The organism is Nannocystis bainbridge (assembly GCF_028368995.1).
GTDB classification, from domain to species: domain Bacteria; phylum Myxococcota_A; class Polyangia; order Nannocystales; family Nannocystaceae; genus Nannocystis; species Nannocystis bainbridge.
Map to the genome: position 1 here is coordinate 1037063 of NZ_JAQNDL010000002.1, position 230686 is coordinate 1267748.

At 71.4% G+C, this 230686-nt stretch carries 178 protein-coding genes, 3 tRNA genes and 1 other RNA gene (1 of these 182 only partly in view); 109 read left to right on the forward strand and 73 right to left on the reverse strand.

What is annotated here, in order from left to right; translation table 11 throughout:
• Positions 1 to 14: 14 nt before the first annotated feature.
• Positions 15 to 629 carry an RNA polymerase sigma factor gene (locus POL25_RS21750; RefSeq protein WP_096334117.1) on the reverse strand — a complete coding sequence of 205 codons (615 nt, stop codon included), beginning with the start codon at positions 627 to 629 and terminating at the stop codon, positions 15 to 17.
• 63 nt (positions 630 to 692) lie between these two features.
• Between POL25_RS21750 and POL25_RS21755 the strand changes: the two genes are divergently transcribed.
• The 3 genes from POL25_RS21755 (at position 693) to POL25_RS21765 (ending at position 4369) form a co-directional block, all read left to right on the forward strand.
• Positions 693 to 3146: a protein kinase domain-containing protein gene (locus POL25_RS21755; RefSeq protein ID WP_272088052.1), complete on the forward strand. Its 2454-nt coding sequence runs from the start codon at positions 693 to 695 to the stop codon at positions 3144 to 3146.
• A 384-nt stretch (positions 3147 to 3530) separates the two neighbouring features.
• Complete coding sequence (gene arfB, locus POL25_RS21760; protein ID WP_272088053.1) at positions 3531 to 3962, forward strand: alternative ribosome rescue aminoacyl-tRNA hydrolase ArfB; 432 nt, start codon at positions 3531 to 3533, stop codon at positions 3960 to 3962.
• Positions 3944 to 4369, forward strand: a complete 426-nt coding sequence (locus POL25_RS21765; RefSeq protein ID WP_272088054.1) for a c-type cytochrome — start codon at positions 3944 to 3946, stop codon at positions 4367 to 4369. Before arfB ends, POL25_RS21765 begins: the two co-directional genes overlap by 19 nt.
• A gap of 108 nt (positions 4370 to 4477) precedes the next feature.
• Here the strand turns inward: POL25_RS21765 and POL25_RS21770 are convergent, their stop codons facing one another.
• The 7 genes from POL25_RS21770 to POL25_RS21800 form a co-directional block, all read right to left on the reverse strand.
• Positions 4478 to 6289 carry an ATP-binding protein gene (locus POL25_RS21770; protein ID WP_272088055.1) on the reverse strand — a complete coding sequence of 604 codons (1812 nt, stop codon included), beginning with the start codon at positions 6287 to 6289 and terminating at the stop codon, positions 4478 to 4480.
• A gap of 68 nt (positions 6290 to 6357) precedes the next feature.
• The gene (locus POL25_RS21775; protein WP_272088056.1) at positions 6358 to 8214 is read right to left on the reverse strand and encodes a PAS domain-containing sensor histidine kinase; all 1857 of its coding nucleotides are present in this window, start codon (positions 8212 to 8214) and stop codon (positions 6358 to 6360) included.
• A gap of 178 nt (positions 8215 to 8392) precedes the next feature.
• The gene (locus POL25_RS21780) at positions 8393 to 9838 is read right to left on the reverse strand and encodes an OmpP1/FadL family transporter (protein ID WP_272088057.1); all 1446 of its coding nucleotides are present in this window, start codon (positions 9836 to 9838) and stop codon (positions 8393 to 8395) included.
• A gap of 137 nt (positions 9839 to 9975) precedes the next feature.
• Positions 9976 to 11727, reverse strand: coding sequence for an acetyltransferase (locus tag POL25_RS21785; protein WP_272088058.1), 1752 nt, complete (start codon positions 11725 to 11727; stop codon positions 9976 to 9978).
• Positions 11728 to 11753: 26 nt separating this feature from the next.
• Positions 11754 to 13577 carry an acetyltransferase gene (locus tag POL25_RS21790; RefSeq protein ID WP_272088059.1) on the reverse strand — a complete coding sequence of 608 codons (1824 nt, stop codon included), beginning with the start codon at positions 13575 to 13577 and terminating at the stop codon, positions 11754 to 11756.
• A 53-nt stretch (positions 13578 to 13630) separates the two neighbouring features.
• On the reverse strand, positions 13631 to 15670 hold the full coding sequence (locus tag POL25_RS21795; RefSeq protein ID WP_272088060.1) for a hypothetical protein: 2040 nt from the start codon (positions 15668 to 15670) through the stop codon (positions 13631 to 13633).
• 126 nt (positions 15671 to 15796) lie between these two features.
• Positions 15797 to 16351, reverse strand: a complete 555-nt coding sequence (locus POL25_RS21800; RefSeq protein WP_272088061.1) for a hypothetical protein — start codon at positions 16349 to 16351, stop codon at positions 15797 to 15799.
• Positions 16352 to 16533: 182 nt separating this feature from the next.
• Between POL25_RS21800 and POL25_RS21805 the strand changes: the two genes are divergently transcribed.
• Entirely contained in the window at positions 16534 to 17241 is a 708-nt protein-coding gene (locus POL25_RS21805; RefSeq protein ID WP_272088062.1) for a hypothetical protein, read from the forward strand.
• 114 nt (positions 17242 to 17355) lie between these two features.
• Here POL25_RS21805 and POL25_RS21810 read toward each other — a convergent pair whose 3' ends face one another.
• On the reverse strand, positions 17356 to 18699 hold the full coding sequence (locus POL25_RS21810; protein WP_272088063.1) for a YhjD/YihY/BrkB family envelope integrity protein: 1344 nt from the start codon (positions 18697 to 18699) through the stop codon (positions 17356 to 17358).
• 56 nt (positions 18700 to 18755) lie between these two features.
• Positions 18756 to 19514, reverse strand: a complete 759-nt coding sequence (locus POL25_RS21815) for a hypothetical protein (RefSeq protein WP_272088064.1) — start codon at positions 19512 to 19514, stop codon at positions 18756 to 18758.
• Between the two features lie 47 nt (positions 19515 to 19561).
• On the opposite strand from POL25_RS21815, the gene POL25_RS21820 reads away from it, so the two are divergent.
• Together POL25_RS21820 and POL25_RS21825 are read left to right on the forward strand one after the other, a co-directional pair.
• Positions 19562 to 21397, forward strand: a complete 1836-nt coding sequence (locus POL25_RS21820) for a serine/threonine-protein kinase (RefSeq protein WP_272088065.1) — start codon at positions 19562 to 19564, stop codon at positions 21395 to 21397.
• Entirely contained in the window at positions 21381 to 22055 is a 675-nt protein-coding gene (locus POL25_RS21825) for a hypothetical protein (protein ID WP_272088066.1), read from the forward strand. Before POL25_RS21820 ends, POL25_RS21825 begins: the two co-directional genes overlap by 17 nt.
• Before the next feature lie 375 nt (positions 22056 to 22430).
• Here POL25_RS21825 and POL25_RS21830 read toward each other — a convergent pair whose 3' ends face one another.
• Positions 22431 to 23519: a DUF4215 domain-containing protein gene (locus POL25_RS21830; protein ID WP_272088067.1), complete on the reverse strand. Its 1089-nt coding sequence runs from the start codon at positions 23517 to 23519 to the stop codon at positions 22431 to 22433.
• A gap of 228 nt (positions 23520 to 23747) precedes the next feature.
• On the opposite strand from POL25_RS21830, the gene POL25_RS21835 reads away from it, so the two are divergent.
• Positions 23748 to 25604, forward strand: a complete 1857-nt coding sequence (locus POL25_RS21835; protein ID WP_272088068.1) for a protein kinase domain-containing protein — start codon at positions 23748 to 23750, stop codon at positions 25602 to 25604.
• Positions 25605 to 25655: 51 nt separating this feature from the next.
• Here the strand turns inward: POL25_RS21835 and POL25_RS21840 are convergent, their stop codons facing one another.
• From POL25_RS21840 to POL25_RS44450, 3 genes are read right to left on the reverse strand one after another with little or no spacing between them, the layout of a single operon-like run.
• Positions 25656 to 27185, reverse strand: a complete 1530-nt coding sequence (locus POL25_RS21840) for an outer membrane protein assembly factor BamB family protein (RefSeq protein WP_272088069.1) — start codon at positions 27183 to 27185, stop codon at positions 25656 to 25658.
• Positions 27186 to 27214: 29 nt separating this feature from the next.
• Entirely contained in the window at positions 27215 to 27544 is a 330-nt protein-coding gene (locus tag POL25_RS44445) for a YkgJ family cysteine cluster protein (RefSeq protein WP_272088070.1), read from the reverse strand.
• A gap of 5 nt (positions 27545 to 27549) precedes the next feature.
• Entirely contained in the window at positions 27550 to 27744 is a 195-nt protein-coding gene (locus POL25_RS44450; protein ID WP_272088071.1) for a hypothetical protein, read from the reverse strand.
• 91 nt (positions 27745 to 27835) lie between these two features.
• Between POL25_RS44450 and POL25_RS21855 the strand changes: the two genes are divergently transcribed.
• Positions 27836 to 28267, forward strand: a complete 432-nt coding sequence (locus tag POL25_RS21855) for a J domain-containing protein (protein ID WP_272088072.1) — start codon at positions 27836 to 27838, stop codon at positions 28265 to 28267.
• Between the two features lie 345 nt (positions 28268 to 28612).
• Positions 28613 to 30805 (forward strand): alpha/beta hydrolase family protein, encoded by a 2193-nt coding sequence (locus tag POL25_RS21860; RefSeq protein ID WP_272088073.1) that lies wholly within the window; start codon positions 28613 to 28615, stop codon positions 30803 to 30805.
• A 168-nt stretch (positions 30806 to 30973) separates the two neighbouring features.
• On the opposite strand, the gene POL25_RS21865 is transcribed toward POL25_RS21860, so the two are convergent.
• Entirely contained in the window at positions 30974 to 31801 is an 828-nt protein-coding gene (locus tag POL25_RS21865; protein ID WP_272088074.1) for a hypothetical protein, read from the reverse strand.
• On the reverse strand, positions 31798 to 32052 hold the full coding sequence (locus POL25_RS21870; protein WP_272088075.1) for a hypothetical protein: 255 nt from the start codon (positions 32050 to 32052) through the stop codon (positions 31798 to 31800). The genes POL25_RS21865 and POL25_RS21870 overlap by 4 nt, the downstream gene beginning before the upstream one ends.
• Positions 32053 to 32300: 248 nt before the next feature.
• On the opposite strand from POL25_RS21870, the gene guaB reads away from it, so the two are divergent.
• The 4 genes from guaB to POL25_RS21890 all read left to right on the forward strand — a co-directional run bounded on the left by guaB (position 32301) and on the right by POL25_RS21890 (position 38195).
• Positions 32301 to 33767, forward strand: a complete 1467-nt coding sequence (gene guaB, locus POL25_RS21875) for an IMP dehydrogenase (RefSeq protein WP_272088076.1) — start codon at positions 32301 to 32303, stop codon at positions 33765 to 33767.
• Between the two features lie 6 nt (positions 33768 to 33773).
• The gene (guaA, locus tag POL25_RS21880) at positions 33774 to 35318 is read left to right on the forward strand and encodes a glutamine-hydrolyzing GMP synthase (protein ID WP_272088077.1); all 1545 of its coding nucleotides are present in this window, start codon (positions 33774 to 33776) and stop codon (positions 35316 to 35318) included.
• Between the two features lie 144 nt (positions 35319 to 35462).
• Complete coding sequence (gene ruvB / locus POL25_RS21885) at positions 35463 to 36491, forward strand: Holliday junction branch migration DNA helicase RuvB (RefSeq protein ID WP_272088078.1); 1029 nt, start codon at positions 35463 to 35465, stop codon at positions 36489 to 36491.
• 171 nt (positions 36492 to 36662) lie between these two features.
• Positions 36663 to 38195, forward strand: coding sequence for a hypothetical protein (locus POL25_RS21890; RefSeq protein ID WP_272088079.1), 1533 nt, complete (start codon positions 36663 to 36665; stop codon positions 38193 to 38195).
• Positions 38196 to 38198: 3 nt separating this feature from the next.
• On the opposite strand, the gene dapF is transcribed toward POL25_RS21890, so the two are convergent.
• From dapF to POL25_RS21930, 8 genes are all read right to left on the reverse strand, one after another.
• Positions 38199 to 39041, reverse strand: coding sequence for a diaminopimelate epimerase (dapF, locus tag POL25_RS21895; RefSeq protein WP_272088080.1), 843 nt, complete (start codon positions 39039 to 39041; stop codon positions 38199 to 38201).
• A gap of 3 nt (positions 39042 to 39044) precedes the next feature.
• The gene (secG, locus tag POL25_RS21900) at positions 39045 to 39800 is read right to left on the reverse strand and encodes a preprotein translocase subunit SecG (RefSeq protein ID WP_272088081.1); all 756 of its coding nucleotides are present in this window, start codon (positions 39798 to 39800) and stop codon (positions 39045 to 39047) included.
• A gap of 12 nt (positions 39801 to 39812) precedes the next feature.
• Positions 39813 to 40598, reverse strand: a complete 786-nt coding sequence (gene tpiA, locus POL25_RS21905; protein WP_272088082.1) for a triose-phosphate isomerase — start codon at positions 40596 to 40598, stop codon at positions 39813 to 39815.
• A 2-nt stretch (positions 40599 to 40600) separates the two neighbouring features.
• Positions 40601 to 41830: a phosphoglycerate kinase gene (locus POL25_RS21910; protein ID WP_272088083.1), complete on the reverse strand. Its 1230-nt coding sequence runs from the start codon at positions 41828 to 41830 to the stop codon at positions 40601 to 40603.
• A gap of 121 nt (positions 41831 to 41951) precedes the next feature.
• The gene (locus POL25_RS21915) at positions 41952 to 42170 is read right to left on the reverse strand and encodes a hypothetical protein (RefSeq protein ID WP_267707840.1); all 219 of its coding nucleotides are present in this window, start codon (positions 42168 to 42170) and stop codon (positions 41952 to 41954) included.
• A 245-nt stretch (positions 42171 to 42415) separates the two neighbouring features.
• Positions 42416 to 42778, reverse strand: coding sequence for a PilZ domain-containing protein (locus tag POL25_RS21920; protein ID WP_272088084.1), 363 nt, complete (start codon positions 42776 to 42778; stop codon positions 42416 to 42418).
• A gap of 14 nt (positions 42779 to 42792) precedes the next feature.
• On the reverse strand, positions 42793 to 43380 hold the full coding sequence (locus POL25_RS21925; RefSeq protein ID WP_272088085.1) for a hypothetical protein: 588 nt from the start codon (positions 43378 to 43380) through the stop codon (positions 42793 to 42795).
• Positions 43377 to 44120, reverse strand: coding sequence for a hypothetical protein (locus tag POL25_RS21930; RefSeq protein WP_272088086.1), 744 nt, complete (start codon positions 44118 to 44120; stop codon positions 43377 to 43379). Before POL25_RS21930 ends, POL25_RS21925 begins: the two co-directional genes overlap by 4 nt.
• 114 nt (positions 44121 to 44234) lie before the next feature.
• On the opposite strand from POL25_RS21930, the gene POL25_RS21935 reads away from it, so the two are divergent.
• The 5 genes from POL25_RS21935 to POL25_RS21955 all read left to right on the forward strand — a co-directional run bounded on the left by POL25_RS21935 (position 44235) and on the right by POL25_RS21955 (position 48664).
• Entirely contained in the window at positions 44235 to 45143 is a 909-nt protein-coding gene (locus POL25_RS21935) for a ComEC/Rec2 family competence protein (RefSeq protein ID WP_272088087.1), read from the forward strand.
• A gap of 76 nt (positions 45144 to 45219) precedes the next feature.
• Entirely contained in the window at positions 45220 to 45765 is a 546-nt protein-coding gene (locus POL25_RS21940) for a hypothetical protein (protein WP_272088088.1), read from the forward strand.
• Between the two features lie 2 nt (positions 45766 to 45767).
• Positions 45768 to 46547 (forward strand): MlaE family ABC transporter permease, encoded by a 780-nt coding sequence (locus POL25_RS21945; protein WP_272088089.1) that lies wholly within the window; start codon positions 45768 to 45770, stop codon positions 46545 to 46547.
• 6 nt (positions 46548 to 46553) lie between these two features.
• Positions 46554 to 47312 (forward strand): ABC transporter ATP-binding protein, encoded by a 759-nt coding sequence (locus tag POL25_RS21950; RefSeq protein ID WP_272088090.1) that lies wholly within the window; start codon positions 46554 to 46556, stop codon positions 47310 to 47312.
• Positions 47312 to 48664, forward strand: coding sequence for an MlaD family protein (locus POL25_RS21955; RefSeq protein ID WP_272088091.1), 1353 nt, complete (start codon positions 47312 to 47314; stop codon positions 48662 to 48664). The genes POL25_RS21950 and POL25_RS21955 overlap by 1 nt, the downstream gene beginning before the upstream one ends.
• A 213-nt stretch (positions 48665 to 48877) precedes the next feature.
• On the opposite strand, the gene POL25_RS21960 is transcribed toward POL25_RS21955, so the two are convergent.
• On the reverse strand, positions 48878 to 49720 hold the full coding sequence (locus tag POL25_RS21960) for an alpha/beta fold hydrolase (RefSeq protein WP_272088092.1): 843 nt from the start codon (positions 49718 to 49720) through the stop codon (positions 48878 to 48880).
• A 79-nt stretch (positions 49721 to 49799) separates the two neighbouring features.
• Positions 49800 to 50009, reverse strand: a complete 210-nt coding sequence (locus POL25_RS21965; RefSeq protein ID WP_096334150.1) for a TIGR04563 family protein — start codon at positions 50007 to 50009, stop codon at positions 49800 to 49802.
• 56 nt (positions 50010 to 50065) lie between these two features.
• On the opposite strand from POL25_RS21965, the gene POL25_RS21970 reads away from it, so the two are divergent.
• The 4 genes from POL25_RS21970 to POL25_RS21985 all read left to right on the forward strand — a co-directional run bounded on the left by POL25_RS21970 (position 50066) and on the right by POL25_RS21985 (position 53000).
• Positions 50066 to 50974: a TetR/AcrR family transcriptional regulator gene (locus tag POL25_RS21970; protein WP_272088093.1), complete on the forward strand. Its 909-nt coding sequence runs from the start codon at positions 50066 to 50068 to the stop codon at positions 50972 to 50974.
• 116 nt (positions 50975 to 51090) lie between these two features.
• The gene (locus POL25_RS21975) at positions 51091 to 51465 is read left to right on the forward strand and encodes a TraR/DksA family transcriptional regulator (protein WP_267689369.1); all 375 of its coding nucleotides are present in this window, start codon (positions 51091 to 51093) and stop codon (positions 51463 to 51465) included.
• Between the two features lie 9 nt (positions 51466 to 51474).
• Entirely contained in the window at positions 51475 to 52350 is an 876-nt protein-coding gene (locus POL25_RS21980) for a prolipoprotein diacylglyceryl transferase (RefSeq protein WP_272088094.1), read from the forward strand.
• Complete coding sequence (locus POL25_RS21985) at positions 52332 to 53000, forward strand: alpha/beta hydrolase family protein (protein ID WP_272088095.1); 669 nt, start codon at positions 52332 to 52334, stop codon at positions 52998 to 53000. Before POL25_RS21980 ends, POL25_RS21985 begins: the two co-directional genes overlap by 19 nt.
• A gap of 73 nt (positions 53001 to 53073) precedes the next feature.
• On the opposite strand, the gene POL25_RS21990 is transcribed toward POL25_RS21985, so the two are convergent.
• Positions 53074 to 54105 carry a hypothetical protein gene (locus tag POL25_RS21990; protein WP_272088096.1) on the reverse strand — a complete coding sequence of 344 codons (1032 nt, stop codon included), beginning with the start codon at positions 54103 to 54105 and terminating at the stop codon, positions 53074 to 53076.
• Between POL25_RS21990 and POL25_RS21995 the strand changes: the two genes are divergently transcribed.
• The 3 genes from POL25_RS21995 to POL25_RS22005 all read left to right on the forward strand — a co-directional run bounded on the left by POL25_RS21995 (position 54104) and on the right by POL25_RS22005 (position 55195).
• The gene (locus POL25_RS21995; protein ID WP_272088097.1) at positions 54104 to 54385 is read left to right on the forward strand and encodes a hypothetical protein; all 282 of its coding nucleotides are present in this window, start codon (positions 54104 to 54106) and stop codon (positions 54383 to 54385) included. The two genes, POL25_RS21990 and POL25_RS21995, sit on opposite strands and share 2 nt — an antisense overlap.
• A 275-nt stretch (positions 54386 to 54660) precedes the next feature.
• Entirely contained in the window at positions 54661 to 54993 is a 333-nt protein-coding gene (locus POL25_RS22000; protein WP_272088098.1) for a helix-turn-helix domain-containing protein, read from the forward strand.
• 130 nt (positions 54994 to 55123) lie between these two features.
• Positions 55124 to 55195: transfer RNA gene (locus POL25_RS22005), tRNA-Val, on the forward strand.
• A 231-nt stretch (positions 55196 to 55426) separates the two neighbouring features.
• Here POL25_RS22005 and POL25_RS44455 read toward each other — a convergent pair.
• The gene (locus POL25_RS44455) at positions 55427 to 55732 is read right to left on the reverse strand and encodes a ribosomal protein L7/L12 (RefSeq protein ID WP_272088099.1); all 306 of its coding nucleotides are present in this window, start codon (positions 55730 to 55732) and stop codon (positions 55427 to 55429) included.
• A 216-nt stretch (positions 55733 to 55948) separates the two neighbouring features.
• Between POL25_RS44455 and POL25_RS22015 the strand changes: the two genes are divergently transcribed.
• From POL25_RS22015 to POL25_RS22025, 3 genes are all read left to right on the forward strand, one after another.
• Positions 55949 to 56608 carry a hypothetical protein gene (locus POL25_RS22015; protein ID WP_272088100.1) on the forward strand — a complete coding sequence of 220 codons (660 nt, stop codon included), beginning with the start codon at positions 55949 to 55951 and terminating at the stop codon, positions 56606 to 56608.
• A 158-nt stretch (positions 56609 to 56766) separates the two neighbouring features.
• Entirely contained in the window at positions 56767 to 57468 is a 702-nt protein-coding gene (locus tag POL25_RS22020; RefSeq protein ID WP_272088101.1) for a hypothetical protein, read from the forward strand.
• Between the two features lie 715 nt (positions 57469 to 58183).
• Positions 58184 to 61948 (forward strand): hypothetical protein, encoded by a 3765-nt coding sequence (locus tag POL25_RS22025; RefSeq protein ID WP_272088102.1) that lies wholly within the window; start codon positions 58184 to 58186, stop codon positions 61946 to 61948.
• 853 nt (positions 61949 to 62801) lie between these two features.
• On the opposite strand, the gene POL25_RS22030 is transcribed toward POL25_RS22025, so the two are convergent.
• From POL25_RS22030 to POL25_RS22040, 3 genes are all read right to left on the reverse strand, one after another.
• Entirely contained in the window at positions 62802 to 64067 is a 1266-nt protein-coding gene (locus POL25_RS22030) for a 30S ribosomal protein S1 (RefSeq protein WP_272088103.1), read from the reverse strand.
• 90 nt (positions 64068 to 64157) lie between these two features.
• Entirely contained in the window at positions 64158 to 65570 is a 1413-nt protein-coding gene (locus POL25_RS22035) for a serine/threonine-protein kinase (protein WP_272088104.1), read from the reverse strand.
• Between the two features lie 176 nt (positions 65571 to 65746).
• The gene (locus POL25_RS22040; protein WP_272088105.1) at positions 65747 to 66706 is read right to left on the reverse strand and encodes a hypothetical protein; all 960 of its coding nucleotides are present in this window, start codon (positions 66704 to 66706) and stop codon (positions 65747 to 65749) included.
• Between the two features lie 138 nt (positions 66707 to 66844).
• Between POL25_RS22040 and icmF the strand changes: the two genes are divergently transcribed.
• The 3 genes from icmF to POL25_RS22055 all read left to right on the forward strand — a co-directional run bounded on the left by icmF (position 66845) and on the right by POL25_RS22055 (position 71870).
• Positions 66845 to 70171, forward strand: coding sequence for a fused isobutyryl-CoA mutase/GTPase IcmF (gene icmF, locus POL25_RS22045; RefSeq protein WP_276594176.1), 3327 nt, complete (start codon positions 66845 to 66847; stop codon positions 70169 to 70171).
• Between the two features lie 92 nt (positions 70172 to 70263).
• Entirely contained in the window at positions 70264 to 70815 is a 552-nt protein-coding gene (locus POL25_RS22050) for a PIN domain-containing protein (RefSeq protein ID WP_272088107.1), read from the forward strand.
• A 137-nt stretch (positions 70816 to 70952) separates the two neighbouring features.
• Complete coding sequence (locus tag POL25_RS22055) at positions 70953 to 71870, forward strand: hypothetical protein (RefSeq protein WP_272088108.1); 918 nt, start codon at positions 70953 to 70955, stop codon at positions 71868 to 71870.
• Between the two features lie 4 nt (positions 71871 to 71874).
• Here the strand turns inward: POL25_RS22055 and POL25_RS22060 are convergent, their stop codons facing one another.
• Positions 71875 to 72987, reverse strand: a complete 1113-nt coding sequence (locus tag POL25_RS22060) for a Ca2+-dependent phosphoinositide-specific phospholipase C (protein ID WP_272088109.1) — start codon at positions 72985 to 72987, stop codon at positions 71875 to 71877.
• 18 nt (positions 72988 to 73005) lie between these two features.
• Positions 73006 to 73746 carry a hypothetical protein gene (locus POL25_RS22065; RefSeq protein WP_272088110.1) on the reverse strand — a complete coding sequence of 247 codons (741 nt, stop codon included), beginning with the start codon at positions 73744 to 73746 and terminating at the stop codon, positions 73006 to 73008.
• Between the two features lie 258 nt (positions 73747 to 74004).
• On the opposite strand from POL25_RS22065, the gene POL25_RS22070 reads away from it, so the two are divergent.
• Positions 74005 to 80217 (forward strand): Ig-like domain-containing alpha-2-macroglobulin family protein, encoded by a 6213-nt coding sequence (locus POL25_RS22070; protein WP_272088111.1) that lies wholly within the window; start codon positions 74005 to 74007, stop codon positions 80215 to 80217.
• Between the two features lie 86 nt (positions 80218 to 80303).
• Positions 80304 to 81155: a hypothetical protein gene (locus POL25_RS22075; protein WP_272088112.1), complete on the forward strand. Its 852-nt coding sequence runs from the start codon at positions 80304 to 80306 to the stop codon at positions 81153 to 81155.
• Between the two features lie 18 nt (positions 81156 to 81173).
• Here POL25_RS22075 and POL25_RS22080 read toward each other — a convergent pair whose 3' ends face one another.
• A complete protein-coding gene (locus POL25_RS22080; RefSeq protein ID WP_272088113.1) occupies positions 81174 to 82448 on the reverse strand; it encodes an aminotransferase class V-fold PLP-dependent enzyme in 1275 nt (424 codons plus the stop codon).
• Positions 82449 to 82498: 50 nt separating this feature from the next.
• On the opposite strand from POL25_RS22080, the gene POL25_RS22085 reads away from it, so the two are divergent.
• The 5 genes from POL25_RS22085 to POL25_RS22105 all read left to right on the forward strand — a co-directional run bounded on the left by POL25_RS22085 (position 82499) and on the right by POL25_RS22105 (position 90982).
• Positions 82499 to 83818, forward strand: coding sequence for a lysophospholipid acyltransferase family protein (locus POL25_RS22085; RefSeq protein ID WP_272088114.1), 1320 nt, complete (start codon positions 82499 to 82501; stop codon positions 83816 to 83818).
• A 159-nt stretch (positions 83819 to 83977) separates the two neighbouring features.
• Positions 83978 to 86716 (forward strand): DNA mismatch repair protein MutS, encoded by a 2739-nt coding sequence (mutS, locus tag POL25_RS22090; RefSeq protein ID WP_272088115.1) that lies wholly within the window; start codon positions 83978 to 83980, stop codon positions 86714 to 86716.
• A gap of 183 nt (positions 86717 to 86899) precedes the next feature.
• On the forward strand, positions 86900 to 87877 hold the full coding sequence (locus POL25_RS22095) for an endonuclease/exonuclease/phosphatase family protein (RefSeq protein WP_272088116.1): 978 nt from the start codon (positions 86900 to 86902) through the stop codon (positions 87875 to 87877).
• Positions 87878 to 88002: 125 nt separating this feature from the next.
• Positions 88003 to 89673 carry a leucine-rich repeat domain-containing protein gene (locus POL25_RS22100; protein WP_272088117.1) on the forward strand — a complete coding sequence of 557 codons (1671 nt, stop codon included), beginning with the start codon at positions 88003 to 88005 and terminating at the stop codon, positions 89671 to 89673.
• 313 nt (positions 89674 to 89986) lie between these two features.
• A complete protein-coding gene (locus POL25_RS22105; RefSeq protein ID WP_272088118.1) occupies positions 89987 to 90982 on the forward strand; it encodes a tyrosine recombinase XerC in 996 nt (331 codons plus the stop codon).
• Between the two features lie 234 nt (positions 90983 to 91216).
• On the opposite strand, the gene POL25_RS22110 is transcribed toward POL25_RS22105, so the two are convergent.
• On the reverse strand, positions 91217 to 92329 hold the full coding sequence (locus tag POL25_RS22110) for a M23 family metallopeptidase (protein WP_272088119.1): 1113 nt from the start codon (positions 92327 to 92329) through the stop codon (positions 91217 to 91219).
• A gap of 177 nt (positions 92330 to 92506) precedes the next feature.
• On the opposite strand from POL25_RS22110, the gene POL25_RS22115 reads away from it, so the two are divergent.
• The 8 genes from POL25_RS22115 to POL25_RS22150 all read left to right on the forward strand — a co-directional run bounded on the left by POL25_RS22115 (position 92507) and on the right by POL25_RS22150 (position 102679).
• Positions 92507 to 93022 (forward strand): J domain-containing protein, encoded by a 516-nt coding sequence (locus tag POL25_RS22115; protein ID WP_272088120.1) that lies wholly within the window; start codon positions 92507 to 92509, stop codon positions 93020 to 93022.
• A gap of 71 nt (positions 93023 to 93093) precedes the next feature.
• The gene (dnaK, locus tag POL25_RS22120) at positions 93094 to 94935 is read left to right on the forward strand and encodes a molecular chaperone DnaK (RefSeq protein ID WP_272088121.1); all 1842 of its coding nucleotides are present in this window, start codon (positions 93094 to 93096) and stop codon (positions 94933 to 94935) included.
• A 666-nt stretch (positions 94936 to 95601) separates the two neighbouring features.
• Positions 95602 to 96408, forward strand: coding sequence for a dihydroorotate dehydrogenase electron transfer subunit (locus tag POL25_RS22125; protein ID WP_272088122.1), 807 nt, complete (start codon positions 95602 to 95604; stop codon positions 96406 to 96408).
• Positions 96405 to 97376: a dihydroorotate dehydrogenase gene (locus POL25_RS22130; RefSeq protein ID WP_272088123.1), complete on the forward strand. Its 972-nt coding sequence runs from the start codon at positions 96405 to 96407 to the stop codon at positions 97374 to 97376. Before POL25_RS22125 ends, POL25_RS22130 begins: the two co-directional genes overlap by 4 nt.
• Before the next feature lie 390 nt (positions 97377 to 97766).
• Positions 97767 to 98648 (forward strand): archaetidylserine decarboxylase, encoded by an 882-nt coding sequence (gene asd / locus POL25_RS22135; protein WP_272088124.1) that lies wholly within the window; start codon positions 97767 to 97769, stop codon positions 98646 to 98648.
• Complete coding sequence (locus tag POL25_RS22140; protein ID WP_272088125.1) at positions 98645 to 100357, forward strand: class I SAM-dependent methyltransferase; 1713 nt, start codon at positions 98645 to 98647, stop codon at positions 100355 to 100357. The genes asd and POL25_RS22140 overlap by 4 nt, the downstream gene beginning before the upstream one ends.
• A gap of 527 nt (positions 100358 to 100884) precedes the next feature.
• On the forward strand, positions 100885 to 102240 hold the full coding sequence (locus tag POL25_RS22145; RefSeq protein ID WP_272088126.1) for a sigma-70 family RNA polymerase sigma factor: 1356 nt from the start codon (positions 100885 to 100887) through the stop codon (positions 102238 to 102240).
• Positions 102241 to 102292: 52 nt separating this feature from the next.
• Complete coding sequence (locus tag POL25_RS22150) at positions 102293 to 102679, forward strand: IPT/TIG domain-containing protein (RefSeq protein WP_272088127.1); 387 nt, start codon at positions 102293 to 102295, stop codon at positions 102677 to 102679.
• Between the two features lie 168 nt (positions 102680 to 102847).
• On the opposite strand, the gene POL25_RS44460 is transcribed toward POL25_RS22150, so the two are convergent.
• The 3 genes from POL25_RS44460 to POL25_RS22165 are packed head-to-tail and all read right to left on the reverse strand — an operon-like array spanning position 102848 to position 108660.
• On the reverse strand, positions 102848 to 103939 hold the full coding sequence (locus tag POL25_RS44460) for an FHA domain-containing protein (protein ID WP_272088128.1): 1092 nt from the start codon (positions 103937 to 103939) through the stop codon (positions 102848 to 102850).
• Positions 103940 to 103990: 51 nt separating this feature from the next.
• Entirely contained in the window at positions 103991 to 105019 is a 1029-nt protein-coding gene (locus tag POL25_RS22160) for an FHA domain-containing protein (RefSeq protein WP_272088129.1), read from the reverse strand.
• Positions 105020 to 105054: 35 nt separating this feature from the next.
• A complete protein-coding gene (locus POL25_RS22165) occupies positions 105055 to 108660 on the reverse strand; it encodes a tetratricopeptide repeat protein (protein ID WP_272088130.1) in 3606 nt (1201 codons plus the stop codon).
• 127 nt (positions 108661 to 108787) lie between these two features.
• Here POL25_RS22165 and POL25_RS22170 point away from each other — a divergent pair, with 127 nt between their 5' ends.
• Together POL25_RS22170 and folD are read left to right on the forward strand one after the other, a co-directional pair.
• Positions 108788 to 109099: an FmdB family zinc ribbon protein gene (locus POL25_RS22170; protein ID WP_272088131.1), complete on the forward strand. Its 312-nt coding sequence runs from the start codon at positions 108788 to 108790 to the stop codon at positions 109097 to 109099.
• Positions 109096 to 109953: a bifunctional methylenetetrahydrofolate dehydrogenase/methenyltetrahydrofolate cyclohydrolase FolD gene (folD, locus tag POL25_RS22175; RefSeq protein WP_272088132.1), complete on the forward strand. Its 858-nt coding sequence runs from the start codon at positions 109096 to 109098 to the stop codon at positions 109951 to 109953. Before POL25_RS22170 ends, folD begins: the two co-directional genes overlap by 4 nt.
• Before the next feature lie 96 nt (positions 109954 to 110049).
• Here folD and POL25_RS22180 read toward each other — a convergent pair whose 3' ends face one another.
• Both POL25_RS22180 and POL25_RS22185 read right to left on the reverse strand, forming a co-directional pair.
• Positions 110050 to 110991, reverse strand: coding sequence for a ParB/RepB/Spo0J family partition protein (locus POL25_RS22180; RefSeq protein ID WP_272088133.1), 942 nt, complete (start codon positions 110989 to 110991; stop codon positions 110050 to 110052).
• A complete protein-coding gene (locus POL25_RS22185; protein ID WP_272088134.1) occupies positions 110988 to 111812 on the reverse strand; it encodes a ParA family protein in 825 nt (274 codons plus the stop codon). Before POL25_RS22185 ends, POL25_RS22180 begins: the two co-directional genes overlap by 4 nt.
• A 58-nt stretch (positions 111813 to 111870) precedes the next feature.
• On the opposite strand from POL25_RS22185, the gene POL25_RS22190 reads away from it, so the two are divergent.
• The gene (locus POL25_RS22190) at positions 111871 to 112098 is read left to right on the forward strand and encodes a hypothetical protein (protein WP_272088135.1); all 228 of its coding nucleotides are present in this window, start codon (positions 111871 to 111873) and stop codon (positions 112096 to 112098) included.
• A gap of 128 nt (positions 112099 to 112226) precedes the next feature.
• Here the strand turns inward: POL25_RS22190 and POL25_RS22195 are convergent, their stop codons facing one another.
• Positions 112227 to 113594: a lamin tail domain-containing protein gene (locus tag POL25_RS22195; protein ID WP_272088136.1), complete on the reverse strand. Its 1368-nt coding sequence runs from the start codon at positions 113592 to 113594 to the stop codon at positions 112227 to 112229.
• Between the two features lie 95 nt (positions 113595 to 113689).
• The gene (locus POL25_RS22200) at positions 113690 to 115522 is read right to left on the reverse strand and encodes a sigma 54-interacting transcriptional regulator (RefSeq protein ID WP_272088137.1); all 1833 of its coding nucleotides are present in this window, start codon (positions 115520 to 115522) and stop codon (positions 113690 to 113692) included.
• A gap of 198 nt (positions 115523 to 115720) precedes the next feature.
• Here POL25_RS22200 and lon point away from each other — a divergent pair, with 198 nt between their 5' ends.
• From lon to POL25_RS22265, 13 genes are all read left to right on the forward strand, one after another.
• Positions 115721 to 118171 carry an endopeptidase La gene (gene lon / locus POL25_RS22205; protein ID WP_272088138.1) on the forward strand — a complete coding sequence of 817 codons (2451 nt, stop codon included), beginning with the start codon at positions 115721 to 115723 and terminating at the stop codon, positions 118169 to 118171.
• Positions 118172 to 118446: 275 nt separating this feature from the next.
• The gene (dnaK, locus tag POL25_RS22210; RefSeq protein ID WP_272088139.1) at positions 118447 to 120387 is read left to right on the forward strand and encodes a molecular chaperone DnaK; all 1941 of its coding nucleotides are present in this window, start codon (positions 118447 to 118449) and stop codon (positions 120385 to 120387) included.
• 273 nt (positions 120388 to 120660) lie between these two features.
• Positions 120661 to 121530: a penicillin-insensitive murein endopeptidase gene (locus tag POL25_RS22215; RefSeq protein WP_272088140.1), complete on the forward strand. Its 870-nt coding sequence runs from the start codon at positions 120661 to 120663 to the stop codon at positions 121528 to 121530.
• A 1414-nt stretch (positions 121531 to 122944) separates the two neighbouring features.
• Positions 122945 to 123490, forward strand: a complete 546-nt coding sequence (locus POL25_RS22220; protein WP_272088141.1) for a MerR family transcriptional regulator — start codon at positions 122945 to 122947, stop codon at positions 123488 to 123490.
• 103 nt (positions 123491 to 123593) lie between these two features.
• Entirely contained in the window at positions 123594 to 124169 is a 576-nt protein-coding gene (locus tag POL25_RS22225; RefSeq protein WP_272088142.1) for a sigma factor-like helix-turn-helix DNA-binding protein, read from the forward strand.
• Positions 124170 to 124203: 34 nt separating this feature from the next.
• On the forward strand, positions 124204 to 125811 hold the full coding sequence (purH, locus tag POL25_RS22230) for a bifunctional phosphoribosylaminoimidazolecarboxamide formyltransferase/IMP cyclohydrolase (RefSeq protein ID WP_272088143.1): 1608 nt from the start codon (positions 124204 to 124206) through the stop codon (positions 125809 to 125811).
• Positions 125812 to 125878: 67 nt separating this feature from the next.
• Positions 125879 to 127150 (forward strand): phosphoribosylamine--glycine ligase, encoded by a 1272-nt coding sequence (gene purD, locus POL25_RS22235; RefSeq protein ID WP_276594313.1) that lies wholly within the window; start codon positions 125879 to 125881, stop codon positions 127148 to 127150.
• Between the two features lie 67 nt (positions 127151 to 127217).
• A complete protein-coding gene (locus POL25_RS22240; protein ID WP_272088145.1) occupies positions 127218 to 128513 on the forward strand; it encodes a DUF1015 domain-containing protein in 1296 nt (431 codons plus the stop codon).
• Entirely contained in the window at positions 128510 to 129760 is a 1251-nt protein-coding gene (locus tag POL25_RS22245; protein ID WP_272088146.1) for an ATP phosphoribosyltransferase regulatory subunit, read from the forward strand. Before POL25_RS22240 ends, POL25_RS22245 begins: the two co-directional genes overlap by 4 nt.
• Entirely contained in the window at positions 129757 to 131040 is a 1284-nt protein-coding gene (locus POL25_RS22250; protein WP_272088147.1) for an adenylosuccinate synthase, read from the forward strand. The genes POL25_RS22245 and POL25_RS22250 overlap by 4 nt, the downstream gene beginning before the upstream one ends.
• Before the next feature lie 406 nt (positions 131041 to 131446).
• Positions 131447 to 133138: a GYF domain-containing protein gene (locus POL25_RS22255; RefSeq protein ID WP_272088148.1), complete on the forward strand. Its 1692-nt coding sequence runs from the start codon at positions 131447 to 131449 to the stop codon at positions 133136 to 133138.
• Between the two features lie 280 nt (positions 133139 to 133418).
• Positions 133419 to 134216 carry a hypothetical protein gene (locus POL25_RS22260; RefSeq protein WP_272088149.1) on the forward strand — a complete coding sequence of 266 codons (798 nt, stop codon included), beginning with the start codon at positions 133419 to 133421 and terminating at the stop codon, positions 134214 to 134216.
• Between the two features lie 118 nt (positions 134217 to 134334).
• Positions 134335 to 134406 (forward strand) — tRNA-Cys (locus tag POL25_RS22265).
• Between the two features lie 293 nt (positions 134407 to 134699).
• Here the strand turns inward: POL25_RS22265 and POL25_RS44465 are convergent.
• Entirely contained in the window at positions 134700 to 135494 is a 795-nt protein-coding gene (locus tag POL25_RS44465; RefSeq protein WP_272088150.1) for an N-acetylmuramoyl-L-alanine amidase, read from the reverse strand.
• Between the two features lie 160 nt (positions 135495 to 135654).
• Positions 135655 to 136668: a metallophosphoesterase gene (locus tag POL25_RS22275; RefSeq protein ID WP_272088151.1), complete on the reverse strand. Its 1014-nt coding sequence runs from the start codon at positions 136666 to 136668 to the stop codon at positions 135655 to 135657.
• A gap of 207 nt (positions 136669 to 136875) precedes the next feature.
• On the opposite strand from POL25_RS22275, the gene POL25_RS22280 reads away from it, so the two are divergent.
• The 5 genes from POL25_RS22280 to POL25_RS22300 are packed head-to-tail and all read left to right on the forward strand — an operon-like array spanning position 136876 to position 143204.
• A complete protein-coding gene (locus POL25_RS22280; protein ID WP_272088152.1) occupies positions 136876 to 138843 on the forward strand; it encodes a TrkH family potassium uptake protein in 1968 nt (655 codons plus the stop codon).
• Between the two features lie 42 nt (positions 138844 to 138885).
• Positions 138886 to 139542 (forward strand): potassium channel family protein, encoded by a 657-nt coding sequence (locus POL25_RS22285; RefSeq protein ID WP_272088153.1) that lies wholly within the window; start codon positions 138886 to 138888, stop codon positions 139540 to 139542.
• A gap of 18 nt (positions 139543 to 139560) precedes the next feature.
• Positions 139561 to 140808, forward strand: coding sequence for an MCP four helix bundle domain-containing protein (locus tag POL25_RS22290; protein ID WP_272088154.1), 1248 nt, complete (start codon positions 139561 to 139563; stop codon positions 140806 to 140808).
• A gap of 45 nt (positions 140809 to 140853) precedes the next feature.
• Positions 140854 to 141996 carry an SPFH domain-containing protein gene (locus POL25_RS22295; RefSeq protein ID WP_272088155.1) on the forward strand — a complete coding sequence of 381 codons (1143 nt, stop codon included), beginning with the start codon at positions 140854 to 140856 and terminating at the stop codon, positions 141994 to 141996.
• Entirely contained in the window at positions 141993 to 143204 is a 1212-nt protein-coding gene (locus tag POL25_RS22300; RefSeq protein ID WP_272088156.1) for an SPFH domain-containing protein, read from the forward strand. The genes POL25_RS22295 and POL25_RS22300 overlap by 4 nt, the downstream gene beginning before the upstream one ends.
• Positions 143205 to 143310: 106 nt before the next feature.
• On the opposite strand, the gene POL25_RS22305 is transcribed toward POL25_RS22300, so the two are convergent.
• The 4 genes from POL25_RS22305 to POL25_RS22320 form a co-directional block, all read right to left on the reverse strand.
• The gene (locus POL25_RS22305) at positions 143311 to 144057 is read right to left on the reverse strand and encodes a hypothetical protein (protein WP_272088157.1); all 747 of its coding nucleotides are present in this window, start codon (positions 144055 to 144057) and stop codon (positions 143311 to 143313) included.
• 20 nt (positions 144058 to 144077) lie between these two features.
• Positions 144078 to 145010, reverse strand: coding sequence for a multinuclear nonheme iron-dependent oxidase (locus tag POL25_RS22310; protein ID WP_272088158.1), 933 nt, complete (start codon positions 145008 to 145010; stop codon positions 144078 to 144080).
• 24 nt (positions 145011 to 145034) lie between these two features.
• The gene (locus POL25_RS22315) at positions 145035 to 145658 is read right to left on the reverse strand and encodes a glutathione S-transferase family protein (protein ID WP_272088159.1); all 624 of its coding nucleotides are present in this window, start codon (positions 145656 to 145658) and stop codon (positions 145035 to 145037) included.
• 75 nt (positions 145659 to 145733) lie between these two features.
• Positions 145734 to 147611, reverse strand: a complete 1878-nt coding sequence (locus tag POL25_RS22320; RefSeq protein WP_272088160.1) for a radical SAM protein — start codon at positions 147609 to 147611, stop codon at positions 145734 to 145736.
• A gap of 231 nt (positions 147612 to 147842) precedes the next feature.
• On the opposite strand from POL25_RS22320, the gene POL25_RS22325 reads away from it, so the two are divergent.
• From POL25_RS22325 to POL25_RS22340, 4 genes are all read left to right on the forward strand, one after another.
• Positions 147843 to 148331: a hypothetical protein gene (locus POL25_RS22325; RefSeq protein WP_272088161.1), complete on the forward strand. Its 489-nt coding sequence runs from the start codon at positions 147843 to 147845 to the stop codon at positions 148329 to 148331.
• Between the two features lie 193 nt (positions 148332 to 148524).
• The gene (locus POL25_RS22330) at positions 148525 to 149364 is read left to right on the forward strand and encodes a hypothetical protein (RefSeq protein WP_272088162.1); all 840 of its coding nucleotides are present in this window, start codon (positions 148525 to 148527) and stop codon (positions 149362 to 149364) included.
• A complete protein-coding gene (locus tag POL25_RS22335) occupies positions 149349 to 150515 on the forward strand; it encodes an aKG-HExxH-type peptide beta-hydroxylase (RefSeq protein WP_272088163.1) in 1167 nt (388 codons plus the stop codon). Before POL25_RS22330 ends, POL25_RS22335 begins: the two co-directional genes overlap by 16 nt.
• Position 150516: 1 nt before the next feature.
• On the forward strand, positions 150517 to 151446 hold the full coding sequence (locus POL25_RS22340) for a radical SAM protein (protein ID WP_272088164.1): 930 nt from the start codon (positions 150517 to 150519) through the stop codon (positions 151444 to 151446).
• 344 nt (positions 151447 to 151790) lie between these two features.
• On the opposite strand, the gene uvrA is transcribed toward POL25_RS22340, so the two are convergent.
• Positions 151791 to 154640, reverse strand: a complete 2850-nt coding sequence (uvrA, locus tag POL25_RS22345) for an excinuclease ABC subunit UvrA (protein ID WP_272088782.1) — start codon at positions 154638 to 154640, stop codon at positions 151791 to 151793.
• 227 nt (positions 154641 to 154867) lie between these two features.
• Here uvrA and POL25_RS22350 point away from each other — a divergent pair.
• Positions 154868 to 154947, forward strand: a tRNA-Leu gene (locus tag POL25_RS22350).
• Positions 154948 to 155206: 259 nt separating this feature from the next.
• Here POL25_RS22350 and POL25_RS22355 read toward each other — a convergent pair.
• From POL25_RS22355 to POL25_RS22365, 3 genes are all read right to left on the reverse strand, one after another.
• Positions 155207 to 156304 carry a hypothetical protein gene (locus POL25_RS22355; protein ID WP_272088165.1) on the reverse strand — a complete coding sequence of 366 codons (1098 nt, stop codon included), beginning with the start codon at positions 156302 to 156304 and terminating at the stop codon, positions 155207 to 155209.
• 445 nt (positions 156305 to 156749) lie between these two features.
• The gene (locus POL25_RS22360; protein WP_272088166.1) at positions 156750 to 158156 is read right to left on the reverse strand and encodes a sensor histidine kinase; all 1407 of its coding nucleotides are present in this window, start codon (positions 158154 to 158156) and stop codon (positions 156750 to 156752) included.
• Complete coding sequence (locus tag POL25_RS22365; protein ID WP_272088167.1) at positions 158153 to 158815, reverse strand: response regulator transcription factor; 663 nt, start codon at positions 158813 to 158815, stop codon at positions 158153 to 158155. The genes POL25_RS22360 and POL25_RS22365 overlap by 4 nt, the downstream gene beginning before the upstream one ends.
• Positions 158816 to 159031: 216 nt before the next feature.
• On the opposite strand from POL25_RS22365, the gene POL25_RS22370 reads away from it, so the two are divergent.
• The gene (locus POL25_RS22370) at positions 159032 to 159610 is read left to right on the forward strand and encodes a hypothetical protein (RefSeq protein WP_272088168.1); all 579 of its coding nucleotides are present in this window, start codon (positions 159032 to 159034) and stop codon (positions 159608 to 159610) included.
• Between the two features lie 4 nt (positions 159611 to 159614).
• Positions 159615 to 161018: an OmpP1/FadL family transporter gene (locus POL25_RS22375; protein WP_272088169.1), complete on the forward strand. Its 1404-nt coding sequence runs from the start codon at positions 159615 to 159617 to the stop codon at positions 161016 to 161018.
• Positions 161019 to 161147: 129 nt separating this feature from the next.
• On the opposite strand, the gene POL25_RS22380 is transcribed toward POL25_RS22375, so the two are convergent.
• Positions 161148 to 161741 carry a fasciclin domain-containing protein gene (locus POL25_RS22380; RefSeq protein WP_272088170.1) on the reverse strand — a complete coding sequence of 198 codons (594 nt, stop codon included), beginning with the start codon at positions 161739 to 161741 and terminating at the stop codon, positions 161148 to 161150.
• A 108-nt stretch (positions 161742 to 161849) separates the two neighbouring features.
• On the opposite strand from POL25_RS22380, the gene POL25_RS22385 reads away from it, so the two are divergent.
• From POL25_RS22385 to POL25_RS22405, 5 genes are all read left to right on the forward strand, one after another.
• A complete protein-coding gene (locus POL25_RS22385) occupies positions 161850 to 162941 on the forward strand; it encodes a vWA domain-containing protein (RefSeq protein WP_272088171.1) in 1092 nt (363 codons plus the stop codon).
• A 22-nt stretch (positions 162942 to 162963) separates the two neighbouring features.
• On the forward strand, positions 162964 to 163365 hold the full coding sequence (locus POL25_RS22390; protein WP_272088172.1) for a PaaI family thioesterase: 402 nt from the start codon (positions 162964 to 162966) through the stop codon (positions 163363 to 163365).
• 46 nt (positions 163366 to 163411) lie between these two features.
• Entirely contained in the window at positions 163412 to 165169 is a 1758-nt protein-coding gene (locus POL25_RS22395; RefSeq protein WP_272088173.1) for a thiamine pyrophosphate-binding protein, read from the forward strand.
• Positions 165170 to 165298: 129 nt separating this feature from the next.
• Positions 165299 to 167905, forward strand: a complete 2607-nt coding sequence (locus POL25_RS22400; RefSeq protein ID WP_272088174.1) for a penicillin acylase family protein — start codon at positions 165299 to 165301, stop codon at positions 167903 to 167905.
• Between the two features lie 199 nt (positions 167906 to 168104).
• A complete protein-coding gene (locus POL25_RS22405) occupies positions 168105 to 169163 on the forward strand; it encodes a tetratricopeptide repeat protein (RefSeq protein ID WP_272088175.1) in 1059 nt (352 codons plus the stop codon).
• A gap of 201 nt (positions 169164 to 169364) precedes the next feature.
• On the opposite strand, the gene POL25_RS22410 is transcribed toward POL25_RS22405, so the two are convergent.
• On the reverse strand, positions 169365 to 170339 hold the full coding sequence (locus POL25_RS22410) for a hypothetical protein (RefSeq protein ID WP_272088176.1): 975 nt from the start codon (positions 170337 to 170339) through the stop codon (positions 169365 to 169367).
• Between the two features lie 413 nt (positions 170340 to 170752).
• A complete protein-coding gene (locus POL25_RS22415; protein WP_272088177.1) occupies positions 170753 to 175468 on the reverse strand; it encodes an NAD-glutamate dehydrogenase domain-containing protein in 4716 nt (1571 codons plus the stop codon).
• Between the two features lie 221 nt (positions 175469 to 175689).
• Between POL25_RS22415 and POL25_RS22420 the strand changes: the two genes are divergently transcribed.
• The 3 genes from POL25_RS22420 (at position 175690) to POL25_RS22430 (ending at position 178643) form a co-directional block, all read left to right on the forward strand.
• On the forward strand, positions 175690 to 177015 hold the full coding sequence (locus POL25_RS22420) for an aminopeptidase P N-terminal domain-containing protein (protein ID WP_272088178.1): 1326 nt from the start codon (positions 175690 to 175692) through the stop codon (positions 177013 to 177015).
• A gap of 316 nt (positions 177016 to 177331) precedes the next feature.
• On the forward strand, positions 177332 to 177820 hold the full coding sequence (locus POL25_RS22425; protein ID WP_272088179.1) for a TlpA family protein disulfide reductase: 489 nt from the start codon (positions 177332 to 177334) through the stop codon (positions 177818 to 177820).
• Positions 177821 to 177851: 31 nt separating this feature from the next.
• Positions 177852 to 178643, forward strand: coding sequence for a lysophospholipid acyltransferase family protein (locus POL25_RS22430; protein WP_272088180.1), 792 nt, complete (start codon positions 177852 to 177854; stop codon positions 178641 to 178643).
• Positions 178644 to 178755: 112 nt separating this feature from the next.
• On the opposite strand, the gene POL25_RS22435 is transcribed toward POL25_RS22430, so the two are convergent.
• The 8 genes from POL25_RS22435 to POL25_RS22470 form a co-directional block, all read right to left on the reverse strand.
• Positions 178756 to 179274, reverse strand: coding sequence for a peptidylprolyl isomerase (locus POL25_RS22435; RefSeq protein ID WP_272088181.1), 519 nt, complete (start codon positions 179272 to 179274; stop codon positions 178756 to 178758).
• 120 nt (positions 179275 to 179394) lie between these two features.
• Positions 179395 to 179578: non-coding RNA, 6S RNA (gene ssrS, locus POL25_RS22440), on the reverse strand.
• Positions 179579 to 179643: 65 nt separating this feature from the next.
• Positions 179644 to 180249 carry a hypothetical protein gene (locus POL25_RS22445; protein WP_272088182.1) on the reverse strand — a complete coding sequence of 202 codons (606 nt, stop codon included), beginning with the start codon at positions 180247 to 180249 and terminating at the stop codon, positions 179644 to 179646.
• 166 nt (positions 180250 to 180415) lie between these two features.
• Entirely contained in the window at positions 180416 to 181483 is a 1068-nt protein-coding gene (locus POL25_RS22450) for a phosphotransferase family protein (RefSeq protein ID WP_272088183.1), read from the reverse strand.
• A gap of 97 nt (positions 181484 to 181580) precedes the next feature.
• On the reverse strand, positions 181581 to 182786 hold the full coding sequence (locus tag POL25_RS22455) for an acyl-CoA dehydrogenase family protein (protein ID WP_272088184.1): 1206 nt from the start codon (positions 182784 to 182786) through the stop codon (positions 181581 to 181583).
• A gap of 206 nt (positions 182787 to 182992) precedes the next feature.
• Positions 182993 to 183715: a histidine phosphatase family protein gene (locus POL25_RS22460; RefSeq protein ID WP_272088185.1), complete on the reverse strand. Its 723-nt coding sequence runs from the start codon at positions 183713 to 183715 to the stop codon at positions 182993 to 182995.
• Between the two features lie 284 nt (positions 183716 to 183999).
• On the reverse strand, positions 184000 to 184356 hold the full coding sequence (locus tag POL25_RS22465; protein WP_272088186.1) for a hypothetical protein: 357 nt from the start codon (positions 184354 to 184356) through the stop codon (positions 184000 to 184002).
• 125 nt (positions 184357 to 184481) lie between these two features.
• The gene (locus POL25_RS22470) at positions 184482 to 186326 is read right to left on the reverse strand and encodes a serine/threonine-protein kinase (protein WP_272088187.1); all 1845 of its coding nucleotides are present in this window, start codon (positions 186324 to 186326) and stop codon (positions 184482 to 184484) included.
• A 309-nt stretch (positions 186327 to 186635) separates the two neighbouring features.
• Between POL25_RS22470 and POL25_RS44470 the strand changes: the two genes are divergently transcribed.
• Together POL25_RS44470 and POL25_RS22480 are read left to right on the forward strand one after the other, a co-directional pair.
• Positions 186636 to 192689, forward strand: coding sequence for a tetratricopeptide repeat protein (locus POL25_RS44470; protein ID WP_272088188.1), 6054 nt, complete (start codon positions 186636 to 186638; stop codon positions 192687 to 192689).
• A gap of 22 nt (positions 192690 to 192711) precedes the next feature.
• The gene (locus tag POL25_RS22480; RefSeq protein WP_272088189.1) at positions 192712 to 194031 is read left to right on the forward strand and encodes a hypothetical protein; all 1320 of its coding nucleotides are present in this window, start codon (positions 192712 to 192714) and stop codon (positions 194029 to 194031) included.
• 21 nt (positions 194032 to 194052) lie between these two features.
• On the opposite strand, the gene POL25_RS22485 is transcribed toward POL25_RS22480, so the two are convergent.
• Positions 194053 to 196050, reverse strand: a complete 1998-nt coding sequence (locus POL25_RS22485) for a hypothetical protein (RefSeq protein WP_272088190.1) — start codon at positions 196048 to 196050, stop codon at positions 194053 to 194055.
• 261 nt (positions 196051 to 196311) lie between these two features.
• Here POL25_RS22485 and POL25_RS22490 point away from each other — a divergent pair, with 261 nt between their 5' ends.
• The 7 genes from POL25_RS22490 (at position 196312) to thrC (ending at position 202726) form a co-directional block, all read left to right on the forward strand.
• Positions 196312 to 196788 (forward strand): YbhB/YbcL family Raf kinase inhibitor-like protein, encoded by a 477-nt coding sequence (locus POL25_RS22490; RefSeq protein WP_272088783.1) that lies wholly within the window; start codon positions 196312 to 196314, stop codon positions 196786 to 196788.
• Between the two features lie 139 nt (positions 196789 to 196927).
• Positions 196928 to 197926 carry a penicillin-insensitive murein endopeptidase gene (locus POL25_RS22495; protein WP_272088191.1) on the forward strand — a complete coding sequence of 333 codons (999 nt, stop codon included), beginning with the start codon at positions 196928 to 196930 and terminating at the stop codon, positions 197924 to 197926.
• A gap of 231 nt (positions 197927 to 198157) precedes the next feature.
• Positions 198158 to 198412 carry a hypothetical protein gene (locus tag POL25_RS22500; protein WP_272088192.1) on the forward strand — a complete coding sequence of 85 codons (255 nt, stop codon included), beginning with the start codon at positions 198158 to 198160 and terminating at the stop codon, positions 198410 to 198412.
• A gap of 63 nt (positions 198413 to 198475) precedes the next feature.
• Complete coding sequence (gene hflX, locus POL25_RS22505) at positions 198476 to 199888, forward strand: GTPase HflX (protein WP_272088193.1); 1413 nt, start codon at positions 198476 to 198478, stop codon at positions 199886 to 199888.
• A gap of 161 nt (positions 199889 to 200049) precedes the next feature.
• Positions 200050 to 200445 (forward strand): hypothetical protein, encoded by a 396-nt coding sequence (locus POL25_RS22510; RefSeq protein ID WP_272088194.1) that lies wholly within the window; start codon positions 200050 to 200052, stop codon positions 200443 to 200445.
• A complete protein-coding gene (locus tag POL25_RS22515) occupies positions 200442 to 200825 on the forward strand; it encodes a YbjQ family protein (RefSeq protein WP_272088195.1) in 384 nt (127 codons plus the stop codon). Before POL25_RS22510 ends, POL25_RS22515 begins: the two co-directional genes overlap by 4 nt.
• Positions 200826 to 201367: 542 nt before the next feature.
• Positions 201368 to 202726 (forward strand): threonine synthase, encoded by a 1359-nt coding sequence (thrC, locus tag POL25_RS22520; RefSeq protein WP_272088196.1) that lies wholly within the window; start codon positions 201368 to 201370, stop codon positions 202724 to 202726.
• Positions 202727 to 203060: 334 nt separating this feature from the next.
• Here the strand turns inward: thrC and POL25_RS22525 are convergent, their stop codons facing one another.
• Genes POL25_RS22525 through hxsA4 form a run of 3 tightly spaced genes read right to left on the reverse strand, consistent with a single transcriptional unit; the run spans position 203061 to position 205253 of the window.
• On the reverse strand, positions 203061 to 203942 hold the full coding sequence (locus POL25_RS22525; RefSeq protein ID WP_272088197.1) for a hypothetical protein: 882 nt from the start codon (positions 203940 to 203942) through the stop codon (positions 203061 to 203063).
• A 26-nt stretch (positions 203943 to 203968) separates the two neighbouring features.
• Positions 203969 to 205021, reverse strand: a complete 1053-nt coding sequence (gene hxsC4, locus POL25_RS22530) for a radical SAM protein HxsC4 (RefSeq protein ID WP_272088198.1) — start codon at positions 205019 to 205021, stop codon at positions 203969 to 203971.
• Positions 204990 to 205253, reverse strand: coding sequence for a His-Xaa-Ser repeat protein HxsA4 (gene hxsA4, locus POL25_RS22535; protein ID WP_272088199.1), 264 nt, complete (start codon positions 205251 to 205253; stop codon positions 204990 to 204992). The genes hxsC4 and hxsA4 overlap by 32 nt, the downstream gene beginning before the upstream one ends.
• Positions 205254 to 205421: 168 nt before the next feature.
• Between hxsA4 and POL25_RS22540 the strand changes: the two genes are divergently transcribed.
• The 3 genes from POL25_RS22540 (at position 205422) to POL25_RS22550 (ending at position 207686) form a co-directional block, all read left to right on the forward strand.
• Positions 205422 to 206342, forward strand: coding sequence for a hypothetical protein (locus tag POL25_RS22540; RefSeq protein ID WP_272088200.1), 921 nt, complete (start codon positions 205422 to 205424; stop codon positions 206340 to 206342).
• A 227-nt stretch (positions 206343 to 206569) separates the two neighbouring features.
• Positions 206570 to 207283: an OmpA family protein gene (locus tag POL25_RS22545; RefSeq protein WP_272088201.1), complete on the forward strand. Its 714-nt coding sequence runs from the start codon at positions 206570 to 206572 to the stop codon at positions 207281 to 207283.
• A 16-nt stretch (positions 207284 to 207299) separates the two neighbouring features.
• A complete protein-coding gene (locus tag POL25_RS22550) occupies positions 207300 to 207686 on the forward strand; it encodes an AgmX/PglI C-terminal domain-containing protein (protein WP_272088202.1) in 387 nt (128 codons plus the stop codon).
• 317 nt (positions 207687 to 208003) lie between these two features.
• On the opposite strand, the gene POL25_RS22555 is transcribed toward POL25_RS22550, so the two are convergent.
• From POL25_RS22555 to POL25_RS22565, 3 genes are all read right to left on the reverse strand, one after another.
• Positions 208004 to 211252 carry an error-prone DNA polymerase gene (locus POL25_RS22555; protein WP_272088203.1) on the reverse strand — a complete coding sequence of 1083 codons (3249 nt, stop codon included), beginning with the start codon at positions 211250 to 211252 and terminating at the stop codon, positions 208004 to 208006.
• A gap of 12 nt (positions 211253 to 211264) precedes the next feature.
• Positions 211265 to 212896 carry a Y-family DNA polymerase gene (locus POL25_RS22560; protein WP_272088204.1) on the reverse strand — a complete coding sequence of 544 codons (1632 nt, stop codon included), beginning with the start codon at positions 212894 to 212896 and terminating at the stop codon, positions 211265 to 211267.
• A 141-nt stretch (positions 212897 to 213037) separates the two neighbouring features.
• The gene (locus POL25_RS22565; protein ID WP_272088205.1) at positions 213038 to 213787 is read right to left on the reverse strand and encodes a hypothetical protein; all 750 of its coding nucleotides are present in this window, start codon (positions 213785 to 213787) and stop codon (positions 213038 to 213040) included.
• A gap of 189 nt (positions 213788 to 213976) precedes the next feature.
• Between POL25_RS22565 and POL25_RS22570 the strand changes: the two genes are divergently transcribed.
• Positions 213977 to 214888, forward strand: a complete 912-nt coding sequence (locus tag POL25_RS22570; protein ID WP_272088206.1) for a cation diffusion facilitator family transporter — start codon at positions 213977 to 213979, stop codon at positions 214886 to 214888.
• Positions 214889 to 214980: 92 nt separating this feature from the next.
• On the opposite strand, the gene POL25_RS22575 is transcribed toward POL25_RS22570, so the two are convergent.
• The 3 genes from POL25_RS22575 to POL25_RS22585 all read right to left on the reverse strand — a co-directional run bounded on the left by POL25_RS22575 (position 214981) and on the right by POL25_RS22585 (position 216911).
• A complete protein-coding gene (locus POL25_RS22575) occupies positions 214981 to 215190 on the reverse strand; it encodes a hypothetical protein (protein WP_272088207.1) in 210 nt (69 codons plus the stop codon).
• A gap of 363 nt (positions 215191 to 215553) precedes the next feature.
• Complete coding sequence (locus tag POL25_RS22580) at positions 215554 to 216702, reverse strand: DUF3570 domain-containing protein (RefSeq protein ID WP_272088208.1); 1149 nt, start codon at positions 216700 to 216702, stop codon at positions 215554 to 215556.
• On the reverse strand, positions 216687 to 216911 hold the full coding sequence (locus POL25_RS22585) for a DUF4266 domain-containing protein (RefSeq protein WP_272088209.1): 225 nt from the start codon (positions 216909 to 216911) through the stop codon (positions 216687 to 216689). Before POL25_RS22585 ends, POL25_RS22580 begins: the two co-directional genes overlap by 16 nt.
• A 109-nt stretch (positions 216912 to 217020) precedes the next feature.
• Between POL25_RS22585 and cmk the strand changes: the two genes are divergently transcribed.
• The 14 genes from cmk to POL25_RS22655 all read left to right on the forward strand — a co-directional run.
• The gene (cmk, locus tag POL25_RS22590; protein WP_272088210.1) at positions 217021 to 217731 is read left to right on the forward strand and encodes a (d)CMP kinase; all 711 of its coding nucleotides are present in this window, start codon (positions 217021 to 217023) and stop codon (positions 217729 to 217731) included.
• A 117-nt stretch (positions 217732 to 217848) separates the two neighbouring features.
• Positions 217849 to 219561, forward strand: coding sequence for a 30S ribosomal protein S1 (locus POL25_RS22595; RefSeq protein WP_272088211.1), 1713 nt, complete (start codon positions 217849 to 217851; stop codon positions 219559 to 219561).
• Between the two features lie 183 nt (positions 219562 to 219744).
• Positions 219745 to 220272: a 6,7-dimethyl-8-ribityllumazine synthase gene (ribH, locus tag POL25_RS22600; RefSeq protein ID WP_276594179.1), complete on the forward strand. Its 528-nt coding sequence runs from the start codon at positions 219745 to 219747 to the stop codon at positions 220270 to 220272.
• Positions 220265 to 220768 (forward strand): transcription antitermination protein NusB, encoded by a 504-nt coding sequence (locus POL25_RS22605; RefSeq protein ID WP_272088212.1) that lies wholly within the window; start codon positions 220265 to 220267, stop codon positions 220766 to 220768. The genes ribH and POL25_RS22605 overlap by 8 nt, the downstream gene beginning before the upstream one ends.
• A gap of 151 nt (positions 220769 to 220919) precedes the next feature.
• Positions 220920 to 221303, forward strand: coding sequence for a response regulator (locus tag POL25_RS22610; RefSeq protein ID WP_272088213.1), 384 nt, complete (start codon positions 220920 to 220922; stop codon positions 221301 to 221303).
• A complete protein-coding gene (locus tag POL25_RS22615) occupies positions 221300 to 223492 on the forward strand; it encodes a chemotaxis protein CheA (protein WP_272088214.1) in 2193 nt (730 codons plus the stop codon). Before POL25_RS22610 ends, POL25_RS22615 begins: the two co-directional genes overlap by 4 nt.
• The gene (locus POL25_RS22620; RefSeq protein WP_272088215.1) at positions 223482 to 224048 is read left to right on the forward strand and encodes a chemotaxis protein CheW; all 567 of its coding nucleotides are present in this window, start codon (positions 223482 to 223484) and stop codon (positions 224046 to 224048) included. Before POL25_RS22615 ends, POL25_RS22620 begins: the two co-directional genes overlap by 11 nt.
• The gene (locus POL25_RS22625; RefSeq protein WP_272088216.1) at positions 224045 to 224650 is read left to right on the forward strand and encodes a chemotaxis protein CheW; all 606 of its coding nucleotides are present in this window, start codon (positions 224045 to 224047) and stop codon (positions 224648 to 224650) included. The genes POL25_RS22620 and POL25_RS22625 overlap by 4 nt, the downstream gene beginning before the upstream one ends.
• A 21-nt stretch (positions 224651 to 224671) precedes the next feature.
• Positions 224672 to 225379 carry a response regulator transcription factor gene (locus tag POL25_RS22630; protein ID WP_272088217.1) on the forward strand — a complete coding sequence of 236 codons (708 nt, stop codon included), beginning with the start codon at positions 224672 to 224674 and terminating at the stop codon, positions 225377 to 225379.
• On the forward strand, positions 225376 to 227412 hold the full coding sequence (locus POL25_RS22635; RefSeq protein ID WP_272088218.1) for a HEAT repeat domain-containing protein: 2037 nt from the start codon (positions 225376 to 225378) through the stop codon (positions 227410 to 227412). The genes POL25_RS22630 and POL25_RS22635 overlap by 4 nt, the downstream gene beginning before the upstream one ends.
• Positions 227409 to 228266 carry a CheR family methyltransferase gene (locus tag POL25_RS22640; RefSeq protein ID WP_272088219.1) on the forward strand — a complete coding sequence of 286 codons (858 nt, stop codon included), beginning with the start codon at positions 227409 to 227411 and terminating at the stop codon, positions 228264 to 228266. Before POL25_RS22635 ends, POL25_RS22640 begins: the two co-directional genes overlap by 4 nt.
• A gap of 10 nt (positions 228267 to 228276) precedes the next feature.
• Entirely contained in the window at positions 228277 to 229398 is a 1122-nt protein-coding gene (gene cheB / locus POL25_RS22645) for a chemotaxis-specific protein-glutamate methyltransferase CheB (protein WP_272088220.1), read from the forward strand.
• Between the two features lie 43 nt (positions 229399 to 229441).
• Positions 229442 to 230362 (forward strand): GAF domain-containing protein, encoded by a 921-nt coding sequence (locus POL25_RS22650; protein WP_272088221.1) that lies wholly within the window; start codon positions 229442 to 229444, stop codon positions 230360 to 230362.
• Positions 230359 to 230686, forward strand: partial view of a response regulator gene (locus tag POL25_RS22655; RefSeq protein ID WP_272088222.1) — the 5' portion only. The gene runs 74 nt beyond the window's last position; only the first 328 of its 402 coding nucleotides appear in the window; it begins with the start codon at positions 230359 to 230361; its stop codon lies beyond the right edge, outside the window. Before POL25_RS22650 ends, POL25_RS22655 begins: the two co-directional genes overlap by 4 nt.

Genomic DNA, 230686 nt, shown 5'->3' on the forward strand with positions numbered 1-230686 from the left:
AGACAGGCTCACGGTCACTCGCCCGACAACTGTGCCCGCAACGATCGGACCCAGCCGTCCAGGTCGCTGAAGGTGGCACGCAGCAGCTCGGGGGTCCGCGCCAGGCTGCTCATCTTGTCGGCCAGCGCTTCCTTGGCGCGGCGCAAGCGGCTGCGCACCGTGCCCTCGGGGATGGCCAACACCTGCGCGAGCTCGGGCGCGGCCATGTCCTCCCAGTAATAGAGCTCGAGCACCAATTGATAGTCGAGCGGGATCCGCCGCAGCGCCTCGAGCAACAGCCGCTGCTCCTCGTGCGCCGCGAACACGGCGCTCGGCGACGGCGTGAGCTCGTCGGTCGATGTCTCGCTGAGGTCGGAGGCCAGGCCCTCGCGCCGCCGCTCGCGGAAGTGGGCCCGCAAGATGTTGTGGGCCACCGCGAACAAGTAGGTGCGAAAGCTCGACTGCTTCTGGAACCGGTCGCGCGCCTCGACACAGCCCAGGAAGGTCTTCTGGATCAGGTCGTCGACGCCGTGCGTGACCTTGTTGGCGAAGAAGCGACAGACCGCGTCGAAGTGGCGCTCGAAGAGCGCATTGCCGGCCTCGCGGTCGCCGGTCCGCCAGGCATCCAGGAGCTCGAAATCCGTCGCCACGTGGCCTACGTGATCACTTCTATCACCGCCACCGCCGGAGTTGAAGCCATGGTAAGGTGAACCGTGCAGCGGGGTGGGTCGGGCGCAGACACGCTGGACGAGCAGATCCAAGCCGCTCGCGTGTTCGCGCCCGGGCTGGAGATCCAGCAGATCAAGTCGTCGGTGCGCGCGCGCCTGTTCGGGACCTTCGACGGCGCGCCGACCCTGGGCGGCTACACGCTGCGGCGAATGATCGGCCGCGGCGGCACGGGAGCGGTGTTCGAGGCCGTCGGACGCGACGGCGAGACGGTCGCGCTCAAGGTCCTCCGCGGCTTCGAGCCGGCCGCCCTCTACCGCTTCAAGCTCGAATTCCGGGCGCTGGCCGACATTTCGCACCCGAACCTGTCGCTGCTCCACCACCTCGTGGTCCGCGGCGATCAGGCATTCTTGACGATGGAGCTGGTCGACGGGGTCGATTTCCTGTCGTACGTGCGCCAGCACCCCGTGCGCCTGCGAGCGTGCCTCGCGCAACTGACCGCGGGCCTCGATGCCCTGCACGCGGCCGGCAAGCTCCACCGTGACATCAAGCCGTCGAACGTGCTGGTGACGCGCGAAGGCCGGGTGGTGATCCTCGACTTCGGGCTGGTCCACGAGCTGACCGCAGGTCGCGGGCTCGAGGTGGTCGGGACGCCCGCCTACATGGCGCCCGAGCACGTGCGCGCCGCGACGCCGACGCCGGCGTGCGACTGGTACTCGGTCGGGGTGATGCTGTTCGAGGCGATGACAGGCGAGCTGCCGTTCGCGGGTCCGATGGACGAGGTCCTGCGCGACAAGTGCGAGCGCGTGGCGCCCCCGGCGCTCGGAGCCGCGGCAGAACCGCCGCTTGCGGCGCTGTGCGCGGCGCTCCTGGAGCGTGAGCCGTTGCGTCGCGCGGGTGGGGCGGAGATCGCTGCGGTGCTCCGCGAGCCGGAAAATCCGCGGCCGTGGCGAGCGCACGCCCCGCCGCAACAGCGCGGTCCGGCGTCGATCAGCCCCGGCGGTCTGATCGGTCGCGACGTGCCGTACGCGGCCATCACCGCGGCGTTGATGGAGAGCCGCAAGCGCTCGGTGGTGACGCTGCTGCGCGGGCGATCGGGGCTCGGCAAGTCGGCGCTGCTGCGCTCGTTCGCCGAGGCAGCGCAGGCGGGCCTGGCCGGCATCGACGCGCCGGCGATGGTGCTCGCGGGCCGCTGTTACGAGCGCGAGCAGGTGCCGTTCAACGCGTTCGACAGCGTGATCGATGCGCTCACCGGGCTGCTGCTCGGCGTGGGGTCGGCGGAGCTGGCGACGCTGGTGCCGCCCGACATCGCCGCGGTGGCCCGGCTGTTCCCGGTGCTGCGCCGCGTGACGACGATCGCCGAGGCGTGCCCGCCGGGGCCGGCGGGCGATGTCGACGCGGCGTCGCTGCGCCACGCATCGGCTGTCCTTCGGGACATGTTCCGAAGGATCGCCGATCGGATCCCGCTGGTGGTGATGGTCGACGACGTGCAGTGGGGCGACAGCGACAGCGCGTCGCTGCTGGTCGAGCTGCTGCGCGGCCCCGACGCGCCGCGCTGCCTGGTGGTGCTGGCGGCCAGCGAGGGCGAGGCGCTGCAGAGCGCGGACATGACGGCGCTGGTCGAGCGGCTGCGCGCGAACGGGCCGGTGCTCGAGCTGGGGCTCGAGCCGCTGCGCACGCACGAGGCGACGGCGCTGGCCGAGCTGCTGCTGCGCCGCGGTCCGGTCGAGCTCGAGGGCGAGGCGCTGCAGGCCCGCGCGGTCGCCATCGCGGGCGAGGCCGGCGGGGTGCCGCTGTTCGTCCGCGAGCTGGCGCACCATGTCCGAACGAACATGGTCGAAGGGACAGAGCTCGGCGACGTCCGGCTCGAGGCGGTGGTGGCCGAGCGCGTGGACCGACTGCCGGCGGCGGCCCGCGAGATGCTGGCGGCTGTGATCGTGGCCGGGCGGCCGCTCGAGTTCGAGATCGCTACGGCGCTGTCCGGCGGCGGCCGGCGCGATCTGCAACTGCTGCGGGTGGCGCACCTGGTCCGCGTCAGCAAGGCGCCGCGCGGCGAACTGGTCGAGGCCTATCACGACCGCATCCGCCGGGCGGTGCTGGCCGGGGTGCGCGACGACAAGGCGCGGACGATCCACGGCCGGATCGCGGAGCAGCTGTTCGCCCGCGCCGGGGTGCCGCCGGAGCTGCTGGCCGACCACCTGCGCGCCGCCGGCGACCGCGGGCGCGCGGCCGAGGTCACGCGCCTGGCCGCCCAGCACGCCGCCGAGGCGCTGGCGTTCCGCCGCGCGGCGGAGCTGTACCGCGACGCGGCGGCGCTGCTGCCGATCGAGGACGTCGGCGGTCGCAGTGAGGCGTTGGCGCGCGCCGGCGAAGCGCTGGCGGCCGCTGGGCGCGGTTCGGAGGCCGCCGAGTGTCTGCTCGCCGCCGCCGCGCTGGCGCCCGAGGTGGTGGCGCTGGCGCTGCGAGAGCGGGCCGAAGAGGCGCTCCGCTCGGGCGAGTGAGCGGCAGGTCGGTCGAAGCGGCGCGAGCAGCCTGCATCGGCGGTGTGTCGGGTCGCCGTCGCGGCGGTCCTCGTGGTGCCGACCGGTCGGCCTCGGCGGACGGGCAGCGGGTGCGAGACAGGCGAGGCTTTGGGGCGACGTGGGCGCGACGGCTGCTCGGCGAGCGACTCGCGGCGCCGGGCTGTGATGGAAGGAGAGTGCGGGGCTCGAGTGCCGCGCACGCGGTCGCGGTGAGATGGCGGTTCGGACATGTCCTGAAGGTCATGTCATCGCTGCCGCGTCGGGCTCGTCGGCGCGCGCCTGGCCGGGGCCGGCCGGGATCGGCGCGCGGCCGGGGCGGCGCGGGGTCTTGCGCGAGGGCCGGCGATCGTTCACCCTCCGCGCGTGATCGAAGGGCCGCTCATCGCCGAGCCTGGACTGCGGGTGCCCGTGTGGGCGCTGCGGTGGAAGGCCGTGCGCTCGGGCGGGCCCGGCGGGCAAAACGTCAACAAGGTGGCGTCCAAGGTCGAGCTGCGGGTGACGATCGCGTGCATCGAGGGGCTGACCGAACAGGCGGGGGCCCGCCTGCGCGCGCTGGCGAAGACGCGGCTGGTCGGCGACGACGAGCTCGTGATCACGTCGGAGCGCACGCGCGATCAGGGCCGCAACCTCGAGGACGCGCTGGCCAAGCTGCGGGTGCTGCTCGAGGCGGCCCAGCGCCAGCCGAGGCCGCGAAGGCCGACCCGACCGACCCGCGGGTCCGTCGAGCGCCGGCTGTCCGCGAAGCAGCGCCGCGGCGACACCAAGGCGGGCCGGCGATGGAGCGACGAGGGCTGACGGGGGCGCTGGGTTTGCTGCTGGTCGCGGCCGGCTGCGAGCCGCGCATCGAGCTCAAGCCCGGCGATCCGGAGTTGGTCCGCGCGGCCCGCCAGCTGTTCGACGGCCGCTGCGCCAACTGTCACGGCCCCCGCGGACGCGGCGACGGCCCGGCCGGACGGGCGCTGTCGCCCCGCCCGCGCGACTTCGGGGACGCGGCCTGGCAGGCCAGCGTCGACGACGCGCGCCTGCGCCAGGTGATCGTCGGCGGCGGCGCGGCGGTCGGCCTCTCGTCCCATATGCAGTCGAACCCCGATCTGGCCGACAGCCCGGTGCTGGTGGGGGAGCTGATCCGCATCGTCCGAGCCTGCGCCGAAGGACAGGGCGCGAAGGACATGTCCCCGGAGACAGCGAAGCAGGCGCCGTAGCGAGGCAAGCTCTGCCGACGAGGCGAGCCATGGAACGTGTCCCTTGCTCATGCGGGCGACATGCCGACGCGACGCGAGCACGTGTCGCCTGTCCTCCGGGACAGGTCTTCAGACTTTGATCTGGGCCGCGCGGGCGGCCGCGGCGCGGGCGGCCTCGGCGACGGTGCGGGAGAAGCTGCCCGAGCGGCGCGACAGCGACAGCTCGTGCGGGTCGCTGTAGGGCAGGCGCACGGTGAACATGGTGCCGACGCCGAGCTGCGACTTGACCTCGATGTTGCCGCCGAGCATGTCGCAGAAGGCCTTGGAGATGGCGAGGCCGAGGCCGGTGCCGCCGAACCGCCGCGAGGTCGTGCTGTCGCCCTGCGAGAACGCCTGGAACAGCTTGCCCAGCTGTTGCTGCGTCATGCCGATGCCGGTGTCGGCGACGATGAACTGGATGGCCGGCGTGCCGTCGCGCAGCGTCTTGCTGGCGGTCAGCCGGATCTCGCCGTGGTCGGTGAACTTGACGGCGTTGCTGAGGAGGTTGAGCAGGATCTGCCGCGTCTTGGTCAGGTCGGCGTGGATGAAGCCGATGGCGGTCGGGCAGACGACGACGACGCGGTTGTGGCCGCGATCGGCGAGCGGGCGGATGGTGCCGAGCACGGCCTCGACCATGTCGGCGACGTCGAAGGTCTCGAGGTGGACGTCCATGCGGCCGGCCTCGATCTTGGACAGGTCGAGGATGTCGGAGATGAGGCCGAGCAGGTGCTTGCCGGCGAACTGGATCTTGCGCAGCTCGTCGATCGAGCCGTCGAGGCCGCGCTCGTCGGACTCCTCCATGAGCATCTCGGCGTAGCCGATGACGGCGTTGAGCGGGGTCCGCAGCTCGTGCGACATGTTGGCGAGGAAGCGGCTCTTGGCGAGGTTGGCCTCCTCGGCCATCTGCTTGGCCTCGCGCAGCGAGCCCTCGGCGCGCTTGAGGTGGGTGATGTCGGAGGCGACGCAGACGGCCCCGATCGGCCGGCCGCGCTCGTCACGCAGGTCGGAGCGGGCGTAGAGCACGGGGATCTCGCGGCCACCAGGGGACCGATAGATGCGCTCGACGAGGCCCTGCTGCGGCTCGTGCGGCAGCGGCACCTCGGAGGCGAACTCGGGCAGGAGGATCGAGAACGGCTGGCCGAGCAATTGCTCGGGCATGGCGTCGAGCAGCTTGAGGGTGGCGCGGTTGACGGTCTGGATCCGGCCGTCGGCGTCGACGACGACCAGGGACTCGGCCATCGAGGCGAGGATGTTGTCGGCGTACCGGCGGGCGCGCTGAGCCTCGCCCAAAATCTGCTCGGCACGCACCTCGCCGGCGCGCGCGCGCCCGAGCGCGTCCTGCAAGCTGTGGACGGCGAGCGAGAGGAACACGCCGGCAGCGGCGAGGTGGAGCATGCGCGAGAGGTAGGCGCGCGGGCCATCCTCGAGCAGCGCGTCGGGCGGCAAGGCGCCGCCGACCTCGGCCAGGTAGAGGCCGACCAGCGAGGCGAGGCAGAGGCCGAGGATCGCCAGCAAGGTGCGCCGGCCGAACAACAACATGCCGACGATGACGAGGAGGATGAGGCCGCCCAGCGCCGAGCTGCGCAGACCGCCGGTGTAGGCCGCGTGCGCGACCATGGTGCTGCCGGCGAGGCCGAGCAGCGCGTAGCCGGCGAAGTAGACGTAGCCGTGGTGCAGCAGCGCGAGCAGGGCGAAGCTGAGCGCCGGGAACAGCAGGTCGAGCGGCGAGAAGGCGGCGCCGCGGGTGAACATGACGACCTGGACGACCACGCCGAGCATGCCGATCGTGGTGGCGACGACGAGCGCGAGGTGGACGATGCCGGCGACGCGCGTGCGCTCCTCGTCCGCGAACCGCGGGCCTTCGAAGAGGCGGCGCAGCCGTTGGAGCGCGGGCGTCGTCATCGGCTCAAAAATCAACCTACCAGGGCCTGGCGCGCGGTCAAGCGCACGCGCGGTCGCCGGGGCGAAAATCAGCGCCGGCGTGTAGCCGCATTCTCAGGGGATGGCTGATCGAGCAGGTCGGCGTTCGCAGCGTCGAGCAGGCCGGCTCGCATCGCGGCGGCCCGCGCGGCGGCGACGACCTCGGCCGGCGCGCCGCGACGACTCGACGACAGCTCGCGCGGGTCCATGTACGGCAGACGCACGGTGAACGCCGATCCGACGCCGAGCTGGGACTTGACCTCGATGCTGCCGCCGAGCATCTCGCAGAAGGCCCTGGAGATCGCCAGCCCCAGGCCGGTGCCGCCGAACTTGCGCGCGGTGCCGCTGTCGCCCTGGGTAAAGGCCTGGAACAGCTGCGAGAGCTGCTTTTGCGTCATGCCGATGCCGGTGTCGGCGACGATGAATTGCAGCATGCGCGGCAGTTCGAGGCCGACGCGCGCGACGGTGAGACGCACGACTCCCTTGTCGGTGAACTTGGCCGCGTTGCTCAGCAGGTTGATGAGGATCTGCCGGGTCTTGGTCAGGTCGGCGTGGACGAAGCCGATGTCGCGCGGGCACACGACCTCGAGCTTGTTGCGCGACTTGTCGAGCTGCGGGCGCACGGTGTCGAGCACGGCCTCGACCATGTCGGCGACGTCGAAGGTCTCGAGGTGGATGTCCATGCGACCGGCCTCGATCTTGGACAGGTCGAGGATGTCGGAGATGAGGCCGAGCAGGTGCTTGCCGGCGAACTGGATCTTGCGCAGCTCGTCGATGCCGTCGTCGAGGCCGCGCTCGTCGGCCTCTTCCATGAGCATCTCGGCGTAGCCGATGACGGCGTTGAGCGGGGTCCGCAGCTCGTGCGACATGTTGGCGAGGAAGCGGCTCTTGGCGAGGTTGGCCTCCTCGGCCAGCTCCTTGGCCTCGCGCAGCGACGCCTCGGCGCGCTTGAGGTGAGTGATGTCGGAGGCGACACAGACGGCGCCGAGCGGGGTGCCGTCGTCGTCGAAGAGATCGGAGCGGGCGAACAGCACCGGGATGTCGCGGCCGCCCGGGGTGTGATAGCTGCGCTCGACCAGAGCCGGGCCCTCGCGAGTGCCGCGGCCGCCGTTCTTGGCGGCGCGGAAGCTGGGGAGGATGGCGGTGAACGGCTTGCCGAGCAGCTTCTCGGGCGGGGCCTCGAGCAGCTGCAAGGTGGCACGATTGACGGTCTGCACGGTGCCCTGGGCGTCGAGCACGATCAGTGACTCGGCCATCGAGGCGAGGATGTTGTCGGCGTAGCGCCGCGCGCCCTGGGCCTCGAGCAGCAGCGAGGCCGAGCGCAGCTCGCCGGAGCGGGCCCGGTCGAGCGCGTTGCGCAGGCCCTTGACGGCCATCGAGAGGAACACGCCGCCGGCGCTGAAGTGGATGAGGTGGGCGACGAAGGCCAGCTCGGGGGTGTCGGGGGTGAGCTGCGGGACGACGACGCCGGTCTGCTCGAGCACGAGGAAGCCGGTGATCGCGGCGGCGCTGAGGCCGATGAACACGAGCATCCACACCTGCCGGAACAGCAGGGTGGCGACGATGACGACCAGCATGTAGCCGCCGATGCTCGGGCTGCGCACGGCGCCATGGGTCAGCGAGCCGAAGGTGACGGCGAGCCACAGGAGGCCGAGGAAGATGGCGGCGGCGACCCGCAACCAGCCGCGATGGACGAGCACCAGCAGGCCGAAGCTGAGCAGGCCGAGGCCGGGGTAGATGATCAGCGCGGCGGCGCTGTCGACCAGGTACGCCACCTGGACGGCGCCGGCGACGACGCAGATAGCGATGCTGATGACGAGGATCGTGTGCAGGACACCGGCGACCCGGGCCAGCTCTTCGTCCGCGAACTTCGGCTTCTCAAGCAGTCTGCGCAGCAGCCTCGCCATGTCTCTGCGACGCGCGACCCCCTCGTCATCCACGCTACGAGCGGCGCCGCAGGGCTGTCAAGGACGGCGCCTGCGGGCGTCCGGGCCCGCGGGTCCGGCGCTCGCCGGGGCGCCGAGCGCGTGGCGGAGCTGTCCCGAGAACCAGGTTCTTGCGGGCATGTGGGTCGGCGCCGTCGGCTCAGAAGCGCGCCCGCAGGTGGCCGGCGATGGCGGCGATGAACAGGCGGTAGGTGCCGTTGCCGAGGTCGTAGTCGGACCCCCGCACCTCGCGCGGCGCGATCCCCTGGAAGCGGGCGTCGGCGAGGAGCGAGATCCGCGGGCTCACGTCGAGCACGCCGCCGAGAGCGCCGATGATGCGCTGGCCGTCGGGCGAGGCGGTGTCGATCGTCTTGTTCGGCGCGGCCGGCGACTGATAGCCGAGCGTGGCGCTGAGAAGCAGGCGCTCGGTGGCCCGGAAGCGGCCGCTGGCCTCGACCCAGATCGAGTCCTTCCACATGCGCGGCAGGTTGACCGCGAGCGTGTCGCCGATGCCGAGCTCCGGCTGGGCGAGGTCGGGCGAGGTCGCGGTGACGCGGAAGGCGTCGAGCTCGGAGTAGCGGACGTACTGCACGAAGCCGTCGACGCGCCAGCGCTCGCCGATGTCGTAGCCGACCCCGAGGGTGATCCGCTTGGGCAGGGTGTACTCGAGGGTGGCGTCGCCGCGGACCAGCGGCTTGAACTGCAGGCCCTGGGCGGCCAGGTCCTGGGTGAAGAACGGGTCGTTGAGGTCGACCGCGAACTTGCCGCGGTAGCGCATCGCCGTGCTGTGGAAGTAGGTGAGGGCGATGTTGAGGCGCTTGGTCGGGTTGACGGTGACGCCGACGTTGAAGGTGACGCCGTGGGCGATCGCCCGCTTGAGCGAGAAGGGCCGCGACAGCACGTCGAGCTCGCGCACCTCGGTCGGCGCGGCGGGGCCGAACGAGTTCTTCTGGCCGAGCGTGTTGAGGCCGTCGGCGAACTCCTGCACGCCGGCGAAGTCCTGCATCTTGCTCAGCTCGGCGAACCCGAGCACGTAGGCGACGCCGGCCCCGAGCGCGACGTAGTCGTTGATCCGCACGCCGGCGCCGAGGTGGATCTGCGAGGTGGCGATGAACGCCTGCTGGGCCTGCCACCGCTGGTCGCCGGTCTTGGGGAACTTCAGCGCGGCGGCGAACGGGACGTAGATGCCGAGGCCGAGGGTCAGCCGATCCTTGACCACCGGGTAGGCGAGGAAGAAGTTGCCGCTCGGCGCGATCGGGTTGGCCTTGACCTGACCGCTCGGGCCGGTCTTCATGCCGTCGATGTACGACGGGTCGATCGGCGCGTTGAACTGCAGGGTGTCGGGCGTCTGATAGGCGCCGGTGCGCTCGCGGTCGTAGCGGATGTCGCCGACGATGAGGCCCACGCCCGCAAGCACCTCGCCCTTCTTGAGGTAGCCGAGGTTGGCCGGGTTCCAGTAGACCGCCGCGGCGTCGCGCGCGGTCGGGTGCGACTGCCCGCTGGTGACGATCGGCGCGTCGAGGCCGGACGCGCGGGCGCTCCCGGGCACGGCGAGGGCGAACAGGGCGCAGGCGGGGACGAGGGCGCGGAGGGAGAGGAGACGCATGGCGGGTGGCTGGGGGGCAGGTGCAGAGGACAGGTGCGAAAGAGCAGGAACTCTAGGCAAGGTCCGAAGGGGCAGGTCCGAAGGGGCAGGTCCGAAAGCGCAGGTGCGGTCAGGCTACGCGTGGGGCGGCGAGGGCGTCAACGGGTGCGGGTGACCTCGAGGGCGAGGTTGTTGGCGCTCGGCTTGTCGAGGACGGCGATCTTGTAGCGGCGGCGGTCGTCGTCCTCGAGGTAGAGCACGTCGCCGGGGGCGACGCGGACCTTCTCGTGGCTGGTGTCGCCGTCGATGTCGGCCTTCGACGAGCGCTTGTCGGTCAGCTCGGGGTCGGCGAAGAAGCCGGGCCGCTCGTACTCGTAGGGCCGCGCGGGCAGGCCGTCGGCGTCCTTGCGCAGGTCGTCGGCGGTGACGAAGAACAGGTAGTCGCCGCTGTCGCCGGCCGACGGCTTGAAGTAGTAGAAGTCGGCGTCGCCGTCGGCGTTGTCGTTGAGCTGCTCGGTGATGCCGATCAGGGCCTCGGGGTTGCGCTCGAGGTTGACCTTGATCTGCTTGACGATGGCCGCCTGGTCGAGCGGGATGACGATGTCGCGCAGGGTGAACTCGACGTCGGCGTCGCCCTCGGCCAGGCCGCCGTCGTGCAGGCGGACCTGGGCGACCTCGCTGAGCATGTCCCAGAGGTAGGCCGGCGGCGGCGGGTTGCCGACGTCGGTGAAGGTCGTCATCTCGGTCCAGCCGGTGTCGTCGACGCACGCCTCGAAGGCGACGACGTCGGTGGCGAGCTTGTACTGGTCGCAGTGCGGGCCGATGCCCTCGACGGTGCGCCGGCGGGCCATCTCGGCGATCAGGCGCTCGAACAGCCACGGCGGCAGGCCCCACGCCGGCGAGTTGCCGGTCGGCAGCGGCTCGCGGGCGTCGCCGCCGGGGACGAAGGCGTCGTCCTCGAGCACGCGCACGGTCATCTCGGAGATCGTGAGGTTCTTCGACAGGCCCTCGACGCGGATCCAGTCAGGATTGGAGAAGTCGAAGACGTCGCGGATCTGGCTGGCGGTGCTGTTGACGCTGGCGACGTAGCTGGTGGTGAGGTCGACGCCCTTGTACGGCAGCGCGTTGAGGTTGACGCGCACGTACATGGTGAAGGCGTCCTCGGTGATGCCGCTGGCGGCGAGCACGAAGCCGGGGTGGACGAGCGCGTTGGGATCGTCGGGGTCGAGCGAGGCCGGGCCGAACCGCTCGGGCAAGCTCTCGAAGGCGTAGACGATGTCGCCGAGGGTGATCGGGAGGGAGCGCGCGGCGATCGGCCACAGGCCGTCGGGGTGGTCGGCGTCGACGGCCCCCTGGCGCGACTGGGCGGCCGGGTGCGAGCCGAGCAGCTCGTCGAGGAAGGTCTCGGAGACGACCTTGGGCGGGATGGCGTCGTCGGTCACGCCGATCTGCATGAGCGCGGCCAGGGCCCGCGCCGGCGGCACGCCGACCGAGGCCGAGAGGGCGATCAGCTCCTCGAGCTGGGTGCCCTCGAGGTCGACGTTGTCGGGGTTCATGTTGAGCAGGCGGCGCAGGTTCTGGGCCGCGGGCGCGAGGGCGTCGGCCTCGGCCGGCGGCAGCGCGCGCAGCTCGTCGAGCACGACGGTGACCGACTCGGTGAGATCGAAGTCGAGCAGCCACAGGTCGTCGAGGACCTTGCGGGGCAGCTTGCGCATCTGCTCGAGGTTGACGGCCTGCTCGAAGTCGTCGACCTCGAAACGGAGCGAGCGCAGGACGACCCGCTTGGGCTGGCCGATCGCGGCCTCGATCGGGTCCTCGGCCGCGGGGACGGCGACTTCGTCGATGCAGCCGACAGGCCCGAGCAGGGCGGTGACGACGGACGTGGCGAGGGCGAGGCGGCGCGTGGGCATGGCGAGGCTGGCCTTCGGGACAGGTATCAGCGCGAGCGCTTGACGGTGAGGGCGACGCTGTGAGGGGCGGGCTTGTCCTCGACGACCAGCTTGAACAGGCGGTTCTGATCGTCGAGCAGGTAGAGGACGTCGCCGGCGGCGATCTTGACCTTCTCGTGGCTGGTGTCGCCGTCGATCGCGACCACCTCGGAGGCCTTGTCGGTCAGCTTGGCGTCGCGGAAAAAGCCGGGCTTCTTGTAGGCGTAGGGGCGCACGGCCTCGCCGTCGTCGTCGTTCTCGATGTCGGCGGGGGTGACGAAGTACAGCCAGTCGCCCTGCAGCTCGGGCGGGTTGTCGCCCTTCGGGACGTAGTAGAAGAAGTCGGCCCGGCCCTCGGTGTTGTCGTTGAGCAGCTCGGCGATGGCGCTCAGCGCGGCCGGATTCTTCTGGATGTTGGTCTTGATCTGCGCGACGAGCTGCTCGACGGTGGTGCCGACCGGGACCTGCTTGAGCGTGAAGCTGATGTCGGCGTCGCCCTCGGCGAGGCCGCCGTCGTGGAGGCGGACCTGGGCGACCTCGAGCAGGATGTCCCAGAAGTACGAGGGCGGCGGCGGCGGCGAGTCGAGCAGGACGCTGTCGTCGATGGCGATCGAGGTCCAGTGCTCGGGGGCGGCGGCGTCAGGGTCGAAGGCGCCGTCTTCGAAGGCGCCCTGACCGATGCACGCCTGCACGGCGATGAACGGCGGGTCGACCTGACCCTTGGGGCCGTACTCGCTGCAGTGGGTGGGAATTTCGGCGGCGCGGGCGACCGCGACCTCGGCGATCAGGCGCTCGAACAACCACCGCGGCTTCTGCCACACCTTCGAGTCGCCGAGCGGGGCCGGCTCCTGGTTGGTGCCGCTGACGATGAACTCCCTGTCCTCGTCGATGGTCATGGTCATCTCCTCGACGACCAGGGCCGGCACGAGGCCCTCGATGCTCATCCAGTCGTCGCGGGTGAAGTCGAACGCGCTCAAGATCTGGCTCTTGGTGCTGTTGACGTTGGCGACTGTCCCATCGGTCAGGTCGAGGCCCTTGTACGGGAGGGCGTTGAGGTCGACCTTGACGACCATCTTGAAGTCAGGGGTGGTGGCCTTGAACTTGAAAGCGCCGCCGATGAAGCCGGGGTGATCGGGGTCGTCGGGGTCGGCGGCCTCGGTCGGGCCGAACCGCACCGGCATCTCGGCGAAGTCGGTGACGACGTCCCACAGGCTGACCGGCAGGCTGCCGGGGCTGACGGGGTACTTGCCGTCGGGGTGGGCGGCGTCGACCGGGCCGGGGCGAAACTGGGCGTTCGGGTGGCTGCTGACGACGTTGTCGATGACGGCGCGGGTGGTCAGGTCGACGGTGATGATCGGCTCGTTGGGGTCGACGGCGATCAGGTCGGCGAGGATGGTGGCCGCGCCGAGGCCGACGGCTTCGCCGACGCCGATGAGCGGCGCCAGCGAGGTGCCGTCGAGGCTGGTCGACTTGGCCGTCATGTTGAGCAGCTTCCACATGTTCTGGGCGCTGCGCTGGAGCTGCGGGACCTCGGCCTCGGGGGTGGCGATCAGGGTCAGCAGGGCGTTGCGGATCAGCGGCTCGAGATCCATGTCGATGAGCCACGTCTCGCGCAGGATCTTCTCGGGGAACCGCTCCTTGATGTCCGCGAGCGACAGCTCCTGCACGAAGCCCTTGGCGTCGAGGCGGAGGAACCGCAGCTCGACCCGGCGCTCGTCGCCGAGCTCGACCTCGACCACGTCCTGCGGGTCGGCCAGGGTGACCTCCTCGACGCAGGCGGGGGCGAGCAGGGCGGCGAGGGCGAGGGTGATGGAGGAGGTATTTCGGGACATGGCGAAAAGGACAGGAAAGAAGGGACAGGAGGCGGTGGGGGCCGGCCTGCTGCTCACAGCTTGCGGACGCGGACGACGATCTCGACGGGGTCGGCGCCGGCGGGGACGGTGAAGCGCAGCTCGTAGGTGTCGCCGGCGTCGTCCTGGATGAACAGCGTCGACTCGCCCACGGGCAGGCGGTACTTCTCGTGCTCGGTGTCGGCGACGCCGTCGACGGCGGTCGAGGACAGCTTGTCGGTCAGCTCGGCGTCGGCGAAGAAGCCGGGCTTGGCGTAGTCCCAGGCGGCGAGGACCTTCGGGTCGTCGGCGTCGGGCCGCTTGTCGTCAGGGCCGACGAAGAACAGGTAAGGGGTGCCGCCGTCGGCGGCGCGCCGGTAGTAGAAGTCGAGCCGACCGTTGGAGGTCCAGTAGTTGCCGAGGATGACGTCGGCGATCTTGCCGGCCTGGCTCTGCAGGGTCGGCCGGATCTGGGCGATCATCTCGTCGGCCGTGAAGCCGATCGGGACGCCCTTGAGCGCGAACACCGGGCGCGCGGCGCCCTCCTCGAGGTTGTCGGCGGTGTTCTGCTCGCCGCCGACGATCTTGCCGTTCATGTCGCGCATGAAGGCGTCGTTGCCGGCGGGGTCGTGGATGATGTCCTGGGCGACGTCGAGCAGCATCTCCCACAGGTACTGCGGGGCCGGCGAGACGAGGTTGGGGACCTGGATGTCGAACTCGGCCCAGCCGGTGTCGACGGTGCCGATCGAGGCGCCGGCGAGGCAGGGCAGGCCGGGCGCGAAGCAGTAGAACGGGTAGTCGAGGTCCTTGAAGGCGAGGTAGGCGGCCTGGGCGATGATCCGCTCGAGCGACCAGGCCGGCTGCGACCACACGTAGGTGTCGCCGAGCGGGCTGTCGGGGAGGTTGGGGGCGCAGGTGGCGTGGCCGTCGGTGCACGAGGGCACCTTGGTGTCGAGCTCGGCGATCGCCATGCGCATGTCGACGGTCGGGGCGGCGGCGATGCCCTCGATCACGACCTTGACCGGGTCGTTGAAGTCGAACGCGAGCGGGGCCTCGGCGACGCTGAGGAACATCTCGCCGGCGCCCGCGGAGGCGTCGATGCCGTCGACGCGCCGCAGGTTGCTGGCGGCGGTGGCGATCATCTTGAACTCGGGGGTCAGCGCGTCGCTGTAGGTGGTGAATTCGGCGTCGTCGGGGACGAGCAGGCCGGGGTGATCGCCGGTCGGGCCGAGCTTGTCGGACAACGGCTGCATGTCCATCAACGCGTCGTAGAGGGTGACCGGCAGCTTGCCCTCGCTGTTGGCGATGTTGGGGTGCGAGGCGAGCAGGGTCAGCTTGAGGGCGTCGCGCAGGACCTCGACCGAGATGAAGGGGCGCGTGTGGAGGTCGCCCTCGTGGACCTTGTCGAGCTTGGAGTCCTTGAGCTTCTCGGTGCACTGGAAGGCGCCGAGCTCGTGGTTGCCGCAGAACAGGCTGGCGGCGAGCACGTCGTTGAAGGTGAGGCCGTTGACGGTCTTGTTGTCGTACAGCGAGAAGAGGTACTGGAAGTCCTCCATCACCGTGGTCGCCACGTTGGCGTTGCGCGGCGTCATCGTCAGCAGGCGGACCATCGCGAACTGCGGCGAGGTCTGCCACTCGGGGCCGTAGGTCTGGCCGAGCGGGGTGGCGCTACAGTTGTGATTGGGGCTGACGGGGAGGTCGCCGTTCTTGACCGCGTCGCTGTAGACGTCCCACTGGTCGCCGCACGAGTTCTGGATGGTCGAGAGCACGTGGTCGAGCAGCGGCGCGCTGTCGAGCTCGATGAGCGTGATGTCCCTGGCCGCGACCTCGCCGAAGATCTCGAGCGCCTTGGCCTTGTCCATCTCGAGCACCACCGGCGGCGGCGGGGTGTCGTCGATGCGCAGGAAGAAGCGGTCGGTCGGCAGCGGCGGGGCGGACGGCTCGCCGGTGGTCGGCGCGGTCGGGTCAGTGTCGGTGTCGGCGGCGGTGCTGGTCTCGGTGGTGTCGTCGCCGTCGGTGTCACCCGGGTCGCCAGGACACGCGGCGAGCGCAGGGATGAGCAGCGAGAGCGAGAGCAGGGGGCGGGGATGTCTCATGGCGCAGCCGTCCGAAGCCCGCAGTATCGCAGCTTCGCCGGCCCTGCGATAGGATGACGAGCGCCCGCGGCCCGCCGCCCCCGTGGCGCGCAGGGGCAAAACGAGGGGGCGGACGGGCGGCGCCGATCACTTGCTGCCGGGCGCGGGTGCGTGCGCGGGCGGTCTCGCGGTCGGCGTCGGGGCGGGGTCGACGAGTGCGGGCGGGTGGGGGGCGAAGCGGCTCTCGAGTTCGACGCCGCGGACGCAAAAGGCGCCGGGCTGGCGCGGATCGGGGTCGCGGTCGACGACGAGGAGGTACTGGTGCTGCTGGGCGAAGCCGGCCTGCAGGACGTGATAGACGCGGTCGCTGATGTCGGGGCAGCCGCGGCCCCAGTAGAGCCGCGCGGGCTTCTCGGCGGCCTCGCCGAACTGCCGCCAGAAGCCGTAGAGGTAGCCGCTGCCGTTCTCGTAGACGACCATGTTCGACAGGCTGGTCGCCCACATGCGCGGCTTGACCTCGCCGGCGCCCTTCGGCGCGCCGATCGGCGGGGCGGACGTCGGTGCGGGCGGGGTGGCGGCGGTGAGGTTCGTCGACGCGCCGCCCGGCGCGGCCGCGGCGGCGTCGAAGCCGAGCAGCGCGAGGAGGCCGAGGATCGCCGCGGCGGCGGGGGCACGGGCGGGGCGCACGGACGTGGCGAGCATGCGTGAATTGACGCAATGCTCACGCGGCTTGTAAAGCGGGGTGCCCCGATATCGCGTCCCGGCGCCCGTGGCGGGCCGCGCCCGGAGCTTCGGATGGCGCCGGCGCGGGGTGCTCGCGGGTCGTCGGCTGCGCCGCGGCGGCGGCTTCACGGCGGCGTTGGACTTTCGGTATAGTCGCGGCGATGCCCGGCTCGTCGCTGCATGGGCGCGCCTTCACGCGCGTCGCCGTGACCGTCGCCCTCTCGCTGGCTCCGGCGCTGGCGCTGGCCCAGGAGCCCGCGACGTCCGAGGCGGTCGCGGAGGGGCCCGAGACGCCCGAGGCGGCGGAGGGGCCCGAGACGGTGGCAGCGCCCGCGCAGCCGCGGCCGCCGGCGGTCGAGGTCGAGACGGCCCGGCGCGTGCGCCACAACTGGTACGCCGGGTTCGGCGTCGGCCTCGGCGTCGGCAACCTGCGCCGCACCGAGGCCGGCCGCAACGCGGTGTCGGTGGCGCTGCTGGGCCACGTGCGGGCGGGCGGACGGATCCGCGACAACCTGCTGGTCGGTGGCCTGGTGTCGACGACGCTCGGCGGGGCCCGGCGCGGGCAGGGGTTGCTGTCGATCCTGGCCGAGGTCATCGGCTATCCGGTCCGCGGCAAGGGCCTGGTGTTGCAGGGGGCGCTGGGGCTGGGGACGTTCCTGCAGGGCGACGTGCTGCGCGACATCGAGAACCCGACAGCGGGGATCACCCGCACCGCCGTCGGGCTCGCGTTCGGCGTGGGGCTCGGCTACGAGTTCTGGCTGGCCCGCCGCTTCAACCTCGGGCTGATGGTCCGCGGCGACGGGATGGCGGCGCCGGAGCTGGGCCTGCGCGCAGCCGGGACGTTCGGGCTGACGTTCACCTGGTACTGAGGGCAGGTCCCGGAGGACAGGTCCGAGAGGACAGGCCCGAGAGGACAGGTCCGAAGGGACAGGCCCCGCAGGACAGGCCCCGCAGGACAGGCCCCGCAGGACAGGTCCGGACGGTCAGCCGCCGCTGGCGCTGCGGCGCTCGCGGGCCTGCTCGATGAGCTGCTGGTAGGTGACGTCGCCGAGCACGCCGGCCTCGCCCTGATCGCAGCGCTCGAACAGCTCGGTGAGGCTGTCGTTGCGGGGCTGGTCGACGTCGGCGCGGAACAGGCGGAGGATGTCGAGCACGCGCAGCTGATCGAGCGGGCGCGCGGGCACGTAGCCGTTGTCGTCGCCGACCAGCCGCAGGACCACGCCGGCGGCCTCGAGGCGGGTGAGGACGTCGGACAGGCGGGTGGCCTCGACGCGGAACCGCGAGGCCAGGGCCTTCAGGACCAGCGGGGCGCCGCGGCGATCGTAGTGGTCGCAGATGGCGAGCACGATGCGGGCGGCCAGGCGCGCGGCGCTGACGCCCCCCTCGGGGTCGCGCCGCAAGCTGGGGTTGACGAAGCCGTCGCGGCGGACCACGGCGATGTGCTGGACGACGTAGGCGATCTCGGCGGCGAGCAGGACGATCAGCCACGAGAGGTAGGCCCACACGCAGAACACGGGGATCAGCGCGAGCGCGCCGTAGGTGCCCTCGTAGGTGCGGAAGGTGCCGAGGTAGAGGGCGAAGCCCCGCTTGCCGAACTCGAACAAGGTGGCGCCGACGACCCCGCCGACGACGGCGGCGCGCCAGCTGACGGCGGTGGCGGGCAGGAACCGCAGCAGGACGACGAAGGCGATGTCGGTGCTGAGGTACGGGATGACGGAGAAGTTCTGGTCGGTGAAGCGGGCGACGATCGACTGGGTGATGCTGAAGAAGATCACCAGCGGGGCGAGCGTGGTGAGCGTGTAGAACATCGCGAACTTGGCCACGATCGAGCGCCGCAGCTTGGCGCGCCAGATCTGGTTCATCGCGTCCTCGAGGGTGATGAACAGCAGCATGGCGCCGCCGATCGAGCCGAGGAAGCCGATGACGCCGAGGTTCTCGACGGTGACCCGCGAGGCGAGGTCGTAGATCTGGTTGCTGATGATCTCGGAGCGCCCGGGGTCGGGGATCAAGGCCCGCGCGACCCGGTGGATGAAGCTGCGCCCGCTGTCGGCGCCGAGCAGGCCGAGCAGGGTGAGGACGAGGCCGGCGAATGGGACCAGCGAGAGCAGGGTCTGCAGCGCTAGGCTCGAGGCGAGGGTGGTGCTGCGATCGACGAACAACCACCGCCGGACGGCGTAGACGGCGGCGAGCCAGACCTGGCGACCGGGGCTGGGATCGAAGGTGACGGTCCGCGGGAACAGGTACTCGCGCAGCCACGTCATCCGGTCGCGCCGCGCGGCGGGCACCGCTGCGGCGTGGACGTCGGGGTCGGGCTGCGGCTCGTCCATGGCTCCCGGGTCAGTGTGTCCGAGGACCGAGGCGCCCGGCTAGCGGGCATCGTCGTTCATCCGCCCTGGGCGGCCGGCAGGCGCGGCGGGGTGGCCCGCTTGGCGGCGCGGGCGACTTTCTCGCGCAGCGGCTCGGCGAGGGCCTCGATGTCGTCGCGCAGCGCGCCCAGCTCCTCCTCGAGCTTGCGCACGCGCTTCTCGGGCAGGCCCTCGAGGTCGGGCAGCAGCTCGGCGAGCTTGCGCGCGGCGGCGGAGGCCTTGTTGAGCAGGTCGAGCTTGTCGGCGCCCTTGGGCCGCGGGTGCAGCACGGGGTCGAAGCGCTTGCGCAGCTCGGCGACCGGCTGGCCCTCGTCGAACACGGCCGAGCGCAGCTCGGTGAGGACCTCGGGGGCGTGCGGGCGCGGAGGCGCGCGGCGCGAAGGGGCAGGCTCGTCGTCGGCGGGGTCGTTGGCGGGGCCGTCGCCGATCGCGCGCGAGAAGTAGTCGATCGCCTCGACGGTCGGGATCGTGCGCGCGACGCCGTCCCACTCGAGGACCTCGGGGGCGTGCCGCTGCACGGTCGAGTAGCTGACGGTCAGCTTGTCGACGGTGGCCTTCTTGAGCGTGAGCTCCTGGGCGCAGTAGGCGTGGAAATCTTCGTAGCCCCAGCGCTCGTAGGCCCGACCGGCGCGGACCTTGATGAGCGCCTCCGCGAGCTCGATCCACGAGCGCTTGAAGCGCTGGGTCCGCCGCACGACCTCGAGCCGCTGCGCGTCCCCGCCGGTCCGCTCGAGCAGCTCGGCGAGGTCGTCGATCTTCCTGGTTCCCTTGGACACCGGGGCTCCTATATCACCCGGGCCGCGCCCTTTGGTACCGTGGCCGGGTGGCCCCGGACGCACACGCGCTGCCGACGCTGGCCCCGCAGACGCCGGCGGAGCCGCACCCGGTGGTACGGCTGACGCGGACGGCCCGGGCGGACTGGCAGCCGGCGGAGGCCGATCCCCCGCTGCAGGCCGGGGCGGTGATCGACGGTCGCTACCGGGTGGTCGCGGTGATCGGCGAGGGCGGGATGGGCCGCGTCTACGAGACGGAGCACCTGTTCCTGCGCCGCAGGCTGGCGCTCAAGCTGGTCCGCCGCGATGCGGGCACCGGCGAGGCGGCGGCGCGGCTGCTGCAAGAGGCGGTGCTGGCCGGGAAGGTGCCGCACGCGACGGTGGTGCCGGTGTTCGACTGCGCCGCGCTGCCCGACGGCCAGGTCTACGTGGCGATGGAGCTGCTGCGCGGCGAGAGCCTCGAGGAGGCGCTGATGCGGCCGCAGCGGGCGGAGGCGGTGCTGCGCTGGCTGGCCGAGGTGGCGCGCGGGCTCGGGGCGGCCCACCGCGCGGGTATCGTCCATCGCGACGTTAAGCCGGCCAACCTGTTCCTGGCCCGCGCGAACGATGGTTCGGTGCAGCCGCGGATCCTCGACTTCGGGATCGCCAAGCTGCTGCCGGGGCTGGCGGGCGAGGCCGGGGCGGCGGTCCAGACGCAGGCCGGGGCGCTGCTGGGGACGCCGTTCTACATGGCGCCGGAGCGGATCCGCGGCGAGACGGGCGACGGCAGCGCGGACCTCTACGGGTTCGGGGTGATCCTCTACGAGGCGCTGACCGGGCAGGTGCCGTTCGTCGGCGAGGGCTTCATGGAGATCGTCGGCCGTCACCTGCGCGAGCCGCCGCTCGACCCGCGGCAAGCGGCCCCGCAGCGGCGGATCCCCGACGCGCTGGCCGAGCTGGCGCTGGCGCTGCTGCGCAAGGATCCGCAGGCGCGACCGCAGGGCGGCGAGGCGGTGGCGGCCGCGCTGCTGGCGGTGCTCGGGGACGACCGCGCGGCGGTGGAAGAGTTGTGGCTGGGGGCGGAGGCGCCGGTGTCGGTGGTGGCGGCGACGCAGGCGATCGAGGAGGGGTCGACGCAGCGGCTCGCGGGACAGGTCTTCGAGGACATGTCTGAAGGGGCATGTCTTAAAGATGGTGTCTCTGGGGACATGTCCTCGGGGGCGAGTCGCGCGAGCGAGCCGTCGTGGGCCAGCGCGACGGCGGCGACGCTGCCGCCGGGGCTGCGGGGGGCGGAGGCTTCCCGGCATGAGATGTCCCCGGGGACAGGTTCATCCCGGCGCGCGGAGATGGCCGCGGAGACAGGTTCGATGGCCGGCGTCGCGAGCGAGATGTCCTTGGAGACAGGCTCAGGCTCGCGGTTCGGGGCCGGGACGGGGCCCGACGAGCCGGCGCGATCGGACATGGCCTCGCAGCCAGGTCGAGCGGCCGGCAGCCTGCGGGCCGCGGCGCTGGTGCTGGCGTGCATGGCGGGGGGACTGGTGGCGTGGGTGTTGATGCCGCGCGAGCAGGCCGGCGAGGCGGCCGAGGTGCCGGCCCGGACGGTCCCGATTCCGCCGCTGCCGGTCGCATCGCCAGGGCGGGGCGCGACCCGGATGGAGGCCGCCCTGGAGCCCGAGGCCGGGGCGACCGATTCTTCGCCAGAGAGCCTCACGAACGGGTCTGCGGGGCCGGCGACGGAGCCCGCGGCCGCGGTTACGACGAGCGCCGGGGCCGAGCCCGAGGCGAAGGCGGCCGATCCGGCGCCGGTGAAGAAGCGACCCAGGAAACCGCCGCGCAAAGCTGGTACAACCGAGCCAGGTCCGCGCGAATCGGGGCCGAAGATCAAGACCGATGTCTACGACGAGTGAGACTCCCCGGTGCCAGCGCCCGCGTGCGGCGGGCTGGCGACGCGCGCTGGTCGGCGCTCTCGTGTTCGCGCTGGCGCGGCCGGCCGCGGCGGCTCCGGGAGCGCCCACCGAGGCGCCGGCGACGGTCGATGCTGCGCTGGCCGCCGGCGACCTGGGGACCGCGCGGGCGCTGGCCGAGCAGGCCCGGGCGGCCGACCCGAGCGCCGACAACTGGCGCCGCGAGGCCGAGGTGTGCCAGCGCGTGGCCGACTACGTGTGCGCGCGGGCGGCCTGGAAGGGTCACCTGGCGGCGCTGCCGAAGGGGGCCGATCGCGCGTCGGCGGAGGCGCAGCTGGCTGCCCTCGAGGACATGTCCCGGGGGACAGTCGAGGACGAGGCGGCGTCGACCCACCGCGCCGGGCTCGACAAGGCCCGCGCCGACAAGGACGGGGCGGTGCGCCCGAAGCCGGCGATCGCCGAGGGTCCGAAGCCGGGGCCGGTGAAGCGCGAGCGGATCGTGAAGAAGTGGTACTTCTGGGTGACGACGATCGCGATCGCGGCGGCGGCCGGGGCGATCACGGGCATCGCCATCCAGGCGGCCCGCGACGAGCGAACCGACGATCTGGACGAGCGGGCTCGCCTGCGGTTCCAGCCGGAAGGCCTCGGGCTGCGGTTCTGAGGACGAAAGCCCCGGATGCCTGGCGCAGAGACGTCGGGCTGGTGGCGAGCCCGAGAGCTTGGCGTCGAAGCCGCGAGGGCCGGCCGCCGGATGTCCCAAGGGACAGGTGATGCGCGGGACCTGGCGCAGAGACGTCGGGCTGGTGGCGAGCCCGAGAGTTTTGCGTCGAAGCCGCGAGGGCCGGCCGTCGGATGTCCCAAGGGACAGGTGATGCGCGGGACCTGCCGGGACGCTGCCGAGGTTGTGGCTGTCTTTAGAGACAGGCGAGCCACCACGGTCGTTCGTGGTCCGACAGGGGGCGCGAGGGACAGCCCGCGGCTGGGGTGATCTTGGGCGCCGCGTGTGATCGAACCGACGCGGCGCGGTTTCGTGCCGCTAGTAGACGGCGCCGTGGAGGGTGAGGCGCAGCCGCTTGAGCGAGAGGGCGCCGCTGCCCCCGGACGCGAAGACGCGCAGGCCCTGGAACTCGTTGTTGCCGACGATGCAGGTGCCGAGGTCGACGCCGGCGCTGTGGATCGACCAGTCGTTGGCCATCGAGCCGGTCGAGCCGCACTTGTTGAGCTGGTTCTGCACGGTGAAGATCACCGACGAACCGACCGAGTAGCTGCGGCCCTGGGCGCACACCGTCGCGTGATCGTAGGTGAGGCCGCCGATGCCGAACATGATCTGCAGGGCGCCGTTGCCGTCGACGATCGCCGCGGTGCCGATCTGGTCCTCGTCGACCTCGACGTTTTGATAGATGTCCCACACCTCGGGCCACGACTCGCCCTGCGGCGCCCACTCAGCCTCGCCCCAGCCCGGCGTCGGCGAGTAGGTCCAGTCGGGGTTGGTCGAGGTGAAGGCGCTCTCGTAGTCGATCTCGAACCAGACGCCGTCGGACGCGAAGCCGCACGGGTCGCTGGCGGGCATCGGCGTGGGCGTGCAGTCGTTCTCGCAGCCGTCGCCCGGGATCTTGTTGCCGTCGTCGCAAGCCTCGCCGCCTTCGACCTCGCCGTCGCCGCAGACCGGCGGGGCGGGCGGTCCGCACAGGCCGGCCTGGCACTCGAGGCCGGGGGCGCAGGCGTCGCCCCGACCGCAGGGACAACCCTCCTGTCCGATCGGACAGGGTTCGCCGGTGGTGCCGTCGCCGGTCGTGGTCGTGGTCGTGGTCGTGTCGGAGGCGGCTGTGTCGCCGCCGCTGTCGGTCGCCTCGCTGCCGCTCGCGGGCTCGCTGGCGCCCGTGGCGTCGGTGGCGTCGGTGGCCGTGGCGTCGGTGGTCGCGGCGGAGGTCGCGTCGCTCGCCGCGGTCAGCGACCCGGCTGACGTGGTCGGCGCGGGCTCGGAGGTGCCGGTCCCGGTCGGCGCAGGGTCGGTCGAATTCGCGGCCGTGACGGACGTGATGCCGGCGGAGGCGGTGGTGGTGGGGTCCGAGGGATCGCCGCAGGCGGCGAGGAGCAGGAGCGGTCCGAAGCGACGGAGGCGCATGGTCGACGAGGATAGTGGGTGGCTCGGGGGCCGCCGAGGGGTCCGATGCAGGGTTTGCATCAGAGGTCGACCGAGCGGCGCAGCACTTTGGTCGCGCGCAGCGGGTCCATGCTACGTTGGGTCGCACGACGACACGCGGGCGCGGGCCCGATCCCGCGCACGGGACTTGTTTGAGGGCCTTCGGGCCCGATCGCTTCAGGGGCCTGAGTTCGCCACCGCACCGAGGGCATGATGCCGGTTAAGAGATCCATCCCCGCATCCGGGACAGACGCCCTGATCGGCCAGACGATCGGCAGCCACTACACCCTGCAGCGCGTCCTGGAGCGGGGACCGCGGGTGCTGGCGTTCCTCGCCACGCACCGCACCATGCACCGCACCGTCGTCATCCAGGTGCTCGCGGCGGCGTGGGCCGACGGGACGCCGGCGGCGGCGCGCTTCGACGAGCAGGCCAAGGCGCTGGCGGCGCTCGAGCACCCGAACATCGCCGCGGTGCACGACCACGGGCGCGAGCCGGGGCGCGTGTGGATCGCGGTCGAGTACGTCGAGGGCGAGACGCTGGGCGACTACGTGCGCCGCATGGGTCGACTGCAGCTCGAGGGTTTCGTGCCGATCGCCGCGCAGGTGCTCAAGGGCCTCGGCGGCGCGCACGTGCGGCGCATCGTGCACGGCGACCTGAACGCCAGCCAGGTGATGCTGGTCGAGGAGCAGGGGCGCGCCAACTACGTCAAGCTGCTCGACCTCGGGATCGCGGCGCTGCTCGAGGCGCCCGATGACAGCGACGAGGAGGCGCCGATGGTCGGCGAGCCGGCCTACCTCGCGCCCGAAGTCATCATGAACGCGCCGGCCGACGCGCGCTCCGACGTGTACGCCGTCGGGGTGCTGTTCTATTACATGCTCAGCGGTCGGCTGCCGTTCGAGGGCGACAGCCCGCGCGACGTGCTGCACAAGCACGTCAACGCCAAGCCGACGCCGCTCGAGTCGGTGCTGCCGGCGGATCACGGCGTGCCCGACGAGCTGATCCACCTGGTCCACGACTGCCTGGCCAAGAACCCCGACAACCGGCCGACCGACGCCAACGAGATCGTCGAGCGGATGATCGATTGCGTGCCGGCGGCGATGTTCCGCCTGCCGGTCGCGGCGCCGCGCAGCCGCGTGGGCCAGGGCAACGTGTCCCGAGGGCCAGGTCTCGGCGACGCCGAGGCGGCCCAGGACCGGGCCCGTTCGGCGACGTTGGCTGCCGCCGTCGAGGCCAGCGGCGCCCGCCCGATCCCCGTCGTCGAGGCGCCGGCGAGCGTGGTGGTCCACGAGCCGCCCAGCTCCAGCGGCAGCTCCGGCTGGATCTTCGCCCTGCTGGCGATCGTCGGCGTCGGCGTCGGCGTGTACTTCTATCTCGAGAGCCAGAAGGTGCCGCAGGTGCCGCCGGTAGCGATGCCGCACGAGGCGCCGCCGCAGCTGGCCGCCGGGCTGGCCAAGGCGCAAGAGTTCGAAGCCGCCGGCAGGTTGCAGGAGGCGCTCGCGGCCTACGAGGTCGTGCTGGTCACCGACCCGACCAACGCCCAGGCCAAGGAGCGCCAGGCTGCCCTGAAGGCCATGATCGCCGAGGCGGAGGCCAAGGGCCAGCTGCCGCCGGACACGAAGGTGGAGACGCCGCCGGACACCAAGGTCGACGGGCCGCCGGATACGAAGGTCGACGCGCCGCCCGAGACGCCGCCGGACACGAAGGTGGAGACGCCGCCGGACACGAAGGTCGAGACCCCGCCGCAGCCCGTCGGGCCGGTGGCGTTCGCGGTCGAGGCGACGCCGAAGGCCGAGGTGTTCGTCGACGGCGAGTTGAAGGGCAAGACGCCGCTGACGCTCGAGCTGTCGCCCGGACCGCACAAGATCGAGCTCAAGGCCAAGGGCTTCGACACCCACACCGAGACGCTCGAGGTCGCGGCCGACGGTCAGAAGGAGCTCAAGGCCAAGCTCAAGCGGGCCGACCGCAAGACCTTCCGTGACGAGGAGAACGCGGCCTCGGAGGACCTCGACCCCGAAGAGGGCGTCGGCACGAACATCGAGATCACCCGGCCCAAGAAGGGCGGGTGAGCCGCGACGACCTGTCCCGAGGGGCAGGTGGTACGCGACCTCGCGCGGCCCTCAGTCGCTGCGCAGCACGACGAAGCGCAGCGACTCACGCTCGCCGCGGTGCTCGTAGAGCAGCACCGCCGCCGGCCCGAGCGTGGCCGTCGTGTCCTCGACCGCCCAGTTGCCCTCGACCGTCAGCGCGGCGGTGAATTCAGGGCGGCGGTACACGGTGAAGCGCGGCGGCTCGCGGGCGGCGACGAAGCCCGCGCCGATCCACTGGATCCCGGGGATGTCCTTCGGGACAGTTTGTAGCAGCTTGCCGTCGCGCGCCAGCAAGCCGAGCTCCGGGCCGCCCGTGCGCACGTAGCCGTCGCCGGCCGGGTCGCGGGTGAGGGCCTGGTCCTTCGCCAGGGTGTGCTCGTGCAGGGTGGCGCCGTCGCGCAGATCGAGCCATGCGTGGGTCGGCGTGCTGGCGTAGGCGAGCATGTTCGTGGCCTCGGCCGGGGCGAGGGCCACGCGGTCGGGCGGCAGCTCCCGACGCCAGCGCTGCTTGCCAGTGGTGACGTCGCGCAGCTCGACCGCGAGGGTGCGCTCGGACAGGCGACGCACCAGCAGCTTGCCGGGCGCGACCACGCGAGCGTCGGTGCTGTACGAGTCGTCCGCGCCGGCGAGCTTGGCCCGCCATCGGACATGTCCTGTAGAACATGTCCATGCGACCATGTCGTGTTCGTCGACCGACCAGCACACGTCGGTCGCCACGTCGCCGCCGACCGGGCGGTACCGCTGCACGGCGTCGGACAGCGCGGGGCGGCGCCACAGCACCTTGCCCTGGTCGTTGACCGCGAGCGCCTCGTAGGCGTCGTCCATCGGCTGGCTGCGCTTGACGCCGAGCAGGTAGCGGCCGCCGAGCCGCCCGAACAGCCGGGGTGCACCCAAGCACATCACGTTGTGCTCCGACTGGAAATCGTCGTGGAGGTGGAGCTCGCTGCCTCGCCAGAACCCGCCGATCGGCGCCCCGGTGTCGCAGCGGAACAGCCGCCGCGTGCAGGTGCAGGCGGCCGAGCAGGCGGTGAGCGCCGGATCGTCGGCGGCGGTGCGGCCCGCGTCGGCGAAGCCGTGCACGATCTCGAGGCGGCATGCGTCGGCCCCGTTGTGGGCGCCCGCCCGGTGGGTAGCGATCACGGCGCCGCGGGCCGTGTCGACCGCGATCAGGTCGGAGCCGGCGTGCAGGAGCACGCGATCGCCGACGGCGTAGAGGGTGTGTCGGCCGCGTGGCTCGGCCTGGGCCTCGAGGCGCCACAGCTGGGCGCCCGTGCTTGCGTCGAAGGCCCGCAGGTGGCGGAAGTCGTCGTCGAGCACGATCACGCGATCGGGCAGGGCCACGGCGGCCCAGCCGCGCACGTCCAGGGCGACGCGCACGCCGGGCGCGGGCGTCAAGACGGAAAGCGGGGCCGGCGTCGGCGCGGCGGCGACCGGGTCTTTCGGACCGGTCTCTTCGGGCATGTCCTCGGGGACAGCAACCGAGGCCGCGGGGCCCGGCTGCGGGGGCGCCGTCCTGGGGGCACAAGCGACGACCACGAGCAGGACGATCGAGCGACGCACCGCTCGAGCGTGCCCGACGCCGGCGAAATTCACACCCGCAGACCGCGGCCCCGGCGATAGCCCTGACACAGGGCGCTGCCGGCCTCGACGCTGCGGCACGGCATCGGCCGCTCGCGATAGATCTCGCAGCGCACGCGCCCGCCGATCCGCCCGCGCAGGGCCACGCAGCGGCCGTCGGGGTGGAGCCGCAGGTGCGCCGTGCCCTCGTCGTCGCGGACCACGAGCTTGCGCACCAGGTCCGGTCGACGCCACAGCGGCGCCGCGGGATCGATCTCGATGTAGTGGGAGAACCCCTCGGCGATGTTCTCCGGGGTGTTCTGGCAGCAAGCGCCGCAGCTGAGGCAGTCGTAGTAAGGCACGGTCGTCAGCCTCGCTCCGCAGCGCGGGAAACGGCGGTCACGGGGGCGCGCGCGCTCGCAGGCGCGACCTCGGCCGTCTCGCCGCGGCAGCACTCCTCGAGGTTGGTGCCGCAGCGGACGCACTGGCCGTGGCCGTGGACCCACACCAGCGCCAGCGGTTGGCCGCACCACGGGCAGCGCCTGTCGCACACCGATTGCACGCGCGCACCCTAGCGTCGTCGCGCAGGCTTGTCGACCCGCTGGCGGCCGGGTCCGCGCCGCGCGCCGCGGCGTGTGGCAAGCTGCCGGGGCATGCCGGCCTTCGTCGATCACTACCGGGTCCTGGATGTCGCGCCGTCCGCGTCGGAGTCGCAGATCCGTCAGGCTTTCCGCCGCGCGGTGCACCGGCACCACGCCGATCGCCACCCCGACGACGCGTCCGCGAGCGAGCGCATGCGGGCCGTCGTGACGGCCCGCGACGTGCTGTGCGACCCGCAGCTGCGGGCCAGCTTCGACCGCGCGCGGGCCGGGCAGGGCGCCGCCCGGGCGCCGGTCGATCCGCTGTTTCAGGCGGCCGCCCGCGCGTGGGGCCAGGCGCCGCCGCCGAACCCTCCCGCCCCGCCCGTACAGGCTCACGGCTGGGGCGCCGCCCTGGCCGGCGCGGCCGGCCTCGCCGCCGCGTTCGGGCTGTCGCTGCTGGCGGCCGCGGGCGTGGCGAAGATCCGGTCTCGTTGGGCGCCGTGATATCTGGCTCTCGGGACATGTCCCGGGAGCATGGGATGAGATGCCCGAAGACACATGTTTTTCAAGACATGTCCTTCGGGACATCGGCCGAGCCTCGGAGTGGCATGGCCGATCGGACATGTCCCCAAATTCATTAAACATGGAGCCGGCGATCGACGTGTCTCTCGGGACATGTCCGATCGCGCATGCCCGCGAACGCCTGTTCGGGTGACCCGGCCGGACCTCGCGCGGCCCGCTGCAGCCCCGGTCGCCCGGCGCGCCCGCCGGAGCGGCACGCGCGGCCGAACGGGGCCATTCGGCAGCATATTTCCCCGGCGCGCGGCCCCGCCCGTATAGTGTCGGCCAATGGTGCGCGTTCGCCCTCGACTTCGAACCATCCTCGGTCTCACCACCCTCGCCGTCGCCTGCGGCGGCGGGCGCGAGCGGGTCGTCCGCGACTGTCCGCCCGCGGCTGCGCCGGCGCCGGAGACCCCGGCCGCCGAGGGCCCGGCGGCCGCGCCCGCGCCGTTCGTCGACCAGGTCATCGCGCCGGCCGGGCAGCACCCGTTCTCGGTCCTCGACTTGCTGGCGTTCGACCGCATCAGCGATCCCCAGGTCGCGCCGAACGGCAAGAAGGTCGCGTTCGTACTGCGCAAGACCGACCTCGAGAACAACCGCGGGCGCAGCGACATCTACGTCATGGGCATCGACGGCTCGGGCCCGATCCAGGTGACCACCGATCCGGACAGCGAGTCGAGCCCGCGCTGGGCCGCCGACAGCGAGACGCTGTACTTCCTCGGCAAGCACGAGGGCACGCAGCAGGTGTTCCGCGCGGCCATCGGCGAGACGCCGAAGCCGGTCACCAGCTTCCCGGTCGACATCGGGGCCATCTCGCTCGACGAGGGCGGCCACCTGCTGTTCTCCGCCGAAGTGTTCCCCGAGTGCGACGTGGCGCCCGAGGGCCCGCTCGCGTGCACGGCCGCTTTGGCGAAGGACCGGGCGCGCAAGGATCGCGGCACCGGCACCGTCTTCAACCGCCTGTTCGTGCGCCACTGGGACGAGTGGGAGGACGGCCGGCGCGCGCAGCTGTTCGCCTGGTCGATCAGCGGCGGCGGCAAGCCGGTCCACCTGTCGCGCGGCATCGACGGCGACGTGCCGTCGAAGCCGTTCGGCGGCACCGAGGAGATGACCTTCACTCCCGACGGCCAGGGCGTCGTGTTCGCCGCTCGCGTCGCCGGCCAGTCCGAGCCGTGGTCGACCAACTTCGACCTCTTCTACGCCCCGCTCGACGGCTCGGCCGCGCCCAAGAACCTGACGGCCGGCAACCTCGCGTGGGACACCCGCCCGGCCTTCTCGCCCGACGGCAAGACCCTGGCGTACGTCGCCATGGCCCGGCCCGGCTACGAGGCCGACCGCTTCAGCCTGGTCCTTCGGCCATGGCCTGAAGGACAGCCGAAGATCCTCACCGGCGGCTGGGACCGCTCGGTCGAGGAGTTTCAGTGGAGCGGCGACGGCAAGACGATCTACGCCGCGGCCGACGACGGCGGCCGGCTGTCGCTGTTCGCGGTCGACGTCGCCGACGGGGCCGCGCGCGAGCTGATCCGCGGCGGGGCCGTCCACGACGTCCAGCGCTTCGGCGACCGCCTGCTGTTCCTCCGCAACGACCTGTCGCACCCCGACGAGCTCTACGTGGCCGGGCTCGACGGCAAGGCCGAGCAGCTGTCGCACGTCAACGACGCCAAGGTCGCCGCGGCCGACTTTGGCGTCGCCGAGCAGTTCAGCTTCCCGGGCCACAAGAACGAGACGGTGCACGGATGGGTCGTGCGTCCGCCGGGCCTGGCCGAGGGCGCCAAGGCCCCCGTCGCGTTCCTGATCCACGGCGGCCCGCAGGGCTCGTTCAGCGATCGCTGGAGCTACCGCTGGAACCCGCAGACCTACGCAGGCGCCGGTTATGCCGCGGTGATGATCGACTTCCACGGCTCGACGGGTTACGGCCAGGCGTTCACCGACGCGATCCAGGACGACTGGGGCGGCGGGCCGCTCGTCGATCTGCAGAAGGGCCTGGCGGCCGCGCTGGCCCGCTATCCGTGGCTCGACGGCGATCGCGTGTGCGCGCTCGGGGCCTCGTACGGCGGCTTCATGGTCAACTGGATCGCCGGCCAGTGGCAGGCGCCGTTCCGCTGCCTCGTCAACCACGACGGCGTGTTCGACAACCGCATGATGTACTACGCCACCGAGGAGCTGTGGTTCCCCGAGTGGGAGCACCGCGGCCCGTACTGGCAGACCGCCAAGCAGCACGAGGCGCACAACCCGGCCAACTACGTCGACCGCTGGCGCGTGCCGATGCTCGTCATCCACGGCGGCAAGGACTTCCGGATCCCCGAGACCCAGGGCATCGCCACCTTCACCGCCCTGCAGCGGCGTGGGGTGCCGAGCCGGTTCCTGTACTTCCCCGACGAGAACCACTGGGTGCTGAAGCCGGTCAACAGCAAGGTGTGGCACGACAACGTGCTGGGCTGGCTCGACACCTGGCTGCGCGCGCCGGCGCCCGCGAAGTAACGGCTGTCCCCGAGGATAGGATGACATGTCCGAAGATGCAGGTCGCACGGCCTGTACCTTCGGACATGTCGACGATCATGGGGCGATGCCGCCGGACCGCAGGGCAGAGCACCTGCGCCTTCGCACATGTCCCTGGATGCATGGGGCCGGGCGCCCCGCGACGCCCGCTCAGGCGCGGCGGACGGCTCGCGCGTTCGGTCCGGACACGCGCGGCGCCTTCGGGGCCAGCAGGGTCGCCTGAATCAGCGCCGCCGCGGCGAAGCAGCTGAAGGCCAGGGCGCCGATCAGCTTGGCGGGCGTGTCGGTCAGGTCGGTCTGCGCGGTCTTGTGGCTGGCGACCAGCCACACGTCGACGACGAGGAAGGCGGCGCCGCCGAACGCCATCAGCAGGTAGGGCAGGGCGATGCTGCCGCCGGCGATCGGGCGCAAGATCCACACCAGGTAGAGGCCGCCGGCGAACACGATCGCGTCGGACAGCGTGCTGACCCCGCTGGTGATCGCGCCCGCCCACGCATCGCCGGTCGACGGCATGCCGCGGCTGGCCAGCTCGACCACGTTGTAGGCGATGAACGCCAGGCCGGCGAGGGCCAGCGAGCCGATGACGAGGACGGCGCGGGCGCGCGCGCCACCTGTCCGTTCGGACAGCAGCTCCGAGCTGCCGAGCACGCGGCCGAAGCCGATGATCGAGCCGGCGAAGAAGATGTTGCCGAGGATCAGGAGGATGTTCTGCAGCTGGATGCCGGCGAGCGACCAGCCCTGCCAGGTGGAGATCCGGATCAGCGGCACGACGGCGAGCGACAGCAGCAGGACCGTCCACGGCCGCCGCGGCGGATCGCCGGCGCTGAAGCGGAACACCACCAGGGCGCTCATGGCGACCACGAACACCTCGAGCCCGCGCTGCCAGGCGTCGCCGGCGGCGAACAACACCTCGGCGGCGTAGCGCCCGCCGACGGCGATCAGGCAGAACAGCAGACCCAGCCCGCGCGGTGCGTTCACGACGCTTCCTCCGCGCCGAGGTCGGCGAGCACGCGGACCGTCACCTCGTTGCCGATCAGCGTGCGGAGCATCGGCCGCAGGGTGGTCTGGGCCAGCTCCAGATCGTCGATTCCGAGCTCGGCGGCGTCCTTGCCGGCCCGCTTGCAGATCATGGCCAGCGCCCGCTTCGCCGTGTGCGGACCCAGCAGCGGGGACAGCACGCTGACGACGCGCTCGGCGAGAGGACCATCGATGGGCTGTACAGGCGGCACAATCGACGCTCTGGGGAGAGGCGCCGATCACGGCGCCCACGGTTCAAGCAGCTTATCGCACCTTGTCGTCGCGCGATCACCGGGGTCGACAACGGATCACGACTCGCGCGCATCGCTGTTGTGAGATTGATTCGTGATCGTGCGTGCACAGCGGCGGCGCGCGAGGTCGTCAGGTAACGCACGCCTTCGCGCATGCGCGCGCAGGGTCGCGTTGGGTAGTCTCCCGCCACCTTTTCGAGGGAGCAGGCATGGCCGCGATCGAGATCCGCGAGGCGTTGACGTTCGACGACGTACTGCTCGTCCCGGGCTACAGCGAGGTCCTGCCCGCGCAGGTCTCGGTACAGAGCCGGCTGACGCGCGACATCATGGTCCACATCCCGCTGGTGGCCGCGGCGATGGACACTGTCACCGAGGCCGCGACCGCCATCTGCATGGCCCGCCACGGCGGCCTCGGCGTGATCCACAAGAACCTCACTCCCGAGCAGCAGGCTCAGGAGGTGCGCAGGGTCAAGCGCAGCGAGAGCGGCATGGTGGTCGACCCGATCACGGTCACTGCCGAGCACACCCTGCGCGAGGCCCTCGCGCTCATGCACGCGCATGGCTTCTCCGGCCTGCCCGTGGTCGAGGGCAAGCGCCCGGTCGGGATCCTCACCAGCCGCGACGTCCGCTTCGAGACCAACCTCGACCAGCCGGTCGGGCGCGTGATGACGCGCGAGCCGATCTGCGTGCGCCAGGGCATCGCCCTCGAGGACGCGCTCGCGCTGCTGCACAAGCACCGCATCGAGAAGCTGCTGGTGGTCGACGCCGCGGGCACCGAGCTGCTCGGGCTCATCACCGTCAAGGACATCCGCAACGCCCAGACCCACCCGCACGCGATCAAGGACTCGAGCGGGCGCCTGCGCGTCGGCGCGGCCGTGGGTGTCGGGGCCGACACCGAGGTGCGCGCGCAGGCGCTCGTCCATGCCGGCGTCGACGTGCTCGTCGTCGATACCGCGCACGGCCACTCGAAGGGCGTGCTCGACACACTGCGCGGGGTCCGGGCCAGCTTCCCGGGCCTGCAGATCATCGCCGGCAACGTCGCCACCCCGCAGGGCTACCGCGCGCTGGTCGAGGCCGGCGCCGACGCGGTGAAGATCGGGATCGGCCCCGGCTCGATCTGCACCACCCGCGTGATCGCGGGCGTCGGCGTGCCGCAGATCTCCGCCATCCTCGAGGCCGCCGAGGAGGCCAAGAAGCTCGGCGCGCCGATCATCGCCGACGGCGGCATCAAGTACTCCGGCGACGTCGTCAAGGCGCTGGCCGCCGGCGCCGACACGGTGATGATCGGCTCGCTGTTCGCCGGCACCGACGAGGCGCCCGGCGAGCTCGTGCTCTACCAGGGCCGCAGCTACAAGGTCTACCGCGGCATGGGCTCGCTCGGGGCGATGAAGGCCGGCAGCAAGGACCGTTACTTCCAGGGCAGCGTGTCCGACGAGCGCAAGCTGGTGCCCGAGGGCATCGAGGGTCGCGTGCCGCACCGCGGGCCGCTGGCCGAGAGCCTCTACCAGATCGTCGGCGGCATCCGCTCGGGCATGGGCTACTGCGGCGCCGCCACCCTCGAGGCGCTGCGCGAGGGCTCGGTGTTCCGCAAGATCACCGCGCAGGGCCTCCGCGAGAGTCACGTGCACGACGTCATCATCACCAAGGAAGCCCCGAACTATCGGGTGGACGGATAACCGCGTATGGCCCACCAGACCCTCGTCGTCCTCGATTTCGGCTCGCAGGTCACCCAGCTGATCGCCCGGCGCGTGCGCGAGCTCGGGGTCTACGCGGAGATCCTGCCGTACCACACGTCGGCCGCGAAGCTGGCCGCGCGCGCGCCCAAGGCCATCATCCTCAGCGGCGGTCCGTCGTCGCTCTACGACGAGGGCGCGCCGCAGCTCGACCCAGAGGTCCTTGGGCTCGGCGTGCCGGTGCTCGGCATCTGCTACGGCCTCTACCTCATGGTCGCGGGCTCCGGCGGCCAGGTCGATCGCGCGACCCATCGCGAGTACGGCCCCGCCACCCTGACCGTCACGCGCCCCGAGGGCCCGCTGAATCGGCTGCGCGCCGGCGACCGCCTCGGCGTGTGGATGAGCCACGGCGACCGCGTCGTCGCCCTGCCGCCCGGGTTCCACAACCTGGCCTCGTCGGACAACTGCGAGCACGCCGTCGTCTTCGACCCCGAGCGCAAGCTGTGGGGCGTGCAGTTCCACCCCGAGGTCACGCACACCGAGCGCGGCGACGAGATCATCGCCTCCTTCCTCGACGCCGCCGGCTTCGCCCGCGACTGGAGCGCCGCGCGCTTCGTCGACGAGGCCGTGGCCGCCGTGCAGGCCCGCGTCGGCGGCTCCGGCAAGGTCATCTGCGGCCTGTCGGGCGGCGTCGACTCGTCGGTCGCCGCGCTGCTGGTCGAGCGCGCCATCGGCGAGCGGCTCCACTGCATCTTCGTCGACAACGGCGTGCTGCGGAAGGACGAGCGCGCCGACGTCGAGCGCATGTTCGCCGGGCGGCTTCACAACCCGCTGATCGTCGCCGATGCCCGCGAGCGGTTCTTCACCGCGCTGCAGGGCGTCACCGATCCCGAGATCAAGCGCAAGCGGATCGGCGCGACCTTCATCGACGTGTTCGAAGAGGAGGCCGCGAAGCTCGGCGGCGCCGACTTCCTGGTCCAGGGCACGCTCTACCCCGACGTGATCGAGAGCGTGAACCTGCGCGGCGCCTCGGTCACCATCAAGACCCACCACAACGTCGGCGGCCTGCCCGAGCGCATGCGCATGGGCGTGGTCGAGCCGCTGCGCGAGCTGTTCAAGGACGAGGTCCGCCGCCTCGGTGTGCTGCTGGGGCTGCCCGAGGAGATGGTGTGGCGCCATCCGTTCCCGGGCCCCGGCCTGGCCGTGCGCGTCCTCGGCGAGGTGACGCCGACGCGCTGCGACCTGCTGCGCGACGCCGACGCGATCATCATCGAGGAGATCCGCAAGGCCGGGCTCTACCGCCAGTTGTGGCAGGTGTTCGGCGTCCTCTTGCCGGTCCAGAGCGTCGGCGTCATGGGCGACGGCCGCACCTACGAGAGCGCCCTGGCGATCCGCGCCGTCACCAGCACCGACGCGATGACCGCCGACTGGGCCCGCCTGCCGTACGAGGTGCTGGCGAGCATGAGCAGCCGCATCATCAACGAGGTCCGCGGCATCAACCGCGTCTGCTACGACATCAGCAGCAAGCCGCCGGCCACGATCGAGTGGGAGTGACGCCCGGTGGCCGCGGGCCGGCCGCTCGGCTATCGTGGTCCGACCATGCGCGTCCCTCATGACGACGGTCCGCCGCCGCCTCCGCGGTCACCCAAGGGTCGCAAGCGGCCGGGCGGGCCGGCACCCGAGGCTGGCGCATCGGACATGTCGCAAGAGCCAGCTCGCGCCGCGCTCTCGCCGGTCAGCGCGGAGGCGGGCGAGGGCGTGTCGCTGCGGCCGCAGAGCCTGGCCGAGTACGTCGGTCAGGCCGCGCTCAAGCGCAAGCTCGAAGTGTTCGTCCGCGCCGCCCGCGGGCGCGACGAGCCGCTCGACCACACCCTGCTGCACGGCCCGCCCGGCCTCGGCAAGACGACGATGGCGCACATCCTGGCCCACGAGCTCGGCGTGCGCCTGCACCTGACCTCGGGGCCAGCCATCGAGCACAAGGGCGTGCTCGCCGGCCACCTCACCGCCCTGGGCCCGCGCGACGTGCTGTTCATCGACGAGATCCACCGGCTCGCGCCGACGGTCGAGGAGAGCCTCTACTCGGCCATGGAGGACGGGCGCATCGACCTGCCGGTCGGCGAGGGCAACCGCGCGCGCACGATCGGCTTCGAGCTGGCCCCGTTTACCCTCATCGGCGCGACCACCCGCACCGCGCTGTTGAGCGGGCCGCTGCGCGACCGGTTCCAGATCATCGAGGCGATCGAGTTCTACGGCGACGACGAGCTGGCCGCGATCGTGTGCCGCACCGCGTCGATCCTCGGCATCCTGGTCAGCGGCGCCGCGGCGCTCGAGATCGGCCGGCGCTCGCGCGGCACCCCGCGGATCGCCAACCGCCTGATCCGTCGCGTCCGCGATTTCGCCCAGGTCCGGGGCGCGCGCTCGATCGAGCTCGCCGACGCGACCGCGTCGCTGCTCGAGCTCGGGATCGACAGCGAGGGCCTCGACATGCTCGACCGGCGCTTGATGACGATGATCGTCGAGAATTTCCGCGGCGGCCCGGTCGGCGTCGACGCCGTCGCGGCCAGCCTCGGCGAGCCGCGTGACACCCTCGAGAGCGTGGTCGAGCCGTTCCTGCTGCAGCGCGGCTTCTTGCTCCGCACGTCACGCGGGCGCGTCGCCACCCTCAAGGCCGCGCGTCACCTCGGCCTCGAGCTCCCGCCCGGTTGGCAGGGCGCGCTCGATCTGTAGGCACGGCGCTCGTCGGCGAGCCGCGGCACGAAGCACGGTTCGTGTCGCAAGAGACATCGCAGCGTTCGCCGTCGCGCGCCTCTGACCGCCATGTAGGGGCTGGTCTCGCCACGCGCTCACAATGGGTCTGAGCGCCCCCAGCGCCGCGCCACGTGTTATTTTGGCGAGCGAGTGGGTGGGGACCGGCATCACCGGCCTCACGAGCGAGGGCACGGTCGCCACGAGCGACGACTCCGAGACCGGAGAGACGCAGGGCTCGGGCTCGGCGACCGCGAGCGGGACGACGGCGCCGACCACCGGCACGCCGACTTCGACCACGCGGGCACCACCGGTAACCTGACCGATGGGACATCCGAGAGCACGAGCCCAGGCACGACTCAGGGCGTCACCGACAGCACGACGACCACCGGGCTGCCGCCGGGCGTGTGCGGCGACGGCGTGCTCAACCCCGGCGAGGGGTGCGACGACGGCCCGAACAACGGCCCCGACGCCGCGTGCAGCGAGGAGTGCATCCTCAACAGCTGCGGCGACGGCACGGTCGATCCGGGCGAGACCTGCGACCTCGGGCCCGACAACGGCCCCGACAACGGCTGCTCGGAGACCTGCGACATCCTGCCGACCGCGTGCGGCAATCAGGAGGCCGAGGCCGAGCTGATCCCGAAGCCGGTCGACATCATCATCATGATCGACAACTCGGGCAGCATGGGTAACGAGATCGTCGGCGTTCAGGACAACATCAACGTCAACTTCGCCCAGATCATCGAGGGCAGCGGCCTCGACTACCGCGTGATCATGGTGTCTCGCTTCGGCAACGACAGCGCCGAGAGCGTGTGCATCGAGGCGCCGCTCGGCGGGATCCCGCAAGGCGGCTGTAACAACCCGCCTGCCCAGCCGATCAACGGCGAGCGGTTCTTCCACTATAGCGTGGAGGTCGGCAGCCACAACTCGTGGTGCCGCCTGCTGCAGACGCTGAACGGCAACACCAAGGACGAGTTCAACCTCGCGCCGATGGGCTGGCAGGAGTGGCTGCGCCCCGACGCGTTCAAGGTGTTCCTCGAGCTGACCGACGACGGCGTCGAGTGCTCGTACAACAACATCAGCTACGACGACAACAACAACGTCAACAGCGGCCTGACGGCGGCCACCAAGTTCGACGAGCGGCTCATCACCGTGGCGCCGCAGCACTTCGGGGCCTCGATCGAGGCCCGTAACTACAAGTGGTACAGCATCGTCGGGATGGCCTACAACAACCCGCCGGAGCAGCCGTACTCGGACATGGACGCGATCGTGACCGGCAAGTGCCCGACGGCCGCCGACAACGGGACCGGCTACCAAACGCTGAGCAACATGACCGGCGCGCTGCGCTTCCCGCTGTGCGACACGAGCAAGTACGACGTGGTGTTCCAGGCCATCGCCAACGGCGTGGTCGCCGACGCCAAGATCGCCTGCGACTTCGAGATCCCGCCGCCGCCCGAGGGCAAGACGCTCGACGAGGACTCGATCGTCGTCGAGTTCACGCCCTCCGGTCAGATGAACCCGCTGCTGCTCGGCAAGGTGCCTGGGCTCGATCAGTGCGACCCGATGTCGTTCTACGTCGAGGGCGGCAAGGTCATCCTGTGCCCCGACGCGTGCACCCTGGCGCAGGACGACAAGGACGCGACCCTCAAGGTCGAGTTCACCTGCGACCCGCTGATGCCGCTGTGAGCGTCACGCGGCGGGCGAGGCCGCGTGCAATTCGACCTCGCCGACGAAGGCGACCCGCGCCGGACCGGTCATCGTGATCGAGCCGCCGGCGCGGTCCTGTCGCAGCACCAGCGGGCCGCCCGGCAAGCGCATGACGACGTCGCGGGCGTAGGACGCGAGCCCCTCGGCGATCGCGGCGGCCAGGGTGGCGCACGCCCCGGTCCCGCAGGCGGAGGTGATCCCGCAACCGCGCTCCCACACCCACAAGGTGACGCTGCCATCCGGCTCGAGGCGCGCGAACTCGACGTTGGTGCGGCCCGGGAACTGCGAGTCGCGCTCGACGAGCGGGCCTTCAGTGCGCGCGAGGGCCTCGGGATCGTCAGCGCTCACGAACGCGATCGCGTGCGGGTTGCCCATCGACACCGCCGCGAACGAGCGCCCGCCGACGCGGCGCGGGCCGAGCAGGTCGGGCGGACCCATGTCGATCGCAACCTGCCCCGAAGGACATGTCCCGGGGTGGAACTCGCGGACCGAGCACGGCCTGGGACCGGCGTCGGTGTCGATCACGAGCTCGCGCGCGGCCCCGGCGACGACCAGGGCGACGCAGCGGAGACCGTTGCCGCACATCTCGGGGCGCGAGCCGTCGTGGTTGACGACGATCATGGTCGCCGCGGCCTCGGGGCTGCACGGCGGACCGACCACCAGGATCCCGTCACCGCCGACGCCGAAGCGACGATCGCAGAGGGCAGGGGCCGCGTCGCGCAGTCTGGTCACCAGAGCGTCAACGACCGCCGGGGAAGCATCCCGGCGGTCGATCAGCAGGAAATCATTGCCGAGGCCCTCGACCTTGGCGAAGCGCACCAGCATCGCTCAGAGCTCGGGCGCCGGCGTCGGGGCAGGAGCCTCGGCGGCGGGCTCGTCACCGGCCGGAGCGGCCTCCGGGGCGGGCTTGGGCTTGCGGGGCGCCTTGGGGGCGGCCTTCTTGGGCGCCGGGGCGGCCGGAGTGCCCGACTCGGCGGGCGCAGCGGGGGTGGGGTCCGCATCCGCTGCGGGAGCCGGCTCGGCCGGAGCAGTCGCGGGGGCCGCAGCGCCGGGGTCGGCCGCAGCCGGGGTGCCGGTGTCGGCCGCGGCCGCGCCGGAGTCGGCCGCCGGGGTCGGCTCGGCCGCGGCACCGGAATCGGCCGCGGGAGCGTCCTCGGGCGGCGCTGCCGGCTCCTCGGCGGCCGGCGGGGTCACGGGCTCGGTGGGCACCGGCTCACCAGCGGGCGCCGCGTAGGCCTCGAGGTTGACCGGGTTGGGTCCGATCGCCTCCCAGTTGACCTCTCCGGAGGCGTCTTCCTCTGCGGGCGCGGTCTCCTCGCTGCGCTCTTGCAGGCGCTGCGAGCCGGAGTGGCTGCCGGCGTACGCGAGGAACATCGCGAAGACCATGAAGCTCCCCGCGCAAAACTGCGTAACCTTTGCCAAAACGTCGGAGCTGCCGCCGCCGCCGAAGACGCTCTGGCTGGCCCCGCCGCCGAGCGCCGTGCCCATGCCGCCGCGCCCTGCTTGCAGCAGGATGACCAGCACCATGAACAGGCAGACCAGGATGTAGATGACCGAGATGATGGTGACGATGATCTCGAACATGGGGGACTCGGTTCAGCTGGCCTCGGCGACGAGCCGGACGATCTGCAGGAAGGCTTCGGCCTCGAGCGAGGCACCGCCGACGAGGAATCCGTCGACGTCGCCCGCGGCCATCAGTCCGGCCGCGTTGCCGGGCTTCACACTACCACCGTACAGGATCGATCTGTCGGCGCCCGTCGCGCCATGATGCTCGGTGAGCCAGGACCGGATCCGCTTGTGCATCGCGCCGACGTCGCGGGCACTGGCGGTCTTGCCGGTGCCGATCGCCCAGACCGGCTCGTAAGCGAGGATGAGGCGGTCCTGAAACAGCTCAGGATCGACTTCAGCGAGTGAGGCCGAAAGCTGCGAAATCACGAAGTTTTCGTGCTCGCCGCTCTCGCGCACCTCGAGCCCCTCTCCGACGCACAGCACGACCCGCAAGCCGGCCTGCAGGGCGCACTGGACCTTGCGAGCGATGAGCGCGTCGTCCTCGCGGAAGTGGGTCCGGCGCTCGGAGTGACCGAGGATCGCCCCGTGCGCGCCGACATCGGCGAGCTGGCCCGGGCCGACCTCGCCGGTGAAGGCACCCTCTTCCTGGGCGGCGCAGTTCTGGCCGAACAGGTAGAGCGGCCCGGCCGGGCGGCTCCACGGGGCGAGGGCGTCCAGGGCCACCAACGTCGGCGCGACGCCGATCTTGGTGCGCACCGGGCCCTCGAGCAGCTCGGCCGGGATGCCCTCGACGATATCCGTCGCCAGCAGCTCCGCGGTGCCGCGAAACAGGTTCTGCTTCCAGTTGCCGATCGTCCAGCGAACTCGTGCCACGTTCACGCGCTCCGGCCGGTGAGCAGGACCTCGAGGCCCGGCAAGCTGCCGGACTCGATCATCTCCAGCGAGGCGCCGCCGCCGGTGGAGATGTGACTGATCTTGTCGGCCGCCCCGCTGTCCTGCAGGGCCGCGACGCTGTCGCCGCCGCCGACCACGGTAAAGCCGCCGCAATCGGCAACCGCCCGCGCGACCGCGAGGGTGCCGTCGGCGAAGGCCGAGTTCTCGAACAGCCCCATCGGCCCGTTCCAGAACACCATCTTGGCGCCGAGGAGGGCCGTGCGGAACCGCGCCGCGGTCGCAGGGCCGATATCGAGGGCCATCTCGCCGTCGCCGAGCTTGTCGCTCTCGACCTGGATGACGCGGGCAGAAGTGGCCTTGGTGCCAGCGCCGACGCGCAGGTCGGTCGGCAGCAGCACCCGGACATCGCGGGCCTTGGCGCGGGTCACGAGGCTCTTGCAGTCGGCGAACCGGTCGGGCTCGTGCAGCGACGCGCCCACGTCCACGCCGGTGGAGGCGAGGAAGGTGTTGGCCATCGCCCCGCCGATCAGGATGCTGTCTCCCGGGCGCAGGCGATCGAGGGTCGCCAGCAGGACCGGCAGCTTGTCGCTGACCTTGGCGCCGCCGACGACCATCACGAACGGGTGCTCGGGGTGGTGAATCACGCGGCCGAGCGCCTCGACCTCGGCAGCCAGCAGCAGGCCCGCGGCCTTGTCGGCGAGCAGGCCGGGCACGCCGACGATCGACGCGTGGGCCCGGTGCGACGCGCCGAAGGCGTCGTTGACGTAGGCGTCAGCCAGCGAGGCGAGCGCCTGGGCGAACGCCGGGTCGTTGCGCGTCTCGCCCGGGTGCCAGCGGAGGTTCTCGAGCAGCACGATCTGCCCGCTGCGCGTGTCGTGCACCAGCTTGGTGACGCCGTCGCCGATGACCTCGTCGGGCAGCCGAACCTCGCACTCGAGCAGCTCGGCGAGGCGAGCGCCGACCGGCTCCATCGAGTACTTCGGGTCAGGTGCGCCGTCGGGCCGACCGAGGTGCGAGCCGAGGATGAGCCGGGCGCCGCGCTCCTGCAGCTTGCGAAGGGTGGGCAGCGTGGCCCGGATCCGGGTGTCGTCGCGGACCTGGCCGTCCTTCAGCGGGACGTTGAAGTCGACGCGAACGAACACCCGACGGTTGCCGACGTCGAGACGATCGATCGTGTTGAGCGCGAGCGGGGCGTCTGCGGTAGTCGCCATGGCGGACCCATACCGACCCTCCGCAGGCAAGTCCACGCCGACACGCGTGAGTTCTCAGGGCGCCGTCAGGGGCCAGGCGGACGACGGCCCCGACATGCGAACGAAAATGCGTCGGGCCCGCTCACTCGGCGGCCCAGCGAGCATCCGTCGCCTCGCGGACCTGACGAAGATCGTGGCTGACGAGCTCGAGCAGCTCCGACGACAGCGCGACGATCTGCTCGGGGGTGTAGCCTTGCTCCCGCATCTGGCGGAACAAAGAGCGGGCCAGGATGCTGAGGGCGCGGCGATTGTCGGCGCGGGATGCCCCCTCGGGCGACGGAACTTGAGCGACTGGAATCATGCGGCGTCCTTCTCGGCCAGGCCCCCTGCAAGCCTCGGGCGGGGTCCGGAGCATATGCCGCCAGCGCGAAAGAAGAGTCAATATTGGCGCACGGTTAGGCGAGTCACGACCCGCGGGCCGAAGCGCGGTCTCGCAGCCCATGTGCACCTGGATGCACGCCGAATGCCACCGCGTGCTCCTCGGCGCGTGCACCTCGGTGCACAGCGCGTCACGATCTGCACCCCGCGCGTGGGCGCGCCGGGCGATCAGTTGGCAGCCGGCGTCGGCAGGTTGATCTGGCCGAACAGGATCTTGAGCAGCACATCGAACCGCTGCCACACGTCGGGCGTCGGCTGCGAGAACGCGACCCCGACCTGGTACTTCCCCTCGGTCGGGGTCAACCACAGCACCTGCCCGAGCAGCGGCAGAGGCTCGCTCATGCCCCACTCGAAGACGAGCCGCAGGTGCGCGGTGACGTTGATGCCCGCGCCGACCGGATCGCCGATGACGCAGCACAGGCCCGCCTCGGTGATGTCCCGGATCCGCCCGGAGATCCGCGAGCGACCGGTGTCGAGCTCGACGGCGAGGTCACAGACAAAGCGATCGTTGGCGGGCCGCGCGGCGCTCACGACCGCGGAGCTTATCAGAAGCGAAGGCCGGTGAGGCCGGTCAGCACGGCCTCGATCTCCGCCACCCGCACCCGCCGACCGATCGCCTCCTGACCGTCGCGGGCCGGGAGCAGGGCGATCTCGAGCAACAGTTGCTGCCGCTCGAAGTAGAGCTGGGTGACCGCCACCAGCACCCGTTCGCGCTCGGCCGCCGCGTCGAGGACCGCCCGGGCCGCCCGCAGCTCGTCGGGGTTGAAGACGAGACGGCCGAGATCCCAGGTCGCCCGGACCCTCGCCCCGCGCCCGGCCCCGAGGTCCTGCTTCAGCGCGTCGGCCGTGCCCGCGGCCTGGTCGAGCTGGTAGTCGCGGTCGATCGTCTGATCGTACTCGCCCTGCACGCTCGGCAGCGCGGCCGCGGCCCTGGCCCGGGCCAGCAGTCGCCGACCGCTCTTCGGCCCGAGCGCCAGCCGCTGCGTCACTGCCTGCTGGACCTCCGCGATCGTCGGTCGCGCGGGCAGGGCCGCCAGCGCGCGCTCGAGCGCCGCCGGCTCGGGCACCGGCGCGGGCGGAGGCGCCGGCGCGAACAACAACGCCGAGAGGAGGAGTGAACCGAGCACACTCATCGGACCTCTCCTCCGCACACGATCGCCGCGAGGGCGTCGCGCTCCTGGGCGGCCAGGGGCCCGCGGCTGCGCGTCGGCGGGAGGTCGCGCAGCTGCGGGCGACGGGCAGCGTGCAGCTCGTTCCACGCGAGCTGACGCCCGACCCACCGCGCCGGATCGAACGCGACCCCGAGGCTGGCGATGATGGAGGTGCTGGTGGTCGCCTCGGTCGCCGGGCCGACGCCGCGACGCGCCTGGGCCCGCAGCTCGACGCTCACGAAGAGATCGAGGCCGCTCGGGCGCCGCGACCGGGGCAGCGCCGGGCCGCGGACGCACTGACCCGCGGGCAACGGGCAAGGGGAGGGCATCCAGGCCCACGCTCCGTGAGCGTGGGTCGGGACGTGTCCGCTGGGGCTGCACTCGATCGCGGCCAGGCGTTCACGCGGATCGATCGATGCGTCGACGGGTTGCAGCGATGGTTCGCCGCGAATCAGCAGGAAGGTCGCGTCGTCGGCCCCGCGCACCACCGCGGTGGCGGCATCGAGGAACGCGGCCCGGGCATCGCGCGGATCGGGCGAACCGGGCGGAAGATCGACGCGCTGCCAGCAGGCAGCGTCGGGAGGGCCGCGACGGCTGCCGTCGTCCCAGCAGATCCACAGGGCCGAGTGGACCGCGCCGAGCCAGGCCCGCGGGGCAGCGCTGCCGCCGTGCAGCAGGAGCGGCGGCGGCTCGAGGGCGCCAGGCGGCGCGAACAACAACAAGAGAGCGAGGACAGGGGTCACACGGTGAGGTCGTTCGCCGCGGGCTCGCTCTTGCACCGCCGCGAAAAAAAATCGGCGCTGCAAAATTTCGGCGGCTGCGAACGACCTCTCCCTGTGCACCCCGTCTGCCTCTCGCTGTCGCTCCTCTTCGCCGCCCCACTCGCGCCGATCGATGTCGGCCCCGGCCTCGCGCCGCCGCCTCCGGGTCCCGGCTTCCACTTCATCGACGCCGGCCAGGGCTCGTCGCTCCTGGTGGTCGGCCGCGAGGGTCAGGTCGTGATCGTCGACGCCGGCCCGCCCGCGGCGAGCGAGCCGATCCTCGCCGCTCTGGCCGCGCACGAGCTCGCGGCCGTCGATCTCTGGCTGTTCTCCCACTTCGACAACGACCACATCGGCGGCTTCGTCCGCGCGCTCGCAGGGCCCGACAACCTCCCCGGTACGGACGACGATCTCGAGCTGCGCGAGCGCTGGGATCGCGGCCTCGAGGACCGACCCGACACGCCCGCGGCCATCCTTTACGAGGCAGCCGCTGCGCCTCGGCAGACCGCGCGCGCTGGGGACCGCTGGGACGCGCCAGGCCTGTCGGTCCGCGTCGTCGACGCGGCTTCGCCGCCCGAGCGCGCGGCCGAAAACGAGCGAGGCCTCGCCCTGTGCATCGAAGTGGAGGACCTGAGGCTCCTCGCTCCAGGCGATCTCCCGTTCTTGCAGGTCGAGGCTGCTGCAAGGGCATGCGGGCCCGTCGACGTACTGTGGACCAGCCATCACGGGAGCCGCTCCGGGATCTCTCAGGCCGTTTTGGCCGCAGCGATGCCCTCGCTGGTCGTCATCTCGGCCGGCGGCGACAATTCCTACTGTCACCCGCACCTCGAGACCCTGTCTTTGCTCCATTCCCACGCCGTGTGGGTGACAGACCTCGCCGGAGCGTCGCCGCACGGTCCCTGTCCGGGCCTGGCGGCCGTTTGGGGCCCCGAACATCGCGTCGCGCTGGCCGACGTATGGTTGCCGGCGGGCGGGGCCGACTGACCTCTGGGCCATGGATGGGCCTGCTCCGGCGCGCTGTGGTGCTGGCTCGGCATACGCTGTTACACTGGCGCCGCCCGTGCGGCCCTCCAGCTCCCCCCAGGTCCTTCTCGGCGTCGCCCTCGTCTCCATCGTGGCCACGGGGTGCAGCGGTTGGGTCGGCTACGGCAACACTTACTACAAGCGTCGCGAGACGTCGGTCGCCCACGAAGCCACGTACAGCTTCGGCAACCCCGGCTCGGCCTGGCGCCCGCTCTCGCAAAAGGGCACCCAGGTCGCGTGGTACAATGATGGGCTCGACGCCGTCATCGTGCTCGACAGCCAGTGCGAGATGCACGGCGACAGCTCGCTCGAGCAGTTCACCGACCACTTGCGCATCGATTTTCGTGAGTGGGAGGTGCTGTCGCAGGACAAGGTCAGCCTGGTCCAGCGCGACGCGGTCCACACCGTCGTGATCGCCTCCATCGACGGGGTCGTGAAGACCCAGATGGAGATCTACGTGGTCAAGAAAGACGGCTGTCTGTTCGACCTCGAGTACCTCGCGCCGCCGCGCAGCTTCGAGAGCGGACGCGGCGATTTCGCCAAGGTCGTCAAAGACTTTACCTTCCCGACCCGGGGCGGGTGAGCGTGCGCAGACCGTTCGAATACATCGGTGAAGCGATCCGCGGCGGCCTGGACTGGGCGGGCGGCATCTCGCTCCTGCTGGGGCGGTCGCTCATCCGCGGCGTGCAGCGGCCGTGGGGCATCTACGACGTCTTCTCGCAGATCGTCGCCCTCGGCATCCGCAGCCTCCCGCTCTCGACCCTGATGGGCGTGTTCGTCGGCATGGCGCTGACGTGGCAGTTCGGCGAGGCGTTGATGAGCTTCGGCGCCAAGAATGCCGTCGGGTCCGCGGCCGCGCTCGCGCTCGTACGCGAGCTGGTGCCGACGCTGATGGCGCTCACGATCGGCGCCAAGATCGCGACTGGCGTCACCGCCGAGCTCGGGTCGATGAAGGTCTCGGAGCAGATCGACGCCATCGCCTCGCTCGGCGCCGACCCGATCAAGAAGCTGGTGTGGCCGCGCCTCGTCGCCTCGACGGTCACGCTGCCGCTGCTCAACATCTACGGCAACGTGCTCGCGCTGATCGGCGGCGCCTTGATCGCCGACGTCGTGTTCGACGTCCCGGCCGAGTACTTCTACGAGACGTACATCGACGAGCTGTACCCGATGGACTACATCTCGGGCCTCGTAAAGTCGTTCACGTTCGGCCTGCTGGTCGGCCTCATCGGCTGCTACCAGGGCTTTCAGACCAAGTTCGGCACCGAGGCCGTCGGCATCTCGACCACCAACACCGTGGTCGCCACCAGCGTGGCGATCATCGTGTTCGACTTCGTGCTGACGACGATCTTCCTGCCGGTCGGATAGTTCGCCATGGCGCCGATCATCGAGCTCCGCAACGTCTACAAGCGCTTCGGCGACAACGTCATCTACGAGGACATGAGCTTCGCCGTCGAGGCCGGCGAGACCTTCACGATCATCGGCGGCAGCGGCATGGGCAAGAGCGTGTGCCTCAAGCTGATGATCGGCCTCTTGCCCTACGAGGCGGGCCACGTGCTCTACCGCGGCAAGGAGGTCGGCGAGATGGACGCCGAGAACCTCCGCGAGCTGCGGCGCAACGTGGCGATGGTGTTCCAGGGCGGCGCGCTGTTCGACTCCATGAGCGTGTTCGACAACGTCACCTACGCGCTGCGCGAGCACACCAAGATGTCGGACCAGGAGATGCTCGAGCGCGCGCGCGAGTGCCTCGACATGGTGGGTCTCGGCTACGACAAGGAGATCCTCTACCGGATGCCCGCCAGCCTCAGCGGCGGCATGCGCAAGCGCGCCGCGCTCGCGCGCTCGATCGCCATCAAGCCCGAGGTGATCTTGTACGATGAGCCGACGACCGGCCTCGACCCGGCCAACATCGAGCGCATCGGCCACATGATCCGCAAGCTGCAGAAAGAGCTCGGCGTGACCAGCATCGTCGTGACCCACGACATGCCGATCGCGTGGAACTGCTCGAACCGCGTGGCGATGTTGTGGCAGCGGAAGTTCCCGTACATCGGCACGCCGGCGGAGATCCAGGCCAACCCGGCGCCCGAGGTCCACGAGTTCATCAACGGCATCTATCACGAGGACCAGGACTGATGGCCAACCGCAAGAACGAAGCCCGCCTCAACCTGATCGTCGGCATGTTCGTGCTCGGCCTCGGCGCCGCCGGGGTGCTGTCGATCTTCATCATCGGCCAGGGCAAGGGCACCTGGAAGGAGAAGGGCCTCGTCTACGCCGACTTCCGCCAGGTCTCGGGCCTCAAGAAGGGCAGCCCGGTCCAGCTCGAGGGCATCGAGATCGGGGTGGTGCAGGACCGCGAGTTCGTCGAGCTCGAGTACCCCTGCAACCCGCTGACCGAGGACCGCGGCCGGTTCGGCCAGGAGCGCACCGATGACTGCGACCGCACGATGTTCTGCGCGCCGGAGGGCAAGTGCGCCGAGCTCGAGGCGTACTCCTTCAACAAGGATCTCCACCCGCCGTGCGAGGAGGACTCGCAGTGCAGTGAGACCGAGGTGTGCGTCACGCAGGAGTTCCGCCGCCGCTACCGCCGGGTGTCGTGGACCGGCAACACGGGCGTGTGCGACGGCTTCACGACCGACCACAAGCGCATCCGCGTGACCCTCAGCGTGTTCGCCGACAGCCTGCGGCACATCCGCGAGGACAGCCGCGCGACGGTGTCGCAGAACGGCCTGCTCGGCGACCAACTGGTCCAGATCTCGGTCGGCCGCGGCGCGCCGATCCCCTCCGGCGGCCGGATCCAGACCACGCCGTCGCTCATCGAGGAGCTCGACAACGTCAAGGAGCGCGTCGACGGCGTGTTCGGCAAGGTCGAGGAGACGATCGGCGGCATCGCCGAGCTCGCGTCGGCGATGGGCGACGAGAAGACCATCCGCAACGTCCAGGGCCTGCTCGCCAACGTCAACGAGGTGTCGCGCCAGATCGCCGAGGGCAAGGGCCTCGTCGGCGCGCTGCTCAACGACGACCAGTACGTGCGCGACTTCGGGGCGACGCTCCGCAGCGTCCGCGACACCGCGCAGAACCTCAACGGCTTCGTCGCCAAGGCCAAGAGCAGCATGACGAAGATCGACGACAACCTGCAGCCGCTGGTCGACGACGGCCGCAAGGTGATGTCGGACGTGTCGACGGTCATCAAGGACCTCAAGGACCCGAACAACCGCAGCTTGCTCGCCAAGGTCGTCTACGACCCGAAGGGCGAGATGGTGAAGGACCTCGAGGAGACGCTCGACAACGTCAGCAAGGTCGTCTCTACCATCGAGAAGGGCGACGGCACGCTCGGCAAGCTGCTCAAGGACCCCAAGGCGTACGACGACCTGGTGAAGATCCTCGGCAACATCGAGCGCAACAACACCATCAAGAAGCTGGTCCGCTTCGTCGTCGAGAAGGACGAGGCCGCCAGCTCGGCCGCGCCCACCGCCAAGCCGAAGTGAGCCCGGGTGCGCCCGCGTAGGGCGCCGGTGACGTGCTCCGAAGCCTATGCGCTCGGGGGCATGTCTGCGAGGACATGCCGGGACCACGGGCCGCGCTCGGTCGACTCTCGCAGGATCATGCCCCTGAGGTCATGCCCCTGAGGTCATGTCCCTGAGGTCATGTCCCTGAGGTCATGCCCCTGAGGTCATGTCCCCGAGGTCATGTCCCTGAGGTCATGTCCTTGAGGACAGCGAGGGCCGGACCGTGTGGTCGATGAACGCGGCGATCTCGTCGGCGATCTCGAGCGGGTACTCGGCCGGGAGCGCGTGCGTGGCGGCCGGGTAGACCTTCCACTGCGCGCGCGGGATCTGGGCTACCAGGGCTCGCATCGTCGCCAGCGGGACGAAGTTGTCGCGCGCTCCGGCGACCACCAGCGTCGGCACGGCGATCGTGGGCAGGACGTCGGCGGCGCTGTGGCGCTGGGCCTCGTCGACGACCGCGAGGAACAGCTCGGGGTTCATCGCCGCGATGCCGCGCATGTAGAGCTCGAGGTCGGCGACCTCGATGCGCTCGGCGTTGACCTGGCCGCTGCGCAGGCTGATCTCGCGCGAGAGCGGCGAGGGCAGCCACTTACGCCAGGTCCGGGTCGTCACGTCGCGGGCGATCCGGGTGGCCGCGAGGGCCAGCGGAAGCAGGCGGCGGAAGTTCTGCGTGCCCTGGAAGCTGTCGAGCACGCGGCCGCTGGGGCCGGCCAACGAGAGCAGGCCGGCCACGCGTTCGCGGTGCCGTCGGTACAGCTCCAGCGCGACCGGGAACCCCATGGAAAAGCCCACCGCGACCACCGGGCCGATGCCCAGGTGGTCGCACGCGGCCGCAGCGTCGTCGGCCAGCGTGGGGATGCTGAGCCGCCACGGCCGCGGTGGGTCGGGGGATTGGCCGTGGCCGCGATAGTGCATGAGCGCAACGCGCCGCCCTTCACTGAGGAGCGGCACGATGCGTTCGAAGGCCCAACCTGCGCAGCCGAGGCCGTCCAGGATGAGGATCGCGGGAGGTGGGGCGTCCTTGGGGCCGCTCACGAAAAGCCGAACCGAGGCTCCATCGTCGCGCCGGAGGCGAAGCGTGAGCGGCCCGGCCGCCAAGGGGTCGGGGGCGCGGTTATTCGTTCCGCCCGCGCTCGTCATCCGGGGCGTCATCCGCGAGTTCGTTGACGCTGGGGTACTTCATGATGTCCTTGCGGGCGATCTTCCAGGCCTTCTGGACGATCCAAGAAAGCGAGCGGTCCTGGCGGTTAGCCTCCTCCTGGATCTCCTTTAACATCTGTTCGGGGAAATAGAGTGACTGCTTGCGCTTGTCCGAGCTAGCCATGCCGATGTGGTCTCCGCTGGTGAAAATCGCGGAATTTAGGGTAGGCTTCGCGGCGTTTGGCTGTCAACCGCGAGCATGACGCCGACCACGGCGCGCCGGGGCTGGAAGAGGGGACAAATCCAGGGGCGGAAGGCGCACTCGCCGCCGGGGATCCGCGCGTTTTCGGGCGCCTGCGACCGGTCGCGGGCCGACCGGACTCGAGCGTGGAAGAGGCCTCCGGCGGCGAGGCCGAGAGTGGCACGGATGGGCGTTCTGCACGTGCGCAAGCGCGGCGGGAGCAGCGACGCGGGCTCATCCTGGCGGCCGCCACTCAGGTGTTCAAAGAGAAGGGCTACCACGCGACGTCGGTCGGCGACATCATCGATGGCGCCCGGATCGCGCGTGGCACTTTCTATCTGTATTTCACCAGCAAGCGCGAGATCTTCGCCGCTCTCTCGGCGGGGTTTTTGGCGGTCATTCGTGGCAGCGTCCGCAAGATCTCGCTCGACCCGAACGAGGGCGAACCGCTGGCCCAGATGCGGGCCAACTTTCGCCGTGTGATCCACACCGTGCTTCAGCACGAAGATCTCGCGACGATCGTGCTCCGCGACGACGCGCTCGATGCCGAGGCGCGAGCCCAACTCGATCTCTTCTACGAGCAGGTGATCGGTCTGATCGGACAGGCGGTCCGCGTGGGTAGCCGCCTCGGGATCGCGCGCGAGTGCGACGAGACGATCATCGCCGTCAGCGCTCTCGGGGCTCTGAAAGAGATCCTCACCCGCATGCTCGCGGGACGGCGCGCGACGTCGACCGCGGTTCCTGCGCCCGGGGCCGAAGCGAGCGAGCCCGCGGCCGTCACGGGTGGTCCAGACGAGACCGCAGTGGCCTCCGAAGTGACGCCCGCGCCCTTCGCCGATCCGGATCGGCTCGCTGACGAACTCTTGCGCTTCTTTGTCCGCGGGGTGTTTACCCAGGACACTCGCTAAGCTACCCTGCCGCCCCAATTTCGCAGTCCGCCCTGGACAACCTGCGAAGCCGGGCGCCACACTGCCTCACCGGGGATCTCTTCGGTGCGCACCCCATAGAGGACGGAGTCGTCACGATGGCCTTGACGAAAGCTCAGAACGAGAAATTCCGCGCGATGCTGCTCGAGCGGAGGAACGCCCTCATCAGTCAGGCGCAGCGTACGCTCGAGAGCGACATGGTGTTGTCGCCCGACGATCGCTTCGACGAGGTCGACCAAGCGTCCAGCGAATACATGCAGGCGTTCAGCTTCCGCCTGCGCGGGCGCGAGAAGTTCTTGATGGAGAAGATCGACCTCGCGCTCCGCAAGATCGACCAGAACACCTACGGGACCTGCGAGGAGTGCGAGGAGCCGATCTCGCTCAAGCGCCTGCAAGCACGGCCGGAGACCCCGCTGTGCATTCAGTGTAAAGAGGCGCAAGAGAAGGAAGAAGCGGTCTACGCCGAAGAGTGATTCGCGACGATGGCGCCCGAGCTGTTCACTCTCCCGGGCCTCGGGTGGGCCATCACGTCCTACGGACTCGCGGTCGCCGTCGCGCTGGTGACCGCGTGGCTGGTGTCGCTGCTGCTGGCCCGCCGCGACAAGCTGCCCCCCGAGGTCCTCGGCACCGTATTCGTGCTGTCGGCCATCGCTGGGCTGCTCGCCGCGCGCGCCGGTCATCTGCTGCAGCAGGGGCAAGGGCTCGAGCTGTCGCACCTGCGCTCGCTGCCGGCCGGCGGCCTGGCGGTGTTCGGCGGGCTGTTCGCGGCGCTGGCGGTGGCAACGATCGGTTGTCGGCGCTTCCAGGTGCCGACGCTGGCGTGGCTCGACTGCTGGGCTCCGGCCGTCGCGCTCGGCGGGGTGATCGAGCGGGTCGGGGCGTTCTTCGCCGGGGCTGATTTCGGCATGTACGTCGGGCCAGGTGACTTGGGACATGGCCTCGGGGTCACGTACCCCGCCGGCTCACCGGCGTTCCTGCTGCACACGGCGGCGTTCCCTGGGCTGCCCGGGCTCACCGAGACGACGTCGGCGCCGGTGCACCCGGTCCAGCTGTACCTGGCGGCCACCTGCGTGGTGGCGGCGGGCGCGGGCTTCTTGTTGCGCCGGTTCCGTCGCTTCTCGGGCCAGCCGCTCCTCGCGGTCGCGGCGGTGTTCCTGCTCGGCCGCGCGGTGGTGTTCGAGCCGCTGCGCTTCGACGCGTCGCCGCTGACGCTCGGGCCGCTCCGGCTGCAACAGGTGTCGGGGCTCGGGCTGCTGCTGGCGGTCGCGGTCGCGTGGTGGATGCTGTCCGCCCGCGCGGCGGCGCAACCGAAGCTGGCGCGCCAGTGGGAGGGGGGCCCGTGGACGCCTCGCGCGTGATCCGTCCGCCGCCGATCCCGGTAGTGGTGATCCACGGGGCCCTGCGTTCGCGCGTGGGCCTGTGGCCGGTGGTCCGCTACCTGGAGAACCGCGGCTTTCAGGCGGCCGCCTTCGGCTACGCGACCCGCACCGACAGCCTCGAGCGCCACGCGGAGCGGCTCGAGCAGTTCCTCACCACCTGGCTCGAAGGCCAGAAGGTGCCGACGCTCGGGATCCTGACCCACAGCATGGGCGGGCTGGTCGCGCGGGCGTACCTGGCCCGGCCGGGAGCGGCCGAGCAGGCGCACCGGCAACGCGTCGCCATGTTGGCGCCGCCGAACCAGGGAGCGGCGCTGGCGGCCCGGCTGCGGGGCTTCAAGCCGTTTCGCTGGCTGTACGGCGCGGCGGCCGAGGTGCTGCAACCCGATCGCGCGGCCATGCTGCCGCCGCCGCCCACGAGCGCCCAGGTGCTGATCCTGGCCGGCGGCAAGCGCAAGGGCGAGCGCGGCTACTCGCGCTGGATCGCCGGCAACAACGACGGCCTGGTCGGCGTGGCCGAGACGGCGCTGCCGGGGATCGATCCGGAGCTGATCGGCGGGGCCCACAGCGTGCTGCAGTGGCGCCCCTCGGTGCTGGCCCGGGCTGCGGAGTTCCTGGCCGCGAACGAGTGAGCCACGACCTGTCGCGGAGGACATGCCTCTCCGGACATGTCCTGAGGGGCATGGAACACCGGAGCTCGCCGCGTCACATCGGCAGCGGCGGGGCGCAGGTCGAGACGCCGGCGCCGACGATCCGGACCGGGGCCTGGGTGAGCAGGGTGAGCGCCTGGTCGCTGTCGTCGCTGTTGTCGAAGTCGAGGTGCCAGACCTCGCTGTTGGTGACGAAAGCGCCGGTGGAGGTGAAGAGGTAGAAGTCGCCGCCCCACCAGGCGAACGCGAACGCGCTCTCGCTCTTGAGACCGGGCAGCGGCAGCACGTCGATCACGGCGCCGGTGTCCTTGTCGTACTCGGTGAGGATCGAGGGCGCTAAGCCCTGGAACGCGAACAGCCGGCCGGTGCCGGTGCCGGTGAGCTCGCCCCAGGCGTAGTCGATGCCGGCGATCGTCGAGAGGACGAGGGACTGCGGATCGATGACGCCGAGCGCTCCCACGTCGGGGCCCTGGAGGTCGGGCGAGATGCCGGAGTGGGCGTAGAGCTTGTCGCACGGGTCGTTCAGGCTGTTGGCGACGAAGGCCATGCCGAACTGCGGGAACATCGGGTTGTCGGGGGTGAACCCGGGATCGAGGCACTTCACGGGGTCGCTGGCGTCGTTGAGGTCGACGGTATAGAGGTCGCCGTTCCAGTACTGAATCCAGGCGCGGCCCTTGCGACTGACGCCCATCGAATAGGTGTCGACCATGCCGCCGCAGTGGATGTCGGCGATAAAGGCGAACTCGCCCGACTTCGGATCGAAGCTCCACAGCGAGCCGACATCGGAGAGGACGTACACGAGCTCGGTGCCCTCGGCGCACGGACAGCCGACCTCGGGCTCGTTGTCGGCGCCGGTCATCTCGATGCCGGTGGTGGTCGGCTGGTCGCCGCTGTCCCAGCCGCTGCCGCCCGGACCCCCGGTTCCGCCGTCGGTCGCGGAGACGAAGCCGTTGGCGTCGTTGCCGTCACCGTCGCCGTCGTCGTCGTCGTCGAAGTCGCCATCGTCGTCGCCGCCGAACAGAGGGAAGGGACAGGCAGGGAGGAGCGAGACGGTGACGAGGAGCCCAAGAAGGCGGACGCTGCGCATGATGTCGACGATAGCGAAGATCGCGGTGCGGGCCCGTAATCGGCCGTCTGGGGCCGCCTGGCGGCGGTTCTCGCGGGCCCGGGTCCGACGGCGGTCCGCCAGCGCCCGCGCGCGTACGACCGCCGGCCGCGGGGCCGTGATCGCCGACGCGCGCGCGTCACCTGTCCCAAGAGATCGGCCCGCTCCGCGCGTCTCGATCGGCGACGCCGTGCATGGCGAAGATCCGGGCGTCACCCCCGCCTGTGCCAAGGGCCAGGTGAAGATCGGCCTCCGCATGTGACCCATGGCACCTGGCCTCAAGACCCTGGCGCTTGGGGCATGCCTGAAGGTTCCGGTGCGCGGCCGGGCGCTGGCGCCGGTCCCGAAGGACAGGTCCCAGAGGTCCTGTCGCTGGGGCCGGGTTCCCCCATGAGTTATCTCCATTCGGTGACTGTTCTAAGGGCCAGGAATCATGTGTCATCGTCTGACTCTCCCAATCCACCACCAATGAGCGACGGGACCATGGACGAAAACGAAGTTGCACAAGAGATCGGCAAGCGCATTCGCCAATGGCGAATGAATACGCCGCCTCCGAAGACGCGCCGCAAGCGGCAGAACGAGACGGGCTGGCGCCCGCACATGACGATCGAGGAGCTTGCGAAGGCCACCGGCCTGACGGTCACCACCGTCAACAAGCTCGAGCTCGGCTACAAGGCGCCGCGGATCGAGTCGCTGCTGCTGCTCTCGCAGGCCTTCGGGTGCGATCCCAGCGAGCTCCTGCCGAAGACGAAGCACCGCAACACCGGCAAGTCCGAGCTGCTCAACGAGCTGTCCGCGGCGGCGACGCAGCTGGGCGCCAAGCAACTCCGCGAGCTCATCAAGCAGGCCCGCGGGATGGAGCCGGGCTGAAGGCCCGCCCGGTGGCCGCGGTCCGCACCGCGGCCGCCACCCGTCCGTCCGGTCGAGAACCGGCGAGACTCTCGATGTGGGGGCTTGCGGCCGGGAGCGAGGAAGGCTATAAGGCGCCTCCACCCGCTGCGGGCGCGTAACTCAGCGGTAGAGTGCCACCTTCACACGGTGGAAGCCATAGGTTCGATCCCTATCGCGCCCATAAGACAATCAGCCAAGTTCATGGCCCCGAGAGCCGCCGCAAGGCGGCTCTCGTCGTTTGGTCGCTCGATCATCCGGAGTGAGTGACGCGATCGCCGCGCGATGGGGAACCGCGAGGTGCTGACAGTGCGCTCGCCGGTGTGGCGCGGACGAGAGGCGAGCGTGGTCCGGGGATGCGCGTGGGAATCGCGCGAGTCCGGGGCGAGAGGCAGGAGCGCCGGAGGGCCAGACGTCAGCGACGGCGCTCGCGTGCCTCGGCGCGCGCGTCGATCGCGTCCTTCGCTTCCTTGAGGCCGACGCCGTGGACCTCGCGGAAGCGCTTGATCGCCTCGATCTTCTGATCGTCGCGCAACAGTCGGTCGAGCTCGGCCTCGAATGCCGACAGCGCCGGTCTGGACGCCTGGGTGAACTCCCAGCGCAGAGCTTCGACCGCGGCGCGGGCGGCCAGCAGGGTGCCGCCGTGGCGAGCGCGATGGCGGCGAATGGCCTCGATGGTCGCGCCGTGGCGGACGAGCTCGCGGATGTCGGCGTCGGTCACCCGTCGATCCTACGCGGGTCGCCGGCGACGGAGGAGGAAAACCACGGCGAGGCCCACGGGCGCGGCCGCGAGGACCAGCCACGGCCAGCGCGGGCGCGCGGGCGCAGGCTCGGGGATCGCGATCGGCTGCGCCGCCGGCTTCGATGCGGCTCCGGGCTCCGGGGTCGAGGTGGTCGCGAGTTCGGGTCGGCGGATGGTCAGCGCGGATCTGCGCCGGTGCGCCACGAAATCGAGCTCGGGGACACCTGGCTGAGAGGACATGTCCTGAAAGACAACATGGCCGAGGAGCCGGTGGCCGGGGGCGAGGCGGCCGAGCAGCGGGAGGCGGAGGGTGAAGGCGTCGAGCGGGCCGGGGCAGGCGAAGCCGACCGCGACGGAGAGGCCGTCCTCCTCGACGAAGCTGATCTTCTCGACGGTGCCGGGGCAGGCGGCGGTGTCGCGGAAGATGTGGATGCCCGTGAGGACCTGCTCGCTGAGCAATGTCTCGACGGACAGGAGCTCGAGCTCGTCGAGCTGCCCGCTGCGATCGGCGTCGGCGCCTGGCACGAGCTCGACGATCTCGGGACGGGCGAACACCAGCTCGGCGGTGATGCGCGCCCCGGCGACCCGGAGCTCGGCACGCGAGAGGCCGCGCTCGTGTGCGTGCGCGAGGGCGGGGGCGGCGATGCCGACGATTACGACGGAGATGGTTCGGAGGAGGCGCGCGATTCCAGGGGCGAGCGTGGTGCGGAGGCGGCAGGGGCTCGATCGCTCGCGCTCGTGGGATGCTGGGGAGATGCGAGCTCGGTGGTTTCGGCCGGTGCGAGCGAGCCCGCGAGCGCGGCGCTCGGGAGCGTCGCGGAGGCGAACCGGCGCGCCGATACCTTCGACCTGTGACCCCCGGGCTGCCTTGATAGCGCCGACGTTGCCGAGGTGTTCCTGCAGCAGGCGACGGAGGCGGCCGGGGCGAGCGAGCACGAGGCCATGGGACGCGAGCGACGGCGACCGTGCAAGCGGGACTTTCGCGGTCGGGCAGGGCCCGCTAGCCTGTGCGGGTGACCGACGAGCCGCTGAGCTTGACCAAGGTGACGGCGTCGATCGGCGGAGCGCTGCTCGCCGCGTCGTTCTTCCTGCCGCTGGTGGACATGCGGGCCGGCGGCTCGGCGGCGGGAGACGTGTTCGGGGTGGAGTCGATGCGCCGCCAGATCGAGGGCTCGCGCGAGTTCGAGAGCGTGAAGCCGCTGATCGCTCCGGCGCTTCAGCAGCTCGAGGCGTTCGGCGCGGGGCCAAGCCTGCGCAACCTCTCGCGCCTGGTCGTGGCGACGAAGGAGATCGTCGACACGGTGGTGGCCACCGGGCTGGCGCCGGCCGAGGCGAAGGTGGCCTCGACGGCGCTCGGCGCGACGCGGCTGCTCTTATGGTTGGTGCCGCTGGTGGGGGCGGTGCAAGCGGTGCTGCCGCTGCTGACGCGCTTTCGCGGCTACGCCGGCTTCTTCGGCCTGCTGGCGCGGTTCGGCTTCGGCCTGGTGTTCGTGACGCTGGCCCTGATCCCGCTGCTCGGGGCCCCGGGCGCGCGCCCGTTCCTCGGGCTCGCGGTCTATGCGGCCCTGTTCGGGGGCGGGCTGATGATGGCGAGCGGCATGTTGGGAGTGAGCCGCGGCAACTTCTTGCTGGTGTTCGCGGCCCAGGCCGGGGTGCTGGCGGCGGTGGTGTTCGGGCTGCGGGCGCTGGTCGAGGCCGGTCAGCGCGCGCTGTGAGTCCGAAGGTCTCGGGGACATGTCGAAAAGGGCATGTCTCCGGGGGCATGGTCGATCGGGCATGTCCTCGGGGACAGCAGTATGGAGAGCTGGTGATCGCCGGATGCTGCGGTCTCTTGCAGTGGTGGTCGCGGGTAAGTGTTTGGTGATGGCACGTGCATGCGGGCGCCTGGGTCGGCGTGAAGGCGCTCGCGGGGAAGAACTGCGGGATCGCGGCGCTGACGGGGGCAACTTCGTCCGTCGTTCGAGCGGCGCTCCGACCGATGGATCGGCGTCGCGCCGATCTCGAAGATGGACCGCCGAGGTCGTGTGGGATGGTGACCGCGAGTCCGCACAGGTAGTCGGCGCTCAGGTGCTCGCCGATCTGCGCCCGGGTGGACGATGCGGCGTCGTGTCGAGGAGAAGATGGATCGGGCTCGCGCCGATTGGATGCCGAGGCCGGGGGCGCGCAGGCTGGAGCGAGCGAGCGGCGGCATGTGGGTGTGCGGCCCGGGTCGGCAGTTCGCGCCAGTGGCTGCGCAGCCGGGAGGTCGAGGGCGTGCGCGGTCCGGTGGGCGGATTCCCTGGCGAGGACGCGAAAGGGCTGTGGGCGAGCTCGGCGAGGCGTGTATGGCGCCGGGCTGGTGCGTGACCCCGCCGGTGAGGACGAGCCCGCGGGTGGCCGCGTCGGCAGGCTAGCACCGGGGCGTGGCGTGCGGGCATACTCGCAGGCGCGTTGACCGATCCCACGAAGGCCGCCGAATCCGATGCGCAGGGGCTGCGCGATGCGTTTCACCAGCACTTCGGCGTCGTGCGAGCCGCCGCCCGTCTGTTCGGGATCCCGTCGTCGTTGCTCGACGACGTGGCCCTGCAGACGTTCGTGATGGCCCACGGGCGCGGCGAGGACTTGCAGCAGCTGGCGATCGCCCGCTCGCGGCTGGTCACGCTGACGCGGCGAGTGGCCGAGTGGTACCGCGAGGAGATGCCGCCGGCGACCGTCGACGTGCCGGTCGAATTTCCCGGTTCGGATGTGCTGGCGCGGTTTGTCGGGGGTCTGGCGCCGCAGGCCCGCGAGGTGTTCGTGCTGGCGGAGCTCGGCGGTCTGCGGGTCCCCGAGATCTCGGCAGAGCTCGGAGTCGGCTTCGAGGCGGCGCGAGCCCAGGTGGTCGAACTGGTGCGGGACTTCGCGGCGGCGACGGCTGCGGCCGGCGCCGAAGAGGTGCTTCACGACCTGGTGCGCGTGCTCGATCCGCCGCCTGTCCAGCGCGAGCTGCAGTTCGCGGCGCTGGAGGCCCGGCTGGCGCCGCGGTCGCTGACGCCGGAGGGGGCCGAGCCGGCGCATTCGCAGTGGATCATGCCGATCAGCCTCCGGCGAGCCTCGAGCGGGGCGATGCAGGCGGCAGAGCCGGCCGCGGAGGCAGGTGCTTCGGGACAGGTCGGCCCGCTGGCCGCGGGGACTAATGCTTCGGGACAGGTGGCGGTCGAGGGCTCGCTGGCCGCGGGGACAGGTGCTTCGGGACAGGTCGGCTCGCTGGCCGCGGGGACAGGTGCTTCGGGACAGGTCGACTCGCTGGCCGCGGGGACAGGCCCTTCGGGACATGTCGTCGGGGGGGCCGGTGCTTCAGGCGATATCCTCGGCTTGAGCCCGGGAGGGCTGGTGGGCGGGGCCGGCGGGACGCCGGGCGGGGCCGGTGCGGAGGCCCAGGATGGTGCTCCGGCAGGATCGGGCGCGAGTGGACAGCTGGCCGGAGGGACAGGTGCGGCGCCGGGGTTGGCACCGCCTCCGCCGATCGGCGGGCAGGGAGTTCAGGGCGCGGAGGTCAATAGCGGGTCCGTGCTGGCCGCGCTCGCGCAGATGACCGAAGGGACAGGTGCCGTCGGGCACGGCCAGGGTCTGCCGCCTGGGGGCGGGCCGATGGCCGCCGGCCCAGGGGGGGCGCCGGCCGGAGTCGGTGCGGTTGCGCAAAACCCCGCGTGGCCTGCTCCGGGCGCGAGTGGTCAGGTAGCAGGAGGGACAGGTGGGGCGCCCGCCTGGGGACCGCCGCCCGGGCTCGGGGGTAGCGGGCAGAGTGCTGGTTCGCCGGGTGCTGCCGCTCCGGGTGGGGCGAGTGGGCAGATGGCCGGAGGGACAGGTGGTGCGCCTGCCTGGGGTCCGCCGCCCGGGGTCGCCGGGAGTTCGCAGAATGCTGGCTGGCCGGCTCCGCCCGGATCGGGAACTCCGGCGAGTGGGCAGATGGCCGGAGGGACAGGCGGTGCGCCTGCCTGGGGTCCGCCGCCTGGGGTCGTCGGGAATCCGCAGAATGCTGGTTGGCCGGCTCCGCCCGGACCGGGGACTCCGGCGAGTGGGCAGATGGCCGGAGGGACAGGTGGTGCGCCTGCCTGGGGTCCGCCGCCAGGGATTGGCGGCAGTCCGCAGAATTCTGGTTGGCCGGCGTCGCCGCCAGGCGTGGGCGGGGCGGTCGCGGGTTTGTTGCCGCCCGGTCCGGGGGGACAGGGCCCTGCGGGGAGCTGGCCTGCGCCTCAAGGCAACGGTCCGGCCGCGGCGCCTGCGGTGAGCGGGCCTTTGGCCGGAGGCCCGGGTGCGGTTTCGGGGTTGCCGGGCGTCGGTGAGCCGCCGCTCGGTTCAGGGCCAGTATCGCCAGTTTCTCCCGCTCCCGGAGCCTGGGGACCGCCGCCGGGGGGGTTGCCGACCGGCGCGGCGCCCGGGAGTTCGGGTGCAGCGCCCGCGCCTGGGCAGGGCAGTCCGGTTTTGGGAGCGACGGCGCCGATCTTCGGTGGTTTGCTCGCGGGTTCCGGGGTGCCGTCAATGCCTGTCGGGACAGGTCCTTCGGGCCAGATGGCCGGGCCGGGGATGGCTCCGGAGGCAGGTCCCTTGGGACATGCGCCGACCGGGTTCCAGCCGCCGGCCGGACCGGGGATGGCTCCGGGGACAGGTCCTTTGGGGCATGTGCCGACCGGGTTCCAGCCGCTGGCCGGACCGGCGATGGCTCCGGGGACAGGTCCTTTGGGGCATGTGCCGGCGGGGCCGCAACCCGCGCTGGCGCCGGCCGGGAACTCAGGGGTGGAGCAGGGTGGGGTGATGTCCCCGGGGACAGGTCCCTGGGGACAGGTTCCCTCGGGGCCGCAACCAGCGTTGCCGCTGGCGGGGCATTCGGAGCAGGGTGGAGTGATGGCCCCGGGGAGAGGTCCCTGGGGACAGGCTCCTCCGGGGCCGCAACCAGCGCTGCAGCCGGCTGGGCATTCGGGCGCGGAGCAGGGGCAGATGGCGCCTGGGACAGGTCCCTGGGGACAGGCTCCTGCGGGGCCGCAGCCGGCGCTTCCGCCCGGACAGGCGGCGGGGATGGCTCCCGGGACAGGTCCTTGGGGACATCCAGCGGGGTCGCAACCGGCGTCTGAACCGGCGGCGGGGACCGGACCTTGGGGACATCCCGCGGGGCCGCAGGTGGCGCTGCCGCCGGCGGGGCATTCGGGCGCGGAGCCGGGGAGTGGGATGGCCCCGGGGACAGGTCCCTGGGGACATGCTCCCTCGGCGCCGCAGGCGGCGCTGCCACCGGGACAGGGTGCTGGCATGGCTCCGGGGACAGGTCCCTGGGGACAGGTGCCGCCCGGACCGGCGCCTGGGGCGGCGTGGGGGCCGCCCGGTCCGGTCCCGGCGCCTGGGCGCCAAGCTGCCCCGCCGAAGCGGTCGGGCTCGATCGTCGCCGACCTCGACGTACCCGAGCGCGACCTCAATGAACGTCCGCGGCGGCTCGTGCCCGGATCGATGGCGCTCGTGCTGGTTTGCTTGCTGGTGCTCGGGATCGCCGGGGGCGGCGGATACCTCGCCTGGGAGCGGTCGCAGGCGCAGCCGACGCTCGAACCGACGGTCGAGCCCGAGGCCGTGACGCTGCCGCCGGTCGAAGGGCCCGAGGCCGCGCCCGTGCCGGTCGATCCCGCCGTGCCGGGGGCGACGACGTCGACTCCGACGGGCACGTCGCCGGGCGCGACACCCGGCACGACGCCGACCACGTCACCGGGCACGACGCCGGGCAAGACGGATCCGGCGCCGACGAAGACGGGCACGACGCCGACGACCAAGCCTCCGAAGACGAAGTCCGAGTCCGGCAGCTCCACGCCGAAGAAGCCGCCGGCCGAGAAGACGGGCTCGAGCTCGAAGACGGGCTCGGGCGGCACCAAGAAGGCCGATCCGGCCGAGGAGCTGGCCAAGCGCAAGGACCAGGCGGACGCGGCAGATCCGGGGCGCGTGCTGGTCGAGCTCGAGTATCTCAGCGCGATCGACAAGGCGCTCAAGGCCGGCAACTGGGCCCAGGCGCTGGCCTACATCGATCAGCACGACAAGGAGCTGCCGGGCGGGCAGTTGGTCGACAAGTTCGACGAGCGGCGGATCCGGGCGCTGTGCGGGATGGGTCGGGCGAGCGAGGCGCAGGCCAAGGTGACGCAGATCCTGGCCAAGCGCCCGAGCTCGAAGGTGAAGACGGCCCTGGCCGAGTCCTGCAAATGAGCGCACCCGGGACGCGAGGGGCAGCTCGCCGCGCTCGCGTCCCGATGGTGGTCGGTGGGCATGGGCGTGATATGTCTTTCGGGACATGTCCGTTCGGACTTGTGAAGTCCGAGCAATGGTGGCAACGGATATTGTCCCGAAGGACATGTCCTTGAGGATATGTGCACGCCCGGCGAACTCGCGAGATGGACATTGTGTCCGGGCCGCTGAGACTGGCTGGAATGCTCCGCTCGTTGCGATGGCGAGGACAATCTCCAAAGATGTCCTGAAGGACAGGCCACTCGAGATCGTTGCAACGATTGCCGGCTGCCCGGCGCGCTCGGTGCCAGGGGAAACGCGGCCTCATTCTGCCCCGCGGGCGCCTGCAGGGCCCGTAGCCCGAGCAAAGCCTTGGCCCGCGCAGGCTGCCTCGCATGGGACGCCGTGCTCGACCAGCGCGAGCAAGGTCGGCAGACCGGCCACCGACAGGGGGGCGGCCGTCCTGGCCGAGGTGACGCGGCGTGACCTGGGGAGCCCAAGGTCGGCTTCGACGCGCTCACGGCCGACAGGGGGGCGGCCGTCCTGGCCGCGGTGACGCGGCGTGACCTGGGGAGCCCAAGGTCGGCTTCGACGCGCTCACGGCCGATGGGGGACGGCTCCGCTACGCCGCGATCGAGGCCAGGTTTGCGCCGTCTCGCATCTCGTCGCGCCTCACGATGCGCGCAGGCATGAAGTCGGATGAAGCTGCTGTCACAGCCCAGGGCGTGACGGCTCGATCAGCTTTCATGGTGTCGGCGTCGGCGGTCGCCGCTGCCTCGAAAGACAAAAATCGGAGCCGCGCGGACGCGGCTCCGATTGCGTGAGGCGGCAGCTCTCAGGCGCGGCGGCGGGTGGCGGCCGGCTTGGCGTCGCTCGGATTGTCGCGGCTCTGGGCCGGCTTGGCGTCGGGCAGCTTGCCCTGGAGGTCCTTCATCAGGTCGCCGAGGCTACCGAGGCCCTTGCTGCCGCCGGCGCCCTTCTTGGCCTCCTTGGCGAAGGTCTTGTAGGCGGTGCGCTCTTCGGCCGCCGCGACGCCCTGGATGCTGAAGCGGAGCTTGCCCTCGCCGCCGCCGCGGCCGAGCATCACGACTTCGACGTCCTTGCCGACGGGGAAGGCGCGCCGCGGATCGGCGTTGGGCGGCAGGCCGAGCTCGCTGAGCGGCACCAGGCCGCGACCGGCCTCGGTGTCGACGAACACGCCGAAGTTGGTGACCTGGCCGACCTTGCCCGCCAGCACCTGCTCGGTAGCGGCGGAGGTGGTGGGCTCGCTCGTCTGATCGGCCGACTTCATCGACAGGCTGATCTTGAGGTCGGTCGGGCTGGTGCCGCGCGGCTCGACGGCCAGCACGCGCACCTTGACCGACTCGCCGATCTTGATCACGTCGTCGATCTTGTCGACGCGGCCGTGGCCGAGCTCGGAGATGTGGATCATGCCCTCGATGCCGCCGAGGTCGACGAAGGCGCCGTAGGGCTGGATCGTCTGGACGATGCCCTCGAGCTCGGCGCCGACGACGAGGCGCTCGCGCACCGCCTTGGCCTGGTTCTCGCGCTCGTCCTTGAGGACGGCCTTGCGCGAGACGATGACCGAGCGGCCGCCGTCGCGGATCTCGATGACCTTGAAGAACTGCTTGGTGCCGACGAAGCGCTCGAGGTCCTGGGCGAAGCCGAGGTCGACCTGCGAGGCGGGGCAGAACGCGCGCACGCTGCCGAGCTCGACCTCGAGGCCGGCCTTGACGGCCTTGGTGACGGTGGCCTCGACGGGCACGCCGCTCTGCAGCGCGAGGTCCAGCGACTGCGTGTCGATGCCGCCCCTGCCGATGGCGACGACCAGCTGGATGCCGCCCGACACGGACGCGACCGTGGCGCGCAGCTTGTCGCCGATCTTGACCTTGAGGTTGCCTTCTTTGTCGAGGAGCTGGGCGCGTTCGATCCGCCCCTCGCTCTTGGCACCGATGTCGAGGAACACGCTGTCGGCACCGATCTCGACCACCGGACCCTCGACGAGCTGTCCGGGGCGCACGCGCTTGCTCAGCCTGGCGCGCGTCTGCGCACCCTGGGCTTCAAACATCGCGGCGAAGTCTTCATCTTGCTGCTGGGCCATGGGGGGCCAAGCTTGGCAAAGCCGACCTCGCGGGACAAGTGCCGGGGCCTCACAAGACGGCGGCTTCGGGGCGCGCCGTGAGCCACGCACCTAGCCGGGGCGCTTCTTGCCGGGCGACTTGACCTCGAGCACCGGCGAGATGGGCTTGAGGTCGGGGAACGGCGGCAAACCATCGGTGACGGTCATCGGGCGCCAGTTTTGGACCACGTCGATGTAGCCGTCCATCGTCAGCCGGATCTCGTGGGTGCGGTTGTCGCCGACCGGGACGGTGATCTCACACGGCGACTTGCACTGGAAGGCGCCGTCGACGGAGACGCTGGCGCCCTCGATGTTGGCCTTGATGGTGGCGCGGTTCTTCGGCAGGCCCTCCGAGCCGACCGGTTGCGGCGCCTTGGCCTCGACCGGGGCCGGGGTGTCGTCGCCTGCGCGTCCGTCGCCGCCGAAGATCAACGCGATCCCCGCCAGCAACACGGCGACGGCGACGCCGATGGCGATAAACAGGCTGCGGTTGGACTCCTGGTTGGGCATCGCGCCGGTCGGCTGGACCCGCTGCGGGGTGCCGACGGCGGCGAACGGCCCGGTGTGCTGGTTGCTCAGCTCGGGGATGTGGACGACGCGGCCCTCTTCGGCGGCGCGCACGGCCCCGATCGTCTGACCGATGAGCTCGGCGAAGCGACCGGCGCTCTGGATCCGCTTGGTGCGGTCCTTGCGGAGCGCGAGCTGCAGCAGCTTGGCGGTGAACTGCGAGCCGTTGCGCGGGGTCGGGACCTTGGCGCGCACGTGCTTGAGCATCGTCGCCATCGGGCTCTCGGCCGAGAACGGCGGCTTGCCCTCGATCATCTCGTAGAGGATGCAGCCGAGCGAATAGATGTCGGTGCGGTGATCGAGGTCCGTCCCGTTGCATTGCTCGGGGGACATGTACTGCGGCGTGCCGAACACCTCACCGGCGCGGGTGAGCCGCATGGCGTCGACGCCACCGGCGATGCCGAAGTCGAGGACCTTGACCACGGTGCTGACGCCGACGGTCTCGATGAAGATGTTGTCGGGCTTGAGGTCGCGGTGGAAGATGCCGTTCTCATGAGCCTCGCTGAGGCTCTCGGCGATCTGCTTGGCGAACTGCAGCGCCTGCAGCTCGGGGATCTTGCTCTGCTCGAGCCGCTCGCACAGGCTGGTGCCGGTCAGCAGCTCCATCACCATATAAGGCCGGCCGTCCTCGCACTCACCGTGCTCGAACACGCGGATGGTGGAGGGGTGGCGCAGCTGGGCGGTGACCTCGAGCTCGCGGCGGAAGCGGATGATGAACTTGTTGTCGGTGAGGCACTCGCGGCGGACCAGCTTGATCGCTACCTTGCGATCGACGCGGTGGTCGTGGGCCTCGAACACGACGCCCATGCCGCCCTCGCCGATGACGCCGAGGAGCTCGTAGCGGCCGTTGATGACGCGGCCGACGTCTTCGTTGAAAGTGACCTCGAGCGTCGACGAAGACGCGGCGCTGTTGGCCATCTCGCTCTTGTTTAGCGAGGTGTTCGCGGGGCGGCTCTTCGGAATGGGGGGCATTCGTCGACTGACTCGGGAGTGTATCGCCTCGGCGGCCACGCCACCATCGGCGCGTGGAGTAGGCTCAATTTCGCGTATCCGGGCGAATCCACGGCGGTGGGGGCGAGCGGCGGCGCCGCCTCTCAAATGCCGTGAAAGCTGATGAAAGGGTCGGGCGGGTCGCTCTGGCCGGCCTTGAGGTCGAGGTGCAGGTGATTGGCGTGTGCCCGGTCGTGATCCGGTGTAAGCAGGGTATGTACGAGCCCGCCCTGGGCCGCGACGCAGACCAGGCCGAGGAGGAGCTCCGAGGCCGGCGCCCCCGAGGCCGGCGTGGCGCCGGGCCCGGTCTCCCGCGGACCCGGGCAGCGGCGCAGCTTCCGGCGCGGATAATGATCCTCGACCGTGGCGGCGGGGTCGCTGCCCCGCCGCAGCGCGTAAAGATCGAGCGCGAGGCCGAGGTTGTGCTGACTCTTCGGCTTCTGCTGCACGATCTTGCCCCGGCGCAGGGCGGAAAAATACTGCACCTCGGTGACGCCCCGGGCGTGCAGCCACTCGGCCAGGGGCACCACGGCGGCGACCAGGCGACAGTCCCAAATCGCGTGGGCGTCGCGCTCGAGATCGGAGCTCCACGGGATCGTGAAGGCGACGCCCGCGATCGGGCCGCGCAGACGCACGGGGATCGCGACCTCGGGCGCTTCGTCGCGACGGAGCACGGCGAACTCGACCTCGCGCTCGCGCAAGTAGTCGTGACAGCGGGCGGCGTTCATCGCCATCAGCGCGGTCGCGTCGACGCCCGGGGTCGGGCCCGCGGGCGGCCACGCGGGCGGCGGCGCGCGCGACGGCTCGGGGCTCGCCGGCGCGGCCGGGCGGGGGCGGGGACGCGACGCGCTCGGCCGCGGTTCCGTCTGTCCCTGAGGACCTGTCTCCTTGCACCTGGCGCTTGCGACCTGTACCAGAGCGCGATTGCCCGCGTAGCCGCTCGGGCAATCGGGCGGGCGGACGGCGGGCAGGCGCCAGCGCGGGGCGTTCGACCACCCGACTCGCCCGCCGGCGGCGTCGGCGTTGGTGGGCACGAGCAGGGCGCCGAGCAGCACGACCCTCAAGGTAGTCCTCCAGGCGCCTTTGTATGCCGATGTCATACCTCGCAGGATTGTGAGGCAAGCCGCGACCTCAAGCAAAAAAAACCCAGCCCGGGGCTCTCAGGTCGGGGCTAGGCTGACCGTCGAGGTCGCCCGGAAGCCATGCCCAGCGTCGATCCTAAGCAAGAGACCCCTGTAAACCCGGTTTCAAACGGAGAAAATGGGCGCTACGCCGCGCACCACAAGATCCGCGTCGTGACGGCCGCCGCCCTGTTCGACGGCCACGACGCCGCGATCGGGGTGATGCGGCGGGTGCTCCAGTCGGGCGGCGCGGAGGTGATCCATCTCGGACACAACCGCGGGGCCGAGGAGGTCGTCGACGCGGCGATCCAGGAGGATGCGCAGGCGATCGCGGTCAGCTCGTATCAGGGCGGCCACATCGAATACTTCAAGTACATGGTCGACCTCCTGCGCCAAAAGGGGGCCGGTCACATCACTGTGTGGGGCGGCGGCGGCGGCGTCATCGTCCCGCGCGAGATCGAGGAGCTGCACGCGTACGGGGTGCAGCGCATCTTCAGCCCCGAGGACGGGCGGCGCCACGGGCTCACCGGGATGATCGACATGATCCTCGCGGGCGCCGATTTTGCGACCGCGCCGGCCGATCCGCTGGCGGAGTTCGCGGCCTTGCGGGCGCCCGGGGCGCTGACGGCCGCCGATCACAAGAGTCGGCTCGCGCGCCTGATGACGGCGGTCGAGGCCGCGGTCGCGGCCGGCGGCGAGCAGCCGCTGCTCGACGCGCTGCGCGCCGACGACGGCAAGGCGAGTGCGCCCGTGCTCGGCATCACCGGCACCGGCGGCGCCGGCAAGTCGTCGCTCACCGACGAGCTGCTGGCGCGGCTGCTGCGGGACCACGCCGATCGCCGGATCGCAGTGGTCTCGGTCGACCCGACGCGGCGGCGCACCGGCGGCGCGCTGCTCGGCGACCGCATCCGCATGAACGCGCTGCGCGACCCACGGGTGATGATGCGCAGCCTGGCGACCCGCGCGGCCGGGGTCGAGCTGTCGCGCGCGACCGACGACATCGTGCGGCTGCTGCAGCGCGTCGGCTACGATCTGGTGATCGTCGAGACGTCGGGCATCGGTCAGGGCGACGCCGAAGTGACGCGAATCGCCGACCTCTGCCTTTACGTGATGACCGCCGAGTACGGCGCACCCAGTCAGCTCGAGAAGATCGAGATGCTCGACGTGGCGCAATTCATCGCCATCAACAAGTTCGAGCACAAGGGCAGCAAGGACGCCCTCCGCGACGTCCGCAAGCAGGTCCGGCGCAACCGCGACATCCCGTATTCGCTGCCCGACGAGCAGTTGCCGGTGTTCGGCACCGTCGCCAGTCGATTCTTCGATCGCGGCGTCAACGGGCTGTACGCGGCGCTGTGCGGGGCGCTCAGCGAGCGGCGGCCGGACGCGCCGTGGTCGTGCTCGATCCCGGCGGAGCTGCGCGCGCCGATCTCGGACATCAGCGATTTGATCGCGTCGGAGCGCCAGCATTACCTGGCCGAGATCGTGCGCCAGGTCCGCGGATACAAGGCGCGGGTCAAGCGGCAGGTCCAGCTCGCGCGCGAGATCGGGGCGCTGACGACGGCCCAGCGGCTGCTCGCCGACGAGGCTGATTCACCGGCGTTCGCCCGCAAGCTCGAGGAGCTGCGCGGCCAGCTCGACTCCGACACGCGGCGGGCGCTCGAGGAGCTGCCGAAGCTGTTCGCGGCCTACCGCGAGCCGGAGTTCGTGGTGAAGATCCGGCAGTCGACCGTGCGCTATCCGACCCAGGTGCAGACGCTGTCGGGCACCCAGCAGCCGCGCGTCGCGGTCCCGCGCGACGACGAGCCGGGCGCGCTGGTGCGGTTCGGATTGCTCGAGAACCTGCCGGGCTACTTCCCGTTCACCGGCGGCGTGTTCCCGTTCAAGCGCGAGGGCGAGGACCCCAAGCGGATGTTCGCCGGTGAGGGCGGGCCGGCCCGCACCAACGAGCGCTTCCACTATTTGTCGGCGGGCGAGCCGGCCAAGCGGCTGTCGACGGCCTTCGACTCGGTGACGCTGTACGGCTGGGACCCCGACGAGCGGCCGGACGTGTTCGGCAAGATCGGCGAGAGCGGCGTCAGCATCTGCACGCTCGAGGACGCCAAGCTGCTCTACAGCGGCTTCGACCTGTGCGATCCGGCGACGTCGGTGAGCATGACGATCAACGGACCGGCGCCGATCCTGCTGGCGTTCTACATGAACACCGCGATCGATCAGCAGGTCGAGCGCGAGCAGCAGAAGCTGGGCCGCGCGGTCACCGAGGCCGAGCGGACCGCGATCGCCGATCGCACGCTGCAGGTCGTGCGCGGCACGGTGCAGGCCGACATCCTCAAAGAGGACCAGGCGCAGAACACCTGCATCTTCTCGATCGAGTTCGCGCTGCGGATGATGGGAGACATCCAGCAGTACTTCATTCAGAAGAAGGTGCGGAACTACTACTCGGTGTCGATCAGCGGCTATCACATCGCCGAGGCGGGGGCGAACCCCATCACCCAGCTGGCGTTCACGCTGTCGAACGGGTTCACGTTCGTCGAGTACTACCGGGCCCGCGGCCTCGGCATCGACGACTTCGCGCCCAACCTGAGCTTCTTCTTCTCGAACGGCCTCGACAGCGAGTACACGGTCATCGGCCGGGTCGCGCGCCGGATCTGGGCCATCGCCCTGCGCGACCTCTACGGCGCCGACGAGCGCAGCCAGAAGCTGAAATATCACATCCAGACGTCCGGCCGTTCGCTGCATGCGATGGAGATCGACTTCAACGACATCCGCACGACGCTGCAGGCGCTGTTCGCCTACTACGATCACTGCAATAGCCTGCACACCAACGCCTACGACGAGGCGATCACGACGCCGACCGAGGCGAGCGTGCGGCGGGCCATGGCGATCCAGCTCATCATCACCCGCGAGCAGGGCCTGGCCAAGACGGAGAACATGCTGCAGGGCAGCTATATCGTCGACGAGCTGACCGAACTGGTGGAAGAGGCGGTGCTCGCCGAATTCCTCCGACTCGACGAGCGCGGCGGAGTGCTCGGCGCGATGGAGCGACAATACCAGCGAGGGAAGATCCAGGACGAAAGCCTGCTCTATGAACAGCGCAAGCATTCGGGGGATCTCCCGATCATCGGTGTGAACACGTTCATCAACCCCAACCGGACGGGTGACGAGGAGGCTGCCGGCCTCAACCTGACGCGCGCGAGCCACGCCGAGAAGACGGCTCAGATCGACCGTCTACGGGCGTTTCAGGCCCGAAACGCCGAGGCGGCACCGGCGGCGCTCGAGCGGCTGCGACAAGTCGCGTTGTCGGGTGGCAACACTTTCGCGGCGCTTATGGAGACTGCACGAGTCTGCAGTTTGGGACAGATCTCCAGGGCGTTGTTCGAGGTTGGCGGCGAGTATCGTCGGTCGATGTGAGGACTGAGGATGCAGGTCAGGTGGGATGAAATTGCCTGTGACTGTGCAAATAGATTCCATCGTGTCCAAAGTCTTGTGCTAGCCTGGACGCCATGTCCAAGTACGACGTGTCCCTGGTGTCCGCGGTCGAAGGCCGCAAGCGCCAGATCCTCGTGGATCTGCTGCGCCAGAACTCCGAGCTGACGCTCGGCGAACTGCATCAATTGTCGAAGGGCGAGCTCGGAAAGCTCCTCAGCTCGATCACCGTCCAGGAGCTCCTCCATGGCGAGAGCGGCGCCCGCGAGTCCGCGTCGATCGAGCCCGCGCGCGGCGGCCGTCCCGGCAAGCCCGGTCGCAAGCCGGTGGCGAAAGCGCCCGAGGCCAAGTCCACCAAGGAGACCGCCGCGCCCGCCAAGTCCGGCAAGGGCGCCAAGGCTGAGCCCGCTGCCGAGGTGAACACGCGCACCCCGACGGGCCGCGATGCGTTCGACAAGGGCGTGCTCGAGGTGCTCAAGAGCATCGGCGGTCCCGCCGGTGCCGGGGAGATCCAGCGTCGCGTCGGTGGCACCAACATGCAGGTTCGTTCGGCGGTCAACCGCCTGATCGAGGCCGGCCAGGTGACCTGGACCGGCAAGGCCCGCGGCACCCGTTATCGCGTCGCCTGAGCACGACGGTTCTTTGGCATCGCTGGAGCCGGTCGCACAGTCGCCAAGAGCGACCGCGCGATCGGCTTCGTCGCGACCGGCGTTGCGCAGATCGTTGCACAGGTCCCACCGGGCCGAGGTTGCGCTACGCTGCCGTTGTGGGACGCCCGACCCGAACCTCCGTCCAACTGTCCACCCTCGCCGCAATCGTCGCCCTGGCGGCCGGCTGTTCGCGTGAGCCCAAGGGCGCGACCGCGGGCGTGGACTCGACCACGACGACGACGCAGACGAGCTCCGGCAGCGAGACTTCGTCAGCCACGAGCCCGACCAGTACGACGACTTCGACTTCGGAGGCCCCGCCGACGACGACGATGGGGGTCGACGACATGGGCAGCGTCGGTGGTCAGTGCAACCTGTTCATGCAGGACTGCCCGCTCGATCAAAAGTGCACGGCGTGGAACGAGGACGGCGGGCCGTTCCCCAACGGCACCCGCTGCGTGCCGGTCGACCTCAATCCGGCGCTGCCCGGCGAGGACTGTGTGGTCCCGGGCAAGTTCGGTGACGGCATCGACAACTGCGCTCGCGGCTCGATCTGCCTCGACCTCGAGAACACCGGCAAGGCGACGTGCGTGGCCTACTGCACCGGCAACATGGACGCGCCGAATTGCCCGAAGCCCGAGGACCGCTGCGCGTTCCTGTTCGAGCCGACGGTCCCGGTGTGCTTCAGCAAGTGCGACCCGCTGCTGCAGGACTGCAGCCCCGGCGAGACCTGCGTGCCCAACGAGGCCGCTCTCGGCGCCCCGCACTTCGTCTGCATGCCGCGCGTGTTCCCCGACCTCGGCAAGTACGGTGATTCATGCTACGCGCTGTCGGGCTGCGATCCGGGCAACCTCTGCATCTTCGGCGAGAATCTGCCGAGCTGCAAAACCCCGTACTGCTGCTCGGTGTGGTGCGACCTCGAATCGCCGGACTCCTGCCTCGACTACGATCCGACGCTGAGCTGCGTCCAGTGGTTCCAGGAGGGCGGGGCGACGCCCGGCTACGAGAACGTCGGCATCTGCGGCATCATGCAGTGACGCGTCACGGCGCCTCGATCGCCGCCGGCGTGCAGTCCGGCGGCGCCGTGCGCGGGTTGCAGCGCGACGGCATGCCACCCGGGATGGCGAACACGTAGTCGTACTTGTCGCCGCCGGGCGGCGGATAGTCGGTGCTGATGAAGTGCGCGCCGCTGGCCAGCGCCGCCGCGCCGCGCGAGAGGTCGCCGGCGCTCGGCTCGATGTTGTCGGCGTCGGCGCGGGTGCGCACGAGGTGGCCGGCCGCCACCGCGGCGTCGATGCGCGCGGCGTCGCCGACCGGATCGTTGAGCGAGTGGACCGCCGCGAACGGCAGCGTGAGGTCGCCGAACGCGTCAGGGAACAGGAGCCGCCCCGCGGTCCCGCCCGCCGTGTAGGCCTCACGCCACTTGCCGCCGTCGTGCAGGACCAGCAGCAGCTTGCCGCGCGCGTCGTCGATCGCCGGCCAGCCCCCCGCGGCCACGCCGTCGCGCAGATTGGCAGCAGCACCCTGGACGTCGTCGGGCACGATCAATCGCTCCTCGGGCCAGATCGACAGGACCTGTGATTCGAGGGTCGCCAGCAGCTCCTGGGCGGCGGGCGGATCGAACGCGCTCTTGAGCTCGAGCATGACGTAGAGCGGGTGATGCGAGGGATGTCCTTCGGACCATGTCCTCAAGGTCATCAAGCAGTCGACCAGGGTGGGGCAGGTCGAGGCGGTGTCGAGCAGGTCGATGTGATAGACGGCGATCGGCTCGCCGACGCCGGTAAACCACAGATCGAGCTCGAACTTGCGGACGCCCTGATCCCCGAGCTGCTGGTCGAGCGGGAGATGGGTGTAGTCCCACTCCTTGATCAGACTGCCAGGCGACAGGTGATAGCTGTTGTGAGTCCCGAGCGCCTGGAGCTGGTGCAGCCGCAGGCGGCCGTCCGGGGCGTCGCCGGTGGTGGTGGTCGGCGCGGTCCCACCGGTGCCGGTGCTTGTGTCTCCGGTGGTGCCGGTCGAACCGATGATGCCGGTCGAACCGGTGGCGCCGGTCGAACCAGTGGTGCCACCAGCGCCGTCGGTGGTGGCGCCGGCGGGCGCGCTGCAAGCGGCGAGGGTGCACACGATCCAGCCCAGCGACCCGAGGCGCGTCATGCCGCGATCGTACCGACGTCAGTACACGCAGTCGAGCGTGGCCTCGTGGACCAGCGATAGCTCGACGCCGCCGCTCTCGAAGGTGAGGTCGAGCCGGTAGGGCTGGTTGCAGAAGCCGCAGCCGGGGGTCGGCGCACCCTTCTGTTTCATCTGCTCCTGCGCGAGCGTCTGGCCGGCGCCGACAGGGCCGCTCTCGTCCGGGAGCACGGTGATGTCGTGGACGCTCGGCACGTCGTCCGGAGACAGGGTGATGGTCGCCTTCGTCAGCTCGGCCGAGCCCGTCGCCAGGCCCTGGCTATTGTCGTAGACGACGGTCCACCAGGCGAGGATGCTGTCAGGATCGACGATGGGTTGGCAATTGGCGTAGAGGAGGACGTCCTTGAGCTCGAGCGCCAGCGGCTCACCCACGGGCGCGTCGGTCGTCGAGCTGTCCGAAGTGCCAGACGAGGTGGTGTCGACCTCGGTGGTGCTGCCTTCGGTGGAGGTGGTCGCCACGCCTGTGTCAGTGGCGTCGGTCGTGCTGGTGCTGGTCGTCGAATCGGCGGTGTCGATGCCGGTGGTCTCGCCCATGCTCTCGCCGGTCGAATCGGTGGAGGTGGTCGTGGTGCCGGTGGTCGGGCCCGTGGTCGGGCCGGGATCGGTGGAGCCGCCGGTGGTGGTGTCGGTCGAGGCCCCGGTGCCGGTCGAGGCGCTGCCGCTGTCACCGCATGCGGTGCCGAGGATGACGATGAATAGGCCAAGGTTCGCGCGGAGTTTCATGCCCGCGGAGGGTGGCAGCGCGAACCGGGCCGGGCAAGCGCACACCCCGAGCACCGTCGTTCCGCGGGAGATCGCCCCGCGTCCTCAAGCGCGCATCGACGCACTCGATCGGCGTCTCCGCGTGTGTAAGCATGAGCCCCGCCTCCGCGTTTGCATAGCGTTTCCGCTCCCCCCTTCACCCGAATGTGAATCGAGCGCTCCATGCGTGACCACAAGCGACAGATCCGGCGCACGGCCCCGGCAGGCCTCTTCGCCGCGATGTTCTTCCTTCCGTCTTGCACCCCCAAGACTCCGCCGCCCGCGAACGAGACCGACACCACGCGGGAGACCGCGCAGACCCCGAAGCTCGACCTGTGGGCGGGCGTGCCCGCGATCGAGCCCGAGGACAGCGACATCGCCGCCGAGTTGACGCCGACCCCGGGGCCGAAGCCGCCGCCGAGCGTGAGCGAGAAGATCGAGCTGCCGTTCCCGCCGCCCGCGCCGCCGAGCAAGCAGACCCAGGATCTGGCCCAGGAGGGCCCCCTGAAGGTCCTCCGCACCAGCCCGACCGAGAAGGCGCCCGGGCTCGTGGGCTCGGTCAGCGCGGTGTTCAACCAGCCGATGGTGCCGCTGGCCTCGATCGACGACCTCAAGCTCGAGCGCTCGCCGCTGACCATCGAGCCGCTGCCGCCGGGCAAGTTCCGCTGGCTCGGCACGCAGATGATCGCGTTCGAGCCCGAGGGCCGCATGCCGTACTCGACCACGTACACGGCCAAGGTCGTGGCTGGCGAGACCTCGACGATGGGCACCAAGCTGGTCAAAGAGGTGAAGTGGCAGTTCACCACGCCGTCGCTCGAGATCGAGTCGTTTTCGCCCGGTGAGTACGAGTTCGCCACGCTCGATCCGGTGCTGGTGCTGCGCTTCAACCAAAAGATCGATCGCGACAAGCTGCTGGCCGCGATGCGCGTGAAGGGCGGGGCCGCGAGCTTCACCCAGGTCGCGCCGGAGCAGTGGGACACGCTGCCCGAGCCGTACCGCTCGCAGGCCAAGCAGGGCCCGCAGGAGCGCGTGCTCGTGCTGAAGCCGACCACGTCGCTGACCGCCAACACCCTCTACAACCTCGAGATCCCGCCCGGCGTGTACGGCGAGGGCCCGAACCCGAGCAAGGCGATCAAGCTCAAGCTGCGCACCTACCCGCCGCTGACGCTGAACGGCCCGCGCTGCTCGTCGGACTACTACTGGGAGTGCAACCCGATGGCCGGGCTCACGGTCAGCGCCTCGAACGAGCTGCTGACCGATCCGGGCGCCGAGAAGAAGGTCAAGGTCACGCCCGAGGTCCCCGACCTCAAGGTCACCGTGGCCGGCAGCATCCACCTGGCCGGCAAGTTCCGCGGCCTCGGCACCTACACGATCGAGGTCGAACCTGGCCTGAAGGACATCCACGGACAGGAGCTCAAGGCGCCGTACCGCAAGACGGTCACGCTGCCGGCGCTCGACGCCTCGCTGCAGTGGGCCGACCGCCCGGTCGATCCCGCCGTGCTCGAGCCGAGCCACTCCGGTCAGCTCGATCTCAAGGCGACCGGCCTGTCCTCGGTCGAGGTCCGCGCGCGCGCGTTCGAGCCGAGCGAGCTGCGCAAGGTCCTCGTCGACCGTCACGTGCGCTACGACGGCGAGTGGCCGGACTCGCTCAAGACGCCGACGTGGGACAAGCTGTTCGACGTCAGGGAGTCGCGCGTCGAGGCCGCGACCGTGTCGCTCGACGCCAGGGCGCTCGGCGCCGGCAACGGCAAGTTCGTGCTGCTCGGCGCGCGCTCGAACGCGATCGGCGACAGCAACTGGCGCTATCGTCAGTCGCTGACGCAGGTGGTGCAGGTCACCCGCCTCGGCGTGACCGCGGCGCTCGACAGCGACAGCGGCGTCATCCTCGTCACCGACATCGAGACCGGCGAGCCGCTGTCCGGGGTCGAGCTCGGGCTCCACAACATGTCGCTCGACTCGGCGGCGTGGTCGGGCACGTCGGGGCCCGACGGCCTCGCCGAGCTGAAGCACGGCACGCAGTACGACCAGCCGTACATCCTCGCGCGCTACCAGGGCGAGGTCGCGTACGTCCCGCTGCAGCAGACGGCCGACAACTCGTGGGGCTCGTGGATGCACACGAACCGCGAGGACGAGCCGCGGATCTTCTTCTACACCGATCGTCAGCCGTACAAGCCGGGTGAGACGGTGCACCTGCAAGGGATCGTCCGCGAGGAGACGCGCGGCCCGGCCGGCAAGGTCCAGCTGTGGCGCCCCGACACGCCCGCCAGCTACACGGTGAACGGGCCGCGCGGCCACGAGGTCGCCAAGGGCGAGCTCAAGATCGGTCAGTTCGGCACCTTCAGCGTCGACATCCCGATCCCGGCCGACGGCGACACCGGCAGCTACAGCCTGCAGGTCAACTCGCCCGGGGGCCTGTTCTCGAGCGAGCGCTCGTTCTACCACGCGTTCGAGGTCCAGCAGTTCCGCGCGCCCGAGTTCGAGGTCAAGGTCGAGCGGCCGGCCGCGGCGCCGCTGCTCTACGGCGACACGCTGCAGGCCGAGATCAAGGCCAGCTACTTCCACGGCGCGCCGATGGTCGGGGCCGAGGCGACCTACACCTTGCGGCGGCAGGACTCGCCGTACCGCCCGCCGGGCAGCGAGAACGAGTCGTTCACGTTCGGCAAGGGCGGCCAGGAGTGGTGGTTCGGCGGCGGCGATTTCGGCCACTTCGAGGGCGGCGGCGGCCTTTACCGCGGCAAGGGCTTCCCGGGCTCGTTCGGCAACGACATCCTGGTGCGCCAGGGCAGCGGGCAGACCGACGCGCGCGGCCTGCTCGCCGTCACTCACTTGCTCGCCGCGGTCGAGACGCCGTGGGGCCAGAAGACGCCGGTGCCGCCGGCCGGGCCGAAGTCGGAGGAGCCGCCGAGCGCCTCGACGTACACGCTCGAGGCCGCCGTCGTCGACGAGAACCGGCAGTCGATCGCCGGCCGCTCGACCTACGTCGTCCACCCCGCGAGCGAGTACGCGGGCGTGCGCGCCGATCGCTCGGTGTATCGCGCCGGTGAGCGCGCGCGGCTCGAGGCGGTCGTCGTCGACGTCGAAGGCAAGCGGGTCAGCGGGCGCGATGTCCAGGTCAAGCTGGTGCGCAAGGAGACCTCGCGCGCCGCGGTGCAGGAGAACGGTTCGTGGCAATACAAGTACGAGACGGTCGACGTCGAGGTCGGTAACTGCGCGCTGGTCTCGGCCGAGGCGCCCGTCAATTGCGAGCTCGTGGTCGACAAGGCCGGCAGCTACGACATCCGCGCCCTCATCAGCGATCCGAAGGGCAACAAGTCGCTGTCGAAGCACCCGTTCTACGTCTACGGCGAGGACGCGGTGGTGTGGCAGCAGGACCAGCACCGCGTCGACATGGTGCCCGACAAGCGCACCTACGAGCCCGGCGACAAGGCGACCGTGCTGGTGCGCTCGCCGTTCGACAAGGCGCGCGGCCTGGTGGTCGTCGCCCGCGAGGGCATCGTCTCGCACTACCCGATCGAGGTGAAGGGCGGGGCGGCGACGATCGAGGTGCCGATCGACGAGGCGCAGATCCCCAACCTGCGCGCGTCGGTGCTGCTGGTGCGCGGGCGCGTCGAAGTGCCCGGCGCGCCGCCCGGACAGGACCTCGGCCGCCCGGCCTTCGCCGTCGGCCACGTCGACCTCAAGGTCGCCGCGACGCGCAAGAAGATCGCGCTCGAGGTCGTGCCGGAGAAGACCGAGGTCGCGCCGAAGGACACGCTGAAGCTCACCCTCAAGGCCAAGGACTTCGGTGGTGCGCCGCAGAAGGCCGCCGTCGCGGTGATGGTGGTCGACGAGGGCGTGCTGAGCCTGATGGGCTTCCAGACCCCCGACCCGCTGGCGTTCTTCCACCACGACCGCGACCCGGGCGTCAGCCTCTACGACATGCGCCAGTTCCTGGTCGCCAAGAAGGACGCCGAGCCGCCGGTTCCCGTGCCGGAGGCGCAGCAGAGCGTCCCGGCCGACGCGCTGGGCGACACCGGCCTCGGCATGCGGGGCACCGGCGCCGGGGGCGGCGGCTACGGCAGCAGCGCCGGCTTCCTGGGCGGCATGGCCGACAAGGCCGGGGCGCCGCCGCCGGCCATGCCGATGGAGGCGGCCGAGGAGCGCAAGGAGGCCGAGGCCAGCAACGTGATGCAGAAGAACAAGCGGCAGGCCACGTTCACCACGACGCTCGACACGACCGTGGCGATGAACCAGCCGATCTCGCTGCGCTCGCTGTTCGCGACCACCGCTTACTTCAACGCCGAGGTCGCGATCGACGCCAGCGGCGAGGCGACGGTCGAGATCCCGATGCCGGAGAACCTGACCAGCTTCCGCGTCATGGCGGTCGCCGTCGACCCCGACCAGGCCGACCGCTTCGGCTCGGGCGAGGCCAGCGTCAAGGTGCGCAAGCCGATCATGCTGCGGCCGAGCCTGCCGCGGTTCGCCAACTTCGGCGACAAGTTCGAGGCCTCGGTGATGGTCGACAACCAGACCAGCGAGCCGCAGGCGATCCTCGTCGGCACGCGCGGCAGCAACGTCGTCGTCTCGGGCGAGCCGACCGTCGGCGTCGAGATCCCCGCCGGCGAGTCGCGCGAGGTCCGGTTCCCGATGGCGGTCGATCGCGTCGGCACCATGCGCCTGCAGTTCGCCGCGCTCTCGAACGGCGGCCGCGACGCGACCGAGCTGGCGCTGCCGGTGCACTACCCGGCGACGCGGCAGGCGTTCGCCGACTACGGCGTGACCGACGGCAGCATCGCCCGCACGCTCAAGGTCCCCGACGACGCGCTGCCGGCGTTCGGCGGGCTCGAGGTGAGCATGAGCTCGACGGCGCTGACCGGCCTCGAGGACGCGGTCGATTTCCTCGTCGGCTACAAGTACGAGTGCACCGAGCAGCTGGCCAGCCGCTTGCTGCCGATCTTCGTGCTCGGCCCGGTGCTCGAGCAGTTCCCGATCGCCAGCGTCAGCGACCTCGTCAAGCGGCAAGCGCTCGGCGCCGCCGGCGTGGCGCGGATCCAGTCGCGGCAGAACTGGGACGGCGGCTTCCGCTTCTGGGACGAGGCGGCCCGCAGCTCGCCGTACCTGACCGCGTGGGTGACGTTCGCCTGGCTCGAGGGCAAGGCGGCCGGCTTCAAGGTCGACGACAGCGCGATCGACCGGGCGATGAACTACCTCGACAACTTCGTGCGCAACGGCGAGGCCACCCCGTGGGGTCGCTTCTACGATCACACCAGCCGGGCCTTCGCGCTGTGGCTGATGAGCCGCGACGGGCGCGGCAGCGACCTGTTCGAGCGCGTGTACGCCAAGCGCAAGGAGATGCCGCTCTACGCCCACGCGCTGCTGCTGTCGACCGCGCACCGCTACGGCATGACCGGCTCGCGCGACGCGCTGCTGCAGGAGTTCCGCTCCAAGGTGGTCGAGAACGCCAAGACGGCGCACTTCGCCGAGAGCAAGCGCGAGGGCGACGACAGCTACGGCCTGCAGGTGCTCATGCACTCGAACGTGCAGACCGACGCGATCGCGCTGATGGCCCTGCTCGAGGTGGCCGAGGCCGACCCGCTGCTGCCGAAGGTCATGGCGGGGATCCTCGACGACCGCGACCCGAAGAAGGGCGGGCAGTGGGGCACCACCCACGCCAACGCCTGGGCGCTGCTGGCGGCCAGCCGCTACTTCACCACCATCGAGAAGGACGTGCCCGACTACGTCGCGCGCGTCTGGCTCGACAGCGCGTTCGCCGGCGAGCGCGCCTTCAAGGGCCGCAGCATGGCGGTGGTCGAGCAGCAGATCCCGATGAGCAAGCTGATCGAGCAGAAGCCGCGCGAGCTGCTGCTGAGCAAGGACGGACCGGGCCTCCTCTACTACCGGCTCGGGCTGCGCTACGCGCCCGCCGACCTGGCCATGAAGGCCGAGTCGCAGGGCTTCACCGTGCACCGCAGCTACGAGCCGCTGGCGCAGGGCGGCGACAAGCCGGACCCCGAGTCGGTCAAGAAGCTCGAGGACGGCACCTGGCAGATCAAGGCCGGCGCGCTGGTGCGCGTCAACCTCACGCTCGTCGCCAAGGACCGGGCCAACTACGTCGTCGTCGACGACCCGCTGCCGGCCGGCTTCGAGGGCCAGAACGCCAAGTTCTCGACCACCCTGCGCGACGTGCAGGGCGGCGTCGAGAGCCAGTCGGTCGACAGCAACGTGCCGTTCTTCGGCGAGCTCGGCGGTTGGTGGTGGTGGCGCCCGTGGTGGCGCTTCAGCCACACCGAGATGCGCGACGATCGCATGCTGCTGTTCGCCGACCACCTGCCGGCGGGCGTCTACACGTACAGCTACACCGCCCGCGCGACCTCGATCGGCGACTTCAGCCTGCCGCCCGTGCGCGCCGAGGCGATGTACATGCCCGAGGTGTTCGGCCACGGCGCCTCGACCAAGGTGCGCGTGGTCGAGTGACCGCACGCCGCGGCGGCCCCGTCGGCGATGTGTTTCGCCGGCGGGGCTGGTCGCGGCCGCCACCTCGTGTAACCATGGGGAGGACGATGACCGCGCCGCGCTCGCTCGTCCTCCTCCTCGCGCTCGCCGCTTGCGGCGCGCACGGCCGCGGCAAGCAGGCCGCCGCGCCGGGCGCCCGTTCGTCGTCGGCGGACAAGCTGTTCGACGACACCAGCGTCGAGAGCCGCACCGGCGGCGGCAGCGGCAGCGCCCAGGCCCCGATCCCGCGCTGCGGCCCGCGCGACTCCTATCAATACGTCGCCCGCGATTTCCGCTGCCCCGGCGGCGGCAACCCGTTCGACGGCGACGCGGCCGCGGCCGCCGACGCGCGCGCCGGCAGCCTCGGGCCCGACGACCGCGGGCACATGGTCGACGTGTACGAAGTGCCATGTCCCAAAGGCAAGGTCGAGGTCTTCGTCGACATGTACGGCTGCCCCGAGATGGAGGCCCAGCTGGCGCGCGACCGCAACCTCGCCGATCCGCTCGAGCTCGACGTCCACTTCGCCGCCGGTCGCTACGACGAGGTCCGGACCCGCTGCATCGCCCTGGCCGACGCGGCCCAGAAGCGCGGCAGCAGCGACGAGGCCTCCTCGCTCAGCATCTACCACTGCGGGATCTTCACCCCCGCGCTGCTCGTGCGCGCCGGCCTCTCCGATCAGGCAGTGTCCGCCGCCGGTCAGACCTGCCAGTCGTACCCGCCGGTGTCGCCGCGCAGCAGCGTGCGCGTCGAGGTCCTGGTCGGCATCGTCGACGCCATCGCCCGCATGTGGGCCGGCGACAAGGTCCCGGCGCGCGAGGGCGGCGACCGCCTGGGGGCCCTCCTGCCGCAGCTGCTGCGCGCCTGCGACGTCGAGGCCGACACCTTCATGCGCGCCTTCGAGGCCGCCGGCGGCGAGTGACCGGCGCTCGCGGGCCGCTCACTTGCGCGGGCGCTCGCTCGCCGCGTCGGGCACCCACTCGAGTGTCTCTTGGGACATGTCGATGAGGGCATGTCCGAAAGTTCCTTCGAGCTCGGCCCGCAGCGCGCGCGCCAGCGCCTCGTAGTGGGCGACCTCGTTGTAGAGCTGGGCCGAGATCCGGATCAGCCGCTGCGGCGGGGCCGGCCACCACGGCACCGGCACCTCGATGCGGTGGCGCGACAGCAGCGCGTCCTGCAGCGGGTCCGACGTCAGCGGCGTCACCACCTGGCCATCGGGACCTGGCGGAAGGGACAGGCTCGCCAGGCTGCCCAGCATCGCCTCCGGGGCCGGCAGCGCCGCGCCGATCGCCTTGGCCACGAGCTTGCGGCCGGCGCACGCCAGCGCGTGGTTGCGCGCCTGCACCTCGGGCCAGCCGCCGGGCAGCATCTCGCCCATCTCGCGCAGGGCCGCGGGCACGCACAGCCACGGCGACGGGTCGGCGGTGCCGGTCCAGTCGAACTCGGCCTGCAGCCGCGAGCCCGCGCGCGGGTCGTTGAACCCGTGGCTGATCACGGCCGGGTGGATCGGCTCCTGACGGTCGCGGCGGACGTGCAGGATCGCCGCGCCCTTGGGCGCGCACACCCACTTGTGGAGGTTGCCGGTGTAGTAGGCCGCGCCGATCGCGTCGAGGTCGAGCGGGACCATCCCGGGCGCGTGGGCGCCGTCGACCAGGCAGTCGACGCCGCGCTCCTGCAGCGCCGCGACGATGCCGGCGATCGGCAGCAGCAGCCCGGTCGGGCTGGTCACGTGGTCGACCAGCGCCAGCCGGGTGCGCGGCGTGACCGCGGCGAGGACCGCCGCGATCGCCTCGTCGGGCCCGCTGATGGGGAAGGGCAGGGCGGCGGTGACCACCTTCGCACCTGTCCGATGGGCCACGTAGCGGGCGGCGTTGTTGCAGGCGTTGTAGCCGTGCGAGGTGATCAGCAGCTCGTCGCCGGGGCTGAACTCGAGCGAGCGCAGGATCGCGTTGACGCCCTCGCTGGCGTTGCGCACGAACACCAGGTCGCGCGGATCGGCGCCGACGAACGCGGCCGCCGCCTCGCGCGCGGCCGCGAGCGGGGCCTGCAGATCGCGGAGGAAGAAGCGCACGGGCTGCCGCTCCATGCGCCGCCGCAGCTCGTCCTGGACCGCGAGCACCGCCCGGGGGCACGCGCCGAAGCTGCCGTGGTTGAGGAACACGACCTCCGGATCGAGGGTCCAGCGGCTCCGGAGCTCGGCGGCGACGGGCGACATCCCCGATCCTTACCACGCCCGTCGCGGCGCATCCTCATTATACTGGCCGGGTGCTGCGTCGCGTCGTCGAGCCGATCTTCGGGGTCGCGTTACGGATCTTCTTCCGCCGGATCGAGCTCGACGGCCTGTCGCGCGTGCCCGCCGACGGGCCGGTGATGTTCGTGCTCAACCACCCCAACGCGCTGATCGATCCGGCCTTCTTGCTGTGCCTGTCGCCGCGCCCGGTGGCGTTCCTGGCCAAGGCCCCGCTGTTCAAGACACCTGTCCTCGGGGCCATCGTGCGCGCGTTCGACTCGATCCCGGTGTACCGCCGGCAGGACGAGGGCGGCGCGCGCGTCGACAACGGCGACACCTTCCGTCTCGCGCGCGAGCTGCTGTTGCGCGGCCGCGCCATCGCCATCTTCCCCGAGGGCACCTCGCACTCGGATCCCGACCTCAAGCCGCTCAAGACCGGCGCCGCGCGCATCGCTCTCGGGACCGGCCTCGAGGACCTCACGATCATCCCCGCGGGTCTCTTCTACACCGCCAAGGCGCGGTTCCGCAGCGACGCGCTGGTCTACTTCGGCGCCCCGCTGAGCGTGCCGCACGCCCCGCTCGACGAGCGCGGCGAGCCGCCCGCCGGCGCGGTCGCGTCGCTGACCCGCGACATCGACGTGGCCCTGCGCGCCGTCACCTTGCACGGCGACGATCACGAGATCCTGTCGCTCGTCGAGCGCACCTCCGACATCTTCGCCGCCGCCAGCGAAGAGGCGTGGAGCGTCGCCGAGGCGTTCGAGCTGCGGCAGAAGCTGCTCACCGGCCACGCGCGCCTGCGGGCCCGCGACCCTGCGCGCCTCGACGCGCTCATCGCCCGCGTGCTCCGCTACGAGCGCGACCTCGCCGAGCTCGGCCTCGGCCCCGATCACCTCGCGCCCGAGACCATCACCTTCACCGCCAGCCTGCGCTACGCCCTCCGCAGCCTGTTCGCGCTCGGCGTCGTGTTCCCGCTCGCGCTGGCCGGCACCGCGATCCACTACCCCGCGTACCGGGCCAGCGGCATGGTCGCCGCGCGCGTCGCCGGCAAGTACGAGGACATGGTCGCGACCGGCAAGCTGCTCGCGGCCATGGCCTTCTTCCCGCTCACGTGGGTGCTCGTCGGCCTCGCCGCCGGTCAATTCGGGGGCCTGCGGGCCGGGCTCGTCGCGGGCCTGCTGTTCGCGCCGCTCGCCGGCTGGGCCGCGCTCTCGTTCTGGGAGCGCTTCGCCACCGTGCGGGCCGCCGCGCACGGCCTCGGCCTGTTCTTCCTGCGCCGTCATCTGCTCACGCACCTGAGCGACGAGCGGCGGGCCATCCGCGCCGAGATCCTCGCGCTCGCCGAAGTCGTCGCCTGAGCCGCGCACCGGCCCGAGGTCCCGCGCACCTCGGGTCATGGGAAGATGCGTCCGCCGAAACTGTCATCGGCGTTACAGAAAGAATTGTCGCTCTGCGGGCGATCTGCGCCGAGCCCGCTGTGCCGCGCGATGCCGCGCTGAGCTATGACTGAGCCCGCCGTGAACGCACCGCACACCTCGGCAGACACGCCGGTCATGCGCCAGTTCCTCGACATCAAGCGTCAGTTCCCTGACGCGATCGTGATGTTCCGGATGGGCGACTTCTACGAGATGTTCTTCGACGACGCGCTCACCGTCGGGCCCGTTCTCGAGATCGCCGTCACCACCCGCGACAAGGGCGAGGTCGAGAACCCGGTGCCGATGGCGGGCGTGCCGTACCACGCGATCGGCGGCTACCTGCGGACCCTGGTCGAGCGCGGCTTCAAGGTCGCGATCTGCGAGCAGATGGAGACCCCGGAGCAGGCTCGCCTGCGCAAGGGCCCGAGCAAGATCGTCCGCCGCGAGGTCGTCCGCGTCGTCACCCCTGGCGTGCTGGTCGACGAGGAGCACCTGCGCGGCGAGGAACCCAACTACCTGGTCGCGCTGGCCCACGACGCCGCCGGCACCTACGGGCTCGGCGCGCTCGACATCTCGTGCGGCGAGTTCTTCGTCGTCACCTGCGAGGGCGCCGGCGCGGTGCGGGCCGCGCTGTCGCGCCTGGCGCCGCGCGAGATCGTGTGCGAGCCGGGGCTGCACCCGTGGCTGGGGCTCGAGCTCGGGCCGCTGTGCCCGCGGCTCGAGGGCCGCGATCCGGCCGCCGTCGGCGCCGCCCAGCTGGCCCGCGTCAAGCGCCTGCGCGAGGAGAGCGGCGGCGAGGCGCTGGCGCCGGTCGAGGCGCAGGCCGCCGCGCTCGCGCTGGCCTACGCCGAGGACACCCAGCCGGGCCAGACCTTGCTGCTGCATCGACTGCGGCGCCAGGCCTTCGAGGCCCACCTCGTGCTCGACGACGCCTCGCTGCGCAACCTCGAGGTGTTCCGCACGCTGCGCGACGGCCAGCGCAAGGGCAGCCTGCTGTGGGCCGTCGACGCCACCCGCACCGCCATGGGCGCGCGCCTGCTGCGGGCCTGGCTCGGCGCCCCTCTGCGCGCGCTCGGGGCCATCCGCGAGCGCCACGACGCCATCGAGGCCCTGCTCGCCGAGCCGCGCGTGCGCGGCGACCTGCAGGACCGCCTCAAGGACGTCCGCGACATCGCCCGCCTGGCCGCGCGCGCCCGCCTCGGCACCGTCAGCCCGCGCGAGCTGGCGGCCCTGCGCCAGTCGCTGGCGGCGTTGCCCGGGGTCGCCGCGCTGCTGCAGGAGCTGGCCCGCCGGCGCATCCCGCTGCTCACCGAAGGACAGGTCCCCGAGGACATGTCCGAGGGGACATGCGCCAAGAGCCAGGCCGAAGCCGCCCGCCTGCCGGTCCTGCTCGACCTCGGCGAGGACCTGCTGCAGGACGTCCACGCCGCGCTGGTCCGCCTGCTGGTCGACGAGCCGCCGGCCCACCAGCGCGACGGCGGCATGATCCGCGCCGGCGCCGACCCGGAGCTCGATCGCCAGCTCGGCCTGCGCGACGGCGGCCGCGAGGCGCTGGCGGCCATCGAGGCCCGCGAGCGCGAGCGCACCGGCATCGCCAACCTCCGCGTCCAGCACAACCGCGTGTTCGGCTACTACATCGAGGTCCTCAAGACCCAGCTGTCGCGCGTGCCGGCCGAGTACGTGCGCAAGCAGACCACCGCCAACGCCGAGCGCTACGTGACCGCCGAGCTGGCCGAGCACGAGACCGCGGTGCTCGGCGCCGTCGCGGCCGCGCTCGAGCGCGAGCAGCAGCTGTTCACCGCGCTGCGCGAGCAGGTCTCGGCGGCCGGCGATCGCCTATTGGCCGCCGCCGAGGGGCTGGCGCGGCTCGACGTGCTGGCCGGGCTGGCGGAGATCGCCGAGGACCACGCGTATGTCCGTCCGGACATGGTCGAAGAGCCAGTCCTCGACATCGAGGAGGGCCGCCACCCGGTCGTCGAGCGCATGCTCGACGCCGGCCGGTTCGTGCCCAACAACCTGGCCCTGCGCGCCTCGACCACCGCGAACACCGGGGCAGGGCGGCTGATGCTGCTGACCGGCCCCAACATGGGCGGCAAGAGCACGGCGATGCGCATGGCGGCGCTGGTGGCGATCCTCGCCCACGCCGGCGCCTTCGTGCCGGCGGTGCGGGCCCGCGTCGGCGTCGTCGACCGCGTGTTCACCCGCGTCGGCGCCGCCGACGACCTCGGCCGCGGCGAGTCGACCTTCATGGTCGAGATGCGCGAGGCCGCCCAGATCTTGAGCCAGGCGACCCCGCGCAGCCTGGTCCTGCTCGACGAGATCGGCCGCGGCACCGCGACCTACGACGGCCTCGCGCTGGCGTGGGCGATCACCGAATTCCTCCACGACCAGATCGGCTGCCGCGCGCTGTTCGCCACCCACTACCACGAGCTCACGCAGCTGCAGGCGCGCCTGGTCGGGCTGCGCAACGCCCACGTCACCGTGCACGAGGAGCGCGGCAGCATCGTGTTCCTGCACCGCGTCGAGGCCGGGCCGGCCGAGCGCAGCTACGGCATCCAGGTCGGCCGTCTCGCCGGCCTGCCGGCGTCGGTGCTGCGGCGGGCGCAGAAGCTGCTCACGCGCCTGGAGCAGGCCCAGGGCGAGGCGCGGCCGCTGCCGCAGCTCGACCTGTTCGCGGCCCCGACGCCGCCGCCGCAGGTCGTCGACGCCGCTCCGCCGGCCCTGGCCGCGATCCTGGCCGATCTGCGGGCTCTCCACCCCGACGAGCTGAGCCCGCGCCACGCGCACGAGGCCCTGCGTCGGCTCCACGAGCGCCTGGTCGCGGTCGAAGGCGGCAGCTGAGTGCCTGTCCTTCGGGCCATGTCATGTCGTGAGGCGGCGAGGCGCACAGGTCCGCGGCCCTGCACTCCAGCGGCTCCAGGCAGCTGTCGCGGTTCCGGGGCGCGGCCTGAGCGTGCGGGTTCGCAAGCGTCACCCGCATCCGAGGACTCAACGCGCGCGCCCGTCCGCGGCAAGCTCGCCTTCATGCCTCTCGTGCGCCTCCGCCTGAGCGTGCTCGCCCTCGCGGCGACCTCGCTCGCCTGTCCCGCGCTGGTCCCCGACGCCCAGGACAGCGACGACGGCGGGGCCTCCGACAGCTCGTCCTCGGAGCCGGCGCCGCCCGACCTGCCGCCGCCGGGCCCGCAGGACGTCGTCGTCGCCACCTTCAACGTGCACCGCTTCTTCGACACGAAGTGCGACAGCGCCACGTGCGGCAACGGGGCCTACGAAGAGGTCTACTCGCAGGCCGAGTTCACCTACCGCGCCGACCAACTCGCCGACGCCATCGACGAGATGCAGGCCGACATCGTGATGCTGCAAGAGGTCGAGAGTCAGGCCTGCATCGACGCGCTGGTCGATCGCCTGCCGCAGTTCGAGACCGCGTTCATCGGCGAGACCGGCTTCGTCGCGTCGATCGACACCGCGATCCTCTCGCGCCTGCCGCTCATCGAGATCCGCAGCCACGGCAAGGCCCCGATCCCGCTGCCCGGCGGCGGCTCGACCCACTTCGCCCGCGACTACCTCGAGGCCCACCTCGACGCCGGCGGCCGGCGCCTGATCGCCTTTGTCGCCCACTTCAAGTCGAAGAACGACGACGACCCCGATCGCCGCCTGGCCGAGGCGAACGCCGCCCGCGACCTCATCGACCTCGCCGCCGACAACTACCCCGACGCGCTCGTGCTCATGGGCGGCGATCTCAACGACGTGCCCCAGTCGGAGCCGCTGCAGGCGATCGAGGCCGGCGGCGGCACCGTGCGCGTCGCCGAGGAGCTCGGCGACGACGACTGGACGTACGTCTACGACGGCGACACGCGCGCCATCGACCACCTCTACCTGTCGACCCGCAGCGGCGGCGGCAGCTTCGTCAAGGGCAGCGCCCGCGTCCTCCGCGGCGCCGGCACCGACGGCTGGGGCGGCTCGGACCACGCGGCCGTGCGCGGCACCTTCCGCGTCGGTGGCTGACGGCCGCGGCGCTTCCATCGCCCCGCGTCGCTTCCATCGCCCCGCGTCGCTCCGAGCGCCCCGCGTCGCAGGCGGACCCCACGGCGCCGGCGCGCGGCTGTGATACCGTGAGTCCGAGTCTCGGCATGCGCTCCTCGCCGCTCTTCCCGCTGCTCGCCGCGCTCGCGCTGCCGGTCGCGTGCGCGCGCGAGGAGTTCGCGCCGGAGCGATCGGTCGTGTGCGAGGGCGCGGTCGAGGTCCCCGATCCGGCCCTGCGCGCGCTGCTCCTCGACATCCTCGACGATCCCGAGGCGAACGACAGCACCACCGGCGAGCCCGTCCTCACGGCCGCGTCGCTGGCCACGCTCACCGGGCTACAGGCCGCCGAGCGCGGGATCGTCGACCTGCAGGGCCTCGAGTGCGCCGTCAACCTCCGCACCCTCGGCCTCGCGCGCAACGAGATCGTCGACATCCGCCCGCTCACCTGGTTGGGCGAGCTGCGGGAGGTCGAGCTGTCGGAGAACCCGATCGCCGGCCACGACCCGCTGGCGCGCCTCGTCAAGCTCGAGAAGCTCGTGCTCGGCGGCGCCGGCGTGAAGTCGATCGCCTTTGTCGCCGGCATGACCGCGCTGCGCCACCTCGACGTCGCCCGCGGCGAGGTCGGCGACATCGGCCCGCTCGCCGGCCTCGGCCGGATCGAGTCGCTCGTCCTCTCCGACAATCAGATCGCGGACATCGGCCCGCTCGCCGGCCTGCACGAGTTGTTCGCGCTCTCGCTCGACGGCAACGCGATCGCCGACATCGGTCCGCTCGCTGCGCTGGCGCGGCTCGAGTACCTCGACATCGACGAGAACGCGATCGACTCGCTGGCCCCGCTGGCCGGCCTCACCCGCATGCGCCGGATCGAGGCCAACGCCAACGCGATCACCGACACCCGCGGCCTCGCCGGCAAGCCCGACCTCGTCGAGCTCGGGCTCGAGAAGAACCAGATCGCCGCGCTCGCCGATCTCAGCGGACTCACCGGCCTCGTCACCCTCGACCTCGACGAGAACCTGCTCACCAGCCTCGATGGCCTCGAGGTCCTGGTGGAGCTGCGCAACCTGACCGCCCGGATCAACGCCATCGCCGACATCAGCGCCGTCGTCGGGCTCACCGACCTGCGGCGCCTCGACCTGCGCGACAACCCCGGCCTCGTCGACCTCACGCCGGTCGCGGGCTTGCAGTACCTCGACTACCTCGGCCTCGGCGGGCAGGGCGTCGCCCCCGACCTCGCGCCGCTGACCGGCCTCCCGCTGCTGCGCCAGCTCGACGTCATCGACGGCGCCACCACCGAGTACGGCGTGCTCACCAGCTTGCCCGCGCTCCGGGTCCTGCGGCTGCTCAACGCCCCGCTCGACGTCGCCGACCTCGAGGCCATCGCCGGCGCCACCGCGCTCACCACCCTCGACATCTCCGGCGCGCCGGTGACCGACCTCGGCCCGCTCGCGCCGCTCACCGGCCTCGTCGACTTCTCCGCCAGCGGCACCCGGATCAACGCCCTGGGCCCCGTCACCGACTGGCTCGAGCTCGATTTCCTCCGCGTCGCCCGCACCCCGCTGAAGAGCCTCGCCGGCGTCGAGACCGTGCTCGGCGTCGACCAGATCGACATCAGCGACACTGAGGTCGACGACATCTCGCTGCTGCTCGGGCTCAAGGCGTTCCGCAAGAACGACCGCCTCGACGCCCGTGGCAGCCGGCTCGACGACGGCGACTGCGACGACATCCGCGCCCTCCGCGAGCGCGGCGTCAACGTCCTCGCCGACCCGACGTGCGAGTGAGCGCGCGCGGTGCCTGCCTCGAAGACGGCCTGGAGCGAGGTCGGCACGACCGTCATCGACGCGGACCAAACCCGCCGGCACGAGGCGAGCAGCCGGCGTGCTCGTGATCAGCGCCGAAGCACCTGCGGCACGACGCGAGCTGAAGACGCGCTCTTAGCGAGGTCGGTCAGCCGTGATCAGCGCCGAAGAACCTGCCGATCCGACGGGGGCCGAAGCCGCGCCAGCGAGACCGGCCAGACCGTGATCGTCGCCGTCGAACCCGCCGCCGCGACGCAAATTTCGTGACCCGGCGGGCCCGCGCTACACCTCGGGCATGCGCGACGCCGTCGAGCGCTTCCTCGAGCACCTGCGGGACGAGCGGCGGCTCTCGCCGCACACCCTCCGCGCCTACCGCGGCGACCTCCTCGATTTCCTCGACCGCTTCGAGGCTCGCCGCGGGCGCCCGGCCGAGCTCGCCGACCTGGGCGTGCGCGAGGTCCGGGCCGACCTCGCCGAGCGCTTCAGCGAGCAGGCCGCAAGCACCTCCGCGCGCAAGCTCTCCACCTTGCGCAGCTTCGCCGAGTTCCTGCGCAGGCGCGGCGAGCTGCCCGACAACGAGGCCGCGCTGGTGCGTCGGCCCAAGCTGCCGCAGCGCCTGCCGGTCGCTCTCCCGGTCGAGGATCTCACCGACATGATCGATGGTCCTGGCCACGCCGACGGCGTGCTCGGCCTGCGCGACCGCGCGATCCTCGAGATCCTCTACGGCGCCGGCCTGCGCGTCGGCGAGTGCGTCGCCCTCGACCTCGAGCACCTGCGCTGGGACAGCGACGCGCTGACCCTGCGGGTCGTCGGTGGCAAGGGCAACAAGGACCGCGAGGTCCCGCTCGGGGCGCCTGGCGCCGCCGCGGTGCGGGCCTGGCTCGGCGTCCGCGAGAAGATGCTGCCGCCGGGTCAGCCCCTGTCCGAGAGCACAGGTTCGAAGCGCGGCGCCGCCAGGGGCGAGCGGGCGCTGTTCCTCGGCCGCCGCGGCCAGCGGCTCGGCGATCGCAGCGTGCGGGCCCTCGTCTACCGCCGCTGCGAGGCCACCGGCGCGCGCGCCCGGGTCGGCCCGCACGGCCTGCGCCACAGCTTCGCCACCCACCTGCTCGAGGGCGGCTGCGACCTGCGCAGCATCCAGGCCATGCTCGGCCACGCCAGCCTCAGCACCACCCAGCGCTACACCCACCTCGACCTCGGCCGGATCGTCGACGTCTACGAGCGCGCCCACCCGCGCGCCCGGGCGGCCGCCCCCGCGCAGCCGGCCGAAGCCCGTCCGCGCCGGCGCGCCTGAGCGGCCGCGCGGGGTGCAGGGCGCTGCGTGGGCGCGAACGAGGCGAGCGAGCGGAGCAGGGCGCTGCGTGGGGCGCGACCGAGGCGAGCGCAGCAAGGCGCGCCGCCGCGTACTCTACAAAATGTCCTCGAAGACATGCTCATGAGGGCATGTCCTCACGAGCATGTTCGATCGTTCATGTCCTTTCGAGCATGCTCTTTCAGGCACGCCCCGGCGCCCGCCGCCAGTCGCGCCTCACAGCGTCGCGTCGAGCAGCACCTCGGCCGTGCCGCGCTGCTTGCGTTCGATGCGGTCGGTCGCGGTGCGGCGCACGCGGTCGTTGCGGACCGGCATCTCGCGCTCGTACCAGGCCCCGTCGATGTACACGTCCACGAACGGCGCGGGCAGCCCGAGCTCGCCCTGCGGCGAAGTCGTCTTGGTGGCCACGTGGAAGTGGATGTGCGGCCCGCTGCTGTGGCCCGAGTTGCCGACCTTGCCGAGCTCCTGGCCGAGCTCGACCTTGTCGCCGACCTTCACCTTCACCGTGCCCGGGATCATGTGCCACAGCGACGACGCCTCGCCGAAGCCGTGGTCGATCACCACCCCGTTGCCGCCGCCCTCGCCGGTCGCCCCGGGGCCGTTCTCGGCCACGTCGTTGACGGCGCGCATCACCGTCCCGGCGGCCGGCGCCAGCACCGGGTAGCCGTAGCAGTACGAGGCCTTGTTGCCGCTGCCGCCGACCGGCTTGCTGCGCCCGCCCTTCATCACGACCATGTCGTAGGCGAACCGCTGGCCGCGGTGATTGTGGTGGTAGTTCGTCATGCGCCGCGGGCCGCCGTGCACGACGGTCCACTCGCCGGTGCTCACGAAATGCAGCCGCGTCACCGTCGAGTAGCGGCGCGCCGGGCCGGCGATCTGCTCGAACGCCAGGTGCTCGCGGACCAGCAGGCGGTCGAGCGCGCGGTCGGGCGTGACGGCGAACTGGAACAGCACCAGCCGCACCTTGCGATCGGGCGCGCCGGCCTTGCCGCGGGCGTAGACCACCAGCCCCGAGTACCAGGTCAGGTCGCCCTCCTTGTGGACCTTCTCTTCGAGGATGCCGATCGGCTGGCCGTAGCGGGTGCGCAGGCGTTCACCGGTCGCCGCCAGCTCGGGCGGGCGGACCACCGTCTTGAGGCTGGGAGACATCCACGCGTGCAGCTCCGACACGCGGCCGAGGAGCAGCCCGTTGATCAGGCGATCCGCCTCCGGCATCAGCTCGGAGGTCGGCTTCAGCGACGCCTGGTTGGGGGCGCGCAAGTCCTTGGGCTTGCAGCCGAGCCCGGCGGCCAGCGACAGCGCGACGACGAGGACCCGCAGCGGGTGCATGCCGGCGCCATCCTAGCCGTTCTCTCGCATCCTTCACCGGGGCGTCCGCGCGCGCACGCCGACTCGCGCGCGCACGCGGGAGCGGCGTGGGGTCCGCGGATCGGGCGCGATTTCGTGACGATCTTCACCTTGTTCGGCGCGCGGACGCGAGCGTCCGGGGGTACGCTCGTTTTCGCCATGCGCCCCGCCACCGTCGTCGCCTCGCCGCTCGATGGCCCGTACAGCCCCGCGCTGCTCGGTCTTTCGGCCGCCACGTCGTCGCCGTGGAGCGCCGGCGAACCGGTCGCCCGGTGGCTCGCCGCGTGTCGCTGCGTCGCCGGGCGCTGGAGCGTGCGGCTCGAGCTGCGCGGCTCCCCGCGCGTCAGCGACGATCTCGACCTCGCGCGCGACGAGCAGGACCGCTTGCTCGGATTGTGGGGGCAGGGCGACCAGATCGGCCACTTCGAGCGGCTGGGCCTCGCCCCGACCGGCGACGACGCCGCGATCCGCCGCGCCTGGCTCGAGACCTGTCGTCAGCTGCACCCGGACCGTTACTACGGCAAACGGCTCGGGGCGTTCGCGGCGATCCTCGCCGAGCTCTTCGATCGCGCGCGAGCCTCTGCCGAGCTCCTCGGCGACCCGCGGCGTCGGGCCCGCTACCTGGCGGAGCTCGAAGCTGTTGTGCGCGACGAGGCCGACACCAAAGCGCTCTGACCATGTGTTTCTACACACGATTTTTTGCGCGGCAGCTCACGCCCCGAGCGTGGTAGGTCTGCGACCTCGTCATGGCCGAGCACGTCGTCGGGATCGACCTGGGGACCACCAACACCTGCGTCGCGATCGTCGAGCAAGGTGTCCCGAAGGTCATCCCCAACAAGGGCGGGTACCGCACCACGCCGTCGATGGTCGCGCTGTCGGAGAGCGGCCGGCGGCTGGTCGGTCACCTGGCCAAGCGTCAGGTGCTGACGAACCCGCAGAACACCATCTACGCGGCCAAGCGCCTGATCGGCCGCAAGTGGAACTCGACCGCCGGCCGCACGGTCGCGCAGACCTGCCCGTACACCATCTCTGAGGGCCCGCACGGCGACATTCGCCTCAAGATCCGCGATCAGGTCTACAGCGTCCCCGAGATCAGCGCCTTCATCCTGCAGGAGATGAAGATGATCGCCGAGGCCCACCTCGGCGTCGCGGTCGACAAGGCCGTCATCACCGTCCCGGCCTACTTCAACGACAACCAGCGCCAGGCCACCAAGGACGCCGGGCGGATCGCCGGCCTCGAGGTCATCCGCATCATCAACGAGCCGACCGCGGCCGCGCTGGCCTACGGGTTCGGCAAAAACCTCGAGCGCAAGGTCGCGGTGTACGACCTCGGCGGCGGCACCTTCGATGTCTCGATCCTCGCCATCGGCCACGGCGTCTTCGAGGTCATCTCGACCGCCGGTGACACCTTCCTCGGCGGCGAGAACTTCGACCTGCGGGTCATGCAGTACCTCATCGAGACCTTCGAGGAGGACACCGGCGTCAACCTGCGCGAGGATCGCATGGCGATGCAGCGGCTCAAGGACGCGGCGGAGAAGGCCCGCTGCGACCTGTCGAGCGCGCGCGAGGTGATCGTCGACCTGCCGTTTTTGCACACCAGCCCGAGCGGCAAGGTGTTCCACCTGCAGGAGCCGCTGACGCAGCAGCAGATCGAGGACCTCACCGAGGACCTGGTCGACCAGACCATCAAGATCTGCGAGCGCACGCTCGCCAGCGCCGGCGTCGATCGCAAGCAGCTCGACGACGTCGTGCTGGTCGGCGGCATGACCCGCATGCCGCTGGTCCAGCGCCGCGTCGCCGAGTTCTTCGCCATCGAGCCGTGCAAGGGCGTCAACCCCGACGAGGTCGTGGCCCTCGGCGCCGCCATCCAGGCCGCCGCGCTGGTCGACGAGCAGCACGACCTGCTGCTGCTCGACGTCACCCCGCACAGCCTCGGGATCATGATCGTCGGCGGCTATTTCCACCGCCTCATCGAGCAGAACACCACCATCCCGACCCGCGCCGGCCACGTCTTCACGACGGTGCGCGACAACCAGACGTCGGTGAAGATCCTGGTGCTGCAGGGCGAGAGCGAGAAGGCCGCCGAGAACGAGCTGCTCGGCGAGTTCATCCTCAGCGGCCTGCGCCGGGCCCCGCGCGGCCAGGTCGAGGTCGAGGTGACGTTCTCGATCTCCGTCGACGGCATCGTCAGCGTCGCCGCCAAGGACCTCGAGACCGGCCGCGAGCAGTGCATCACCGTCACCGCCACCAGCGGCCTGACCGAGGACGAGCTCAAGGAGCTGGTCAAGCAGTCGCAGGCCTACATGATCGAGCTGCGCGCGTCGGAGGAGCTCGAGCGCCGGCGCCAGCAGTGCGAGAAGCTGATCGACAGCATCCGCGAGCTGCTGCCGCAGGTGCAGGACGCCATGTCCGGGACCCGCTTCGGCCGCGACGCCATCGCCAAGGCCGAGGCCGTCGTCCGCCGCGCCGAGGGCGAGCTGGCCCGCGCCGACGCCCGCGCCCTCGGCGACACGCTCGAGAGCCTGGACCGCACGGTCAGCATGTTCCGCAACGTGGCCCACAAGCGCTCGGAAGCGGCGCAGCGCTGAAGCGAAGCGCGTCGCCGCGCGCAGTGCAGCATGCGCAAGAGCGGCGAGTCGCCGATGGCGCAGCGCCGACGCAGCATGTGCCGACACAGCCTATGCAGATGAGCGGCGCGCAGCATGATGGTGCCCGAGCGGCGTCGAAGCAGGATGTGCGTACGAGCGGCGTAGAGTCGATGCGCAGCATGTTCGTGCCCGAGCGACGCTTGGCTGATGCGAAGCGATTCCTTGTCAGCGACGCCCCGCGCTGACGTGCAGCATGTTCGTGCACGAGTGTTGCCGATGCACGCAGCGTGATGACCAGAATGTTCGATGGGACATGTCCTTCATGACATGTCGAGAATGTTGAGGCTGTGCTGACCGCGCGCGCGGCCGCGTGACTGAAGTAGCGCCTCTCCGTCTCACCGCAGGCGCTGCATGCACCTCTGAACATGTCCTTCAGGACACCTTCACAGCGCCCGCGCGCTATGAACTCGCCGCGACGGCGGCGCCGCAGCGGTCGGCGCCGGGAGCGATCGCGGGCCGGGGCTCATGCCACGGCGCGCGTGATCGAACCCGCGGACCGGCAAGACGAGCAGGCCTTGCGAATGCGGCCTCCTGCGTGCGGCTCCGCGCGCAAGGTCACGCTCCGCGCGCTTGTCTGGGGCGCGGGGCTGGCCTATTTCGCCCGCGATGACCGCTGCTCAGTTCGAGGTGCGCGTCGAGGCCAACCGTCGCCTCTCGGGCGGCTACTTCTTGCTCGAGCTCGCCGCCGCGGCGCCGACGCCGATGGCCGACGCGGTCCCGGGGCAGTTCGTGATGCTGCGCGGCGAGTGGGGCAGGGAGCTGCTCAACCCGCGGGCCTTCTCGATCCTCGACGTGCCCGATCCGACGCGCTTCTCGATCCTCGCCAAGGTCTACGGCGAGGGCACGCGGCGGCTCAAGCGGGTCGAGCCCGGCGACCGCCTCGTCACCACCGGTCCGCTCGGGGCCGCGTTCCCGCGCCCGGGCGGACCGACGCGCGACCTGCTGGTCGCCGGCGGCGTCGGTCTGCCGCCGCTCCACTTCTACGCGCGCATGGCCCATCGAGCAGGTCTCTCGGGACATGTCGAAATGTTCTACGGCGGCCGCGACCGCGACGACCTGGTGCTGCTCGACGACCTCGAGGCGTGGGGCGTCCCCACCAACCTGGCCACCGAGGACGGCAGCGCCGGCGTGCGCGGCTACGTGACCGCCGCCCTCGGGCCGCGCCTCGACGCCGCCGCGCGCACGGGCGAGGCGGTGCGGGTGCTCGCGTGCGGGCCGACGCCGATGCTGGCCGCGGTCCGCCGCCTGGTGCTCGAGCGCGGGGTGCAGGCGTTCCTCTGCCTCGAGGAGAACATGGCCTGCGGCTTCGGCGTGTGCCTCGGCTGCGCCGTGCCGGTCTACGGCGCCAAACCTTACCGCTACTGCTGCACCGACGGCCCGGTGTTCGACGCTCGCGAGGTGCGCTGGCCATGACCGAAGGCATCGACCTCACCACTTCGTGCGGCCCGATCGCGCTGCGCACCCCGATCCTCGCGGCCTCGGGCTGCTTCGCCTACGGCCAGCAGTTCGCCGCCTTCACCGACCTGCGCGCGCTCGGCGGGATCTCGACCAAGGGCATCTCGCCGCTGCCGCGCTTCGGCAACCCGCTGCCGCGGATCTGCGAGACAACCGGCGGGATGCTCAACTCGATCGGGCTCGAGAACGTCGGCGTCGAGTCGTTCCTGCGGGACAAGCTGCCGTTTCTGCGCGACCTCGGCGTGTCGGTGTGGGTCAACTTCTTCGGCGTCGACTTCGAGACCTACGTCGACTGCGCGCGCCAGTTGAGCGCGGGGCAGGGCATCGACGCGCTCGAGATGAACATCTCGTGCCCCAACATCAAGAAGGGCGGCATCGAGTTCGGCACCGTCCCCGAGGTCGCGCACCGGCTCACCCGCGCCGTGGTCGAGGCCTCGAGCGTCCCGATCATCGTCAAGCTGAGCCCGAACGTCAGCGACATCGTCGCCATGGCCGACGCGGTGCAGAAGGCCGGCGCCGCGGGCGTGTCGCTGATCAACACGATTACCGGCATGGCGATCGACGTGCGCACGCGCCGGCCGAAGATCGCCACCACCTACGGCGGCCTCTCGGGCCCCGCGATCAAGCCGATCGCCCTGCGCATGGTCCATCAAGTCGCGCGCGCGCTGCCAGATCTCCCGATCTGCGGCATGGGCGGGATCCTCAGCGGCGAGGACGCGCTCGAGTTCCTGATGGCCGGTGCGCGCTGCGTGCAGGTCGGCACCGCCAACTTCGCCGAGCCCGGCGCGTGCGTGCGCATCACCGAGGAGCTCGGCGCCCTGCTGCGCACGCTCAAGTTCCCGTCGGCGCGCGCGGCGATCGGCTGCCTCGAGCCGCACGCGGCCGAGCCCGAGCACCTGGCCGAGTCGCCGTGGTGCTCGAGCTAGACGCCGCGCCCTGACCGCGCGGCTCGCCCGCGCAGGAGGTCGCCCGGCTCGCTGGCGTCGGCCTTCGCGCTCGCAGGGGGAGCGACTCACGCCGCCGCCGCGGCTGGTCGACGCCCGTGCGAGTGGGCTCTCGTTCTCTTGCAGCCTCGTCATGCAGCACATGGGGCGGGGAGAGCGAGCCTGGTCTTTGGGTCAGGCGATGCAGCGCCGCCGGCGCGCCGCCAGTGTGCGTCCCCCGGCGATGTAGGTGTCGCGTGATTGTTCGGTGCGGAGCGGTGTCTTCCTCGCGGTCCTGCCGCGGCCACGGGCGCGCGCGTCCACGCGCGAGGGCGGGGGACCGCGCCGCCGCTTGCGGCCAAAACCCGGCCTCGGATACGCTGCCGGTCGCCGATGACGGATCGTGAAATTCCCTGGCGGGCTCGCCTCGCGGCCGCAGTCCTCGACGTTTCACCCGATTGGGGTGCGAGCGCTGCCAGCAAGGCTCTAGGCGCGGCCGCTCGTGCTCGTCTGCCGCGCCCGCTGAGCCGCGCGTTCGTCTCTGCCTATGTCCGCTTCTTCGGCGTCGACCTCGAGGATGTCGAACCGCGCTCGGTGCAGGACGGCTACGACAGCTTCAACGCCTTCTTCACCCGCCGCCTGCGACCGGGCGCGCGGCCGGTCGACGCGCGGCGCGACGTCCTGAGCGCCCCGTGCGACGGCTTGCTCCGCGGCATCGCGCCGATCGAGCGCGACACCGCGGTGGTCGCCAAGGGTCACCAGTACACGCTGGGCGAGCTGCTCGCTGACGACGCGCTCGCCGAGTCGTTCCTCGGCGGCCTGGCCTCCACCATCTATTTGCATCCGCGCGACTACCACCGCGTGCACACGCCGTGCGACGGCACTGCGCAGCGCGTGATCGCGGTGCCGGGCCGGCTGCTCCCGGTCACTGCCGCCGCGCTCGAGCGGGCGCCGCGGCTGTTCGCCCTCAACGAGCGGCTGATCCACGTGCTCGACACCTCGTTCGGGACGATCGCCGTGGTGATGATCGCCGCCTTCGGCGTTGGCCACATGAGCTGCGCCTATCGCCACATCGCGCCGCATCCGCGCGAGATCCAGCGCGTCGAATGCGAACCGCCGGTGCGCCTGCGCAAGGGCGACGAGCTCGGCGTGTTCCACCTCGGCAGCACCGTCGTGGTGTTGACCCAGGCCGGCGTCGGCCCGCTCGCGCCGACCGACGAGCCCACCGTCGTGCGCATGGGCCAGCCCCTCTTGCAGCGAGGCGACGTCGCATGACTTGGCAGGTATCACCCGAGGAGTGGCTGCTCGACTTCACGATCATTCCGCGCGGCCTCGCGCGCGGCAACGACTCGCTCGATGTGATCGACGATCGCCTGCGGACCATGCTGACGCCCCCGGGTCCACCGGCGGGGATCATCATCCCGACGATCACCGCGCCCACGCGTCCCGCGAAGTCCGCCACGGGGCCGCTCCCCTCGGCCTCCGCGAAGCAGCCCACCGGCCCCAAACCCGTCGCTGCGCCGCTCTCGGAGCCTGCCGCGGGCAGCGGCCTCAGCATCGAGCTGCGGCCGGTCGGCCCGGCGGCGCCGAGCCCGACCCCGCCCGAGAAGGGTGCGAGCGTGGTCATCCCGTCGCTCACCCGGCCGGGAGGCGCGCTCGTCGACGATGACGACGACGACGCGATGGCGCTCGAGCGCCTCGTGCCCGCCGGCGCCGAGCCCAGCCCGCGTGACGACGACGTCGATGACGTGATGTCGGCGGTGGCCTCCTCTGCGTCGCTCCTGCCAGTCGGCGCCGAGGCCGAGGCCGAGCCGGACGTGGACGAAGAGGATCCCGAGGAGGAGATCCAAGCGGCTGAGCCCGACGCCGCCGAGGCTGAGGACGACGCCGAGATCGAGGACGACGAAGAGATCGAGGTCCAGGAAGAGGTCGTCGAGGCGCGACCCGCGCCCGTCGTCGAAAAGCCCGTGCCGCCCCCACGTCAGCTGACCGGCCCAGTCCCGGCCGCCGAAAAGCTGGGCCCGCCGCGCCCTCCCGCTGGGGCATCGCCAGCAGCGTCCGAAAAGTCGGGGCCGCCGCGGCCACCGCCGACGCCGGAAAAGGCCGGGCCGCCGCGACCGCCGCCGACCGCCGCCGAGAAGCCGGTCGCCCCGCCGCGCCCGCCGCCCGAAAAGGCGCCCCCGTCGAAGCCGACGTCGTCCACCGCGCCCCGCAGCGACGGCCGCAAGCGCCGCAACTGGCACGAAGAGGTCTTCGGCGACCACTACGCCGCGATCTTGCCGGTCGACGCCGACGCCAGCGCCGAGATCGACGCCGCGTTCGTGCAGAAGTCGCTCGATCTGGCGAACGGCCAGACCCTCCTCGACGTCGGCTGCGGCGACGGCCGCCACGCCACCGCTTTCGCCGCCCTGGGGCTCGATGTCACGGGCCTCGACAACTCGATGCCGCAGCTGCTGCGGGCGGCGCGGCGCAACGAGGCCAGCCGCTTCAACTTCGACATCCTGCACGGCGACATGCGTAACCTGCCGCGCGACCGCACGTACGACGCGGTCACCTGCCTGGGCAGCAGCTTCGGCTACTTCGAGAGCGACGAGCAGAACCGGCAGTGCCTACAGGACATGGTCGAAGTGCTCAAGCCGGGCGGCAAGCTCGCGCTGCAGCTCTTCAACCGCGACTACCTCATGGGGGTCCTGCCGTGTCGGTCGTGGTGGCAGGGCCGGGGCTGCCTGGTGCTCGACGTTGCAGACATGCAATTTTCCACCGGGCGCGTGCGGATCCACCGGACGGTCGTCTTCGAGGACGGCCGTCAGTTCGAGCACCACATCTCGATCCGCGCCTACTCCGCACACACGCTGGCGAAGATGCTGCCGACGATGGGGGCCCGCGTGATCGAGCTGTCGGGCAGTCGTGACACTCGCGGCCGCTTCTATGGCGGCGCCTCGCCCGAGATCTGGATCTTCGCCCAGCGTCGCGACGACGTCTGATCGCCGTCCGAACGTCGCGCAGGGCTAGCTTGCTCGCGCGACAGCGATGTCAGAGGGAATGACAGCGGTGTCTCGCGGGTTTCGAACCCGTGACCCCGCGTCGTGCCTGTGGAGGAAGATCACGAGCGCTGTGGCCGCGATGCCCTGGACGGGGCGGCGGTCCGTACCCAGTTTGGGTCAAGTCCGCGGAACGAGCCTCTGTTGCGTCGTCAAGGCTCTTGCGTGCGGTTCCATGTGAGACAAAGCGTCCGAGAAGCACCTACATCTGCGCAGGTCTACGGACGCAGAGGGTGATGAAACTTCCACCTCGGACTTGCGTAGGACCTTGAAGCAGAAGGCCCCGAAACGGTGCCTAACAAGAGGTCCTCCAGTGATCCTGGCCGAGCCTGGCGACACTACCATCGCAGGCCCGAATCACGCGAAGCCGTTTCTATCCGCCGTACACGACTATTCCGCGCTTTCCGCGACGCGAATTCCCGCCCCTTGGCTTGGCCCGAAACTAGCACCCCAACCGAACGAGGTCGATCATGGCACGCCGCAAAGTCACCCGTGGAGCCCCCCCCAAGCTCGCTCGCGCCCGTCCGCGCACTTCGCTGGCCGCGGCCAACCCGCGCTCGGTGACCCCTGCCGTGACCCCGGCCCGTCCCCGCGCCGAGCGCGCGCCTGGCAGCGAAGCCGCCGCCAACGATGAGTCGCCGAATTTTCTGGGCGTTTACTTCCGCGAGATGGCCGGCCTCGGCGTCATGAGCCCCGAGGAGGAGCTGACCGTCGCCACGCGGATCGCCGATCTGCGCCGCGCCTACTGGGCCGCGATGCTCGCCTATCCGCCCTTCGTCGAGCCGATCGCCGCTTTGATCGAGGCGCGCTTCACCGAAGAGGACGTCCCAAGGAGCGAACTCGACGCTCTGCGGACCAGCGCCCGCAATCTCCGTGATCGCGAGACCCGGGCGACCCGCACCGCTTTCGAGGCTGCTTGCCACACGCTGGTCGAGCGCGCGACCGAGGTCGACCTCGACGGCGTCGTCTCCGATCTCGTGTACGTCGACCTCGAGGGTCTCGAGGCCGGTCGCCGCGAGGGCCTCAACATGCAGGTCAACCCGCCGCGTCAGGGCAGCCGTCCGTTCGAGCTCTACGTGCAGCGCGTCAAGCAGGCCGGCGAGCTGCTGCGCATCGCCAAGAACGCGTTCGTCAAGGCCAACCTCCGCCTGGTCGTGTCCATCGCGCGCCGCTTCAACCACGGCCGCATGCCGCTCCAGGACCTGATCCAGGAGGGCAACATCGGCCTGATGAAGGCGGTCGATCGGTTCGACCATCGCAAGGGCTTCCGCTTCTCGACCTACGGGTCGTGGTGGATCCGCCACGCGATCAGCCGCGCCATCGCCGACAAGGGCCGCGAGGTCCGTCTGCCGGTGCACATGATCGACGCGCACCACAAGCTGTCGCGCGCGCGCCGTGAGTTCGAGATCCTGCACGGCCGCGAGCCGCAGATCGAGGAGCTGGCCAAGCACACCGGCCTCGCGTCGGAGAAGATCGAGCGCATGGGCACCGTGATCTTCGACCAGGCGATCAGCCTCGATCGCCCGGTCTCCGACGACGACGGCCGCCGCGTGGTCGACTTCCTCGAGGACGACGAGGCGGCGGCGCCGGGCGAGAACCTCGAGGCCGAGGCGCTCAGCGAGCAGGTCCGCGAAGTCATCACCCAGCTGCGTCCGATCGAGGCCGACATCCTGCGCAAGCGCTTCGGTCTCGACGACTCGGGCGACGAGCTCACGCTCAAGGAGATCGGCGAGCAGTACTCGCTGTCGCGCGAGCGCATCCGTCAGCTACAAGAGCAGGCGCTCGGCAAGATCCGCCGCGAGCTCAAGCGACGCGAAGTGGTGTGAAGCCCTGAGCCCTCGCGGCTCGCGCCGGCGCGCCTGGTGGTATGTTCCCACCATGCGCGCCGGTCTTCGCTTTCTCGTCCTCACGTCCGTCGCCCTCGCGTGCGGCCGGGCGACCGAGATGCGCGTCGAGCCAGCGAACGGCGAGAGTGACGGCGGCCAGACGGTCCGCCTGGTCGGCTCCGATTTCCTCGGCCACGGCCCCGCGGTCGTCTACCTCGGGATGCGTTCGGCCCGCGCGGTGGTCCTCGAGGACGATCATCACATCTCGCTGAAGACGCCGGAGGCCGAAGGATTCGGCGCCGTCGATGTGCGAGTCGAGTTCGCCGACGGCACCTCACACACGCTGCCGCAGGCGTTCACGTACCGCCAAGTCGAGGGCAAGCCGCTGCGGCCGGTCCTCTTCAAGCCGGGCACCGCGCCCGTGCCGACCGCGAAGTGAGAGCTCGGCGCTGGCGAGCTCGTCCTCGTCAAGCCGGGTGCCGCGCCCGTGCCGACCGCAGTGTGAGAGCTCGGCGCTGGCGACGAGTGAGCTCGTCTCGGGCCCTCACGCGAGGACAAGGCGAGGGCAGGCCGCTGCGGCCGACCCTCTTCAAGCCGGGCGCACTGCTCAGCTCTCGCGCACGTGGAACAGCTGCTGGCCGATGAGCAGCAGGCTGCCGAACGGGACGCACTGGCCGCTGCGCACGCGCAGGTAGGTGCCGTTGGACGAGCCGCGGTCCTCGAGGAACACGCCGTCGTCGTCGCCGCCGACCCGGCAGTGGGTGCTCGAGACGTAGCCGTCGGTCGGGAAGGTGAGGTCGCCTCGCTCGCGGCCGACGATGAACTCGTTGCCGACGATCGGCACGGCCTCGCACGCGCGACCACCATCGACGATGACGCTGATCCGACCCCAGTAGCCCGGATTGGGGCTGCCCATGCGCTCGGTGCCGTCGGCCAGCGCTTCGGCTTCGGGCAGGTCCTCGTAGTAAAGGAGCTCCTGGCCGACGCGGAAGGTGTCGCCGTGCTGCAGCTCGATGCGCCCCTCGATCTTGCGGTAGACACCGTTGACCGGGCTGAGATCGTCGACACGCACGCCATCGGCCTCGACCGAGAAGGCGCAGTGCTTGGGGTTGAGATAGAAGTCCTGATCGAACGGCGCGCCGGAGTCACGACCGAAGGGGATCGGGCCGTCCTCGAGGTCGATGGTGCCGCCGTCGCTGCCGTCCTCGCGCAGCAAGTGGAGGCACGCGCGCAGCTTGGGCTTCGACGACGACGCCGCGGCGGGCCGAGCCGTGACGGGCGGGGGCGTGACAGCCGCGGGCGGCGGTGTCGTGGGGGCGGCGTTCAGCCGGTTGCCGCAGCGCCCGCAGAACAAGAACCCCGGCGGATTGACCATGCCGCACGCGTTGCAACCGTTCGACGCGGCCTCGACCGGCGCGCTGGCGGCGGGGCTCGGCGGGGTGACGGCGGGCGGAGCGGCGAGGGGCGGTGTAACGACGGGCGGCGGGGCCTTGGCGATCGGCGGCTTCGGCGGATCGATCACGGTGCCGCTCGACGAAGTCGGCGACGCGACGGGCGGGGTGATCTGCGTGCCCGCAGGCGTATGATTCGAGCGCGGCGGCACCGACGCGGGCGCGCCTCCGGGCAGGCGCGCGCCACACCCGAGGCAGAACTTGTAGTGGTCCTGATTCTCCTTGCCGCAGTTCGGACAGATGATCACAACAGAGGCCCCTTCTTCAGGCCGCGACGGGCCGTGAAGCGAAGTGTTCGCTTACGAGATCTCGACGCGCAGCAGCTGCTGGCCGATGAAGATGTAGTCGCCGTGGAACAGCTCGACGGCGCCCTTGATCCGCACGAAGGTGCCGTTGCGCGAGCCGGTGTCGGTCAAGATGATGTGGTGCGAGTCGGACGCCGAATCGAGGCGCGCGTGGCGGCCCGAGATGAAGCGGTCCTGCGGGAAGTTCATGTGGTTGGCTTCGCGCCCGAGCGTCAGCGTGGTGGCCTGGGCCGAGACGATGCGACCCTCGCCGCCGCCCGCGAGCAGCTGGACGACGCGGAAGCGCGCGTCGGGCCGCGGGCTGGTGTAGCTGTAGGTGTGGTTGGCGTCGGGGCCGGGCTCGTTGAAGGGCGCGCTGTCGAGGCGGAGTAGCTGCTCGCCGACGAGGAAGCAGTCGCCGTGATCGAGCGGCACCGGCGACTTGATCCGCACGAACACGCCGTTGATGCTGCCGAGATCCTTGGCGAACAGGCGGTTGCCCTGGACGCTGAAGAGGGCGTGCTCGGGGCTGAGGAAGAAATCCTCGTTGAAGCGGATTTCGCCGGTGCTGCGACCTACGACATGGTTGGTGGCGCTGAGGTGATAGGTGACGCCGTCGCCGCCTTCACCCTTGATGACCACCAGCCGCGGCACGACGTGCTGCTGCTGCAGAGCGCCGAAGAACATGGTCTTGGCGGCGGGCTTGCCCTGCGACGCCTCGAGCGGGGCGCCGGTGACGGCGTTGAAGCGCGGCTGGGCGGCAGGGGGCGCGGCGGTGACCGGCTGAACGCTGGAGATCACCGTGGAGGGCGGCTTCACCGGGCTGCTCTGCGACGTCGCGGCCGGGGAGGGCAGCGGGACGGTGGCCGGCGAGGACGCGGCCGCGTTCGCCTGGGTGATCGGACGCGCAGCCGCGCCGAGACCCAGCAGCACCGCCGACGGCGGGATCGGTTGCGGCGCGAGGACGCCAGCGCACCGGTCGCAGACTACGGCGCGCAACTGGTTGAGGTGGCCACACACCGAACAGGCAAGGCCCAGTTCCATGACCCGGGGATCCTCATCCGCGCGTGGCCTCGTTGTCAACGCGAGTCGGCCGCGCGAGGCGCCGGCACCGGCTCGCGGATCAGGGGGCGCAGGTCGAGGCATTCGCGCTCGCCGCTGGCGGCGCACGGGCGGCGCAGGCGGTCCTGGGACCACGCCTCGGCGCGCGTGCCCGCAGCCGCGGCCGCGAGCGCCTGCTGCAGCGCAGCGGTATGGGGCCTCAGGACCGAGGCGGGCAGGGCCTCGATCGGCGGCGCGATCGCCTGGGCGAGCCAGCGATCGATGGCGATCTCCCAGCTCCCGGCGCGTAATGGCGGAAGCGGCGGCAGCTCGACGCGCGCGGACGACGGGGCCAGCAAACGCCCGAGCGCGGCGCCGGCGGCGTCCCGCGGCAATCCGCGCGGACCGACGTAGCGCCCGAGCAGGGTGGCGATCGCGTCGTCGCGCGCGGCCTCGCGACGGAGCTGTCCGAAGCGCCAGGCCGCGATCGCGGCGACCACGGGATCGCTGGCGTTCAGGTCGGCGCCGACGCGCGCGAGCTGGTCGTCGCCGGTCAGGGCCGCGCGGGCGAACGCGCAGACCCGTCGCGCCTGCTGGCTGCTTGCGGCGGCCGCCAGACGGGCGACGCGGTCGCGGTCGGCGAGGTCGCCTCCGCGCGCCAGCGAGGCGCAGGCGAGCGCGATCATCAATCCCTCGTGCTCCGGCGCGGCGAAGCGACGCAGCTCGGTGGCGGCCGCGGGGGCGCTGCTGCGGGCCAGGGCCCAGGCGGCGGCGTACCAGCTCTCGCGCGAGGCGTCGCCGGTGCGCAGCAGGTCGGCGAACACCGATACGGCCTCGGGCTCGTCGAGGGCGCCCGCGGCCTGAATGGCGGCCGCGCGGGCCTGTTCGAACGCCGTGCGGACGGTGCGGGTGGCGTCGCGTGGCGGGGTCAGCTGCGCGCCCATGCGCGCGAGCGGCAGCGCGGTCTGGGGCAGGGCGAGGCGGCCGAGGTGCTCGGCGGCGCGGAGGCGACCGGTGACCGGGCCGCGCGCGAGCGCCTCGACCAGCGAGCGCCGCAGCGCGCCGGTCCGCGCGGTCCGCTCGGGCTCGTCGCCGCTGGCGAGCCACGTCTTGATCGCGGAGGTACTGGCCCGATCGAGGGCGTCGAGCAGCAGCGCGCGGCCCTCGTCGGCGCTTGGATCGCGCCGCGCCCGGGCGAGCGCGAGATCGAGGATCGGCGCGATCGCGCCGCGCGTCTCCGCGAGGTCGAGGGCGCGTCGCCCGGCCTGCTCGACGACCTCGGGCGCGCCGCCCTGCTCCACGATCGCGCGCAGCATCGCCTCGGCGCGCTCGGGCCTGCCGCGCGCGAGCTCGAGCTCCGCCAGTCGCAGGCGCGCCGGGGCGTTGGACGGATCGCGCTGCAGCAACCCCTCGTAGAGCTTGGAGGCCTGCTCGGGCTCGCCGCGGCGCTCGTAGAGCTCGCCGATACGGATCAGCACCCGGGCGCTGTCGGCCTTGTCGAGCTCGACATGCGCGGCGGCCAGCAGCACGCGCTCGATGTCCCCCGACTCGAAGGCCACCTCGGCGAGCTCGGCCAGGACGTCGGCGCTGCGCTTGGGGTCGAGCGTCATCATCCGCTCGAGCGCGTCCATCGCCGCATCGCCGCGGCCGGCGCGACGCAGGGCCAGGGCCAGCTCGGCGAGCCGCTCCGGATCCTGAGCCCGCAGGCGCACCAGCTTCTCGTGCACCGCGACCGCCTTGGCGTACTTCTCCTCGCGTGTGTAGATCTCGGCCAGCAGCAGACCTGCCTCGAAGGCCAGGTCGGTGTCCTTGCCGTCGAGGTCGAGCAGGGCCTGCTTCTCGATCGCCTGGCGACGGCTGGTGAACTGCGACAGCGTGCCGCCGACCAGGATGTCGACGATCCGCGTGCGCGCCTCGTCGTGGAGGATCCGGTGCTCGGGCGCGCGGGTCAGCTCGAACACTTGCTGCCAGGTGGTGAGCGCCTGGTGGGGCAGGCGATCGTCGGTCTCGAGGATCGCGCGCAGGCGCAGGTACTTGGGATCGCGCGGCGCGGCGGCCAGGGCCTTCTGCAGCGACAACACGGCCTCGGGCCGGCGGTGCTCGGCGAGGATCTCGGCGTGGCGGGCCCAGCCGGCGTGCCCCGGACGCACGAGCCCCGGCAGCAGCGCCCACTCCTTCATGGCTTCGGGCTCGCGGTTCATCTGGAACAGCTGCTCACCGAGAGCCACGCGCGCGTCGGGGTCGCGCGGTCGGGCGCGGACCAGCCGCTGCGCCACCGCGAGCGCGCGATCGGGTTCGTCCTGCAAATTGTAGAAGTCGAGCAGCCGCAGCAGCGCGTCGCCCTGGGTGCTGGCGGCGGCCTCGAGCTCGGCGGCGACCTTGAGCCCTTGCTCGCGCTTGCCGGTGCCGATGAGCCGCGCCGCCAGCTCGAGCCCCAGCTGCAGGCGCTCGGGGCTCTTGGGCCCGAGCTTGGCGAACTCGGCCAGCGCCGCCTCGGCCTCGCCACCTGACTCGAGGGACATGACCAAAGCAGCACGTGCTTCCGGGTCGTCGGGATCGGCCGCGAGCGCGCGGCGCCAGGCGTCGACCGGATCGGCCCCGCCCGCCGCCTGTGCGCGGGCCAGGGCGCGCCAGCCGGCGCCGTCGCGGGCCTGCTCGGCGCGGCCGAGGAACCGCTCGATCCGCGCCGGCGCATCGCCGCTGGCCTGACGCGCACCTGCCTCCAAGACCAGGTCCCACGCCGACGCACGCTCGGGGCTGCCGACCCGCGTCGCCTCCACCTGCGCCCACGCGAGCTCGCTCGCCCCCGCGGCGTCACCGTTCGACAGCCGCGTGCGGGCCCACTCCTCGCGCGCGCTCAGTTGATCGGCGCCGCGGAGGCCCGCCACCGCCTTGGCGTAGGCGGCCTCGGCGGGCGCGGATTGACCGGCGCGGGCGGCCGCGCGGGCGAGTCGGAGCTGGGCCGCGCCGTTGCTCGGATCGCGGGCCAGCGCCTGGGCCAGCCGCAGCGCCTCGGGTCCGAGGCCGTTGCGATCGGCGATGTCGAGCGCTTGCAGGCGCAGCGCGTCGTCATTGTTCGCCTGGGCCGCGGCCTCGAGCGCGGTCACGGCTCCGCGGGCGTCGCCGGCGGCTTGCAGCGCCTCGACGCGCAGCTTGAACACGCGGGCGCGCAGGCTGCCGGCTCGTGGTTCGACCTCGACGAGGCGGGCCGCAGCGCCGCGCGGATCGCCGAGGCCGAGCTTGGCCCGCGCGTCGAGGATCCCCAGGGACAGGTCACCTGGCGTTCGGGACAGCCCGGCCTCGATGCGTTTGGCCAGGCCGGCCTTGCCGAGCACCGCTTCGAGCGCGCGCCACTGGGCCTGATCGAACGGCTGTTTGCGCAGCTTGTCGAACCGCTGCTGCACCAGCGCGGGGTCGGCGGCGCTGCGCTCGACGCTCCAGTCGTCCTCCGCGGGGGCTGCCTGAGCCGATGGCGCAGCGAACAGGGCGAGAGCGAGCGGGATCCATCCGTAAAGCGCGTGAGCCCCAGCACGCGGACGAGCCGTTCGCGAGCGCGGCGCGAGGCGAGGCCGGAGGACCATTGCAGCGAGCCTAGCAGGTTTGCCGGCGGCGTCGCGGGCGAACCCGGCCGAGCTCCCGCGCACGGCGAGACGGGCGCATCGACGTGCGACGCGCGGCGCGGCGGACCGGACCGGTCGGGCGCGAACGGGCGCGCGCCGGGTGGGTCTTGACCACAATTTCGTGCACCCTACATTCGCCCGAACCACGGTCATGCCGATCTACGCCTATCGTTGTCTGCAATGCGAAGCCGAGCCCGAGTTCATCCAGAAGATGAGCGAGGACCCGATCACCGTGTGCGAGGCCTGCGGTGGCCAACTGGTCCGCAAGGTGACCTCCGCGTCGTTCCACCTCAAGGGCGGCGGCTGGTACAAGGACGGCTACGCCAGCACCAAGCCGGGTGACGGCGGCGACAGCAAGAGCAGCGAGTCGAGCTCGACGCCCGCCACCGACACGGCCAGCAAGTCCGAGACACCCGCCAGCAAGCCGGCCGAGTCGACGAGCGCGAAGGCGGCCACGTCATGAGCGCGCGCCGGCTCGACGGCAAGGCGCGGGCGGCCCGGCTGCTCGGCGAGGTCGAGCAGCGGGTGCGTGCGTGCAGCGAGCGCGGCGTCCGGCCGTGCCTGGCCGTCGTGCTGGTCGGCGACGATCCCGCGTCGCAGGTCTACGTCCGCAGCAAGGAGAAGCGGGCCGCCGAGATCGGCATCGAGGCCCGCGATCATCGCCTGCCGGCGAGCACGACCACCGACGAGCTGCTCGCGCTGGTCGCGGCCCTCAACGCCGAGAGCGCCGTCGACGGGATCCTGATCCAGCTGCCGCTGCCGCCCCAGTGCGACGCGCAGCGGATCTTGCTCGCGGTCGACCCGGCCAAGGACGTCGACGGCTTCCACCCCGACAACCTCGGGCGCCTCATGCTCGGCCAGCCGCGCTTCGTCGCCTGCACTCCGCAAGGCTGCATGTTGCTGCTCGAAGACTCGGGCGTCTCGCTCGCAGGGGCGCGCGCGCTGGTGATCGGCCGCTCGACGATCGTCGGCAAGCCGATGGCGCAGCTGCTGGTCCACGCCGACGCGACGGTGACGGTCGCCCACTCGCGCACGCGCGACCTGGCGGCCGAGGTGGCCCGCGCCGACATCGTGGTCGCGGCGATCGGCCGCCCCGAGTTCGTCCGCGGCGAGTGGATCAAGCCCGGCGCGGTCGTGATCGACGTCGGCATGAACCGCCTGGCCGACGGCCGCCTGGTGGGCGACGTCGAGTTCGCGGCCGCCGAGGCGCGCGCGTCGGCGATCACGCCGGTGCCCGGCGGCGTGGGCCCGATGACGATCGCGTGCCTGCTCCACAACGTGGTGCTGGCGGCCGAGCGCCGGGCCGGCCTGGTCTGACAGGGCGTGGCCTTGGGAGCATGTTCATCGGAACATGCTCCGAGGGCCATGTGCCCATGAGCATGTCCTGGAGGACATGCTCCCACGGACAGGCGCTCAGGTTTCGTCGTCGCGGCGCTCGCCGAGGAAGTGCTCGAGCAGGCGGTCGAGCTCGTCGAGGCTGCCGTAGGGCACCTCGATGGTGCCGGCGCCCTTCTTCTTGCTGTCCGAGCGCACGGCCACCTGGACGCCGAGGCTGCGACGCAGGCGCTCCTCGAGGTCGCGGACGATCACCGCGCGCTTGTGCGTCTCGGGGTCGGGCTCGGCCTCGGGCTCGCTCGGCCGCAGCCGCTCACGCACCGCGCGTTCGACCGCGCGGACGCTGAGGCCCTTCTCGATCGCCTCATAGGCGAGCGCCAGCATGTCCGCCGCGTTCTCGAGCGCCAGCAGGGCGCGCGCGTGGCCCATGCTGAGGCGGCCGTCCTGCACCAGGTCTTGCACCTTCGACGGCAGGCGGAGCAGCCGCAGCGAGTTGGCGACGGTGCTGCGGTCCTTGCTCAGGCGCTCGGCCAGCTGGTCCTGCGTGAAGCCGCGGACGTCGATCAGCTGACGGAAGGCCTGAGCCTCCTCGATCGGCGACAGGTCGAGTCGCTGCAGGTTCTCGAGCACGGCCAGCTCGAGGCGGTCGCTCTCGGGCGTGTCGCGGATGACGGCCGGCAGCTCGTGCAGCCCGGCCAGCTGGGCCGCGCGCCAGCGGCGTTCACCGGCGACGAGGATGTAGTGCCCGTGCAGGCCGGGGTTCGGCGTCACGACCACTGGTTGCAGCAGCCCGTGGCGCTTGAGGCTGTCGGCCAGCTCGCGCAGCAGGACCGGCTCGAACTGCTTGCGCGGCTGGTCGGGGTTGGCCGCGATCTGCTCGATCGGCAAGATGCGCAGCGCCGGGCCGCCCGGCGTGGGAACAGGCGAAGCCGCGGCGTCGGCGGAGGCCGGCGCGGGCGCCTGCGGGATCAGAGCGCCGAGGCCGCGGCCGAGGGCAGGGGGCCGTTTGGGGAGGTTCACGCGTCGGGCCTCGCTTCGATGCGGGACAGCAGCTCCTGGGCGAGGTCGAGGTAGGCGCGGGCGCCCTTGCTCTCGATGTCGTAGAGGAGGACCGGCTTGCCGTGGCTCGGGCTCTCGCTCAGGCGGACGTTGGGCGGGATGGCGGTGGCGAACACCTTGTCGGCGAAGTGCTGGCGGACCTCGGCGACGACCTGCTGGGCCAGGTTGGTGCGGCGGTCGAACATGCAGAAGACGATGCCCTCGATCGCCAGGCGGGGGTTGAGCGCCGCGCGGACGCGCTCGATCGTCCCGGTCAGCGCGCCCAGGCCCTCGAGCGAGAAGTACTTGGCCTGCATCGGGATCAGCACCGTGTCGGCGGCCACGAGCGCGTTGAGGGTCAGCAGGCCGAGCGACGGCGGGCAGTCGAAGATGACGAAGTCCCAGTCGAGCTCCGCCTCGGCCCGCTCGAACGCGGCGCGCAGGACCATCTCGCGGCCGTGGACGCTCACGAGCTCGATCTCGGCGCCCGTCAGGTCGGGCGATGCCGGGATGACCTGAAGCGTCGGCAGCTCGGTCGCGTGGACCACGGCCTTGAGCGGGGCGGCGCCCAGCATCAGCTCGTAGGTGCCTGTGTCGACCTGGCCACGCGTGTAGCCGACCGCGGAGCTGGCGTTGCCCTGGGGGTCGAGATCGACGAGGAGGACCTTGCGCTCGGCTGCGGCCAGGCTGGCGGCGAGGTTGACGGCGGTGGTCGTCTTGCCCTCGCCGCCCTTTTGGTTGCTGACAGCGACGATCCGCGGCCGCCGCCGCGCGGGCGACCTCGATGCGGTGACCTTCGGCACGGGGCCACTCCCTACCACGGCCGGAGCCGCGCTGCTCGCCCGTGAAGAGGAGGTTAGTGTGATTCAAGGTCGTTTTCTTGCCCACATGTGGGACAAGACTTACAAGGTGGGCATGAGCTACTACCGCACGGCGTTCACCAGCTTCGAAGAGTTCCAGCGCGAGGCCCTGCACGGCGAGTGTGACGACCTCGGCAAGGAAGAGCTCGAGCTCATCTACGACCTCGAGGACAGCGACAACCTGGTGCGGCCGGCTGCTCGTGCGCGTCGGCGACGGAGCCGCGAGTAGGCCATGGCCGCGATGACCGGGACCTTCGCCGCGAACCCCATCGCGGCCGCCCAGGGGGGCGATCTTTCGACCCTCCTGCTCGGCGCTTCGAAGCTGATCGTGTTCGGGATTTTGAGCTGTGCCGTGTCTCAAAGCCCCGGGCTCGGCGCCGCGAAGTCCCAGCTGTCCGGCGCGTCGGGTGCCTCCGGCGCGGCGCGGACCAGCGCGGCCTCCTGGGTCGCCGGGTCAGGCGCCGCCAGCGGATCGGGCCAGGCGCGGTAGCTGCTCCGCAGCTCGCCGAGGTCGTCGCGCAGCACGACCGGCTCGACGTTGCCGAGCCCCGCGTTGGCGAGCGCGTTGTCGTCGGTCCGCAGGACCAGCGCCGCGCCGACCGGCCCCTCGTACAGTGAACCGACGAGCAGGGCCTTGCGGCCAGGTGCGAGGCAGGTGTTCGGCGCGCAGCCGCCGTCGCCGCTGAAGTAGAGCAGGGGATCGACGCCCGGCGCACCGGGATCGACGGAGTCGGCCAGCGTGAAGCCGGCGAGGTCGACGGCGCCAGGCCCGAGGTTGACGACCTCGACGAACTCGGCGTGCTTCTCGAGGCTGGCCGGCCCGGACGGGTTGCTGAGCACCTCGACGATCGCCAGGGTCGCGGGCAGGGACGGCTCGCCGGTGCTGTCGTCATCGCCGCCGAGCACGGGCAGCTCACCCGGACTCGGGGCGCAGGCGATCCAGTCGGCGGCGCTGTCGCTGTCGACCGCCGGATCGACGCGACACAGCGACTCGCCGGCGCCAGGCACCGCCGCGGGTGGGCCGCTCCACAGCGCGGGATCGTCGAAGGGCGCCGGCTGCGTCGCGCCGTAGAGGAGTGTGTCGCCGAGGTTGCCGTCCTGATCGCGCAGGCCGACGGCGCCGTCGTCGTTGCGCAGGCCGCCGCTGTCGGCGAACGCGGCGCGCAGGACCTCGCCTTCGCGCAGGATGGCCGGGACCGGCAGGTCGGCGGGGCTGGCGTAGCGCAGCAGCAGCAGGCGTTCGCCAGGCTGCAGCACTTCGCCGCCGATCCCGAGATCGCCCATCCACAGCTCGGGCCAGCTGCGCGCCGCGACCACCAGCCCGCCGAGCGTCAGCGGTTGTTCGCCGACGTGGGCGATCTCGACGAACTCCGGGCTGGTGGCGCCGCCGTCCTTGCCGTCGGGATCGGCCATCACCTCCGTGATCCGCAGCACGCCGAGGGCGATGCTCGGCTCGCCGAATGTGTCCGTGAGGACAGGTCCTCCGGACCCTGTCCCCAGGGTCGAAGTGGCCTCGGGCAGCCCGAGGTCGACCGGCGCGGCGCCCCAGTCGGTGAGGCTCGGCCAGGTGGTGGTGTCGGCCGCGGTCGAGGTCCCGAGGCCGGTGCTGCCGGTCGTGGAGGTCGAGGTGTCGGCGGGGACGCCGGCGGGCTGCGGACTCCAGGCGCCGCAAGCGGCCGTGAACGCGAAGAAGAAGAGGGGAGTGACGAGGTGTCGTGAGTGCACACCCGGAGGTCGTGGTTCGCGGGGTCGGTCTTGCAGCCCGGACGCGAAAGTTGAGCGCGGCGATGCGTGAGGCCGCGCCACAACTCGCGTTGGGGTCAGCCGAGCGCGTAGTCCTTGAGCTTGCGGTACAGCGTCGTGCGATCGATGCCGAGGAGCGCGGCGGCGCGGGCCTTGTTGCCGTCGGTCGCCGCGAGCGCACCGAGGATCGCCTCGCGTTCGAGCTCTGCCAGCGGACGCACGAGCCGGGCGTCGGGCGGCGCTTCGGCGGGCACGAGCGGCGCGGCCCGCATCAGCTCCGGCGGGAGGTCGTCGAGGTCGAGGATGGGGCCGTCGCCGAGGACCATGGCCCGTTCGATGACGTTGCGGAGCTCGCGGACGTTGCCGGGCCAGCGGTAGCGGGTGAGGACCTCGAGCGCGGCCGGCGAGACGTCGGTGATCCGCCGGCCCAGGCTCTCGCCGAACAATCGAGCGAAGTGCAGGGCCAGCCGCGGGATGTCGTCGCGACGCTCGCGCAGCGGCGGGATCGTGGTCTGGATGACGCTGAGGCGGTAGAGCAGATCTTCGCGGAATCGCCCCGATTCGACCATCTGCGGCAGGTTTCGATGGGTCGCGGCGATCAGGCGCACGTCGACCGCGAGCTCCCGGGTGCCGCCCACGCGGGTGAGGGTGCGGCTCTCGAGTACGCGGAGCATGCGGGCCTGCGCGGGCAGGCTGAGCTCGCCGACCTCGTCCATGAAGAGCGTGCCGCCGTGGGCTCGCACGAACACGCCTTCGTGCTGGCTGACCGCGCCGGTGAAGGCGCCCTTCTCGTGGCCGAACAGCTCGCTCTCGAGCAAGCCGTCCGGGATCGCGGCGCAGTTGACCGCGACGAACGGTTTGGCCGCCCGCGGCGACAGGGCGTGGACCATGCCGGCCGCGAGCTCCTTGCCGGTGCCGCTCTCGCCGAACAGCAGGATGGTGGAGGGCGTGGCCGCGACCCGCTCGAGGAACACGTGGAGGCGCTGGATCGCCGGCGAACTGCCGATGATCTGGGCCGGCGTCGAACCTGTCTTCTGAGACAGTTTGGCGGCGACTGTCAATTGTTGCCGTTCGCCCGCGCTCTCGCCGCTGGCGCTGACGAGCTGAGCGGCGCAGACCAGCAGGAGCAGCGCTTGCTCGTCGAAAGTCGCACGCACGGCCCGCGACGCGTCCCATTCGGCGTAAAAAATCAGCCCCTCTGCTGGCGCCGCCATCGCCCCGACGATGCCGCGCAGCTGCACGCTGCGGCGATCGGCGAGGTCGGGCTCGGCCAGCACGTCGCGCAGCAAGAAGCCGCGGCGCTCGCGGAGCACCCGGGCCAGCAGCGCCGGCGACAGCGCCAGATCGCAGACGGGACCGGCGCTGGCGCTGCTGAGGATGTCGCTGCCGTCGGGGCTGAGGAGCAGCGCCCGCGTCGCCGGCAAGGCCTCGAGCGCCCACGTCGTCGCGGCGCGGAATACCGCCGCAAGCGAGCCGCAGCGGGCCAGCTTGTCACCGAGGGCCGCGAGCGCCGCCAGGCGGTTGCGGCCCTCCGGGGCGCTGGAGATCGCCCGCGTCGCATCGAGCTCGACCGTGCCGTGGACCTGGGCGGCGGGCTCGGGCGCGGCGAAGGTGAGGGTGGTATTGCCGAGCGTGAGGGCAGCGCCGGGCGCCAGCTCCTGGCCTGCTTTGAGGGCCGAGCGCTGGCCCTCGGCGACGCTCCACACCGGATTGACGCCTGCGACTTCGACGACGCGGAGGCGGGCGGCGCCACGGTCCAGCTGGATCGTGAGGTGATGGCGCGAGACCGCCCCGTCGCCGAGTTGCAGGCCCTCGCCCTGGCCGCGGCCGATCGTCAGCGGTCCGTCGCCGAGCTCGAACTGTCGCCCGCGATCCGGTCCGGCCTGGACGATGAGCAGGAAAGGCTGCACTTCCCGCGACTATAACATCGTCGCACTGCCCGGCCGGGGCGCGCGCCGATTCTCGCGGACTATCAGCGAGATTGACGACGCGTCCGTCCGCGCCCGCGACCGCGAATTCGGTCCTCGGGGCCACGAATCAGCCGTCCGTACGCGTGGAACTCGCGTGGTTGACAGCCTAGGGCCGAGTGTTACGTTTCCGGCACTCTTGTGACCGAAAACACCCTTACTCCGCCCCCAGGTCGCCGCGAAGAGCCCCCGGAGCTGCCCGAGGTCATCTCGCTCCTGCCGCTGCGCAACTCGGTGTTGTTCCCGGGGTCGATCATCCCGATCGATGTCGGGCGGCCCAAGTCCGTCAAACTGATCGAAGAGGCGATAGCGAACGAGCGGCCAATCATCGGCATCGTCACGCAACGCGAGGCTCGCGTCGAGGAGCCGGCCGAGGCCGACCTGCACGTGGTCGGCTGCGCGGCGCGGATCCTCAAGGTCATCAAGCTCGCGAAGGACAACTACAGCGTCATCCTCCAGGGGGTGATGCGGATCTCGATCGAGCGCGTGGTCGCCAGCGAGCCGTTCCTCAAGGCCCGCGTCACCGAGCTGCCCGACGTCGAGGGCGAGGACGTCGAGGCCGTCGCGCTGGTCCAGAGCATCAAAGAGACGGCGAAGCGGCTGATCGCCCTGGTGCCCGAGCTGCCGCGCGAGGCCGCGGCGCTGCTCGACAGCGTCAGCGATCCGAGCCAGGTCGCCGACCTCGTGATCAGCAACCTCGACATCGAGGCCGGCGAGAAGCAAGAGGTCCTGGCCGCCAACAACGTGCGCGAGCGCCTGCGCAAGGTGCTGATGCTGCTCACGCGTCAGCTCGAGATCCTCAAGGTCCGCGAGCGCATCAACTCGCAGGTCCAGGAGGAGATGGGCCACTCGCAGCGCGAGTACGTGCTGCGTCAGCAGCTCAAGGCGATCAAGGGCGAGCTCGGCGAGATCGACGACGAGTCGGGCGACATCGAGGAGTTCCAGAAGAAGATCGTCGACGCGAAGATGCCCGAGGAGGCGGAGAAGGTCGCGCGCAAGCAGCTCGACCGGCTCAAGGCGATGCAGCCCAGCAGCGCCGAGTACACCGTCACCCGCACGTACCTCGAGTGGCTGGTCGACCTGCCGTGGTCGGTCTCCAGCGAGGATCAGCTCGACATCGCCACCGTGCGCACCGTGCTCAACGAGGACCACTACGACCTCGAGAAGGTCAAGAAGCGCATCCTCGAGTACATGGCGGTGCTCAAGCTCAACGCCAGCAAGAAGGGCCCGATCCTGTGCCTCCTCGGCCCGCCCGGCGTCGGCAAGACCTCGCTCGGCAAGAGCATCGCCCGCGCCATCGGCCGCAAGTTCGTCCGCATCAGCCTCGGCGGCGTGCGCGACGAGGCCGAGATCCGCGGCCACCGGCGCACCTACGTCGGCTCGCTGCCGGGCCGCATCATCCAGGGCATCAAGCGCGCCGGCACCAACAACCCGGTGATGATGCTCGACGAGATCGACAAGCTCGGCCACGACTTCCGCGGCGACCCGGGCTCGGCGCTGCTCGAGGTGCTCGACCCCGAGCAGAACTGGTCGTTCAGCGACCACTACCTCGAGGTGCCGTTCGACCTGTCGCGCGTGATGTTCATCGCCACGTCGAACTATATCGACCCGATCCCGCCTGCCCTGAAGGACAGGCTCGAGATCCTGCGCCTGCCCGGGTACACGCGCCAGGAGTCGCTGGCGATCGCCAAGCGCTTCCTGCTGCCCAAGCAGATCGGCGAGCACGGGCTCGAGAAGAGCGACCTCAAGGTCAGCTTCACCGACGACGCGCTGCTCGAGATGATCGACAGCTACACGCACGAGGCCGGCGTCCGTAACCTCGAGCGCGAGATCAGCACGGTCATCCGCGGCATCGCCGTCAAGGTGGTCGAGGGCGAGGTCAAGGACGAGGTCGTCATCACCAAGGAAGTGATTCCGGACTACCTCGGGCCGCAGAAGTACCTGCCCGAGGTCGCCGAGCGCACGGCCGAGCCCGGCGTGGCCACCGGCCTCGCGTGGACCCCGGTCGGCGGCGAGATCATGTTCGTCGAGGCGACCCAGATGCCCGGCAAGGGCGGGCTCATGCTCACCGGTCAGCTCGGCGACGTGATGAAGGAGTCGGCCCAGGCGGCGATGAGCTACGTCAAGAGCCACCTCGGCCCGCTCGGCATCGAGAAGTCGGCGATCGAGAACATCGACATCCACGTCCACGTTCCCGCGGGCGGGATCCCCAAGGACGGCCCCTCGGCGGGCGTGGCGATGTTCGCCGCCATCACCTCGCTGCTCACCGGTACCTGCGTCCGCCCGGACGTGGCGATGACGGGCGAGATCACCCTGCGCGGCCTGGTGCTCCCGGTCGGGGGCATCAAGGAGAAGATGCTCGCGGCCCACCGCGCCGGCATCAAGCGCGTGATCCTGCCCGAGCGCAACCAGAAGGACGTGGTCGACGTGCCGGAGGAGATCCGGCAAGACATGACGATCCTCTACGCGAAGAACGTGCACGACGTGGCCGCGCACGTGTTCGAGCGCCCGGCCAGCCCGGCCGACACAGCGCCCGAAGCCGCGTCGAGCGGTACGCCCCGCGGCGAGCCGCCCGCCACGGCCGCCTCCTGAGCGCGGCTTTTGCGGACCGTCGGGCCCCGGGTTCGTCCCTGGGCCCCGCGGTCCGCGTTCGCGTGCGCCCGTTTTCCCGGCCGTTGCGAGCGCCCGTGGCACGGTGCATTTTCCGGGCCCTCGCGCTGGCTCGGCCCGCTCGACGGCCGATTGACATGCGAGAACCGGGCCTTACTCTGCGCCCGTAACGCTTCCCGGCCTTTCTGGGCCCGAGAGGGAAGCAGAAGTCCCCCGGCCCGTACAGGCCAAGTCCCGAGAAAGGTCAGAGTTCCACAATGGGCAAGATCATCGGTATCGACCTCGGCACGACCAACTCCGTCGTCTGCGTGATGGAGGGCAGCGAGCCGAAAGTCATCCCCAACGAAGAGGGCGGTCGCACGACCCCGTCGGTGGTGGCCTTCGAAGCGAACGGCAACGTCCTCGTCGGCCAGCAGGCGCGGCGCCAGGCGATCACCAACCCCGAGAACACGGTGTACTCGGTCAAGCGCTTCATGGGCATGGGCATCGACACGTCCTCGCACGAGGTCGGCCGCGTGCCCTACAAGGTCGTCAAGGCGGCCAACGGTGACGCGCAAATCTCCATCCGCGGCAAGTCGTACTCACCGCCCGAGATCAGCGCGCGCATCCTGATGAAGCTCAAGAAGGCCGCCGAGGACTACCTCGGCGAGCCGGTCAACGAGGCGGTCATCACCGTCCCGGCCTACTTCAACGACGCTCAGCGCCAGGCCACCAAGGACGCCGGCAAGATCGCCGGCCTCGACGTGAAGCGCATCGTCAACGAGCCGACCGCGGCCGCGCTGGCCTACGGCCTCGGCAAGGGCAAGAGCTCCAAGGAGCAGACCATCGCGGTCTACGACCTCGGCGGCGGTACGTTCGACATCTCGATCCTCGAGGTCGCGGAGAGCGTGGTCGAAGTCATCTCGACCAACGGCGACACGCACCTCGGCGGCGACGACTTCGACGACCGCATCATCAAGTGGCTGATCGCCGAGTTCAAGAAGGAGACCGGCATCGACGTCGGCGGCGACAAGCTGGTGCTGCAGCGCCTCAAGGACGCGGCCGAGAAGGCCAAGATCGAGCTGTCGCAGGCGATGGAGAGCGAGATCAACCTGCCGTTCTTGACCGCCGACGCCACCGGGCCGAAGCACCTGCAGATCCGTCTGTCGCGCGCCAAGTTCGAGGCGATGATCGAGGACCTGGTCAAGAAGACGATCGAGCCGGTCAAGAAGGCGCTCGCCGACGCCAAGAAGTCCCCGGGCGACATCGACGAGATCCTGCTCGTCGGCGGCTCGACCCGCGTGCCGATGGTCCAGAAGTACGTCAAGGAGTTCTTCGGCAAGGACCCGAACCGCACGGTCAACCCGGACGAGGTCGTCGGCCTCGGCGCGGCGGTCCAGGCGGGCGTGCTCGCCGGCGACGTCACCGACATCGTGCTCGTCGACGTCACCCCGCTCAGCCTCGGCATCGAGACCCTCGGCGGCGTGACCACGGTGCTCATCCCGCGCAACACCACGATCCCGACCAAGAAGACCGAGGTGTTCACCACCGCGGCCGACAACCAGCCGTCGGTCGAGGTCCACGTGGTCCAGGGCGAGCGCAGCATGGCGACCGACAACCGCACGCTCGGTCGCTTCAGCCTCGGCGGCATCCCGGCCGCGCCGCGCGGCGTGCCGCAGATCGAGGTCACCTTCGACATCGACGCCAACGGCATCGTCAAGGTGTCGGCCAAGGACCGGGCGACCGGCAAGGAGGCCAACATCACGATCACCGCGAGCAGCGGCCTCAAGCAGGACGAGATCGAGCGGATGGTCAACGACGCCTCCAAGTTCGAGGCCGAGGACAAGAAGCGCCGCCAGGCGATCGAGAACCGCAACGGCCTCGAGGCGCTCATCATCCAGACCGAGAAGCTGCTGGCCGAGAACGGGGACAAGTTCCCGGCCGGCCCGAAGGCCGAGGTCGAGGCCGCCATCACCGACGCGAAGGCTGCGTTCGACTCCAAGGACGACGACCGGATCGCCAGCGCCAAGGACAAGCTGACGCAGGCGTCGCACAAGCTGGCGCAGGCGGCCTACGGGCAGCCCGGCGCCGAGCAAGGCCCCGGCGGCCCCGGTGGTCCGGGCGGCGCGGGCCCCGGTCAGGGTGGTCCGGGCGGCGCGAGCGCCGGCTCCAAGGCCGAGGGCGACGTGATCGACGCCGAGTTCGAAGAGAAGAACTGACGCGCTCCGGCGCGCAGCGGGCCGAGTCCCTCACGGGGGCTCGGCCCTTTCTATTGGGTCACCGCGAGCTCGTGGCCCAGCAGCGGTGGGAGCGGGGTCTCCTGCACCGATCTTCGGCCTCGGCCCGACTGCGCCGGGAGGGGCCCTGCGGCCCGGCCTCCGGCGATCCGCGCGGGTCTGCAATCACGGACGCGCGGCCCGTCCTGATGCGCGCCAGCGCGAGTCTGCCCGTCTTTGGACAGCGCGACGCGGAGGGACTAAAAGAATTGGGTCATGCCCCTTCGCGCGAAGGCCGTCGCTACGCTCGCGTTCGGGCTCGTCCTCACCAGCTGCGCCGGTCCCAACCTCTGGACCGACGGCACCAGCGTGTCGACCGGCCTTTCGAGCCGCGGCCGCCTGCGTCGCCCGGCGAAGCTGGAGCTCACAGGCAGCGGCTTCACGGTGCCGGAGCGCTGGACGAAGCGAGGCTTCCAGTACGGCACCGAGGAGCTGGTGGCGGCGCTCGGCCGCGCGGCCAAGACGGTCCGCGGCGGCGCCAAGAAGGTGACGCTCGGCATCGCCGACCTCAGCCCGCAGCGCGGCGGCAAGTCGAAGTGGCACAGCAGCCACCAGAGCGGCCGCGACGTCGACCTGATCTTCTACAGCGCGGACGAGCAGGGCAAGCCGCTGGCGCCGCCCGAGAACGACATGATCCGCTACGACGGCGAGGGCAAGCCGTACATCCGCGGCAAGGGCACTTACAGCGACGCGATCTGGCAAGAGCGCCGGTTCGACACGGCCCGCAATTGGGCCCTGGTCGAAGCGCTGCTCGGCGACGCGACCATCCGCGTGCAGTGGATCTTCGTCTCGCAGCCGCTCGAGGATCGGCTGGTCGAGTACGCGACGCGGCACAAGAAGCCGCGCTGGCTCATCGAGTACGCGCGCGCCGTGATGTACGACCCGCCCGACGCGCCGACGCACAGCGACCACTTCCACGTCCGGATCTACTGCCCGCGCGACGACCGGTTCCACGGCTGCGTCGACCGCGGTGTCGTCTGGCAGCACGAGAAGAAGTCGTACAAGTACGGCGGCCCCGAGCGCTACGATCCCATCGCGTGGCGCTCGCTGGCGTCGCTCTCGGCGATCGCAATGGCGCCGGGCTGAAGCCGCCGTTTCGGCGAGAGAGCGCGTCGTGCGGGCGCGTAGAGGGTCATTCTGTCCCTGAGGACATGTGCGTCCGAGCCGCGATCGCACGTGCATCGTGACGGGTTGGAATTGCGAGCGGCGCTCTCGCAGCGCGAGTCGAGCTCGCTGGCGGAGTGCTCAGCCTCGTGGCGAGACGGGGCTGCGAGTGATGCTCTCGCTGCACGTCGGATCGAGTCCGACGGAGCGGCGCATCGAGGCGCGATCGAGCTCCCTGTGTCGTGCGACGAGCGAGCGAGCGATGGCCCGCGAGGATCCTCGCGGGTTGGGGTCGCAGGGATTGAGTGAGGGCTGGGACCCTCAAGACACGGCTGCGCGCGTACGCGCATCGCGGGGTGCCAGGGGTGCGGTCGACCGGACTCGCAAGTTGCGAGCGCCGCGGGCCGGCCCGCGAGGTGCGAGCGTAGGGCCGAGCGGGTAGGGCAGATCGCAAGTTGCGAGCGACCGCCCGCGGTGGCTGAAGGCCGCGGCTCCGCGGCTGCGCTCGTTGGCCGTGCTCGAGCGGGCGGCGAGGGCAGGGGGCGAGGGCAGGGGGCGCGGCGAGCGAGCGAGGTCTCCCTCGCAACTTGCGAGCGACGATCGAGACCCGGGCGCGCGTCACGGGCCCGGTCCGGCGAGGTCTCGCGGCTTGCGAGCGAGATCTGCAGAGCCTCGCTGCGAAGTGGGGCCGGTGGGAACTTGCAGCCGCGGCAAGTCGGCTCGGCGAGCCGACTTGCCGGCTAGCGATTCTCGGAAGTCGGCTCGGCGAGCCGACTTGCTGAGACACTGTCACGAGGACCCGCAGCGCGAGCCGGCCGCGCTCGTGGCGATTTTCGGAATCGCCGCTGATCGCCCGTTTGCTGGCTTATACGGGTGAATCGCTTGAAGCGATCGGGCGACTGCGCGGCTGCGCGCGTCCGCTGCGCCTGGCTCGAAGGTCAGGCGTGGCTGCGAGATCTCGGCCGATGGAGATCTGCACGTCGAGCATACGAGCGTGCAGCGCTCCGATCTCTTGAGTAGATCGACGCGGCGATCGGCCCTCGCGCCACGGCTGCGAGATCTCGCGTCTCCGTGGTGCTGCACCGGCTGAGGCTGATGCTTGCGCTTCGAGACTCGCGGCCGCGACAGCTGCTCGTACGGCGCGTGAACTGAATGCTTGGGCAGGGGGGTACTGAACGTTCTCGCAGAATGCGAGGCGACCGAAACTTGCCGGTCTCGCGTGAAAGTGCTTCTAGTGATCTACTCAGTAGATTATATTGCGGACCCACAAGCCAACCTGATCGCGCCAAAGGAACTACACGGCTTGGATCGCTCCTCCGCTACCTTGTGAAGCCTCTCCGCCCGGGTTCTGCAGCCCACGCGCTCCCGACCGCGACTCTCTCCGCCGCACGCCGCCATGCCGACCTCGCTCACCGAAGCCCAGATCCGCGACATCGAAGTGACCAGCCCCGAGGGGCTGTCGTCGCAGCAGCTCGTCGCGGCCTTCGAGGACGCCGACGTCAAGTTCAGCGAGGCCAACCTGCGCCGCTACGTGCAGCTCGGCCTCGTGCCGCGCTCGCGGCGAGTCGGCCACAAGGGCAAGCACCTCGGCTCGCACGGCGTGTACCCGATCCGCGCGGTGCGGCGCATCAACACCATCAAGAAGCTGATGGCGGAGCGCTACACGATCGAGGAGATCCAGGCCAAGTTCCTCACCTTCAAGGACAGCATCGAGATCCTCGACGAGGCGCTCGAGGAGCTGCTGTCCGCCTTCGCCGCGAAGATCGACGCCGAGGATCCGTCGCCGCGGCGCGAGAGCCTCTACGGCGAGCTCCGCTCGCTCCGCTCGGCCGCTGACTCGCTGCTGTCCGGCGTCTACCGCCTCGAGAAGCTGCTCATCGCCGGCGGCGGCGCTGTCCGTCCGCGGGGCGGTGGGGCCGCGAGTCCGACTGAACTTCTGTGACTGTCCTTTTAGACCTGTCCTTTTAGACCTGTTCGTTCGTTCCGCTCACCTCCGCGCATTGGGTATACCGGCGCCGCTTCGCGCGCGCCGCCAGGGGATCATCATGTTGAAGCACGACTCTTTCGCCACCGGCAGCGACCTCGATCGCGACAGCGACCTCGACGAGGTCCGCGACCACGACACCGACCAAGAAGTCGCGAGCGACGCCGGCGAAGAAGCCGGCGACGCTGACGCCGGCGACGATGGCGACGGCCCGCCGCCGATCGTGCGGCGCGCCCGCGCCAAGACGATCGCGATGAAGCGGCTCACCAAAGAAGAGCTGCGGATCGGCGCGCTGCTGTACCCCGAGCGCAGCTATTGGCGGCCCAAGGCCCGCGGCGAGTGTGCCAACGTGTCCCGCCCGTGCCCGTACGTGAGCTGCAAGCATCACCTCTACATCGACGTGAACCCGGCGACCGGCAGTATCAAGATCAACTTCCCCGACCTCGAGGTGTGGGAGCTACAGCACTCGTGCGCCCTCGACGTCGCCCAGACCGGCGGGATCACGCTGGAAGAGGTCGGTGAGATCCTCAACCTGACGCGCGAGCGCATCCGTCAGGTCGAGGTCCGCGGCCTGCTCAAGCTGAAGGAAGCGGGCGGCGAGGATCTCCTGTCGTATCTGGCCCGCGAAGAGGGTTGACCGGGCCGCCGCGCGGGTGGTACCGCGGGCGCGCATGACCGCGCCCACGCCGATCCGTCGCGCCCTCGTCAGCGTCAGCGACAAGACCCACCTCGAGGTCCTGGCGCAGATCCTCATCGACGCCCAGGTCGAGGTGCTGTCGACCGGAGGCACGTTCAAGTCGCTCGAAGCGCTCGGCGTCGCGGTCGTCAAGGTGAGCGAGTACACCGGTGCGCCCGAGATCCTCGGCGGGCGCGTCAAGACGCTGCACCCGAAGATCCACGGCGGCATCCTGGCCCTGCCGACGCCGGCGCACGAGGCCGAGCTGCGGCTCCATGGCATCGCCCCGATCGACCTCGTGGTCGTCAACCTCTATCCGTTCCGCCAGGTGGTGGCGAAGCCCGGCAGCAGCTTCGAGGACGCGGTCGAGAACATCGACATCGGCGGCCCGGCGATGGTGCGCGCGGCGGCCAAGAACTGGCAGCGGGTGGCGGTGATCGTCGACCCGGCCGACTACGCGCGCGTCGGCGCGGCGCTGCGCGAGCACGGCGGCGCGCTGCCCGAGAGCCTGCGGCGGTCGCTGATGCGCAAGGCCTACGCGCACACGGCCGCCTACGACGCGGCGATCGCCGGCTACCTGGCGCGCTTCGACGACGGCGGCCTGTCCCTCGAGACAGATGCGCTGCCCGAGCAGCTGCTCGTCGCCGGCGCCGCCCAGGGCGAGCTGCGCTACGGCGAGAACCCGCACCAGCCGGCCCGCTTCTACGCCACCGAGCAGGCGGCCGGCGAGCCGGCGGGGCTCCACCGAGCCGTCCAGCACCAGGGCAAGGCGCTCTCGTACAACAACCTGCTCGACGCCGACGCGGCGCTCGGCCTGTGCCGCGACCTCAGCCGCCTGGGCCCGGCGGCGGCCGTCATCAAGCACGTGTCGCCCTGCGGCGCGGCGATCGCCCGCGGCGACGAGACGCTGGCCGACGTGTACGTGCGCGCCCGCGAGGCCGACGCCGAGAGCGCCTTCGGCGGGATCGTGGCGCTGTCCGGCCCGGTCGATCGCGCCGTCGCCGAGCGCCTGGCCGAGACCTTCCTCGAGGTCGTGATCGCGCCGTCGTTCACCCCCGAGGCGCTGGCGCTGCTGGCCGCCAAGAAGAACCTGCGCCTGCTCAGCCTCGAGGACATGTTCGTCGGGACAGGTCCCGAGAGCCAGCCGGCGCTGCGCCTGCGCTCGATCGCCGGCGGCCTGCTGGCCCAGCGCGAGGACGCGGTGTCGGTCGCGGCGGCGCAGGGCCGGGTGACGACCCGCCGCGCGCCGACGGCCGCGGAGCTGCGGGACCTCGAGCTGGCGCAGATCGTCGGCAAGGCGGTCCGCTCCAACGCGATCGTGCTGTGCAAGGACGGCGCGACGGTCGGCATCGGCGGCGGGCAGACCTCGCGCGTCGAGGCGGCCAGGCAAGCGACGGCCCGCGCGGGGGCGCGCGCGCAGGGGGCGGTGCTCGCCTCCGACGCGTTCTTCCCGTTCCGCGACGGGGTCGACGCGGCGGCCGCGGCCGGGGTCACGGCGATCGTCCAGCCCGGCGGCTCGGTCCGCGACGAGGAGGTCGTGACCGCGGCCGACGAGCACGGCGTGGCGATGGTGTTCACCGGTCAGCGGCACTTCCGGCACTGAGGCCGCGACTATCTCTCCAAACAGGTCCGAAAGGACAGGTGCGATCGTGCATGTCCCGAAGAGCAGCTTGAAGGTCCTGATCGTCGGCGGCGGCGGCCGCGAGCACGCGCTGGCGTGGCGCTGCCGGATCGAGGGCCATGAGGCCCACGCCGCGCCGGGCAGCGACGGCATCGCCGAGGACGCGACCTGCCACGCCGTCGGCGTCGGCGACCTCGCCGGCCTGGTCGCGCTGGCCGACGCGCTGGGCCCGGACCTGGTGATCGTCGGGCCCGAGCAGCCGCTGGTCGACGGGCTGGCCGACCGCCTGCGCGCGGCCGGACACGCGGTGTTCGGGCCGTCGGCGGCGGCCGCGGAGCTCGAGGGCAGCAAGGCGGTGGCCAAGGCGTTCATGGCCCGCCACGCGATCCCGACGGCCAAGCACGTCACGGCCACCAGGCTCGACGAGGCGCTGGCGGCGGTGCGATCGTTCGCCAGCCCGCCGGTGATCAAGGCCAGCGGCCTGGCGGCGGGCAAGGGCGTGGTCGTGCCCGAGAGCTTCGAGGAGGCGGAGCTGGCCGTTCGTTCCTGTCTCGAAGGACATGTCTTCGGCGACGCCGGGGCGACGGTGGTGCTCGAGGAGCGGCTGCACGGCGAGGAGGCGTCGCTGTTCGTGCTGACCGACGGCGAGCGCTGGAGCCTCCTGCCGCCGGCGCAGGACCACAAGCGCCTGCGCGACGGCGACCAGGGGCCGAACACGGGCGGGATGGGCGCTTACTGCCCGGCGCCGGTGTGCGACGCGGCGGTGCTGCGGCGGGCGGAGCAGGAGATCGTGGCGCCGACGCTGGCCGGGCTGCGCGCGGAGGGACGGACGTTCGTCGGCGTGCTGTTCGTCGGCCTGATGATCGCGCCGGACGGCACTCCGAAGGTGATCGAGTACAACTGCCGCTTCGGCGATCCGGAGGCGCAGCCGGTGCTGTTCGGGCTGCAGACGCCGATCGTCGCCGACCTGCTGGCGGCCGCCCGCGGCGAGTTGACGCCGCGGACCTACGCGGCCGCACCGGCCGCCAGCGTGGTGGTCGCCGCGGCGAACTATCCCGGCGAGACCCGGCCGGGCGCGGCGCTCCGCGGGCTCGAGGCCGCCGCAGGGCTCGCCGACGTCAAGGTGTTCCACGCCGGCACGCGTCGCGGCGCGCACGGCTGGGAGACCCGCGGCGGGCGGGTGCTGGGGGTCTGCGCTCGCGGCGACGATCTGCGGGCGGCCATCGAGCGCGCCTACGCGGCGCTGGCCGCCATCGAGGTCGAGGGCGGCCAGTACCGCCGTGATATCGGCGTGCGAGCGCTCACCCGTCGCGGCGATTGAGGCGGGCCCGTCCGCGCGGGCAGGGGTCGGCCACGCCGCGCGGAGGAAGCGTGGTATACGCCCGGCAATGGCACACGTCCGCCCGCTCCGCGGCTTCCGTTACGACCTCCCCCGCCTCGGCGACGCCGGTCTTCTGCTCGCGCCCCCGTACGACGTCGTCGACGCAGCCGGCCGGACCCGGATCGGCGCACGCTCGCCACACAACTGCATCCACACGATCCTGCCCGAAGGGGAAGGGGACGCGAAGTACGCCGAGGGCGCGCGGCAGTTCGCGGCGCTCGAGGCCGAGGCGCTGGTGCGCGACGCCAGCCCGAGCTTCTACGTGTACCACCAGACGTTCACGTCCGAGGGTCAGCAGTACACCCGCAAGGGCTTCATCGGCCTGATCGAGCTGACCCGCTTCGGCGCCGGCCCGGTGCTCGCGCACGAGCGCACGCTCTCGGGCCCGAAGGCCGACCGCCTCAAGTTGATGCGCGCGTGCGAGGCCCACCTCGAGCTGGTGTTCGGCATGTTCTCCGATCCAGGTCGCGCGTGGGAGGCCGCGACCACGCGGGCGCTCGGCGACGCGGTGCTCGAGTGCGATTTCGACGGCACCCACCACACGCTCTATCGCGTCGACGATCCGGCGGCCACCGCCGCGCTCAGCTCCGTCCTCGAGGACAAGCAGATCTACATCGCCGACGGTCACCATCGCTATGAGACGATGTGCAGCTTCCGCGACGAGCTCGCGGCCGCGGGCAAGGGCGAGGTGGCGCGCTGGGGCCTCATCTTCCTGTCGAACCTCGACGACCCGGGCCTCGTCGTGCTGCCGACGCACCGCCTGATCCACAGCGTGCCCGGGCTCGACCTCGCGGCCGCGCTGGCGCAGGTCGAGCCGTTCTTCACCATCACCCGCGAGCCGCTGCCCGCCAGCGGCCCGGCCGTGCGCGCGCGCCTGGCCGAGGCGGGGGCCCAGGGCGCGGCGTTTGGGCTGGCGGCGCCGGCCAGCGGCGAGCTGGTGGTGCTGTCGCTGCGGCCCGACTTCGACCCCGCGGTGGCCGGCCTGCAGCACCTGGCGCCGGCGCTGCAGCGCCTCGACGTCGCGCTGCTGCACGAGCTCATCCTCGACCGCGGGTTCGGCGTCACGCGCGAGGCCCAGGCGCAGAACACCAACATCCGCTACTACAAGTCGACCGACGAGGCGCTGGCGGTGGCGCGTGACGGCGGCGGCGACGTGCAGCTGGTGTGCTTCATGAACCCGACCCCGGTCCGCGACGTGCGGGCGGTGTGCGACAGCGGCGAAGTGATGCCGCAGAAGAGCACCTTCTTCTATCCGAAGATCCCGACCGGCCTGGTGTTCCACGATCTCAAGGCGGGCCTTTGAGCGCAGGGCTGCCCGAGGGCGCCCTCGCGGTGCTGCCGCGCGGCGCCCGTGACCTGCTGCCCGGCGCCGCCCGGCGCCGGCGCGCGCTGACCGAGGCGCTGCTGGCCGGGTTCGACCGCTGGGGCTATGACCCGGTGGTGACGCCGGCGATCGAGTACTTCGCGGTGTTCGGCCGCTGGCTGGCCGAGCGCGAGCGGCAGCGCTGCGTCCGCTTCATCGAGGCCGGCTCGGGCGAACTCGTGACGCTGCGCTCCGACATCACGCCGCAGATCGCCCGCCTCGCCGAGCAGCAGCTGCGCGAGCGGCTGGCGGCCGGCGAGGCGGTGCGCCTGTGCTACGCGGCCGACGTCGTCCGCCTGTCCGAAGGGACACGTGAGCAGGCCGAGCGCCACCAGGTCGGGGTCGAGCTGCTCGGCGACGACGCGCCCGAGGCCGACGCCGAGCTGATCCTGCTGGCCGACGAGGCGCTGCGGGCCGCAGGCGTGACGGCGGCCACGATCGAGGTCGCCGACGTCGGCATCGCCCGCGGGGTGTTCGAGCGCCTGCCGAGCTGCGACGTGGAAGCGCTGCACGGGCTGCTGGCGCGCAAGGACGCCGGCGGAGTGGCGCGCTTCGCCGCCGGGCTGGCGCTGGGCGAGGCGCCGCGGCGCTGGCTCGGGCTGCTCTGTGAGCTGTTCGGAGCGCCAGGTATTTTGGGACATGTCCCCGCGGACATCCGCGCGCGCTGGCCGTGGCTGGCCGAGCGGCTGGCGCGGCTCGAGGCGACGCTCGCGGTGGTGGAGGCGCGCGCGCCGGAGCTGCACGCGCGCCTCGTGGTCGACCTCGGCGAGGTGCGCGGCTTCGACTACTACACCGGGCTGCGGCTGCGCGCCTGGGCTCCGGGCTCGGCGCGGCCGCTGGTGGTCGGCGGGCGCTACGCCGGCGGGGCGGGCTTCGCGGTCGAGCTCGACGCGCTCGAGGCCTCGCTCGACGCCGATGCGGTGACCACGGCGACCCGGGCGGGCGGGGTGATGATCGCGATCCAGAGTCGAGAGCCGCGGGCGCGAGCGCTGGCGGCGGGGCGCGCGGGGGTCGAACGGGCCGCCGGGCGGCGCGCATGGGTCCAGGTGGGGCTGTCCCTCGAGACAGCTCAGGCCGCGGCCGCGGAGGCGGACGCGCTGGTGTACTTCGGCGCCGACGAGCGGGCCGAGATCTGGTCGCAAAGACAGCCGGGCGCGTGGCGCCGGGCGGAGGAGAGCGGAGCATGACGACGCTGATCGTGGTCGGCGCTCAGTGGGGCGACGAAGGCAAGGGCAAGGTGGTCGACTACCTGGCCAGCCAGGCGCAGCTGGTGGCGCGCTACGCCGGGGGCAACAACGCCGGGCACACGCTCGTGATCGGCGGGCGCAAGCTGGTGACGCACCTGGTGCCGTCGGGCTGCGCGTATCCGGGGACGCCGTGCGTGCTCGGTGCGGGGATGGTGATCGACGTCGAGGTGTTCCGCGCCGAGGTCGAGGAGCTGCAGTCGGCCGGGATGCTGCAAGGCGACGAGCTCCGGGTGTCGCGCGACGCCCACGTGATCTTCCCGCATCATCGGCTGCTCGACGGGCTGCGCGAGGATAGGGCCCAGGCGGCCAAGATCGGCACGACGCGCCGTGGCATCGGCCCGGCGTACGAGGCCAAGGCGGGGCGCCGCGGGGTGCGGGTGCGCGACCTGTTCCGCCCCGAGCGGCTGCGAGCCCGGCTCGAGCTGGCGAAGGAGGTCGTCGACGCCGAGATCGCCCGCCTGGGATCCAGCGAACGGGTCGACGTCGCGGCGGAGCTGGCCCGCGCCGAGGCGTGGTCGGCGTGGCTGGCCGACAAGGTGTGCGACGCCGGCGAGCTGGTCGACACGGCCATCCGCGCCGGCAAGCGCGTGCTCTTCGAGGGCGCGCAGGGGGCCCTCCTCGATCTCGATCACGGCACGTATCCGTTCGTCACCTCGTCGACGACGCTGGCGGGCGGCGTGTGCTCGGGCATCGGCGTCGGTCCGACGGCGATCGACGGGGTCTGGGGCATCAGCAAGGCCTACGCCACGCGCGTCGGCTCCGGCCCGTTCCCGTCCAAGCTCGAGGGGGCGCTCGGCGATCAGCTGCGCCGCGCCGGCGACGAGTTCGGCGCGACCACGGGCCGCCCGCGCGACTGCGGCTGGCTCGACCTGCCGGCGCTGCGCTACGCGGCCCGCCTCAACGGCCTCACCGGCCTGTGCATCACCAAGCTCGACGTGCTCGCGGCGCTGCCCGAAGTCCACGTCTGCCGCGCCTACGCCGACGGGGCGATGCCCGGCGACGTCGAGCTCGACGAGGTCGTGCCCGTGCTCAGCCCGGCGCCGGGCTGGGGCGATCCCTCGCTGCACGGACAAATCTTGGCCGCGCGCCGCCTCGAAGATCTCCCTGCCGCCGTGCGCGCCTACCTCGACCTGATCGCAGACGAGGTCGGCGTCCCCATCACCCTGGTCTCGCTCGGTCCCGATCGAGAGCAGACCATTCTGCTGCGGGACCCGTTTTGAGCCCGTTGCCCGTGATCCCCCGTCACGACCCTGCAGCGCGCCAGCCCTTCTTCGGGCCCGCAACGCCGCGGCGTGACGACTCGAAGGTCGCGCCGGCACCGCAACTGCCTCGCGCTCGCTCCATGAACGGGCGCCGGCGCAGCGCATTTGACGCGGGTGGCGTGCAAACCCGCGCTGACGGCCGTTGCGGGGCTACTGGGCAGATGTCCGGTGGCGTGGGTCCGAGCTCGCGTCGGCCCTTTACCGGCTCGCGGCGGCTCCAGGCGACGCCTGCTGCGGCCGTCGGCTGTTTTCTCCGTCTGGTTGTACCTACCAGCCGCATTTCCTATACTGGCGCCCTCGCGGACGTTGTCAGTTCTGCAGGACGCCGTCGCGCCTTGGCGAGCGACTCCCAGGAATCACGCTCATGAAGATCGAATGCGATAAGTGCGGAGCCAAATACTCCATTGCGGACGACAAGGTCCGCGGCAAGACCTTCAAGATCCGCTGCAAGAAGTGCAGCAACGTCATCATCGTCCGCGACAAGGCGGGCGGCGCAGACGACGGGGGTGATGCGCCAGCCGACGAGCCGGGCTGGCACCTGGCGATCGGTGGCGAGACCGTGGGGCCGATCAGCGAGGCCGAGGTCCGCGATCGCTTCGCAGCCGGCGAGATCGACAAGGACACGTCGGTCTGGCAGGAGGGCTTCGAGGACTGGTTGCCGCTCGGTGAAGTGAGCGCGTTCTCCGATCTGGCCGCCGCGGCGCCCAGCCACAGCTCCGCGCCGGATCCGTTCGCGGGCGGCAGCGACGACGACTACAGCGCGCCGGCGTCGACCCCGAGCCCGGCGAGCTACAGCTCGCCCGAGCCCGCGCGGCCGGCCGTCGCGGCGACGCCCGCGGCTGCGTCCAGCGGCCCGAAGGCGTCGGCCTCGCCGGCTGCTGGCGGCGCCGACCCGCGCGTGTCCTCGTTGACCGGCGCGCGCAACGAGAACTCCGTGCTCTTCTCGCTCGACAGCCTGTCGTCGATCGCGATGGGCAGCAAGCAAGGCGGAGGCGGCGCGCCTGCTCCCAGCGGCCCGTCGTTCTCGCTCGGCGGCGGTGGCGGCGGTGGCGGTGGCGCTCCGGCGGCCTCGCCGACCGGCAACAGCGAGGGCTCTGGCCTCATCGACATCCGTGCCATGAGCGGCATGATGGGCGGCGGTGGCGGCGGTGGCGGCGGTGGCGGCGGCGGCGAAGAGGGTCGTGACGACTCGATGCTGCCGAGCTTCGGCGGCACCGGCTTCGGCGGCCTCTCGGCCGCGCCGCTGCTCGTGACGCCGGCGCAGCCGGTCGTCGAGCACGTGGCGGCTCCCGAGCCGCAGCGGTCCAACGCGCCGCTCTACGCGCTGATGGCCATCCTGCTGCTCGGCATGGGCGGCATGGCTTGGTACATCCTCACCCGGCCACCGCCGACGGCCGAGACGAAGATCGTCGAGGTCATCAAGCCGGTCGAGGTCAAGGCGACGCCCAGCGACGAGGACGACGGCGACAAGCCCAAGAAGAAGAAGAAGGAAGAGGACGAGGAGGCGGACGAGACCGGCGCCGCCGACACGCCGCCCGCCAACCCGGACGACAAGAAGGGCACGGTCGCCAAGACCACCCCGAAGAAGACCGACAAGAAGGGCGAGAAGACGGACGGCAAGTCGGCCGCCGTCGACTCCAAGCCCGAGCCGAAGAAGGAAGACAAGAAGGAAGACAAGAAAGAGGACTACAGCGTCGACTGCATCCTCGATCCTTCCAAGTGCGGCAAGAAGGGCGGCGGCAGCGGCGACAGCGGCTCCAAGCCGCCGTCGGACGCGAGCATGCCGGAGAAGCTCGAGCTCTCCGACATCCAGGCGGGCGTCAACCCGGTCAAGGCCAACGCCAAGTCCAACTGCGCCAAGAATGCCAAGGGCGGCGAGAAGGTCTCGATCAAGCTGTCGATCAGCGGCCCGTCGGGCACGGTGCTGAGCTCGACGGTGGTCGACGCCGCGGGCAACGACGGCCTCGCCAACTGCGTGGCTGCGGAGCTCAAGAAGGCGACCTTCAAGAAGGTCCAGAAGGAGCAGATCGGCACGCAGGTGTCCGTGAGCTTCTGAGTTCGGCACACGCACCGACTCGCAGTCAGGCGGGGTCGTCCTTCGGGGCGGCCCCGTCGCGTTTTGGTCGGTCGTCGCCCGCGCGAGTTCGTCGCTGCAGCGCGTGGCCGGCCGCACGGCGCCGCTGTGAGCGCGCCGACACGAGGGACTAGGCAGGGCGGCTGATTTGCGGCAACCTGAAGTTCTCCGCGGCGCCGGCCGAGACCTGTCCCTCGGTCGCTCGCGTCGGACCGCCTTCCCGGCCCTCCACGGGCCCCGAATTCCAGGAGCACCGCTCGCCATGTCGAACACCGAGAACTCCGCCCTCATCGCCCTCAGTGAGCTCAAGAACCTCGAGGCCAATCGCGTGGCCGAGGTCGAGAGCGAACGGCGCGCCAAGGAAGACGCCGAGCGTCGCGCCCGTGAAGAGGCCGAGCGCAAGGCGCGTGAGATCGCCGAGCGCAAGGCTCGCGAAGAGGCGGAGCGGATCGCCAAGGAGACGGCGGAGCGCGAGGCCCGTGAGCGAGAGGAGCGCCTGCGGCTGCAAGAGGCCGACCTGCGCGCCCGCGCCGAGCAGGAGGCCCGCCTCAAGGAAGAGCAGATGCGCCTCGACGCGCAGGTCAAGCTGGCCGAGAAGAAGGCCCGCCCGATGTGGCTGTACGGCATCGCCGGGCTCCTCTTCCTCGCTCTGGTCGGTGGCGTGTACTGGATCTACGACTACATGGAGCGCCAGGAAGAGGCCCAGCGTATCGCGGCGATCGAGCAGAAGAAGAAGGATGACGCCGAGGCCGAAGCGCGGGCCGCTCTGATGAAGGACTTGGCCTCTCTCCGCGAGGAGCAGAACAATCTCAAGTCGCAGAAGGACGATATCGAGAACCAGCTCAAGAACGTCCAGGACGAGACGGAGCGGCAGAAGCTCCTGGCCAAGCAGGCCGCCCTCGACGCGCAGTTGGTCGCCAACGAGGACAAGCAGAAGAAGAACAAGGGCAAGTCCGGCAGCAGCAGCAAGTCGAGCGGCGACGGCGAGCCCAAGTCCGAGAAGCCGAAGGGCGGGATCTCGGTCAGCAAGAACGTCGACGATCCGCTCGACGGCCTGTGATCGAGGTTTGCTGGCGGCGCGCGTGAGGTGCTCGCGCCGCCGCCCGCACGGGGCCCGGAAAAATGCGCTGCGTGGTCTTGCGAGGCGTTTTTTCCCGTGATACAGAAGTCGCCCCTTCGGCCTGGTAGCCAAGTGGTAAGGCAGAGCTCTGCAAAAGCTCTATTCGCCGGTTCGATTCCGGCCCAGGCCTCCCCGAAGAAAAGAGCCCCTGCGACCCCGCAGGGGCTCTTTGCTTTGGTCGCCGCTCAGCGGAACTTCAGCGCGAGCCGCGAGCTTCGGATGTTGTCGGCGGTGAGCATCGTCGAGGCCAGGACGTAGTCGTCGCTGCGGCTGCCGTCAGCCAGTAGGTGCTGCGAGTCGGCGGGCCGAGCCAGGCGCGGACGTCGGCCAGTGACGCGAGCCAGGCGCGCGGAGGGGCCGGGCGCATGCTCTTCGAACGGGTGGGCCGTGGGGCGCGAGTGCGGGCCCTCGCGCTCGCATGGCTCAACGGACAGGTGGGCCTTCGAGCTCGAGGTCGGCCAGGCGCGCGCGGACCCTGGCCATGAACGCGGGCCCGGGGTCGACCTTGCGGGTGCGGTACTTGGGATCGCGCTCGACGAAGTAGGGGTGTCCCTCCATCGCCAGGTACTCGTGGTGCCCGATCAAGTGCGTGATCGCGGGGAAGCGGGCCTTGAGGTGGCGGACCAGGGCCGCGTCGGCCTCGACCTGGGCGTCGGTCAGGAGGTGCGCTTCGAGGTCGCCGACGTTCTCGACGCCGATGGCGACGTGGTTGAGTCCGACGCAGTGACGCGCCATCGAGGTCTCCGGCATGAGGCGGAAGATCGTGCCGTCGCGGTCGACCAGGAACTGCGAGGAGACGTTGAGATCGCCGGCGGCGGCGATCGCCTTGCGCCCGCTCTCGATGGTCGGGCGGTCGAAGTAGCGCCAGGTGGCGTCAGCCGAGCCGCCGCCGGTGTGGTGGAGGACGATCATGCGCGGCTCGATCGCTACGCTGTCGGCGGCGGGATCCTGGTGCGCGCGGCGGTAGGCGATCGTGCGGGCGACCCGGGCCTCGTCGTAGGTGATCGGGCGGTCGACGAGCACCGGCGCCGACGGGGCCGAGGGCTCGGTCGGGGTCGGAACTTGGATGTCCTCGGGGGCATGTCCGATAGGACCGGACCCTTCGGGCAGGTTCGAGGGGACATGTTCCGAAGGACGCGTGATGGGAGGCGCCGGCGCAGGCTCGGGCGGGGCGCAGGCGGCCGCGAGCGCCGCAGCCAGCAGCCAGCCGAGAGCCACGGCCCGGGGTTCGCTCGCTCGCCGGCGGGCGCGCGTGAAGGACCGGAGCTCGCTCGCCCGGCGGGCTGCGACGCGCGTGAAGGACGGGGGCTCGCTCACCCAACGGGCCGCGACGGTCGTGACGAGCTGTGACGGGCCGCGGGCGGCAGGGCCCGGGCGCTCACCGCTCATCGTCGTCGCCTTGCGGGCGGGTGCGGGCGGCCTTGCGCTCGCGTTTGACCCGCTTCGCCTCGACCTGCTGGATCCGCTTGTTGCGCTGCTTCTCGGTCGGTGGGCGGCCGGGCAGCGGGGGCTGGTCGACGTGGTGCTCCTCGAAGCTCCCGGGCGCCGCGCCGAGCTCGAAGATCGTGACCTCGCGGCGGGCCCGTTCGCCGAGGCGCAGCGGGACGACGGCCGCGCCGATGCCTGCGCCGACGTACACCGCGCCGCGCGGGCGCTCGTCGATCCGCGAGCCGTAGAGGCCGTGGACGTATTTGTGGCCGATGAGGCGGCCGAGCGCGAGCTCGTTGAGGCGAGCGAGCGTGACCTGTCCGGCGTGGGTGTGCCCGGACAGCACCAGCTGCACGCCGGTGGTCCACAGGTGATCGGCCTCCTCGGCGATGTGCGACAGGCCGAGGGTCGGGAGGTCGTGGCGCAGGCCCCGGGTGGCGCGCTCGACGTCGGCGTGGCCGGTGTAAGCGTCGTCGAGGCCGACGACCTGCAGCGCCTGGCCGCGCAGGGTGATCGTGGTGTGGATGTTGTCGAGGACCTCGGCGCCGGCGCGGCGCAGGGCGGCGCGCACCTCGGGGCCGCCCGACCAGTGATCGTGGTTGCCGAGCACCGCCATCACCGGGGCCTGGTAGCCGCGGATGAGCTCCCCGAGCTGGTCGAGGAACGCCTGGCTGTGGCACACGAAATCGCCGGTGATGCACACGAGGTCGGGCCGCTCGGCGTTGACGAGGTCGACCGCGGCGCGCTGGACCTTCATCGGCGTGATCCGGCCGACGTGGATGTCGGTGACGTGGGCGACGCGGAGCGGGCTGGCGAGCTGGGCCACGTACGAGGCCGGACCGGCGAACCGGCGCACCTCGATCTGCGCGCTGGTGTCAAACCATGCCAGCGGGTTCAGCATCCGCGAGCGCGCGAGGGCGGCGGCAAGTCCTGCTCCGGCGGGCTTGGGCGGCGAAGCGCACACGTGCTGGTGAGTATAGGGATCACGCGGCCAAGTTCCAGCGGGGTTGTCGCCTGGACCGCGGGGGAGGTCGGTGATAAAGGCAGGCGAGCCTCGTCGGGGTTCGCCATGAGCGCCGCGCCCGTCCCTCGTCCGTCTCGCCGTCTGCAGGCGGCCCGCGTCGCAGGCGCGAGTCTGCTCAGCGTGTTGGGCGTGCGGATCGTGGCCGACATGCACCGCGCCAGCTTTCTCGGGCCGGTCGACGAGCTGCTCAGCCTCGGCAACCTCTACGCGATCGCGGTCGGGCTCACCACGCTCGCGGTGATCGCCGGTCTGCTCGGCGGGCGCCGCTGGGCCTTCGTGCTGGTGCCGCTGCTGCTTTCGCTCAACGTCGGGATGTTCGTGCCGGTGCTGGCGTCGGACGTCCAGATCGGCGGCTTCCTCATCGTCTGGAACCTGTCGCTGATCGGCGACAGTCTGTTCTCGCTCACGACCGCGAGCGCGCGGGCAAAACGCGTCGGCGATCGCGGGGCCTCGTTCGCGTGGCTGCAGCGCTACGGAGCCGCGGCGCAGCACCTGCTGCTGGTGTCGCTGCTGGCTGGGTTGGCGCTGTTCGGCTTCGAGGTCGAGCACGAGCTCGTCCCCGATCTGCTGGGCCTCGTGTTCGCGCTGACGACCCTCGCGTTGGTCTCGCCGTACGTGCTGGAGCTGCTGCGGCAGCGGCGACGCTACGTGCTCGTGCCGGTGGCCCTGCTCGCCGTGCTGATCTCGCTGGCGCTGAACAGCCCGGGCGCCGCGATCGGTCTGCTGTGGGCGCTGCAGGCGGTGGTGCTGCTGGTGATCGTCGCCCGCGGGCCGGTGTTCGCCGATCTGCTGCAGAGCTTCTACTCGCGGCCGGCGCTGCTGATCCTTGCGACGTTCGGGCTCATCGCGTTCGCGGGGGCGCTGGTGCTGACGTTCCCGGCGGCATCGGCCACGGAGCGATCGATCGCGTTCATCGACGCGCTGTTCACGGCGATGAGCGCGACCTGCGTGACCGGGCTGATCGTGCTCGACACGCCGGTCGCGTTCTCCCACTTCGGGCAGGTCGTGATCCTGCTGCTGATCCAGCTCGGCGGCCTCGGGATCATGGTGCTCTCGACGTTCGCGGCGGTGCTGCTCGGCGGTCGCCTGGCGCTGCGCGGCGAGCAGGCGCTCGAGGAGGTGCTCGACCTGACCAGCCCCGGCTCGGCCTACGAGCTGACGCGCTTCATCGTCGTGTCGACGCTGCTCATCGAGGCCGCGGGCGCGCTGCTGTTGGCGCTGATGTTCTACTTCGGCTACGGCTTCGAAGCCGCGGCGGCGCTGTGGCGCGGGACGTTCCACGCGGTGTCGGCGTTCTGCAACGCCGGCTTCGCGCTGTGGAGCGACAACCTGATCCAGTTCCAGTCGGACGGCCCGATCCAGGCGGTCCACGGCACGCTCATCACGCTCGGCGGGCTCGGCTTCCCGGTGCTGCTGGCGCTGTGGCTGCGGGCGCGCGGCGGCGCGCGGCGGCTGCCGCTGCAGGCGCGGGTGGTCCTGTGGATGTCGCTGAGCCTGGTGGTCGTCGGCGCGGTCCTGTTCGCGGTCGCCGAGTGGGACGCGTCGCTGCACGGGCTGTCGCTGGTCGACAAGCTCATCAACTCGCTGTTCCAGAGCGTGACGCTGCGGACGGCGGGCTTCAACAGCGTCGACTTCTCCGCGCTCGAGCGCTCGACGATCCTGATGATGATCGTGTGGATGTTCATCGGCGCCTCGCCGGGCAGCACCGGCGGCGGGATCAAGACGACGACGCTGGCGGTGGTGCTGGCGGCGATCCCGGCGCTGATCCGCAACCAGGCGCGGGCGCAGCTGTTCGGGCGCACGATCCCCCACGACATCGTCTATCGCGCCGGGACCATCATGACCCTGGCGGCGATGGTGGCGGTGGTCATCACCTTCGCGCTGCTCGCCAGCCACGACATGCCGTTCGAGCGGGCCGCCTTCGAGACCGTCAGCGCCCTGGCGACCGTCGGCCTGTCGATCGGGGCCACGGCCGAATTGAACGCGCTGGGCAAGTGGCTCATCATCATCACGATGTTCGTCGGCCGCGTCGGCCCGATCTCGCTCGCCCTCGCGCTCGGCACGCCGCGCGGCGCGCACGTCCAGTTCCCCGAGACCAAGATCATGGTCGGCTGAGCGCCGGGGCTCCTCGTCACCTGAACTCAAGGACATGTCCTCATGAGCGGAGAATTCGCAGTCATCGGCCTCGGGCAGTTCGGACGGGCGGTCGCGCTGAGCCTGGTGCGCGAGGGCGCGGCGGTGCTGGCGATCGATCAGCTCGAGGAGCGGGCGCAGTTGGTCGAGTCCGAGGTCGACGCGGTCGCCTGCGCCGACGCGACCGACGAGCGCGCGCTCAACGAGCTGGGCCTCGAGCGCATGTCGTGCGTGGTGGTGGCGATGGGGGCTCGCGCCCGCGAGACTTCGATCCTCACGACCTCGCTGCTGCGCCAGCGCGGGATCCCGCGCATCATCAGCCGCGCGGCCAACGAGCTGCACGCGCGCGTGCTGCTGGCCGTGGGCGCGCACGAGGTCATCAACCCGGAGCTGCAGATGGGCCAGCGTCTGGCCCGCAACCTGGCCCACCCGACGATCCTCGAGCAGATCGCGCTCGACGAGAACACCAACCTGGTCGAGGTCGCCACGCCCGAGCAGTTCATCGGCAAGTCGATGACGGAGGTCGACCTGAAGCGCCGCTACGGCGTGTCGGTGATCGCGGTCCGCCGCGCCGGCCAGGTGCTGCCGCAGCTCGCCGGCGACGATCGGCTGCAGCGCGGCGATCGCCTGCTCATCGTCGGCCAGCCGGCCTCGGTCCGCCGGCTGGCGAGCCTGGCGTAGTCCCCTGGAGCTTCTGCGATGACCCTGCGCACCCGCCTCCTGCTCGGCTACGGCTACCTGATCGCGCTGCTGCTGCTCAGCGTCGGCACGGCCGCGTTCAACTCGCAACGCGTCGCCCGCAACGTGCAGGTGGTCGTGCAGAACAACCTGGTCAGCCTCAGCGCGGCGGTGGCGATGCTCGACCAGATCGAGCGCCAGGACAGCGCGACGCTGGTCGGGTTGATGCAGCGCAGCGAGCCGACCGAGATGACGGCGGCCGAGGAGGACTTCGAGAAGGCGCTGGTGCAGGCCCGCAGCGCGGCGATGACGGACGACGACATCGCCATGCTGAAGAACCTGCAGGAGAACTACGAGGTCTACCGCAAGGCCCGCGACGAGCTGCTGCGCAGCATCCCGGAGGAGCCGTACGCGGCCTACCACGAGTCGGTGTTCCGCGTGTTCGAGGAGCTGAAGCGCGACGTAAACCAGTACCTCGAGGCGAAGAAGACGGCGCTCGGCGACGCCAACATCGAGGCGTCGCAGTCGGCGATCGAGGCGGCGGTGCTGCTCGGGGTGTTGGTCACGGTGGCGCTGCTGTCGCTCGGGCCGCTGTCGCGCAGCCTGCAGCGCGACGTGCTCGGGCGCCTGTCGGAGGTCGGCAGCGTGACCGAGGCGATCGCCAGCGGCGACCGCCGCCGCCGCGTCCGCGACTTCTATCAGGACGAGCTGGGGCAGGTGGCGCGCCAGCTCAACGCGGCGCTCGATCGCCAGCAAGAGCTCGAGTCGCAGATGCAAGGCCGGTTGCTCGAGCAGCGGCGCGTGCTGGTCGGACTGATGAAACAGTGGCCGATGCCGGCGGCGCTGATCGGGATCGACGGCGAGCTGGTGGCGTCGACGCTGAGCGAGGACGACGAGGACGAGCTCGATCGCCTGACGCCGCGCGTGCGTATGGCCGCGAAGGTGCTGATGACGCGCCGCTTCGTCCGCGCCGAGGAGCTATCCGCCGACATCAAGGCGAGCGACGCGGTGCGCGTGGTGCAGATGCGCGCGCTGGCCTCGGGCGACAATCAAATCGCGGGCTGGCTGGCGTCTTTCGTCGATCCGCGGGTCGGCGTGCTGGCGCCGCGCGGGCCGGGCGATCCCGAGCCGAGCGGCGACACACCGGTGAGCGAGGCGAGCGACGCGCCGGCGAGCGAGAACGCCGAACCCGCGGTGACCGCCGAAGCGAACGACGAACCCGCAGTCGCCGCCGTCGTCGCCGAGGATCCCGCGTCGCGGTCGAGCTGAGCCGTCGCCGGCGGCCTCGCGCGGCGCCTGGTGTACGATGCGGACATGGCGCAACAGCGGAAATCAGGCCAGCCGAGCGGCGGCCAGATCCTGGGAAATCTCCAGGGGAAGCTCAAATCGGTGACGGGAGGCGGCGGCGGTTCGGGCTGGTTCGACTGGGTGTGGATCGGCGGGGCGCTGATCGCCGGGCTGGTCTTGATGACGACCTCGTTCACGGCGATCGAGCCCGGCCAGGTCGCGGTGCGGATCAACAACATCACCGGCGGGCTGACGACAGTGACGCAGCCGGGCTGGATCACGCGGATGCCGTTCGGCATCCACTCGGTCTACGTGCTCGATGCCAGCCCGCAGACGTTCTCGATGCACGGCTCGAAGAACGTCGACGACCTCGAGGTCAGCGAGCTGACGGTGCGCGCGAGCGACGGCTCGAACTTCCACTTCTCCGACACGACGATCATCTTCCAGCTGTCCGGCGCCGAGGCGCAGACGGTCATCCGCGACGGCGGTGAGGACCGCGGCTTCCTCAAGTGGATGCGCCCGTACGTGCGCGCCATCCTGCGCGACGAGTTCGGCCGCGAGTCGACGATCTCGGTGTCGAACCCGACCAAATTCGGCGAGGCGACCGAGCGCGCCAAGAGCCGGCTCAACGAGCTGCTCGGGGTGCACGGGGTGATCGTGACCCAGATCGTGACGCCGCGGCCGCAGTTCAACGACGAGTACGAGAAGCTGATCGAGGAGCGCAACAAGCTCGGCAACCAGCTCGAGGTCATCAAGTCCAACCTCGCGGCGGCCGGGACCAGCCGCGAGCGCCGGCTCGCCGAGGTCAACCGCGATCAGAACCGCCTGATCCAGGAGAAGCGCACCGAGCTCGAGTCGGCGCTGGCGACCGCGATCGCGGCCCAGGCCGACGCGACCCGCGAGGCCGACACTTACAAGATCTCGAAGGTCGCCGAGGGGCAGGCGGCCCTCAGCGCCGCCAGGCAGCAGGCGACCGAGCTGCGCGGCCAGCTCGAAGCGGTCTACCGCGCGCGCAAGGCCGAGATCGACGCGTTCCGCACGCAACCGGTCGAGCGCGTGATGGAGCGCCTGGGTGAGCGCCTGCGCGGAGTGACGATAGCGATCGAGCCGTGGGCCAACGACGCCAGCCCGTCGCGCGTCGAGATCGAGAAGATCGGGGGTGCGCAGTGAAGGGTATCGTCCGGATCTGTCAACTGACGCTGCTGGTGCTGCTGTTCCTGTGGATCGCGCCGTCGTGCTTCATCTCGACGGTGCCGCTCGGCAAGATCGGGGTGCGCAGCAGCAATGCCTCGGGCGTGTTCGCTACCGACCTCGAGCCGGGGTGGACGCTCAACATGGCGGGCATCCACACGCTGACGCTGCTGCCGAGCCACTACCTGTTCCTCGACTACGGCTCCGAGGACGGCGGGGGCCTGCAGATCCGTACGCGCGACAACAACAACGTGTTCGTCGACGTCAGCGTGCCGTACCGCATCAAGCCGGGCGAGGCGCATCAGATCATGATGGCCGGCAATCACATCGAGAGCGCCGACGGGCAGTACCGGTTCCAGCGGCTGGCGCAGGAGACCACGGTCAGCATGCTGCGCGAGGGCCTGGCCAACCTGACGAGCTCGGACTTCTACCACGCCGACACGCGGCTCAAGGTCGCCGACGAGACGCTGGCGCGGCTCAATCAGGAGCTGGCGCCGCTGCACCTCGAGGCGCAGGCGGTGCTGGTGCGGGCGGTGACGTTCCGCGAGGAGTACGAGAAGCAGCTGCAGCAGATCCAGCTCAACGAGCAGAACAAGCTGCTCGACGGGGCGCGCGAGAAGGTCGCCAAGCAGCAGCAGGAGCTCGACAACTACGAGCTCGGCACCAACGCGCTGGCCAACGCGCGCCAGCAGGACTGGATCAAGCGCCAGGCCGACCTCGAGCGCGCATATCAGGTCGGCTTCGTCGACATGAAGGGCGACAGCACGCCGGGCTCGGCGCGCCGGGCCCTGAAGGCGCTGTCCCCGGAGGAGCAGGCCAAGCTGCGCGAGGAGGTCGGCAAGGTGCTCGACATCGACGCGCCCGAGGCGCTGGCCGACGGCTACTTGCTCGGGATCAAGAACATCGAGGCCGAGACTCTCGAGTACCGCCAGCGCGTGAACGCCGAGTCCGACGGCGTGTCGCAGCGCCTGTCGGCCGAGGGCGCGGCCGAGGTCGCGGCGGTCCAGGGCGAGTTCGAGAGCAAGATCAACGCGCTGCTCGGCAGCCCGGCCGGTCGCGCCTACGTCGCCTACAAGAGCGCGGCGAACGTGAAGTTCGCGGAGACGCTGACGTTCCAGAGCAACGACGGGATCCCGTCGGTGCTGCGCCTGCGAGACTTCGCGCTGCGCTTCATGGGCGGCAGCTGAGCGAACCCGTGAAGGGGTGAAGCAGCGACGCGTGGCCGTGAGGCGCGCGTCGCTTTTCTGTTCGTGGGTCGCGCGCTTCGCTCGTAGTTCGCAGAGCGACGGCGACCTACGGTCCGCGCGCGACCAGCAGGCCGTCGGCGACCAGGCCGGCCAGCAGCTCGTCGGCCTCGTGCGGCTCGGCGCCCAGGCGCACCGCCTCGGCCGTCAGCTCGGCGCGCGGGCGGCCGTCGCCAGCGAATTGAAGCAAGCGGACGAGCGGTTCGCTGGCTGTCCCGAGAGACACCTCGCCGCCGGGGCCGGCCTCGACCAGCAGCGGCTCGCGGTCGGGCCCGCGGGGCGGCTTCTCGCGTGCGGAGCGGGCGGTCGCCAGGGTCGTCGCGGGGTCGGGCCCGAGGCGGGCGCGCATGCGCTCGAGGCAGGCGAGGCTGCCTTTCGGGACCCGCAGCGGGGCCACGCATGGGTTGCACGCCAGGCCCTCGCCGGCGCCGGGGCGCGGGCGGCGGGCGTGGGCGATCGCCGCTTCGATCCGGCCTGGGCCACCGGCCTGTCCTCCGAGCCATGTCCCGAAGGACATGGCCATCGAACCATGTTCGAACACGCAGGTGCGGAACGCCGCCGACGAGAAGAACGCGTCGACCGCCGGCACGCCGAGCAGCGCCGCCGTGGCCGGGTACTCCTCGAGCAGGGCGTGCACGGCCCGGGCGCGGCGGTACGGATCGACGGTCAGGGCCCGGGGGTCGACGGCGCGCAGCAGCGACCGCTCGCGCTCGGCCAGCTCGGGCAGCGGCCCGGCGCCGCGCACCGCCGCGGCGTAGGCGGGGTCGAGGTGCATGCAGACGAGCGCGGCCTGCACGCGGCGAGGGTCGAGGCGGCTCAGGCGGCCTCCGGGCCGCGCGCGGGCCACAGCGCGGCCACGCGGTCGAACAGCGGCAGCACGGCGTCGATCGGGTTGCGCTCGCACTCGACGACGATCGAGCGCAGGTTGACCGCGCGCCGGGCCGCCTCGTTGGCGATGTCCCAGGTGTCCGGGAGGACCTCCGTGCCGTGATCGTCCTCGACCCACGCGAGCCCGGCGGTGTCGTGGACGCGACCGCCGGCGACGTGCAGCTCGACCACGCGGTCCCACGGGAACCCGTCGAAGCCGGTCCGCGGGGCGTGGCCGCGGGCCCGCTGGAACATGGCCAGGTGGGCGCAGTCGAGCAGCAGCCCGGTGTCGGCGCGCTCGGCGACGCGGGCGAAGAAGTCGAGCAGGTGCATGTCGCCGACGAACGCGGCGCCCGGCGGGTTCTCGGGCAGCACCTCGAGGCCGGTCGCCTCGCGCAGCGCCTGCAGGCCGTCAGCCAGCGGCCCGATCGCCTCCTCGACGAGGATCGGCGGCAGCAGCAGCATGTGCCCGCGGTCGCGGCGGCCGAGGTGCCACAGCCCGGCGTCGCCGCACAGCCACGCCGGCCGCAGCTCGCCGGCGATCGTGCGCACGGCGGCCAGCCACTCGGGGTCGAAGTCTTCGGGCTCGTCGAGGTTGATGTCGAGGAAGTGGTAGGTGGTGGGCAGGCCGGCGGCGGCCCACGCCCGCGCGTCGTCGTCGAGGCCCTTGACGACCTCGACGCCGACCTCGAGGAAGCCGGCGCAGTCGGGCCGGCGCCGCCGCAGCTCGAGCGGGTCGAGCGCGCCGTCCTGGCGCCGCGCGCCGTACTCGGTGCTGACGCCGAGGCCGAGGCGCGGCAGGGCGCGGACGCGGTCGAGGAAGTCGGGCATTCGGGACAGGTCCGTGAGAACATGTCCGATCGGGCAGGTCCTCAAGGACATGCCCGTTCGGACATGGCAGATCGGTCAGCCGGCTTCGACCGCGCGGTTGGCCGGGCGGCTGACGCAGCGCTCGATCCACGCGCCGACGGCCGGGTAGGCGGCGATGTCGGTCTTGATGAAGCTCAGGGCCCAGGCGAGCGCCGCGGCGTTCGCGGCGTCGACGAGGGTGAAGCCGCTGCCGACCAGGTACTCGCGGCCCTGCAGGCGCTGGTCGAGGACCTTGAGCGCGGCCTCGAACTCCTTGGTGGCGGCCTCGGCCTGGAGGGCGTTGCGCGAGTCGGCGGGGAACCACTCGCTGGTGTTGAAGAAGATGCGGAAGATGGTGCCGCCGAGGGTGACCGAGCCCCACACGCTCCACGACAGCGCCTCGGCGTACTCGCTGGAGCCGACGCGCGGCCACAGGCCCTTGTCGACGCCGAAGCGGTCGCCGAGGTAGAGGATGATCGCCAGCGACTCGAACAACGGGGTGCCGTCGACGACCAGCGCGGGCACCTTGCCGTTGGGGTTGATGGCCAGGAATTCGGGCTTGTGCTGGTCGCCGGCGCGGAGGTCCAGCTTGACCTTGTCGTAAGGGACGCCGAGCTCCTCGAGGACCCAGTGGACGCGTGAGGCGCTCGTGTGGGGGGTGTAATAGAACGTGATCGACATGGGGCCTGGTCTCCGCGGGTTATGTACGCGATCGGGCGGCGCAGGGGTAGGCGAGCGCAGCGGTCGGGGCTCGGGTCAGGTGGGGATGCAGTGGACCAGCAGCCACTGGTTGCTGGTGCCGGGGCCGATCTCGCGGCGCTCGAGCGCTTCGAGGCGCAGGTCGAGCGCGGCGGCGGCGGCCTCGATCCGCCGGACGGCCGCGGCCGCGTCGTCGTTGCGGTAGTGCTCGCGGCGGGCGCTCGAGCGCTCGCCGCGGGTGGTCTGCGCCGGCGTGCGAGCCAGGCCGAACGCTGTGTTGTCGCAGACGACGAGCACGCCGCCGGGCCGCAGTCGCGACAGGGCCGTGACGAGCACGCGATCGGGGTCGCGCAGGTGGTTGTAGCTGCGCAGGATCGTGACGGCGTCGAAGCGGCGTTCGCCGAGCTCGAGCGCCTCGGCGTCGCCGCGCTCGAGCGTCGCGCCGGGCGGCAGGCGGGCGCGCAGGCGGGTCAGCGCGGCCTCGTCGGGGTCGACGCCGGTGTAGCGGATCCCGCCGGCGGCGATCCGCGGGGCCAGGACCTCGAGGTAGGGCGCGTCGCCGCAGCCGAGGTCGAGGACGTCGCCGACGAGCGCGGCGAGGCGGGCGCGCACGGCCGCGTCGTCGCGGGTAAAGATGTCCTCGAAGACAGGTTCGAACATCCCCGTGCACGCGGAGAAGTGCGGGCAGCCGGCGCACAGCGGGCTGCGGGTCAGCGGCACCAGCTCGCGGGCGAAGTCCTGCGGCGCCGGACCGCGGGCGGCGTCGACGTAGACCTGGCCGAGGTCGTGCTTGACCGCGGCGATCTCCTCGTCGGTGAAGTCGCGGGTGTCGGCGCGGTAGCGGGCGATCGCGGCGCCGCGGCGGACGAACAGGTGACGGCCGCGCTCCCACGGGGTGACGCCGAGCGGCCCCTGTCGCAAGGGACAGGTGCCCTCGGCGGCCTCGTGCACCGCCTCGAGCGTGTAGTTGAAGGAGTTGGCGCGCGGGCGATCGGTGACCGGGCGCAGCTCGCCGGCGCCGTGGACCTCGTGGTAGCCGCGGTAGAGCCCGGGGCAGCCGCCGCGCAGGCTGCAGCCGTCGCAGGCCGGCGGGTGGCGCTTGTTGTCGTCGTCGACCGGGAACAGGTCGGGCTCGCCGATCTCGACCATGGTCCAGTAGCGGTGGCTGCGGAGGTCGCTGTAGCTGTCCTCGAGGCCAGGTACGAGGCAGCGTGGGATGCCGCCGTGCTGGACCCGGACGCCGCGCTCGCGGGCGTGCGCGGCGGCGGCGACGACGGCCTCGGCGACGGCGGCGACCCGCGGGACCAGCAGCTCGAAGTTGCGGGCCGCGCCGCCTTTGGGCTCGACCATCGAGAACTTGAGGGTGACGCCGGCGAACCCGGCGACGAGGTCGACGAGGCCGCGCAGGTGGGCGACGTTCTGGCGGGTGACGACGCAGTTGACGGTGAGGTCGAGGTCGCGGCCGGCGAGGTTGCGCAGGGCGGCCACGGCCTGATCGAAGGCGTCGCTGCGGACCAGGCGGTTGTGCACCGGGGCGCTGCCGCCGTGCAGCGAGAGGTAGACGTAGCGCAGGCGGTGGGCGAGGAGCTTGTCGGTGAGCTCGGGGTAGGCGAGCGCGCGGCCGTTGGTGACGAGGCCGAGGTCGAGGCCGAGGTCGGCGATCCGCGCGGCCCAGCGGAGCAGCTCGGGCCGGATCGTCGGCTCGCCGCCGGACAGGACGACCATGCTGTGTCCGAGCTCGGCGGCGCGGAGGATCTTGCGCTCGACCTCCTCGGCGTCGCCGTCGATCGGGCGCACATCGAGCGTGTGACAAAAGGTGCAGTGCTCGTTGCAGCCGTAGCCGACCTTGATCAGCGCCTTGTAGTCGCCGGGCTGGAGCCTCGGGGGCCGCGGGGGCCGCGGGCCGGCCCATGCGGGGTGGGAGCGATCGTCCATGCGCGGCGCCGATGCTATCGCGTCCTCGCGGCGCTCGGCAGCGAGGGCTCGCGTAAAAGTCGGGGGCCGAGGTCGCAGCGGCGATGGGGGCGTGAGGGCGGCGAGGGCTCACGCACCACCTCGGGGCCGAGGGTCGCGGCGGTGGTGGGGGCGTGAGGGCGGCCGGCGCCCGGGTCGCCTTGACGCAGGCTGTGGGGGGCGGGTACGTTGGCTCCGATCAGGAACGACTGCATGAAGTCTTCGCCGCGTGTCGCTCGTCGCAAGGTCCTCGCCGTCCTCGGAGTCGCCGCTGCCGGCGTGTCGACCGCGGTGTGCACGCTCCGCCCGCGCACGACGGCCCCGTCGTCCGCGGCGCCGCTGGCCGGTCTGGTCGGGCCGCTCGGCGAGTGGCGCGTCGAGCAGGTGCTGCCGCTGGTCGCAGGCGCGGTGCCGGTGCTGATGCGCACCCCCGCGGGCCAGAAGTTCCAGGTCGATCTGCTGCGCGCCGAGGACGAAGGGCCCCGCGCGGTCGCCCAGGCGGGCGGGCTGGCGCTGTACCTCGCCAACGGCGGCGCGGGCGACCGGCCGTCGACCGCGGTCGAGGAGCAGGGCGCCCGGGCGCTGGCGCAGCGGCTGGCGCAGCTGGCGAGCGAGCGCGGGGCGCCGGCGATCCCCGGGCTGCTGACGCTGTCCGAGCGGCTGGCGTCGCACCGCCAGGCCGTGCTGACGCCGTGGGCCTGAGCGGCGCCGCGGCGAGGCCCTGTCTGGAGGGACAGGGCGTTCGGGACATGTCGTATGGGGCAGGTGCGAAAGGTCCTGTCCGAACGGACAGGGCGCTGCGAACATGGCGCGAGGGACAGAGCGCCTGTTTGAAAGGACAGGCGTGGTGCGTGGTGCGTGAGGCAGGAGCGCCTGTCCGAAGGGACAGGTGGATGTGAGCCTGGCGGGCGTCGAGCCGGCGAGCGCGGACGGCCAGAGCGCTCTCGCGGCGCTCGTGCGCGCGGGCGGCGGGACGCTGACGCTGGCGGGGGCCGAGGTGCCGGTGCTCGCGGCCTGGGCTGCGGCGGCGCGGGCGGCCGGGTTCGCGCGCGTGTGGGTCGCGGCAGGGCCGGCGGGGCTGACGGCGGAGGCGCTCGCGGGGCTCGCGGGCGCGGGGCTGGGCGGGCTGCGGCTGCGACTGTACGCGGCCGAGGCGGCGGCGCACGACTACCACGCCGGTCACGAGGGATCGTTCCGGGCCACGCTGGGGACGGCCCGGGCGGCCCGGGCGGCGCGGCTGCCGGTGACGGTGACGACGCCGCTGACGCGCTCCAATTCGCGGGTGATGGCGGCGCTGCCGGGGCTGCTCGCGGACATCGGCGCGCTCGGGTGGCAGGTAGCGACGGTGGCGGCGGGCGGCTCGGCGAACCACGGGGCGGTGGCGCCGCGGCTGGCGGTCGCGCTGCCCTACGCGCTGCAGGCGATGGTGGCGGCGGAGCGCGTCGGTCTGTTGGCCGCGATCGCCGGGGCGCCGCTGTGCTTGCTCGGGCCGCTGCGCGATCGCTCGGTGGCGACGCCGGTGCGGGCGTTCGCCGACGCGTGCAGCGGTTGTGCGCTGCGGCCGGGCTGTCCGGGGCTCGACGCCGCGTACCTGGGCCGCTTCGGCGCGGGCGAGCTGGTGCCGGTGACGCAGGGCGGGGGGCCGGTGGCGAGCGGCGCGCGGTCGATGAAACTCCGGGACATGTTCTCGGGGCCATGGCTCGAGCTGTCGGAGGGCCCGTGCTGGCCGATCTGACGCTGCCGGATTTCGGCTCGGACACGGCGCGCGGGCTGTTCTCGATGGCGCTGCGGCGGGCGCTGACGGAGCTCGTGCGGCTGCCCGCGGGGCCGGGGCCGAACGGGGCGGCGTGGGGGCGGTTTGCGCCCGAGCTGCGGCGGATCGCCGGGCGAGCGCCGGGGGCTCTTGCGAGCGCGGTGCGACGGCCGACGATCGGGACGCTGATCCGCTGCCTGCGCGGGCGGCCCGACCCGGCGCTGCAGGGCGAGCTGCTGGCGACGCTGGCGCTCGAGCTGGCGGTGGCGGGTGTGCTCGAGGACAGGTGCGTCGTGCCGCAGCCGCCGGCCGAGGTGCTGTGCCTGGCCGCGCGCTGCGCCCTGCGGCCGCCGCCGGGCCCGCTGACGATCGGGCCGGGCGGGTGGCAGGCGGGCGGGGTCGGCGGGGCGATCGCAGAGGACTTCGGGACATGTGCTTCGGAGCATGTCGTGAAGGACATGTACGAGAGCGTCGCGGGGCCGGTCGCGCTGGCGCTGCGGCGCGACAACAACCCGCTGGCGCAGCTCGAGGCGCACCCCGACAAGTCGGGCAGTGGGCTCGATCTCGGGGGGCAGCCGGTCGCGGCCTGGGTGGCGGGGCTGCGCGCGGGGCTCGAGCAAATCGCGGCGCACCTGCCGGGGCTGCGGGCAGAGCTCGACGTCGGGCTGTCGCTGATCGTGCCGGTCGGTCACGACCGAGAACGGCACCTGTCGGCGTCGTACCAGGAGGCGATCGGGACGGTCTACCTGAGCCTGCACCCGAGCGCGCTCACCCTGGCGGAGGCGCTGATCCACGAGTTCTCGCACAACAAGCTCCACGCGCTGCTCGAGCAGGGGCCGCTGCTCGAGAACGCCTGGTCGCCGCTGTACGCCTCGCCGGTGCGGCCCGACCCGCGGCCGCTGCACGGGGTGCTGCTGGCGGCCCACGCGTTCCTGCCGGTGGCGGCGATGCTCGAGTCGATGCTGTCCTCCGGGACAGGCGAGGTCGAGGGCCGGCTGCAGCAGGTGGCGCGCGGCAACCACGAGGCGGTCGAGACGCTGCGGCTGCACGCGCGGCCGACGGCCCTGGGGGCGCCGCTGCTGGCCGAGATGACGCGGCTCGACGATCGCTTCCGGCGCTGGTGGGAGGGCTGAGGTGCCGGGGCTGCTCGACATGATCCTCGGCTACGACTGCAACCTGTGGTGCGACTACTGCACGATCGGTCCGGAGCTGCGCGGGCGGGCGATGTCGACGGCGCACGCGCTGGCGTCGCTGCGGCAGGGGCGGGCGCAGGGGCTCGACGCGCTGTCGCTCACGGGCGGCGAGCCGACGATCCGCCCCGACCTGCTGACGATCGTGCGCGCCGGTCGGACGCTCGGGTTCGTCGACATCAAGGTGCAGTCGAACGGGCTGATGTACGCGCACGGCGACAACCTGGCGCGGCTGCTCGCGGCCGGGGCGACGCGGCTGCATGTGTCGGTGCACACCCACCGGGCCGACCGCTACGAGCAGCTGGTCCGAAGGACAGGTACGTACGCGGCCATGGTCGGCGGGCTGCAGCGGGCGGTCGAGAGCGGGGCGGCGCTGGTCGTCGACCTGATCGTCAAGCGCGATACGATGGCCGACCTGCCGGCGGCGATCGAGTGGCTGGGCGAGCTCGGGGTGCGCGCGGTCGACCTCTGGTACGTGTCGCTGACCGACGCCAACGCGGCCCACCCCGAGTCGCTGCCGCGCATGACCGAGGCGCTGCCGTTCGTGAAGGAGGCGCTGGCGCGCGGGCGCGAGCAGGCGATGACGCTGCGCTCGCTGCACGTGCCGCGCTGTCTGTTGGGTGAGGATCATCCGCACGCGTGGGACCCCGGCGCCGACGAGGTGGTGGTGGTGACGCCGGAGGCCACGTTCGCGCTGAAGGACAGCCGCCTGGCCGGGCGGGTCAAGGTGCCGGCGTGCGCGGGCTGTCCTTTCGAGCAGGTCTGTCCGGGCGTGCGGCCGGACTACCTGGCGCGCTTCGGCGACGGCGAGATCGCGGCGGCGCGCGGACAAGCGGCCTCGCGCGGACCGACGCACCTGCCGATCGCGCCGTGAGGCGCGCGGGCAGGGGGCGACCGACCGAGCGCGCCATGACGACGCGCGGGCAGGGGGCGACCGACCGAGCGCGCCATGACGACGCGCGGGCAGGGGGCGACCGACCGAGCGCGCCATGACGACGCGCGGGCAGAGTGGCGTGCGGGCCGACTCTGCTGCCGATAGCGCGGGCAGGGGCGCTTTGTGGGCCGACTCTGCTGCCGATCGCGTCGTGATGCCGCGGCGCTCGGCAGTTCGGTAGCGGTCGGGCGGCTCGCCGGGTTTCACATGTCGCGGAGGACATGCGCGAGAGGACATGTCCCCGACGACCTGGCGCCCGGGACATGTCCCTCGCTGAGGACGACCTACTTGCGGCGCAGCAGCGGGGCCAGGAACTGGCCCGTGTGCGACTCCGCCACCTTGGCCACGTCCTCGGGCGTGCCCTCGGCGATGACGAGGCCGCCGCCCTGGCCGCCTTCGGGGCCGAGGTCGATGACCCAGTCGGCGCACTTGATGACGTCGAGGTTGTGCTCGATGACGAGGACCGTGTTGCCGGCGTCGACCAGGCGCTGGAGCACGTGGAGCAGGCGGGCGATGTCCTCGAAGTGGAGGCCGGTGGTCGGCTCGTCGAGGACGTAGAGGGTGTTGCCCGTCTGGACCTTGCACAGCTCGCGGCTGAGCTTGACGCGCTGGGCCTCGCCGCCCGACATCGTCGTCGCCGTCTGGCCGATCTTCATGTAGCCGAGGCCGACGTCGATCAGGGTGTTGAGGATCCGCTTGAGCGGCGGGTGGTTCTCGAAGATCTCGAGGCAGTCGTCGACGCTGCTGGCGAGGACGTCGGTGATCGTGCGGCCCTTGTAGGTGACGCCGAGGGTCTGGGCGTTGTAGCGCTTACCGGCGCACACCTCGCAAGGGACGTACACGTCGCTGAGGAAGTGCATCTCGACCTTGATCATGCCGTCGCCCTGGCAGGCCTCGCAGCGGCCGCCCTTGACGTTGAAGCTGAAGCGGCCGGCCTTCCAGCCGCGCGCGCGCGACTCGGGCAGCTGGGCGAACAGCTCGCGGATCAGGTCGAACGACTTGGTGTACGTGCCGGGGTTCGAGCGCGGGGTGCGGCCGATCGGGCGCTGGTCGATGGCGATCACCTTGTCGAGCTTCTCCAGGCCCGACAGACCCTTGTGGGTGCCGACGCGCTCGAGGCTGCCGTGGAGCTTGTTGCTGAGCGCGGGCAGGAGGATGCCGTTGACGAGCGAGCTCTTGCCGGCGCCGCTGACCCCGGTGACCGCGACCAGGCCGCCGAGCGGGATGCTGACGTCGATGCCGCGGAGGTTGTGCTCGGCGGCCCCGAGGACCTTGATCTTGCCCTTCGCGGGTCGGCGCGCCGGCGGGACCGCGATCTCCTTGCGGCCCGAGAGATAGGCGCCGGTGAGGCTTTCTTTGCTGCGGGCCAGCTCCTTGGCGGTGCCGCTGAAGACGACCTTGCCGCCGAGGTGGCCGGCGCCGGGGCCGAAGTCGACCACGTGATCGGCGGCGCGGATGGTGTCCTCGTCGTGCTCGACCACCAGGACGGTGTTGCCGAGGTCGCGCAGGTGCTGCAGCGTGCGGATGAGCCGCAGGTTGTCGCGCTGGTGCAGGCCGATGCTCGGCTCGTCGAGCACGTACATCACGCCGCTGAGCTCGGAGCCGAGCTGGCTGGCCAGGCGGATCCGCTGGGCCTCGCCGCCTGACAGGGTCGGGCCGGAGCGGTCGAGGGTGAGGTAGTCGAGGCCGACGTTGAGGAGGAAGGTGATGCGCGCCGAGATCTCGCGCAGGGCGCCCTCGGCGATGGTCTTCTGCTGGCCGGTGAGGGTCAGCGCGGCGAAGTGCTTGCTGGCCTGGAGGACCGTGAGCGCGGTGGACTCGGCGATCGTGACCCCGGAGACGCGCACCGCCAGGCTCTCGGGGCGCAGGCGCTTGCCGCCGCACACGTCGCACGGGGCCTCGCGGAAGTACTTGCGGTAGTAGTCGCGCGCGGACTCGCTGTCGGTCTCGCGGAAGCGACGCATGAGGTTGGGGATCACGCCCTCGAACCGCATGCCCCAGGTGCCCTGCGAGCTGCTGCTGTCGTTGCCCCACTTGACGGCGATCTTCTGCTCGCCCTGGACGCCGAACAGCACGGTGTCGCGCTTCTTCTTCGGCAGCTCCTTCCACGGCTTGTCGAGGTCGACGGCGCAGGCCTCGGCCAGCGCCTCGACGATGCGGAAGGTCCAGCCCTCGCCGCGCTCCATCGCCGAGGCCCACGGGGCGATCGCGCCGTCGCGGATGCTGAGGGTCGGATCGGGGACGACGAGGTCGGGCGCGGCCTCGTTGCGGGTGCCGAGGCCGTTGCAGTCGGGGCACATGCCGAGCGGGCCGTTGAAGGAGAAGCTGGCCGGGTTGAGCTCGGGGAAGCTCTTGCCGCAGCAGCTGCGCGACTCGGAGAACTGCAGCTTCGGGCCGGCGGCGGCGGCCTTGCCGTCAGCCTCGGCCCGCAGCTCGCCGTGACCCTCGCGCAGGGCGAGCTCGACGCTCTCGGTGATGCGCCGCCGATCCTCGGTGCGCGCGGTGATGCGGTCGACCACCAGCGCGATGGTGTGCTTGAGCTTCTTGTCGAGCTTGGGCGCCTCGTCGAGGCGGTGGATCTCGCCGTCGACCTCGACGCGGAGGAAGCCGCGGCCGCGCAGCTCCTCGAACAGGTCCTTGAACTCGCCCTTGCGATGGGTGACGAGCGGCGCGAGCAGGGTCAGCTTGCAGCCTGGCGCTTCGGCAAGGATCGCGTCGACGATCTGCTCCGGCGAGGAGCTGCGCACCGGCTTGCCGCAGTCGGTGCAGTGCTGGGTGCCGACGCGGGCGTAGAGGACGCGCAGGTAGTCGTAGATCTCGGTGATCGTGCCGACGGTCGAGCGCGGGTTGTTGGAGGCGCTCTTCTGCTCGATGGCGATCGTCGGCGACAGGCCGCGCAGGTGCTCGACCTTCGGCCGCTCGAGCTGTCCCAGGAACTGGCGCGCGTAGGCCGAGAGGCTCTCGATGTAGCGCCGCTGCCCCTCGGCGTAGAGGGTGTCGAACGCGAGGCTCGACTTGCCCGAGCCGCTGACGCCCGTGAAGACGACGAGCTTGCGCTTGGGTACGAGCAGCTCGTCGATCTGCAGGTTGTGCTCGTGCGCGCCCTTGACCTCGATGAAGTCGGGCTCGCGCACGGGGCTCAGGCGGCCGGTTCGTTCCGACGAAGGGGTGTCCACGACGCCCGTGTTAGCATGCGTTTTCGCGCCCGCCGACATGGCCGCGCCCCTGTGCAGGTGAAAGTTTGCGCACGGGTGCAGGTGTTCAGGTGCGATCGCGCTCAGTCCGCAAACCGGCTCCAGGGCCGGCGTCGACTTCAAAGCTTCTCAAGCGCGCCGGCTGCCCCTATTAACAAGGGCCCCGCGCCCGGGTGGTGGAATCGGTAGACACAGGGGACTTAAAATCCCCGGCGCAAGCGTGCGGGTTCGAGTCCCGCCCCGGGCACATCGGATCCTGGCCGCCGTCGGCCACGATCCCGACGCGGCGAGAGCGGCGGCGATCGCGGCGCCCCGCCGCGGTCGGGGCGGCGAGTTCGGCGTCGCGGCGGACATGGCCTTGCGAACATGTCCTTCAGGGCATGGCCGCAGAGGCATGTCGACACGAGGTGATTCTGCTGTCTCTTCGGGCATGTCCTTCGGGGCATGGTCGAAGGGTCATGCGGCGCTCGGGGACCTGCCTCGCGCCATATGGCCTGCGGGACAGGTCAGGGCTTGAAGGCGTCGGCCAGCCACAGCCAGCGGAACTCGCACTGCGCGGGCGGGGCGGCCCAGGAGCGCAGGTTGTAGAAGCTGCCGGCGATCGTCTCGACCTGGTCGTGGTTCTGGTCGAACAGCGGGATCTTGGCCGGCTTGGCCTCCGCGATGCCGGCGACGACCGGCTCGCCGACGAACTGGCCGACGAGCTCGTAGCTGCCGGGCGGGCTGCCGCAGGAGGTGTTGCCGGCGCACGGGGCGACGAGGTCGGCCTCGACGCCGAACTCGAGCACCTCGGGCCACGGGGCCGGCAGCAGCTCGGTGCTCCCCACGCCGGCGGCGGCGACGAACAGGCTCGAGGCGAGGTTGTTGAGGTTGCCCGGCCTGGCGAAGCGGACGATGCGGGTGTTGCAGGTGTTGGGGTCGGCGAAGCCGGTGCCGACGTAGCCGACCATCAAACAGGTGCCGATGGCGATGTCGGGCAAGTGGGTGGCGGGCGCGTCGACGTGCACGGTGATGGTCTGGTTGGCGAGGCACTGGGTGTTGCCCTGCACGCAGTCCTGGGCCGAGTTGCAGGCGCGGACCTTGTAGGTGCCGGCGCTGGGCTTGGCCTCGAGCACGCCCTGGATGATCGGGCCGAGCGGGGCGTTGCAGCCCTGCGGGGCGGGGCTGTGCTGGACGGTGACGGCGAGGGTCGGGGCGTCGACCTGCGAACACAGGTCGGGCTGGCCGAGGTCGAGCTTGGGCTCCGTGGTGTCGCCGATGGTCGTGCTGGCGGTCGCGTCGCTGTCGGAGCTGCTCGTCGCCAGCGTGTCGCCGTCGGTGGTGGTGTCCGGCGCGGTGGTCACGGGCGCGGTGGTGCCGGTGCTCGCGGGGGCGGTGGTGTCGCTGGTGCCGCCGTGGGTGGTGCTCGGGTCGGTGGCGCTCGAGCCGCCGCTGCCGGTCGCATCGCTGGTGCTGACGGTGCTCGATCCGGCGCTCGTGGAGCTCAGGGAATCGCCGGAGCTGCTGTCGAGGTGGCCCTGGGTGGCGTGATAGGCCGGGTTGGGCATCGTGCAGGCCGCGAGGAGGACGATGCAGAGGCCAGGCGAGCAGATCGGGCGGCGCATGATGCGAGGCTAGTCGGCGCCCGTGCGCGGGGGCAAGGGCAACGACGCGCCGGCGCAATTTCGCCCGTGGGACCGCTGCGCGGCGGATTGGCTGGATCTGGAGGGAATGGACCTGGCGGAAGGGACAGGTCGCGCGAGGTGGGGGCTTCTGGCGACGACATGTCCCGGGGCTCGTGACGCGCACGAGCGATATGTCGGAAGGGACAGGTCGTGTGCTCGCGGCGGGTGAGGTTGATATGTCGGAATGGACAGGTCGTTCGCTCGCGGCGGCGAGGTCGACATGTCGCAAGGGACAGGTACATCGTGCTCGCGGCGGGTGAGGTTGATATGTCAGAAGGGACAGGTCGTGCGCTCGCGGCGGGCGAGGCCGACATGTCGCAAGGGATAGGTCGTTCGCTCGCGGCGGTCATGTCGACATATCGCAAGGGACAGGTCGCAGGGAAACTCAGGCGGGCGGGTTGTTCTCGGCGAAGGCCAGGTGGAGGACCATGCGGGCGCCGTCGGTGTGGCGGGTGTCGAGGGCGAGGCGGCCGCCCGACCCCTCGGTGAGGCCGCGAGCGATCGCAAGGCCGAGGCCGGCGCCCTCGTGGCTGCCTTCGCCGCCGGCGCCGCGGAAGAACGGGGTGAAGATGTGCGGCTGATCCTCGACGGGGACCCCCGGACCCTGATCGACGACGGCGAGCTCGACGCCGCCGTCGACGACGACGACCTCGACGCGGACCTCGCCGCCGGGCGGGCTGTGGACGACGGCGTTGTCGATCAGGTTGCGCAGGGCGCGGGCGAGGTCGGCCGCGGCGCCGCGCACCTCGACCGGGAACTCGGCGATCGCGGGCGGGACGGTGATGGTGACGCCGCCCTCGGCGTGGCCGCGGGCCATTCGCACGGCCTCGCGCACGACGTCGGCGACTTTGGCTCGCGCGCGCGTGGCCGGGGCGCCGCCCTGGGCGCGAGCGAGCCGCAGCAGATCCTCGGCGAGGGCGATGAGGGCGTCGACCGAGGACAGCATCTCGCGCAGCGCGGCGCGGTACTCGTCGGCGTCGCGCTCGCGTCGCAGGGCCAGCTGCAGCTCGCCGCGCAGGGTGGCCAGCGGCGAGCGCAGCTCGTGGGCGGCGTGGGAGATGAAGCGCCGCTGCGACGACACGACCTCGTCGAGGCGGCTGATCATGTGGTCGAGGTCGGAGGCGAGCGAGCGGGTCTCGTCGGCGCCCATGACCCGCGGGTCGCCGACGCGCGCGGCGAGGTCCCCCTCGGCGACCAGGCGCGCGACGTGAGCGACCGAGTGGACGTCGCGGGCGAGCCGCTCGCCGAGCAGGCGGGCGATCAGGGCGGTGGCGGCGGCGGCACAGACGAAGATGAGGAGGAGCAGCTCGAACAGGGCGTTGGTGTCGTCCTCGACGGTGCTCTTGCTGACGGCGTAGAGCAGGGCCTCGCCCTGATCGCCGGTCGGCATGACGACGCCGCGGAGCCGCGTCTCGCCGAGCTCGAGGTCGACGGCCATGCCGTCCCACGGCAAGGCGCGCCGCAGACCGAGCGCCTCGAGCGAGGCGGGGGCCTGGCCGACGAAGCTCTCGGACGAGGTCTCGAGCAGGGTGTCGGGGCCGTAGATCGCGGTGTAGCGCGGGGTCGGATCGATGCTCTCGGGCACGTCGGCGTGGCCCTCGTCGAGCGGGTGGCCGGCGTAGTAGGTGCCGGGCAGGTGCTGGGCGAGGGCGGTGGCCTGGCGGAACAGGGCGTTGTCGAGGTCGGAGATCTCGAGCGCGCGGATCAGCAGGTAGAGCGGGACGAACGACAGCGCGAGGGCGACGACGGTGACGCCTGTGACCGCGGCGACCAGGCGGTTGCGGAGCTTCATGCCTCGTTTTGCCAGCGGTAGCCGACGCCGCGTACGGTCTCGATGCGGGCGGCGTGCTCGCCCAGCTTGGTGCGCAGGTTCTTGACGTGGACCTCGACGACGTTGGAGCCGGGATCGAAGGACAGCTCCCAGACTTTCTGCAGCAGCTCGGTGCGCGGGACGACGCGCCCGGCCTCGCGCACGAGGTAGCTGAGCAGCAAGAACTCGCGCGGGGTGAGGTCGAGCCGGCGGCCGGAGAGGGTCACGGTGCGCTCGTGACGATCGATGCGCACGGGGCCGACCTCGAGGTAGCGATCGCCGTGGCCGCGCCGGCCGAGCGCGCGCACGCGGGCCAGCAGCTCGCCGAGGTCGAACGGCTTGGGCAGGAAATCGTCGGCGCCGGCGTCGAGGCCGGCGACGCGCTCCTGGATCTCCGCGCGCGCGGTCAGCATGAGGATCGGCATGGTGGCGCCGGTCGAGCGCAGGGTCCGGCACACGGTCAGGCCGTCGACCGAGGGCAGCATCCAGTCGAGGATCACGAGGTCGTAGCTGATGCTGCGGCTCTGGGTGATGGCGACGCCGCCGTCCTCGACCAGGTCGACGACGTAGCCCTCCTCGGCCAGCGCGCGCAGCAGGAAGCTGGCGAGCTTCTTGTTGTCCTCGACGATGAGGATCTTCATCGCGCGGATGATAGCGCCGGTCGTGCCGGGCGGCGGGGTGGCCGGGCCGCAGGCGCGTCCGCCCCGCGCTCCGGCGGCGCGACCCGAGCGAGCGCGGGCGGGCATCGGCGGGCCCCGGAAGCTTGAGCGCAAATCGCGCTATCGGTCGCTGGCCAGGGCTTCGCGTCCCGCCGCGTCCGACTCGCGGCGGCGGGCAAAGCGGGTATGCTTGCACCCGTGACGCGCGCCTCCAGACGTCTCGCGCTCGCGCTGCTGCTCGTGAGCGCCGCCTGCATCCCCTCCGGCGAGCTCGTCGCGCTCGACGGCAGTCACCGCATGTTGGCCCGCGACCCGCAGTCGGGGCTGTCCGTGGTGCTGACGACGGGGGCGTGGCAGGGGATCCCGAGCGACCTCGACGAGCAGGTGACGGTGGTCCACGTGCTGGTCGCCAACCTCGGCAACCGGCCGATCCGGCTCGCGCCCGGCGACATCGACCTGATCGACGAGCGCGGCTTCCGGCGCGATCTCCTCGACGCCGGCGGCTCGTTCGTCCAGTCGGGGCAGAACGACAACGGCTATCACCCCGGCCGGCAGCTCGACTTCGGTCGCATCGAGTGGGTCGGCGGCGACGTGGCAGCGTCGGCGCTGCCGTGGGGCGTGCTGGTGCCCGGGACTTCGATGCGCGGCTACGTGTACTTCGAGAAGGTCGATCGAGCCAACGCGGCGACCCTCACCTGGCACTTCCACGACCGCGACAGCCGTCCGGTCGTCGATCTCACCTTCGACATGTACGTCGCCCGTGGCTCGCGTACGTGAGTCCGTGACCCGCGGCCGGACGAGCCGCAGGGGCCCGAGCTGTCTCTCGGGGCTGGTGCTCGCGTGCGCCGCGACGGCGGGGCTCCACGCGCGCCCGGCCGCGGCGGGCAACCGAGAGACCAACCCGATGAGCAACGAGGCGGCGCTGGCCGGCGGGGCGGTGACGGCCCTCGGGCGCGACACCGGGGCCATCTACTACAACCCGGCCGGGCTCGGGGCGGTGCGGCGGACGCAGTTCAACCTGTCGACCCAGGCGGGCCAGTTCCGGGCCCGCATCGTGCCGTACGCGGCGGTCGCCGACCTGCCGGGCGGCGCCCGCGATCCGGCGACGCTGAGCAGCTTGCAGGCGCTGGTGATGCCGTCGTCGCTGGCGGTGACGCGCCACGTCGGCCACGGGGTGACGCTCGGGATCGGCTACTTCGCGCCCGACTACGACTACTACGACTACTCGGCGTCGCTGCGCGGGGCCGGCGGCGGCACCGAGTACGACGCGCGGGTGCAGGTCGACGGCTGGATCTACCGCTACCACGCGGGGCCGGCGATCGGCTGGCAGCCGCACCCGCGGTTCCGCATCGGCGCGACGCTGTTCGGCACCTACGGCTGGCAGCGCGAGGAGATGCGGATGTGGATCGACGCCGCCTCGGGCACCCAGGACGCGCGCACCGACGCCACCCGCACGGTCGACTACGACAACAAGCGCTCGATCTTCGGCGGCGAGGCGGTGATCGGTCTGCAGTGGGAGTTCGTCAAGAACGTCCACCTCGGCCTGACCTATCGGACACCTCGCTTCGTCGGCTTCGAGTCGCACCGCAGCTACGTGCTCAGCACCTCCAACGTCGACCGGCCGACCGGCGACGACGAGTACAAGTTCGAGTTCGACGACTCGCCGTCGCCGTCGCGGCGGGGGCGAGTGGCGCCGATGCGACTCACGATGGGCGTCGCCTACGCGCTGCCGAAGCGGCGCGGGTGGGTCAGCGGCGAGATGGACTTCAGCCCGGGGCTGCAGCCGAAGGGCACCGACATCAACATCCGCCCGCTGTGGAACGTGCGCGCCGGGGCCCGCCTGCGCACGGCGGAGCGGCTGTACTTCGGCCTCGGCGTGTTCTCGGACCGCGACGACCAGGTCCACACTTCGACGTTCCCGCAGTTCCGCATCAACTATTACGGGATGACGACCGGGGTCGAGTTCTTCTCGCCGGTCCGGCTGGGCAAGGGCGAGCGGGCCCGCAGCATCGTGTTCTCGACCTGCATCGCCGTCCGCTACAGCTACGGCCGGGGCTCGGCGGCGCAGATCATCTTCGACCTGCGCGACGCGCCGAGCGGCCGCGTGGACTACAACATCGGCACGGTCGACCGGGTGGCGTTCCACCTGTTCGCCGGCCACCTCGGCATGGGCACGTACTTCTAGCGCGGGGGTGCCGGTCGCTCGGGACATGTCTCGCGAGACATGGCTCAGAGGACATGGGCTTTCGAGCAGGATACGAAGATGCCTCTCGGGACATGTCCCGAGAGGCATGATCGGAGGCCCGCGAGGCCCTTACTTCTTGGTCTGCAGCACCTTGTCGATGACGTGGACCAGGCCGTTGCTGGCGGGCAGGTTGACCTCGATCAGCTTGGCGCCGTCGACCGTCATCTCCGCGTCCTGGGTCTGCTTGATCGGCAGCTCGGGGCCAGCGGCGGTCGGCGCGGTGCGGTAGTTGCCGATCTTGGCGGTGTCGTTGATGCCCGGGATGAAGTGGTACTTGAGCGCCTTCTGCAGCTGCTCTTTGTTCTTCTTCCACTTGTCGAGGGTGCCCTTGGGCAGCTTGGCGAACGCCTCGTCGGTGGGGACCAGGATGGTGAGGCTGACGTCGGCGCTGGCGAGCTCCTTGTCGAGCTCGGCGGCGACGATCAGCTCGTGGAAGGTCTTGCCGTTCTCGAGGCCGGCGACGACGGTGGCGAGGTCCTTGGCGGCGGGGGCCGGCTCGGGCGTGGGCTCGGGCTCGGGCGTGGCGACCTCGGGCTCGGGGTCCGGCGCGGGGGCGGGGGCAGGAGTCGGCTCGGGCGCCTCGGAGGCCGAGTCCTTCTTGCAGCCGACATTCGTGCTCGCGCTCGCGACGAGCAGGGACAGTGCGATGAGTCTCAGGTTCATGGCTTCAGGCCTCCGGGGCTGACGGTAGCCCGGTGAGCGGCTCCGCGGCAACTTTTATCGGCGACGCCAGCTTGACGACCGCCGGCGCGATGGGCTGTGCTGTTGACGATGTTTCGCTCGTTTCGCTGTACTCCCCTGGTTGTCACGGCCGTGCTCGCGGCCAGCACCGTGCTCGTGGCCTGCGGCGACGCCGGGAGCGGCTCCGGCAGCGCCACGGAGGTGAGCGGCGCCTCGATCACCGGCTCGCCGACGGGCGTCGCTTCGACCGATGCGAGCACGGCGGGCAGTGATTCGGACGGCAGCGCGAGCGACAGCACCGACGGGCAGACCGGGTCGTCGGGGGCGGCGAGCACCACGACGCCGGAGCCGACCACGGGGGTGGCTTCGACCTCGACGACGGAGGCGACGACGGAGCCGGCGACGTCGAGCACGACTTCGCCGTTCACCACCGGCGAGACCACGGACACCGGCTGGTGGGAGACGACCAGCGGCGACGACTGCAAGCTCAACATCGACATCGTGTTCGTGATGGACGTGTCGACCTCGATGTCGGCGATCCTGCAGAAGCTCGCGCAGGAGATCCTGGTGGTCGACCAGGCGATCGCGGCGCTCGACGTCGAGACCCAGCCGAACTACGGCCTGGTGGTGTTCGTCGACGACGCGACGATCATCAACGCCGGCATGCCGTACGCCGACGCGAACGCGCTGCAGGCCGACTTCATCGAGTGGAGCACGTTCACCCAGAGCAACTCGCAGACCAGCGGCAACGGCTCCAATGGCGACTGGCCGGAGAACACGCTCGACGGGCTGTACCTCGGCGCCTACGCGTTCCAGTGGCGGCCGACGGAGTCGACGCTGCGGATGATCATCCACACCACCGACGACACGTTCGGGGACAAGGGCGCCAACCAGAGCGGCGAGATTGTCCAGCACAGCTACGACGAGACGGTGCTCGGCCTGCAGGAGCGCGAGATCCGCGTGTTCAGCTTCGTCGACAACGACATGACCGGCGGACCGGGCAACAACCAAGACGTCAGCATGGGCTTTTTCACCCCCTACCAGGGGAAGACCCCGATCCCGCAGGCGACCGACGGCGGCGCGTTCAACATCAACGACGTGTACGGCGGTCAGCTCAGCCTGTCGGCGGCGATCAACCAGTCGGTCGAAGACAGCCTGTGCAGTCAGTACATCCCGATGTGAGCCCGTGCTATAAGCGCGGGCGATGACGGACGCGGCGATCGCCACTCACCCGCGGATCGATCCAAGCCTGTGCGGCGCGCCGGTCTCGGTCGCGCCCGGGCGCGCCGAGGTGCGGCTGGTGGCGACGCCGGTGATGGCGGTCGACGACCTCGGTCTGTGCCACGGCGGCTTCGTGTTCGGCGCCGCCGACTACGCGGCGATGCTGGCGGTCAACGACCCCAACGTCGTGCTCGGCGCGGCGACGGTCAAGTTCCTGAAGCCGGTGCGGGTCGGCGACGCCGTGCTGGCCCGTGCGACATGTCCGAACGAACATGGCCGAAAGCGCATGATCGCGGTCGAGGTCGTGCGCGAGGCGGGCGGCGAGGTCGTGTTCACCGGCGAGTTCGCGTGCTTCGTCCTCGACAAGCACGTGCTGGCCGGCTGAGCTTTCGGTGACGAGACGGACGCAATTTCGACTGGAGAAGGAGCCGATGATGGACGGAGGAGACCGGATCGCCGAGGTGCTGCGCCGACATGGGGTGCAGTTCCTGTTCACGCTGTGCGGCGGACATATCTCGCCGATCCTGGTCGGCGCCAAGCGCCGGGGGATCCGCGTGGTCGACGTGCGCCACGAGGTCAACGCGGTGTTCGCCGCCGACGCGGTCGCGCGCATCACCGGCGTGCCCGGGGTCGCGGCGGTCACCGCCGGGCCGGGGCTCACCAACACGATCACGGCGGTGAAGAACGCCCAGCTGGCGCAGTCGCCGGTGATCGTGCTCGGCGGCGCGGCGGCGACGGTGCTGAAGGGCCGCGGGGCGCTGCAGGACATCGACCAGATGGCGCTGATGCGGCCGCACGTGAAGTGGGCGCACGCGGCCAAGCGGGTCCGCGAGCTGGTGCCGATGCTCGAGGAGGCGTTCCGCGTGGCCCAGGAGGGCGTGCCGGGGCCGGTGTTCCTCGAGTGCCCGGTCGACCTGCTGTACCGCGAGGACGTGGTCAAGAGCTGGTACGTCGCCAAGACCAAGCCCGGGCAGGCGCCCAGCCTCGGCGAGCGGGCGCTGGCGACGTACCTCGGGTTCCACACGTGGCGCATGTTCTCCGGGGCCGACGCGGCCCGGCCGCAGACGCCGAAGCCGGTGCAGCCGCCGCGGCTGGCCCGCGACGAGGTGAGCGCGGCCGCCGAGGCGCTCGGGCGCGCCGAGCGGCCGGTGGTCGTGGTCGGCAGCCAGGCGATGAGCATCCCGGGCGAGGCGCGCGGGATCGCCTCCGCGCTCGAGGCGATCGGCGCGCCGGTCTACCTCTCGGGCATGGCTCGCGGCCTGCTCGGCGCCGGGCATCGCCTGCAGATGCGGCACGCCCGCAAGGCCGCGCTCAAGCAGGCCGACCTCGTGATCCTGGCCGGCGTACCGTGCGATTTCCGCCTCGACTACGGCGCGAACATCAACCGCAAGGCGGTGCTGATCGCGGCCAACCGCAGCGAAGAGGAGATGCAGAAGAACCGCCGCCCGGACGTGCCGGTGCTGGCCGACGCGGGGCGGTTCCTGCAAGGCCTCGCCAGCCGGCTGGCGGCCGCGGGACAGGTCCGCGATCGCTCGGCCTGGATCGCCAAGCTGCGCGTCGCCGACGACGCCCGCGACCACGACATCGCCGCCCAGGCCGAAGCAGCGCCGACCGGCGCCGAAGCGATGGTGAGCCCGCTGCACCTGTGCCGCCGGATCGAGGCGGCGCTCGACGACCGCAGCCAGCTCGTCGCCGACGGCGGCGACTTCGTGGCCACGGCCTCGTACATCGTCCGGCCGCGCGCGCCGCTGTCGTGGCTCGATCCGGGGGTGTTCGGCACGCTCGGCGTCGGCGCCGGCTTCGCGCTCGGGGCCGGCCTCGTGCGCCCCGAGGCCGAGACGTGGATCTTCTACGGCGACGGGTCGGTCGGCTACAGCCTGAGCGAGTTCGACACCTTCGTCCGACACAAGGTGCCGGTGATCGCGGTGGTCGGCAACGACGCGTGCTGGGCCCAGATCGCGCGCGACCAGGTCGAGATCCTCGGCGACCCCGTCGGCACCGAGCTGGCGCGCACCGACTATCACCTCGCGGCGGCCGGCTTCGGGGCGGTGGGGCTCGAGATCCGCGAGGCGTCCGCGGTCGACGCCGTGATCGCCGAGGCCAAGGCCGCGGCCAAGGCCGGCAAACCGGTGCTGATCAACGCCCACCTCGCCGGTACCGACTTCCGCAAGGGCTCCATGTCGATGTGAAGCCCGCCGGGGCTCGCGCATGACAAACGCTTCATCCTTCGTGAGACGCCCGCAGGCCCGCTGACTCGGCCTGCGGCGTCCTGCGAGCGGGGCTTGCTGCGCGCCGGAACCTGCGGAAGAGTTCCTCTCATGCTCGTCCGCCTCGCCCCTGGGACCCGCGCACTGCTCGTCTCGTCGCTCGTCGCCTGCAACCCCGCGGATTCGGGGCCGCCGGCCGACACCGAAGACACCGGCGATACCGGCTTCATGGGCGATCCGGAGGTGTTCTCGGAGCTGTCGGCGCCGGTCGACATCCACATCGACGCGCGCGGCGTGCCGCACATCTACGGCGAGACCGACGCCGACGTGTTCTTCGCTTCGGGCTACCAGGTCGCGGTCGATCGTCTGTTCCAGATGGACCTGATGCGGCGCCGCGCGTACGGGCGCGGGGCAGAGGTGCTGGGCGCGGCCAAGATCGACGAGGACCGGATCTCGCGGCTTTTCGATTTCCCGCGCTGGGGCCGGCTCGACGCCGAGCGACTCAAGCAGGAGAGCCCCGGCGAGTACCACCTGTTCACCGCGTGGACGGCCGGGGTCAATCGCCGCATCGAGGAGGTCAACTCGGGCGCGGCGCCGCTGCCGTACGGGTTCGGCAAGGCCGAGCTGAACTACGCGCCCGAGCCGTGGGACCCGGTCGACGCGGTGGTGATCGGCAAGATGATCAGCTTCGGCAACTCGAACGTGCTCGAGTACGAGTTCCTGGCCACGGTGGTCAGCCGCTTCGTGCCGCAGGTGCTCGAGGTCGTGCAGCTGCCGCGGCCCGGCTGGGAGGCCTACACCGTGCCGCCGGAGGATCGTCCGGCGGCCGGCGCGGCCCCGGCACCGGGTCCCGAGTCGAACAAGTCTTCGGGACATGTCTCAAAGAACAGGTCCAAAGAGCCAGCCCGCGAATTCCCGCCGGACACCGCCGCCTCGCTGCGCCGGCTGCACTCCGCGCTGTCGGGCTTCCGCGTGGTCGGCAGCAACAACTGGGCGGTCGACGGGCGCTTCACCGCCAGCGGCAAGCCGCTGATCGCCAACGATCCGCACCAGCCGCTGCAGAGCCCCGCGGTGATGTACGCCTTGCACCTCAACAGCGCCGACGCCGGCGGCCTGTTCGACGTCGCCGGCTTCGGGTTCGCCGGCCTGCCCGGGGTGCAGCTCGGCCACAACCGCAAGATCCACTGGGCGGCGACCACCGGCTTCGCCGACTGCATGGACCTCTATGCTGTCACGCTGGCGCCCGACCAGGCCACGATCGCCATCGGCGGCGCGACGGCGCCGGTGGTCTGGCGCGACGAGGTGATCAAGGTCGCAGGCATGGGCGACCGCAGCTTCCGCGTCGGCGACGTCGAGGGCCACGGGGTGCTCGTCGGCGACGCGCTGCCGCTCGATCCGCTGCTCGCGGTCGACCCGGCGCGGCGGCTGCTGATCAACTGGACCGGCTTCCGCGCGACCAATGAGGCGCGCGCGTTCCTGCGGATGGGCAAGGCGCAGTCGATCGACGAGTGGGAGCGGGCGGTCGACATGATCGAGGTCGGCACCTTCAACTGGATGGCCGCCGACGCCACCGGCATCACCTATCACCTCAACACCCACGTGCCCGATCGCGGCGCGCCGGCGGGGCGGCCGATGCCGATCCGCGTGGTCGACGGCGACGACCCGGCCTACGTGTGGAGCGGCAAGTTCTTGCCGGCCGAGCAGCTGCCGCGCAGCCGCGCGCCGCAGACCGGCTTCATCGTCACCGCCAACAACGACCCGTGGGGCTTCACCGCCGACGGCGACCTCAGCAACGACCCCTGGTACTACGGCGCCTTCTACGACCCGGGCTACCGCGCGGGGCGGGTCGAGCAGCGGCTGCAAGCGCTGACGCAGGCCGGCAAGGTCACGGTCGCCGACATGCAGTCGATCCAGTCCGACACCCACAGCCTGGTCGCCGACAAGATGCTGCCGGTGCTCGCCGAGGTGTACGCCAAGGTCGCGACCGACGACACGCTGCTGAAGTACCGCGGGCGCAAAGACCTCGAGGTGCTGCACGACCTGCTGACGAAGCAGTGGAACCGGCGCATGGATCGCCAGGAGTCGGGCGCGCTGGCGTTCCACGCGTTCGCGCATTTCCTGGTCCAGCGGATCTTCGAGGACGACCTCGCCCTGGTGTTCGGCGCGATCATGGACGCGTCGCCGGTGTACGCGCTCAAGTTCGCCGCGCTGGCGGCCACCGGCATGTATCCCAACGCCAACGAGTTGATGCAGGAGGGCCGCGATTTCCTGGTGATGGAGGCGCTGGTCGACGCCTCCGACTGGCTGGTCGCCGAGTTCGGCTCGGTCGCGCCGCACCGCTATCGCTGGGGCGACCGCCACGGCACCGGCTTCCGCAACGCCTACGGCGGTGAGCTCGACGGCGGCTGGCACCCGACCGACGGCGGCGAGGACACCGTCAACGTCTCGGGCAGCTCGTTCTTCGAGTCCGACTCGACCGACGTGCGCGAGCGCTTCGAGTCGAACGACGGCGCGGTCTTCCGTGTCATCACCGGCTTCGACGGCGAGGGGGTGCCGCAGGCGGTCGTCAACTTCCCGCCGGGCAACAGCGCCGATCCGTCCAGCCCGCACTTCGCCGACACGCTCTCGGACTGGATCGAGGATCGTTACCATCACTACCCGTTCCGCCGGCACGAGGTCGACGCCGTGACGCAGGAGACGGTCACGCTCGAGCCGTGACGGAGGCGCCCGCGCCGGTCGACGCCGTCGCCCCTCGTGACGGGCGCACGCGGGCGTCATCGGGAGAGGGTCACGCGCACGCCCTGACGGTCGCTCGCGCCCGCGGGTGCGCGCCCGCGGGCGCCTCGCCGCCGACTTCGCGCGGGCGAATGCGGGTATAGTCCGGCGCGTGTCGTTCCCCCGGACACTCCGAATTTTCATGGCCGGTGCGCTGCTGGCCTGCGGCCCCAAGGGCCCGACCGAGACCACGCCGCCTGCCACCACCGGCGACGACGAGACCGTGCCCGAGGCGCCGCCGATCGAGCGCAGCGGCCAGCTGACGAACGCCGGGCGCCACGCCGAGGCGATCGCCGTGCTCGACGAGGCCCTGGCCAAAAAGCCAGGTGACCCCGAGCTCCACTACGCCCGCGGCGTCGCCCTGGCGCAGGCCGGTCGGGGCGACGAGGCCGTGGCCGCGTGGAAGGAGGCCGTGCGGATCGATCCGAAGTACTACCCGGCCCACAACGGCATCGGCGCCGTCGCCCTCGACGCCGGTCGCCTCGACGAGGCCGCTGTCGCCTTCGAGGCCGCGATCGCGGCCAAGCCCGACTTCGCCGACGCCCACTACAACCTCGGCCGGGCCGCCCGCGCGAACGGGCAGAACGAGCGCGCCGCCGCGGCCCTCACCGAGGCCAACCGCCTCGCGCCCGAGGACGTCGACGTCCTCTTCCTGCTGGCCCAGGTCGACCGCGATCTCGGCAAGCGCGACGAGGCCCTGGCTGTCGCCACCAAGGCCGCCTCGCTCGCCCCCGACGACCCCGAGGTGCGGCGCACGCTCGGCCACCTGTTGATGGAGGCCGACAAGGTCCGCGAGGCCCAGGTCGAGTTCTCGACCGCGCTGCAGAAGCGCCCGGACGACAACGACGCCAAGCTCGGGCTCGCGCGCGCCCTGGTCAAGCTGGAGCGCGCCGACGAGGCGCTGGTCCACCTCGCCGACCTGGCGGCCCGCTTGCCCGATCAGGCCGTCGTGTGGAGCGAGTGGGGCGCCGCCCTGGCCAAGCTCGGGCGCCTCGACGGCCCCGACGGCGCGCTCGCCAAGCTCGACAAGGCGCTGACGTTGAAGCCCGACCTCGCGTCGGCCCACATCCGCAAGATCGGCGCCCTGGCCCAGGCCAAGCAGTGCAAGCCGGCCAAAGAGGCGCTCAAGAGCTTCACCGCCAAGAGCCCCAAGCCCGACGCCCTGGCCCAGGCCAAGGCCGCGCTGACCGGCTGCAAGTGAGGCGCGGGCAGGGCTGCCCTTGAGGGCATGTCCGCGCGGACATGTCCGAGAGGGCATGTTCGCGCGGACATGTCTGACAGGGCATGTCCGTGCGGACATGACGCAAGCGCGGCGTCGCCATGCGCGAGGTCAGGCGCAGAAAGCGGCACAGCCGCCTCCCCGAGGGGAAGGCGGCTGTGACAGGCCGGTGTCGAGCCGGGCTCACTGCGGGAGGCCGCAGACGCCGACGTTCTCGAATCCGGGAGGGGCCATGCCCTCTTCGTACCAGGGGAGGCAGTCGGCGTTGGCGCCGGCGCACTCGGGGGCGCTGATGTCGCAGAACGCGAGGCAGCAGCCGAGGGCCATCGGGTCGCACTCGGTGGCGAGCTCCGGGTTGAGGCAGTAGAAGCCCGCGTCGCACGCGTTGGCGTACTCGCACGGGGTGAACTCCTGGCCCGCGTCGCCCGAGGCATCCAGCACGCAGATGAAGCTGTTGGGGTCCATCGGGTTCGGGATGCACAGGTCGGTGCCGGTGCAGTTCTGCAGAAGCGGGTCGCACATCGGCAGGCAGAGGATGAGCACGCCGTCGTTGACGATCGTGCACGCGGTGCCGGCGACGTCGCACGACGGGGCGTCGGGCGAGCCGGAGCAGAACTTCACGCAGGTGCCCTCGCCGGTGTCCGGGTCGGTGTTCCAGCACATGTGGGCCAGGTCGCAGCTGTCGATGCCGCTGACGCCGGTGCCCTCGACCGTGCACGGGTCACCGGTCTGGCCGGCGTTCTCCATGATCGGCGTGCACTTGAGCGACTCCCACGAGTTGTCGCCGTCGCCCGAGTAGGGCATGCACTTCTCGCCGGCCGGGCAGTCCTGAACCCACGGGTCGCACTCCTTGGTGCCGCCGCCGCCGTCGGGGGGCATGATGAAGCTGCCGTCGGTCGTGTCGGTGTCGACGCCGGTGTCGGTGCCCGGGGTGCCGGTCGTCGGGTTGGTGGTGCCGTCGGTCGCCGAGGTCGCCGGGTTGGTGGTCTCGCTGCTGTTGCCCGTCGAGGTGTCGCTCTCGGTGCCGTCACCCGAGGGGTTGTTGGTGTTGTTGGTGGTCGGGTTGGTGGCGGTCCCGGACGCGCCCCCCTTGTCGTCGCCGCAGCCGAACATCAGAGCGGTACAGAGCAGGCTAGAAACCAAGCTGAACTTCTTCATGGGTCCCTCGTGAGTGCGTTTTGGAGCTGTCGGCGCGCTGACTACCGTGTGAGGCGAACGCGCATGTGGGGTTTGGCGGTTGAGGTCGCTTTGGCGAAAGTCCGTACCCGCCGAACCTCATGTCCTTGGCCGCCAGCATGGCATAGCCTACGGAACAGGCGCAACTGGCTAATTGGCTTCGCAGGCCTGCGTGTGACCGGGTCTTGCTCACTCCGTCACACGTTTCCCCCAGGGGATTTGCCGGGTGACCGGGGTTGTTTCAGGCGTCGCGGCGCCCCCGGCGAGGGGCGCGAACGTCGATCGGACGCGGGCAGGGACGCGCCGGACGGCCGCCGGACACGACAAAGGCCCGGCGGTCGAGCCGCCGGGCCGCTGATTTTCCCGGAGATCACTCTCCTGGGGGGTCCGCGCGCTTACTTGCGGAGGTCCACGCCCGGGAGCTGACGCCGCAGGTGGTCGTCGAAGAGGACGATGCCGGGGATCGTGACGCCGCCCTCGAGCATCGCCGCGCCCTGGCGGCGGATGTTGTCGAGGCCCAGACGGCCGATCATGCCCGCCACGTCGTCGCCATCGACCGCCTGCACCAGGCGCCCGAGGTGGCCGTGGAGCTGCCGCGACAGCGCCTTGGCGGCCGGGCCGTCCCACGGCGACTGGTAGACCATGCGCGCCAGCGCGTCCTGGAGGGCGCGTAGGTGCATGTCGGACGCGACCTGCAAGCGCAACCGGAGCACGTCGAGCGGATCACGGCCAGTTTCGGCGGCCACCCGCAGCGACGCCAGCGCCCCGGTGAGGTGCTCGATGCGCGCCAGACGCCCGGCCAGCGCCGGCGCGAATCCTGCCGACTCGAACTCGTGCGCGCGCGCGTGGAGCTGCGGGATCTGGCTGGCGGGCAGGGCGTGCTCGACGTGATCGAGCAGCTCGCGGGCGCGATCGATGGTCCGCTGGTCGACCGTTGCGTAGCTGTCGGTCTCGAGCAGGACCACGGTGGTCTCCTCGAGCGCGGCCTCGACCACGTGCATGGCCCGGTAGATGGCCTCCTGGCGGTTCTTGTCCTCGCTGGCGTAGAGGTCGCGGCGCAGCGCGTCGACATCGCCGGCGGCCGAGGCGGTCATGTAGGCCTCGGCGATCGCGTGCGCGGGTCGGCCGGTGCTGGTCATGAGCTCGGGGAAGAAGGTCGCGCCGGCGTTGTCGACGATGCGGTTGACGACCATCGTCGTGGCGATCTCGCGGCGCAGCAGGTGGCTCTTCACCGCGCCCTCGGCGGCCTCGACGATCGCGGCCGGGAAGTACTCGCGGACCATACGGTCGACGAGGGCCTCGGACAGCGGCTCGGCGTCGAGGAGCACGCGGTAGACCAGCATCTTGGCGTAGGCGCACAGCGCCGAGGCGTCGGCCTTGAACAGGCCGATGCCCTTGCGCGCGCGGTTGGCCAGCTCGTCCTCGGTCGGCAGGGCGAAGGTGTCCGGGTTGAACGGCACGTGCTGCACGAGGTACGACAGCGTGCGGGCGTAGCGGTAGACGTCGACCTTCGAGCGGCGGACGTCGTAGCTGACCATGCGGCTCTGCGAGCGGTTGTTGGCCAGCACCATGTCGCACACCTCGGTGGCGGCGGCCTTGAGGACCTCGTTGCGGCGCTCGCGGGTGACCTTGCCGCTCGCCAGCAGCGGCGCGAACAGGATCTTGATGTTGACCTCGTGGTCCGAGGTGTCGACGCCGCCGGAGTTGTCGAGGAACGAGGTGTAGTTCTGGCCGCCGATGCGGGCGAAGGCCGGGCGACCGCGATCGGTGACCGCCAGGTTGGCGCCCTCGGACATGACGCGGAAGCGCAGCTGGCTGGCGTTGACCCGCACGGCGTCGTTGGCCTTGTCACCGACGTCGGCGTGGGTCTCGTCCTTGCTCTTCACGTAGGTGCCGATGCCGCCCATCCAGCACAGGTCGACCTTGAGCAGCAGGATGGCGCGGATGGCCTCCTCGCCCGAGACGACCTGCGTCGGCGAGAAGCCGAGCAGGCTGCGCGCCTCCGGCGAGAGGTCGAGCGACTTGGCGTTGCGCGGGAACACGGCGCCGCCGGGGCTTAGCTTGCTGGCGTCGTAGTCGGACCACTGCGAGCGCGGCAGCTCGAACAGCCGCGCGCGCTCGAGGTAGCTGACCTCGGGATCGGGCGTCGGGTCGATGAAGACGTGGGCGTGGTTGAAGGCGGCCAGCAGCTTGATGGTGCGGCTGCGCAGGAGGCCGTTGCCGAACACGTCGCCGCTCATGTCGCCGACGCCGATCGCGGTGATGACGTCGGCCTCGGGGTCGATGCCCATCTCGCGGAAGTTGCGCTTGGTGGTCTCCCACGCGCCGCGGGCGGTGATGCCGGTGGCCTTGTGGTCGTAGCCGTTCGAGCCGCCCGACGCGAACGCGTCGTCGAGCCAGAACTTGTGGCTCATGCTGACGCTGTTGGCGGTGTCCGAGAGGTGCGCGGTGCCCTTGTCGGCGGCGACCACGAGGTACGGATCGGGGCCCTCGGTGTGGAGGATGCCGGGCGGGGTGACGATCTCGCCGTCGACGACGTTGTCGGTGACCGACAGCAGCGCCTCGACGAAGATCTGGTAGTAGCGGTCGCCGGCGGCGCGCAGCTCGTTGCGGTCGGTCGGGGCCTGGCGCAGCACGAAGCCGCCCTTGGCGCCGACCGGCACGATCAGCACGTTCTTGACCATCTGCGTGGCCATGAGGCCGTGGATCTCGGTGCGGAAATCGTCCGGCCGATCGGAGAAGCGGATGCCGCCGCGGGCGACGCGGCCGCCGCGGAGGTGCACGCCCTCGAAGTCGGGGTGGTAGATGAAGATCTCGCGCAGCGGCTTGGGATCGGGGCCGAACGGGACGCGCTGGCCGTCGAACTTGAAGGCCATCGCCGGGGTCTGATCGCGGCGCGAGCCTTCGGGGGTGGTGATGACGAACGCGTTGGTGCGCAGGGTGGCGCGGACGACGTCGGCGACGGCCCGCAGCACGCGGTCGGCGGTGTAGTCGGCGACGTCGCGCAGCTCGGCCTCGAGGGTCTTGTCGGTGACCTCGGCCAGCTGGGCGCTGGCGCTGGTCGGGTCGTAGCGGGCGTCGAGCCACGAGACCAGCGCCGAGGCGACGGTCGGGTAGGCGATCAGCGTCTGCCGGATCAGCGCCGAGGTGAACGGGCAGCGGACCTGGTGGAGGTAGGCGACGTAGGCGCGCAGGATCTCGACCTCGAGCGCCGTCATCGTCGTGGCGACGATGAGCTGGTTGAGCGAGTCACGGCCCATCGTGCCGGCGTAGACCTGGCGCAGGGTGGTGCGGATCTCGTCGGCCCGGCTCATGACCGCGGGGATCCGCTCGGGGCGGACGTCGAGGCGGTAGTTGTCGAGCTCGAACGGGGTCGTGTGCGCGATGTGGACCGGGCGCGCGTACTCGTCGACGACCTTGAAGCCGAAGCTGCCGATCAGCGGCAGCTCGTCGCTGAGGTTCATCGCCTTGCGGCTGAAGACCCGCAGGTTGAGGCTGCCCGGGTGATCGCCGGTGACCGAGACGTAGAGGTCGAAGTCGAACTCGGCGCCGCGGCGGATGTTCTCGATGCAGCGCAGGTCGCCGAGCAGCCGCTGGTCGCCGGCGCGGCGCTTGTGATCGTCGCTGAAGGCGCTGTGGTACAGCTCGAACAGCTCCTCGACCTGGTCGGGCGGGGCGAGCTCGGACAGCGCCTCGCGCAGGCGCTCGTTCCAGCCCTTGGCCAGCGCGAGCACCTCGGAGCGCACGCGCTCGGTGTCGACGGCCGCGAACGGGGTCGGGCCGGTCATGTAGTAGTGGATGATCGCGTTGTCGTAGCGATCCATGTACACGCCGAAGTCGGCGTAGGTCGCCCCGAACTCGCGCAGCAGCTTCTCCTGCACCTGCAGCCGCAGCTCGTCGTTGAACTGCTCGCGCGGGAGGCTGACGAACGCGAACACGAACCGGCCGTCTTCGCCGACGTTGATGTGCACGTCGGAGCCGCCCTCGACCTCGGCCCGCAGCACGCGGTCGGTGAGCTCCCAGATGCTGTCCTCGCTCTGGGTCAGCAGGTACTCGAGCGGCAGCGAGTTGAAGGCATTGGTCAGGCTCTTGCCGCGGTGGCTGTCGATCGAGACGCTGCGCTCGGTCAGCAGCTTGCGCAGCATGACGCGCAGGAACGGGATCTCCTCCGGCGGGGTGTGCAGCGCCTTGTAGGTGAAGAGGCCGTTGATGAGGCAGGTGCCGACCGGCTGGCCGTCACGACCTACGCGGGTGACGATGAAGTGGCCCGGCTTGCCGCTGCGATGGACCGGCGACTCCTCGTTGCTGCGCTGGTAACGGACGGTGCGATCGAGGTCGCGGGCGTAGGTGGCGAAGCGATCGGCGTCGCGCTCGCCGAGGCTGACGGAGGCGGTGCCGAGCGTCGAGATCCGGTGGCCCTGATCGTCGTACTCCTCGATGCCGAGCAGCACGAGGTTCTCCTCGCACAGCCAGCGAACCATGCCCTCGGTCTCGCGCAGGGTCAGGCTGCGATCGTTGCTCTCGGCGTTGGCGGCCCGCAGGTAGTCGTCGGCGAGGTCCTGCAGCCGGCGCTTCATCGGCTGGAAGTCGCGCACCATCGCCTGCACGATCCGCAGGCGGGTGCGGAAGCGGTCCTCGATGTCCTCGGGGACATGTTGGCCGGGGTCGAGCTCGACGCGGATCACCGACTCCGGCGCGCCCATGCCGATGCTGGTCAGGCTGCCGGCGGCGTCGCGGCGGACCTTGATCACGGCGTTCATCAGGCTGGCGATCTCGAGCCGCTCCGCGCCGAACAGCGCGCGCAGCGAGGACACCAGGAACGGCTGGTCTTCGAGGCAGCTCTCGAGGACGACGCTGTCGCCTTGCCGGCGCACGACCGAGTTGATCTCGCTGCGGCCGCGGGTCTTGATCGTGCTCAGGACCTGCTCGAGCTGGGCGACGAGTTCGTCGCTCGCCACGCGCCGGATGTCTCGGAGGTCGACCGAGGTCAACACCGCCTTGCAGAGGGCCGCCAGGAGGTTGACGTCGGTCCCGGGCAGCTTGGGGACGTACGAGGCGAGGACCTGCTGTACCTCGTGGATCCGCTGGTTGCTCAGTTTTTGCGTCGCCATCGGCGGCAACTCTCCGCCGGCCGGCGGCTGGGTGCAATCCCTCCGAGCCGGCGCGTCCACGACCGTCGTCGCGGCGCGTCGCCGCGATCGGCAGCCGAGCCACGGCCGACTCGCGCAAACCCCCGGAAGGGCTCGCGCAGGGCGTTGCGCACCGCGGCAGCATGACATCCCGCACGCGGGATCCGAAGGGGCCGCAGTGCTTGCGGTCCTATTCTTGGATCGTGCCTCAGCCCTCCGTCGCTGCACCGGATCTGGCGGCCTGCGCCGCGCGTCGCTCCCGCCTGTCCGCGCGCCTCGGCGACGCCGCGCTGCTGCTGTCCGCCGGCGAGCCGCCGACCCGCTCCGGCGACACGCGCTACCGCTTCCGGCCGGACTCGAACTTCTATTATCTGACCGGGGCCGCCGAGCCCGGCAGCGTGCTGCTGCTGCGGCCAGGTCGGGCGCCCGCGAGCGCGCTGTTCCTGCCGGTCCAGGACGAGCGCGACGTGCTGTACCACGGCCGGCGGCCGAGCCCGGACGAGGCCCGCGAGCAGTTCGGCGTCGACGCGGTGTTCCCGGTCGCGCAGCTCGAGCTCGAGCTGCCGCGCCTGCTCGACGGCGTCGAGGAGTTGTACCTGCCCTTTTCGACATGTCCCGTGATCGAGCGGGCGGCGTTCGCCGCGATCGAGCGGCTGCGCGCCGGCGATCGCCGGGGCGAGGTCGCGCCGACCTGGCTGGGCGACGCGCGGACGCTGCTGGCCGAGGACCGCCTGGTCAAGGACGCGGCCGCGATGACGGCGCTGCGGCGCGCGGTCGACATCAGCGCGGCCGGCCACGTGGCGGCGATGCGGGCGACCCGGCCCGGTCGGCTCGAGCTCGAGATCGAGGCGCTGCTCGAGCACGAGTTCCGCCGCCGCGGCGCGAGCGGGCCCGGGTACGAGACGATCGTGGCCGCGGGCGCCAACGCCAACACGCTCCACTACACGTCCGCCCGCGGGGCGCTCGGCGCGGGCGAGCTGCTGCTGGTCGACGCCGGCGCGGAGTGGGAGCTGTTCACCGGCGACATCACGCGCACGTTCCCGATCAGCGGCCGCTTCACGCCGCCGCAGCGCGACGCCTACGAGATCGCGCTGGCCGCCAACGAGGCCGGGATCGCGGCGTCGGTGATCGGCTCGAGCCTCGACGCGATCCACGAGGCGTGCCTGCGGGTCCTGTGCGACGGGCTGCGGACGCTGGGCCTGGTGCGCGCGGGCGTCGACGAGGCGATCGAGGACGAGCTTTACAAGCCTTACTACCCGCACAAGACCAGCCACTGGCTAGGCGCCGATGTCCACGACGTCGGCCGCTACACGGTCGACGGCCGCGCCCAGCCGCTGCGCGCCGGCTTCGTGCTGACGGTCGAGCCGGGCCTGTACTTCCCGGCCACCGCCGAGGTGCCCGCGGGGCTGCGCGGGGTGGGGATCCGCGTCGAGGACGACGTGCTGGTGACGGCCGGCGCGCCGGAGGTGCTCAGCGCCGGGGCGCCCAAGCGGGTCGCCGAGCTCGAGGCGCTGGTCGGGCAGGGCTGACGCGCGGAGCTGTCCCCGGGGACATGCGCAATGCGACATGCTCGATCGAGCATGCTCTCATGAGCATGTTCGGACGGCCATGTCGCAACGGCCAGATGCGCTGCCGGAGATCGATGGGGCGGCAGATCTGCGAGGCGCAGCGTCAGGAGACGGATCGGCGCGACGGCGATCCCGGGGCCGACCCGGACCCGCAGGGGTCGGGCCGAGGCGGTGCACGGCGTTCCTCTGAGCAGCCCGAGCGGCCGGTCGGCGGGTATTCGCGGCGCGGGCGTTCGCGCCAGGTGCCGCGGCGCGGGCGGTCTGGCATGCTGGGCCCGTGTCGCTCCGCAGTCGCTTCGCTCCGCTCTCGCTCGCGCTCGCCGGCACGTTCGCGTGCGCGGAGCCGGCGAGCCCGCCCACGCCCGCGCCGCCGGCCAGGGTCGAGCCGGCCAAGCCGCGCCTGATCGCCGCGCCCGAGGCCGGCGACGTGGCGACGGTGGTGCGTGAAGAGGCGGCGCGCGAGGGCGGGACGCTGGTGGTCACGGTCGGCGCGGACTGGTGCGAGCCGTGCCGGGCCTTTCACGACGCGGTGCAGTCGGGTCAGCTCGACGCGCAGCTGATGGGCGTGCGCTTCTTCGAGTTCGACATCGACCGCGACCGCGCGCGGCTGGAGGCGGCCGGCTACAAGTCGCGCTTCCTCCCGCTGTTCGCCCTGCCGGACGCGGAGGGGCGCGCGAGCGGCAAGCAGATCGAGGGCGGCATCAAGGGGCCGCGGGCCGTCGAGCACATCATGGCCCGGCTCGGTCCGCTGGTGAAGTCGCCTTGAGGGCGCGCCGCGGAGCCCGTATCGTCGTGGGGTGCTGCGGATCGCGGGCGCCCTGCTGTTCGGGCTCTACTTCATCCTCAGTCAGCCGCTGTGGTTCCTCGGCGCGCTGGTGATCACGGCCGTCACTGCGCCGTTCGATCGCCGGCGCGCGCTGCTCCACCGCTACACTTGCGTGTGGGGCGGGCACTACGCGCTGCTGATGCCCGGCTGGGACGTCCGCGTCCTCGGCCGCGAGCACATCGCTGCCGGCGGGGTGTACGTGCTGTGCTCGAACCACCAGTCGCACGCCGACACGCTGGTGCTGCTGACCCTGTTCCGCCACTTCAAGTGGGTCGCCAAGGCGAGCGTGTTCCGGGTCCCGTTCATCGGCTGGAACATGGCGCTGAATCGCTACATCGCGCTGCGCCGCGGCGACGCCGGCAGCATCGCGGCGACGCTGCGGACCTGCCGCGACAACCTCGACGCCGGCTCGTCGGTGTTCATGTTTCCCGAAGGCACGCGCTCGCGCGACGGACGGATCCACGGGTTCAAGCACGGGGCGTTCTCGCTGGCGGTCGAGGCGGGTGTGCCGGTGGTGCCGGTCGTGCTCGACGGCACCAGCGCCGCGCTGCCGAAGTCGTCGTGGCGGATCGGCCTCGAGCGGGCGGGGCTGCCGATCACCGTCGAGGTGCTGCCGCCGGTCGCGCTGGCCGAGCTCGAGTCGGGTGCCGGAGCGGCCGAGCTGCGCCTGGAGGTGCGGGCGCGCATGCTGGCGGCGCTGGCGGCGAGGCGCGGCGTGCCGGTCGCCGCGGTCGACGGCGAGGCGGGTAGGGACCTGTCCTGAGAGACAGGCGCTCGCCCAGGGCTGCGCACGAAACGACATGTCCCGCGGACCAGGCGCACCCGGTCGCGGGACATGTCCGAAAGGGCAGGCGGGCTCAGGGGCCCGCGCCGGCTCAGGACTCCTGGCCGGAGTCCTCGATGGTGACGGTCTTGCTGGTCGCGCCGTTGCGCGAGCCGACCTTCTCCATCGCGTCCACGACCTCGGCGCCGGACACGAGCTTGCCGAACACCACGTGCTTGCCGTCGAGCCAGGGGGTCTCGGCGGTGGTGATGAAGAACTGCGAGCCGTTGGTGCCGGGGCCGGCGTTCGCCATCGACAGCAGGTACTTGCCCTGGTGCTTCAGGTTGAAGTTCTCGTCGGCGAACTTCTCGCCGTAGATCGACTCGCCGCCGGTGCCGTTGCCGCGGGTGAAGTCGCCGCCCTGGCACATGAAGCCGGGGATGATGCGGTGGAAGCTCGAGCCCTTGAAGTGGAGCGGCTTGCCGGAGCGGCCGACGCCCTTCTCGCCGGTGCTCAGCGCGCGGAAGTTCTCCGCGGTCTTCGGCACGACGTCAGCGAAAAGCTCGAACACGATGCGGCCGGCGGGAGCACCGCCGATGGAAATGTCGAAAAAGACGCGCGGGTTTGCCATGAGGCCGCGGACTTTACCACAACCCGGCACGGGCGCCGGCGGGCAGGGCGCCGCAGAACCGCGTGAACCGGCGAGCCCGGCGTTCCCTTCGGAGGTCACGCCCGCGTCGGGCGAGAAAAAAACGCGAGCGGGTCGCCCGACATGATTTGGCCGAAGTTCAACCCCTACATCTAGTAGGTGGGATCTGCGTTAGCCGCGTCGGGCTTCTCGTCGGACGAGCCTGCGCACCAGCGACCAGAGACGGACCCCTGGCTGAACGGAGTAGGTAGAACTTTGGGCCTCATGCCGAGCGTCCCGCTCGCGTCTTCACTGTAGCACCACTCCGTCGACGTGGCGACGTGCGCGACGCCCGACATCATCTGGATCACCTCACTGCAACGGCCACGGGGTGAGGACGTAATCGGACCCACCTGCGTGGCAGCCGGTGCACAGCTTGACGCCGGTGTCGTCCGCATACACGGTGGCGTCGAGGCGCTCGTACCAGTACCAGCCGTCGCCCTCCGCGCTGTCGGGGGCGAGCTTGACCATCACGGCGTAACCGACGATCGCGTCGGTGCCGCTGCCATACAACTCCTTGACGGAGGCGGCGCCCGCGAGGTGCTCGGTGTCCGCGGCGAGCGAGTCGGCGAGCGCGGGGTTGACGAAGGTCCGCACGTTGCCGCCGTGCGGGCCCGAGGACGCGTGGATCTGCGATTCGGACGGCCAGCTGCGGTAGGCGCCGCCGGCGAGCCAGGCCTCGAGCGCTTCGGCCGAGTCGGTGGGCGGCGCGACCTCGGTGTCGCCGGTCGTGCTCGCAGTGCTCGCGTCGGGGGCGGTCGCGGACGGATCGTCTCCGGTCGCGCTCGTGGTCGTCACGGTCGAGCTCGTCGAAACCTCCGAGGTCGTGCCGTCGCTGTCGCCGGGCTCCTCGGCGGCACCGCACGCGCAGGCGAAGAGGGTAAGGACGAGGCTGAGGCGCGCGCTGGGTTCGGCCATGCGCGGCGTCAACGGGGCGACGCGGCGGGAGTTACAGTGCGTCGCCTCGCTCGCGCCCTGGCGTGAGCGCGGGTCGAACGTCGATCGTGCGGGGGCGAGCGAGACGGGAGCGTCGTGCAGGGCGACCACGACGCGGCGCCGCTGCGCGAGCGACCCCTCGCGGGAGTCACAGGTGCTTCGTTTCGCTCGCGCGCAGGGCCTGCGAGGCGAGCACGCGCACGGCCTCGATCATGATGGCGAACCGCGGGTCCTGCGTGTGGCCGCGGGCGAAGCGGAGGTAGATCTGCTGGGCGACCACGGCGGTCTTGAACAGGCCGAAGGCGTAGTAAAACGCGATCGCGTCGAGGCTGCGGCCGGTGCGGCGCGCGTAGTGCTCGGCGAACTCGGCGCGGGTGAGGCTGCCCGGCGCGTGGGTCGGCCCGAACGCGAACGCCTGCAGCTCTATCGGGTCGTCGGCCTGAACCCAGTAGCAGAGGGCGGTGCCGAGGTCCATGAGCGGGTCGCCGACGGTGGCCATCTCCCAGTCGAGGATCGCGGTGATCCGCGTGAGGTCGTCGGGGGCGAGCACGAGGTTGTCGTACTTGAAGTCGTTGTGAAGGAGGGTAGCCGGGCCCGAGGTCGGGAGATGTCCCGAGAGCCAGGTTGCGACGGCCTCGACCGCCGGGATGTCGTCGGTCTTTGCAGCGAGGTAGCGCTTCGTCCAGCCCTCGACCTGGCGCCGCACGTAGCCGTCGGGGTGGCCGAGCTGGACCAGGCCGGTGGCCTCGATGTCGATGGCGTGCAGGTCGGCGAGGGCGTCGGCGGCGGCGGTGGCGAGGCCGCGGGCCAGCGCAGGCGTGAACTCGAGGCCGCGCGGCGGGGCGCGGCGGACGACGACGCCCTGGCGCCGCTCCATCAGGTAGAACTTGGCGCCGAGGATCGATTCGTCGAGGCACAGGTGGATCGGCCGCGGGGCCCGCTCGCACACGGGCGCGAGCCGCGAGAGCAGGGTGTGCTCGCGCTCCATGTCGTGCGCCGTCTTGACCTGAGTGCCGAACGGCGGCCGGCGCAGGACGTACGCGTCGGGGCCGACGGTGACGAGGTAGGTGAGGTTGGAGTGGCCGCCGGGGAACTGCTGGACGGCGACCTCGGCGGCTTCGGGCGCCCCGAGGGCCTGGCGCAGGTAGGGCGCGAGCCGCTCGAGGTCGAGCTCCTCGCCGGGGCGGACAGGGCGCGCGGTGTCGATCGCAGTCATGATGTCCTCCGGGACATGTCGAAAAGGGAATGTCGAATCGGACAGGTATGAAGGAGCAGGTCCGAACGGACAGGTCCGAACGGACAGGTCCGAACGGTCAGCCGGCGCGGCCGGGGCGGTGGCGGGCGAGGATCCGGCGGGCGGCGGCGACCTTGTGGACCTCGTCGGGACCGTCGTAGATCCGCGCGCCGCGCTCGCGGGTGTAGAAGAAGGCGAGCACGGTGTCGTCGGTGAGGCCGAGCGCGCCGTGGACCTGGATCGCGCGGTCGAGGACCTCGGACAGGACCTCGGCGACGTGGAACTTGATCAGCGAGATGTCGTCGCGGGCGGCGGCGAAGCCGTGCTGGTCGATGAGCCAGGCGGTGCGCAGGACCAGCAGGCGGGCGGCGTCGATGCGGGCGCGGCACTCGGCCAGCCAGGCCTGGACGATCTGCTTGTCGCCGAGGTGCTCGCCCGGGGCGAGCTCGCGGGCGACGGCCCGCGCGGCCATCAGGCCGAGGGCGCGCTCGCAGATGCCGAGCCAGCGCATGCAGTGGTGGATCCGCCCGGGGCCGAGGCGCTCCTGGGCGATGACGAAGCCGCCGTGCGCCGGGCCGAGCAAGCTGTCCCTCGGGACACGACAGGCGGTGAACTCGAGCTCGGCGTGCGAGTCCCAGCCGGCGCCGGCGTGGCCGAAGATCGGGACGTTGCGGACGCGGCGAAACCCGGGGGTGTCGGTCGGGACGATCAGCATGCTGGCGCGCCGATGGGCCTCGGCAGCGGGATCGGTGACGGCCATGACGACGGCGAAGGCGGCCCCGTCGGCGCCGGTGGTGAACCACTTGCGGCCGTCGAGCACGTAGTCGTCGCCGTCGAGGCGGGCGGCGCAGCGCAGCAAGGTGGGGTTGGAGCCGGCGGTGTCGGGCTCGGTCATGGCGAAGCAGCTGCGGATGTCGCCGCGCAGGAGCGGCTCCAACCAGCGCTCGCGCTGGGCCGGGCTGGCGTAGCGGTGGAGGATCTCCATGTTGCCGGCGTCGGGCGCCTGGCAGTTGCAGGCGAGGTGACCGAGCGGGCTGCCGCCGAGGACCTCGCTGAGGAGGCCGTGATCGAGGAGCGAGAGGCCGAGGCCACCCTCCTCTTTGGCCATCTGCGGCAGCCACAGGCCCTCGGCGCGGGCCGCGGCGCGCAGGCCGGCGACGATGTCGTCGCAGTCGGCGACGCCGCGTGCGAGCACGGTCGGCTCGACCGGGAGGACGTGGGTGCGCATGAAGGCGCGGGCTCGGTCGAGCAGGGCCGCGGTCGCGGGCGGGATCGCGAAGTCCATGGTGCCGCGAGGCTACCGCAGGAGATGCTTCAGGGGCCATCGGGGCCGCGAGGCGTGGCGAGCCGCGGCGAGTCGTGGCGGGCGAGCCGTATCAGGCGGCAGCGGGCGGCGTTCTGCCGGGGAGCAGGCTGGGCGCTCGCCTGGTACTCGTGGCGCGGCCGGAAGGTGCGACCGAGCGGCCCAGCGGGGATGCCGACAGCCGGCGTTCAGCGCAGGGTCACGTGGGCGCGCTCGTGGATGTGCGGGAGGGCGTTGAAGACCCGCAGCTGCATCTCGCCGGGGCGGTAGGCGAGCTCGGTCAGCGAGGCGTTGTGGACGATGAAGCTGGTCTTGAGGCCAGCCCAGGTGTCGAGCCCGAGCGCCAGCGCCGTGACGACGCCGACCGGCCCGGCCGAGCTGACGACGAGCACGGTGCTGCGGCGCGGGTGCTGCTGCATGACCCGCTCGAGGCCGCGGGCGACGCGGCCCTGGAACGCGGCGAACGGCTCGACCGCGGGGTGCTCGACGCGACCCTCGTGCCAGCGGCGCATGGCGGCCTGGAACACCAGCTCGAAGGCCCGCTGGTGACCGGGGCTGCCGCGCTCGGCGCCCATCCAGGCGGTGGCGAGGGCGGCGAGCTCGGGGTCGGCCTCGCACAGCGCGGGCATGGCGTCCTTCATCAGCGCGATCGCGGGGTACTCGTCGAACTCGAGCAGCTCGCTCGGCGCGGGGAACTCGGCGCCGGCCTGCTGCGCGCCGGCGACCAGCAGCGCGGCGGTGTCGCGCTGACGCTTGCGCGGGCCGGCGTAGATCGCCTGCGGCGGATCGATCATGCCCGCGAGGTAGCGACCGAGGGCGCTGGCCTGCTGCTCGCCGAGCGGGGAGAGCACGTCGTAGTCGGCGGCGCCGAGCGACGCCTGGCCGTGGCGGATGATCAGCAGTCGGCTCACGCCGGCGATCGTGCCCGCGGCGGTGGGCCGGATCAATCCGAGCGGCGCCAGCCTCGCGTGTGCGGGGGCACGAGCGGGCGCGGCCGACGACGCTCGCCGGTACGAAGGGACATGTCCTTCGGGGCATGTGTGTGTCGCTGCGACGCGTCGAACGGCGGGCGGGTCGCGTACGGGGATCGGTCCGAAAGGGCATGTCCTTCGGGACATGGGCGAACGGACATGTTCAAAACGGCATGCGCGAAAGGACAGGTCCTTGCGGAGCCTGTCCTCGGTGCCGGCGCGGCTCAGCGCTTCGAGATCTCGGCGTCGAGCTGGCGCTCGATCGCCTCGAGCTCTCGCATCTTGCGCTCGAAGTCGTCGCCGCCGCTGCGCTTGCGGCCGGGGCCGAGGGCGCGGGCGCTGCGGCCGCCGGTGACGGCCTTGCGCTCGCCGCTGCCGGCGACCAGGCGGTAGCCGATGTAGCCGGCGCCGGCGAGGGCGCCGACGAACAGGACGTTGCCCAGGACGGCGAAGAACAGGCCGAACACCATGCGGGCGGCGATCATCAGGGCGAACAGGCCGCCGAGCACGAGCAGCGAACCCTTGGCGAAGCGAGAGGCGACGCTGGGGCGATCGTCGTCGTCATGTTCGTAGGAACCCATGGACATCATGGATAGGCGATGGCGGAGGCGGTGGCAAACCCTCCGGCGCGGTCGGCCGCCAGGTCGCCCGGTGCGGGCCGATGCGCGGTCCCGGCGAGGCTGCGGGCCTTAAAGTCACACGCGCGTCACGGCCCTGCAGGGGGCCGCGGAGCGGCGGCCGGGTCCGGCGAGTCGAGGGCGCCATCGCCGGGCAAGCGCGCGCCAGGGGTCGCCTTGCGCGGCAAGGAGGCCGGCTTCGGGCGCGCCGCGGGCCATCCGCCGTCGAGCGGTGCGGGGGCCTCGGCGCCTGGGACGGGCGGGGAGGACCGGGGCGGCGTGGGCGTCGATGGGGCGACCGGGGCGAGGGCGTGCTCCGGGGGCGAGGCGGGGAGGTCTGCTGCAGGTGGAGCGACACTCGTCGCTGCGTCCGGGCCCTCGCTGGCCGGGAGCCGGTCTGTGGGGTGCTCGTCGGCGCCCGAGCAGTCGTCGGGCTGCGGGTCGGTGCAGGGGCCCTCGGGGTCGTCGGTGGACTCCAGGGGCGAGCTGGGGACGGGAGGACCCATGCGGCTCGTCGCGGCGTCGGACGGGGAATACGCCGCGGCGCGCCGGGTCGACAGCGCGACGGCGCCGTCGAGCGAGCCGCCGATCGCGGTCCGCAGCGGCGCAGGCCGCAGCGAGCCGCTGACGATGCCGGCGGTGACGAGGGCCAGCCCGGCCGCGACCAGCAGCGGGACCAGGCGACGCGGCCACAAGCCGCGCGCGGGGGGCTCGGACGGCGGCGCGACCCAGCGAGCGGCGGAGTCGCTGGCGCGGCCGTAGGGCAGGGTGGGCGCGCTGTCGTGGAGCGAGGCGTCGCGCGACAGCGAGGCGCTGCTGCTGGCGGCGCCGGCGGTCGAGTCGCCGGCCTCGAGCACGTCGCGCCAGGGGTGCTCGCCGGTGCTGGCGGCGTCGGAGGCCGGCACGAGGCCGGCGCGGCCCGACAGGCGGGCCCGGTCGACCCGCATGCTGATGGCCGAAGCCCGCGGCTCGAGGTGCTCGGTGAAGTCGTCGGCGTCGCTGTCGAGCGTGCCGCTGAATTGCAGCCGACCCACTTCGATCGCCGCCATCGCGTTGGCGAGCGCCATCACGGTGGGCCAGCGATCGTCGGGCGATTTGGCGAGCGCGCGCAGGACGATGGCCTCGAGCTCGGCGGGGATCCGGCGCCGCACGGCCGCGGAGAACGGCGGAGGCGGGGTGATGAGGTGCGCCGCGAGCACGTGGGCCGGCCGCGCGTCGACGAACGGGACCCGCCCGGTGAGGCACTCGTAGAGGATGACGCCGAGCGCGTAGACGTCGGTGCGGCGATCGATGACGCCGGTGCTGATCTGCTCGGGCGCGGCGTAGCGGGCCAGCTGCAGCGCGGCGCCGGGCTCGGCGCACGACCACACGCGGCCGCCGCTGGCGACCAGCAGGCCCGGGCTGACGACCTTGAGCGTGCCCGGGTCGTTCTTGTCGCGCACCGGGTAGAGGCTGCTGGTCGAGAGATCCTGGCGGATCACCCCGTGCTCGTGGGACAGGTGCACGATCTGGCAGGCGCGCACCATCAACGAGCGCAGCCGCTGCCACCGCGGCGGACCCTGCCGCGCCAGCTCGTCGGCCAGGCTGGCGTCGGGGAACACGTCGGTGACGAGGTACAGCCGATCGCAGGCGTCGTGGCCGAGATCGAGGAGATCGACCAGGTCGGCGAGCAGCGGCGAGTCGCCGCGCGGGAGCCGGAGGTTGCGGGTGCGCCGGAGGTCGAGCCGCGCCAGCAGCTCGTCGCCGCCGCTCAGCTCGGGGGTCACGAACCTCACCGCGACCGTGCGCGCGAGCTCGAGATCCTCGGCGCGCACGAGCTCGCCGAGCGCGTCACGGCCGAGCCGGGTGACGAGGCGATAACGACCGGCCAGGAGTGAACCTGGCCCCGGGGCCATCAGGCCGTCGGCGCGCGGTCTGTCGTCGGTGCTCGCCATGGGTCCGTCGCAAGCATAGTGACCAGCGGGCGAGCGAGCGCAACAAATTTGCTTTTTGGCGGCTGACCTTTGGGCCAGATCGATCTCGAGGCGGCGGCGGCGACGATCGGCGGCGGCGAACGAGCGGGGTCGCGGCGCCGATGTGCGGTCGCTACGGCGCCGGTCGCGAGATCGCGGCGGCGAGCCGGGCGAGCGGTCTGCGGTGTTCGCGCGAAATGCCCGAATCGGCGCAACTGCGGCGGATTTCCGGTCGCATGCGGCCGGGCTACAGGTCGATCGGGCCCCGGATCGGGCATACTCGCGGGCACCGTGGCGCAGCAAGACGACAAGGGTGGAAAGCCCGCGAGCACTCCGGGTCGGCCTCCTATCACTCTCCCCGGCGGGCCGCTGCGGGACGACGAGATTCCCCGCGATCCCGCGGATCTCTTCGACGCCATCATCGTCGACGAGCGAGCGACCGGGCTGGGCGTGGCTGCCCGTCCGGGGGCCATCCCGCCGATGCCGACGATGCCGCCGATGGAGGTCGACATCGACGAGGAGATCGAGCTGCAAGCGGACGAACCGGCGCGGCCCCCCTCGCGGCCGGTGCCGCCGGCGCCGCGAGCGCCCGAGATCAAGGCCGACAAGCCGGAGCCGAGCAAGCCGGCGCCGGCGCCCACCAGGCCGGAGCCGTCGCGGCCGTTTGCCAAGCTCAGCGAGCCCAAGCCGGCGGCCGAGTCCGGCAAGCCGGCGCCGCCGACGTTCGGGGCCGGCGGGCTCGGCAAGAGCCTCGGCTCCATGCCGATGCGTGGGGTCTCGCGGCCCACGCCGGCGCTCGGCAATACGACGCTGATCGGCAGCGGGCCGACGGCCAAGGCGCCGTCGCAGCCGCAACCGGCCGCGCCGGGGTCGCCGCTGGTGGTCCCGCCCGGTCGCAGGCCTGACGAGTCCGGCACCCGCAAGACGGTCGCCGACGATCTCGAGGTCGATCTCGAGAGCGACGTGCCGGCGGCCGCGCCGAGCATCGACGTGCTGGCGGTGACCGCCCGCGACGGCGAGATCGATCCGGCGGTGGTGCAGGCGGCGAGGGCCGAGGTCCCGCGCGCCTCCGAGTCGGCGACGCGGCTCTCCAACCCCGACACCACGCCGCGGCCCGGTCCGGCGGCGCCGATGCCCGAGGCGCTGCGCACCCGCCTGCTGGCCCGCGGCGCGCCGCCTCCCGGTCCCAGAGGACAGGCTCCTTCGGACAGGTCCCCTGTGCCAGGTGCTCCAGGACAGGTCCTTGGGGACAGGTCCTCGGGGCCAGCTCCGCTCGCGCCCGGCGAGCCGCCGCGCTCGCGGACCACGCCGATGTCGGGCCCCTCGGGGGTGCCGGCGACCGGCGCTCGCGGGCCCTCGGGGCCGGTGACGCGGACCATCTCGAGCCCGGCGATGGCGGCCGAGAACCCGTTCCTGCGCGCGGCCCAGGCCCAGATCGAGGCGTGGGAGGCCGAGCTGGCGACCCAGCCCGACCTGTTCCGCGCGGCCCGGCTGTCGTACGAGATCGGCCGGCTCTACGAGTACCCGCTCGGCGACGTGGTCCAGGCCGGGACCTACTACCTGCGCGCGCACGGGCTGGCGCCCGAGTTTTTGCCGGTGGTCCGCGGGGCGCGGCGCTCGCTGCTGGCGCAGAAGAACTGGTCGCGCGCGCTGCCGCTGTTCGACACCGAGATCCGGCTGACGTCGGAGCAGAAGCGCAAGGCGGCGCTGCTGGCCGCCAAGGCGACGGTGCTGCTCGACGGGCTGGCCAACGACGGCGAGGCGCGGGCGACGTTCGCCCAGGCCCGCGACCTCGACCCGAGCAACGTCGCCTACCTGCGGGCGCTCGAGCAGCTCGACGCCAAGGCCGGCGCGTGGGACCAGCTCGAGCGGACGACCGCGCAGCTGGCCAGCGCGGTCGAGAAGGACCCGCGCCTGCGCTCGGCGCTGGTGGCCCGCCGGGCCCACCTGGCCGAGGTGCGGCTCAAGAGCGTCGGCAGCTCGGTGGAGCTGCTCGAGACGGCGCTCGACCTCGATCCGGCGGCGTCGGGCGCGTTCGCGGCGCTCAAGCGCCTGCACCACGGGCAGCACCGCTGGCGCGAGCTCATCAGCGTGCTCGAGCGCGAGGCCCAGCAGCTGGGCGATCCCGACGTGCGGGCGATGTCCTACTACCGGATCGCCCGCCTGCACTCGGAGCGGCTCGGCAGCCGCGACAAGGCGATCGCCGCGCTCGAGCGCTCGGTCGCCGAGAGCCCGCGCTACCGCCTGGTGCTCGAGGAGCTGATCCGCCTGTACGAGGCCGCGGAGCGCTACGACGCGATGACGCACACGCTGCAGGCGCTGGTCGAGCTGCTCGAGCTGCCGTCGGAGAAGATCAGCGTCCTCTACCAGATCGGCGACATCGTCGAGCACCGCCTGCACAACGAGGACGAGGCGATGGAGTGGTACGAGGCGGCGCTGGAGATCGAGCCGGCTTACCGCCCGAGCCTGCGCGCGCTGTCGAAGCTGCTGACGCGCAAGAAGCAGTGGGACCGGCTGCTGCACATGCTGCAGGCCGAGGCCGAGGCGGTCAACGACGGCACGCGGGCGGCCGCGGCGTACACCAAGATGGCGGAGATCCACGAGGTCCAGCTCGAGGATCCGGAGCGGGCGATGGAGTACCACTCGCGCGCGCTGACGCTGCACCCGGGCCTGGCGACGGCGTTCAAGGCGCTGCTGCGGCTGTTCGCCGCCTCGGGCCGCCACCACGAGCTCATCGAGCTGCTCGAGCGCGGCATCGACTCGGCCGAGGAGGACGATCGCCGGATCGCGTACCTCACCCGCATCGCCGACCTCTACGTCGACTACCTCAACGAGCCGGTCCAGGCCGCGCACACGTACCGCCGGATCCTCAAGATCGACCCCGACCACATCGGGGCGATCCACGCGCTGCAGCGGGCCTGCGAGCTGGCCGGGCGCTACAAGGAGCTGGTCGAGGCGATCGAGCTCGAGGCGAGCAAGACGCTCGACAAGCCGCGCATCGTCCAGCTGCTCCACCGCGCCGGCGAGGTGCTCGACGAGAAGCTCGACGACCGCGACGGCGCGCTGGTCCGCCTGCGCCGCGTGCTCGAGGTCGACCCGAAGTACGCGCCGGCGCTGGCGAGCATCGGTCGCCTGTACCATCGGACAGGTCGCTGGGACGAGCTGCTGCACACCTACGAGCGCGAGCTGGCGATCACGCCGCCGGGCAAGGCCGCGGTGGCGCTGCTGCACACCATGGGCGGGCTGTGCGAGAGCCGGCTGGCCGACACGCGGCGGGCGATCGGCTGCTACCGCAACGCGATCGAGATCGACGCCAAGCACGGGCCGTCGCTGCACGCGCTGCAGCGGCTGCTCGAGCGCGGCAAGAGCTGGCAGGAGTTGGTCGACGTGCTCGAGGTCGAGCTGCGCGGGCTGTCGGAGCCGCGGGCCCGGGCGCAGGTGGCGTACCGGGTCGGCCGCGTGTACGAGGAGCACCTGACCGACGCGCCGCGGGCGGTGGTCGCCTACCAGGCGGCGCTGCAGGCTCTCGGCGACTATCGACCGGCGCTCGACGGCCTGGCCCGCGTGCGCGCGGCGCTCGAGGCATGGCCCGGGGTGGTCGAGGACCTGGCCCAAGAGGCAGCCACGGCCAAGGACGGATCGCTGGCGACCGCGGCGCTGCTGCGCGCCGGCGAGGTGTTCGCCGAGCAGCTCGGCCAGCCGGAGCGGGCCATCGCCGCCTACGAGCGGGTGCTCGAGCGCGAGCAGGGCAACCTCGCGGCGATGCTGGCCCTCGACGCGCTGTACCGCCAGCAGGGCATGTGGAAGTCGCTGGCCGACCTGCAGGTGCGGCTGTCGAAGCACGTCGGCGACGAGGGCGCCAAGGTGGCGGCGCTGCGCGAGCTGGCCCGCCTCTACGAGGGCCCGGTCGGCGCCGACATCGACACCATCCGCAACACCTACGGGGCGGTGCTGCAGCGCGCGCCCACCGATCCGGTCGCGCTCGCGGGGCTCGAGCGGCTGGCGCTCGCGGGGCGCGACGATCAGACGCTGGCCCGCATCGACGCCCAGATCGTCGGCATGGAGGGCGAGGACCCGACGCTGCTCGGCGCCTACTACACGCGCCTCGGCGAGACGCTCGAGCGCGCCGGCTCGCTGCAAGCCGCGGCCAAGAGCTACGAGATGGCGCTCACCGGCGATCCAGAGAGCCTCGGGGCGATCCTCGGGCTCGTGCGCGTGTCGACGCTGATCGACGACCCGCGGGCGCTGGCGGCCGCCAAGGCGCGCCTGGCCGCGGCCGAGCGCAGCGGCGAGACGGCGGCGGGCCTGCTGGTCGAGACGGCCAAGATCCGGCTGCAGCGGCTCGACGATCCGGAGGCCGCGACGCGGGACCTCGAGCTCGCGCTCGAGCGCTACCCCGATCACGCCGAGGCCGCCGACATGCTCTACAAGATCCTGCTCATGCTCGAGCAGGGCACGCGCCTGCTCGAGAAGCTGTCGCAGGCGGCGGCGGCGGCCCGCGGGGCCGAGCGGTCGGCGGCGTTGTGGCTGCGGATCGCCGAGCTGTACGCCGACGAGCTCGGCAACCTGGCGGGCGGCATCAGCGTGTTGCGACGTGTCCTTCGGGACAGGCCACGGCACGCGCCGATGTTGCTGTTCCTGGCCGACCTCTACAACCGCAACGCCCAGTGGGGCGACGCGGCCGAGATCTACGGCGAGATCCTGCAGGTCGCCAGCCAACCCGACGCGCTGTTCACCGCCAACCGCAACCTCGCCGGGCTGCTCGCCGATCACATCGGCGACCTGCCGCGCGCGCGTCAGTGCCTCGAAGCGGCGCTGCAGGTGCGGCCCGACGACCGCGGGGCGCTGCTGGCCCTCACCGACGTCTACGCCCGCATGGGCGACGGCGCGGCCGCGGCCGAGACGGCGCGGCGGCTGCTGCGGGCCTCGACGACCATCGACGACCGCGTGGCCGCGATCGTCCACCTCGCGCACATCGAGCTGCACCAGGGTCGCCGCATGCAGGGCCTCGAGGCGCTGCTCAGCGCGGTCGCGCTCGAGGGCCCCGACGGCGTCGCGGCCGGCGAGTACGCCAAGCAGGTCCAGTCCGCCGACGACTGGGAGCTGTACGAGCAGGCGCTGATGCGGCACCTGCAGCAGGTCGCCGGCGACGACGCCAAGCTCGGGCGCGCTTACCTCGAGCTGGCGCGCGTGCAGGGCGAGGCGATGCAGCGCTCGGACAAGGCGATCGCCACGCTCGAGTTCGGCATCGCCGAGGTCAAGCAGAACCTCTCGCTGCGGCTCGCGCTCGGCGAGCGCCTGCGGGCCCAGGGCCTGGCCGATCAAGCCGGCGCCGTGTTCCGCCAGGCCGCAGGGTTCTACCCCGCGTCGCCCGATCCGTGGCGCGGGCTCGTGCAGTGCTACGTCGACCGCGGCAAGATGGCCGAGGCCGCGCTCGGGCTCGGGCCGCTGTGCGTGCTCGGAGCCGCGAGCGAGTCGGACATGCGGGCGCTGAGCCGCATGACCCCCAAGCCGGCGTCGGCGGCCCCGAACTCGTTCGCGCCCGAGGTGCTGCGGACCCACCTCGACCGCAGCCAGCAGGGCGCGGTCGCCGAGAAGCTCATCAACGCGATCAGCCTCAGCCTCAGCAAGCTGTACCTCGGAGACCTCACTCGCTTCAGCGTCAACGTGAAGGAGAAGATCACGGCGCGCTCGGGCAACCCGCTGCGCGCGTTCGTCGACAAGATCGCGGGGCTGTTCGGCCTGCCGGACTACGACCTCTACGTCTATCGCGGCGCCGGCACCACGGTCAGCCTCGAGTTCGGCGCGCTGCCGGTGGTGCTCGTGCCGGCCACGGTGCTGCGGCTGTCCGAGCCGCAGCAGGCGTTCGTCATCGCGCGGGCGCTCGCCTACGTGCAGCGCGGGCTGCAGGCTGTGACCCGCTTCAAGGCCTCCGAGTTGATGCTGATCCTCGCCGCCGCGGCCCGCACCGCCGCGCCCAACTACGGCTCGAACCTCGCCGATCCGAGCGCGCTCGACGACCTCCAGCGGCGCATCGTCAAGGTGCTCGGGCGGCGCGAGCGGCAGGTGCTGCAGGACGTCTCGGCCGAATACGCTCAGTCGGCGCCGGTCGACTTCCATGCGTGGTACGCCGACCTCAAGACGACGTCGCTGCGCGCCGCGGCGCTCATCGCCGCCGACCTGCCGTCGTGTGCGGCCTTGCTGCGACAGGAGGACCAGGCGCTGCTGTACCTCGAGGGCGAGGAGCTCGTGTTCAACTCCGAGGTCATTGCCGACCTCCTGCGCTTCTGGTGCAGCGAGGGGGCGATCGATCTGCGCCGTCGCACCGGCCTCCTGTCGGGGTAACATCCCCGGCCGGAGGTTGGACATGACATATCGCGGAACGTGGATCGCGGCGGCCGTCCTGGCCGTCGCGTGCGGTGGAGGCGGGGGTAGCACGTCGGAGGGCGAGGCGACCGCCGCCACGACGGATGGCACCGGGGCTGGCCCGACGACCATGTCTTCCGAGACAGGTTCGACCGCCGGGCCGACCACCGACGGGCCGACCACCGCGGGGCCGACGACGGTCGGACCGACGACGAGCGGGCCGACGACGACCGACCCGACGACGGACACCACGGCGGGGCCGACCACCGACCCGGGCACCGGCACCGACACGACCGGGCCCGACACGACCACCGGCGCGGGCGACGACAGCACCCTGTGCGCGTCGCAGGCCGAGGGCCTGTTCTTCCCGGCCGACGCGATCTGGTACCACGACGCCTCGAACGATCCGGTCGCGTCCGACTCGAACGCGATCACGCAGTGGATGGTGCAGAACTCGCCGCCGAACGGGTGGGGCACCGGGACGATGCGGATCGACTTCAGCATCACCGCCATCGACGCCCCGGCCGGGACCGAGAAGCGCACCTACGAGCTCGACAACGACTTCTACTACTCGCCCGACTGCGACGTCGCCCCGATCCCGCTGCCACCCGGCGGCGTGGTCGAGGACTACCCGCAGGACATCCCGCCGCCCGACAGCTTCGAGGGCTACGACTGCAGCGGCTACCAGGACGGCGCCGACTGCCACATGATCGTGGTGTCGCGCAGCGAGCAGCGGCTCTACGAGATTTACCACGCGACCGTCGACGCGCAGTCGGACCAGTTCACCGCCGGCTGCCTCGCGCTGTGGGACACCTCGAAGACCTACGACCTCGACGGCCGCGGCCAGCAGTGCACCAGCGCCGACGCGGCCGGCTTCCCGATCGCGCCGCTGCTGTTCTCGGCCGAGGAGGTCGCCGCCGGCGAGATCAACCACGCGATCCGGTTCATCCTGCCCAACTCGATGATCCGGGCCAAGAAGTACGTCGCGCCCGCGACCCACGGCACCAACACCACCGGGCCGATGAATTCGATCCCGTACGGCGGCCACATGCGCCTGCGCGCCGACTACCCGCTCGACAACCTCAGCCCCGGCGCGCAGGTGGTCGCCAGGGCGATGCAGAAGTACGGCATGTACATGTCGGACGGCGGCAACATCGCCCTGACCGCGCAGAGCGACGTGTACGGCTGCGCGACCTGGGCCGACGTCGGCGTCGATCCGCAGTCGCTCGCCGACCTCAAGGCCACCGACTTCGAGATCATCGATCACGGGCCGACGATCGACGTGACCTACGAGTGCGAGCGGACGCCCATCATGGAATAGGGCGCCCGCCGCGGCGCGGGTTCACGGCGCGCCGTGGACCCACTTCGACCACGCGAGCAGGACGTCCGCGGCGGCGTCGAGCTTGCTGAAGGTCTCGACGCCGATCGAGTTGGTCTCCTCGTAGTGGTCGCCCTCGGCCTCGCTGACCCACGGCGGATCGCCGAGCACGAAGTCGTACTCGGGCAAGATGTAGCCGAGCTCGTCGTTGCCCATGCCGACGATGAAGCGGTAGGTCCCGTGCATCTTGTCCTTGAGGTACGGCCCGTCGGGCGCCTCGAGCAGGTTGGGCGGGTTGGTGTTGTTGGGGTCGACGAGCGGCTTGGTCGGCGCGTGGATGTGGCTGCCGTCGTAGCCGCCGATCGCCAGCTCGGGGAACAGCTCGCCCGGCACGGTGAGGAACTGCGCCGGTCCGAGGTTGATGAGCGCCGCCTCGGTGCTGATGTAGAGGCCGTCCATCTCCATGAACGTCTCGCGGTCGAAGATGCCGAGCTGGAACATGGCCTGGAAGTTGAGGTTGTCGACCCTGAGCTTGAACAGGTGCGCCTGCAGATCGAGCTGCGGCGCGGCGATGGTGTCGCCGTTGGCGAGCGCGTCGAGGGCCATCTCGCCGAGCAGCTGACCGATCGCGTCGGCCTTCTCGAACGAGGCCGACTGGTAGGTCTCGCCGTCGGGCGTCTTCACGGCCATGCCGAGCGGCGTCATCAGGCCGCCGACGGCCGCGTTGAGGAACAGGCACGGGCCGCCGACGCCGGGCTTGCCGGGCGCCTGCAGCCACTGGCTGCCCTGCTCGAGCGTGCGCCGCAGGCCGTGGGCGAAGTCGCTGGTCATCAGCGTGTTCTCGTCGGACAGCGCCTCCGGGTGGTTGCCGAAGCTGACGAGGCTGGCGATCGTGTTGGCCTCGGCGTCGACCAGCTGGACCGCGCCGATCATCTCGTCGACGACGAACGGATCGCGGCTGTCGTTGATGACGTTGCCGACGCCGTTGGCGTGGTACGTCGAGGTGTCGACCTCGCCGACGACCATCTGCGTGACCTCGACCTTGGCCTCGTCGGCGGCGACGATGGCGTCGACGATCGCCTGGCGCACCTGCGTGCGGTAGGCCGGGTCGTAGCCGCTGACGAGCTGCTCCGGGCCCCACAGGCCCATGGTGTCGGGGCCCTCGTGGTTGTGCAGCGCGTGCAGCAGGACGTAGTCGACCTCGAGGCCCATCTGCGCCAGCGTGTCGCGGATCGCCATGGTCTCGTTGTTGAAGAAGCCGACGAGGTCGAGGGTGACGATCGCCAGCTTGGTGTTGCCCTGCTCGAGCACGAGCGCGCGGGCCCACAGGCCGTCGCCCTCGCCGACGAGGCCGAGGCCCTCGCCGCGCACGCCGGTCGCCGGGCGGCCGTTGTGGAAGCCGGCCAGCCAGCTGGCCTGGAACTCGCCGTCGTCCTCGCCGTCGTCGGCGGCGACGTAGCCGGGATCGCCGGGGCACAGGCGATCGCAGCCGCAGTCGCGGAACACCTCGCCCGGCGGCTCGTACTCGGCGTCGGCGTCGAGGTCGGTCCACGCCTCGAAGCAGCCCGGCACGATCGACAGCACCGACGCGCCCGCCAGCAGCACGGCGTCGGGCACCGGATCGCAGTGACCGTCGGGATCTCCGGGACACACGAGATCGGGCACCACGTCGGGCGGCGGCGGCCCGTCGGTGTCGGTGTCGCCGGTCGTCGTCGTCGTCGTGGATGTGGAGGTGGTGGTCGTCGTCGTCGACGGATCGACGGTCGTCGCCGTCGGGTCCGTGGTCGTCGTGGTGGTCGTCGTCGAAGTGACGGCGTCGGTGGTGGTCGGCGTGCCGGTGGTGGTCGGACCGTCGGTGCTCCACGTCGCGCTCTCGGTGGTCGTGGAGGTCGGCGGCGGGTCGCTCGTCGTGGTCGAAGACGAGGAGCTCGAGGAGGTGTCGGTGTCGGTGGCCGCGGCGGTCGAGTCGCCGCAGGCCAGCGGGAATACGGCAAGCGTGAGGAGAAGCGGGCGAGATATCATCACGGCGCATCGTAGCCGAGCCCGCCCGCGCCCGGGCCGCGCGCGCGTGAGAACAGGCGAGGGCTCGGCGGGCGCGGGCGATTCGACAGGGCCGAACGGACATGTCCTTGGGGACATGTGATCGGCTGAGCTTGCGCACGGGCGCGGCTCCGCTACGTTGACGCCGTCATGGCCCGACGCGCGCTCGTCCTCTCCTGCGGCCTGCTGGCCTGCCAGCCCAAACCCGAGCCCGGCGGCGGCGATCCGACGCCGGCCAACGGGATGACCCTCGAGTCGGAGGCGTTCGCCGCGGGCGCGTCGATCCCGAGCGAGTACACCTGCGAGGGCCGCGACATCTCGCCACCGCTGCGCTGGTCGGGCGTGCCGGCGGCGGCCCGGAGCCTGGCGCTGATCGTGACCGACCCCGACGCGCCCGACCCGGCCGCGCCGCAGACGACCTTCACCCACTGGATCCTCGTCGACCTGCCGCCGACCGACGGCGCGCTGCCGGCAGGCGTGACGGCCGATCGGCTGCCCGCGGGGGCGCGCGAGGGCACCAACGATTTTGGGCGCGTCGGCTACGGCGGGCCGTGTCCGCCGGTCGGTCGCCATCGCTACTTCCACACGCTCTACGCGCTCGACACGACGCTGCCGTCGCTGCGAGCACCCACCCGCGGGGCGCTCGAGCAGGCGATGGCCGGGCACGTGCTGGCCAGGGCCGAGCGAATGGGCACGTACCAAAAGCGCGAGGCCGAGTGAGCGGGTCTGCGCGCGTGTCGGGCTGTCGCGGCGGGCGGCGGGCCGCTGACAAACTGTCACGCGCACCGGTGGGGCGAGGCGAGGGGAGACGCGGAGATCGGCGAATCGCGGCTGGTGCGGATCTTGCCTCGAGGTCGGTGTGACGCCTCGCCTCGCGCTGCTGCCCGTCTGCCTCGGCCTGCTACTGGGCTGCGGCGACGCGACGGCCGAGCCGGAGGTCGCGCTCGAGGCGGCGCCGACGAACCTCGAGGCGGCGGTGGAGCCGGGCCCGGCCCCGGTCGCCTGCGAGGGCTGTGCGAACGGACATGTCCCCGAGGACAGCATCGAGGAGACCGAGCTGCCGCTGACGCTGCTCGCCACCACCGCGGCGGCCGACCCCGCGAGCAGCCAGGCGACCATCCGCGACGATCCGAGCGGCGTGATCCGGGTGTTCCGCGTCGGCGACCTGGTGTGGGACGGCACCACGATCGCGGCGGTCGAGCGCGGCGCGGTGATCCTGGCCCGCGCCGGCCAGCGAGAGCGCCTGGCCATGGGGACAGGTACGGTCGAGCTGCGAGCGACCGACGTCTACTACCCCGATCTGTTCGCCGACGAGGACTTCGCCGGCGTGCTGGCGCAGGGCGTCAAGCTGCCCCCGGGGCCAGGTTACGTGGTCAAGAACGAGGACCATGCGTGGGGCACGCCGCGGACGGTGCGGCTGCTGCAGGAGACGATCCGCGCTTACACGCGCGGCGGTCGCGGCGGGCCGAAGGTCCACGTCGGTGACATCAGCCTGCACGGCGGCGGCGTGTTCCCCCCGCACCTCTCGCACCGTCACGGGCGCGACGTCGACGTCGGCTACGTGCTCAAGGGCGGCGACGCCGACGTGACGCGGTTCGTGGTGGCGAACCGCGACAACCTCGACGTCGCGCGCTCCTGGGCGCTGATCGAGGCGGTGCTGGCCACCGATCAGGTCCACTACGTGTTCATGGACTACGGCCTGCAGAAGCTGTTCTACGAGCACGCCGTGACCGCGGGGATCAGCGCGCGCCGCCTCAACGAGGTGTTCCAGTACCCGCGCGGCGAGGGTGCTTCGGCCGGCGTCATCCGTCACTGGCGCGGGCACCGGAATCACTTCCACGTCCGCTTCCGCGAGTGAGCGAGTGCGACCGCGAACAGAGGAGTGACGCGCCACGCGTGTCGCTCCGGTGAAGCGGTGATGCGGAAGGCGAGCGCGGCTCGCCGCGGGGGGCGACAGCGGCGGCTTCTGTCGTGCGTCTCCGGCTCGGCAGCTCCCGATCGCGGCCCGACGAAGCGGTGAGACGGAGCGCACGCGGGTCGCGTCGCGCCGGTCGCGCGAGCCGTGCACCGCGGTCATCTTGAGGTCTGGATGACTGGCGTCGACGTGCACGCGCTCGCGCTCGAGAAGGTCGGGCGGGTCCTGGGACCCGGCCGCGCGCGGACGCTGCTGCAGGCGTTCCTCGCCCGCGCGGACAAGCTCGCGCTGGTGACCACGGACGATCTGCAGGCGTTCGGCGAGGCCCTCGGCGCTCACGGGGGCATCGAGCAGGCGGTCGGCGCGCTGTTGATGGTCCAGGCCGTGCTCATCGAGACCGCCGAGCCGCCGCCCGGTCCGCCGCGCTGACGACCGACCCGCGTCGGGCCGGGCTTGCCGCCGGCGGTCCTCGGCCTCAGTCTGTCGCCCCCGATGTCCGAACGACCCGCAAACCGGCCCACCGCGATCCTCGTCGGCGTTCAGCTGCCCGGCGTCGGCGACACGGAGTACGCCGCCGACCTCGCCGAGCTGGCCCGCCTCGTCGACACTCTCGGCTACGACGTCACCGCGACGCTGTCCCAGCGACGCGAGGCGCTCAGCAAGTCGGTGGTGCTCGGCGAGGGCAAGCTGCGCGAGCTGGCCGAGCTCACCGGCGGCCGCGGCTACGTGCCCTCGGCCGTGCCCCTGCGCAAGGACAAGGCCCGCCAGCGCCGCGAGGACGGCAGCAGCGAGGGGGACGACGAGGTCGAGTTCGACGACTTCGAGGAGGACGACGGCCAGGTGCCGATCGTCGGCAAAGATGTCCCCGAGGACAGCAAGAAGCGACCGGGCCTGGTCGCGGTCGACCACGAGCTCGGACCCAGCCAGGCGCGCAACCTCGAGAAGGCGACAGGGGTGCAGGTGCTCGACCGCACCGGCGTGATCGTCGAGATCTTCCACCGCCACGCACGCAGCCGCGAGGCCAAGCTGCAGGTCGAGCTGGCCCGCCTGGCCTATGTCGCGCCGCGCCTGCGCGAGACCGGTAACCGCAGCGAACGCCAGGCCGGCCGCGGCGCGGGTGAGACCGAGCTCGAGTTCGATCGCCGGCGGATCCGCGATCGCATGGCCGAGATCCGGCGCGAGCTCGAGGCGGTCCACCGCGAGCAGGACCACCGCCGCGAGCACCGCGCGGGCCAGCCGACGGTCGCCCTGGTCGGCTACACCAACGCCGGCAAGAGCTCGCTGATGCGCGCGCTGACGGGCAGCGAGGTGCTGGTCGCCGATCAGCTGTTCGCCACCCTCGACACCACCGTGCGCGCGCTCCACCCCGAGGCGCACCCGCGGATCCTGGTCTCCGACACCGTCGGCTTCATCAAGAAGCTGCCGCACGACCTGGTCGCCTCGTTCCGCTCGACCCTCGACGAGGCTCGCCACGCCGGCCTGCTGCTGTTCCTGGTCGACGCGTCCGATCCGACCTTCCGCGACCAGTACGCGGTCACCCGCGAGGTCATCGGCGAGATCGGGGCCAACCACGCCGCTTCGCGCCTGATCCTCAACAAGGTCGATCGCCTCGACGAAGCCCAGCGCGAGGAGCTGCGGATCGAGTTCCCCGACGCGATCCAGATGTCGGCCATCGACAAGGGCGACGTGGCCCGCCTGCACGCGACGATCGTGGCGTTCTTCGGGCAGTCGCTGATCGAGGCCGAACTGCTGATCCCGTGGCCGCAGCACGCCCTGGTCGGCCAGCTCCACGGCGAGGCGCAGGTGCTGTCCGAGGTCCACGAGGAGGACGGCACGCGCGTGCGCGTGCGCATCGAGCCCGAGACGCTCAAGCGCGTGCGCGCGGCGCTGGGCGAGGAGACGTAGCCCGGGGCGAGGCGGCCGATCGCCGCCCCGGGGACGCCGGAGCGGCGCCACCGCGTCGAGGTGCGCCCGATCGCCGGGCGAGTGTTGCGCTGTAGCGATCCGGCGAGCGGCCGCTCGCGTGCTCGGCCCGGTGGTCCTGGCCTGATATCATCGCGCTCGCCATGGCCGACGATCCCGAGGCGCGACGGGTGACCGAGCTGCTCGACCGGCTCACGCGCGGCGAGCTCGGCGAGGCCGAGGCCGAGGAGCTCGAGCTGTACGCCCAGAGCGATCCGGAGCTGCGGGCTGTCATCGCGGCGCGGACCAGCCAGGCGGCGCTCGGCGGCGGATGGCTGGCGCGGGTCGAGGCCGACCACCGGATCGCGCGCGCCGAGCGGTCGCCGCGGGTGATGTTCGAGCGCGGGCTCGGCGGCGTCCTGGTCGCGCTCGGCCTCGTCGCCTCGGTCGTCGCGCCGGTGCTCGGGCCGGGGCTGGCGGCCTTCGGCCTGGCCGTGCTCGCGTACTCGTGGATCCGCGTGAATCACCGTCAGGACCCCTACAAGGACATTCAGCGATGACCAGCACCCCCGCCGTCCTCCACGCCGCCGACCTCGCGCACCGCAAGGCGGGCGAGATGCTCGTGACCACCACCGAGTCGGTGCCGGGGTTCCGCGTGGTGCGGGTGCTCGGGCTGGTCCGCGGCAACACGGTCCGCACCCGCAACGTCGGCCAGGACTTCCTCGCCGGTCTGCGCAACCTGGTCGGCGGCGAGGTGACGCAGTACACCGCGATGCTGTCGCAGAGCCGCGAACAGGCGCTCGACCGCATGCGCGCGGAGGCGCTGGCCCTCGGGGCCAACGCGATCATCGCCATGCGCCTGACGACCTCGACGGTGATGGCCGGGGCGGCCGAGATCCTGGCGTACGGGACCGGGGTGATCCTGGCGCCGGTGGAGTGAGCTGGCCTTGTAGACAGGGTCCGAGGGACATGTCCATGCGGACATGTTGCTTCGGACATGGACTATGGGCCATGTCGTGAAGGACATGGCTCATACGACATGAGCCAAAGTCCATGGCGTGAAGAGAATGGTCTAATAGACATGGGCTTAGAGACATGGCTGTAGAACCATTTTCCATACGACATGCGCTGAGATCCATTGCGTAAAGAACATGGCAAAAACGACATGCGCGATAGGACATGTTTGAATAAACATAGCTGATAAGACATGTTTATAGGAACATGTCGAATGGGTCATGTGAATCTGCAGGCGCGCTGAGCTATGCCGCAGTGGCACCAGCCGGTCAGAAAGGGACGCGCGAGCGAGAGCCGCGGAGCGGCGAGCTAGCGGCCCTCGCCTCGGGCCCGGGGGTGCGCGGCGGCCCGGGATGCGCGTCGGCCGGCCCCGGGCGGCGAGCGGCTCCGGTCGGGCTGGCAGTCTCGCTGGCTCGGTCTCGCAATCACGGCGCGGCTCGGCGCGGGGAGTTGTGGCATCCTGCGCGCGTGACCCACGCCGCCTGGTTCCAGTGCTTTCGCGGTTGTCCCGGCCGCTTCGGCCTCACCGAGGTGATCTATCGCTGTCCGCAGTGCGCGGGCCTGCTCGAGGTCCAGCACGACCACGCGGCGCTGCGCTCGCGCTCGCCGGCGGCCTGGATGCGGCTGTTCGACGAGCGCTACGGGCGGACGCAGTGGCCGTACGGCAGCGGGGTGTGGTCGAAGCTCGAGTGGGTGCTGCCGCAGATCGAGCCGAGCAACGTGGTGTCGCTGTTCGAGGGCAACTCGAACCTCTTGTGGGCCGAGCGGTTCGGCAAGTCGATCGGGCTCGACGACCTGTGGGTGAAGCAGTGCGGGATCAGCCACACGGGCTCGTTTAAAGACCTGGGCATGACGGTGCTGGTTTCGGCGGTGAAGCAGGCGATCGCCGAGGGTCGACCGATCCGCGCGGTGGCGTGCGCCTCGACGGGCGACACTTCGGCGGCGCTGGCGGCCTACGGCGCGGCCGCGGGGATCCCGGTGGTGGTGCTGCTGCCGGCGGGCAAGATCAGCGCGGCGCAGCTGATCCAGCCGGTCGCCAACGGGGCGATCGTGTGCAGCCTCGACACCGACTTCGACGGCTGCATGCGCGTGGTCCAGCGGCTCACCGAGGACCCGAGCATCTACCTCGCCAACTCGATGAACTCGCTGCGCGTCGAGGGCCAGAAGACGGTGGCGCTCGAGATCGTGCAACAGTTCGACTGGCAGGTACCGGACTGGGTGCTGATCCCGGGCGGCAACCTCGGCAACGTGTCGGCGCTGGCCAAGGGGTTCGAGATGATGCTCGACCTCGGGGTGGTCGCCCGCCTGCCGCGGATCGTGTGCTGCCAGGCGCAGCACGCCGATCCGCTGTACCTGGCGTTCGCGCGCGCGCAGGTGGAGGGCCGGCCGATGACGGAGGCCGACTACGCGCCGCAGCAGGCCCGCTCGACGCTGGCCTCGGCGATCCAGATCGGCGCGCCGGTGTCGCTGCCGAAGGCCGTGCGCGCGCTGCAGCGCTGCGACGGCCTGGTCGAGGAGGCGAGCGAGGCGGAGCTCGCTGACGCGGCGGCGCTCGCCGATCGTTCGGGGATGTTCAACTGCCCGCACACCGGGGTGGCGCTGGCGTGCCTGCAGAAGCTGGCCAAGCGCGGAGTGATCGGTCGACGCGAGCGCGTGATCGTGATCTCGACGGCGCACGGGCTCAAGTTCACCGAGTTCAAGGCCCGCTACCACGAGGGCAAGCTGGGGTTCGCCAGCACGTACGCGAATCAGCCGGTGGCGATGGGCAGCGAGCCCGACGAGGTGGTGGCCGACCTGCACCGGGTGCTCGACGCGCGGACGCGCTAGCACAGTCGCCTGGAAGTTCTCCGAGGGTTGGCGGGGGTGACCGCTGGTGCTCCGAGCCATACGGCGCCGGAGGCGACCCCTGGAGAACGTCGGGTTCGCTGTATCAGGCGGTCGGGTGACCCGCGAAATTCACGGCCGGCCCGGCGCGGGCAATGGTCGGGCAGCCCGGGGGTGCACGTCAACCCGGGCAGCGTCGACGGAAAGCGTCCTGGGGGACATCTGATTTCGAATCACGCGCGACGCTGTGCTGGAGGCATGTCGCGAAGACTCATGATGTCCTTCGGGACATGTCGTTAAAAAGTTTCTTCGGACATGTCCTCAAGGACATTTATGTTCATGTCGCGCGGGGCGGGCGAGTGATGACGAAGCGCGGGCAGGTGTCGGCGTCGTCCCTCAGCCAGCGCTGCGGGCCAGCGGCGGACTCGCGCAGGCGGTCGTCGGCGGCGCGCCACAGCTGATCGAGGTTGGCGGGCAACTGGCACGTCGCGGCGAACTGCGCCGGATCGGCGAGGTCGCGCCAGATCTGCTGGCAGTAGGCCAGCAGGTCGTTCTCGTAGAAGCGGAGCAGCGGGGCCGAGACGAGCGGCCCGCGGTGCCAGCGACGCAGGCCGTCGCCGAGGGCGCGGCCAAGCTCGAGCAGGAGCGGGCGCGGGACCCGGTGCGTGAGCAGCAGGTGCTTGCTCAGGTCGTGCTGGACGCCGAAGAAGTGGTAGTCGCGGCCGGCCCGCACGCGCCGCGGCTCGGGCAGGCGCAGGCGAGCGGCCGCGGCCAGGGCGGTGTAGTAGGTGCCGGCGCCGAGAGCGATCGGGACCTCGCCCCGCAGGTTGCCTTCGAGCCATGTCCGTTTGTTCATGGCCGAAGAGACAGCCTGATAGTAGCGCGGGCGCGGGCCGAGGTCGGGCACCCGCGCGATCAGGCTGGCCGGGGCCGGGGCGCCGTCGACGAAGCCGCGCGCGTCCCAGGTGAAGCCGAGCCGCTGCAGCCAGGCGCGCACGGCCGGGTGACCGCCGAGGACGTCGACGCGCCCGACCACGGCGGCGTGGGCCCGGGTGTCGTGGGCGGGGAAGCGGAGCAGCAGGCCGTGGTCGTCACGCGCGAGCGCGGGCGCGACGCCGAAGCGGCGGCGGTAGGCGGCGATGAACGGGCGCAGCAAAGCGGCCTCGGCGTCGGGACCGGCCGGCTGGGGCAGCGGCGCGGTGGCGGCGTCGAGGAGCATGCGCGGCGCTGGGCGGCGGGCGAGCGTCAGGGCACCGGGACGAATTCGTCCCAGCCGTAGCGGCGCAGGTAGTTGCCCCACACGCCCTCGCACACGGGCTCGTAGCGGCAAGCGGCGCACTCGGGCCGCTTGTGACGGGCGCTGTCGTCGAGGTCGGCGCGGCGCACGGCGACGAGCCCGCCGTCGGGCCCGGAGCGCCGCTCGGCCAGGCGATCGGCAGGGATGAGGTCGGTGTGCACGGCCACCGGCGGCTCGAAGTGGACGTAGTCCTCGACGTAGCCGCGGTTGTGATCGGGCAGCCGCGTGGTGGTGCACAGCGGGATGTCGACGAAGAACGCCTGGACCTGGCGCTCGCGCGCGGAGGCCTGCTGCAGGAACCCTTCGGCGGCCGCGGCGATCTCGGTGTAGGTCGGGAACAGCTGGTCGAAGAAGGTGTTGGCGCGGCCGTTCGCCTGCATGACGTTGAACACGACCTGGTCGACCCCGCGCTCGCGCAGGAACACGTAGATCTCGTGGAGGTGCGGCAGGTTGCGCTTGGTGACGACGGTGCTGGTGTGCAGCGCGACGCCGAGCCGCTTGTAGCGGGCGATCGTGGCGATCCCGCCGACCGTCTGCTCGAAGCTGCCCGGGGTGCGGGTGAGGGCGTCGTGCAGCTTGGCGGTGTGGCCGTGGATGCTGACGTAGACCTTGTTGAGCCCGGCGGACAGCAAGAGGCGCGCGTAGCGGTCATAGCTGAGCGCGCGACCATTGGTCATCATGCTGATCTGGCGCGCACCTGCCTCTTTGGCCATCTTCACCCAGACGGGCAGCCGCTGGTTGGTGGTCGGCTCGCCGGAGGTGAAGCACACCTCCTCGAAGGCGTCGTGCTGACCGAGGATCCAGCGCACGGTCTCGTCGGTGGTGGCGGAGTTGACGACGTAGCGGCCGTCGCGGTCCTCCTCCATGCAAAAGATGCAATTGTTGTTGCACACCGCGCCGGTCAGGATATGCACCCGCGGGGCCTTGCCGGCGATCCGCGCCTCGATCGCACCGCCAGCGGACGGGCGTTCACCAGGAGCCGTGGGAGCCGTGCGATCCATGCGAGCCGTGCGATCCATGCGAGCCGTGCGAACCGTGCGAGCCGTGCGAACCGTGCGACGCGTGACCGGGGTCGCCGGGGGCGAAGGTGGCCGCGGCGACGAGGTCGCCGCTCGGCACGCCCGTCTCGGCGTACTCCAGCGCCTTGTCCGAGATCTCACGGTGTTCGGGTCCAAGCACGGCGCTGGCCTTCTTGCGAAAGGAGACGAGCTCGTCAGGATCAGAGGCGGCCATGGCTGCACCATAGCCGAACCTCCGCGCGGCTCGCAGCACGAACCAGTGAGAACGCGCGGGGCCGGTGCGAAGCGGCGGTAGCACCGACCGAACGGCTCCAGAAGCGGCTTTGCCGACAACTTGACACCGCACGGGCCCCGCCCGTAGCGTCCCAGAAAGGCTCTACGCATGCAGATTCGGGTACTTTCTCTCGCGCTCCTGGTCGCCGCGGGCTCGACGTCCGGCTGCAGCGACGACTTCGAGCTGCCCAACAGCTCCGGCGTACCGACGGCGCCCGACGGCGCGACGACCACGACGACGGGCGAGACGCCGACGACCTCGACGCAGGGGACGACCGCCGTGGACACGACCACCACGGGCGATCCGACCGGCGAGCCGACCAGCTCGACCACCGACCCGACGGCGGGCGGCATGTGCAACATCTACGACCAGGACTGCTCCGGCGACGAGAAGTGCACCGCGTACGCGAGCCCCAACACGTTCATCCCCGAGGGCATCAAGTGCGTGCCGGTGCCCGACAACCCGAAGGCCGCCAATGAGCCGTGCAACGTCGGTCCCGAGGGCCTCGGCGACGACAACTGCGAGCTCGGCACGGTCTGCCTCGACCTCGACTTCAACGGCTCGGGCTTCTGCCTGCCGTACTGCACCGGCGACTCGCAGAACCCGGTCTGCGAGGGCAGCGACACCACCTGCGTTAAGCTGTTCTTCGGCTACGACTTCGGCAACTGCTTCAAGCAGTGCGACCCGCTGCTGCAGGACTGCGCCGAGGGCGAGGGCTGCTACATGGACGCGATCAAGGTCGGCAACACGGGCTTCGTGTGCCTGCCGGTCGTGCAGGGCGGGGCCGAAGCGACCTTCCAGGACACGTGCATCGGCTGGTCGTCGTGCGCGCCCGGGTTCGCCTGTGTGTTCGACGCGCTGGTGCCCGAGTGCTCGTTCTCATACTGCTGCTCGCCGTGGTGCGACGTGTCCGAGGGCGACGACGCATGTCAGGCGCTCGACGAGAAGATGTCGTGCATCGCCTGGTACAGCGAGGGACAGGCGCCGCCGGGGTTCGAGAACGTCGGGGTCTGCGGGATCCCCGAGTAGGGGGTCCCCGGCGTTTTTGGCCGGGGCCCGCGCAGTTTACGCTGTCAAATCAGCGTTTGGCCCTGGAAAAGGCGAGAACGCGGCGGAATTCGGGGTTTTCGCGCGATCGATGGCGAAGTGGCGTGAGTCGGTAAAGCTGCCGTAAACTCACCGCCCGGGCCGTCCCGGCGGTGTATCAAAAGCCGCCGGGGGCCACTGCGGCCCCCACGGAGGAGACTCAGATGCCAATGTCTCGGACAACTCGCCTCACCCTGCCGATGCTGCTCGCGCTGTTCGCGACGCAGCTTGCCGCCTGCGCGCCGACCATGTTCGACGACGCGACGGCGCTGGCCGTCGTAGGGGACCCGCCGCCGCTTCCGGCGCCGCCGCCGCCGCCGCCACCACCTCCCGAGCCGGAGCCGGAGCCGCCGAAGCGCGTGGTGGTCGAGGACAACAAGATCTCGATCAACGAGAAGATCCAGTTCGACCTCGACAAGGCGACGATCCGCCCCGAGTCGGACGGCCTGATGGCCGAGATCATCTCGGTCATCAAGGAGAACCCGCACATCAAGAAGATCGCCATCGAGGGCCACACCTCGAGCGAGGGCACCGACAAGCACAACCTCAAGCTGTCGGACGCGCGCGCCAAGGCGGTCATGGACTACTTCGTGAAGAAGGGCGCCCTGCCCAAGGAGATGTTCACGGCCAAGGGCTACGGCGAGACCCGCCTCATCGCCGACGAGTCGTCGGAAGAGGGCAAGGAGAAGAACCGTCGCGTCGAGTTCAACATCATCGAGCAGGACGTGACGAAGAAGAAGGTCGAGATCGACCCGAAGACCGGCCAGAAGAAGATCGTCGAGGAGTCGACCTCGACCGTCGAGAACCCGTCGCCCGAGACGCCGGCCGAGGGTGGTGCCGCCGCGCCTGCTCCCGCCGCCGACCCGGCCAAGGCCACCAAGTAAAGAGGGAGCCACGAACATGCGCATTTCCACGATCCTCTGCTCCCTGCTGGTCGCCGCGGTCACGACCGCCTGCGCCGGCGTCAAGCGCGACGCGGAGACCTACCGCGCCGACACCCGCTCGGTGCTCGAGACCAAGAACAGCGCCGTGAAGGCCTGCTACGACCAGGCCCTGGTCGACGACCAGAGCGTCAGCGGCGAGGTCCTGGTCCGCTTCAAGGTCGAGAAGAAGACCGGGCGGCTCTACGACGTCGCCGTCGACCCGGCCGGCACCCAGGCGCCCGAGGCGCTGCAGTCGTGCATCGTCCGCGCCGTCGACGGCCTGGTCCTCGACCCGGTCGACCGCCGCGAGGGCATCGCCTCGTACAAGTACACGTTCAAGGCCAACCCGCCGGTCCAGCTCTGAGCGGACCGGCGTGGCGTTCGCGGCCGTCGGGGCGTGCCCCGGCGGCCGTGTTCGCGAGCGGCGGAGGCGATATGTCCATCAAGCAATGTCCATGAGGACATGGCCTTTAGGACACGTCGACCGAGCGCGCCGCGGCTGAGATGGGGCGCCGCAGACCGCCAGGAGCGGCGGACCTCGGATCGAGCCGCGGCCGGGATGGTTGGGTTTGGAATAAGATGTCCTTCAGGGCATGGTCTTGAGGACATGCATTTTAGGGCATGCGGTTTGAGACATGTCCGAAGAGAAATGTCTCTTTGGACATGACCTTGGGGGACACGTCAACCGAGCGCGCCGCGGGGGTCCCACAGCGCGTCGGCGATCAGGTGCAGCACGCCTTGCTCGCGCTGCAGGCGGCCGCTGACGCCGAGGATCTGGGCGGTGCGGCCGATCAGGCCGTAGCGCTCGTAGACGCTGGCCCAGACGATGATGCTGAGCATGCCGGTCTCGTCCTCGAGCGTGTAGAAGGTGACGCCGCCGGCGGTGGGCGGACGCTGGCGGCAGGTGACGGCGCCGACGTAGTCGATCTGGGTCCCGCCGGGCAGGCGAGCGACGGCGGCGGCGCCCTCGATGCCGAGGCGGCGCAGGGCCGGGCGCCACTCGGACAGCGGGTGGCCGCGGGTGCTGTGGTGGGTGCGGCGGTAGTCCCAGAGGATCGCCTCGCCGGCGGTCAGCGGGGTGAACAGGGTCTGCTGGGCCGGCGGCGGGGCGGCCTCGGGCAGCGGGAGGGCGTCGCCGCGGGCGGCTGCCAGGCCGCGCACGCGCCAGATCGCGGCCCGGCGGTCGAGGCCGAAGCCGACCAGCGCGCCGGCCTCGGCCAGAGCGTGCAGCGCGGCGGCGGACAGGCGGGTGCGGCGGGCGAACTCGTCGAGGCTGGCGTAAGGGCCCGGTGCGCCCTCGAGCGCGGCCCGGTCGAGCACGCCGAGGCCCTTGACGTAGCGCAGGCCCATGCGCAAGGCGACCTGCGAGCTGTCCTCGGGGTCATGTTCCAAAGTGCAGTCCCAGGCGCTGCGGCGCACGTCGATCGGGCGCACCTCGACGTGGCGGCGCTGGGCGTCGGCGACCAGGGTCGAGGGGTGGTAGAAGCCCATCGGCTGGGCGTTGAGCAGCGAGCAGGTGAAGGCCGCGGGGTAGTGGCGGCGCAGCCAGGCGGTGGCGTAGGCGATGAGGGCGAACGAGGCGGCGTGGCTCTCGGGGAACCCGTACTCGCCGAAGCCGCGGATCTGGGCGAACACCCGCTCGGCGAACTCGCGGTCGATGCCCTTGGCGGCCATGCGCTCGACGATCCGGTCGTGGTGCGGCTCGATGCGCCCGGGGCTGCGCCAGGCGGCCATGTCGCGGCGCAGCTGGTCGGCCTCGCCGGGGGTGTAGTCGGCGGCGAGCATGGCGAGGCGCATGACCTGCTCCTGGAACAGCGGCACGCCGAGGGTCTTGGCGAGCACGCGCTCGAGGCTGGGGTGCGGGTAGACGGTCGGCTCCTCGCCGCTGCGCCGGCGCAGGTACGGGTGGACCATGTCGCCCTGGATCGGGCCAGGGCGGACGATGGCGACCTCGATGACGAGGTCGTAGAAGGTCCTGGGGCGCAGGCGCGGCAGCATGGCCATCTGCGCCCGGCTCTCGATCTGGAACACGCCGACGGTGTCGGCCTGGCACAGCATGGCGTAGGTCGCGGGGTCCTCGGCGGGGATGGTGGCCATCGTCAGCTCGCGGCCGTGATGCACGCGCACGAGCTCGAGGGCGCGGCGGATCTGGGCCAACGCGCCGAGGCCGAGCAGGTCGACCTTGAACAGGCCGAGGTCCTCGACGTCGTTTTTGTCCCACTGCACGATCGTGCGCCCGACCATCGCCGCCGGCTCGATCGGGCACAGGGTGTCGACCGGGTCCTGGCCGAGGAGGAAGCCGCCGGGGTGGGTGGCGGCGTGGCGGGGGAAGTCGAGGATCTCGCGCGAGAGGCGGAGCAGGTGGCCGTGGAGCGGGATGTCGGGGTCGACGCCGGCGGACTTGAGCATGGCGACGTCGAACTCGGAGCTCCAGGCGCTCTGCAGCTTGGCGGCGCGATCGAGCAGGTCGGGCGCGGCGCCGAGGGCCTTGCCGACGTCGCGGATCGCCGAGCGCGGGCGGTAGCGGATGAAGGTCGCGACCATGGCGGCGTTGTGCCGGCCGTAGCGCTGATAGACGTGCTGGATGACCTCCTCGCGCCGCTCGTGCTCGATGTCGAGGTCGATGTCGGGCGGCTCGGCGCGCTCGCGGCTGATGAAGCGCTCGAACAGCAGGTCCATGCGCACGGGGTCGATCGCGGTGATGCCGAGGCAGAAGCAGACGGCCGAATTGGCGGCGCTGCCGCGGCCCTGGCACAGGATCTGCTGGGCGCGGCAGAACTGCACCAGCTCCCACATGGTCAGGAAATAGCCGCCGTAGTCGAGCTCTTCGATGAGCGCGAGCTCGCGGTCGAGCTGGGCCGTCACGGCCGGCGGGATGTCGCCGCGGTAGCGCTCGCGGGCGCCGCGGAAGGTCAGCTCGCGCAGCCACGCCGAGCCGGAGGTGCCGTCGGGCAGCTCGCCGCCGGGGTAGCGGTAGCGCAGCTCGGCGAGCGAGAAGGTGCAGCGCTCGGCGACCTCGAGCGTGCGCGCGAGCGCGGCCGGATCGTCGCGGAACAGCGCGGCCAGCTGGGCCGGCGACTTGAGGTCGTGCTCGGCGTTGGCGCGCAGGTGCGTGCCGGCCTGGGCCAGGCTGACGTTGCGGCGCACGCAGGTCAGGATGTCCTGCAGCGGGCGGCGGGCGGCGTCGTGGTAGAGGACCTCGGTGCCGGCGACGACGGGGACTTCGAGGCGCTCGGCGACGGCGCGCAGGCGGGCCTCGAGCGGGGCCTCGGCGGCGACGCGGTGGCGGGCGGCGAGGGCGTAGAGGCGGCCCGCGAACGACTCGCGCAGGGCCGGCAGCATGTCGGGGTCGAGCGCGAGGGCGACCAGCTCGCGCCCGTGATCGGGCAGGTCGGCGAGGCGGACCCGGCTATGTCCCTTGGGACAGGCCATGCGCCCGCGCGACAGCAGGCGGCACAGGTCGGCGTAGGCGGCCCGGGTCGGCGCGAGCAGCAGCAGCGGGCGCCCGGGCGGCGGGGCGACGGGGCGAGGCCGCTGGGCCGGGCGACCGCGGCGGTCCTGCTTGGGGGCCGGTGAATTCGAGGCTGGTGATTTGGACATGCCCGATCGGGCATGTGCGATCGGACCTGCCGCATCGGGCATGTCCGAAGGGGCATGTTCCTCGGGCTCGTCGGGCGGGGCCTCGGGGGCGACGCCGAGCAGGTCGTCGGGGTCGCCGATGGTGACCTGGGCGCCGCAGACGATCGGCAGGCCGAGCTTCTGCGCGGCGACGTGGGCGCGCACGAGGCCATAGATGCCGTCGCGGTCGGTCAGCGCGAGGGCCTGGAGGCCGCTGGCGTGGGCGGCGTTCACCAGCTCGTCGGGGTGCGAGGCGCCCTCGAGGAAGGAGAAGTTGCTCTTGACCCACAGAGCGGCGGCGCGGACGGTCATCGGCCGGCTCTCTCAGTCGAGGATCCCGTGGATGTACCAGCGGTCGCGCGGGCGGTCGTAGAACAGCCAGGCGATGTCGCCGTGGGCGGTCTCGGCGAAGTAGTAGTCGCGCTCGACCTCGCGGGCCCACCAGCCGCCGCTGATCCGGTACGGCCCGGCCATGCGCACGACGGCGCCGCGGACCAGGCCGCTGGCGGCCAGCCAGTGCTCGTCGGCCTCGTCGCGGCGCGGCAGCGGGACCGGCCGCGGGAGCAGGCGCCGGCACAGCGGCGGGGCGGCCAGGGCCTCATGATGGTTGGCCGGGAGGTCGTGCACGATCGGGCACGTCACGTCGGACACGGGCTCCCAGGCGAAGCTGGCCTCGGGGAGGTGGGCGGAGCGCAGGCTGGCGCGGGTGACGGCCTGCTCGCCGAACGCGGCGCGGACGCGGGCGAGGGCCCGGGCGGCGGCGGCGAGGTCGCGACCGCGGCCGCGCAGGAGGGCGAGCTGCTCGGCGCGGGCGCGGGCGCCGAGGCCGACGAGGACGACGCGCTTGACCGGGGCGGCGAGGGTGAGGCCGTCGAGGCGCAGGCGCAGGAGGTCGAGCAGCTGCAGCAGATCTTCGGGCTCGGCCTGCAGCGGGGCGGCCGGCTCGACGGTGGTGACGGCGGGATCTTCGTGGTCGAGCTCGAGGGTGAGGCGGAGCTCGACGAGGGCGTCGCCGCCGCTGCAGACCTGGCGTAAGAGACAGGCGATCGGCTCCTTGAGCGCGAACAGCAGCCGCTCGCGGTCGTCGTCGGGCGGGTCGATCTCGAGCGCGAGCTCGGGCGGATCGTCGGGCTGCGACGGCCGCAGCGGGGCGTGCTCGCGGCCGGAGGCGCGGGCGTGGAGGGCGGCGGCGGCGCTGCCGAGGCGGGTCCGCACGTCGGCGGCGGGCAGGGCGAGGAAGCCGCCGAGGGTGGAGATCCCGAGCTTCTCGAGGGTGTCCTGAAGGACAGGTGCGAGGTCGAGCGCGGCGAGCGGGACGGCGCCGACGCGGGCGGCCTCCTCGGCCGGGCTGGCGAGCACGAGCGGGGCGCTCAGCGAGCCGTGGCGGGCCAGGGCGAGGGTGTGAAAGCGGGTGAAGCCGACGGCGACCCCGGCGGTGTAGCCGAGCGCCTGGAGGTCGCTCCGCAGCCCGCCGGCCCAGGTCGGGAGGTCGCCCTGCAGCCGCTCGAGGCCGGTGGGATCGAGCCAGAAGACGCCGCGCGGATCGAGGCACGGCTCGACCCGCGGCGAGCGGCGCAGGAGCGCGCGCAGCAGCTCGTCGGCGGCCTCGTCGAGCATGTCCTCGGGGACAGGTTCGGCGTGGAGATCGGGCACCAGGCCGCGGGCGGCGGCGCAGCGCATGCCGCGAGCGACGCCGCGGCGCCGCGCGGCCTGGTTGGCCCACAGGACCTCGGCCTGCGGGCCCTCGCGGCGGAGGACGGCGACCGGGGCGCCGCGCAGCTCGGGCCGCCGCCGCAGCAGGACCTGCAGCGGAAAGGCGGGCAGGTGGGCGCAAGCGAGCCGCGCGGGCGGGTCGAGAGCGAGGCTGTCCTCAGGGACATGTGCCGATGCGCGCGCGCTGCCGAGGCTCGCAGGCGGAGCTTGGAAGTGGAGCGCGGGCTGGGAGGGACGAGCCATGAGGCGCGGCGCCTTGAAAGGCGAGCGAGCGGAGGAACGAGCGGAGCGCGGCGAGCGAGAGCGGGGCGAACGGAGCGCTGCGAAGGCGCAGGGGAGCGCGAGCGCGCGGCGGACTGAAGCGCGGACCGGAGCGCGGGCGCGTCAGGCCAGGCCCCAGGGGCCGCGGCGGAGCTCGCTGGCCGCGAGGCGCGGGGCGGCGCCCTTGTGCTTGAGGACGTCGGGGCGGAGGGCGAACAGGCCGGCGCCGCGGCGCTCGCGGCGGGGCTGGAGGCGCAGGCCGACCATCGGGCCCAGCGAGTCGCGCCGGGCCGAGCCGCGGGTCAGGAGGACGACGCGGCAGCCGTGCGCGCGCGCGAGGCCGGCCAGGCGCGCCTGCCAGGCGCTGCCGTGCAGTCCTCGAGGACAGGTCCGAACGGACATGCCCTCGGGGACAGGGCGATCGGTGGCCGGGATCTTGTCGCTCGCGTCCGCGCGGGCGGGCGGCGGGGCGCTGAGGTCGAGGACGCACAGGCCGTAACCGCCCGAGCGCAGCAGCAGCTCGGCGGCGCGAGCGATGCCGGCGGCGCCGCGATCCTCGGGGATGTGGACGACGATGAGGGAGTCGAGGTCGACGCCGGAGTCGGCCAGATCGGGCGGGAACAGCGGCCCGCCGACCGGCTGAATCCACACGGTGGTCTCGCCCTCGAGCTGGGCCTGACGGACCAGCGCGACGGCGGTGGTGAGGCGCGCGCCGGCGGCCCCGCCCGAGACCTCGATCAGCTTGCCGGGCGCGGCCAGGGTGACGAAGGAGGCGGGAGAAGCGGCGCTTTCGGTGTCTGCGGGAGCTGTCCCTTCGGACAGCTCATCCACCACGCCTTCCTCTTCGACCCCCCTCAACGCCACGACCGTCATGCGTCAAGGTTTACTGAACATCCAATCAGAATCAAAGAAATTTGTGTGTCCTGGCTTACGCTCGGAACTGACCTGCGCGTTCCGGCGCACTGCGCGAGGCTGCGCAGCGCGGATGTGCTCGCGGGCTCGACCTGCTCGAAAGGACAGGTCAGAAAAGCGCGCGTGAGCGCGTGGTAAAACCGGCAATCGATGGCAGGTGACAGCTCGACCGCCCACATCATCCAGTCGCTCGTCGCCAACTTGCTGATCGCGGTGGCGAAGGGCGTGGCAGCGATGATCACGGGCTCGGGCGCCATGCTCGCCGAGACGCTGCACTCGCTGGCCGATTGCGGGAATCAGCTGCTGCTGCTGCTCGGCGTGCGCATGAGCCGGCGACCGCCGAGCGAGAAGCACCCGCTCGGCCACGGCCGCTCGCTCTACTTCTGGTCGTTCATGGTGGCGCTGTTGTTGTTCTCGGGCGGCGGGGTGTTCTCGCTGTACGAGGGCTTCCACAAGCTCGGCCACGCGGGCGAGGTGGAGAGCGTGGAGGTCGCCCTGGCGGTGCTGGCGCTGTCGTTGGCGATCGAGGGCTGGGCGACGCTGAAGAACATCGGCGAGATGAACAAGCGCCGCCGCGGCAAGCCGTTCTTCCAGTACCTGCGCGACAGCAAGGACTCGGACCTGGTGGTGGTGTTCGGCGAGAACGCGGCGGCGTGCCTCGGCCTCATCCTGGCGCTGCTGGCCCTGCTGATGGCGAGCGTGACGGGCGACGGGCGCTGGGACGCCATCGGGACGCTGGCGATCGGCGCGGTGCTGATCGGCGTGGCGGTGTTCCTGGCCGTCGAGGTGAAGTCGCTGCTGGTCGGCGAGGCCGCCGATCCGGAGATCGCGGCGGCCGCCGCGGCGCTGGCCGTCGAGGACCCGAAGATCACGCGCGTGCTGCGGCTCATCACGGTGCAGCAAGGCCCCGGCGAGGTGCTGGTCGCGGTCAAGCTGGGGTTCGCCGAGGGGATGACGGTCGAGCAGGTCGCGGGGACGATCAATGAGTTCGAGACCCGCCTGCGCGGCCGCTGCCCCGAAGTGAAGTGGTGCTTCGTCGAGCCCGACATCCCGCGCACGTGAGCGCCGGAGCGAGAGACGGCGGACGGGGCGCTACGAGCCTCGAGCATGCGGGGCGGTGACTCGCACGCGTCAGGCTTCGTGAGCCTGAAGCATCACTCGCGGCCGGTCTCGAACACGAGGCGTCGCGCGAACTCTCCCTCGACGAGGGCGGCGGCGGCCTCGGCCAGCTGGGCGACGCGGTCGCTGCGTTCGCTGCGGGCGAGGTCGCGGATCTGGTCGAGGAGGGCGCGGTAGGCCCCGAGCAGGCTCTCGCGCGCGCTGGACAGGCTGTCGGGCGACGATGGGACGTGCGTGGGCGTCACTCGCTGAGGTGATGTGTCCGAAGAGACAGGTTCCGCTGAGTCCGTCGGGCCGGTTCCTTTGGACATGTCCAATGGGACATGTCTATAGGGAAAGGTGGCGGACGGCGAGGTCGCTCCGGGTTCATCGGGCCTGGTCGGGCCGGACGGCGTGGCGGGGTTCGTCGTCTCCAGATCGTCGTCGTGCATCCGAGGCCTCCACGCGAGCCGGTCGCGGCCCGGGCGGCCAGCGTTCTCCGGGGAGGGCGAGGGTGTCAACGTTCGATCGGGCGCGCGCCGACGCTGCCGCGATCGCGCGGCGCGAGCTCGGCCGTTGAAAGAGCTGTCGCGAGAGACAGGTGAGCGCGCGAGCGATCGCGGGCGCTCTCAGAACGGCACGGAGAAGGCCAGGCTGCCGAGGCGGGCGTACGGCCCGAAGCGGTAGCCCTCCGAGTAGAAGACGTGGTTGTACGTCGCCTGCACCCACGCGCCCTTGAGCCAGTGGAGCCCGCGCACGCGGGCGAGGCCGTCGAGCTCGACGGTCATCTCGACGCCGGGGGTGTGCGAGTGGAACTTGGTCATCTTCGGGTCGGCGGTGCGATAGATGGTGTCGCTGCCGTAGTTGCCGTCTTCGCGCCAGAAGTAGGCGCCGGACTGGGTGTAGAAGCGGTAGCGCAGGCGCAGGACGACGCGGCGGAGGAAGCGGACGTGAGCGCGGACCTCGGGGGCGTGGGCGACGATGGCCCAGTCGTCGGCGTAGAAGCGGTAGCGACCCTCGAGCACGAGCGGGGTTTTAGGCACGGCGTAGCGCAGGAAGCCGCTCAGGGCGAGGCGCCGGCGCTGGCGCGGGTGCGACTCGTCGAGGCCGTCGCGGACCTTGCGGTAGGGGTTGTCCTGCGGGCCCTTGGAATAGATGCCCTCGGCCAGCACGCCGCCGAGCAGCCGGCGGGTGAGGGCGTGGGTGTACCCGAGCCCGAGGTAGTGGACCTGCAGGAGGTTCGAAGGGCGCGCACCTGTCCCGGAGGACATCTCCTCGAGGTTCATGCGACCGCCGGTCCACGGGATGGCCCGACCGCCGTAGAGCTGCAGCACGGAGTCGAGGTTGGCCATGTACTGCAGGCTGACGGTGCCGGCGCGGTTGAAGACGTCGCGCGCGCCGCCGAGGCCGAAGCTGCGCGAGACCCAATCGCTCTCGGTCGAGTAGCGGAAGAAGCCGCCGAACGACCACTCCTTGAGCCGCGCAGAGGCCCGCAGGGTGCCCTCGTGGCGGAACTCGGTGAAGAGGAAGTCGCCGCCGGTGACGGCCGCCGCGCCGGCGCCGATCGAGGCCGAGGTGACGGAGTCGAGCAGGTACTCGGCGCCGATCGTGAAGCGCTCGTCGGGGAGGTCCTTCTCGACGTAGACGACCGGCGCGAGCACCCGGGTCGAGGTCTCGCGGTAGTAGTTGCCGCGCACGGTGACGCGATCCTCGGCCGCGAGATCGCGGGCGACGAGGAGCGAGACGAAACAGGCGAGGAAGACTAGCCGCAGCCGCATCCGCCACCTGCGGCGCCGTGCCCGCCGAACCCGCCTTCGCGCGCCGATTCGACGTGCGACTGGAACTTGTCCTCCATGCCTTCGGCGGCGGGGTTCATCTCGGGGCGGCTCAGGACCTCGCGCTCGGACGGACGAACCGTGGCGCAGCCGGCAGGCAGAGCGAGGGCTGCGAGGACGAGGGCGACGAGGCGCGCGGGTCCGGCGAACATCGGCCCGACCTTAGCCGCAGAAATCTCGCGGCAGCAAGGCCCCGCGGATCGGGCTTCGCCGGCGCGGCACCCTTGTCAGCGCGGCGCGCCTGGTCTATCCCCCGTGCGAATGGGCCTCCTGATCGTCATCGACGGGCCTGCGGGCGCAGGAAAGAGCACGGTCGCGCGCCGCGTGGCGCAGCACTTCGGACTGCCGGTGCTCGACACCGGCGCCATCTACCGCACGCTGGCGCTGGCGGCCCGCGAGCGCGGGATCGCCTGGAGCGACGAGCCCGGGTTGGTGGCGCTGGCCGCGGGCCTGCCCATCCGCTTCGAGGCGGCCAGCGAGACTGGCGGCCCGCGGGTGCTGTGCGACGGGCGAGACGTCACGCAGGCGATCCGGACGCCGGAGATCTCCGATGGTTCGTCGCAGGTGTCGGCGCTGCCGGCGGTCCGCGCCAGTCTGTTGGAGATCCAGCGTCGCCTCGGCCGGGACGGCTGCGTGGCCGAGGGCCGCGACCTGGGGACGGTGGTGTTCCCCGATGCGACGCACAAGTTCTTCCTCACGGCCAGCGACGCCGTCCGCGCCGCCCGACGTCAGGCCGAGCTCGAGGGCGTCGCGCTGGCGGACGTCCTGCGCGACCTGAACCGGCGTGACGAACGCGATCGGTCCCGCGCTGCCGCCCCGATGGCCCGGGCCGAGGACGCCGTTCTCGTCGATTCCAGCGATCTCGACGCCGACGCGGTGGTGGCCGCCATCGTGCGCGCCGTGACGTCCAGGCTCTCTGGGCCCGGCGGGGCCGCCGGTGGGCCGGTTGACGGGTCGCCCAAAAGCGCCTAGCTTCCCCCCGCTCGCGTAGGCCAGAGTGGCGTGCGTCGTGCGTGTCCGTCAGGTCACGTCCACGAGGCCGCTCCTCTCAAAGAGCCAACGCGGGGCGGAAGGAACTTTCACCCGAACATGCAAGAGCAACACAACCTGCGCGCCGACGGAGACGATGATTTCGCGGCGCTCTTCGAGAAGAACACCCAGGAGAATCCGGAGATCCGTGAAGGCACGATCGTCCTGGGGACCATCGTCGACATTATCGGCGAGTACGCCGTGGTCGATGTCGGTTGCAAGGCAGAGGGCCAGGTCCCGCTGCGAGAGTTCGCCGAGGAAGACGGCAGCATCAACATCCGCGTCGGCGACAAGATCGAGGTCCTCCTCGAGGCGCAAGAGGACAACAACGGCCTCGTGGTCCTGTCGAAGGACAAGGCCCGCAAGCGCAAGGTGTGGGACGAGATCCAGACGGCGTGCGAGGCCGAGGGTCTGGTCCGCGGCACCATCCAGGCCCGCGTGAAGGGCGGCCTTGCGGTGCTGCTGCAGGGCGGCGTGAAGGCGTTCTTGCCGGGGAGCCAGGTCGATCTGCGGCCCGTCCGCAACCTGGACACCTTCATCGCCAAGGACTTCGACTTCAAGATTATAAAGTTCAACAAGAAGCGCGGTAACATCGTGTTGTCGCGCCGGGTGCTGCTCGAGGCGGAGCGCGCCAACCTGAAGAGCGACACGCTCAACCGGCTGCAAGAGGGCGAGATCGTCGAGGGTGTGGTCAAGAACCTCACCGACTACGGTGCCTTCATCGACCTCGGCGGCATCGACGGCCTGCTCCACATCACGGACATGTCGTGGGGCCGCGTCAACCACCCGAGCGAGCTGTTCCAGGTCGGCGACAAGGTTCGCGTCAAGGTCCTGAAGTTCAACTCGGACTCCGAGCGCGTCAGCCTCGGCCTCAAGCAGATCACCGCGGATCCGTGGGTCAACGCCGAGCAGCGTTACATCCCCGGCACCGTGGTCGAGGGCAAGGTCGTCAGCATCAAGGACTACGGCGCCTTCATCGAGCTCGAGGAGGGCATCGAGGGTCTGGTCCACGTGTCCGAGATGTCCTGGACGCGCCAGATCAAGAACCCGAAGCAGATCCTCAAGATCGGCGATCAGGTCCGCGCGGTGGTCCTCGACATCGACGTGTCGCAGAACCGCATCTCCCTCGGCATGAAGCAGCTCGAGGAGAACCCGTACGACAAGGTGCTCGAGACCTACCCGCCGGGCACCATCGTCGAGGGCGTGGTCCGCAACATCGCCGACTTCGGCGTGTTCGTGGAGCTCGAGCCGGGCATCGACGGCCTCGTGCACATCACGGATCTCAGCTGGACGCAGCGGGTCCGTCACCCGAGCGAGCTGTTCAAGAAGGGCGACCGCGTCCGCGCGATGGTCCTGAACATCGACAACTCGGGCGAGAAGCCGAAGATCAGCCTCGGCCTCAAGCAGCTCGCGCAGGATCCGTGGGACCGGATCCCGTACGACTACCCGACGGGCAAGATCTTCGAGGTCAAGATCCTCAAGCTCACCGACTTCGGCGCGTTCGCCGAGCTCGAGCCGGGCATCGAGGGCCTGATCCACATCTCGGAGATCAGCGAGGAGCGCATCGAGGACCCCCGGTCGGTGCTCGAGCCGAACCAGCGCGTGCGTGCGGAGCTCATCCAGATGGACCCGGCCGAGCGCAAGATCGGCCTGTCGATCAAGAGCGCCAAGCGCCAGGACGAGCTCGCCGACGCCCAGGGCTACGCCAACGCCAGCGAGGCCGGCGCGACCCTCGGCGACGTGTTCGCCAACAAGTTCCGCGACCGCTCGTAGTCGCGGCTCGCTCCGCGCTACGGCGCGGGGCGTGTGAGCTCCCGGCGCCCTGACGGCCGCCGGGCCGACATCGAAGGCTCTGTCCGATCCGCGGTCTCCGCGGGCGGACGGGGCCTTCGCTGTTTGCGGCGGCGTGCGCGACGGCGCTTGATCGCTCCCCCGAGTCGGGGTAAGCCGCCGGGCATGGCCGAGGTTCTGGCGAAGGTGCAGACGATCGAAGGCACGCTCGACGCATCGGGGCTGCGGCTGGCGATCGTCGTCAGCCGGTTCAACAGCTTCATCACCGAGCGCTTGCTCGAGGGGGCCGTCGACGCGCTGGTGCGCTCGGGGGCCCGCGCCGAGGACATCACGGTGGTGCGCTGCCCGGGGGCCTTCGAGATCCCGATGGTCGTCGGCCAGGTGCTGTCGGCCAGGAGCTACGACGCCGTGATCACGCTGGGCTGCCTGATCCGCGGCGACACCGTGCACTTCGATCTGATCGCGGCCGAGTGCTCGCGCGGCGTGTCGCAGATGGCGCTGGCGTTCGAGGTGCCGGTGACGTTCGGCGTGCTCACGACCGACACGCTCGAGCAGGCGATCAACCGCGCCGGCGCCAAGGCGGGCAACAAGGGCGCCGAGGCGGCGATGGCCGCGGTCGAGCAGGTCCGCCTCTATCGCGAGATCGCAAACCGCGGGGCGAGCGACGCCCAGACCGAGGCCGCCGGTGGCTGACGCCAAGCCGCCGCGGCACCCGCAGCGGGCCCAGGGCCGGGAGGTCGCGTTGCTGGCGCTGTGTCACCTCGAGTCGTATCGGCCCGAGGAGCGCGCGCGGGCGCTCGAGCTGTTCTGGGCCCACGTGCCGGCCGAGGCCGGCGACGGCGGCCAGGAGCTGCGCGGCTGGGTGGCCGATCCCAAGGTCGTCGAGTTCGCGCGCCGGCTGCTGGCTGTGAACAGCGAGCGGGCGACGGAGATCGACGCGGCGATCGAGGCGACCTCGCGGTCGTGGCGGCTGGCGCGGATGGACCGCGTCGACCGCAACGTGCTGCGCCTGGTCGGCGCCGAGAGCCTCGGCCTGTCCGAAACGCCACGTGTGGTGATCGTCTCCGAGGCGGTCCGGCTGGCGGCCCGCTACGGCAGCGAGCGCAGCGCGCCGTTCGTCAACGGGGTCGCGCAAGCGCTGGCGGGCAAGCTCCGCGGCGAGGTCCGCGAGGCCCGCGAGGACGGTTAGGCCCGCGGTTCGGGGACGGGCGGGGTCCTGCGGTCACGCGTGGGGACTTGGCGCATGCCCGGTGACCGTACAGCTGTCCGGCCCGGTGAGCGCAATCGCGGCCCACGCATGGTGTTAAAGGGGACGGGCGTCCGGGCGTATACTGGCCGAGATGCCGATCCGCGCTCTGGTCGTCGATGACTCCGCGGCGATGCGGACCTTCGTCAGCTCGGTCCTGGAGTCGACCGGTGATTTCGATGTCGACGAGGTCGGGCACGGCTTCGAGGCCATACGCCTGCTGCCTCGCGGCGACTACGCCCTGTTCGTGTTCGACGTCAACATGCCCGACTTCAGCGGGATCGAGCTGATCCGGGCCGTGCGCGAGCAGCCGCGTTACTCGCGGACGCCGCTGGTGGTGATGACCACCGAGGGCCGGCTCGGCGATCTCGAGCGGGCGCGCCAGGCCGGGGCGCAGGTCGTGATCACCAAGCCGTTCACGCCGGCGGGCCTGCTCGAGGCCGTGACGCGGGCGCGCGAGCTCGGAGGCGCGGATTGACGAGCATCGACCAGAACGCCACCGAGTTCATCGCCGAGGCGCAGGAGATCATCGAGACCTTCTCGCGCACGCTGCTCGAGCTCGAGGCGCAGTCGCGCGGGAGCGGTCCGGAGCCGGACCTGATCAACGCGGCGTTCCGGGCGATCCACAGCCTCAAGGGTCTGGCCGGTCTGTTCGGCGCGTCGGCCATCGGCGGGCTGTCGCACAGCCTCGAGAACACGCTCGACAGCCTGCGGCTCGGCAAGCTCGATCTGTCGCGGCCGGTGCTCGACGTGCTGTTCGAGGCGATCGAGGTGTTCGGCCGCCTGCTGGCGCCGCAGGGCGAAGAGGGCGGCGGGTCCGAGGTCGACACCGAGCCGGTGCTGACGCGGCTGCGCCAGCTCGGTGAGCGCGAGGCGGAGTCGGCTGGCCCTCAGGACAGCCTCGAGTGGGTCGGCGAGAACATCCTCAGCGTGCTCACCGAGTACGAGGAGCACCGGCTGCGCGAGAACATCAAGGCCGGGCGCAACCTGTACCGGGTCCACGCCAAGTTCGACATCATGCAGATCGATGTCGGGCTCGAGCAGCTGAAGGACAAGATGAAGGGCTACGGGGAGGTCATCACCTACCTCCCCAGCGCCGACGGCTCGTCCGACGACGCGATCGAGCTCGACATCCTGCTCGGCTCGAAGGGCACCCTCGGCGAGATCAACGGGGCGCTGGCCAACCCCGACGTGGCGGTCCATCGGCTCACGCCCGCGGCCGAGGCGCCGCCGCCGGTGCCCTCGACCGGCCGCCTGGCGCCGCTGCCGTCCGCTGCCAAACCTGCTCCTCCGGTCATGTCCGAAGGGCCATCCAGGCGCGCCGAGCCGCCGCCGCGCGCCAGCGGGCCGACGACCTCCCGCACGGTGGTGACCACCACCGAGGAGCCCGATCCGGCCGTCGTCGCCTCGAGCGAGGCGAGCCTGCGCAGCCTCAGCCAGACGGTGCGGGTCGACCTGCGCCGGCTCGACCTGCTGATGAACCTGGTCGGCGAGCTGGGCCTGGTCCAGGCCAACCTGACGGGGGTGCTCGACGAGCTGCGCCAGCTCGATCACAGCGCCGACGTGTCGCGCGAGCTGCGGGTCCAGATCCGCGACATGCACCGCAAGCTGGCGCTGCTGCAGCAGGGCATCCTCGACGTCCGCATGGTGCCGATCGGGCAGGTGTTCGACAAGCTGGCCCGGGTGGTCCGCAAGCTCAGCCGCGACCTCGACAAGGAGATCCGGCTCGTCATCTCGGGGGCGGAGACGGTGCTCGACAAGCTGATCGTCGAGGAGCTGTCCGACCCGCTGATGCACATGATCCGCAACTGCATCGACCACGGGATCGAGCCGGCGGTCGAGCGGGTGGCGCTCGACAAGCTGCCGGGCGGGAAGATCGAGCTGCGGGCGTTCCAGAAGGGCAACCGCGTCGTCATCGAGGTCGAGGACGACGGCCGCGGGATGGACTGGATGCGGATCCGCGACGTCGCGGTCCGCCGCAACCTCCTCAACGCCGAGGAGGCCGTGTCGCTGACCCCGGGCGAGGCGGTCAACCTGATCTTCCAGCCGGGCTTCAGCACCCGCGACTCGGCGACCGAGGTGTCGGGCCGCGGCGTCGGCATGGACATCGTCAAGACCAACATCGCCCGCCTGTCGGGCATGATCGACGTCACCACCGACCTCGGTCGCGGGACGACCTTCTCGATCACGCTGCCGGTGACGCTGGCGATCATCCAGGCGCTGGTGATCCAGTCGGCCGGGCACACGTTCTGCATCCCGCTCAACTCGGTGCTCGAGTCGATCATGGTCGAGACGCGCGAGATCGGGACGGTCGAGGGCCACGAGGTCATCACGCTCGGCGGCCGCACGCTGCCGCTGCTGCAGCTGTCGCGCCTGTTCGGGCTGAGGCCGCTCAACAAGAACTACCGCGATCCGAACCGCCTCTACGTGGTGGTGGTCGGGCTGGCGCAGCACCGCGTGGGTCTGGTGGTCGACGAGCTGCTCGGCCAGCAGGACGTGGTGATCAAGCCGCTGGGCAGCGCGGTCCGCAACGTGCCCGGCATCGCCGGCGCGACCGAGCTCGGGGCCAACCGCACGGTCTTGTTGCTCGACGTCGGCCGGCTGGTCGACGAGGGCGTGCGCCAGTCGGACGTGGCCTACAACCTCGGAGGCGGGCATGTCCGGTGAGCGCGAAGACCTGTGGCAGGCGCTGCTGCGCAGCGGCGAGGTCGTGGTCACCGACGAGGACTACGAGCACGGCTACAAGCGCGAGGTCCGGCAGGACCTGCAGCAGTACGTGACGTTCCGGGTCAGCGGCGAGGTCTACGGGCTGGCGATCCACGAGATCGAGGAGATCAGCAAGGTCTTCCAGACCACCCACGTGCCGCGCACGGCGGATTTCTTGCTCGGGATCGGCAACGTCCGCGGCCGCATCATGCCGGTCATCGATCTGGCCCGCCGCCTGCGCCTGCGCCCGGCGGAGCGCGGTCGGGCGGCGCGGGTGTTGATCGTGCACTTCAACGACGAGCCGTACGGGCTGGTGGTCGACGAGGTGATGGACGTGATCCGGATCCCGCCCGAGGCGATGGAAGACAAGCCGGGCGGGCTGACCGGGACGCGCGCCGAGTACATCCGCGCGCTCGGTCGCAACGGCAAGGATCTGGTGATCATCCTCCACCTGCCGGCGCTCCTCGACGCCAAGGACTTCGTCAAAGTGACGGTCTACGAGGAGGGTCGCTCGTGACGGAGGTCCGCGAGGGTCGCTCCAGCGCCGCCGAGGAGGACCTCAAGGTCGCCGGCTTCTACGTCGGCACGGGCCTCTACGGCATCGAGATCATGCGGATCAAAGAGGTCATCCAGGCCCGCCCGTATCCGATCCGCCCGGTGCCGTACGCGCCCGAGATCGTGGAGGGCGTGATCCAGCTGCGCGGCGTGGTGATCCCCGTGGTGGATCTGCGGCGACGCTTCCGCGTGACGATCGATCCGGCCATCGACCACCTCAACAAGCTGATCATCGTCAGCGTGGCGGGGCGCATCGCCGGCCTCAAGGTCGACCGCGTGCTGGGCGAGCTGCGGGTGCCCGCGGGCGGCCTGCGACCGGCGCCGTCGATGCTGCGGCCGGAGCTCGATCGCAGCGGTGATACCAATATCTTCAGCGGGGTTTCGCGGGCCCATCGACACCGCGAACGCTCGGAGAATCGCCGCCAGCCGCTGGTCGGCGGCGACCGACGAGGACACACGCCGACGGCGGTGGGACAACCAACGCCGGTGGAAGACCGACAGGCGGGCGACGACATGGTTTTTGTGATCAACCTCGATGCGCTGCTGCGCACGGGGGGGAGGTAGCGCGGGGTGAGCGAGGCGCAGGTGAGGCTCAAGATCCTGGTCGCCCACGAGCGGCTGGCGCTCGGACAGGCGATCGGCCGGGTGCTGGCGGCGCAGGGGTTCGTGGCGGTGACGGTGACGGACACGGCGGCGGCCGAGCAGGCGATGCGCGCCGACATGTTCGCCGCGTTGGTGCTCGACGTGGCGTTGCCGGGCGGCAAGGCGTGTCACGAGCTGATCCAGCTGGCGAAGTCCGAGCTGCCGGCGCCGATCCCCGCGGTCGTGCTGGTGGCGTCGGTGTTCCGCAAGACCAGCTACAAGCGACGCCCGACCCAGCTGTACGGGGCCGACGATTACGTCGAGATCCATCGCCTCGGCGATCAGCTGCCGGGCAAGCTGTGGCACCTGCTCGGCGGCGATCCGGGGGCGATGCCCGGGCTCGTCGAGGCGGAGGCGGTGCTTTCGACGATCCAGGACGAGGGCGATCAGCGGCTGTTCGAGCAGCGCGGGCGCACGCTGCGGCTGTCCGAGCTGATCGTCGCCGACCTGATCCTGTACGCCGGCGATCGCGTGCTCACGGCCACGACGCAGGCCGAGGCCCGGGCGCTGCTGGCCGGCGATCTCGAGGCGGCGCGGCAGCTGTTCCGCCAGATCAATCCGGTCCCGCTGGCGCCGGGCGTCGATCCGATCGGCGCCGCCTTCGACGACATGATGCGGATGTTCAACCTCGATCCCGGGGAGCCCTCATGAACGCGCTCCGCTCCGATCTCGCGCGCTGCATCGAATTCTTCGGGAGCGAACGCTGGCGCGAGCGCAAGGACGCGTCCCGCGACTTGCTGGCGGCGGTCCGCGAGCAGCCGCCCGCGCCGGACCAACTGGCCATCCTCGTCGAACAGCTGCTCGACGGGCTGGTGACGCCGGACTCGGTGGCACGCCGCTCGGTGTGCCACGAGGTGCTGACGGGCATCGGTCCTTCGGTGGTGCCGGCGATCCGCCGGCGACTCCGGGTCGGTGGGGTCGGGTCACGCATGGTCGTCGATCTGCTCGGCGACGTCGGCGGGGCCGACGACGTGCCGCTGCTGGCGGCGATCCTCGGCGCCCCGGGCGACGACAACGTGCGCGCCTCGGCGGCCGCGGCCCTGGGGGTGCTCGGCGGGGCCGAGGCCGAGCGCGCGCTGGCGAATGTCCTTTCGGACAGCTCGGAGATGCTGCGGATGTTCGCCCTCGACGCGCTGGCCCGCCTCGGGGTGGTGGTGCCGCCGGCGCGGCTGAGCGGGCTGCTCGCCGATCCGGTGACGCGGCGCGCGGCGGTGGCGGTGCTCGGGTACAGCGGCGATCCGGCGGCGGCGAGCCAGCTGGTGCAGTTTCTGGGCGATCCGATGCCGGGGGTGCGCGCGGCCGCGGCGGTGGCGGTGGTGCGGCTGCACGCGACGCTGTCGCTGCGCGGCGATCCGGTGGCAGTCGCGGCGGCGCTGGCGGAGCGCGACGGCGAGCCGCTGCGCCAGCGGATCCGCGAGCTCGTCGAGCACCGCCAGCTCGAGGTCAAGCTCGCGGCGCTGGCCCTGGCCGGGGCGCTCGGCGACGTGCGCAGCCTGGCGCATGTCCTCCGGGCCATGTCGGATCCGGAGCTGCGCGAGCGCGCGGTCGAGTTCGCGGCCGGGCTCGGGGCGGCGGCTGTACCTGTCCTTGTGGACATGGTCGAACAGACAGCCCCCGAGGCGCTCGGCGATCTGTTCTTGCTGGTGAGCGGGCTCGGGCCGGCGGGCACGCACCCGCGGCTGGTCGAGGCGTTGACGGCGGCGCTGGCCGGTCCCGACGCCCACGCGGCGTGCATGGCCGCGACGGCGCTCGGCAAGATCGGCGGGCTCGAGGTGATCGCGCCGCTGGCCCGCGCGCTCGCGCTCGAGGGTCCGGCGGGCGAGGCGGCGGCGGTGGCGTTCGCGGCGGTGGCCGGGCGAGCGCTCGGGTCGCGCCACGCCCGGGTCGCGCCGCATCTGCCGGCGGAAGCGGGCGGGGGGGCGCTGCTGCGCAACCTGTGCCGCGCGTTCGGCATGCTCGGTCGCGGCGGCGACGTCGGCTTCGTGGCGCCGCTGATCGCCCGGCTCGGCGATAGCGACGTCGGCGTGCGTCTGCTGGCCGCACGAGCGCTGGGCCAGATCGGCGGCGAGCACGAGGGCGCGGCGGCGCTGGCCCTGGCGCTGCAAGACGAGGACGCGGGCGTGCGGGCGGCGGCGTCCCGCAGCCTGGGACAGATCGGCGCGGCGGAGTCGGTGCCGGCGCTGCTGACCGCGTCCCGTGACCCGAGCTCGTCGGTGCGCGCCGCGGCCGTGCAGGCGCTGGTCGGGCTCGACAACCCGATCGCGCTGACGCGGCTGCGCGAGGTGGTGCTGGCCGACACGGCGCCGGCGGTGGTGATCCAGGCGATCGCGGGGCTGAGCCGCTCGGGCACCGATCAGGATCTGGTGATGCTGATGAGCCTGTGCCGCGCGCCCGATCACGAGATCGTGAAGGCGGCGGCGCGCGGGCTGGCCGGCTGTCGCGGGCATCGAGCCACGGCGGCGGTGCTCGGGCTGCTCGAGCACCCGCGCTGGGACGTCCGCTGGGCGGCCGCCGAGGCGCTGGGCGAGCGCGGCGACACGACCGCCTTGCACCCGCTGCGCCGCGTCCACGCCGTCGAGCCGGATCCGCTGGTGCGCAAGGTGCTGGCGGGCGCGGTGGCGCGGCTCGAGACGCGCGCGGCCGAGCAGGCGGCGGTCGACGGCGAGGGAGCGCCCACGGCGTGAACACGCGGGCTTCCGGCGGGATCGAGCCCCCGGTGCGCGTGCGCATCACGCCGGAGGAGTCGCGGCTGCTGGCGGAGCTGATCCTCGAGTACTGCGGCGTGCTGCTCGCCAGCGACGCGGGGTTCTTGCTCGAGCGCCGGCTGGCGTCGCGGCTCGACCACCTGAGCCTCGGGTCGTATCTCGAGTACTACCACTACCTCAGCTACGACCTCGGCGGGCCGGTCGAGCTGCTCGAGTGCATCGAGCGGGTCACGACCCACGAGACTTACCTGTTCCGCGAGCAGTTTCAGCTCGACGCGTTCGAGCGCGAGATCCTGCCGGTGCTGCTCGGGCGACGGGGGGCGCGCGCACCCGTGGTGTGGAGCGCCGGCTGCTCGACCGGCGAAGAGGCGTACACGATCGCCGCGCTGCTGGCCGAGACCGCCCGCCCGGGGGCGCGGGTGATCGGCAGCGACATCAGCCTGCGCGGGGTCCGGACGGCCGAGGTCGGGATCTACGGGCCGAGCAGTTTTCGCACGACCCCCGAGGAGCGGCGGGAGCGCTACTTCGAGCCGCTCCCGAGCGGGCAGTGGCGGGCCATCGAGCCGCTGCGGCGGATGTGCACCTTCGTCCACCTCAACCTCCTCGACACCGCCCGGTACACCGAGCTCGGCGCCATCGACACGATTTTCTGCCGCAACGTCCTGATGTATTTATCGAGCCAGGCGAGGCGGCGCGTGGTCGAAGGGTTCTACGACGCGCTGGTGCCGGGAGGCTACCTGTTGCTCGGACACTCGGAGAGCCTGATCAGCGTCCCGGGGCGCTTCGACCTCGTGAACCTCAGCAACGACCTCGTGTATCGCAAGCCGGGTTAGAGGAACTGCGATGGACGGCCATAAGCTGCGCGCCCTGGTAGTCGACGACTCGGCCTACAACCGGCAGACGATCGCCGCGATGCTCGAGCTCGATCCGGGCGTCGAGGTCATCGGCCGCGCCTCCAACGGCAAGGAGGCGCTGCGCATGGTGTTCGACCTCCAGCCGGACGTCATCACGCTCGACCTCGAGATGCCGGAGATGGACGGCTTCTCGTTCTTGCGGGTGCTGATGGCCAAGAAGCCGCTGCCGGTGATCGTCGTCAGCGGCCACGCCGAACGCGACCATGTGTTCCGCGCGCTCGAGCTCGGCGCGCTCGACTTCATCGCCAAGCCGGGCCGCCACATCGGCCCCGACCTGCGCACGATCCAGGAGGACCTGCTGGCCAAGCTGCGCGTGGTAAGGCGCCTCAGCGTGGTCCGCCTGCTGCAGCGCGCGCAGCACCTGGCCGAGCAGCGCGGCGAGCGGTCGACGCTCGAGGTGCCGGCGTTCGACAGCGGCCGCTACGAGCCGCAGAAGCGCCGCGGGCCGCCGCTCGGCGTGCTGGGGATCGCGGCCTCGACCGGCGGTCCGCCCGCGCTGCAGCAGCTGCTGTGCGCGCTGCCGGTGACGCTGCCGATCGCCATCCTCGTGGCCCAGCACATGCCGGCGCGCTTCACCCGGGCGTTCGCGGCGCGGCTCGACAAGATCTGCTCGTTCCAGGTGTGCGAGGCGACCGATCAGCAGGAGCTGCAGGCGGGTGTGGTGTACATCGCCCCGGGCGCGGCCAACCTCGAGGTCGACGCCGGGCCGACCGGCGTGCGCGTGCGCGTGCGGCCGCCGCGGGGCGGGGCGACGATCGTCCCGTCGGGCGACCTGCTGTTCAAGACGGTGTCCGACCTGTTCGGGCCTCGCTTCTGCGCGCTGATCTTGACCGGCATGGGCAGCGACGGGCGCGAGGGGGCCGAGCTGGCCAAGCGGCTGGGGGCGACGGTGCTGGCCGAGGATCCGAACACGGCGGTGATGCCGGGCATGCCGGCGGCCGCGATCGACGCCGGCGTGGTCGACTCCGTGCTGTCGCTCGAGGAGCTGCCGGTGGCGATCCAGCGGTTTGCAGACGCCTGCCGACCGCGGCCGGAAGAGCTGCCGCGGTAGCGCCCGGGGGCTGCGGGGCTCGCCGGGCGGCGGGCAGCCCGCGATGGCGGCGCTGCAGTTCGTCATGCGAAATCACCCCCAGGAGCTGGCGCCGGCGGGCGCCCGTCCGGCCTTGAGGCGTGATACCTTCGCCCCGATGCGTGCGCAGGACGCCGGCCAGGGGGACCTTCACGACAAGACCCGGGCGGCACTTCATGAATTTTTCGGACGCGGGGAGGCCTTCGTCCGCCAACTCATCGCCGAGAACGAACGCCTGCGCGGCGAACTCAACGAAGCGCAACCCGATCGTCCGGCGCGACCGGAGCTGACGCCGGGCACGGTGATGGAAGGCCTCATCGGCCGCATCGTCGAGCTCGAAAAGGCGCGGGGCGCTGCAGCGGAGGCGGGGGCGCCGGCGCCGGCCGGCGAGGTCGCTCGCCTGCGCGATCGCCTGGTCCAGCTCGAGGACGAGAACTACCACCTCGCGTCGATGTACGTCGCGGGGCTGCAGTTCCACGCGTCGCGGACGATCGGCGACGTGCTGCAGACCACCACCGAGATCCTGCTCAACTTCATCGGCGTCGGCGCCTTCACCCTCTACCTCGTCGACGAGGAGCGGCGCGTGTTGTTCCCGATCGCGCGCGAGGGCGGAGAGATGGACGAGCTCGTCGAGATCGAGATGGACGAAGCGAGCCCCGCGGCGCAGATGGTCCAGCGGGGACGCCCGTGGACCCGCGGAGATCCCGCATACGCGTCGGACGACGTGATCATGTATCTTCCGCTGGTCAGTGGACGGCGGCTCGTCGCGGTCCTGCGGCTCGAAGCGTTTCTGGCGCAAAAGCCCGGCTTCGAGGACAATGACTACAGCCTCCTCTCCATGATTTCCGAACACGCCGGCATCGCCATCGAGTCGGCGTGGATCCGGGCTCACGCCAAGGCGGTCGCGCTGCAGCGGCAGGCCGTAGAACACCTCCTCGGATCATGACCCAGGACACCCAAACTCGCCGGCTCAACGCGTTGGTGGTCGAAGACAGCCCACCGATGCGGAAGATGATCGTGTTCGCGTTGTCGCGGATCCGGGAGCTCAGCGTGGTCGAGGCCGACGACGGCGTCGACGCGCTCCGCCGCCTGTCGGGCACCAAGTTCGACATCATCATCACCGACATCAACATGCCCATCCTCGACGGGCTGAAGCTCGTCAAGCGCCTGCGGGCGGACGAGACCTACCAGGACGTGCCGATCATCATCATCACGACCGAGGGGGCCGCCGAGGACCGGCAGCGCGCGCTGGCGCTGGGCGCCAACGCGT

What these genes read in the sequence shown, in the direction of transcription:
- POL25_RS22035 (WP_272088104.1), bottom strand. Translation starts at nt 65,570, where the DNA reads ATGGCCAACAGCGCCGCGTCTTCGTCGACGCTCGAGGTCACTTTCAAC.
- POL25_RS21770 (WP_272088055.1), bottom strand. Translation starts at nt 6,289, where the DNA reads ATGACGACGCCCGCGCTCCAACGGCTGCGCCGCCTCTTCGAAGGCCCG.
- POL25_RS22540 (WP_272088200.1), top strand. Translation starts at nt 205,422, where the DNA reads ATGCAGATTCGGGTACTTTCTCTCGCGCTCCTGGTCGCCGCGGGCTCG.
- folD (WP_272088132.1), top strand. Translation starts at nt 109,096, where the DNA reads ATGAGCGCGCGCCGGCTCGACGGCAAGGCGCGGGCGGCCCGGCTGCTC.
- POL25_RS22570 (WP_272088206.1), top strand. Translation starts at nt 213,977, where the DNA reads ATGGCAGGTGACAGCTCGACCGCCCACATCATCCAGTCGCTCGTCGCC.
- POL25_RS22240 (WP_272088145.1), top strand. Translation starts at nt 127,218, where the DNA reads ATGGCACACGTCCGCCCGCTCCGCGGCTTCCGTTACGACCTCCCCCGC.
- POL25_RS22150 (WP_272088127.1), top strand. Translation starts at nt 102,293, where the DNA reads ATGCGCGCCGGTCTTCGCTTTCTCGTCCTCACGTCCGTCGCCCTCGCG.
- POL25_RS22080 (WP_272088113.1), bottom strand. Translation starts at nt 82,448, where the DNA reads ATGTCGCCCGTCGCCGCCGAGCTCCGGAGCCGCTGGACCCTCGATCCG.
- POL25_RS22365 (WP_272088167.1), bottom strand. Translation starts at nt 158,815, where the DNA reads ATGAAGATCCTCATCGTCGAGGACAACAAGAAGCTCGCCAGCTTCCTG.
- POL25_RS22500 (WP_272088192.1), top strand. Translation starts at nt 198,158, where the DNA reads ATGACTGGCGTCGACGTGCACGCGCTCGCGCTCGAGAAGGTCGGGCGG.
- POL25_RS22140 (WP_272088125.1), top strand. Translation starts at nt 98,645, where the DNA reads ATGACTTGGCAGGTATCACCCGAGGAGTGGCTGCTCGACTTCACGATC.
- POL25_RS21835 (WP_272088068.1), top strand. Translation starts at nt 23,748, where the DNA reads ATGATGCCGGTTAAGAGATCCATCCCCGCATCCGGGACAGACGCCCTG.
- POL25_RS21805 (WP_272088062.1), top strand. Translation starts at nt 16,534, where the DNA reads ATGCCCGGCTCGTCGCTGCATGGGCGCGCCTTCACGCGCGTCGCCGTG.
- POL25_RS22075 (WP_272088112.1), top strand. Translation starts at nt 80,304, where the DNA reads ATGACCGCGCCGCGCTCGCTCGTCCTCCTCCTCGCGCTCGCCGCTTGC.
- POL25_RS22115 (WP_272088120.1), top strand. Translation starts at nt 92,507, where the DNA reads ATGCGCCCCGCCACCGTCGTCGCCTCGCCGCTCGATGGCCCGTACAGC.
- purH (WP_272088143.1), top strand. Translation starts at nt 124,204, where the DNA reads ATGACCGCGCCCACGCCGATCCGTCGCGCCCTCGTCAGCGTCAGCGAC.
- POL25_RS22480 (WP_272088189.1), top strand. Translation starts at nt 192,712, where the DNA reads ATGACATATCGCGGAACGTGGATCGCGGCGGCCGTCCTGGCCGTCGCG.
- POL25_RS22260 (WP_272088149.1), top strand. Translation starts at nt 133,419, where the DNA reads ATGTCGAACACCGAGAACTCCGCCCTCATCGCCCTCAGTGAGCTCAAG.
- POL25_RS22170 (WP_272088131.1), top strand. Translation starts at nt 108,788, where the DNA reads ATGCCGATCTACGCCTATCGTTGTCTGCAATGCGAAGCCGAGCCCGAG.
- POL25_RS21860 (WP_272088073.1), top strand. Translation starts at nt 28,613, where the DNA reads ATGGTGCGCGTTCGCCCTCGACTTCGAACCATCCTCGGTCTCACCACC.
- POL25_RS22255 (WP_272088148.1), top strand. Translation starts at nt 131,447, where the DNA reads ATGAAGATCGAATGCGATAAGTGCGGAGCCAAATACTCCATTGCGGAC.
- hflX (WP_272088193.1), top strand. Translation starts at nt 198,476, where the DNA reads ATGTCCGAACGACCCGCAAACCGGCCCACCGCGATCCTCGTCGGCGTT.
- POL25_RS22160 (WP_272088129.1), bottom strand. Translation starts at nt 105,019, where the DNA reads ATGGAACTGGGCCTTGCCTGTTCGGTGTGTGGCCACCTCAACCAGTTG.
- POL25_RS21990 (WP_272088096.1), bottom strand. Translation starts at nt 54,105, where the DNA reads ATGCGCAGCGTCCGCCTTCTTGGGCTCCTCGTCACCGTCTCGCTCCTC.
- ribH (WP_276594179.1), top strand. Translation starts at nt 219,745, where the DNA reads ATGGCCGAGGTTCTGGCGAAGGTGCAGACGATCGAAGGCACGCTCGAC.
- POL25_RS22610 (WP_272088213.1), top strand. Translation starts at nt 220,920, where the DNA reads ATGCCGATCCGCGCTCTGGTCGTCGATGACTCCGCGGCGATGCGGACC.
- cheB (WP_272088220.1), top strand. Translation starts at nt 228,277, where the DNA reads ATGGACGGCCATAAGCTGCGCGCCCTGGTAGTCGACGACTCGGCCTAC.
- guaA (WP_272088077.1), top strand. Translation starts at nt 33,774, where the DNA reads ATGGCCCACCAGACCCTCGTCGTCCTCGATTTCGGCTCGCAGGTCACC.
- POL25_RS21965 (WP_096334150.1), bottom strand. Translation starts at nt 50,009, where the DNA reads ATGGCTAGCTCGGACAAGCGCAAGCAGTCACTCTATTTCCCCGAACAG.
- asd (WP_272088124.1), top strand. Translation starts at nt 97,767, where the DNA reads ATGACGGATCGTGAAATTCCCTGGCGGGCTCGCCTCGCGGCCGCAGTC.
- POL25_RS22545 (WP_272088201.1), top strand. Translation starts at nt 206,570, where the DNA reads ATGTCTCGGACAACTCGCCTCACCCTGCCGATGCTGCTCGCGCTGTTC.
- POL25_RS22490 (WP_272088783.1), top strand. Translation starts at nt 196,312, where the DNA reads ATGACCCTCGAGTCGGAGGCGTTCGCCGCGGGCGCGTCGATCCCGAGC.
- POL25_RS21780 (WP_272088057.1), bottom strand. Translation starts at nt 9,838, where the DNA reads ATGCGTCTCCTCTCCCTCCGCGCCCTCGTCCCCGCCTGCGCCCTGTTC.
- POL25_RS21785 (WP_272088058.1), bottom strand. Translation starts at nt 11,727, where the DNA reads ATGCCCACGCGCCGCCTCGCCCTCGCCACGTCCGTCGTCACCGCCCTG.
- POL25_RS22560 (WP_272088204.1), bottom strand. Translation starts at nt 212,896, where the DNA reads ATGGCTCGTCCCTCCCAGCCCGCGCTCCACTTCCAAGCTCCGCCTGCG.
- POL25_RS22295 (WP_272088155.1), top strand. Translation starts at nt 140,854, where the DNA reads ATGGCGCAACAGCGGAAATCAGGCCAGCCGAGCGGCGGCCAGATCCTG.
- POL25_RS22390 (WP_272088172.1), top strand. Translation starts at nt 162,964, where the DNA reads ATGACGGACGCGGCGATCGCCACTCACCCGCGGATCGATCCAAGCCTG.
- POL25_RS22635 (WP_272088218.1), top strand. Translation starts at nt 225,376, where the DNA reads ATGAACGCGCTCCGCTCCGATCTCGCGCGCTGCATCGAATTCTTCGGG.
- POL25_RS22395 (WP_272088173.1), top strand. Translation starts at nt 163,412, where the DNA reads ATGATGGACGGAGGAGACCGGATCGCCGAGGTGCTGCGCCGACATGGG.
- POL25_RS21830 (WP_272088067.1), bottom strand. Translation starts at nt 23,519, where the DNA reads ATGCGCCTCCGTCGCTTCGGACCGCTCCTGCTCCTCGCCGCCTGCGGC.
- POL25_RS22215 (WP_272088140.1), top strand. Translation starts at nt 120,661, where the DNA reads ATGCCCCTTCGCGCGAAGGCCGTCGCTACGCTCGCGTTCGGGCTCGTC.
- dapF (WP_272088080.1), bottom strand. Translation starts at nt 39,041, where the DNA reads ATGCTGGTGCGCTTCGCCAAGGTCGAGGGCCTCGGCAATGATTTCCTG.
- POL25_RS22070 (WP_272088111.1), top strand. Translation starts at nt 74,005, where the DNA reads ATGTTCTTCCTTCCGTCTTGCACCCCCAAGACTCCGCCGCCCGCGAAC.
- POL25_RS22030 (WP_272088103.1), bottom strand. Translation starts at nt 64,067, where the DNA reads ATGGCCCAGCAGCAAGATGAAGACTTCGCCGCGATGTTTGAAGCCCAG.
- POL25_RS22445 (WP_272088182.1), bottom strand. Translation starts at nt 180,249, where the DNA reads ATGGCCGAACCCAGCGCGCGCCTCAGCCTCGTCCTTACCCTCTTCGCC.
- guaB (WP_272088076.1), top strand. Translation starts at nt 32,301, where the DNA reads ATGGCCGCGATCGAGATCCGCGAGGCGTTGACGTTCGACGACGTACTG.
- POL25_RS22315 (WP_272088159.1), bottom strand. Translation starts at nt 145,658, where the DNA reads ATGTCGATCACGTTCTATTACACCCCCCACACGAGCGCCTCACGCGTC.
- secG (WP_272088081.1), bottom strand. Translation starts at nt 39,800, where the DNA reads ATGTTCGAGATCATCGTCACCATCATCTCGGTCATCTACATCCTGGTC.
- POL25_RS22525 (WP_272088197.1), bottom strand. Translation starts at nt 203,942, where the DNA reads ATGCTCCTCGACGCCGCCACCGCGCCGCTGCCCCAGCCGGCCGGTCCC.
- POL25_RS22455 (WP_272088184.1), bottom strand. Translation starts at nt 182,786, where the DNA reads ATGGACTTCGCGATCCCGCCCGCGACCGCGGCCCTGCTCGACCGAGCC.
- POL25_RS21800 (WP_272088061.1), bottom strand. Translation starts at nt 16,351, where the DNA reads ATGCTCGCCACGTCCGTGCGCCCCGCCCGTGCCCCCGCCGCCGCGGCG.
- POL25_RS22410 (WP_272088176.1), bottom strand. Translation starts at nt 170,339, where the DNA reads ATGAAGAAGTTCAGCTTGGTTTCTAGCCTGCTCTGTACCGCTCTGATG.
- ruvB (WP_272088078.1), top strand. Translation starts at nt 35,463, where the DNA reads ATGTCGCAAGAGCCAGCTCGCGCCGCGCTCTCGCCGGTCAGCGCGGAG.
- POL25_RS21975 (WP_267689369.1), top strand. Translation starts at nt 51,091, where the DNA reads ATGGCCTTGACGAAAGCTCAGAACGAGAAATTCCGCGCGATGCTGCTC.
- POL25_RS22285 (WP_272088153.1), top strand. Translation starts at nt 138,886, where the DNA reads ATGAGCGGAGAATTCGCAGTCATCGGCCTCGGGCAGTTCGGACGGGCG.
- POL25_RS22550 (WP_272088202.1), top strand. Translation starts at nt 207,300, where the DNA reads ATGCGCATTTCCACGATCCTCTGCTCCCTGCTGGTCGCCGCGGTCACG.
- POL25_RS22130 (WP_272088123.1), top strand. Translation starts at nt 96,405, where the DNA reads ATGACCGAAGGCATCGACCTCACCACTTCGTGCGGCCCGATCGCGCTG.
- POL25_RS22465 (WP_272088186.1), bottom strand. Translation starts at nt 184,356, where the DNA reads ATGGGTTCCTACGAACATGACGACGACGATCGCCCCAGCGTCGCCTCT.
- POL25_RS22095 (WP_272088116.1), top strand. Translation starts at nt 86,900, where the DNA reads ATGCCTCTCGTGCGCCTCCGCCTGAGCGTGCTCGCCCTCGCGGCGACC.
- POL25_RS21980 (WP_272088094.1), top strand. Translation starts at nt 51,475, where the DNA reads ATGGCGCCCGAGCTGTTCACTCTCCCGGGCCTCGGGTGGGCCATCACG.
- POL25_RS22320 (WP_272088160.1), bottom strand. Translation starts at nt 147,611, where the DNA reads ATGGACGATCGCTCCCACCCCGCATGGGCCGGCCCGCGGCCCCCGCGG.
- POL25_RS22405 (WP_272088175.1), top strand. Translation starts at nt 168,105, where the DNA reads ATGGCCGGTGCGCTGCTGGCCTGCGGCCCCAAGGGCCCGACCGAGACC.
- POL25_RS22400 (WP_272088174.1), top strand. Translation starts at nt 165,299, where the DNA reads ATGCTCGTCCGCCTCGCCCCTGGGACCCGCGCACTGCTCGTCTCGTCG.
- POL25_RS22595 (WP_272088211.1), top strand. Translation starts at nt 217,849, where the DNA reads ATGCAAGAGCAACACAACCTGCGCGCCGACGGAGACGATGATTTCGCG.
- hxsA4 (WP_272088199.1), bottom strand. Translation starts at nt 205,253, where the DNA reads ATGGCCGCCTCTGATCCTGACGAGCTCGTCTCCTTTCGCAAGAAGGCC.
- POL25_RS22110 (WP_272088119.1), bottom strand. Translation starts at nt 92,329, where the DNA reads ATGCACCCGCTGCGGGTCCTCGTCGTCGCGCTGTCGCTGGCCGCCGGG.
- POL25_RS22355 (WP_272088165.1), bottom strand. Translation starts at nt 156,304, where the DNA reads ATGCGCCGCCCGATCTGCTCGCCTGGCCTCTGCATCGTCCTCCTCGCG.
- POL25_RS22385 (WP_272088171.1), top strand. Translation starts at nt 161,850, where the DNA reads ATGTTTCGCTCGTTTCGCTGTACTCCCCTGGTTGTCACGGCCGTGCTC.
- POL25_RS22380 (WP_272088170.1), bottom strand. Translation starts at nt 161,741, where the DNA reads ATGAACCTGAGACTCATCGCACTGTCCCTGCTCGTCGCGAGCGCGAGC.
- POL25_RS22510 (WP_272088194.1), top strand. Translation starts at nt 200,050, where the DNA reads ATGGCCGACGATCCCGAGGCGCGACGGGTGACCGAGCTGCTCGACCGG.
- POL25_RS21950 (WP_272088090.1), top strand. Translation starts at nt 46,554, where the DNA reads ATGGCGCCGATCATCGAGCTCCGCAACGTCTACAAGCGCTTCGGCGAC.
- POL25_RS22435 (WP_272088181.1), bottom strand. Translation starts at nt 179,274, where the DNA reads ATGGCAAACCCGCGCGTCTTTTTCGACATTTCCATCGGCGGTGCTCCC.
- POL25_RS22250 (WP_272088147.1), top strand. Translation starts at nt 129,757, where the DNA reads ATGACGACGCTGATCGTGGTCGGCGCTCAGTGGGGCGACGAAGGCAAG.
- icmF (WP_276594176.1), top strand. Translation starts at nt 66,845, where the DNA reads ATGCCCAGCGTCGATCCTAAGCAAGAGACCCCTGTAAACCCGGTTTCA.
- POL25_RS21790 (WP_272088059.1), bottom strand. Translation starts at nt 13,577, where the DNA reads ATGTCCCGAAATACCTCCTCCATCACCCTCGCCCTCGCCGCCCTGCTC.
- POL25_RS21855 (WP_272088072.1), top strand. Translation starts at nt 27,836, where the DNA reads ATGCCGGCCTTCGTCGATCACTACCGGGTCCTGGATGTCGCGCCGTCC.
- POL25_RS22065 (WP_272088110.1), bottom strand. Translation starts at nt 73,746, where the DNA reads ATGAAACTCCGCGCGAACCTTGGCCTATTCATCGTCATCCTCGGCACC.
- POL25_RS22125 (WP_272088122.1), top strand. Translation starts at nt 95,602, where the DNA reads ATGACCGCTGCTCAGTTCGAGGTGCGCGTCGAGGCCAACCGTCGCCTC.
- POL25_RS22100 (WP_272088117.1), top strand. Translation starts at nt 88,003, where the DNA reads ATGCGCTCCTCGCCGCTCTTCCCGCTGCTCGCCGCGCTCGCGCTGCCG.
- POL25_RS21925 (WP_272088085.1), bottom strand. Translation starts at nt 43,380, where the DNA reads ATGAGTGTGCTCGGTTCACTCCTCCTCTCGGCGTTGTTGTTCGCGCCG.
- POL25_RS21910 (WP_272088083.1), bottom strand. Translation starts at nt 41,830, where the DNA reads ATGGCGACTACCGCAGACGCCCCGCTCGCGCTCAACACGATCGATCGT.
- POL25_RS22470 (WP_272088187.1), bottom strand. Translation starts at nt 186,326, where the DNA reads ATGGCGAGCACCGACGACAGACCGCGCGCCGACGGCCTGATGGCCCCG.
- POL25_RS21795 (WP_272088060.1), bottom strand. Translation starts at nt 15,670, where the DNA reads ATGAGACATCCCCGCCCCCTGCTCTCGCTCTCGCTGCTCATCCCTGCG.
- POL25_RS22000 (WP_272088098.1), top strand. Translation starts at nt 54,661, where the DNA reads ATGAATACGCCGCCTCCGAAGACGCGCCGCAAGCGGCAGAACGAGACG.
- POL25_RS22105 (WP_272088118.1), top strand. Translation starts at nt 89,987, where the DNA reads ATGCGCGACGCCGTCGAGCGCTTCCTCGAGCACCTGCGGGACGAGCGG.
- POL25_RS22450 (WP_272088183.1), bottom strand. Translation starts at nt 181,483, where the DNA reads ATGACTGCGATCGACACCGCGCGCCCTGTCCGCCCCGGCGAGGAGCTC.
- POL25_RS22515 (WP_272088195.1), top strand. Translation starts at nt 200,442, where the DNA reads ATGACCAGCACCCCCGCCGTCCTCCACGCCGCCGACCTCGCGCACCGC.
- POL25_RS22415 (WP_272088177.1), bottom strand. Translation starts at nt 175,468, where the DNA reads ATGGCGACGCAAAAACTGAGCAACCAGCGGATCCACGAGGTACAGCAG.
- POL25_RS22220 (WP_272088141.1), top strand. Translation starts at nt 122,945, where the DNA reads ATGCCGACCTCGCTCACCGAAGCCCAGATCCGCGACATCGAAGTGACC.
- POL25_RS22290 (WP_272088154.1), top strand. Translation starts at nt 139,561, where the DNA reads ATGACCCTGCGCACCCGCCTCCTGCTCGGCTACGGCTACCTGATCGCG.
- POL25_RS21810 (WP_272088063.1), bottom strand. Translation starts at nt 18,699, where the DNA reads ATGGACGAGCCGCAGCCCGACCCCGACGTCCACGCCGCAGCGGTGCCC.
- POL25_RS22565 (WP_272088205.1), bottom strand. Translation starts at nt 213,787, where the DNA reads ATGACGGTCGTGGCGTTGAGGGGGGTCGAAGAGGAAGGCGTGGTGGAT.
- POL25_RS21995 (WP_272088097.1), top strand. Translation starts at nt 54,104, where the DNA reads ATGATGTCGACGATAGCGAAGATCGCGGTGCGGGCCCGTAATCGGCCG.
- POL25_RS21825 (WP_272088066.1), top strand. Translation starts at nt 21,381, where the DNA reads ATGTCTACGACGAGTGAGACTCCCCGGTGCCAGCGCCCGCGTGCGGCG.
- POL25_RS22580 (WP_272088208.1), bottom strand. Translation starts at nt 216,702, where the DNA reads ATGCGGCTGCGGCTAGTCTTCCTCGCCTGTTTCGTCTCGCTCCTCGTC.
- POL25_RS22225 (WP_272088142.1), top strand. Translation starts at nt 123,594, where the DNA reads ATGTTGAAGCACGACTCTTTCGCCACCGGCAGCGACCTCGATCGCGAC.
- POL25_RS22050 (WP_272088107.1), top strand. Translation starts at nt 70,264, where the DNA reads ATGTCCAAGTACGACGTGTCCCTGGTGTCCGCGGTCGAAGGCCGCAAG.
- POL25_RS22280 (WP_272088152.1), top strand. Translation starts at nt 136,876, where the DNA reads ATGCACCGCGCCAGCTTTCTCGGGCCGGTCGACGAGCTGCTCAGCCTC.
- POL25_RS22310 (WP_272088158.1), bottom strand. Translation starts at nt 145,010, where the DNA reads ATGTCCTTGAGGACCTGCCCGATCGGACATGTTCTCACGGACCTGTCC.
- cmk (WP_272088210.1), top strand. Translation starts at nt 217,021, where the DNA reads ATGGGCCTCCTGATCGTCATCGACGGGCCTGCGGGCGCAGGAAAGAGC.
- POL25_RS21765 (WP_272088054.1), top strand. Translation starts at nt 3,944, where the DNA reads ATGGAGCGACGAGGGCTGACGGGGGCGCTGGGTTTGCTGCTGGTCGCG.
- dnaK (WP_272088121.1), top strand. Translation starts at nt 93,094, where the DNA reads ATGGCCGAGCACGTCGTCGGGATCGACCTGGGGACCACCAACACCTGC.
- POL25_RS21915 (WP_267707840.1), bottom strand. Translation starts at nt 42,170, where the DNA reads ATGATTCCAGTCGCTCAAGTTCCGTCGCCCGAGGGGGCATCCCGCGCC.
- POL25_RS22325 (WP_272088161.1), top strand. Translation starts at nt 147,843, where the DNA reads ATGAAGTCTTCGCCGCGTGTCGCTCGTCGCAAGGTCCTCGCCGTCCTC.
- POL25_RS22060 (WP_272088109.1), bottom strand. Translation starts at nt 72,987, where the DNA reads ATGACGCGCCTCGGGTCGCTGGGCTGGATCGTGTGCACCCTCGCCGCT.
- POL25_RS21775 (WP_272088056.1), bottom strand. Translation starts at nt 8,214, where the DNA reads ATGGCGAGGCTGCTGCGCAGACTGCTTGAGAAGCCGAAGTTCGCGGAC.
- POL25_RS22485 (WP_272088190.1), bottom strand. Translation starts at nt 196,050, where the DNA reads ATGATATCTCGCCCGCTTCTCCTCACGCTTGCCGTATTCCCGCTGGCC.
- dnaK (WP_272088139.1), top strand. Translation starts at nt 118,447, where the DNA reads ATGGGCAAGATCATCGGTATCGACCTCGGCACGACCAACTCCGTCGTC.
- POL25_RS22650 (WP_272088221.1), top strand. Translation starts at nt 229,442, where the DNA reads ATGGCGGCGCTGCAGTTCGTCATGCGAAATCACCCCCAGGAGCTGGCG.
- POL25_RS22620 (WP_272088215.1), top strand. Translation starts at nt 223,482, where the DNA reads ATGTCCGGTGAGCGCGAAGACCTGTGGCAGGCGCTGCTGCGCAGCGGC.
- POL25_RS21955 (WP_272088091.1), top strand. Translation starts at nt 47,312, where the DNA reads ATGGCCAACCGCAAGAACGAAGCCCGCCTCAACCTGATCGTCGGCATG.
- POL25_RS22145 (WP_272088126.1), top strand. Translation starts at nt 100,885, where the DNA reads ATGGCACGCCGCAAAGTCACCCGTGGAGCCCCCCCCAAGCTCGCTCGC.
- POL25_RS22585 (WP_272088209.1), bottom strand. Translation starts at nt 216,911, where the DNA reads ATGTTCGCCGGACCCGCGCGCCTCGTCGCCCTCGTCCTCGCAGCCCTC.
- POL25_RS22555 (WP_272088203.1), bottom strand. Translation starts at nt 211,252, where the DNA reads ATGACCGTCCGCGCCGCCGCTCTGTGGGTCAAGAGCAACTTCTCCTTC.
- hxsC4 (WP_272088198.1), bottom strand. Translation starts at nt 205,021, where the DNA reads ATGGATCGCACGGCTCCCACGGCTCCTGGTGAACGCCCGTCCGCTGGC.
- POL25_RS22360 (WP_272088166.1), bottom strand. Translation starts at nt 158,156, where the DNA reads ATGAAGCTCCGCAACCGCCTGGTCGCCGCGGTCACAGGCGTCACCGTC.